General features: G+C 49.3%; 184 protein-coding genes, 3 tRNA genes and 1 pseudogene (2 of these 188 cut by a window edge). 95 read left to right on the top strand and 93 right to left on the bottom strand.

What is annotated here, in order from left to right; translation table 11 throughout:
- From ACR9Y8_RS06310 to pafA, 7 genes are all read left to right on the top strand, one after another.
- On the top strand, positions 1–818 hold the 3' portion of the coding sequence (locus ACR9Y8_RS06310) for a glycerol-3-phosphate dehydrogenase/oxidase (protein ID WP_481212392.1). It extends 787 nt beyond the left edge of the window; only the last 818 of its 1,605 coding nucleotides appear in the window; its start codon lies off the left edge, out of view; its stop codon occupies positions 816–818.
- A gap of 62 nt (positions 819–880) precedes the next feature.
- Positions 881–2,383 (top strand): glycerol kinase GlpK, encoded by a 1,503-nt coding sequence (gene glpK, locus ACR9Y8_RS06315; RefSeq protein ID WP_481212393.1) that lies wholly within the window; start codon positions 881–883, stop codon positions 2,381–2,383.
- A 116-nt stretch (positions 2,384–2,499) separates the two neighbouring features.
- A complete protein-coding gene (locus ACR9Y8_RS06320; RefSeq protein WP_481212394.1) occupies positions 2,500–3,228 on the top strand; it encodes an MIP/aquaporin family protein in 729 nt (242 codons plus the stop codon).
- A gap of 213 nt (positions 3,229–3,441) precedes the next feature.
- A complete protein-coding gene (locus ACR9Y8_RS06325) occupies positions 3,442–4,374 on the top strand; it encodes a glycerophosphodiester phosphodiesterase family protein (protein WP_481212395.1) in 933 nt (310 codons plus the stop codon).
- 172 nt (positions 4,375–4,546) lie between these two features.
- Positions 4,547–7,612 carry a SusC/RagA family TonB-linked outer membrane protein gene (locus ACR9Y8_RS06330; RefSeq protein ID WP_481212396.1) on the top strand — a complete coding sequence of 1,022 codons (3,066 nt, stop codon included), beginning with the start codon at positions 4,547–4,549 and terminating at the stop codon, positions 7,610–7,612.
- 22 nt (positions 7,613–7,634) lie between these two features.
- Positions 7,635–9,212, top strand: coding sequence for a RagB/SusD family nutrient uptake outer membrane protein (locus ACR9Y8_RS06335; protein ID WP_481212397.1), 1,578 nt, complete (start codon positions 7,635–7,637; stop codon positions 9,210–9,212).
- Between the two features lie 56 nt (positions 9,213–9,268).
- Positions 9,269–10,933: an alkaline phosphatase PafA gene (pafA, locus tag ACR9Y8_RS06340; RefSeq protein ID WP_481212398.1), complete on the top strand. Its 1,665-nt coding sequence runs from the start codon at positions 9,269–9,271 to the stop codon at positions 10,931–10,933.
- Positions 10,934–10,994: 61 nt separating this feature from the next.
- Here pafA and ACR9Y8_RS06345 read toward each other — a convergent pair whose 3' ends face one another.
- From ACR9Y8_RS06345 to ACR9Y8_RS06360, 4 genes are all read right to left on the bottom strand, one after another.
- Complete coding sequence (locus ACR9Y8_RS06345) at positions 10,995–11,384, bottom strand: DoxX family protein (RefSeq protein ID WP_481212399.1); 390 nt, start codon at positions 11,382–11,384, stop codon at positions 10,995–10,997.
- 43 nt (positions 11,385–11,427) lie between these two features.
- A complete protein-coding gene (locus tag ACR9Y8_RS06350) occupies positions 11,428–12,852 on the bottom strand; it encodes an MATE family efflux transporter (protein WP_481212400.1) in 1,425 nt (474 codons plus the stop codon).
- Between the two features lie 157 nt (positions 12,853–13,009).
- Entirely contained in the window at positions 13,010–13,438 is a 429-nt protein-coding gene (locus tag ACR9Y8_RS06355) for a VOC family protein (RefSeq protein ID WP_481212401.1), read from the bottom strand.
- A 274-nt stretch (positions 13,439–13,712) separates the two neighbouring features.
- Complete coding sequence (locus ACR9Y8_RS06360; RefSeq protein WP_481212402.1) at positions 13,713–15,317, bottom strand: alpha-amylase family glycosyl hydrolase; 1,605 nt, start codon at positions 15,315–15,317, stop codon at positions 13,713–13,715.
- Positions 15,318–15,456: 139 nt separating this feature from the next.
- Here ACR9Y8_RS06360 and ACR9Y8_RS06365 point away from each other — a divergent pair, with 139 nt between their 5' ends.
- The gene (locus ACR9Y8_RS06365) at positions 15,457–18,144 is read left to right on the top strand and encodes an alpha-L-rhamnosidase (protein WP_481212403.1); all 2,688 of its coding nucleotides are present in this window, start codon (positions 15,457–15,459) and stop codon (positions 18,142–18,144) included.
- A gap of 34 nt (positions 18,145–18,178) precedes the next feature.
- Positions 18,179–18,637, top strand: coding sequence for a YciI family protein (locus ACR9Y8_RS06370; protein WP_481212404.1), 459 nt, complete (start codon positions 18,179–18,181; stop codon positions 18,635–18,637).
- Here the strand turns inward: ACR9Y8_RS06370 and ACR9Y8_RS06375 are convergent.
- Positions 18,634–19,428 carry a hypothetical protein gene (locus tag ACR9Y8_RS06375; protein ID WP_481212405.1) on the bottom strand — a complete coding sequence of 265 codons (795 nt, stop codon included), beginning with the start codon at positions 19,426–19,428 and terminating at the stop codon, positions 18,634–18,636. The two genes, ACR9Y8_RS06370 and ACR9Y8_RS06375, sit on opposite strands and share 4 nt — an antisense overlap.
- A 71-nt stretch (positions 19,429–19,499) precedes the next feature.
- On the opposite strand from ACR9Y8_RS06375, the gene ACR9Y8_RS06380 reads away from it, so the two are divergent.
- Positions 19,500–21,416, top strand: coding sequence for a sialate O-acetylesterase (locus tag ACR9Y8_RS06380; RefSeq protein WP_481212406.1), 1,917 nt, complete (start codon positions 19,500–19,502; stop codon positions 21,414–21,416).
- Between the two features lie 2 nt (positions 21,417–21,418).
- On the opposite strand, the gene yiaA is transcribed toward ACR9Y8_RS06380, so the two are convergent.
- On the bottom strand, positions 21,419–21,820 hold the full coding sequence (gene yiaA / locus ACR9Y8_RS06385) for an inner membrane protein YiaA (RefSeq protein ID WP_481212407.1): 402 nt from the start codon (positions 21,818–21,820) through the stop codon (positions 21,419–21,421).
- A gap of 195 nt (positions 21,821–22,015) precedes the next feature.
- Between yiaA and ACR9Y8_RS06390 the strand changes: the two genes are divergently transcribed.
- Positions 22,016–24,460 (top strand): CBM35 domain-containing protein, encoded by a 2,445-nt coding sequence (locus ACR9Y8_RS06390; RefSeq protein ID WP_481212408.1) that lies wholly within the window; start codon positions 22,016–22,018, stop codon positions 24,458–24,460.
- Positions 24,461–24,560: 100 nt separating this feature from the next.
- Positions 24,561–25,682 (top strand): Gfo/Idh/MocA family protein, encoded by a 1,122-nt coding sequence (locus tag ACR9Y8_RS06395; RefSeq protein ID WP_481212409.1) that lies wholly within the window; start codon positions 24,561–24,563, stop codon positions 25,680–25,682.
- Positions 25,683–25,737: 55 nt separating this feature from the next.
- Here the strand turns inward: ACR9Y8_RS06395 and ACR9Y8_RS06400 are convergent, their stop codons facing one another.
- On the bottom strand, positions 25,738–26,844 hold the full coding sequence (locus ACR9Y8_RS06400) for a glucose 1-dehydrogenase (RefSeq protein ID WP_481212410.1): 1,107 nt from the start codon (positions 26,842–26,844) through the stop codon (positions 25,738–25,740).
- 3 nt (positions 26,845–26,847) lie between these two features.
- Complete coding sequence (locus tag ACR9Y8_RS06405; RefSeq protein ID WP_481212411.1) at positions 26,848–28,674, bottom strand: glycoside hydrolase family 15 protein; 1,827 nt, start codon at positions 28,672–28,674, stop codon at positions 26,848–26,850.
- Positions 28,675–28,791: 117 nt separating this feature from the next.
- Between ACR9Y8_RS06405 and ACR9Y8_RS06410 the strand changes: the two genes are divergently transcribed.
- Both ACR9Y8_RS06410 and ACR9Y8_RS06415 read left to right on the top strand, forming a co-directional pair.
- Entirely contained in the window at positions 28,792–29,799 is a 1,008-nt protein-coding gene (locus tag ACR9Y8_RS06410; protein WP_481212412.1) for a YihY/virulence factor BrkB family protein, read from the top strand.
- 51 nt (positions 29,800–29,850) lie between these two features.
- Positions 29,851–30,003, top strand: a complete 153-nt coding sequence (locus tag ACR9Y8_RS06415) for a hypothetical protein (protein WP_481212413.1) — start codon at positions 29,851–29,853, stop codon at positions 30,001–30,003.
- 64 nt (positions 30,004–30,067) lie between these two features.
- On the opposite strand, the gene ACR9Y8_RS06420 is transcribed toward ACR9Y8_RS06415, so the two are convergent.
- Both ACR9Y8_RS06420 and ACR9Y8_RS06425 read right to left on the bottom strand, forming a co-directional pair.
- Complete coding sequence (locus tag ACR9Y8_RS06420; RefSeq protein ID WP_481212414.1) at positions 30,068–30,211, bottom strand: hypothetical protein; 144 nt, start codon at positions 30,209–30,211, stop codon at positions 30,068–30,070.
- A gap of 80 nt (positions 30,212–30,291) precedes the next feature.
- A complete protein-coding gene (locus tag ACR9Y8_RS06425) occupies positions 30,292–31,446 on the bottom strand; it encodes an aminotransferase class V-fold PLP-dependent enzyme (protein WP_481212415.1) in 1,155 nt (384 codons plus the stop codon).
- 54 nt (positions 31,447–31,500) lie between these two features.
- Here ACR9Y8_RS06425 and ACR9Y8_RS06430 point away from each other — a divergent pair, with 54 nt between their 5' ends.
- Together ACR9Y8_RS06430 and ACR9Y8_RS06435 are read left to right on the top strand one after the other, a co-directional pair.
- Positions 31,501–31,911: a hypothetical protein gene (locus tag ACR9Y8_RS06430; RefSeq protein WP_481212416.1), complete on the top strand. Its 411-nt coding sequence runs from the start codon at positions 31,501–31,503 to the stop codon at positions 31,909–31,911.
- A gap of 37 nt (positions 31,912–31,948) precedes the next feature.
- Entirely contained in the window at positions 31,949–33,052 is a 1,104-nt protein-coding gene (locus ACR9Y8_RS06435; RefSeq protein ID WP_481212417.1) for a YncE family protein, read from the top strand.
- 68 nt (positions 33,053–33,120) lie between these two features.
- On the opposite strand, the gene ACR9Y8_RS06440 is transcribed toward ACR9Y8_RS06435, so the two are convergent.
- The 6 genes from ACR9Y8_RS06440 to ACR9Y8_RS06465 form a co-directional block, all read right to left on the bottom strand.
- Positions 33,121–35,472: a S9 family peptidase gene (locus ACR9Y8_RS06440; protein ID WP_481212418.1), complete on the bottom strand. Its 2,352-nt coding sequence runs from the start codon at positions 35,470–35,472 to the stop codon at positions 33,121–33,123.
- A gap of 94 nt (positions 35,473–35,566) precedes the next feature.
- On the bottom strand, positions 35,567–35,899 hold the full coding sequence (locus tag ACR9Y8_RS06445; protein ID WP_481212419.1) for a tRNA-binding protein: 333 nt from the start codon (positions 35,897–35,899) through the stop codon (positions 35,567–35,569).
- Between the two features lie 39 nt (positions 35,900–35,938).
- Entirely contained in the window at positions 35,939–37,516 is a 1,578-nt protein-coding gene (locus ACR9Y8_RS06450; protein WP_481212420.1) for a carboxylesterase/lipase family protein, read from the bottom strand.
- Positions 37,517–37,721: 205 nt separating this feature from the next.
- Positions 37,722–38,129 carry a GreA/GreB family elongation factor gene (locus tag ACR9Y8_RS06455; protein ID WP_481212421.1) on the bottom strand — a complete coding sequence of 136 codons (408 nt, stop codon included), beginning with the start codon at positions 38,127–38,129 and terminating at the stop codon, positions 37,722–37,724.
- A 24-nt stretch (positions 38,130–38,153) separates the two neighbouring features.
- Complete coding sequence (locus tag ACR9Y8_RS06460; RefSeq protein ID WP_481212422.1) at positions 38,154–38,336, bottom strand: hypothetical protein; 183 nt, start codon at positions 38,334–38,336, stop codon at positions 38,154–38,156.
- Positions 38,337–38,590: 254 nt separating this feature from the next.
- Positions 38,591–39,259 (bottom strand): hypothetical protein, encoded by a 669-nt coding sequence (locus tag ACR9Y8_RS06465; protein WP_481212423.1) that lies wholly within the window; start codon positions 39,257–39,259, stop codon positions 38,591–38,593.
- A gap of 161 nt (positions 39,260–39,420) precedes the next feature.
- Here ACR9Y8_RS06465 and ACR9Y8_RS06470 point away from each other — a divergent pair, with 161 nt between their 5' ends.
- From ACR9Y8_RS06470 to ACR9Y8_RS06510, 9 genes are all read left to right on the top strand, one after another.
- Positions 39,421–39,939 carry a hypothetical protein gene (locus ACR9Y8_RS06470; RefSeq protein ID WP_481212424.1) on the top strand — a complete coding sequence of 173 codons (519 nt, stop codon included), beginning with the start codon at positions 39,421–39,423 and terminating at the stop codon, positions 39,937–39,939.
- A 47-nt stretch (positions 39,940–39,986) separates the two neighbouring features.
- Entirely contained in the window at positions 39,987–41,657 is a 1,671-nt protein-coding gene (locus tag ACR9Y8_RS06475) for a patatin-like phospholipase family protein (RefSeq protein WP_481212425.1), read from the top strand.
- Positions 41,658–41,717: 60 nt separating this feature from the next.
- Positions 41,718–42,308 carry an RNA polymerase sigma factor gene (locus ACR9Y8_RS06480; protein ID WP_481212426.1) on the top strand — a complete coding sequence of 197 codons (591 nt, stop codon included), beginning with the start codon at positions 41,718–41,720 and terminating at the stop codon, positions 42,306–42,308.
- 182 nt (positions 42,309–42,490) lie between these two features.
- A complete protein-coding gene (locus ACR9Y8_RS06485; RefSeq protein WP_481212427.1) occupies positions 42,491–43,657 on the top strand; it encodes a FecR family protein in 1,167 nt (388 codons plus the stop codon).
- A gap of 136 nt (positions 43,658–43,793) precedes the next feature.
- Positions 43,794–47,165 (top strand): TonB-dependent receptor, encoded by a 3,372-nt coding sequence (locus ACR9Y8_RS06490; RefSeq protein ID WP_481212428.1) that lies wholly within the window; start codon positions 43,794–43,796, stop codon positions 47,163–47,165.
- Positions 47,166–47,179: 14 nt separating this feature from the next.
- Positions 47,180–48,694, top strand: a complete 1,515-nt coding sequence (locus ACR9Y8_RS06495; RefSeq protein WP_481212429.1) for a RagB/SusD family nutrient uptake outer membrane protein — start codon at positions 47,180–47,182, stop codon at positions 48,692–48,694.
- An 18-nt stretch (positions 48,695–48,712) separates the two neighbouring features.
- Complete coding sequence (locus ACR9Y8_RS06500; protein ID WP_481212430.1) at positions 48,713–49,567, top strand: PKD domain-containing protein; 855 nt, start codon at positions 48,713–48,715, stop codon at positions 49,565–49,567.
- Between the two features lie 5 nt (positions 49,568–49,572).
- Positions 49,573–50,679 carry an acyltransferase family protein gene (locus tag ACR9Y8_RS06505; protein WP_481212431.1) on the top strand — a complete coding sequence of 369 codons (1,107 nt, stop codon included), beginning with the start codon at positions 49,573–49,575 and terminating at the stop codon, positions 50,677–50,679.
- 4 nt (positions 50,680–50,683) lie between these two features.
- Complete coding sequence (locus ACR9Y8_RS06510; protein ID WP_481212432.1) at positions 50,684–52,060, top strand: Gfo/Idh/MocA family protein; 1,377 nt, start codon at positions 50,684–50,686, stop codon at positions 52,058–52,060.
- A gap of 170 nt (positions 52,061–52,230) precedes the next feature.
- Here the strand turns inward: ACR9Y8_RS06510 and ACR9Y8_RS06515 are convergent, their stop codons facing one another.
- The 4 genes from ACR9Y8_RS06515 to ACR9Y8_RS06530 form a co-directional block, all read right to left on the bottom strand.
- Positions 52,231–52,824 (bottom strand): hypothetical protein, encoded by a 594-nt coding sequence (locus ACR9Y8_RS06515; protein ID WP_481212433.1) that lies wholly within the window; start codon positions 52,822–52,824, stop codon positions 52,231–52,233.
- Between the two features lie 23 nt (positions 52,825–52,847).
- Positions 52,848–53,072: a hypothetical protein gene (locus tag ACR9Y8_RS06520; protein ID WP_481212434.1), complete on the bottom strand. Its 225-nt coding sequence runs from the start codon at positions 53,070–53,072 to the stop codon at positions 52,848–52,850.
- 152 nt (positions 53,073–53,224) lie between these two features.
- Positions 53,225–53,584: a SnoaL-like domain-containing protein gene (locus ACR9Y8_RS06525; RefSeq protein ID WP_481212435.1), complete on the bottom strand. Its 360-nt coding sequence runs from the start codon at positions 53,582–53,584 to the stop codon at positions 53,225–53,227.
- A gap of 105 nt (positions 53,585–53,689) precedes the next feature.
- Positions 53,690–53,851, bottom strand: coding sequence for a phosphatidate cytidylyltransferase (locus ACR9Y8_RS06530; RefSeq protein WP_481212436.1), 162 nt, complete (start codon positions 53,849–53,851; stop codon positions 53,690–53,692).
- A gap of 137 nt (positions 53,852–53,988) precedes the next feature.
- Here ACR9Y8_RS06530 and xth point away from each other — a divergent pair, with 137 nt between their 5' ends.
- On the top strand, positions 53,989–54,765 hold the full coding sequence (gene xth / locus ACR9Y8_RS06535; RefSeq protein ID WP_481212437.1) for an exodeoxyribonuclease III: 777 nt from the start codon (positions 53,989–53,991) through the stop codon (positions 54,763–54,765).
- Here the strand turns inward: xth and ACR9Y8_RS06540 are convergent, their stop codons facing one another.
- From ACR9Y8_RS06540 to ACR9Y8_RS06550, 3 genes are all read right to left on the bottom strand, one after another.
- Positions 54,766–55,143, bottom strand: coding sequence for a hypothetical protein (locus ACR9Y8_RS06540; RefSeq protein ID WP_481212438.1), 378 nt, complete (start codon positions 55,141–55,143; stop codon positions 54,766–54,768).
- 58 nt (positions 55,144–55,201) lie between these two features.
- Positions 55,202–55,498: a hypothetical protein gene (locus ACR9Y8_RS06545; protein WP_481212439.1), complete on the bottom strand. Its 297-nt coding sequence runs from the start codon at positions 55,496–55,498 to the stop codon at positions 55,202–55,204.
- Between the two features lie 107 nt (positions 55,499–55,605).
- Positions 55,606–55,932, bottom strand: a complete 327-nt coding sequence (locus ACR9Y8_RS06550) for a hypothetical protein (protein WP_481212440.1) — start codon at positions 55,930–55,932, stop codon at positions 55,606–55,608.
- A 515-nt stretch (positions 55,933–56,447) separates the two neighbouring features.
- Here ACR9Y8_RS06550 and ACR9Y8_RS06555 point away from each other — a divergent pair.
- From ACR9Y8_RS06555 to ACR9Y8_RS06565, 3 genes are read left to right on the top strand one after another with little or no spacing between them, the layout of a single operon-like run.
- On the top strand, positions 56,448–57,170 hold the full coding sequence (locus tag ACR9Y8_RS06555) for a sensor histidine kinase (RefSeq protein WP_481212441.1): 723 nt from the start codon (positions 56,448–56,450) through the stop codon (positions 57,168–57,170).
- A 4-nt stretch (positions 57,171–57,174) separates the two neighbouring features.
- A complete protein-coding gene (locus ACR9Y8_RS06560) occupies positions 57,175–57,456 on the top strand; it encodes a hypothetical protein (protein ID WP_481212442.1) in 282 nt (93 codons plus the stop codon).
- Positions 57,456–58,169: a LytR/AlgR family response regulator transcription factor gene (locus ACR9Y8_RS06565; protein WP_481212443.1), complete on the top strand. Its 714-nt coding sequence runs from the start codon at positions 57,456–57,458 to the stop codon at positions 58,167–58,169. The genes ACR9Y8_RS06560 and ACR9Y8_RS06565 overlap by 1 nt, the downstream gene beginning before the upstream one ends.
- A gap of 1 nt (position 58,170) precedes the next feature.
- On the opposite strand, the gene ACR9Y8_RS06570 is transcribed toward ACR9Y8_RS06565, so the two are convergent.
- Positions 58,171–58,491, bottom strand: a complete 321-nt coding sequence (locus ACR9Y8_RS06570) for a cupin domain-containing protein (protein WP_481212444.1) — start codon at positions 58,489–58,491, stop codon at positions 58,171–58,173.
- Between the two features lie 140 nt (positions 58,492–58,631).
- On the opposite strand from ACR9Y8_RS06570, the gene ACR9Y8_RS06575 reads away from it, so the two are divergent.
- The 5 genes from ACR9Y8_RS06575 to ACR9Y8_RS06595 all read left to right on the top strand — a co-directional run bounded on the left by ACR9Y8_RS06575 (position 58,632) and on the right by ACR9Y8_RS06595 (position 64,126).
- Positions 58,632–59,420 (top strand): carboxypeptidase-like regulatory domain-containing protein, encoded by a 789-nt coding sequence (locus ACR9Y8_RS06575; RefSeq protein WP_481212445.1) that lies wholly within the window; start codon positions 58,632–58,634, stop codon positions 59,418–59,420.
- Positions 59,421–59,529: 109 nt separating this feature from the next.
- Positions 59,530–61,242, top strand: coding sequence for an outer membrane beta-barrel family protein (locus ACR9Y8_RS06580; protein WP_481212446.1), 1,713 nt, complete (start codon positions 59,530–59,532; stop codon positions 61,240–61,242).
- A gap of 42 nt (positions 61,243–61,284) precedes the next feature.
- Entirely contained in the window at positions 61,285–61,539 is a 255-nt protein-coding gene (locus tag ACR9Y8_RS06585) for a hypothetical protein (protein WP_481212447.1), read from the top strand.
- Between the two features lie 35 nt (positions 61,540–61,574).
- Complete coding sequence (locus ACR9Y8_RS06590) at positions 61,575–62,096, top strand: DinB family protein (RefSeq protein WP_481212448.1); 522 nt, start codon at positions 61,575–61,577, stop codon at positions 62,094–62,096.
- 143 nt (positions 62,097–62,239) lie between these two features.
- A complete protein-coding gene (locus ACR9Y8_RS06595; protein WP_481212449.1) occupies positions 62,240–64,126 on the top strand; it encodes an FG-GAP-like repeat-containing protein in 1,887 nt (628 codons plus the stop codon).
- A 92-nt stretch (positions 64,127–64,218) separates the two neighbouring features.
- On the opposite strand, the gene ACR9Y8_RS06600 is transcribed toward ACR9Y8_RS06595, so the two are convergent.
- The 5 genes from ACR9Y8_RS06600 to ACR9Y8_RS06620 all read right to left on the bottom strand — a co-directional run bounded on the left by ACR9Y8_RS06600 (position 64,219) and on the right by ACR9Y8_RS06620 (position 67,973).
- Positions 64,219–65,403: a hypothetical protein gene (locus ACR9Y8_RS06600; protein ID WP_481212450.1), complete on the bottom strand. Its 1,185-nt coding sequence runs from the start codon at positions 65,401–65,403 to the stop codon at positions 64,219–64,221.
- A 111-nt stretch (positions 65,404–65,514) separates the two neighbouring features.
- The gene (locus ACR9Y8_RS06605) at positions 65,515–66,168 is read right to left on the bottom strand and encodes a response regulator (protein ID WP_481212451.1); all 654 of its coding nucleotides are present in this window, start codon (positions 66,166–66,168) and stop codon (positions 65,515–65,517) included.
- A 19-nt stretch (positions 66,169–66,187) separates the two neighbouring features.
- Complete coding sequence (locus ACR9Y8_RS06610) at positions 66,188–66,940, bottom strand: sensor histidine kinase (RefSeq protein WP_481212452.1); 753 nt, start codon at positions 66,938–66,940, stop codon at positions 66,188–66,190.
- The gene (locus tag ACR9Y8_RS06615) at positions 66,928–67,563 is read right to left on the bottom strand and encodes a hypothetical protein (RefSeq protein ID WP_481212453.1); all 636 of its coding nucleotides are present in this window, start codon (positions 67,561–67,563) and stop codon (positions 66,928–66,930) included. Before ACR9Y8_RS06615 ends, ACR9Y8_RS06610 begins: the two co-directional genes overlap by 13 nt.
- A gap of 2 nt (positions 67,564–67,565) precedes the next feature.
- On the bottom strand, positions 67,566–67,973 hold the full coding sequence (locus tag ACR9Y8_RS06620; protein WP_481212454.1) for a hypothetical protein: 408 nt from the start codon (positions 67,971–67,973) through the stop codon (positions 67,566–67,568).
- An 88-nt stretch (positions 67,974–68,061) separates the two neighbouring features.
- Here ACR9Y8_RS06620 and ACR9Y8_RS06625 point away from each other — a divergent pair, with 88 nt between their 5' ends.
- A complete protein-coding gene (locus tag ACR9Y8_RS06625; RefSeq protein ID WP_481212455.1) occupies positions 68,062–68,820 on the top strand; it encodes a DUF72 domain-containing protein in 759 nt (252 codons plus the stop codon).
- On the opposite strand, the gene ACR9Y8_RS06630 is transcribed toward ACR9Y8_RS06625, so the two are convergent.
- From ACR9Y8_RS06630 to ACR9Y8_RS06665, 8 genes are all read right to left on the bottom strand, one after another.
- The gene (locus ACR9Y8_RS06630) at positions 68,810–70,966 is read right to left on the bottom strand and encodes a GH92 family glycosyl hydrolase (protein ID WP_481212456.1); all 2,157 of its coding nucleotides are present in this window, start codon (positions 70,964–70,966) and stop codon (positions 68,810–68,812) included. The two genes, ACR9Y8_RS06625 and ACR9Y8_RS06630, sit on opposite strands and share 11 nt — an antisense overlap.
- Before the next feature lie 47 nt (positions 70,967–71,013).
- Positions 71,014–71,985 (bottom strand): CDP-alcohol phosphatidyltransferase class-I family protein, encoded by a 972-nt coding sequence (locus tag ACR9Y8_RS06635; RefSeq protein WP_481212457.1) that lies wholly within the window; start codon positions 71,983–71,985, stop codon positions 71,014–71,016.
- A complete protein-coding gene (locus tag ACR9Y8_RS06640; protein ID WP_481212458.1) occupies positions 71,975–72,880 on the bottom strand; it encodes a phosphotransferase in 906 nt (301 codons plus the stop codon). The genes ACR9Y8_RS06635 and ACR9Y8_RS06640 overlap by 11 nt, the downstream gene beginning before the upstream one ends.
- A 1-nt stretch (position 72,881) precedes the next feature.
- On the bottom strand, positions 72,882–73,415 hold the full coding sequence (locus tag ACR9Y8_RS06645; protein WP_481212459.1) for a class I SAM-dependent methyltransferase: 534 nt from the start codon (positions 73,413–73,415) through the stop codon (positions 72,882–72,884).
- 125 nt (positions 73,416–73,540) lie between these two features.
- Positions 73,541–74,122: an LOG family protein gene (locus ACR9Y8_RS06650; RefSeq protein ID WP_481212460.1), complete on the bottom strand. Its 582-nt coding sequence runs from the start codon at positions 74,120–74,122 to the stop codon at positions 73,541–73,543.
- A 68-nt stretch (positions 74,123–74,190) separates the two neighbouring features.
- A complete protein-coding gene (locus tag ACR9Y8_RS06655; protein WP_481212461.1) occupies positions 74,191–75,021 on the bottom strand; it encodes a helix-turn-helix domain-containing protein in 831 nt (276 codons plus the stop codon).
- A gap of 69 nt (positions 75,022–75,090) precedes the next feature.
- Positions 75,091–76,116 (bottom strand): SDR family NAD(P)-dependent oxidoreductase, encoded by a 1,026-nt coding sequence (locus tag ACR9Y8_RS06660; RefSeq protein WP_481212462.1) that lies wholly within the window; start codon positions 76,114–76,116, stop codon positions 75,091–75,093.
- A 338-nt stretch (positions 76,117–76,454) separates the two neighbouring features.
- Positions 76,455–77,438, bottom strand: a complete 984-nt coding sequence (locus tag ACR9Y8_RS06665; protein ID WP_481212463.1) for a virulence RhuM family protein/type II toxin-antitoxin system death-on-curing family toxin — start codon at positions 77,436–77,438, stop codon at positions 76,455–76,457.
- A gap of 860 nt (positions 77,439–78,298) precedes the next feature.
- On the opposite strand from ACR9Y8_RS06665, the gene ACR9Y8_RS06670 reads away from it, so the two are divergent.
- From ACR9Y8_RS06670 to ACR9Y8_RS06685, 4 genes are all read left to right on the top strand, one after another.
- Entirely contained in the window at positions 78,299–79,042 is a 744-nt protein-coding gene (locus ACR9Y8_RS06670) for an SDR family oxidoreductase (protein WP_481212464.1), read from the top strand.
- 25 nt (positions 79,043–79,067) lie between these two features.
- On the top strand, positions 79,068–79,946 hold the full coding sequence (locus tag ACR9Y8_RS06675; RefSeq protein ID WP_481212465.1) for a helix-turn-helix domain-containing protein: 879 nt from the start codon (positions 79,068–79,070) through the stop codon (positions 79,944–79,946).
- An 88-nt stretch (positions 79,947–80,034) separates the two neighbouring features.
- A complete protein-coding gene (locus ACR9Y8_RS06680; RefSeq protein WP_481212466.1) occupies positions 80,035–80,571 on the top strand; it encodes a DapH/DapD/GlmU-related protein in 537 nt (178 codons plus the stop codon).
- A gap of 65 nt (positions 80,572–80,636) precedes the next feature.
- Positions 80,637–81,731, top strand: coding sequence for an NAD(P)-dependent alcohol dehydrogenase (locus ACR9Y8_RS06685; RefSeq protein ID WP_481212467.1), 1,095 nt, complete (start codon positions 80,637–80,639; stop codon positions 81,729–81,731).
- Positions 81,732–82,015: 284 nt separating this feature from the next.
- Here the strand turns inward: ACR9Y8_RS06685 and ACR9Y8_RS06690 are convergent, their stop codons facing one another.
- The 3 genes from ACR9Y8_RS06690 to ACR9Y8_RS06700 all read right to left on the bottom strand — a co-directional run bounded on the left by ACR9Y8_RS06690 (position 82,016) and on the right by ACR9Y8_RS06700 (position 87,390).
- Complete coding sequence (locus tag ACR9Y8_RS06690; protein ID WP_481212468.1) at positions 82,016–83,125, bottom strand: alkaline phosphatase family protein; 1,110 nt, start codon at positions 83,123–83,125, stop codon at positions 82,016–82,018.
- A 126-nt stretch (positions 83,126–83,251) separates the two neighbouring features.
- Complete coding sequence (locus ACR9Y8_RS06695; RefSeq protein ID WP_481212469.1) at positions 83,252–84,307, bottom strand: alpha/beta hydrolase; 1,056 nt, start codon at positions 84,305–84,307, stop codon at positions 83,252–83,254.
- 161 nt (positions 84,308–84,468) lie between these two features.
- Positions 84,469–87,390, bottom strand: coding sequence for a T9SS type A sorting domain-containing protein (locus ACR9Y8_RS06700; RefSeq protein WP_481212470.1), 2,922 nt, complete (start codon positions 87,388–87,390; stop codon positions 84,469–84,471).
- Between the two features lie 195 nt (positions 87,391–87,585).
- On the opposite strand from ACR9Y8_RS06700, the gene ACR9Y8_RS06705 reads away from it, so the two are divergent.
- On the top strand, positions 87,586–87,981 hold the full coding sequence (locus tag ACR9Y8_RS06705; RefSeq protein WP_481212471.1) for a hypothetical protein: 396 nt from the start codon (positions 87,586–87,588) through the stop codon (positions 87,979–87,981).
- Between the two features lie 27 nt (positions 87,982–88,008).
- On the opposite strand, the gene ACR9Y8_RS06710 is transcribed toward ACR9Y8_RS06705, so the two are convergent.
- The 3 genes from ACR9Y8_RS06710 to ACR9Y8_RS06720 form a co-directional block, all read right to left on the bottom strand.
- Positions 88,009–89,430, bottom strand: a complete 1,422-nt coding sequence (locus ACR9Y8_RS06710) for an alpha-L-fucosidase (RefSeq protein WP_481212472.1) — start codon at positions 89,428–89,430, stop codon at positions 88,009–88,011.
- A gap of 92 nt (positions 89,431–89,522) precedes the next feature.
- Positions 89,523–91,229: a M1 family metallopeptidase gene (locus tag ACR9Y8_RS06715; RefSeq protein ID WP_481212473.1), complete on the bottom strand. Its 1,707-nt coding sequence runs from the start codon at positions 91,227–91,229 to the stop codon at positions 89,523–89,525.
- 90 nt (positions 91,230–91,319) lie between these two features.
- A complete protein-coding gene (locus tag ACR9Y8_RS06720; protein ID WP_481212474.1) occupies positions 91,320–93,869 on the bottom strand; it encodes a DUF5686 family protein in 2,550 nt (849 codons plus the stop codon).
- Between the two features lie 163 nt (positions 93,870–94,032).
- Between ACR9Y8_RS06720 and ACR9Y8_RS06725 the strand changes: the two genes are divergently transcribed.
- From ACR9Y8_RS06725 to ACR9Y8_RS06760, 8 genes are all read left to right on the top strand, one after another.
- Positions 94,033–94,581, top strand: a complete 549-nt coding sequence (locus tag ACR9Y8_RS06725; protein ID WP_481212475.1) for an RNA polymerase sigma-70 factor — start codon at positions 94,033–94,035, stop codon at positions 94,579–94,581.
- Positions 94,578–95,561, top strand: coding sequence for a FecR family protein (locus ACR9Y8_RS06730; protein ID WP_481212476.1), 984 nt, complete (start codon positions 94,578–94,580; stop codon positions 95,559–95,561). The genes ACR9Y8_RS06725 and ACR9Y8_RS06730 overlap by 4 nt, the downstream gene beginning before the upstream one ends.
- Before the next feature lie 7 nt (positions 95,562–95,568).
- On the top strand, positions 95,569–97,488 hold the full coding sequence (locus tag ACR9Y8_RS06735; RefSeq protein ID WP_481212477.1) for an LA_2272 family surface repeat-containing protein: 1,920 nt from the start codon (positions 95,569–95,571) through the stop codon (positions 97,486–97,488).
- A 36-nt stretch (positions 97,489–97,524) separates the two neighbouring features.
- The gene (locus tag ACR9Y8_RS06740) at positions 97,525–98,952 is read left to right on the top strand and encodes an alkaline phosphatase family protein (protein WP_481212478.1); all 1,428 of its coding nucleotides are present in this window, start codon (positions 97,525–97,527) and stop codon (positions 98,950–98,952) included.
- A 13-nt stretch (positions 98,953–98,965) separates the two neighbouring features.
- Complete coding sequence (locus tag ACR9Y8_RS06745) at positions 98,966–100,003, top strand: lysylphosphatidylglycerol synthase transmembrane domain-containing protein (protein ID WP_481212479.1); 1,038 nt, start codon at positions 98,966–98,968, stop codon at positions 100,001–100,003.
- A 184-nt stretch (positions 100,004–100,187) separates the two neighbouring features.
- Positions 100,188–101,261 carry a hypothetical protein gene (locus tag ACR9Y8_RS06750; protein WP_481212480.1) on the top strand — a complete coding sequence of 358 codons (1,074 nt, stop codon included), beginning with the start codon at positions 100,188–100,190 and terminating at the stop codon, positions 101,259–101,261.
- A 97-nt stretch (positions 101,262–101,358) separates the two neighbouring features.
- The gene (locus ACR9Y8_RS06755) at positions 101,359–101,991 is read left to right on the top strand and encodes a DUF2306 domain-containing protein (protein ID WP_481212481.1); all 633 of its coding nucleotides are present in this window, start codon (positions 101,359–101,361) and stop codon (positions 101,989–101,991) included.
- Between the two features lie 93 nt (positions 101,992–102,084).
- Entirely contained in the window at positions 102,085–102,669 is a 585-nt protein-coding gene (locus ACR9Y8_RS06760; RefSeq protein WP_481212482.1) for a toxin-antitoxin system YwqK family antitoxin, read from the top strand.
- A 24-nt stretch (positions 102,670–102,693) separates the two neighbouring features.
- Here the strand turns inward: ACR9Y8_RS06760 and ACR9Y8_RS06765 are convergent, their stop codons facing one another.
- Entirely contained in the window at positions 102,694–106,305 is a 3,612-nt protein-coding gene (locus tag ACR9Y8_RS06765) for a TraB/GumN family protein (protein WP_481212483.1), read from the bottom strand.
- 663 nt (positions 106,306–106,968) lie between these two features.
- Between ACR9Y8_RS06765 and ACR9Y8_RS06770 the strand changes: the two genes are divergently transcribed.
- The gene (locus ACR9Y8_RS06770) at positions 106,969–107,706 is read left to right on the top strand and encodes a tetratricopeptide repeat protein (protein ID WP_481212484.1); all 738 of its coding nucleotides are present in this window, start codon (positions 106,969–106,971) and stop codon (positions 107,704–107,706) included.
- Between the two features lie 64 nt (positions 107,707–107,770).
- Here the strand turns inward: ACR9Y8_RS06770 and ACR9Y8_RS06775 are convergent, their stop codons facing one another.
- From ACR9Y8_RS06775 to ACR9Y8_RS06800, 6 genes are all read right to left on the bottom strand, one after another.
- Positions 107,771–108,445, bottom strand: a complete 675-nt coding sequence (locus ACR9Y8_RS06775; RefSeq protein WP_481212485.1) for a DNRLRE domain-containing protein — start codon at positions 108,443–108,445, stop codon at positions 107,771–107,773.
- A gap of 176 nt (positions 108,446–108,621) precedes the next feature.
- The gene (locus tag ACR9Y8_RS06780) at positions 108,622–109,635 is read right to left on the bottom strand and encodes a family 43 glycosylhydrolase (RefSeq protein ID WP_481212486.1); all 1,014 of its coding nucleotides are present in this window, start codon (positions 109,633–109,635) and stop codon (positions 108,622–108,624) included.
- A gap of 25 nt (positions 109,636–109,660) precedes the next feature.
- Positions 109,661–111,637, bottom strand: a complete 1,977-nt coding sequence (locus ACR9Y8_RS06785) for an alpha-L-arabinofuranosidase C-terminal domain-containing protein (RefSeq protein WP_481212487.1) — start codon at positions 111,635–111,637, stop codon at positions 109,661–109,663.
- Positions 111,638–111,666: 29 nt separating this feature from the next.
- The gene (locus ACR9Y8_RS06790) at positions 111,667–113,154 is read right to left on the bottom strand and encodes a family 43 glycosylhydrolase (RefSeq protein ID WP_481212488.1); all 1,488 of its coding nucleotides are present in this window, start codon (positions 113,152–113,154) and stop codon (positions 111,667–111,669) included.
- Between the two features lie 25 nt (positions 113,155–113,179).
- Positions 113,180–114,742 carry a RagB/SusD family nutrient uptake outer membrane protein gene (locus tag ACR9Y8_RS06795; RefSeq protein WP_481212489.1) on the bottom strand — a complete coding sequence of 521 codons (1,563 nt, stop codon included), beginning with the start codon at positions 114,740–114,742 and terminating at the stop codon, positions 113,180–113,182.
- Between the two features lie 18 nt (positions 114,743–114,760).
- Entirely contained in the window at positions 114,761–117,811 is a 3,051-nt protein-coding gene (locus tag ACR9Y8_RS06800; RefSeq protein WP_481212490.1) for a SusC/RagA family TonB-linked outer membrane protein, read from the bottom strand.
- A 231-nt stretch (positions 117,812–118,042) separates the two neighbouring features.
- On the opposite strand from ACR9Y8_RS06800, the gene ACR9Y8_RS06805 reads away from it, so the two are divergent.
- The gene (locus tag ACR9Y8_RS06805) at positions 118,043–121,252 is read left to right on the top strand and encodes a ligand-binding sensor domain-containing protein (protein WP_481212491.1); all 3,210 of its coding nucleotides are present in this window, start codon (positions 118,043–118,045) and stop codon (positions 121,250–121,252) included.
- On the top strand, positions 121,249–122,034 hold the full coding sequence (locus ACR9Y8_RS06810; RefSeq protein WP_481212492.1) for a response regulator transcription factor: 786 nt from the start codon (positions 121,249–121,251) through the stop codon (positions 122,032–122,034). Before ACR9Y8_RS06805 ends, ACR9Y8_RS06810 begins: the two co-directional genes overlap by 4 nt.
- On the opposite strand, the gene ACR9Y8_RS06815 is transcribed toward ACR9Y8_RS06810, so the two are convergent.
- Positions 122,031–122,969: a hypothetical protein gene (locus tag ACR9Y8_RS06815; protein ID WP_481212493.1), complete on the bottom strand. Its 939-nt coding sequence runs from the start codon at positions 122,967–122,969 to the stop codon at positions 122,031–122,033. The two genes, ACR9Y8_RS06810 and ACR9Y8_RS06815, sit on opposite strands and share 4 nt — an antisense overlap.
- A 74-nt stretch (positions 122,970–123,043) precedes the next feature.
- Here ACR9Y8_RS06815 and ACR9Y8_RS06820 point away from each other — a divergent pair, with 74 nt between their 5' ends.
- A complete protein-coding gene (locus ACR9Y8_RS06820; protein WP_481212494.1) occupies positions 123,044–123,907 on the top strand; it encodes an NmrA family NAD(P)-binding protein in 864 nt (287 codons plus the stop codon).
- A gap of 1 nt (position 123,908) precedes the next feature.
- On the opposite strand, the gene ACR9Y8_RS06825 is transcribed toward ACR9Y8_RS06820, so the two are convergent.
- Together ACR9Y8_RS06825 and ACR9Y8_RS06830 are read right to left on the bottom strand one after the other, a co-directional pair.
- Positions 123,909–124,505 (bottom strand): hypothetical protein, encoded by a 597-nt coding sequence (locus ACR9Y8_RS06825; protein WP_481212495.1) that lies wholly within the window; start codon positions 124,503–124,505, stop codon positions 123,909–123,911.
- 61 nt (positions 124,506–124,566) lie between these two features.
- Positions 124,567–126,597, bottom strand: a complete 2,031-nt coding sequence (locus ACR9Y8_RS06830) for a hypothetical protein (RefSeq protein ID WP_481212496.1) — start codon at positions 126,595–126,597, stop codon at positions 124,567–124,569.
- Positions 126,598–126,985: 388 nt separating this feature from the next.
- On the opposite strand from ACR9Y8_RS06830, the gene ACR9Y8_RS06835 reads away from it, so the two are divergent.
- On the top strand, positions 126,986–127,606 hold the full coding sequence (locus tag ACR9Y8_RS06835) for a hypothetical protein (RefSeq protein WP_481212497.1): 621 nt from the start codon (positions 126,986–126,988) through the stop codon (positions 127,604–127,606).
- On the opposite strand, the gene ACR9Y8_RS06840 is transcribed toward ACR9Y8_RS06835, so the two are convergent.
- Positions 127,595–128,863, bottom strand: a complete 1,269-nt coding sequence (locus ACR9Y8_RS06840; RefSeq protein ID WP_481212498.1) for an epoxide hydrolase family protein — start codon at positions 128,861–128,863, stop codon at positions 127,595–127,597. The two genes, ACR9Y8_RS06835 and ACR9Y8_RS06840, sit on opposite strands and share 12 nt — an antisense overlap.
- Before the next feature lie 149 nt (positions 128,864–129,012).
- On the opposite strand from ACR9Y8_RS06840, the gene ACR9Y8_RS06845 reads away from it, so the two are divergent.
- From ACR9Y8_RS06845 to ACR9Y8_RS06855, 3 genes are all read left to right on the top strand, one after another.
- Complete coding sequence (locus ACR9Y8_RS06845; protein WP_481212499.1) at positions 129,013–129,876, top strand: helix-turn-helix domain-containing protein; 864 nt, start codon at positions 129,013–129,015, stop codon at positions 129,874–129,876.
- Between the two features lie 72 nt (positions 129,877–129,948).
- Positions 129,949–130,590, top strand: coding sequence for a class I SAM-dependent methyltransferase (locus tag ACR9Y8_RS06850; protein WP_481212500.1), 642 nt, complete (start codon positions 129,949–129,951; stop codon positions 130,588–130,590).
- 73 nt (positions 130,591–130,663) lie between these two features.
- Complete coding sequence (locus tag ACR9Y8_RS06855; protein WP_481212501.1) at positions 130,664–131,368, top strand: hypothetical protein; 705 nt, start codon at positions 130,664–130,666, stop codon at positions 131,366–131,368.
- Positions 131,369–131,447: 79 nt separating this feature from the next.
- Here ACR9Y8_RS06855 and ACR9Y8_RS06860 read toward each other — a convergent pair whose 3' ends face one another.
- Positions 131,448–132,239 carry a DoxX family protein gene (locus tag ACR9Y8_RS06860; RefSeq protein WP_481212502.1) on the bottom strand — a complete coding sequence of 264 codons (792 nt, stop codon included), beginning with the start codon at positions 132,237–132,239 and terminating at the stop codon, positions 131,448–131,450.
- A 67-nt stretch (positions 132,240–132,306) separates the two neighbouring features.
- Between ACR9Y8_RS06860 and pdxR the strand changes: the two genes are divergently transcribed.
- The 3 genes from pdxR (at position 132,307) to ACR9Y8_RS06875 (ending at position 135,350) form a co-directional block, all read left to right on the top strand.
- On the top strand, positions 132,307–133,788 hold the full coding sequence (gene pdxR, locus ACR9Y8_RS06865; protein ID WP_481212503.1) for a MocR-like pyridoxine biosynthesis transcription factor PdxR: 1,482 nt from the start codon (positions 132,307–132,309) through the stop codon (positions 133,786–133,788).
- 106 nt (positions 133,789–133,894) lie between these two features.
- Entirely contained in the window at positions 133,895–134,740 is an 846-nt protein-coding gene (locus ACR9Y8_RS06870) for a class I SAM-dependent methyltransferase (protein WP_481212504.1), read from the top strand.
- A gap of 118 nt (positions 134,741–134,858) precedes the next feature.
- Complete coding sequence (locus ACR9Y8_RS06875) at positions 134,859–135,350, top strand: hypothetical protein (protein WP_481212505.1); 492 nt, start codon at positions 134,859–134,861, stop codon at positions 135,348–135,350.
- An 88-nt stretch (positions 135,351–135,438) separates the two neighbouring features.
- Here ACR9Y8_RS06875 and ACR9Y8_RS06880 read toward each other — a convergent pair whose 3' ends face one another.
- Positions 135,439–137,817, bottom strand: coding sequence for an ABC transporter permease (locus tag ACR9Y8_RS06880; protein WP_481212506.1), 2,379 nt, complete (start codon positions 137,815–137,817; stop codon positions 135,439–135,441).
- A 204-nt stretch (positions 137,818–138,021) separates the two neighbouring features.
- Here ACR9Y8_RS06880 and ACR9Y8_RS06885 point away from each other — a divergent pair, with 204 nt between their 5' ends.
- From ACR9Y8_RS06885 to ACR9Y8_RS06905, 5 genes are all read left to right on the top strand, one after another.
- Complete coding sequence (locus ACR9Y8_RS06885) at positions 138,022–139,542, top strand: family 43 glycosylhydrolase (RefSeq protein ID WP_481212507.1); 1,521 nt, start codon at positions 138,022–138,024, stop codon at positions 139,540–139,542.
- 99 nt (positions 139,543–139,641) lie between these two features.
- Positions 139,642–140,202 (top strand): RNA polymerase sigma-70 factor, encoded by a 561-nt coding sequence (locus tag ACR9Y8_RS06890; RefSeq protein ID WP_481212508.1) that lies wholly within the window; start codon positions 139,642–139,644, stop codon positions 140,200–140,202.
- A 98-nt stretch (positions 140,203–140,300) separates the two neighbouring features.
- Positions 140,301–141,287 carry a FecR family protein gene (locus ACR9Y8_RS06895; RefSeq protein WP_481212509.1) on the top strand — a complete coding sequence of 329 codons (987 nt, stop codon included), beginning with the start codon at positions 140,301–140,303 and terminating at the stop codon, positions 141,285–141,287.
- A 95-nt stretch (positions 141,288–141,382) separates the two neighbouring features.
- A complete protein-coding gene (locus tag ACR9Y8_RS06900; RefSeq protein ID WP_481212510.1) occupies positions 141,383–144,745 on the top strand; it encodes a SusC/RagA family TonB-linked outer membrane protein in 3,363 nt (1,120 codons plus the stop codon).
- 25 nt (positions 144,746–144,770) lie between these two features.
- Entirely contained in the window at positions 144,771–146,555 is a 1,785-nt protein-coding gene (locus ACR9Y8_RS06905; protein WP_481212511.1) for a RagB/SusD family nutrient uptake outer membrane protein, read from the top strand.
- Positions 146,556–146,624: 69 nt separating this feature from the next.
- Here the strand turns inward: ACR9Y8_RS06905 and ACR9Y8_RS06910 are convergent, their stop codons facing one another.
- Positions 146,625–147,029: a VOC family protein gene (locus ACR9Y8_RS06910; protein ID WP_481212512.1), complete on the bottom strand. Its 405-nt coding sequence runs from the start codon at positions 147,027–147,029 to the stop codon at positions 146,625–146,627.
- Between the two features lie 74 nt (positions 147,030–147,103).
- The gene (locus ACR9Y8_RS06915; RefSeq protein WP_481212513.1) at positions 147,104–147,682 is read right to left on the bottom strand and encodes a Crp/Fnr family transcriptional regulator; all 579 of its coding nucleotides are present in this window, start codon (positions 147,680–147,682) and stop codon (positions 147,104–147,106) included.
- A 149-nt stretch (positions 147,683–147,831) separates the two neighbouring features.
- Here ACR9Y8_RS06915 and ACR9Y8_RS06920 point away from each other — a divergent pair, with 149 nt between their 5' ends.
- Positions 147,832–148,779, top strand: coding sequence for a hypothetical protein (locus ACR9Y8_RS06920; RefSeq protein WP_481212514.1), 948 nt, complete (start codon positions 147,832–147,834; stop codon positions 148,777–148,779).
- A gap of 79 nt (positions 148,780–148,858) precedes the next feature.
- On the opposite strand, the gene ACR9Y8_RS06925 is transcribed toward ACR9Y8_RS06920, so the two are convergent.
- The 5 genes from ACR9Y8_RS06925 to ACR9Y8_RS06945 all read right to left on the bottom strand — a co-directional run bounded on the left by ACR9Y8_RS06925 (position 148,859) and on the right by ACR9Y8_RS06945 (position 152,707).
- Entirely contained in the window at positions 148,859–149,851 is a 993-nt protein-coding gene (locus tag ACR9Y8_RS06925; RefSeq protein ID WP_481212515.1) for a quinone oxidoreductase family protein, read from the bottom strand.
- Positions 149,852–149,899: 48 nt separating this feature from the next.
- Positions 149,900–150,487: a TetR/AcrR family transcriptional regulator gene (locus ACR9Y8_RS06930; protein WP_481212516.1), complete on the bottom strand. Its 588-nt coding sequence runs from the start codon at positions 150,485–150,487 to the stop codon at positions 149,900–149,902.
- A 201-nt stretch (positions 150,488–150,688) separates the two neighbouring features.
- Complete coding sequence (locus tag ACR9Y8_RS06935; RefSeq protein ID WP_481212517.1) at positions 150,689–151,327, bottom strand: type I glyceraldehyde-3-phosphate dehydrogenase; 639 nt, start codon at positions 151,325–151,327, stop codon at positions 150,689–150,691.
- A 23-nt stretch (positions 151,328–151,350) separates the two neighbouring features.
- Entirely contained in the window at positions 151,351–151,698 is a 348-nt protein-coding gene (locus ACR9Y8_RS06940) for a glyceraldehyde 3-phosphate dehydrogenase NAD-binding domain-containing protein (protein ID WP_481212518.1), read from the bottom strand.
- Between the two features lie 16 nt (positions 151,699–151,714).
- A complete protein-coding gene (locus ACR9Y8_RS06945; protein ID WP_481212519.1) occupies positions 151,715–152,707 on the bottom strand; it encodes a GlxA family transcriptional regulator in 993 nt (330 codons plus the stop codon).
- A gap of 198 nt (positions 152,708–152,905) precedes the next feature.
- Between ACR9Y8_RS06945 and ACR9Y8_RS06950 the strand changes: the two genes are divergently transcribed.
- Both ACR9Y8_RS06950 and ACR9Y8_RS06955 read left to right on the top strand, forming a co-directional pair.
- Positions 152,906–153,385, top strand: a complete 480-nt coding sequence (locus ACR9Y8_RS06950) for a DUF2975 domain-containing protein (RefSeq protein WP_481212520.1) — start codon at positions 152,906–152,908, stop codon at positions 153,383–153,385.
- Positions 153,386–153,388: 3 nt separating this feature from the next.
- A complete protein-coding gene (locus tag ACR9Y8_RS06955; RefSeq protein ID WP_481212521.1) occupies positions 153,389–153,646 on the top strand; it encodes a helix-turn-helix domain-containing protein in 258 nt (85 codons plus the stop codon).
- A 124-nt stretch (positions 153,647–153,770) separates the two neighbouring features.
- On the opposite strand, the gene ACR9Y8_RS06960 is transcribed toward ACR9Y8_RS06955, so the two are convergent.
- The 3 genes from ACR9Y8_RS06960 to ACR9Y8_RS06970 all read right to left on the bottom strand — a co-directional run bounded on the left by ACR9Y8_RS06960 (position 153,771) and on the right by ACR9Y8_RS06970 (position 155,915).
- The gene (locus ACR9Y8_RS06960) at positions 153,771–154,661 is read right to left on the bottom strand and encodes a helix-turn-helix domain-containing protein (protein ID WP_481212522.1); all 891 of its coding nucleotides are present in this window, start codon (positions 154,659–154,661) and stop codon (positions 153,771–153,773) included.
- Between the two features lie 287 nt (positions 154,662–154,948).
- Positions 154,949–155,449: an SDR family NAD(P)-dependent oxidoreductase gene (locus tag ACR9Y8_RS06965; RefSeq protein WP_481212523.1), complete on the bottom strand. Its 501-nt coding sequence runs from the start codon at positions 155,447–155,449 to the stop codon at positions 154,949–154,951.
- Positions 155,450–155,841: 392 nt separating this feature from the next.
- Positions 155,842–155,915: transfer RNA gene (locus ACR9Y8_RS06970), tRNA-Pro, on the bottom strand.
- 139 nt (positions 155,916–156,054) lie between these two features.
- On the opposite strand from ACR9Y8_RS06970, the gene ACR9Y8_RS06975 reads away from it, so the two are divergent.
- The 4 genes from ACR9Y8_RS06975 to bioA all read left to right on the top strand — a co-directional run bounded on the left by ACR9Y8_RS06975 (position 156,055) and on the right by bioA (position 161,585).
- Positions 156,055–156,732: a response regulator transcription factor gene (locus ACR9Y8_RS06975; RefSeq protein WP_481212524.1), complete on the top strand. Its 678-nt coding sequence runs from the start codon at positions 156,055–156,057 to the stop codon at positions 156,730–156,732.
- Positions 156,733–156,742: 10 nt separating this feature from the next.
- Positions 156,743–158,026: a sensor histidine kinase gene (locus ACR9Y8_RS06980; protein ID WP_481212525.1), complete on the top strand. Its 1,284-nt coding sequence runs from the start codon at positions 156,743–156,745 to the stop codon at positions 158,024–158,026.
- Positions 158,023–160,185 carry a TonB-dependent receptor gene (locus ACR9Y8_RS06985; RefSeq protein ID WP_481212526.1) on the top strand — a complete coding sequence of 721 codons (2,163 nt, stop codon included), beginning with the start codon at positions 158,023–158,025 and terminating at the stop codon, positions 160,183–160,185. Before ACR9Y8_RS06980 ends, ACR9Y8_RS06985 begins: the two co-directional genes overlap by 4 nt.
- Positions 160,186–160,310: 125 nt before the next feature.
- On the top strand, positions 160,311–161,585 hold the full coding sequence (bioA, locus tag ACR9Y8_RS06990) for an adenosylmethionine--8-amino-7-oxononanoate transaminase (protein WP_481212527.1): 1,275 nt from the start codon (positions 160,311–160,313) through the stop codon (positions 161,583–161,585).
- 114 nt (positions 161,586–161,699) lie between these two features.
- Here the strand turns inward: bioA and ACR9Y8_RS06995 are convergent, their stop codons facing one another.
- The 5 genes from ACR9Y8_RS06995 to sppA form a co-directional block, all read right to left on the bottom strand.
- Positions 161,700–162,194 (bottom strand): DUF2911 domain-containing protein, encoded by a 495-nt coding sequence (locus tag ACR9Y8_RS06995; RefSeq protein WP_481212528.1) that lies wholly within the window; start codon positions 162,192–162,194, stop codon positions 161,700–161,702.
- Positions 162,195–162,395: 201 nt separating this feature from the next.
- The gene (locus ACR9Y8_RS07000; RefSeq protein ID WP_481212529.1) at positions 162,396–162,935 is read right to left on the bottom strand and encodes an SRPBCC family protein; all 540 of its coding nucleotides are present in this window, start codon (positions 162,933–162,935) and stop codon (positions 162,396–162,398) included.
- Positions 162,936–163,004: 69 nt separating this feature from the next.
- Entirely contained in the window at positions 163,005–163,535 is a 531-nt protein-coding gene (locus ACR9Y8_RS07005; RefSeq protein WP_481212530.1) for an SRPBCC family protein, read from the bottom strand.
- Positions 163,536–163,570: 35 nt separating this feature from the next.
- Entirely contained in the window at positions 163,571–164,668 is a 1,098-nt protein-coding gene (locus ACR9Y8_RS07010) for an ABC transporter permease (RefSeq protein ID WP_481212531.1), read from the bottom strand.
- A 199-nt stretch (positions 164,669–164,867) separates the two neighbouring features.
- Positions 164,868–166,631: a signal peptide peptidase SppA gene (gene sppA, locus ACR9Y8_RS07015; RefSeq protein WP_481212532.1), complete on the bottom strand. Its 1,764-nt coding sequence runs from the start codon at positions 166,629–166,631 to the stop codon at positions 164,868–164,870.
- 122 nt (positions 166,632–166,753) lie between these two features.
- On the opposite strand from sppA, the gene folK reads away from it, so the two are divergent.
- A complete protein-coding gene (gene folK, locus ACR9Y8_RS07020; RefSeq protein WP_481212533.1) occupies positions 166,754–167,239 on the top strand; it encodes a 2-amino-4-hydroxy-6-hydroxymethyldihydropteridine diphosphokinase in 486 nt (161 codons plus the stop codon).
- A gap of 41 nt (positions 167,240–167,280) precedes the next feature.
- Positions 167,281–167,904, top strand: a complete 624-nt coding sequence (locus tag ACR9Y8_RS07025; RefSeq protein ID WP_481212534.1) for a deoxynucleoside kinase — start codon at positions 167,281–167,283, stop codon at positions 167,902–167,904.
- Positions 167,905–168,102: 198 nt separating this feature from the next.
- On the opposite strand, the gene ACR9Y8_RS07030 is transcribed toward ACR9Y8_RS07025, so the two are convergent.
- Positions 168,103–169,332 (bottom strand): BaiN/RdsA family NAD(P)/FAD-dependent oxidoreductase, encoded by a 1,230-nt coding sequence (locus ACR9Y8_RS07030; RefSeq protein WP_481212535.1) that lies wholly within the window; start codon positions 169,330–169,332, stop codon positions 168,103–168,105.
- Positions 169,333–169,454: 122 nt separating this feature from the next.
- On the opposite strand from ACR9Y8_RS07030, the gene ACR9Y8_RS07035 reads away from it, so the two are divergent.
- The 3 genes from ACR9Y8_RS07035 (at position 169,455) to ACR9Y8_RS07045 (ending at position 173,718) form a co-directional block, all read left to right on the top strand.
- On the top strand, positions 169,455–171,920 hold the full coding sequence (locus ACR9Y8_RS07035) for a hypothetical protein (RefSeq protein WP_481212536.1): 2,466 nt from the start codon (positions 169,455–169,457) through the stop codon (positions 171,918–171,920).
- Between the two features lie 183 nt (positions 171,921–172,103).
- The gene (locus ACR9Y8_RS07040; RefSeq protein WP_481212537.1) at positions 172,104–172,607 is read left to right on the top strand and encodes a 5' nucleotidase, NT5C type; all 504 of its coding nucleotides are present in this window, start codon (positions 172,104–172,106) and stop codon (positions 172,605–172,607) included.
- Positions 172,608–172,611: 4 nt separating this feature from the next.
- Positions 172,612–173,718 carry a lipase family protein gene (locus ACR9Y8_RS07045; RefSeq protein ID WP_481212538.1) on the top strand — a complete coding sequence of 369 codons (1,107 nt, stop codon included), beginning with the start codon at positions 172,612–172,614 and terminating at the stop codon, positions 173,716–173,718.
- A gap of 66 nt (positions 173,719–173,784) precedes the next feature.
- Here ACR9Y8_RS07045 and ACR9Y8_RS07050 read toward each other — a convergent pair whose 3' ends face one another.
- The 6 genes from ACR9Y8_RS07050 to ACR9Y8_RS07075 all read right to left on the bottom strand — a co-directional run bounded on the left by ACR9Y8_RS07050 (position 173,785) and on the right by ACR9Y8_RS07075 (position 180,525).
- The gene (locus ACR9Y8_RS07050) at positions 173,785–174,180 is read right to left on the bottom strand and encodes a hypothetical protein (protein WP_481212539.1); all 396 of its coding nucleotides are present in this window, start codon (positions 174,178–174,180) and stop codon (positions 173,785–173,787) included.
- Between the two features lie 50 nt (positions 174,181–174,230).
- Entirely contained in the window at positions 174,231–174,734 is a 504-nt protein-coding gene (locus ACR9Y8_RS07055) for a Spy/CpxP family protein refolding chaperone (protein ID WP_481212540.1), read from the bottom strand.
- A complete protein-coding gene (locus ACR9Y8_RS07060) occupies positions 174,734–175,066 on the bottom strand; it encodes a hypothetical protein (RefSeq protein WP_481212541.1) in 333 nt (110 codons plus the stop codon). Before ACR9Y8_RS07060 ends, ACR9Y8_RS07055 begins: the two co-directional genes overlap by 1 nt.
- A 54-nt stretch (positions 175,067–175,120) precedes the next feature.
- Entirely contained in the window at positions 175,121–175,690 is a 570-nt protein-coding gene (locus ACR9Y8_RS07065; protein WP_481212542.1) for an RNA polymerase sigma factor, read from the bottom strand.
- Between the two features lie 159 nt (positions 175,691–175,849).
- Positions 175,850–178,777, bottom strand: a complete 2,928-nt coding sequence (locus ACR9Y8_RS07070) for an outer membrane beta-barrel protein (protein WP_481212543.1) — start codon at positions 178,775–178,777, stop codon at positions 175,850–175,852.
- A 557-nt stretch (positions 178,778–179,334) separates the two neighbouring features.
- A complete protein-coding gene (locus ACR9Y8_RS07075) occupies positions 179,335–180,525 on the bottom strand; it encodes a hypothetical protein (RefSeq protein ID WP_481212544.1) in 1,191 nt (396 codons plus the stop codon).
- A 420-nt stretch (positions 180,526–180,945) separates the two neighbouring features.
- Here ACR9Y8_RS07075 and ACR9Y8_RS07080 point away from each other — a divergent pair, with 420 nt between their 5' ends.
- Together ACR9Y8_RS07080 and ACR9Y8_RS07085 are read left to right on the top strand one after the other, a co-directional pair.
- Positions 180,946–181,419: a hypothetical protein gene (locus ACR9Y8_RS07080; RefSeq protein WP_481212545.1), complete on the top strand. Its 474-nt coding sequence runs from the start codon at positions 180,946–180,948 to the stop codon at positions 181,417–181,419.
- Complete coding sequence (locus ACR9Y8_RS07085) at positions 181,416–181,748, top strand: hypothetical protein (protein ID WP_481212546.1); 333 nt, start codon at positions 181,416–181,418, stop codon at positions 181,746–181,748. The genes ACR9Y8_RS07080 and ACR9Y8_RS07085 overlap by 4 nt, the downstream gene beginning before the upstream one ends.
- 31 nt (positions 181,749–181,779) lie before the next feature.
- On the opposite strand, the gene ACR9Y8_RS07090 is transcribed toward ACR9Y8_RS07085, so the two are convergent.
- The gene (locus tag ACR9Y8_RS07090; RefSeq protein ID WP_481212547.1) at positions 181,780–182,160 is read right to left on the bottom strand and encodes a hypothetical protein; all 381 of its coding nucleotides are present in this window, start codon (positions 182,158–182,160) and stop codon (positions 181,780–181,782) included.
- An 84-nt stretch (positions 182,161–182,244) separates the two neighbouring features.
- Here ACR9Y8_RS07090 and bla point away from each other — a divergent pair, with 84 nt between their 5' ends.
- Positions 182,245–183,132 carry a class A beta-lactamase, subclass A2 gene (bla, locus tag ACR9Y8_RS07095; RefSeq protein WP_481216217.1) on the top strand — a complete coding sequence of 296 codons (888 nt, stop codon included), beginning with the start codon at positions 182,245–182,247 and terminating at the stop codon, positions 183,130–183,132.
- 73 nt (positions 183,133–183,205) lie between these two features.
- Here the strand turns inward: bla and ACR9Y8_RS07100 are convergent, their stop codons facing one another.
- The 4 genes from ACR9Y8_RS07100 to ACR9Y8_RS07115 form a co-directional block, all read right to left on the bottom strand.
- On the bottom strand, positions 183,206–185,539 hold the full coding sequence (locus ACR9Y8_RS07100) for an alpha/beta hydrolase (RefSeq protein WP_481212548.1): 2,334 nt from the start codon (positions 185,537–185,539) through the stop codon (positions 183,206–183,208).
- A 499-nt stretch (positions 185,540–186,038) separates the two neighbouring features.
- Positions 186,039–186,902 (bottom strand): hypothetical protein, encoded by an 864-nt coding sequence (locus ACR9Y8_RS07105; protein WP_481212549.1) that lies wholly within the window; start codon positions 186,900–186,902, stop codon positions 186,039–186,041.
- A gap of 113 nt (positions 186,903–187,015) precedes the next feature.
- On the bottom strand, positions 187,016–188,071 hold the full coding sequence (locus tag ACR9Y8_RS07110; RefSeq protein WP_481212550.1) for a Fic family protein: 1,056 nt from the start codon (positions 188,069–188,071) through the stop codon (positions 187,016–187,018).
- Positions 188,072–188,259: 188 nt separating this feature from the next.
- Positions 188,260–188,333, bottom strand: a tRNA-His gene (locus tag ACR9Y8_RS07115).
- 148 nt (positions 188,334–188,481) lie between these two features.
- On the opposite strand from ACR9Y8_RS07115, the gene ACR9Y8_RS07120 reads away from it, so the two are divergent.
- The 3 genes from ACR9Y8_RS07120 to ACR9Y8_RS07130 all read left to right on the top strand — a co-directional run bounded on the left by ACR9Y8_RS07120 (position 188,482) and on the right by ACR9Y8_RS07130 (position 194,658).
- Positions 188,482–189,072, top strand: a complete 591-nt coding sequence (locus ACR9Y8_RS07120) for a DUF445 domain-containing protein (protein WP_481212551.1) — start codon at positions 188,482–188,484, stop codon at positions 189,070–189,072.
- Positions 189,073–189,296: 224 nt separating this feature from the next.
- Positions 189,297–191,759, top strand: a complete 2,463-nt coding sequence (locus tag ACR9Y8_RS07125; protein ID WP_481212552.1) for a TonB-dependent receptor — start codon at positions 189,297–189,299, stop codon at positions 191,757–191,759.
- Between the two features lie 412 nt (positions 191,760–192,171).
- Positions 192,172–194,658: a TonB-dependent receptor gene (locus tag ACR9Y8_RS07130; RefSeq protein ID WP_481212553.1), complete on the top strand. Its 2,487-nt coding sequence runs from the start codon at positions 192,172–192,174 to the stop codon at positions 194,656–194,658.
- Between the two features lie 73 nt (positions 194,659–194,731).
- Here the strand turns inward: ACR9Y8_RS07130 and ACR9Y8_RS07135 are convergent.
- Positions 194,732–195,387, bottom strand: a pseudogene (locus ACR9Y8_RS07135) (protein-L-isoaspartate(D-aspartate) O-methyltransferase).
- Between the two features lie 132 nt (positions 195,388–195,519).
- Here ACR9Y8_RS07135 and ACR9Y8_RS07140 point away from each other — a divergent pair.
- Positions 195,520–197,244, top strand: a complete 1,725-nt coding sequence (locus ACR9Y8_RS07140) for a phospho-sugar mutase (RefSeq protein WP_481212554.1) — start codon at positions 195,520–195,522, stop codon at positions 197,242–197,244.
- Positions 197,245–197,354: 110 nt separating this feature from the next.
- Here the strand turns inward: ACR9Y8_RS07140 and ACR9Y8_RS07145 are convergent, their stop codons facing one another.
- Positions 197,355–197,852, bottom strand: coding sequence for a phosphoribosyltransferase family protein (locus ACR9Y8_RS07145; RefSeq protein WP_481212555.1), 498 nt, complete (start codon positions 197,850–197,852; stop codon positions 197,355–197,357).
- 79 nt (positions 197,853–197,931) lie between these two features.
- Between ACR9Y8_RS07145 and ACR9Y8_RS07150 the strand changes: the two genes are divergently transcribed.
- The 4 genes from ACR9Y8_RS07150 to ACR9Y8_RS07165 all read left to right on the top strand — a co-directional run bounded on the left by ACR9Y8_RS07150 (position 197,932) and on the right by ACR9Y8_RS07165 (position 200,729).
- On the top strand, positions 197,932–199,248 hold the full coding sequence (locus ACR9Y8_RS07150; protein ID WP_481212556.1) for a 4Fe-4S dicluster domain-containing protein: 1,317 nt from the start codon (positions 197,932–197,934) through the stop codon (positions 199,246–199,248).
- Between the two features lie 27 nt (positions 199,249–199,275).
- Entirely contained in the window at positions 199,276–200,058 is a 783-nt protein-coding gene (locus tag ACR9Y8_RS07155) for a (Fe-S)-binding protein (RefSeq protein WP_481212557.1), read from the top strand.
- A 23-nt stretch (positions 200,059–200,081) separates the two neighbouring features.
- On the top strand, positions 200,082–200,591 hold the full coding sequence (locus tag ACR9Y8_RS07160) for a hypothetical protein (protein WP_481212558.1): 510 nt from the start codon (positions 200,082–200,084) through the stop codon (positions 200,589–200,591).
- 65 nt (positions 200,592–200,656) lie between these two features.
- A tRNA-Gly gene (locus ACR9Y8_RS07165) sits at positions 200,657–200,729 on the top strand.
- A gap of 66 nt (positions 200,730–200,795) precedes the next feature.
- Here the strand turns inward: ACR9Y8_RS07165 and ACR9Y8_RS07170 are convergent.
- The gene (locus ACR9Y8_RS07170; protein WP_481212559.1) at positions 200,796–206,897 is read right to left on the bottom strand and encodes a papain-like cysteine protease family protein; all 6,102 of its coding nucleotides are present in this window, start codon (positions 206,895–206,897) and stop codon (positions 200,796–200,798) included.
- Between the two features lie 288 nt (positions 206,898–207,185).
- Here ACR9Y8_RS07170 and miaB point away from each other — a divergent pair, with 288 nt between their 5' ends.
- The 8 genes from miaB to ACR9Y8_RS07210 all read left to right on the top strand — a co-directional run bounded on the left by miaB (position 207,186) and on the right by ACR9Y8_RS07210 (position 215,158).
- Entirely contained in the window at positions 207,186–208,616 is a 1,431-nt protein-coding gene (miaB, locus tag ACR9Y8_RS07175) for a tRNA (N6-isopentenyl adenosine(37)-C2)-methylthiotransferase MiaB (protein WP_481212560.1), read from the top strand.
- Between the two features lie 15 nt (positions 208,617–208,631).
- Entirely contained in the window at positions 208,632–209,876 is a 1,245-nt protein-coding gene (locus ACR9Y8_RS07180) for a sigma-54 interaction domain-containing protein (protein ID WP_481212561.1), read from the top strand.
- A gap of 50 nt (positions 209,877–209,926) precedes the next feature.
- Positions 209,927–210,442: an LPS assembly lipoprotein LptE gene (gene lptE / locus ACR9Y8_RS07185; RefSeq protein ID WP_481212562.1), complete on the top strand. Its 516-nt coding sequence runs from the start codon at positions 209,927–209,929 to the stop codon at positions 210,440–210,442.
- 36 nt (positions 210,443–210,478) lie between these two features.
- Positions 210,479–211,852 (top strand): hypothetical protein, encoded by a 1,374-nt coding sequence (locus tag ACR9Y8_RS07190; protein ID WP_481212563.1) that lies wholly within the window; start codon positions 210,479–210,481, stop codon positions 211,850–211,852.
- Between the two features lie 20 nt (positions 211,853–211,872).
- A complete protein-coding gene (gene secG / locus ACR9Y8_RS07195; RefSeq protein WP_481212564.1) occupies positions 211,873–212,229 on the top strand; it encodes a preprotein translocase subunit SecG in 357 nt (118 codons plus the stop codon).
- Positions 212,230–212,342: 113 nt separating this feature from the next.
- Complete coding sequence (gene mltG / locus ACR9Y8_RS07200) at positions 212,343–213,404, top strand: endolytic transglycosylase MltG (RefSeq protein ID WP_481212565.1); 1,062 nt, start codon at positions 212,343–212,345, stop codon at positions 213,402–213,404.
- A gap of 55 nt (positions 213,405–213,459) precedes the next feature.
- Entirely contained in the window at positions 213,460–214,422 is a 963-nt protein-coding gene (locus ACR9Y8_RS07205) for a YihY/virulence factor BrkB family protein (RefSeq protein WP_481212566.1), read from the top strand.
- Positions 214,423–214,564: 142 nt separating this feature from the next.
- The gene (locus ACR9Y8_RS07210) at positions 214,565–215,158 is read left to right on the top strand and encodes a redoxin domain-containing protein (RefSeq protein ID WP_481212567.1); all 594 of its coding nucleotides are present in this window, start codon (positions 214,565–214,567) and stop codon (positions 215,156–215,158) included.
- Here ACR9Y8_RS07210 and ACR9Y8_RS07215 read toward each other — a convergent pair.
- The 7 genes from ACR9Y8_RS07215 to ACR9Y8_RS07245 all read right to left on the bottom strand — a co-directional run.
- Positions 215,155–217,698 (bottom strand): M14 family zinc carboxypeptidase, encoded by a 2,544-nt coding sequence (locus ACR9Y8_RS07215; RefSeq protein ID WP_481212568.1) that lies wholly within the window; start codon positions 217,696–217,698, stop codon positions 215,155–215,157. The genes ACR9Y8_RS07210 and ACR9Y8_RS07215 overlap by 4 nt on opposite strands.
- A gap of 70 nt (positions 217,699–217,768) precedes the next feature.
- Positions 217,769–220,828, bottom strand: a complete 3,060-nt coding sequence (locus ACR9Y8_RS07220) for an autotransporter outer membrane beta-barrel domain-containing protein (RefSeq protein WP_481212569.1) — start codon at positions 220,826–220,828, stop codon at positions 217,769–217,771.
- Between the two features lie 26 nt (positions 220,829–220,854).
- Positions 220,855–221,370 carry a hypothetical protein gene (locus ACR9Y8_RS07225; protein ID WP_481212570.1) on the bottom strand — a complete coding sequence of 172 codons (516 nt, stop codon included), beginning with the start codon at positions 221,368–221,370 and terminating at the stop codon, positions 220,855–220,857.
- A 49-nt stretch (positions 221,371–221,419) separates the two neighbouring features.
- Positions 221,420–224,761: a tail fiber domain-containing protein gene (locus ACR9Y8_RS07230; protein ID WP_481212571.1), complete on the bottom strand. Its 3,342-nt coding sequence runs from the start codon at positions 224,759–224,761 to the stop codon at positions 221,420–221,422.
- A 61-nt stretch (positions 224,762–224,822) separates the two neighbouring features.
- Positions 224,823–225,734 (bottom strand): hypothetical protein, encoded by a 912-nt coding sequence (locus ACR9Y8_RS07235; RefSeq protein ID WP_481212572.1) that lies wholly within the window; start codon positions 225,732–225,734, stop codon positions 224,823–224,825.
- 31 nt (positions 225,735–225,765) lie between these two features.
- The gene (locus tag ACR9Y8_RS07240; protein WP_481216246.1) at positions 225,766–226,518 is read right to left on the bottom strand and encodes a hypothetical protein; all 753 of its coding nucleotides are present in this window, start codon (positions 226,516–226,518) and stop codon (positions 225,766–225,768) included.
- Positions 226,463–230,686, bottom strand: partial view of an RHS repeat-associated core domain-containing protein gene (locus tag ACR9Y8_RS07245; RefSeq protein WP_481212573.1) — the 3' end only. 4,362 nt of this gene lie beyond the right edge of the window; 4,224 of the gene's 8,586 nt are visible here — the last part of the coding sequence; its start codon lies off the right edge, out of view; it ends in the stop codon at positions 226,463–226,465. Before ACR9Y8_RS07245 ends, ACR9Y8_RS07240 begins: the two co-directional genes overlap by 56 nt.

Raw genomic sequence — 230,686 nt, forward strand, 5'->3', positions numbered from 1 at the left:
ATACCGCCATTATGATTCCGAAGACTGACGACGGCAGGGTGCTGTTTGCCGTGCCCTGGCATAACAAAGTATTACTGGGCACCACGGATACACCGCTGAACGAACACAGCATGGAACCTGTAGCGCTGGAAGCGGAGATTGAATTCATCCTGAGAACAGCCACCAAATACCTCTCCCGCCCTCCTGGCCGGAGAGATGTGCTGAGCGTATTTGCAGGGCTGCGCCCCTTAGCGGCTCCGCAGAAAGAAACCGGCAGCACAAAAGAAATATCCCGCAGCCATAAGATCCTGGTAGCGCCTTCCCGCCTGATCACCATCACCGGCGGTAAATGGACCACCTTCCGGAAGATGGCAGAAGATACCGTGAATGAAGCGATCAAAACCGGGAGCTTGTCTGCCGCTCCCTGCCGCACCAAAGAACTGCGTATACATGGATACGTTCCTCAGCCAGCCTTCGCAGCACCGCTGAATGTTTACGGCAGCGATGCTTCCATGCTGCAGGCAATGACCGCCCTGCATCCGGAGCTGGGGCAACAGCTTCACCCGCGCCTGCCCTACATTAAAGCACAGGTGATCTGGGCCGTGCAGCACGAAATGGCCCGTACCGTAGAAGATGTGCTGGCAAGAAGGCTCCGCGCCCTTTTCCTCGACGCAAAGGCTGCCATCGATATGGCGCCGCAAGTGGCCGCACTCATGGCCGCAGAGCTGCAGCAGGATGCTGCCTGGCAAAAAGAGCAGGTCAGCGCATTCACCGCCATGGCGCAACATTACCTGTTGCAGCCGGTCAATACAAATGAACAGCAGCGCGCCACCGCCTGAACTGACAACTAATAACTGACAACTAACAACTGATAACTGACAACCAACGACTAATATTCCCGATGAAAGACACGAACAAATACATCATGGCGCTTGACCAGGGCACTACCAGCTCAAGGGCCATCCTGTTTGACAAGGCAGGCGCTATTGTTTCAGTGGCGCAAAAAGAATTCACACAGATCTTTCCGCAGCCGGGATGGGTGGAACATGATCCCGCAGAGATCTGGAGCAGCCAGATAGGCGTAGCTACAGAAGCCATCGCCAAAGCCGGACTGGAAGGCGGGCATATTGCAGCCATCGGCATTACCAACCAGCGCGAGACAACTATTGTATGGGACCGTGAGACCGGTAAACCCGTGTACAATGCCATCGTGTGGCAGGACCGCCGTACCGCAGATTATTGCGATAGTCTGAAAGCCGCCGGCCACGAAAAAATGATCCGTGAGAAAACAGGGCTTGTGATCGATGCTTATTTCTCCGGCACAAAAGTGAAATGGATCCTGGATAATGTACCTGGTGCAAGAGAACGCGCCAGGCAGGGCAAACTCGCCTTTGGCACCGTAGATGCATGGCTGGTATGGAGCTTGACGCATGGCGCCGCACATGTTACCGACATTACCAATGCATCGCGCACGATGCTCTTTAATATCCATACCCAGCAATGGGATTCAGAACTACTGGAGCTGCTCGATATTCCGGCTGCTATACTGCCGGTTGTAAAAGAATCCAGCGAAGTAGTAGGTGAAACTGCCGCCGGCGTCTTTGCTGCACAAATACCTATTTCCGGTATTGCAGGCGATCAGCATGCTGCACTGTTCGGACAAATGTGCACGGCTCCCGGTATGGTAAAGAACACTTATGGCACTGGTTGTTTCATGCTGATGAACATCGGCAGCAAGCCTATCATCAGCCGTAACAACCTGCTGACTACCGTTGCCTGGAAAGTGAATGGCCAGGTACAATACGCATTGGAAGGCAGCATCTTTATTGCCGGCGCTATTGTACAATGGCTGCGCGACGGCTTGGGCATTATCCGCTCTTCTGCAGAAGTGGAGGCGCTGGCCGCCAACACCAACGCTAATGAAGGCGTATACCTGGTACCTGCCTTTGCAGGTCTTGGCGCCCCGCATTGGGAGCAACATGCGCGCGGCACACTGGTAGGCATGACACGTGGCACTACCGCTGCACACATTGCCCGTGCAGCGCTTGAAAGCATTGCTTACCAGACCATGGAAGTATTAAAAGCCATGGAAGCCGATGCCAACATCAGCATAAAAGAACTGCGTGTAGACGGTGGCGCTACCGGCAATAATCTGCTGATGCAATTCCAGGCAGACATACTGCATACCAAAGTAGTAAGGCCCCGTATCACGGAAACCACCGCTATGGGTGCAGCTTACCTTGCCGGCCTGGCCGTTGGCTACTGGAAAGACCTGGAGGAGATCGGCAGCCAATGGCAGATGGATAAATGCTTTACACCCGATGGAGATCAAAATAACCGGGAAGAATGGATCAGCGGCTGGAACAAGGCGGTAAAAGCCGCCAAGAGCTGGGCCGCTAATTAAATAGAGTTGTTAGTTGACAGTTGACAGTGATCGAAGCGAGTATAATAACTGATAACTGATGACTGTCAACTTGCAACTGACAACTACATTCACTAAACCAAAATCAATCCATCATCATGCATCCCTTTTTAGCGGAATTTCTGGGCACTGCACTGCTGCTGTTACTGGGTAACGGCGTTGTGGCAAATGTGGTGCTCCATAAAACAAAAGGTAACAGCAGCGGCTGGATCGTGATCACCACCGGCTGGGCCCTGGCCGTATTTGTAGGCGTTGTGCTGGCAGGCCCTTACAGTGGCGCCCACCTGAACCCGGCGGTCACCATTACCCTTGCACTAGCCGGTAAATTTGAATGGAGCCAGGTGCCGCTGTTCATCACCGCGCAAATGCTGGGCGCTATGGCCGGCGCGCTGGCCGTATGGCTGAACTATAAAGACCACCTGGATGAAACACCTGACACCGGTCTGCAACGCGCTGTGTTCTGTACAGAACCGGCTATACGCAAAGCTGGCAGGAATTTTATCTGCGAGCTCACCGGCACCTTTGTGTTAATGATTACCATTTTCTATTTCACCAATGCAGAATTGGGGCAGGATAAAACACCGATCGGGCTAGGCTCCCTGGGCGCATTGCCCGTAGCCTTGCTGGTATGGTCTATCGGGCTTTCGTTGGGCGGCACTACGGGATACGCCATCAACCCGGCAAGAGATATGGGACCGCGCATTATGCATGCCCTGCTGCCTATCAAAGGAAAACAGGGAAGCGACTGGGCCTATGCCTGGGTGCCTGTTGCAGGGCCGCTGGCAGGCGGCGCACTGGCAGCAGCTTTATACATGCTTCTTAAATAAGTGATCATAACCATTGCCTACTGTAGCTGTATTGTAGTACATGCACCAAACCAACCAGACCCTGACTTTCCAAGGGTTTTGAGCCTTGGAGGGTTAGGGTAGGTTGGCAGCTTAAAAATTTGGGAATTAAAGGGACGAAAACTGTAGCAGTAAACCTGTAGCAAGCAGACTGTAGCACTTGATACGTAGCATTAAACAAACAAACGTTAATAAATGAAAAAGCGAAGCTTTTCCCTGGTGGCATTGGCCATCGGGATAGCAGGCAGCATGTTCATTGCCTGCAGTACAACCCGTCATTCCGCAAGCGACGGTAAGGGCTTACCGGGATTTTACAAAGTAGGGCATCGCGGCACAAGGGGACTGATGCCGGAGAACACCATCCCTGCAATGACCAAGGGTTTAGAAACAGGCGCCAACACCATCGAGTTCGACGTGCACATCACGAAAGACAAACAGGTGGTAGTGTATCACGACGCCCACTTTACGCCTGCCTATACCACTATGCCGGATGGCAGCGATATTCCCGCGGCAGACAAGGACAAGTACACTTTCTACCAGATGGATTATGCCAGGATCCGGCAGTTCATCATCGGCGAAAAGCCTTATCCTGCCTTCCCGGAGCAACAACGCATGCGTTCTTACACGCCTACTTTGTCTGAAATGATCGATTCCGTAGAGGCGTATACGAAAGCTCACCACCTTCCACCGGCATACTACCTGCTGGAGATCAAATCTTCCGAAAAAACAGATGGTACAGAACAACCTGCGCCCGAAGAGTACATGCGCATACTGATGGGGGTAAAAGAACTGCAGCCGCTGGGCAACAGGTTGCTGATACAGTCTTTCGACATGCGGCCTTTACAGGTGCTGCACCGTACACACCCGCACATTAAACTGGGATTTCTCACTAGCGATAAAAAGGCAAGCTTCGAACAACACCTGGAACAATTAGGCTTTACACCATTCTTCTACAACCCGGAATATCACCTGGTAACACCGGAGCTGGTGAACAAATGTCATGGAAAGGACATCAAAATTGTTCCATGGACAGTTCAGGATCCTGCCGAAATGAAAAGGCTTGCTACAAGCGGGGTAGACGGCATTATCACCGATTATCCCAACAGGCTGCAACAGGCAGGACTATAAAAGTTTGACGTTTGAAGTCTGAGGTTTGAGGTTCGTTAAAAGTTAAATGTTGATGACAGGTATCCTGCCTGGATAGTTGTTTTGAACTTTTAACATCCAGCCAACCTCAGACTTCAAACCTCAAACTTCAAAGCATATGATTCAACTTTCAACCTTCAAATCTTAAACGTTTATGAAACTGTACAAAAGATCCCTCACCTCATGCCGAAACGCATTGATGTTAGTGATGGGGATCCTCTGCATCTCCTCCTTATCCCTGCAGGCCCAGGACCTGCCTATTACCGGAAAAGTCAGCGCCGCTAACGGCACACCCCTTCCAGGGGTGACCGTACAAGTGGCCGGCACCGCACATGGCACGGCCACCACTACCGATGGCAGCTTTAAGCTGAACGCTGCCTCCGGGTCTACCTTGAAATTCACGTTTGTAGGCTATCTACCTAAAGAAATTAAAGTATCCAACGCCACACCGCTGACTGTAACGCTGGAAGAAGACGTGCAGAAGCTGAACGATGTAGTGGTAGTAGGTTATGGCACACAGAAGAAAGCAACGTTGACAGGCGCTGTCACTACTGTGAATATGGTGGACAAAGACGGGCAGCCGCTGACCAACGTGAGTAATGCGCTGGCAGGAACGCCTGGTATCTTTGCCAATCTTAGTAACAGCCAGCCGGGTGTGGATAGAAGCACTATCCGCATCAGGGGCATCGGTACCCTCAACAACTCCAATCCGTTGGTGCTGGTAGATGGTATCGAATATTCCATGGATGAACTGAACCCGAACGATATAGAGACGGTAACCGTATTGAAAGATGCAGCTGCCGCCATCTACGGATCAAGGGCAGCTAATGGCGTAATACTGGTGACCACCAAAAAGGGCCGCGGTACCGCCAAAGTAAACTATAGCTACTATTATGGTCAACAAAAGGCAACCTACCTGCCCGACATCATCGACGATCCTATTGCTTATATGAAACTGAAGAATCAGGCCCTTGCCAACGAAGGTAAATCCCCTGATTATTCTGATGCGGAAATAGCAGAATATGAAAAAGGTATGCTGACAGACAGGATCACTTACCCGGCTAATAACTGGTATGATATTGCCCTGAAGAACGGCGTGATCCAAAAGCACGACCTCAGCGTAGCCGCCAGCACTGATAAATATCAATATCGCTTTTCATTAGGTTACCTTGACAGGAACGGTATCCTTTTCGGCCCGGGTAACCACGAGAAGAAATATTCCCTGGGACTTAACGCCAGCGCCAATGTAAATGAAAAGCTGAAAGTAGGAATTACGATGGACGGTTACTACCGCAATTATACCGTGCCTTTCTACGACGCCACATGGCAGTACCTTTCCAGGGCCCTGCCCATCCTCACAGATACCCTGGCAGACGGTCGCTATGGCAATTCCTGGCTGAGAACACCCGGCCGGAACAACTGGGAAAATCCCCGTATGCTGGCTTACAATGGCTTGCAGACAAAAGTGGTACAGCGTTTCCTGGCAACTGTTTTTGCCGAGTATAAACTGCCTTTTGACATTACCTATAATATCAAATTCGGTGTTGACAAATACGATGGTATGTTGAACGGTTTCACACCCCGTATGCAAACCTTCAACCCAAAAACAGGAGCAGCCATTAACTGGAACAGTCCGGCCACCGCGCCCAGGGCTACAAAAGAGGATTACAATAACCTGAACATCCACTTTTACAATACCCTGAACTGGCAACATCAATTCGCAGAAAAGCATAACCTGGCCTTAATGTTCGGTGCTGCCTACGATAATTTCGAGACAGATGAATGGGCCACCAGCATGTACGGCTACCTGGACGGAACCCTCGATGCACTCGATGCAGGTACAACATGGAATGCTACTTCGGGTAACAAGACCCGCGATGTGCTGGAATCTTACTTCGGCCGTGTGAATTATGACTACGATGGCAAATACCTGTTTGAGTTCACATTCCGGTCCGATGGTTCCTCCCGATTTGCCCCCGAGAATCGCTTTGGCTTCTACCCTTCCGTATTTGCAGGTTGGCGTATAGACAAAGAGGGCTTCTTTACGTCTAAACTGATCAACCAGCTGAAGCTGCGCGGATCTGTAGGCACAATGGGCAACCAGGCAGTAGACCTTTACAGCTATGAACCTGCAGTAAGACTGGGTCACGAATATAGCTTTGGCGGCGTGCTTAACTCCGGTGCTGCTGTAACAGACTATTCATACCGCGGTATTCGCTGGGAGAAGACCACCATGTACAATGCTGGTCTCGACATCAATCTGTGGGATAACCGCATAGGCGTTACCCTGGATGCTTACAAACGCCGCACTTCTGATATCCTTCGTCCGGTAAACATTCCGGCCCAGGTAGGTAATCTCGGAGGGCCCAAAAAGAACGTCGGCACCGTAGACAACACCGGTCTTGAGCTCACCCTGCAATACCGTAACAGCATCGGTCAGTTTGACTATGGCTTTAACGGTAACGTATCCTATAACAAAAATAAGGTAGTAGACCTCAACGGCGAGATCATCTACGGTAGCGGCAACCTGGCCGGCACCATCACGAAAGAAGGCCTGACCATGGGCTCTTACTATGTGCTGCAGGCAGATGGTATCTTCCAGACAGAGGACGAAGTGGCCCGCAGCGCCAAACAAAGTGTGAATACAAAACCTGGTTATATCAAGTTCCGTGATGTGAACAACGACGGCATTATTAACGGCGACGACCGCGTGGTAGTAGACGCTTCTCCCCAGATGCCTAAATTCACTTACGGATTCGGACTGAACTTTGGCTACAAAGGCATATCGCTGACAGCTAATTTCCAGGGCATTGCCGGCGTAAAAGTGCTACCCACTGCCAACCTGGCCTTTCCCTTCAACAACGGCGCCAACGCTACCTGGGAATGGGCTACCGATGCATGGACGCCTGAACACCGCGATGCGAAGCTGCCTATCGTAACCACCAGCACCGGCTCAATTGACAACTACCAGCGCTCTACTTTCTGGATCAGGGACAACTCTTACCTGCGTATGAAGAATATTCAGCTGGCTTATTCACTGCCGGACCGCTGGCTGTCAAAAGTAAAGATCAGCAAAGTGTCCCTGTTCGTGAACGGCCAGAACCTCTGGACCATCTCCAAGTACAAAGACTTTGACCCTGAGGCCATCCTGAACCAGACCACATTGTACTTCTATCCCATGCTGAAAACATACAGCGGAGGCCTGAACGTAACTTTCTAAACCAGTAAACAAATTGACGATCATGAAAAAGATATATCTCCTGATCACCTGCGCCGGTCTCCTGGCATCAGGTTGTAACACCAGTCTGCTGGATACCCAGCCGCATGACCGATATACGGAAACCACTTTCTGGACCACTCCGGAAGCCGCCAATGCTGCACTGGTAGGCTGCTACTCTATACTGCGCAACGATGGTATCTTTGGCGGTAAGAACTCCAACGGCGGCTCTGCCACCGCCCTCTGGGATGAAACGCTCTCTCCTAACGCCTATAATTACAGCAATTCATATAGCTTTAACACCGTTGCTTCGGGCCAACACAATTCCAGCACCGGCGGTGTTATCACCGGCCGTTATGGCGACTGCTACAGTGGCATCGGCCGCTGCAATACCTTCCTGGCAAAAGTGGATGAAGTGCCAAACATGGATCCTGAAGTAGTGACCCGCATGAAGGGAGAAGCCATTTTCCTGCGTGCGCTCTATTACTTCATTCTGCAGAACTATTACGGTGGCGTACCGCTGATCCTGGACCCTCCCAACAATGAAACACAAGGAGGCCTGCCTCGTACTCCCCGTGCTGAAGTAGTAGCGCAGATCCTGAGAGACCTGGACGATGCAGCCGGTATGTTACCGCCTTCATTCTCCGGTACCAACAAGGGTAGGGCTACCAAAGGCGCCGCCATGGCCCTGAAGGCGAGAGTATTATTGTATGAGGCCAGCCCTCTGCTGAACACCGCCAATGACCTTAACAAGTGGAAAGCTGCGGCAGATGCTGCCAAAGCAGTAATGGACCTGGGCACCTATTCCCTGTTCAACGATTACCGCGCGTTGTTCCTGCAGGCCAATGAAGGAAGCAAGGAATCCATCTTTGATGTACAATACCTCTTCCCCAACCAGGGCAGCTCTTTTGATCTGATCTGCACACAGTACAATACCAATGCGCCGCTGCTGGAATTTGCACGCTCCTATTATATGAAGAATGGTCTGCCTATCACAGATCCTGCTTCTGGTTATGATCCGGCTAATCCTTATGCTAACCGCGATCCGCGCCTGTATGCCACCTTTACCTATCCCGGTGATGTATACAGGGGCAAAAAGATAGATTCCACCCGCTTTGCGATCACCGGCTACGGCATGAAGAAGTACGGTATCTATGACAGTATCGTTCCGCCTGCTGATAAATCAGATCTGAAAGACGGCCAGTCAGACATCAACTTTATGGTGCTGCGCTATGCCGATATCCTGCTCATGTATGCTGAAGCGCAGAATGAATTCGCAGGCCCCGACGCTACTGTATACGCAGCATTGGATGCTATCCGCGACCGTGTAAAAATGCCGCACATCACACCTGGTCTTACAAAAGATCAGCTGAGAGCAGAGATCCGTCACGAAAGGCGTATAGAACTGGGTGGAGAAGGATTATACTACAACGATGTACGCCGCTGGAAAATAGCTGAAACCGTGTTAAACACTAACATCTACAGCTGGAGCGGTAAATATCTTGAGAAGAGAAGCTTCAACCCGGCAAGGGATTACTGGTGGCCCATTCCATTGGCAGAAAGGGACATGAATCCGGCACTGGAACAGAATCCACAATATTAATTGTAAGTTTGAGGTTTGGACATTGTTTCAAACCTCAAACTTTTTAAATCTAATTTATGTACGGAACCAAAACGCTTTCAACCCTGTTGCTTGCAGGCAGCTTCGCTGTATTGCAGCATGCTCCTGCTAAAGCACAGGCGCCTGTTAAAGCACAGGTAAAAGATGAACCCAAACTGGTAGTAGGCATCGTGGTAGATCAGATGCGCTGGGATTATTTGTACCGTTACTACGACCGCTATGAAGCGGGCGGCTTCAAACGTATGCTGGAAGAAGGATTCTCCTGTGAGAACACTTTCATCAGTCATCTCCCTTCTTTTACCGCAGTAGGCCACAGCACGGTGTACACCGGCTCAGTACCTGCCATTCACGGTATTACGGGTAATGACTGGATCGATCAGCAGAGCGGCCGCTCCTGGTATTGCACGGAAGATACGCTGGCAAAATCTGTAGGCACTAGTTCCAGTGCAGGCCAGATGTCGCCACGTAACCTGCTCGCCTCTACGATCACAGATGAGTTACGCCTGGCCACTAATTTCCGCTCCAAGGTAGTAGGCGTATCGCTGAAAGACCGCGCCTCCATCCTGCCCGCAGGGCATACGCCCAACGGCGCCTTTTGGTTTGATGACGCGAATGCCAGCTTTATTACCAGCACCTATTACATGCAGGAGCTGCCTGATTGGGTAAAGCGTTTCAACGAACGCAAAGAGCCTGCACAATTAATGTCTAAACCATGGGAAACATTATACCCCATCAACACCTATATACAAAGCACTGAAGACCAAACTAAGTGGGAAGGTAATTTTGTCGGGGAAACAGGCACCGTGTTCCCGCACAACATGCCGGCCATCTATCCAAAAGATCCCGGCAGCCTGCGCTCCACTCCTTCCGGCAATACTCTCACACTGGACTTTGCCAAAGCAGCCGTGGAAGGCTATAACCTGGGAACCGGCACTGTTACTGATTTCCTGACCATCAACTGCGCCTCTACAGATTATGTAGGGCACAAATTCGGTCCTAATTCTATAGAAGTGGAAGATACTTACCTGCGCCTGGATAAAGATCTCGCTGCCTTCTTCCGCTTCCTGGACCAGCGTGTAGGCAAAGGTAAATACCTGGTCTTCCTGACAGCAGATCATGGCGCCGCGCATTCCGTAGGCTTCCTCCAGGAACACAACATACCTGCCGGTTTTGTGAGAGACAGGCAGATGCTGGCATCACTGGATAGCCTGCTCAATGTACGCTTCGGGATAAAAGGCCTGGTACGCTCCGGCGCCAACTATCATGTTAATTATAACATCGGTAAGATTGATTCCGCTAAGCTGGACTATGATGCGATCAAGAAAGAAACGGTGAAATTCCTGCAGCGCCAGCCAGGGATACAGTTCGCAGCAGATGTAGATAATATCGGTATCAGCCCATTACCTGAACCCATAAAAAGCATAGTGATCAACGGCTATAACCCGAAACGCACTGGCTCTGTAATGATTATCCCTGAACCGGGCTGGTACCAGGGCTTTGAGAAAGGTACTACACATGGCAACTGGAACGCTTACGATGTACATATCCCACTGGTATTTATGGGCTGGCATGTGAAGCACGGCGCCAGCAATAAAACCGTGCATATGACGGATATCGCGCCTACCATTGCCGCCATGCTGCATATACAAATGCCTGGTGGCTGTGTAGGCAAACCTGTAACAGATCTTACAGAACGGCCCTGACCTATTCCTATGACGCTATACTAAAACAGAAGAGGGCTTCCTGAGAAGCCCTCTTTCTATTTTACAGTGCCGGCGCCGGCATTGGAGACGCCTTGAGTTTTTTGTGATGATAAATATAGGATACTGCCAGTACAGCCAATATCACGGCAAAGAACAGCAATCCTCCCAAAGGACCGCCCACTGCCACGCCGGAATAAGCAGCGCCCAGCAAATCAAAAGTAAGGCCCGCATACGCCCATTCTTTCAGCCTGGGAAAGCCCGGCACCAGTATCGCTATGGCGCCCAGGATCTTAGCAATACCCAGGAAAGGCGATAAATAAGCAGGATATCCCAACATTTTGAAAAGGTCCAGCGCTTCCTTGGTAGACATTGCATTGGTAATACCTGAGAATAGCATGAGCCCCGCTATCAGGATGGTAGAGACCCAGTAAATGATCTTAATCTGTTTCATGTTATAGGTTTTTTAGGTTTAGGTGTGTTTATATAAATGATGTTTATATCATTACTTTCTTCCATTTTCCTTTTCTGAACAACACGAACGCAGTAATACTAATAGCCGTTTCTGCTACCGGCACGGCAATGAACACGCCCAGCGGCCCCATTTGCAGGTACCTGGCCAGCAGGTACGCCAGCGGTATCTGGAACAGCCAGAAGCCGATAAAGTTGATCCAGGTAGGCGTCCACGTATCGCCTGCCCCGTTAAAGGCATTGATCGTTACCATACCAATACCGTAGAATACATAACCGGCGCTCATGATACGCAGTGCTCTTACAGCAATTGCCTTCACGTCGGGGTCCTGTGTAAAGAAGGAAATAAAGAACTCTGCACCGAAGAGAAACAGCATAGTCACAAGCAACATAAAGATCACGTTGTACTTCGCCGTTTTCAGTACTGATTCTTCCGCCCTTTCAGGTTGCTTGGCGCCCAGGTTCTGTCCCACCAGCGTAGCTGCGGCATTGCTCAGGCCCCAGGCCGGCAGGATAAAGAAGATCAGTAAGCGTACCGCGGTCTGATAACCGGCAGACCCATGATCACCGCCGGTTTCTGCTACCAGTTTCGCCAGGAAGATCCAGCTGCAGGAGGCGATGATGAACTGGAAAGTACCCGGAGATGCGATCTTTACTACAGACCTGATGATAGACCAGTCTATCTTCAGATGATGTGCTTTGATCCTTACCTGGCTCTTACCTTTAAACAGGTGATACAGCTGGTACAGCACACCAATTCCGCGGCCGGTAGTAGTGGCCATCGCAGCGCCGGTAAGCCCGAAGGCAGGGATCGGCCCAAGGCCCCTGATAAACAGCGGGCACAAAATGATGTTACAGATATTGGCCAGCCACAGGCTCTTCATCGCCATGGATGCGTTACCCGCACCGCGGAAGATACCGTTGATCATGAACAGCAGCATGATCACGAGGCTGCCTCCCATCATCAAACGGGTGTAACTGGCGCCTCTCTGTACAGTGGTTTCTTCTGCGCCCATCAATCGCAGGATATCAGCGGCAAAGATAAAGCCCAGCAAACTGATAACGACGGTCACAAAAACGGATAACCATATTGCCTGCATACCGGCATAAGCGGCGGCGTCAGGATTTTTTTCACCTACACGGCGGGCTACCAGCGCAGTGGCGGCCATGCTGATACCGATGGCCAGTGAGTATACGATCGTGATAACGGATTCTGTCAGCCCTACGGTTTGTATCGCATGACTGCTGTCCGGCAGATGTCCTACGAAGTAAAGGTCCACTACTGCAAATACTGATTCCATACACATTTCGAGGATCATAGGAATTGCCAGCGTGAATACGGCCCTTCGCAAGCTGCCGGTGGTGTAATCCATATCTTCTCCTTTCAGCGATTGTTTGATCAGCGAAAAGTAATAAGATACCTTGTTGGTAGTCATTGACGGTTGCGGCATAAGAAAAGTGGTCTTTTAAATAATATACAATAGAATGAACGGTGTCGTTTTTGGGTGGCGGGACATACACATGAATATGGTATATACGCCGGCAACAAGGTGTTGCCGAACAGGATGCTACGAGTTTTTCAGTTGACAGAAAGCAGTTTAGACGATCTTATTTCGGTTGCTCGAACTGGTAGTTAACCATCCACTGAATACCGTATCTATCCTTTAACATACCAAAGTATGCGCCCCAGAAGGTCTTTTCCATGGGCATGATCACTTGTCCGCCGCCAGAGAGACCATTGAATATGCTGGTAGCCTGTTCCTCACTATCGGGAGACACGGCGATGTTAAAATTGTTTCCATTATTCAATGGCCCATATCCATCCGGCTGATCGCTTCCCATGAGTATGGAGTCCTTCCCTATCGGCAATGCAACATGCATGATCTTGTTGGCCTCTGCTGCGCTGCAGTTCTGCTCTGAAGGCATTTCGCCGAAACGGGACTTCATCGCAAACTCTCCACCGAAAACAGACTTGTAAAAATCGAATGCTTCTTCGCAATTGCCGTTGAATGTTAAATAAGGATTTACTGAGGCCATGGTGGTAAGGTTTTAGGTGTTTAGTGAAACGATATGATCGGGAGCAGTGTTACATGGAGGATGCAAATATAAGAAAACACAAATATCTGCAACATTTCCTTTTAACATGATAAGCAGAAAATAAGTAAACCAGGTTGCCTGTTTATCCTTTCCTGTTCATCGTTTCGCCCGATTCATTACTACAAATGTAAGCGGAAGCTTTTAGTTCTCCGGGTTGCGAATACGACATTATAAGGGGGCACTTGCGACAAAAATAAATAGACGACCAATCACCTCAGATGAGACGTATCACCATGCCCTCATCGCCGTCAAGACTGATGGTATTTGTTACCACGCTGCCTTCTGTTTCAGGAATGGTGGCTATTTCGATGGTTCCCTTGAAAGGAAAATGTTCAGGCCTGAAATAACAGGGCCGGTGAGTAAGATTGAGTAGTACGAGAAATGCAGGATGTCCTTCCTGTGCCCTGGTATAGGCCATCATCTGCTGGTCTGCATACACCCGGGTATATCGTCCTGTTGCCAGCGATGGCTCCTGCCTGCGCAGCCGGATCAGGCGCCGGTATAAAGAAAGCATGGAGTGATTATCATCCTTTTCCGCGTCCACATTAATACGCTTGAAGATCTTATTCAGTCGCAGCCAGGGCTTTGCCTCTGTAAAGCCTGCATTCGCGCTGTTATCCCATTGCATGGGCGTGCGGGAGGGATCGCGGCTGAGGTTTTTATCCGGCATATTCAATCCCTGCGGGTCCTGCACTTCTTCAAAGGGGATGGCTACGTCCCGCATACCGATCTCGTCGCCGTAATAAATGGTGGGCGTGCCGCGTAACGTTAGCAGCAGCATAGCGGCCACCCTGGCCTGCTGTTCTCCTACCCTGCTGGCAATACGGGGACGGTCATGATTGCTCAGCACCCAGTTAGGCCAGCCCATCTCCGGCAGGGCACCTTCATAGAGGTCAACAGCGGTGGCTATTTGTTGCGCCTCCCAGGGCAGTGAAAGCAGCTGGAAATTAAAGGGAAGATGCGCGCCCCTGTTATCAATACCGTAATAGGTCACCAGCTGCTGCACCGGCAGATAGATCTCCCCGATCAGCAGCCGCTCCTTGTCAATCTCTTCCATCACATCCCGCATTTTGCGGACAATCTCATGCACCTCCGGCTGGTCGGTAGAATATACGTCCAACAGCTGCTCATGCGTAGGCCTATGGGGCTGATAATCCGGGTTGGGCGGATTATCGCGTAGCTGGCTGTCTTTGATCATATACCACATCACATCTACCCGGAAGCCGTCTACTCCCCTTTTTAGCCAGAAACGCATCACATCCAGCATGGCCTGCTGCACCTCTGGATTGCGCCAGTTCAGGTCTGGCTGTTCTTTTAAAAAGGCGTGGTAGTAATACTGGCTGGTCTGTTCATCCCATTCCCAGGCGTCGCCGCCAAACACGCTCAGCCAGTTATTGGGCGGGCCGCCGCCCGGCTTGGGATCCTGCCAGATGTACCAGTCGCGTTTGGGATGATCCCGCGAAGAACGCGACTCCAGGAACCAGGGGTGCAGGTTGGAGGTATGGTTGGGCACAAGGTCCAGCAACAGCTTCATTCCCCTGGCATGCACAGCTGCCAGCAGCTCATCAAAATCTTTCAGGGTGCCGAACAGGGGATGAATATTCGTATAGTCGCTGATGTCATAGCCAAAATCAGCCATCGGGGAAGGAAAGATCGGAGACAACCATAAGGCGTCAATACCCAGCCATTCCAGGTAATCCAGCCGCCGGTGGATGCCTGGCAGATCTCCTACCCCATCGCCGTTACTGTCCTGGAAAGAACGCGGATATACCTGGTAAATAACACCTGCTTCCCACCAGGGTCTTTGAGCTGTAGCCATAGCGTGCCGGTTTTATGCCATTCCCTGCACAACAAAGATGCCAGCAGGACACCATGGGTTGCAGGGTACATACATTTTGGTTATTTTAATGCCCCTTATATTTGAACACATATATTCAACAGATAGTCAATTAATTAGCATGAAAAGGCGCCGTCAACATTTTCTTTACTGCATCTGCTGCATAGTTGGTTTATTTTTTCTGCTTCCTGGTGCTTACGGCCAGGGCAGTTGCACTCCCGGCGGACTGCAATGCGAATACCTGCCTGACCCTATCGGCATTGATGCGGCCCGTCCGCGCCTTAGCTGGCACCTGGAAGATGAGCGGCGGGGTGCAAAACAAACGGCTTACCAGCTCTTTGTATCCACTGATCCGCAAACAGTAGAGCAAGGAAATGTATGGATCTCTCCCCGCATCAGCGGCAATACCACCCTGGCAGTGTATGCAGGTAAAAAGCTGCAGCCCTTTACCCGCTATTACTGGAAAGTGGCCGTATGGGACAAAGACGGGAAAAGAAGCATCAGCACGCAGCCTGCCAGCTTTGAGACAGGCATGATGGAGATGAAGAACTGGAAAGGCGCCTGGATCAGCGATAATAATAATATAGCGTTAAAACCGGCTCCACTCTTCAGGAAAGTATTTGAAACCGGTAAAAAAATACAGTCCGCAAGAGCTTATATCGCCGTTGCGGGATTGTACGAGCTGTACATCAACGGCGAACGCATCGGCACGCATCGCCTTGACCCCATGTATACACGCTTTGACCGCCGCACCCTTTATGTTACCTACGATGTAACTGCACAGCTAAAGACCGGCAAAAATGCCATTGGCGTCATGCTGGGCAACGGCTGGTACAATCACCAATCTACTGCCGTGTGGTATTTTCACCAGGCCCCCTGGCGCGGCAGGCCCACTTTCTGTCTTGATCTGCGCCTCACCTACGAGGATGGGACCGTAGAAACGATCAGCTCCGGTAAAGACTGGAAAACATCCCTCGGCCCGGTAATCTTTAATAGTATCTACACCGCCGAACATTACGATGCCCGTAAAGAACAAGCGGGATGGAACACGCCTGCGTTCAGCGATACCGCCTGGAAAGACGTGATCTATCGTGCCGCGCCTTCCACTAATATTGTAGCGCAGGCCCTGCGCCCGATTGAACAGGTGGAAGAGATCCCTGCAAAAAATCTCAATAAGCTAAATGATACCACCTATGTTTTTGACCTGGGACGGAACATCGCCGGCGTTAGCCGTATCAGTGTCAGCGGGCCTGCAGGCACGGTATTACGCCTGAAACATGCGGAGCAGTTAAAAGCAGACGGTCACGCAGACCAGTCCAATATTGATGTGCACTACCGTCCTACTGACGATAAAGATCCTTTTCAGACAGACATCTTCATCCTCAGTGGCAAAGGCCGTGAATCCTTCATGCCACGCTTTAACTACAAAGGTTTTCAATACGTGGAAGTGAGCAGCAGCCAGCCGGTTGAGCTGACCAAAGAAAGCCTCACCGGGCATTTCATGCACAGCAATGTACCGCCGGTAGGCCGCATCCATACTTCCAATGCCATGATCAACAAGCTGTGGGAAGCAACGAACAATTCCTATCTCTCTAACCTCTTCGGCTATCCCACGGATTGCCCGCAACGGGAAAAGAATGGCTGGACCGGAGATGCGCATATCGCCATCGAAACAGGGCTGTATAATTTTGACGGCATTACGGTATACGAAAAATGGCTGGCCGATCATCGCGATGAACAACAGCCCAACGGTGTATTGCCTGCCATTATTCCCACTTCCGGCTGGGGCTACGAGTGGGCCAACGGTCCGGACTGGACCAGCACTATTGCCATCATTCCCTGGAATATTTATCTTTTTTATGGCGATACCACCCTGCTGGCTAAAAGCTATGACAACATCAAACGATATGTGGATCATATCACGGAGCTGAGCCCTACCGGCCTTACCTCCTGGGGATTGGGCGACTGGGTACCGGTAAAATCTACCACCCCGGTTGAGCTGACCTCTTCCGTCTATTATTTCACAGATACCCGCATCCTCTCCAAAGCAGCCGGTATACTGGGCCACCGCGAGGATCAGCAGAAATATACCGCCCTCGCTGAAAAGATAAGGAACGCTATCAACAACAAATACCTGGATACTGCCACCGGCATTTACGGCAAAGGCGTACAAACAGAATTAAGCGTACCGCTTTACTGGGGCGTAACACCGGATGCATTAAAGGCGAAAGTAGCGGCCAATCTTGCCCGCCGGGTAGAACAGGATAGTTTTCACCTGGATGTTGGATTACTGGGCACTAAAGCCATTCTAAATGCCCTGAGTGAGAACGGCTATGCGGATATTGCCTACAAAATAGCCAGCCAGGAAACCTTTCCTTCCTGGGGATGGTGGATCGTGAACGGCGCTACCACGCTGTACGAGAACTGGCCCATCGATGCAAAGTCAGACATCTCCCGCAATCATATCATGTTCGGCGAAATAGGCGCCTGGCTGTACAAAGGCATTGGCGGCATCAAGCCGGATGAAAAAGCACCGGGCTTCCGTCATATCCTGCTGGAGCCGCATTTCGTAGTAGGACTTGATAGCTATGAGTCCTCACACGAGAGCCCTTATGGCAACATCATTTCTGCATGGGAAAGAACAGGCAGCGCTATTGTGTATACAGTAACTGTGCCCGCCGGCGCTACCGCTTCCATCCGCTTCAGCATACCGGAAGGAAAGCAGGTTTATGGGCAGGGCAATGCGCTGGTGAATAGCAGCAAACCCTATGAAGCCGTAGCCGGTAAATACCGCTTCGAGATTAAATAATACGGTACCTTTGACCGGTACACATTCTTATTGTATGAAAAGAGCACTGATCATTGCACTGCTTGTGCTGCTGCGCGCCACCGGCTATGCGCAGGCAGACAATCCCCAATACAACAAAGTCCTGGCTGATTCCCTGGGCGCCGATGAATATGGCATGAAACCTTATGTGCTGGTGATACTAAAAACCGGCCCTAATAAAGTAGATAAAAAGGAAACGCTGGACAGCCTGTTCAGGGGGCACATGAATAACATTAACCGCCTGGCGGAGAATGGAAAACTGGTAGTGGCCGGTCCTTTAAAGAAGAACGATAAAGCCTATCGCGGCATCTTCATTCTCAATGCCAAAACAATAGAAGAAGCAACGGCGCTGCTGAACACCGATCCCGCTGTGCAATCCAAATTGCTGGATGCAGAACTGTACCAATGGTACGGCTCTGCCGCTTTACCCTTGTACCTGCGATATCATGACAAAATAGAGAAGCAGAAACATTAATCTTTTTTACGCACCAGCTTGTAAAGCATAGCGCCCGCAGCGATAGAATCACAGAAGTTGCCTTCCCCGGCTGTTGCACAGATAGTGCGGAAGATCTGCAAGGTGTCGCCTTTAAAGCGATAGCCATAATCCCTGCCTTTGCCGGTTCCCATGTTGACCAGGTCAAACTCGCTAAGCGAACCGGCGGTGTAGTCTATTACCGGCGAATACCGTGCGAAGCTGTCCAATCCCTGTATACGGCCATCTGCTGTGAATACTACCTCTTTGCCGCGTTCCCGCTCATAGCGGCCGCTAAACAACAGTTCTTCCAATATGCCAAAATCAGTGAGGGTAGTATCATGATGAGCTATGCGGCTGAAGTACTGATCGCCTATTTTAATACGGGTGGGAGAAACCAGTTCCATCTCTTTCTGTACTGTGCGCAGGTCTGCATCATACAGCTTATACCTGTCACGATCCTTTACCACCACCATATCTTCAGCGCCTTCATGGAAACCGGCCACTATGCGGGTCACCTGCAAAGTCCTGGACGGGATCGTGATACAGCTTTCCATTACATCCTGCGACTGGCGGGGAGATCTCGTTTTGCGGATGTTATCTATATACGTTTCATTCACCCAAAGACCTGCAAAGCTCAGCGCCGTATCCAGCGTTTTAAAATCTGCCGGCGCCTCCGGTGAAGGCTCATTCAATACCACGCTGTCCTTGTTTGCAGCTTGCTGTTCTGCGGCAGGATTCACACAGGAAAAAACGCAGGATGCGATCAGTAGCAATAAGAGTATACGGTTCATACGGGCCCGAAGATAAAACAAAACGACCGACATTTTTTTGTACATTGTTTCACCGGTATAAAACATACACGATGAAGAAAATTGCCACGTTAGTTTTTTCATTATACCTGCTATTACCTTTCAGTGATGCCCAGATCAGCCTTCCCAGGTTGATCAGCAATGGCATGATCCTGCAGCGTGACAGCAAAATAAAGATCTGGGGATGGGCCGCTCCCCTTGAAAAAGTAAGCCTGCACTTTTCACAAAAAGATTACAGCACTACTGCCGACAAGAACGGTAACTGGAGTATCCTGCTCCCGCCCCAGCCTGCAGGCGGCCCGCATAACATGATCCTCTCCGGTAGCAACCGCATTGAAATAAGCAACATTCTCTTTGGCGATGTGTGGCTCTGTTCCGGCCAATCCAATATGGAGCTGACCCTGGACAGGCTGAAAGACAAATACCCTGGCGTTATCGCCGGCCCGGGCAACGATCATATACGGCAGTTCCTGGTGCCTGATAAATACGATTTCAACCAGTCCAGGGAAGATGTAGATAAGGGCGCCTGGCTGCCTGCCACGAGACAAAATATACCAGGGTTCTCCGCCGTAGCCTACTTCTTTGCAAACGAGCTTTTTGAAAAATACCATGTGCCCATAGGCCTGGTCAACGCTGCCCTTGGCGGTTCTCCCGTGCAGGCCTGGATCAGTGAAGAAGCCTTGAAGAAATTCCCTGCTTACTACAATGAAGCGCAGCAATTCAAAGACAAGTCATTGATCACACGCATCGAAACTAAAGACAGCACTACCCACGCCAGTTGGTACAGCCTGTTGAACAGGCGTGATGAAGGCTTACAACAGGACTGGAAAAATCCCTCCTTTAACGACGCTGCCTGGCAGTCATTCACTATTCCCGGTTACTGGGCAGATCAGCAGCCTGTTAACGGCGCTGCCTGGTTCAGGAAAGAGATTGACGTTCCGGCTTCCATAGCCGGACAAGCCAGCCGTCTGTGGCTGGGCAGGATAGTAGATGCAGACTCGGTATATGTGAACGGCGTTTTCGTTGGCGCCACGGGCTATCAATACCCTCCCCGGAAATATGAAGTGCCCGCAGGTTTGCTCAAAGAAGGAAAGAACCTGATCGCCATACGTGTGATCAATGTAGCAGGGAAAGGCGGTTTTGTGCCGGATAAACCCTATACACTTTTCACCAGTGATCAGCACATAGATCTTTCTGGTGCCTGGAAATATCACATGGGCGCAGTCATGGATTCCCTTCCGGAACAAACCTTCGTCAGATGGAAAGCAACCGGCTTGTTCAATGCCATGATCGCTCCCCTGCTTAATTACTCCATTAAAGGCGCCATTTGGTACCAGGGTGAGTCTAACGCTGCCAAACCGTATGATTACCAAAGCCTGCTCAGCACCCTGATCAAAGACTGGCGTAGCAGGTGGAAACAGGGCGATTTTCCTTTTCTCTTCGTGCAGCTTGCCAACTTTATGGACCCTGATACCACAGCCACTGAAAGCGATTGGGCAGAGCTAAGACAACAGCAATTCAACACTTTATCTGTACCCCGTACAGCCATGGCCGTTGCCATTGATCTTGGCGAATGGAACGACATACATCCGTTAAATAAAAAGGATGTTGGCATCCGCCTGGCCCTGCAGGCAATGCGCCTGGCTTATAACGATCAGCAGGTAGTAGCTTCCGGCCCATTGTATCAATCCGTGAAGATAAAGGGCGACAGTATTATACTTACATTCACCGACACCGGCAGCGGTCTGGTAACCGCCGGTAATAAGCCATTACATCATTTCTCCATCGCGGGAAAAGACAGGAAATTTATCAGAGCCAATGCGGTGATAAGAGATGATAAGGTGATTGTGTGGAGTAAAGATATCGCGCACCCTGTAGCAGTAAGATACGCATGGGCTAACAATCCTGAAGGAGCTAATTTGTATAACAGGGAAGGCCTGCCGGCCTCCCCTTTTGAAACATCCAAATAATCTCAGGCTTCTTTCTTTACGGCTGCCTGTGTATCCCTCGTATTCTTCTGCACAGCCACCGCTCCGAAAAGCGCCAGCAAAAAGGCAAATGCATAAAAGCCTTTTTCACTGGGCAGCAGGGTAGCATTCCACAACCCTACTGTGAGCAATACAATGCAAAGAATAGTGGAGAACCAGCTCAACCCGTAGTAGATCTCTGTTACAGGCACGCCTTCCAGCTTGTCTCTTACGCTCTTCTGCAGGGATACTACAGAAAACAACCCGTACATTAAAATAGCGAAGTAATAACCTTTTTCGTTCAGCTGCATGTCAGCTCTCCAAAGTCCGATTAAATAGCCTATCATGCCGGCTCCGAGGGCAACCCAGGAAGTGGCGACAAAGGCCGCAGAAGGTTTCTGGTTCATGTGTTTTTGTTTGTTTTAAGGGGGTACATTTACTTTCACAGGTATAATATGTCCCAACTAATAATGGCGTAAATATATTAAAAGTATTAATAGGTTATTTTTTTGAGTATTTTCATTCTTAGTAAAAAGCCGCGACACGCGCTTTTCATTTTATACACGTCATCAAAATTATACACGTCATCAAAAGAACCCTTTATGAAAAACTTGTTCACCACAGTTTTGAGCTGTCTTTTCTATGTCCCAGCCCTTTTTGCACAATCATTTGAAGCAGAGTCGGGCACGTTAAGCAATGGCGCCAGCCTGCAAAGCTGCAGCGGCTGCTCCGGCGGCTCCCAGGTAGGTTTCCTCGGCGGCCCTTCCAACGGCACTATCGTAGTGCCCGTCAACGTTAGCACGGCAGGCCTTTACAACCTCACTATCTGGTATTCTACTGCCGATCCGCGCACCATCTATGTTACGCCCAACAACGGTAACTATGTGGGCATTAGCTGTCCACCTTCCGGCGGATGGTCTACCGTTGCCAGCACCAGCATGAACGTTACCCTGCAGGCCGGCAGTAATACGATCAGGCTGGATAACGGTGCCGGCGACTATGCGCCCAATATAGACCGCATTTCCCTGCAGCCCGCAACGGCCATCAACTTCGGTTCGGGCAACAACATCTATTACAATCTCAGCACCGGCAGGTACAACGTTTATTTTAACAATACCCTGGTGATCAGCGATGCCTACGCCGTCTGCAATTCAGACGCCGTTTACTATAGCCATACCGGTTATACCAGCCGTACTTATTCCTCCTCGCCGGTGAACGATGCTTTTGGCAGCGGCACCAAACACGTGATCACCCTCAGCGGCGGCGGGCTCCTGCAGATGCAGCAGGTATTCTACACCTACAGCGGCAAACCTTACTTCTTTACAGAAGTGCTGCTGAACGGCCCGGGCTCCAATTGCTACCGCATGTCGCCGCTTACTTCCGGCAGTGTACAGCTGCCCAATGGCAGCGATATGCGCGCACTGAAAGTACCTTTCGACAACGATGCCTGGATCAGGTACAATGCACAGCCGATCAACGGCGCCAACTTCACCGCTGCTGAAGTAACCGGTCTTTATGACAACACCAGCCGCAATGGCCTTGTGATCGGCTCCGTAGAGCACAAGACCTGGAAAACAGGCGTCTCCGTTGTAGGCAGTACGAACAATGCCCTCTCCAATCTCAGCGTCTTCGGCGGCTTTACCGATGGAGCCATCACCCGCGACGGCCGCGGCCACGGCTGGGTAAACGTTGGCGGTACCAGCTGCCGTTCTCCCAGGATTTTTGTGAACTATGATGCCGACTGGCGCAATGCGTTTGAGATCTACGGCAAAGCTAACGTACTGGCTGAGCCCCGTTATATTGCCAACTGGACCGGCGCTACTCCCTTTGGCTGGAATAGCTGGGGCGCCATCCAATCAAGCCTTACATTGGCCAAAGCAAAGGCCGTGGTTGACTTCTTCGCCAATAACTGTAAAAGCTTCCGCAACAGCGATAGCACCCTGTATATAGACCTGGATTCTTATTGGGATAACCTGGCCGCCGGCGGATGGACCGGTGACTTCAGTCAGCTGACCGACTTCGCCAACTACTGCAAAAGCAAAGGCTTTAAGCCTGGTATTTACTGGGCGCCTTTTGTAGACTGGGGCAAGAATGCTACCGGCACAGTAGAAGGCACTTCTTACCAATACCAGGCCTGCTGGACAAAAGTGAACGGCCTTCCGGTAGACCTTGACGGCGCCCGCGCCATGGACCCTACCCATCCCGGTACACGCGGCCGTATTGCTTACCTGCTCGGCAAATTCAAAAGCTGCGGCTTCCAGATGATCAAACTGGATTTCTTGGGCCACGCTTCTCTGGAAGCAGACAGCTATTATGATAACACCATCCACACCGGCATGGAAGCTTTCCGCAAAGGCATGGAATACGTAGCAGACCAGCTGGCCGGCACCATGCTCACCTACGCCGCTATCAGCCCTAACCTCGCCACCGGCAGATATGTGCACATGCGCCGCATTGCCTGCGATGCTTACAAGGATATCAGCGAAACAGGCTATACGCTCAACAGTACAACCTACGGATGGTGGCAAAATGAGCTTTACCCTTACATAGATGCAGACCACCTGGTATTCGGTACAGCGCCTGTGGGCGAGAACCGCGCGAGGCTGACTTCCGGCCTGGTTACCGGCACACTCATTACCGGCGATGATTATTCCAGCACCGGTACCTGGACCACCACCGCACAATCGCTGCTGCAAAAGCAGGACCTGCTGAACATCACCCGCAATGGCCAGGGCAAAGCGTTCCGGCCGGTAGAAGGCAATACCGGCGATCAGCCCAATGAGCTGTTCACTACCTGCGTAGGTCGCTACCAATACCTGGCCATCATCAACTACAGCGCTTCGCCTAAAACCTTTACGGTCAACATGGGCAGAATAGGCCTCAACACCAGCGGCACATATTCCGCTGTAAAAGAATTGTTCTCCGGTAATATGAGCGCCATCACCGGCAATCTTACTGTTACCGTGCCTGCAGCGGATGCGGTGATATACCGCATAGACAAGACCATCACCTCGCCGGTACCGCTCCTGTCGTGCGCGAATGATTAAAAGGAATTTGCGTATATTTAGATACTATCTTTTTAGTGAGCGGAAAACTATCGCAACACTTACCGGAAAGTTATTATCTTAAGATCCAGAACCTTTATTTATGAATTCACGTCGTGACTTTCTACAAAAACTGGCTGTCTCAGCAGCGGCAATTCCCTTTATGCCGCTGTTCAGCGCTGCGAGCAAACATAGCATCCTGTCCGGCACCTATGACGGGCCGGTATTGCGTGTAGCGATCATGGGACTGGGCAGCTACGGCACACGGGTGGCCGAAGCCATGCAATCCTGTAAACGCGCTAAACTGGTAGGCGTGATCAGCGGCACACCAGCCAAGATCACCGCCTGGCAAGCCAAGTACAACATCCCGGAAAAGAACTGCTACAATTACGAGAACTTTGACCGCATCAAAGATAATCCCGATATAGACGCCGTATACGTGATCACGCCCAATGCGCTGCATCACGACCAGGTGATCCGCGTGGCGAAGGCCGGTAAGCATGCCATCTGCGAAAAGCCTATGGCTGTGAACGCCAAGGAAGGCCAGGAAATGATAGACGCATGTAAGCACAATAAGGTAAAATTACTGGTGGGCTATCGCATGCACTTCGAACCGAAAACACTGGAAGTGATCCGAATGCGTAAAGACGGCGAGTTTGGAAAAGTACTGTTCTTCCAGGGACAATGCGGTTTCAGGATCGGCGACCCGACCCAATGGCGGTTAAACAGGCAACTGGCCGGTGGCGGCGCTATGATGGATATTGGCATTTACGCCATTAACGGCTCCCGTTACATGATTGGTGAAGAGCCCATCTGGGTAACTGCACAGGAAACGAAAACAGACAAGGTGAAGTTCAGGGAAGGAGTGGATGAGACCATCCAGTTTCAGCTGGGCTTCCCCAGCGGTGCGGTGGCTTCCTGCCTCTCCACTTACAACATGAACAACCTCGACCGTTTCTTCCTGGATGGTGAAAAAGGCTTTGCCGAAATGCAGCCCTCTACCGGTTACGGGCCTATTAAAGGCCGCACGCACAAGGGTGAGTTAACGCAGCCGCACATGACCCATCAAACCGTACAGATGGATGAAATGGCCGGCATCATTCTCGAAGGTAAACAACCCATTGTACCTGTTGACGGGGAAGAAGCGGTAAAAGACCTGAAGATCATCGATGCGATCTATGCAGCTTGCAAAACAGGCAGAAAGCACGAACTGAAATTGGCGTAACAAAACACGATACAAATAAAAGGAGCTTCATCGCTAACGGATGAAGCTCCTTTTTTTATTCGGCCCAATCAATCACCACTTTTATTTCGTTTGTGTCATGCCTGTGCAAGGCCTCCTCCAATCGCGCTACCGGCAGGCGTTCAGTAATGACCTGCTCAATGGCATCCGGCCATTTTTGTTTACTCTCCAAAAGATAATCCACTGCCTGGGCAAAATGTTGCATGCTGGCATTCACGCTGCCAATGACGACCTGGTTGTTCAACACCAGCTGTTGCATCAAAGCACCGCCTTGAATAGTAAGCGGCCGCTCGCCAGACGGGATGCCCGTTGCCACATAAATAGCATTCGGGGCCAGGGTATCTATCAGCTGGAACTGCAATTGTGCTATACCGGCAGCTTCGAAAACAAAATCAACAGCCCCGATCTGCTCGTCAATATCGGTTACCTTCATACTGTTACCGTTCAGATAACGGCCTCCGATATCGCGCAGCAGCTGCGCCCGCAGATTGTCCTCCGGTACAATATCCAGTCCCAGCACTTCAGCACCACGTAGGCGCAAAGCAAATGCGGCTAATAATCCAATGGGCCCGATCCCTGCTACCAGCGCCCGTTTACCTTGCAGCCAGTTGCCCGCGCCGTCAAAATCTTTGAGCCTTGCTGCCTGGATCTGCAGCGCTTCATCGATAGCTTTAGCTGCTACGGACATGGGCTCTGTTAACACACCAATACTCCGGATCTCTTCCGGCACTTTTACCACGTATTGTTCTGCATCTACCACGTACTCTGTTTGATAACCATCCCGGCCTTTGATGCCCCTTTCGGTATACTTACCGGTATAACACATATCGCTCCGGTTGTGCTGGCAGGGAGAGCACTGGCCGCAACCCCTGCGTACGGTAAACACCGCATAATCGCCTGGTTTCACCCTCTTAACAGCACTACCGCATGCTACCACCTGTCCGAACATTTCATGACCTATCACCAGCTCACTGCTACCGGCAGGCGGATCAGCGCGACCTCCGGCTGCTTCTTCCCTATCTGTACCGCAAATGCCTACCTGCAACACTTTTATCTTAATATCGGTTTCCTGTTGAATACCCGGTTCAGCACGTTCTGTAAAACGTACCTGTGGAGTACCGGGTTGAATCGCGATCGCTCTCATGGTTCAGTAGTTTACATTCTTGTTACGGCTGTCGTTCAGTTGCTGATCCAGGTTATATGCTGCGCTGATGAGCCCCATATGTGTAAAGGCCTGGGGGAAATTACCCAGGTGCTCTCCTTCAAATCCCAGCTGTTCTGAATAAAGGCCCAGGTGATTGGCATAGCCCAGCATTTTCTCAAAGTAAAAACGGGCTTTTTCCAGCTGGCCTGCGCGTGAAAGGCATTCCACATACCAGAACGTGCACATGGAAAACGTGCCCTCATGCGTAACAAATCCATCGGGCGCAGCCACCTTGGGCACATAGCGGTACACCAGCGAATCAGACACCAGCTCCTTGTCTATTCTTTCCAGCGTAGACAGCCACCGTGGGTCTTTCGGACTGATGAAGCGTGCAAGCGGCATCAGTAAAGAAGATGCATCCACTGTTGCTGCGCCGGGATATTGCATAAAGGCTTTTTGCTCTTCATTCCAGAAATCAGTATAGATAGAGTTGAAGATCTTATCGCGTTGCTCTTTCCACTTTTGATCGAAGGGAATAGAGCGGCGCTGTGCGATCTTGATCGCCCTGTCGAGGCACACCCAGCTCTGGAGCCGTGAATATAAAAAGTGCTGCTTGCCGCCACGTACCTCCCAGATACCTTCATCAGCCTGCTGCCAGTTCTCAGAGAGCCAATCTACCTGCTTTTCCAGGTCTTTCCAGAAATCGTACGAGATAGGTTCGCCATACTTGTTGTACAGGTACACCGCATCCAGCAGCTCACCATAAATATCGAGCTGCAGCTGGCTGTAAGCATCATTACCTACTCTTACCGGCTTTGATCCTTTGTAGCCTTCAAAATGGTCAAGCGTGAATTCTTTCAGCTGCCTGCTGCCGTCTATCGCATACATAATCCCCAGCCGTGTCTGCCCTTTGATATCGCGGCATTGCTTCTCCATCCAATGCATAAAGGCTCCCGCTTCTTTGGTATAGCCCAGGCGGATCAAAGCATACACGGTAAAAGAAGCATCTCGGATCCAGGTATAACGGTAATCCCAGTTGCGTTTGCCGCCAATGCTTTCAGGAAGACCGAAGGTAGGCGCTGCTATAATGGCCCCATTGCGGTAAGAAGTAAGCAGCTTCAGCACCAGGGCGGAACGGTTCACTACCTCCATCCAACGTCCCCTGTAAGTGGATTGCGCCACCCAGTTCTTCCAGTAGTTGACAGTACGAAAAAGGCTTTCAGTAACGAAGGTCTTGAAATTGCGCACTTCGCTATGCTTTTTGTCTACATGCTCCAGCAGAAAGTCTGCAGTGGCGCCTGCGCACAGCTGGAATCCGGCTGTTACTGTCCCTTCTGCTATTGATAGGGGAACAGTGCTCTGCAGGCGCAGTACGGTTTTATCTTCACCTTCGCTGATAAAGAGGATCTCCTTTTCAGATCGCTGCTCTATGCGATGGCTTGCGCGGCCATAGTTAAACCTGGGTGCACATTTCATGCAGTAGTTCACTTCACCCCTGACAGTGGTCACCCTGCGGATCAGCTCTTTGCCTGCATACAATTCCTCTACCGGCATAAAATCCGTGATCTCGCCCACCCCTTCAGAAGAAAGAAAGCGGGTCAGCAACACATTGGTGTCGGGCAGGTACAGCTGCTTGGTTTTCATTTGCGCAAACTGTGGCCTTATCTCAAAGGAACCGCCTTTTTCACTGTCCAGCAGCGCAGCGAAAATAGAAGGCGAGTCAAAGTTCGGGAAGCACATAAAGTCAATGCTGCCATTGAGGCCCACTAGGGCTACCGTATTCAGATCACCGATAATGCCGTAGTTTTCTATCGGTTGGTATTTATTCATGCAAAAAAGTAAGCTGCCTCATTTGAATCAAATTGTATGCCGCTGGTGAAACCGTTGTATCAGCTGATCTGATTGGCCCGCTTTTGGTATCTCTGCTGTAGACAGTCTCAATAATATATGGAACGATTTACTTTCAAAGCGTTCTGGACAGTGCTGAAGCAAACCTTGAAAGGCTTCGGTAAGGATAATGTGCTCAAGCTGAGCGCTTCCCTGGCTTACTATACGATCTTCTCACTAGGGCCTATGATGATCGTTATTCTTTTCCTTGCAGATCTGTTCTGGGGAAGAGAGGCCATCCAGGGACGGCTTTACACGCAGATCCAGGACCTCGTAGGCAGCAAGGCTGCCATACAGATACAGGAGGTGATCAAAAATGCCTCCATTGACAGCAGCAATACGCTCACCACCGTAGTAGGCTTTGTTACGCTGTTTATCGGCGCCACCACTGTTTTCTCCGAGATACAGGACTCTATCAATATCATCTGGAAGCTGAGGGTGAAGCCTAAGCTAGGCTTCAGTAAGTTTCTCATCAGCCGCTTGCTGTCGTTCTCGCTGGTAGTGGGACTGGCGTTCCTCTTGTTGGTGTCCCTGCTGATCAACGCCCTGATGGAAGGTTTTATGGACCGGCTCAGGCAGCTGTTTCCGGACATCACCGTGACGTTGTTTTATATACTGAACCTGGCGCTTACATTTCTGATCATATGGTTCCTGTTTGCCATTGTCTTCAAAGTATTGCCGGATGCCAGGATCCGCTGGAAAGACGTGATGGCGGGCGCGCTTTTCACTGCGTTGCTCTTTATGGCCGGGAAGTTCCTTATTACCTTTTACATCGGCCGCAGCGATGTGGGCAGTGCCTATGGAACGGCAGGCTCGTTGGTAGTACTGTTGTTATGGATCTATTTCTCGTCCATTGTACTTTATTCAGGGGCGGAGTTCACTAAATGTTATGCAATAAAGTTTGGCTCGGATATAAAACCTAACGACTATGCTGTTGCCATTCAGCCGCTGGAACTGGAAAGCAAAACCAAGACCTTGCAGGAAAGTGAAAAAGATGCGGCACGTACAACTGCTGAACTGCAGCAAGCCAACAAGGATCCGCAACAAAAGCTTAAGCGCCCCTCATAGCCAGGGACATTTTTGCCCTGGTTTATCTCATAAGCTGCTTTTTATGGGTATGTGACGGCTCCCCTGGCTACCTTTTTTATCGGCCGTGATGCAGAAGAAACAACAACACCTATTGCAGGTTCGCAAGACATTCAGCGTTTGAGCAACCATTTAAAAGACCTTACCCGGATGGTGTATGAGATCAGGGAACAAACAAAAACGTGAAAGGGCAAAATACTTTGCCCTTTCACGTTAATAAGCTCTTTGTGTTCTTTAATGACCGGCGCTGTTAGCAAACCCAGTACGTAGGGCCACATGAAATGAACTGTGTGGTAGGCAGCGTACGGTTTCCTACTAAAGGTTGGTTGCTTTTGTTCAGCTTAGAGATCTTGATCTTTGTAAGCTGCAGCTTCTGCGAGGTTTTCTTTTTCATAATAGGATCGGATTTTAAAGATTAACAAAACCCAATTTAAATCAAAAGCCCCGGGAAAGTAATCCTGTAAAAAGGGGGTTTTATGCTGATCGCATCAGATCATCGATCGCCCCCAGTAATCGTGCTATATCATTATCTGTAATGAACAGGTGAGGCGCAAAACGCACGGAGCTGCCGCGCTGACTGATAAAGATCTTTTTATCCCTTAATGCAGCCACCAGGTTTCCTTTGTAATGTGCAGGAATAGCTGCACCAAACATATGCGGGCAACGTTGTGCCGCCGGCGGTAAACGGAATCCCAGCTGTTCAAGATGCGAGGCGATCTGTTCATTCATCACCGCAAGCGATGCGGCAATGTCAGTCACCGTCCAGCTGCGCAGCTGTTCCAGCGCTGCAATAGCGCCAGGCAGAATGGTAGGCCTGCATTTCTCACCTACATCAAAACGGCGTGCGCCAGGCATATAGTGATCAGTATATCTTACCAGCGATGCAAAATCTTCCGCGTTTTCTCTCGCCTGCCAGGACTCTTCCAGCGGGCGTGCATCCCTCCATTGCTTTGCTACATACATCAAGCCGAAGCCGTAAGGACATAACAACCATTTATATCCTGCGGCAATCAGAAAATCAGGCCGGATCTCTTCTATAGAGAACGGCATGGCGCCCAATACCTGTGTGGCGTCTACCACCAGCAGGCTGCCTATAGCATTGCATGCCTGTCTTACAGCGGCTAAGTCCACAAAAGCACCGTTGGTCCAATGGCAGGGTGATAAGGAGGCTACTTTAATACGGCGGTCCATTTTATCCAGTATAGCCCTGGTCCAGTTGCCATCGGCGGGTACTGGCACAGTAACAATATGCACACCCTTTTCCTGTGCTATCCGTCTCCAGGGCAGCACATTACTGGGGAATTCCTCTTCCATCATCAATATGCCATCACCTGCCTCTAACTGCGGCTCTATGGCGCGGGCAGCAGCGCTCAGTCCGTAACTGGCGGCCGGTATAACGGCGTATCCGTCTGCCTCTCCGCCAAACACGGCAGCAGCCAGGCTCCGCACCGTTTCTGCATCGGTAAAATAATCTGCGGGCATGATTTCCCAGGGATGATTCTTTACGTTAATACCCGCGGCCAGGCGGCGGCTCGTCTCGTTTAACTGGGGCGCATTGTAGGCGCAATTAAAGTAAGCTATGTCGGGCGGTATGTCAAACAGGTGCCGCTGCGATGATAGTACAGTCATTTACTAAAATTAGATGATTTTTTAGGTATACTTGCATCATAATTCCTGGTAATTATGATCGAAGAAACTGATGTGAGAATTGGCAATATGGTATGGTACTACGATTATAATATGATCGAGACCGTGTTCAGGGTAGAAGGGATATTGGAAGGGCACGTATATAATTCAGGCTTGCCCAGGAGCAAACTGCCCCTTTCAAAAGTGCACCCGGTTACGCTGGAAGTAGACCATCTGCTGCAATTCGGTTTCCTGGCAGGAGACAAGGAATACGGAGAAGACGTACATACTTACTCCTATAGATACAACCGCAACAGCAGCATTTACATACGCGAAACCGAAGGAGCGTTTCAACCGCTCACTGTTTCTCCCGCCGGACTTGTTCCGTACGGGCGCCCCCTGGTGCATCTGCACCAGCTGCAAAACCTGTTCTACGACCTCACCCGTGAGGATGTTTTTATACAATAACCATCAATGTCATCCACGTATGTACTATCCGTTGCTTATGCTTAAAAGACACAAAGCAGGCAGGCGCATGCTGACTGCCCTCCTCGTCATCTGCTTTGCATTATCTGCCGGCGCGCAGACAAAACACTACCTGTATGTGGCCACACCCGGTATCCGTGACTATCTGGGATTTGGCGGCCATGGCTTGCTTGTCTTTGACATGGACGATCATCACCGCTTCGTAAAAAGGATCAACACACAGGGCTTGCATCCTAACGGCAAACCTTCCAACGTAAAAGGCATTGCCGTGAGCATTCCGCTGAACAGCATCTATATCAGCACCCTCGAATCGCTGCAACGTATTGACCTCAGCACCGAGAAGATCATATGGGAAAAACCTTTCGAAGGCGGCTGCGATCGTATGGCCATTTCACCGGACGGCCTTACCATGTATCTGCCCTCGCTGGAGAAAGGCTTCTGGAACGTGGTAGATTGCAAGACCGGTAACATCATCAAGAAGATAGATGCCTATAAACGTGCGCACAACACCATCTACAGCCATACCGGCAACCTGGTATACCTGGATGATATCGGCAGTCCCTGGCTCTATATCGCTGATGCAAAGACGCATACCATTAGCGGCAAGGTAGGCGCCTTTGCAAACAATGTAAGGCCCTTTACGATCAATGGTAAAGAAACCCTCGTATACGTAACGGTAGATAGTCTTTTAGGCTTCGAAGTAGGCGACCTGAAAAAAGGCAATAAACTCGCCCATGTGGACGTAGAAGGTTGGGAAGCAGGGCCGGTAAGACGGCACGGCAACCCCAGTCACGGCATCGGCCTCACGCCAGATGAGAAAGAGCTCTGGCTCTGCGATGGACATAATATGCGCATGCACGTGTTCAATGCAACGCCTCCTTACCAGCAGCTTACCACTATACCCGTTCAGGATATGCCGGGATGGATCACTTTCAGTCTGGATGGTAAATACGCTTACCCTTCCAGCGGTGAAGTGATTGATGTAAAGAGCCGGAAGATCCTGCTCACCTTAAAAGACGAATTCAATAACAGCGTAGCCAGTGAGAAGATGGTAGAAGTGCAGTTCAATGGGAACAAAGCCACACGCGCGGGCAACCAGTTTGGTATCGGCAGAGTAGAATAAAAACTAAAATTCCCAACGCCGGTTCATTTGCCAGCGTTGGGAATTTACTATAGTTCGGCGAGCGCTTATCAATCTTCAGTAACTTTTTTTGCCTGCAGCTCATACTCCCTCGGCGGCTCCGCATGCAGTAAATTGCGTACAAAATAATCCCAGCGGCGACGCATCATATACGGCCTAAACTTCCCAAAGCTGTGCCTTGCATCAGGGAATATGACCAGGTCATAATCTTTATTCGCTTTTTCCAGCGCTTCCACTACCAGCCAGGTATTATACGGCGGCACGTTATCGTCCATCAGGCCATGCGCCAGCATCAGCTTGCCTTTCAGGTTCTTTGCATACAGCTGGTTTGCCTGTCCGGCATAATCAGCTGCAGTGGCCAGGCCGTTGTAACGCTCTCCCCAATCATCTTCATAATTGCGGTTATCATGGTTGCCTGATTCTGCAATCCCTACTTTGAAAAAATCAGGATAACGGAACATAGCCGCAGCAGTGGCAAAGCCTCCGCCTGAGTGCCCCCAGATACCGATACGGGTAGTATCCATGTAAGTGTATTGCTGCGCCAGCTGACGGATGCCGCCTACCTGGTCGGGCAGCGTGTTCTCTGCCATATTGCCGTAACTCATATCATGGTAGCTTTTGGAACGCAACGGGTTGCTGGTGCCTTCTATCAGTACCACGATAAACCCTAACTCTGCCAGGGCCTGGTGATCCAGCCTGGAAGGAGCAAAAGACCAGGCGCTTGCGCCGCTGCCAATGCTACCGCCCTGCGGACCGGGATAGATGTAATCTATAACAGGATATTTTTTCTGGGGATCGAGATCTTTCGGTGTGAACAGCAGACCGTAAATATCGGTCTGGCCATCATGCGCTTTCACGGAGAATGTTTTAGGCGCCTGCCATCCATTGGCTGTAAGCTTTGAAATGTCTGCCTTTTCCAGGTTCACGGCTATCTTTCCATCCATTTTACGCAGTACAGTAACCGGTGGTACGTCCGGCTGCGAATAAATGTCAATAAAACAGTCGTTGGTAGGCGACAGCATCACCTGGTGGTTACCTGCTTCGGGCGTCAGTGATGTGAGGCCGGTTCCGTCAAACCGGATCCTGTAGAAATGCCGGAAGTAAGGATTGCCCGGCTCACGGCCATTAGCCATGAAGTATAGGGTACGGTTCTTTTCATCAATATGCAGCAGGCTTGTTACTACCCAATCTCCTTTGGTGATCTGGTTCTTCAGCTTCCCGGTGCCGGCGTCATACAGGTAAAGATGCGCCCAGTTATCACGTTCAGAGTACCAGATGATCTCATTGGAATTTTTCAGATAACGCCAGTTGATAGCGCCCTGGCCGGATTCGTATTGTGTAGCCACAGTTTCTTCCAGCACCTCGCGTACCGCACCGGTAGCGGCATCTGCGATGCGCAGCTTTTCCTGCTTATGATCGCGGGACGTAGAAACAAAGGCCAGTTGTGCATTATCATTGCTCCACTCCACATCATCAAAAGCATCAGTGCTGGAGATATCGTCGCTCAGCGTTGCGCGGTGCGGGTCTGGCTGCACCTGGATGTTGATCACCTTGCGTGCCTCCACATCAATGATCACACGGTGGATCATGGCCACTGCAGAATCTCCGGGCAGCGGGTATTTCCAGGCCTGCAGCGTAGGACTGCCCACATTGGTGGTCACCAGGTACATATCTTTCACATGGCGCTGATCCTGTTTGAAAGTAGCGATCTTCTTGGAATCAGGTGACCAGGTAAGTACGGGCTTATTGCCATGGCTCCAACCGGCATTGTCTGTAGCATAGCCAAAATTCTTGATACCGTCAGTGGTCAGCTGGATTTCTTTGCCGGTCTGTATTTCGCGGACCCAAAGGTTATCCGCTTTCAGCAAGGCGGCGTATTTACCATTGGGAGAGATCACTTCCGGGATCTCTGTGGTCCGGTCCCTTCTGGCGTTTAGCTTAATGGTATTGTTCGGAAGCGCAGGCGTGTTGTTGTCAGCGGTGCAGGCGTAGCTATTCAAATCGCATTTCCAGCGTTGACCATTGGTAGTGAAGAGAATGGCCTTCCCGTCGGCAGTATAGTTGAAGGTTGTGAACGGCAGCGCATAAGCGCTGTATGCCTTACCGCTTGCTGCTGAAAGCGAGGCGGCCAGCTTTTGCTGATCAAAGGCGGCGGAACGGCTTCCTTTGGCAGGATCTACCAGGATAAACTCACTTCCTTTGGCGCTCACTACCCGGTACCAGCATCGTTTGTCCGGCAACCAGTTCATCCGGCTCCAGGTATTGTCTACCAGCGGGTCGGTTTTGTAGTCTAACATGCGCTCGGCGCGTTCGTAATCTCTTACAGATAAAGCAGTGTGCTCTTGAGCGGTGGCAATTGTTGTAACAGTCAGCAATGCTGAAGCCAGCAGGTATCTACCCATTATTGTTATAAAAAATTATTATACGTTGTGTATTGGCCGGTGAATATACAGGAAATTATGAGACGTGCTTTGGTTTTTGGACGAATGGCGGCGTCTAATACAATCTTCCGCCCACGGGTACGCCCCTTTCCGGCTTTACCAGCACTACTTTGTCATGCTTATCGGGCACGCCCAGGGTCAGTACTTCAGACACGAAAGGCCCTATTTGCCGGGGAGGGAAATTCACTACGCAGAGTACCAGCACGCCCATGAGGTCTTCCTTTATATAATTTTCCGTTATCTGGGCGGATGATCTTTTGATGCCGATCTCGTCGCCCAGGTCGATGGTGAGCTTATAGGCAGGCTTCTTTGCTTGGGGGAAATCGTCTACGGCCAGTATTTTGCCTACACGGATATCCAATTGGTTAAAGTCATCGATGGTTGCCATTGTGGTAGGTTGATATGTTTCCGGCAAAAATATTAATTATTAATTTCCGGCAAGCCTTTTCGACATAAACTCCAACGCACCCTCATCTTCCAGCATTCCCATTTTCGGTTGCTTTCCCAGCAGCATAGTCCGTTTATCGCCTTTTTTATACACTTCCCATACCGGTAAGCCTTTCCAGTTGGGATTTCCGGTTCTCACAAAATTTGCCCAGTAAGACGACATGATATCTGCCAGTGCATGATCTTCTTCTTTCCACGGCCTGTTTACAAATTGCAGGTTATTGAATGCATATGGAACCTCCGCAGTATGAAATGCGCCGTATTTCGTATAGTCGCCGGTGGCAGGCGGCCGGTGTATAAAACGATAAACGTAGGTCTTCCCTCCAAGCTCGCTTTGTATATTGGCCCATGTATAATTCTGCACACCGAAGATAATATCCCGCGCAAGCTTCAGCTGCGAAACCTCCGCTTGCGTATCATTGCTGGCGGGATAATATTGCAAAAAGGACACTGCACTCTCTCCGTACTTGTCCTTTGCTTCCTGCTGAAAGTCCAGCGCATTTTTGATCGGTCCTAATGTCAGTCCTTCTTCTTCATTCCAGCCGGTAAGCAGGTCTACTTTATTGGCTTTACCTTTTTTGAAAATATTGGGAATAGCATCCGGCAACACATATCCGTCAATAATTGGCCCGGTATAATTCGGTCTTAACTTCATCAGCTCTTCTGCCGGTACGGCGCGCAGATCATTAATGGCGGTAAGATGAAAACTCCGCATCACCTTTATGCCTTCTGTTTCTGCTTTCTGTAGTCCAACGGTACGGTTGATAAACCCGCCGCCACTTTCAGCGATCGCGCGGTGAAACAATCCTTTCGCCTGTGGTGATGCCACCAGGCAATTCACGCTCATAGCACCGGCTGATTGTCCGGCTATGGTTACATTTTTGGGATCACCGCCAAATGCAGCAATGTTATGCTGTACCCATTTCAATGCGGCTATCTGGTCCATCAGGCCGTAGTTACCGGAAGCACGGCGGCCTGATTGAGTAGTTAATTGTGGATGTGCAAAGAAACCGAAGATGCCTACCCGGTAGTTAATGCTCACGAATACGATCCCTTTCTTCGCCATGGCTTCTCCGTCATAGATAGGTACGCCGCTGCCACCGCTTACAAAGCCGCCACCGTATATCCATACCAGTACCGGCCGTTTCTCCTGCGATGTGCGCGCTCCTGTCCATACATTCAGATAAAGACAGTCTTCGCTGATCGGTTCAGCAGGGATCAGGAACTCAGTAGACCACATGCTGAAAGGCGCAGGTTTATTCTGCATGGGACTAGGCCCAAACGTTTCACATTTTTTCACGCCGCTCCATGGTTTTACCGGTCCGGGCGCTCTCCAGCGCAGATCGCCTACGGGTGGCGCTGCAAAGGGAATACCTTTGAAGATATAAACATCATCCGCTGCGTTTAATGTACCCGATATATATCCGCCTTCCACTTTTACCCTGGCCAATGTACCGGCAGCATTGTGGATAGCGCGTAACTGAATTCCAAGTATAGAGATGGCGACTATGAATAATAATGCAAAAAGCCAGCTGAATGGCTTGCTTTGAATGGTCATAACGCGGTTCTTTGCAGGTAATTTAATACTTTTATTTTTTCCATTTCAACGTCATGTTGCAGCCGCCTCTTCCGTACATGCAAACAGCTGTACATCAGGTGCTGGCACCGATTCAGCAATCACCGTGCCGCAATTTATAAAAAGCCATGGGCCGTGCGCGCTGGCAGGCCCATGGTCTTGTTCAACATCCCCTCATGGGTATGGCCTATAAGCTTCCGGATGTAACTTCAGGTCTGTTTACCACGTCCAGTATCCGGAAGCGTTTTAAACCGGCGGGAACCTGCCACAGCACGTCCTCTCCTTTCCGGAAACCTATCAGGGCAGTGCCCATCGGGCTGAGAATAGATACCTTTTTCTGCGCCATATCTGCCTGCTCAGGCATTACGATCATAAACTCCATTACCCTTTCTGTTTCCTGGTTCAATACCGTGACCATTGAGTTGAGTTTCACCGTAAATGGCGGCAATGCCTCTTTATTTACGACGATAGCCCGGCGCAGCTCATGTCCTAAGGACATTTCATCCTGCTCATCCGCCCTTCGCTGGATCAGGGGCTTAAGCATTTCATAGTCTTCCCGGCTGATCACCACCGGGTTCAGTTCATTCGTCTTCATATATCATGATTTTTATGTGACAGTTTAGCTCCGCTTCTTCCAAAGCAGTGCAACAAGTGAGGCCAGCAACAGTGTGGCGGTCACCGGTAAGAACCGGTACCATTGTCCGCCTGTAATCAGCCCTGCCCTCAGCACAATTGCATTGAGCAGTACATTCAGACAGACCATCACACTGCCGGCCGAAACCTTATACGGATTTGGCGACATAGTACGATGCTTGAAAATTGATTATTTGTTTGTAGTGAATAGGGGAACAATACCCCGCCTGTAAATAGCTAGGCGGCGGCTTCAAAAGCCTTAAAAGTGGAGAAATAATAAAGCTTGCGGCAGAAAGGATAAAATTCTGTAAACGAGCAGATATAGCAGTTCCTTACACCGGAAACGAAGTACCGGATCAGGACCGTAAACGGCTTATTATTATGTTGCATAGCTGCCATAGGCCTAAATATACGAAAAAATAATTACATCCAGCTCGCTTCCCGGGTAAGAACGGATGGTTCCAGGCCCAGTTTATCGCTGAAAAGCTGTCTTACCTTCTGCTCAACCTCTGCCCGGTTCACCGTTTCCGGGTTACGCCTCGCCTTCAGGTAATGCTCGCGGGCAAACTTTTCTGCCAGTTGTCCAACCGTCACTTGTTCTATATCCATGGCAAAGAACCTGTTGGCTACTAATGCAGTAGCAATCATGGTGGATAAACCGGATAATGCCAGCTTCCACTGAAAAAAGAAAGCAATTACTGAAAGAGCCATTCCCATCAGGATGGCATAGCCCAGCCATGTGTTCATGTAGAGGTTAATTACTTTAATTCCCAGCCTGTTATTTATCTCCGCCACATTTTGTCGCCGTCGACTGGTGGGTAAAAGCGTGGCAAGGTCTGTACCGGGTGCAATACTGTGCCTGTCAACAGTAAGCGTAATAGCCAGCACTTCACGAAGCTTGTAGAATGCCTGCTGGCTGGTGCAATCGTGTGCATCGCGCACATGCAGTTTAGCTGCTATAATGTCGCAAAGCTCCCCAAAGGTGCTTATATGCTCGAGGGATGTTTCACCAAAATTGAAGCCAAAAGACTTTTCAATATCCAGTAGTAAAAAACTAATATCGTCCGGATCTACATTTCTAAGATCGTACATTGTTAAAGTTTTATTGCCCGGGAATAACCCGTCAAATATAGAAAAATTTATTACCTTAGTTCCATGTCGTGAACGCTCTCAATGCTTTAGTAATTGCCCCATATTCCCGGATTGAAAATTCTTTTTTAACACATTTATTGCTTCACTTAAATCGCTAAAAAATGCCTGTTCAGATTAGCTTCCAGGAGGAGCACCCCCATGTTATTAAAGCGGTGGGCTTTGCGAACCAGCTTTTGAATGATCCCATATTCTACAGTAACATCGCCGCAAAGGACCATTTTGAGCTCAGCACGGCTGCTGCCACGGTGGTTGCAGAGGTGCTGCAAAACAGTAATCTCGTCTTTGCAGTAGAGCTCTTTTACCCCAACCTGCTCACTTTCAAATATAGAAAGACGCTGGCCTATACCGATACCAGATTCCCCAACCGCCTGTTCCTCAATTTCAAGAAACTGAACAGAAGCGCCGAAAGTATAGCAGCTACCATTATTCACGAAAGCGTACACGCCGTAGACAATGCCACGGAAATGTACACCTTCGGCCATGGAAATAACAGCGCCATAGGCAAAGAGAATACTGCCCCTTACTGGATAGGCAACCTGGCTCATTCCATGCTGCTGAATGGCGCCCAGCTCACCGCTTTGGTATTTGACCAGGAAGAAGAAGCGGAACAAATAGCATGAACAGCTATACCCCAATAACATACTACTAACCCCAAAAAAAGCTTTTTATGGAACCGCATTCAAACAATCCGGATAACACCTTCTATTTAGGTCTCTGCATGGCAGGCGCAGTATCTGCGGGAGCTTACACCGCCGGCGTAATCGACTACCTCATCGAAGCCCTGCAGGAATGGCAGGCCAGAAAAAACAGGAATGAGCCGGGCACACCATCTCACAACGTAGTGATTCCTGTTATAGGCGGCGCCTCCGCAGGAGGCATGACAGCCATCATCACCGCAGCGGCACTGGCCAATGGCATCCAACCCGTTTACCCGGGTACCGATATACTGGCGGAACATCCGGAGAACAAACTCTATCACTCCTGGGTAGACCTTACTGACCAGGACATGTTCCCGCACCTGCTGGATACAGGCGATATTCACGGCAACGGCATCGTATCCCTGCTGAACTCCTCGTTTATTGACGACGTGGCCAAATCTGCTTTACAGACAAACCAGCAAGGCCCCGAACGCCCGGCTTTCATTGACCCGGAGATGAAAATATTCACCACCCTTACCAACCTGGAAGGTTTTGGCTATAACATTGGTTTCAATACCAATGCCCCGGCCGACAAATACTACATGTGCATCCATAACGACTATGCATGCTTTAAACTGAATGGAGTGGATAAACCGGAAAACGGATGGATCCACCTGGACTTTAAACAGAACATCAATACAGATATTGCCAGGGATGCCGCTATGGCCACCGGCGCCTTCCCACTAGGGCTGCAGTCGCGAAAAGTAAAACGCGCATGTTTAAATGTCAATAACATTCCCTGGTGCATGAACATCACCCAACCTTTTCCCATCACACAGGAACCCTGGGAAACATTGAATGTGGACGGTGGCATTATCAACAATGAGCCCTTTGAAAAGGTAAGGGACATCCTGAAAGAAAAGACCGGGCAGCCCGAATATGATGATTACCAGGACCCGGACAAAGCCCGCAGCATCGTAGTGATGATCGACCCCTTTCCCAGCAGCAAACCCAAGCCATTCAAGGCAGATACCGGCCTGTTTAAAGTAATGGGCGCTACCTTCAGCGCTATGCTGTCGCAGATGCGCGCCAAACCACAGGTATTACATGAAGCCATGGACCCGAAAAAGTTCGGCCAGCTGCTCATTGCCCCCTCCCGCAGACGAACTGCCGCAGACGGCACTACGGAAGATATAGCCGGTGATATGGCCATTGCCTGCGGCGCCCTGGGCGGCTTCAGTGGCTTCCTCAATAAAGCATTCAGGGTGCATGACTACTTCCTGGGCAGGTTCAATTGCGAGATTTTCCTGCGTAATTATTTTACGATACCGCAAAGCGCCTTGCAAAACAATACCATCTTCAAAAACGGCTATGCCGGTATTGATACCACCCCGTTCAGGGCTAAGGATGGTTCTGTCCAGATCATTCCCGTCTTTGCTCCTCCCACTAGCGGTTTTCCCATCCCAACCTTTTCCAACGGCGACAACTGGCCGGCGTTGCAGGAAAAAGATATCGACCGGTTCAAACCATTGGTAAAACAACGGGTGCAGGCACTGCTGATCAAGGCAGCCAACATGTCGGGGTTTAATAAATTCCTGCTGTGGATCGGTTCTAAGGTGGTCCTGAACAGGACCATTTCAAACTTTGTGCTGAAAACGATCAAAGCGTCATTGGAAGAACATAAACTATTGAACAGGTAACGGGCAAAATTTTAGGATTTCCCTTTTTTTAGCCCCGGAAATTCCCTAAAATTGGGTTAGATGCCTGTAATCATAACAGACCACGATTTACTGAAAAAACTAAGGGAAGGAGACGAACCTGCTTTCCGTGAGCTATACGCCCGGCATAGCAGGCGTGTACTGGCCTTTGCCTATCATATGACACATTCGGCCATCGATGCGGAGGATATCCTACAGGAAACCTTCCTCCGCTTGTGGACCGGCAGGTATGAGCTGCCGGAGATCACCCATGTAGGCAATTACATCTTCATCATTGCCCGTAACAAGACCCTGGACCACCTGCGTAAGGTATCCCTCCAGCAAAAACTGATCGACCAGGTCTGGGCCAATATCTCCGAGATCTCTAACGACCTGGAGCTGCAGCTGGATGCCCGGGAAAGTAAAGCCCTGATCCAGCAGGCGCTCACCCAGCTCTCCCCCCAGAAACAGGCTATCTTTCAGCTAAGTCGTCACCAGGGCCTCAGCCATGAAGAGATCGGCCGGCAGCTAAGGCTCTCTAAAAGCCGGGTAAAGAACCTGCTGGTAGAAACCCTGAAACATATCCGCCACTACCTGTCGCAGCACTCCCTGCTACTGGCAATACTGTTCCAGTTGGCAGTTGTCAGTTGCTAGTTGACAGTTGTCAGTTGTCAGGATTAAAAAGGATATATTCGCTTAAATCCCTAACGACTAATGACTAACGACTAACGACTAACCACTAACCACTGCCAACTGTCAACTGACAACTAAAAAAACTTCCACTTTCCACGGTCCTTTCTTTATTCCCATTCGTCTTTATCTATACAAGCAATGCCATGACGCCACAAGACAGTTCCAGGATAAGATACCTCTTGCAACGCTACACCAGCAGCACCTGCACCCGCGAGGAGCTGGAAGAATTGTTTGCATACATCGCAGCAAGGCCGGATGATACCACCCTCCACGGATTTATGGAAGACATCTACCGGGATCTCCCGCCCGCTGAAGTGCTTCCCGAAGTAGACCTCGATAGTGTATACCGGAACATTATTTCCCCGGCTCCTGCGAAGTACAAACGCATCTTCCCCCTGCGCTATGCAGCTGCAGCAGCGGTATTGGTGGCTATTGCCGCCCTGGCATTCCTGTGGCTGCGCCCCCGCCCTGCCGTTGAAACAGGTGCACCAATGGCCAGCCAAACCAAAGCCCTTATCGCACCTGGTACCAACAAAGCGGTGTTAACGCTGGCAGATGGCACCACCATTCCGCTGGACAGCGCCGGACAGCAGGTGATCAATGCCGGTAATACCAGCATCTCCCGCCAGAACGGGCAGCTGGTGTACAGGGAAGGCGAAACAGACGGTCATGTGCATTATCATACCTTAAGCACGCCCCGCGGCGGACAATTCAGGCTTACCCTGCCCGACGGCACCAAAGTATGGCTGAATTCTGCCTCCTCCCTTCGCTATCCCACTGCCTTCAATGATAAGGACAGAAGCGTGGAGCTGGAGGGCCAGGGCTATTTCGAAGTAGCGCAGAACGCCGCGCAGCCCTTTAAAGTAAAGGTCAATTCCATGGAAGTACAGGTACTGGGCACTGGCTTTGATATTATGGCCTATGGAGATGAAGCCACGGTAAATACCACGCTGGTAGAAGGATCAGTGCAGGTAAAAGAAGGTAACAATGCCCGGTTGCTCAAACCCGGTCAGCAGGCCGTACTGAACCAGGACCAGCACACGCTGACCGTTCAGGAAGCTGATATACAGAAGATCATCGCCTGGAAGAACGGCTTATTCGTGTTCAACAACATGACGCTCACCGCCATCCTCCGGGAAGTGGCCCGCTGGTATGATGTGGAGATCGTTTATACAGTAACGCCCAGCGCTGAACTGTACGGAGGCGGGATCTCCCGCAGCCTGCAGCTCTCCGGTGTGCTGGACCTGCTCGAAGCCAATGGATTCAATCATTTCAGGATAGAAGGCCGTAAAGTAATAGTACTGCCTTAAAAAGGGGACAATAACAACCAAAATAGAACAACCAGGATCAGAAAAAAGAACCGGGCCCGACTGCCATCGGAACCCGGCGAATGTCTGGCAACAGAATAATCGCTGAGATCAATCACTTACCAAACATCACAAAAGTATGCAATTCATTTGTCATGCATTGGCCCGCTATTGGCGCGGGCCCTCAACCAAAATTTACCGCGTCCTTTCAGACCGGGACCTTAAAAGAAAGATCATTATGCAGATCAAAGGAACCGCATTCCTTCTCCTGATCTCCTGCCTGCAGGTAAGCGCAACAGCATACTCGCAGCGGGTAACCTTGTCCGTTAAACAGATGCCCCTGCAGAAAGTATTCGCGGAGATCATCACACAAACCGGCGTCTCTATCGTGTACTCCGAAAAAGTACTGTCCGGCGCCCGCCCTGTTTCCATTAAAGTGAAAGACGCCACCATTCAGGAAGTGCTGGATCAGTGCCTGAAACAGCAGCAGCTTACCTACTCACTGGAAGGCAGCAGCTTTGTGATCAGGCGCATACCCACAGGTAATGCGCCCCCACACTTGCTGGCCGATACCCTTATTACCGTTACCGGTACCGTAACAGGCACAGGTAATATACCGCTGCCCGGCGCTACCGTGATGGTGAAAGGCACTGCCCGCGGCACACAAACCAATGAGCAGGGCCAGTTCCAGCTCAAAGACATCCCTGCCGGCGGTATACTGGTGATCAGCAATATCGGCTATGTAAGCAGTGAAACGCCTGTACCCGCCAGTAAAGTAGCTTTCATCACGCTCACCGAAGACACCAGGAACTTTAACGAAGTAGTGGTAGTAGGCTATAGTGATAAAAAGAAAGCAGAGCTTACCAGCGCCGTCAGCGTTGTCTCCTCCGAAAAGCTGAAAGATGTGACCACCAACGATGTCGGCTCCATGCTCCAGGGCAAGGTGCCCGGCCTCCAGGTGATCAACAGCTCCGGTGTACCAGGTAGCCAGGCCGAGATCCGCCTCAGGGGCGTCTCTTCTGTGAACGCTTCCCAAACGCCTTTATATGTAGTAGACGGCATCATTGGCGGCAACTTCGACCCGAATGATGTAGAGAACATCACCGTACTGAAAGATGCCGGTGCTACCGCCATGTATGGTTCACAGGCCAATGCAGGCGTTATCATCGTCACTACCAAGAAAGGCCGCGGCGGTAAAACCCGCTTTGAAGCCAAGATCACTACCGGCTTCCGCAAACCGGATTTCGGGAAGATGACCATGATGAACGGCAGCGAGCTGTATGAACGTCACAAAGAGTTTTATCGCGATTATATTCCGGGTGGCAATGACAACTCCTACAAGATCGACCTGCTGAAATTCTACGACGAACGTCCCCGCGAACTGCGCAACCAGAATTACAACTGGCTCACCACCATGTTCCGTACCGCACCGATGCAGAACATCTTCCTGTCTGCCAGCGGCGGCAACGAAAAGACTGAGTACTATACCAGCATTTCCTATTACCACGAAAAAGGCACTTTTCTCAATACCAGTTTCCAGCGCGTCAATCTTCGCGCAAATTCCACGCATCACTTTACCAAAAGCGTGAACGTGACGAATAACATCAATCTCAGTGTGGCCACCGGCAAGAGCTTTAACTATGACGACATCTTCTACGCATACCTGAACATGCCCTGGGATAATCCCTACGATGCCAACGGCCAACCGGTATATGTAGACGGGAATACAACTGCCAAATGGTGGTCGAGGGATAAGACCAACCCGATACATACCATTCAAAACTCAAGCCATCCATACAAAAGCTTTAACGCCAATTATGACCTGAACCTCAATGTACAGATCACCGACTGGCTCTCATTTTCCAGCAACAACCGCGGCGCGGTGAATTATAATAAGGCGAAGGATTACTATTCTCCAGTGGTTGCCGGACAATACAACAACACCGGCTTCCTCAACGAGCTGGGTACGCTGAACTACGGCATCATCTCCAACGATCTGCTGAAGTTCAACTTTCGTTTCGGCGACCACTCGCTCAATGGTCTGGCCGGTATCGCCATAGAGAACAGTAAAACAGAAGTAGTGGGCGCCTCCGGTAAAGGATTACCCGAAGGACTGAAAGTGCTGAATGTAGTCTCCAATTCCCAGCTGGTGAACGGTTATGACGACCAGGCGATCCTGCAGTCCCTCATCTCGCAGATAAGCTATGGATACAAGGAAAAGTATTTCCTCACAGGCTCCTACCGCGTAGATGGCTCTACCAACTTTCCCCGGTCTAACCGTTACGGCTCCTTCCCCGCCGTATCTGCGGCCTGGCTGATCAGCAATGAAGCCTTCCTGCAGCAGAGCAAGATCGTGGATAATTTAAAACTGCGTTTAAGCTATGGCGTTACCGGTACACAGGACATCGGCTCTTCCCGTTACCTGGGCTTGTACGCCCTTAACAGCCAGTACAACGGTGGTACGGCGGCCGTGCCCCTGCAGCTGCCTAGTCCGGATCTTACCTGGGAAAGCAAGCACCAGGTGAACCTCGGTGTAGACCTCGGCATCTTCAAATGCATTAACCTAACGGTAGATGCTTATAATAACACCACCAGGAACCTGCTGCTGCAAGTATCCCAGCCGCTCTCTATCGGCTTTGAACAACGCTGGGAGAACGCCGGCGAGATCGTGAACAAAGGCATAGAGATCGCAGTCAGCAGCATAAATATCAAAACAAGGGATTTTGAGTGGAATACCGACATTAACATCAACTTCAATTCCAACAAGCTGCAAAAGCTGCCCAGCGATATTACCCGCACACAGCCTACCTGGAGCATTTCGCAGATCTACCGCAACGGTGGTAATCTCTATGAATTCTATATGCCTAAATGGTTAGGCGTGAACGCGGAAACCGGTGCCCCGCAATGGGAAAAAGTGAACCGCGATGCGGATGGTAAGATCATTTCCCGCGAAGCGACTGCTGATTATTCCAGCGCCACCTACCAGGAAGTAGGTTCTGCCCTGCCTAAATTCCAGGGCGGTATCAACTCGCAATGGAAGTACCGGAATCTGTCGCTTAATGTGAATGCTTATTTCCTTTCAGGCAATAAAGTGTTCAGCAATTCATTGCGCTTTGTGATGAACGACGGTATAGAACCTTACTATAACCAGATCGTGCTGCCGGATGGCTACAGCACCTGGACAAAGCCCGGTGACAACGCCACAGAGCCTAGTCCGCAGAATGCCGCCAACGCCACGGAAACCTCTACCCGTTTCCTGAAAGACGGCAGCTTTTTCGCCATCCGTAATATCACGCTGGGATACTCACTGCCGAAGCTATGGGTGAACCGCTTGCACCTGGATGACGTAACGGTATCGCTTTCTGCCGATAACGTACATACGTTCACGAAGTTCCTGGGACAGGATCCGTCTACCACCATTGCTACGGGCAGTTATATCATGCCGGGCGTATCCGACTTCAAGTATCCCAATAACCGCCAGTACCTGTTAAATGTGAACCTCCGGTTCTGATAAAATTTAAACTCATGCGTACAAGATACCTTCTTATCATACTCTGTTTACCGCTGCTGATGGCCGGCTGCCTGAAAGATGTAAACCCCAGCGATGCGTTGAACACCGGCCAGCTCACCGGCACACAACAGGGCTTACAGCAGGCATTGAATGGCGCCTATGCCCTGTTCAAGGACCACGTGTCCTTTAACGGAACAGTGGATGGCAATAATATGTACCTGCGCCAGTACTTCCAGCTCAGCGATTTCGCTTCGGATGATATTGTCTGCGCACAAACCACCACCGATCCGCTGTATTACAGCTTCTCGCTGGATCATACCGCTACCCAGACCAATAGCCGTTACTTCTGGTATATCTCCTACAAAATCATCAACGATGCCAACACGGTGATCGAATCAGCGGAGAAGATTGCGAATCCAGACGATAATGTGAAGCAGCTGGTGGGCGAATGCTATTTCCTGCGCGCCTTCTGCCATTTCAGCCTGGTGCGCCTCTTTGCAAGGCCATATACCCAGAACGCGGGCGCCGACGGCATCATCCTGCGTACTTCCACCAGCGATGAAGCATTAAAAGGAAGATCCACTGTAGCGGAAGTATATGCCTCCGTGATAGCAGATGCACAGAAAGGCGCTGAGCTGATGAACCGCTCCCGCGGTGTACAATTCGGCTCCAAAGAAGCTGCCTGGGCCCTGTTGTCAAGGGCATACCTCTATAAGGGAGATAATGACAGCACTGCGTTTTATGCGGATAAAGTGATCGGCTCCAACCGTTTCTCCCTGGAAACGGCGCAAACCTTCCCGCAGCTATTTGCCAATGCCATGGCAGGTAAAGAAACGATCTTCTGCATCGCCTTCACTACTGCGGATGATTATGGCAAAGCCGGTTCTATTGCCTCTATGCTGTATTCAGACGGTAACTCAGGCTGGGGAGAAGAATTCGCTTCCCAGTCCCTACGTGATACTATGTCTGCACATCCTGAAGATGTACGCTGGTCCTATATCGAAGCTTTGAAGGATGGCAACGGCGTCATCCAAAAGAAGAACGGTATAGAAACCTACTACATCACCAAATTCTCTTTCCAGGGTGGCAGCCCCACGCTGAGCTCCCCTATCCTCTTCCGCCTGGCAGAGATGTACCTCAATAAAGCGGAAGCTGCTGCGAAGAAAGGGAATACAGCAGATGCGCTGGACAATGTAGATATGATCCGAAAGAACCGCGGTTTGCAGAATGCACTGTACAACCGCGTACTGCCCGCCGGTAAAACTGCGCTGGATATTGTATTGAAAGAAAGGCGCATCGAACTGGCCTTTGAAGGGCACCGCAACTTTGATGTATACCGCAACAAGCGGGATATGAACCGTACCTATTGGGGCTATCACCTACCTGGTCTGAAAGAGTCAGACATTAACCTGTCTGCCACTCCCACGGGTTATGCCAACATGACCATTAAATGGGACGCCAACAGGATCATTTACTTCATACCGATCGATGAAGTACAGACCAACAAACTGTGCAGGCAAAATCCTTAATCACTAATCCGTATTATCATGAAGATCATCAAATATATTTGCTCTGGCCTGCTGCTGGCTGCTGTGGCAGGCGGATGTAAGAAAGACGAAACAACGCCCACAGCAGACATCTTTTATACGGTGACGATAGAAGACAGGACAGTTACCTTTAAGAATGAAACCGCGGGCGCTGTATCTTACAAATGGGATTTCGGGGACGGAGAAACCTCCACGGAGGAAAGCCCGGTGCATACCTATCCCGGTAAAGGTAAATACGTGCCCACGCTTTATGCTACGAATAAAGACGGCGCAGTAGCCGAAGGATCCACCGTGATCTTTATCGCCAAAACATCGCCCGTTAAGCTGGACGACAACTCCTTTGCTGATTGGGATAATGTAACACAATATGTGGTGACGCCACCTGCTACTGAGCCCTACTTCAAAAAGATCAAGGTGGACTATGATGCGCAGTATGTGTACTTCTACATTGAAGGCGCCACCAAAAAGGCGAACGGCGACATCTTCGATTTCTACCTGGATACAGACAATGACGCAGGCACCGGGTATACCACGGACGTTACCGGCGCCGGCTTCGATGTATTACTGGAAGGCACCGTATTCGGCAACTGGCTGGATGCCTTCAACCACAAAGGCGCGCAGAATGCTTTTGACTGGGACCCAAGTGGCGCTACAGAGTTTTATAATATCGGCTACAACGCAGAAAGCGGCGGCACATTTAAATTTGAGATGCGCCTTAACCGGAGCAAGCTGAAGGGACTGGCGGCTGCAACTGCATTTAAATTTGCTATTTTCACTACAAAGAACGACTGGTCTGCCGGTCTTGGCCGCGTACCGTCTCCGGGCGGCGCTGCCATACAGGTTAATTTTGAATAAACCCTATGGATCAATTAAAAGCCAATAACAGGCTCCTCTCGCTCGATGTGATGCGCGGCGTTATCATGCTGCTGCTGGCTGCTGAAAGCTGCCGCGTATATGAATCCTTACACGAGCTGGAATGGGCTGGCCTGTTCAACAGTATCATCACGCAATTCTTTCATCATCCCTGGCATGGCCTGCGCCTGTGGGACCTGGTGCAGCCGGCCTTCATGTTCATGGCCGGAACGGCGATGTACATTTCAGTGGAGCGTAAACGCGCCAAAGGCGTATCTGAAAGGGATAATTTCCGGCATATCGCCATTCGCTGTTTAAAGCTCTTCCTGGCGGGCACCGGTTTACATTGCATCTATGCAGGCCGGATGGTATGGGAGCTCTGGAATGTGCTCACACAACTCTCCTTTACTTCACTGGTAGCCTATTTCCTGATACGACGCTCTTTCGGCGTACAGATCGGCGTAGCATTGGGGATGGTGCTCCTTAGCGAGATCCTATACCACATTGTACAGGTACCGGGCTTTGACCAGCCTTTTACCCAAGGGCATAACTTCGGCGCCTATATGGACACTTTGCTCATGGGCAAAATCAACCCGGATGGCTGGGTAGCCTTCAATTGCGTTCCCACCTCGGCACATACCATCCTGGGGGTAACCGCTGGTAAGCTGCTGATGCGGCCCTGGTCCAATGCCTTCAAGATAAGGGCACTGGCAATAGCGGGCGGTATTGCCCTCTTACTGGGTTATGGCCTGGACATCAGTGGCGTTTCACCGATCATTAAAAGGATCTGCACCGCAGGGTTTATCCTGACCTCCCTCGGCTGGGTTACACTAGTGCTTGCAGCGCTTTACTGGTGGATAGACATCAAAGATCACAAGCGTTTCACCTGGATAGCCGTTGTGGTAGGCATGAACTCCATCTTCATCTACCTCTTCTTTGAAACGGTAGGTGCACAATGGCTGAACAGTGCAGTAGGCGTATTTGTGAAAGGCTTTACGGGATGGCTGCAGGTACCTGCAAGAGGACAGGCGGTATTATCTGCCTTTGCGGTATGGGCCCTGGAATGGTATCTCTGTTATTGGTTGTATCAGAAAAAGATATTCTTCAAATTATAATCGCATGAGAAGAAGAGAATTTTTACGGAACACGGCAGCAGCAGGACTTGGCGTTTCCCTGCTGCACACACCTGCTAAACTGCTGGCAGCCGAAAAGAAAGCCAAAGTAAGATTAGGATTGATAGGTGTAGGCGCCCGCGGGCTCGGCCACCTGGAGCTGTGCCTTCGCCGCAGCGATGTAGAAGTGATCGCCATTGCTGATCCGGATACCGCATATACATTGCCCATCGCCAGGGATCTTATCAGCAAGGCCTATGGCACTAAAAAGGTAACAGAATACAGCAATGGTCCCGAAGACTATCGTAACCTGCTCAAACGCGACGATATCGACGCCGTGATCATCGCGACTCCCTGGGAATGGCATACCATACAGGCAGTAGCTGCCATGAAAGCCGGTAAGACACCCGCTGTAGAAGTATGCGGTGCATCAGACATCCAGGAGTGCTGGGAGCTGGTGAATACCAGCGAAGCCACGGGCGTACCCGTGTTCGGCATGGAGAACGTATGTTACCGCCGTGATGTCATGGCAGTGCTCAACATGGTACGGCAAGGCCTCTTTGGAGAGCTGATCCACCTGCAGGGCGGTTATCAGCACGACCTGCGGGAGGTGAAATTCAATAACGGCAAACAATACTATGGCGGCGGTGTGGAGTTCGGAGAGAAAGCACTGTCAGAAGCCAAATGGCGCACCAACCATTCCGTGCATCGTAACGGTGATCTTTATCCCACGCATGGATTAGGACCGGTAGCCAATATGATCAACATCAACCGTGGTAACCGTTTGCTTACGCTGACCTCTGTGGCGACAAAATCCCGTGGTCTGCATAAATATGTAGTAGACCATGGCGGCGCTGATCATCCCAATGCAAAAGTGGAGTTCAAGCTGGGAGACATCGTCACCTCTCTGATTAAAACCAATAACGGCGAAACGATCATGCTTTCACATGATACCAACGCTCCTCGTCCCTACTCCCTGAACTTCCGGGTACAGGGCACCAATGGTTTATGGATGGATGATGTACAATCTGTGTATGTGGAAGGCAAAAGTAAGCCGCATACCTGGGAAAAGGCCGGCGATCCATCTGATGCAGGCAGCTACATGGGCAGGTATGATCATCCGCTCTGGAAAAGGTATGCCGGCGATGCAGCCGGTGCAGGGCACGGTGGAATGGATTGGTTTGTGCTCAATTCCTTTATTGAAAGCAACAAACGCGGAACACCCTATGCCCTGGATGTGTACGACCTTGCCACCTGGTATGCCATTACGCCGCTGAGTGAACAGTCTGTGGCAGAAGGAGGCGCGGTTCAGTATATACCGGATTTTACAAGAGGAAAGTGGATAGATAGAAAGCCGGTGTTTGGATTGGATGGAGAGTACTAGGAAACGGCTTCAAAACATTTTTGCTCTCCGGTGGTAATCTGCCGGAGAGCAAAATATTTAATAGATTAGAAAGCACATTAAAATCTTATCTTTCAGATAAGCATTATGGCGACGATGTTAAAAAGATCCTCATAGGCATTTGTTGCATGAGCGAGCAGGCACTTAACTATCTATTTCACCAGCTCATTTTTAATGATCCACAATCTGAGTGGTGTTGTATCGTTCAGCTCGCGATATAAAATCAGATCGCCAATCTTACTTTCACTCAGGCTATCGGATGGCTTTATCACTGCAAATTGGTAGAAATTCTTTTCTGTATCAGAAAACGTAATAGTATCGTTCCCGATGGCATATTGCCCTTCCGTCTCCGTGACGCCAAAACAACCATCCCTTTTACGAAATCTTTTATTCTTTTTAAGTTGGACAGTCGTCAGGCAATTGGCAACTCCTTCTCTTTGGGCAACCAACAGGTCTTTACTGTCAAAACGCTCAAAATCGATTATGCCGGTAGGCCTGTATCCTACAAAGAATATCACCACTGCCGCTACGGCAATGGTGACAAATCGTTGTTTGTTCCTAAACTTTTCCTCCGATGCATAAGCTACCTGTAACACAAGCGCCACAATTAACGCCCCATACACGATGACAAGCAATAGCAACACCAGCAAATTCCAAGGGGTCGGTATCGTCCCGAACCAGAAATAACCTGTATTTACTATCAGGAAAAAGATAGTAGCTGAAATGAGCAGTGTCTGACGCTTCAAAGGTATAGTTTGCTCAAATATAACTATTCTTCATGAGCGTCCTGCTCCCTCACCTGCGCCTGCTTATAAAAAAACCCGGCGCCGGCTCCTAAAGCCGTTAACACCAACCCATCATACCATTCCAGGCTACCATGGCCGGTTATTTTAAAGAAGAAGTAAAGTATACCGGCTGTTAAACTAAGTGCGCAGAACATGAGGTTCTTAAAAACCTCTCCCTTCGGTTCGTATTGTGGTATCAGATTGTCCATACTAATTGATTCTTTGTTTAAGCTAATAATTATCTCCGGTTTCAACTCCGCAAGCCTTGTGCCAGGGCACAATAACTGCAATAATTGCAGCAGCCCCTGCCAATTAGTACCTGACAGGGGCTGCAAACTGTAATTTTTTCAGCGGAGATATGTCAATAGAAGTACTCTTCGTAGACAATCTTGCCATCTTTTACCCTGAACATACAGAGTTCATCCAGCTTGAAATAACCAATGTTCTTCAACTCAAACTCCTGGGTGAGCCTGAAGCTGAAATAGTTACCCGCTACGAGCGGCTCAGATACCTTCTTGCTCAACACCTTTTCTATCAACTGGTGGAACTGCTGCGCACGGGCGATAATAGCTGTAAGGCCTTGCGTTTCTCTTTCGCCCAGCTGACTGTCGCGCGGCTCGTAAGCCACTACATCTTCCGCATATAGCTCGTTATAGTTAGCGAAGAAATCACCGCTGAGGCAATTGGCTATGATCTTATCTGCTATTGCTTGCGTTGTCATTTGATTATGATTTACGGTCATTAATTGCCTGCAAGCTAAATCATAATCAAAGCTTCGAAAGGATGGCGGCGCGCCAATTTAAGGGTGTTTTTGTGCCAATGCACTTTACCTGCGTGCTCTTGATATCAGCCAGATGATCAGGCCCACCACGACCACCACCAACAGGATACCCGACCATACCCCGGCCTTAAAGATTCCGCCTATTATTTCACAACCGGCAAGCGCCATGGTAAGAAAAGCCAATATGCCATAAGTAAGCTGCTTCATAAACATTCCTTTTTGTTGATATCAGATCAGTTACATATTCTGTGCCGCTACGCTTCCCCTCGCTAAACCACTACTGTTGAGTAAATTATTCTACATACAAATCCTTATCTTCGGGGGTAAACCTCACCTGATTGCTCATGAGAATAGCTACTTATAACATAAACGGCGTGAACGGGCACCTGCCTGTACTGCTGCGCTGGCTGAACGAAACAACGCCGGATGTTGCTTGTTTGCAGGAACTGAAAGCTCCACAGGAAAAGTTCCCGGAACAGGCCATCAGAGATGCCGGCTATGATGCCATCTGGCACGGACAAAAAAGCTGGAACGGCGTCGCTATCCTGTCGCGTGTAGGCAAGCCGCAGGAGATCTGCCGCGCCCTGCCCGGCGACCCGGAAGACCTGCACAGCCGTTATATAGAAGCATTGGTGAACGGCATCCAGATCGGTTGCCTGTACCTGCCCAACGGCAACCCTGCTCCCGGCCCTAAATTCGATTATAAGCTTGGCTGGTTTGAACGGCTTCAGGCCCATGCCGCACAACTCCTGGCATCCAAACAGCCGGTAGTGCTGACCGGCGATTATAACGTAATGCCTACCGAACTGGATGTATACAAACCGGAAAGCTGGGTAGATGATGCCCTGTTCCGCCCCGAGACACGTGCAGCCTTTAAAAAGCTGGTGGATCAGGGGTGGACAGACGCCATTCGCAAACTCTATCCCGAAGAGAAGATCTACACCTTCTGGGATTACTTCCGCAATGCCTACGGCCGCAATGCAGGCCTGCGCATTGATCACTTCCTGCTCAGCCCCAATGTAAGCAGCAGGCTCAAAGCAGCCGGTGTAGACAAGGACGTACGCGGATGGGAAAAGTCCAGCGACCATGCGCCGGTATGGATCGAGCTTGCAGACAAATAACTACTTCAAGAGGAATACCAGGTGGTGTGTGGAAGTATCATTACCTTTCACACGCCACTCCTGCTGTTGCAGGGGATGATTATCCTTCGCTATCCAGCACAGCTTCCAGCCGGCCGGAATGATTTTAGCAGCGGAGTTAAGAGTAGTGATCAACGAAGGATCAGCAGAAATAAACGGTTTGAGAAACACCTGGTAGCCCGGCTGCTCCATCCCCGCAGCATCCTTCACTTTTACATCTACCGGCACCAGCTCCTTACCCAAACCACAAGCCATATACTGCAGCCGCACATCCTCCCTGATAAAAGCCAGCGTTTTACCAAGCGTGTCTGCTATTTTGCCGAACAGCTGAAGATCATTGGGGGCATTCTTCGCCTGCATAGCGGTATCAAACCATAGCAGGATCTGTTGGTAGTTGTCTAGTGTTTTGCGGTAATCTTCAGAACCATCCGGAGGCGTATGATTGCCAGGCAGCCTGGAAACGGTTCGGCATCAGAGTCAGTATATCATTCACCTGGCTGTTGATAGTATCCAGTTGTTCCCGGGCCGCGGGGCTTAAAGCCTCTTCACGGTCATCACTGAGATGGCGGGCATAGGAAGCAATTTCGCGGAGATGCTTCATCAGGTTTCTTTCTGAGGGCGTCTTTCCCCAAAGCGCCTGTCCTTCGCAGCAGCTGGGAACAGGGAACAACACTACAAACAGGAGTATTACATGCTTCAGGATATGTCCATTCATATAGGAACAATTATACTATTAACAATATCCTTCAAACAAGCGTAGCAACGTGGACTGGGGCTTTATCCTAATATAAAAAATATCCGCCGGAAGTGCAAATAATTAAGCTATAAAATGGGGTACAGCATTCCTGTAAAGGCGATCATAACCAGGAAAGTGATCACCGCGCCGGCAATACATATTCCCATTGTTTCTCTTTTATACTTTTTGCGAAAGACTTCCGGGGCAACGGTAACAGTGTTCAACTGCTCCATTCGCTTTATATAATGCACACAGGCAATATGTGCAAACACGCATACCAGCGACAGTGTATAATAGGGAATAAAGAATAGCTTCTCCGGGTAACGGTTGGCTACGCCCGCGGCAAAATAAAAATCGGTCTGAACTCGCCACTGGTACCGCCCCAGCAGCACTGCCCGTACATGATAGATCATGAAAAAAAGAAAGGTATAATCCACTCAACACCTGTATGATCACATAAAACGGTTGCCGCCGGAAACCCTTGCTAAAAACCAGCCATATGCCGCTCATGACCTGGAACAGCACACATAGCAGCAATAATATTTCAACCGGAAGAAACCGGTAAATATGCCTGAAACACTCCATAACGGCAATATGCAGACCTGGGCCGCCAAGCGCAAACAGGTGATTGGTAATATGCAGCACCAGGAAGCATGCTATCGTGATCCCTGATAAACGATGAAGACTTTTAAAGGAAAAAGGCATAAGGTAAACGTGAAATTTTCGTAAAATTATAATTCTCCCTTTGCCGGAAGGTGGTTCTTTGTTCAAAACTAGTGTACAAAATGTTAACCGGACGCCATTTTTCGACCGGCTTAACAGACGAATTCTTCAATTTCGTCGCAAAATTCCCATTCCATGGGCAATTACTTGATATATTGCGGCCATGAATGGTGAATGGTATACCAGAAAATGGGTTGCATGGAGCTTGCATGTTCTCTTTTGGGCCCTTTTCTTCGTATTTCCTTACTTGCTGCGGCCGGACTTCGGTGATGAAGGCTCTAAACACGTGCCTCCGGATAAAACAGGTTTCTATATCCTGCATTTTCTCGATAACATGCTTCGCGTGCTGCTTTTCTATGCCAACGCACAGCTGCTGATACCGCATCTGGTTTACAAAAAGAAATATGGCCAATATGTGCTGTCGCTGATAGCTGCGCTGGCCGTCATGCTCGTATGCGACCGCTTCTTCTTCCTGCTCCTGGTGCCTGAATACAAAGAGCATTATAAAGTCTGGAACTTCTTCGCGTTCAACCTGCCCGTTTTCTTCTTTATCATTATTGCCTCTGCGGCCTACCGTATGATCCGCGACAGGATGGAGGAAAACCAGCGCGCCCGTGAAAAGGAAACGGAAAACCTGAAAACGGAACTGGCCTTTTTAAGATCGCAGGTCAGCCCGCATTTTATGTTCAATGTACTGAACAATATGGTGGCCCTGGCGCGAAAGAAATCAGATACGCTGGAGCCTTCGCTGATCAAGCTTTCCTCCCTGCTGCGATATATGCTCTATGAAACGCATGCCGACAAAGTGCTGCTGGAAAAAGAGGTGGAATATCTGCAAAGCTATATAGAGCTGCAGCGGCAGCGTTTTGGTAAAAAAGGTACAGGTAAACACCAGTTTCCCGGAGATAGCGCCCGGCTATACCATTGAGCCCATGCTGCTGATACCCTTCGTAGAAAATGCTTTTAAGCACGGCACCGGACTGGTGCCCGATGCACAGATAGACATACAGCTGAATGTGCAGCGGGGAGAGCTGGAATTCTCCGTGAGCAATCGCTACAGTGAAAGAGGAAATGAAGTCAAAGATAAGACAGCCGGTATAGGGCTCAATAATGTAAAAAGACGTTTAAATTTATCCTACGGAGGCAACCACACCCTGGTGATGGATAAAACAAATGGAACCTTCACGGTCTCACTTCAACTGAAACTGCATTAATGTTACGTTGTATCGCTATAGATGATGAAGAGCTGGCGCTCGAACTGCTGGAAGACAATATCCGCAAAGTGCCTTACCTGCAGCTGGTAGCCAGCTGCAGCGACCCGCTGGAGGCTATCCAGGTACTGCAGCAACAACCGGTAGACCTGGTGTTCCTGGATATACAAATGCCTGGCCTGAGCGGCCTCCAACTTATCCAGAGCAGTCCTGTGCCCTGCATGTTCATTCTCATCACTGCTTATGAGAAATACGCACTGGAAGGTTTTAACCTGAATGTAGTGGATTACCTGCTAAAGCCCGTAGAGCTGGACCGCTTCATTAAAGCCTGTAATAAAGCCCTTGAGCTGCATCAGCTGCGCAGCAGAAGTAAAAACGGCGGAGAGACGCCCGCTGCCGGCTACCTCTTTGTGAATGCAGACTATAGCCTGCTGAAGATCCAGAAATCAGATATCCGCTGGATAGAAGGCCTGAAAGATTATATCCGCATCCATCTCGACAGTTCGCCCAAACCGGTGGTGACCCGTATGAGCATGAAAGCCATTGAAGAAGAGCTCTCGCCTGCAGAGTTTATCCGCATCCATAAATCTTATCTGGTTTCCATCCACGCGATCACTTCCGTACGGAAGAACAGCGTCTTCATTGAATCAATGGAGCTGCCCATCAGTGAGAACTACCGGGAAAAGTTCTTCCAGCTGATCGGACGGACGGGATGATTTACAAGGCCTTGTAATCTTCTCTCACCGGACTGAAAACATCAAAGATCTTACAGTCTGTAAGCGCTACTCCGCTGTGCTCTACCCATGAAGGGATCACCGCCACCATGCCTTTAGTGTATACCTTGGTTTCGCCGCCAACAGTGAGCTCAAACTCACCTTCTTCTACCTGCGTTACCTGCTCATGCACGTGTTTGTGATTAGGCAGTACCGCCCCTTTCTCAACATCCCAGTAGCTCAGTGTCATGGAAGCAGTATGAACAAATCTTGCCCGGAAACCCGGTAGTATCTCTCTGGGAACAATCTCGTTTAACTGTATCATAAAAGGTTTTTGTGCCAGGCTAATTTAAGTATTAGACCGGTTTTTCGTCGCAGTATTTTACGCACTCATCTCATTTGTGCAGGCGCACTATATCTTTGCACCTAATTTTGCCACTGATGGTTCAAATCAAAAACGAGTACATGCAAAGAATACTATTCCTCCTGACCACCTTTTTAATAACGCTTTCCGTGGCGGCCCAGCCTCCAGCGGGCGCACCCGGCGGTACAAAAAGGCCGGCACCTCCCAGTGTCGGCCATATTTTTGGTAAAGCAATCGACAGCACCGGTAAAGGCCTCCGCGATGCCACAGTGGTGATATTACAATCCCAGAAAGACAGTGTGAGCGGCAAAATGAAGGACAAGCTGCTTAAAGGCACTACCACGCAGGCCAACGGTGATTTCAGCCTGGAAGACCTGCCGGTGACGGGCTCACTGAAGATCAACATCTCCGCTATCGGGTATGCGCCTTACCAGCAGACGGTATCCTTCTTTTCCAAACCGACTGGCGGTCAGCCATCCGGGCCGCCCAACTTTGACAAAGACCTGGGTAAGATCCAGATGAAGCCGGACGTAAGACAGCTGGCAGGGGTAAAGGTTACCTCCAGCGCCCCTGCCCTGCGCATGGAGATCGACAAGAAGGTCTTTAACGTGACCCAGAACATCGTAAGCGCCGGCGGTACGGCAGTAGATGTAATGAAGAACGTGCCTTCCGTAAACGTGGATATAGACGGCAACGTTACCCTGCGTAACGCCGCCCCGCAGATCTATATCGACGGCCGGCCCACTACCCTTACCCTGGACCAGATCCCTGCCGACGCCATCGAGAGCGTGGAAGTGATCACCAACCCTTCCGCCAAATACGATGCATCCGGCGGGAATGCAGGCATTCTGAACATCGTCCTCAAAAAGAATAAAAAAGAGCGGCTATAACGGCAACATCAACGCGGGGGTAGACAAACGCGGTGGTGTAAACGGAGGCGTCAGCTTTAACGTACGGCAAGATAAGATCAATCTTTCCCTGAGCGGTTTCGGTAACCAGATGAAGAACCGCAATAGCGGCTCCACAGATATCAGGAGCCAGCTTACCGACCCGGCACTGCTGGTTAGCCAGCGAAGCAATACCCGCATGAACGGCGGGTTCCTGTTCGGCCGCGTTGGACTGGACTATTTTGTGACCAACCGCACCACCCTGTCCATTGGGGCCATCAAAGTACATGGCAGCTTTGACCCGAAAGATGTGCTGCGGGCAGACAGCTCTTACGAGAACAGCAACTATATCAGCTACAGCGAAAGGAATACCAGGAACAAACGGGAATTCAATGCCAACGGCCTGCAGGGTGGATTTAAATATCTCTTCCCAAAACAGGGAGAAGAGCTGACCGCTGATTTCAATTACTTCTCCGGCAAGGCCAACAACAGCGCCTACTATAATACGGATGTGTTTACGGCTGCCGAAGGCGCCAAGACCGGCAACATCCAACAACAGATCCTGGGCAGCGGCTCTACCCGCTTCATGACCATACAGACAGATTATGTGAAGCCGCTCAAAGGCTCCTCCAAACTGGAAGCCGGACTGCGGGCACAGCTGCGCAAGATGAGCAATAACCAGGAGAATTATTACTACAACACTGCCAGCGGTGATTATCAGCTGGTGCCTTCTGCTACCAGCAATTATAAGAACAAGGATAATGTGTATGCCGCGTATCTCTCTTTCACCAGCGCCATCAAGGATTTCGGGTATAAAGTAGGACTGCGGGCAGAGCGTTCAGATTATACCGGTGAGCTGGTAGATACCAAACAGCAGTTTGTCAACAATTATCCCATCAGCCTCTTTCCTTCCATATTCTTAAGCCAGAAGCTGAAGAACAAGCAGGAAGTGCAATTGAGCTATACCCGCCGTATTAACCGGCCTTTCTTCCTGCAGTTGATCCCCTTCATTGACAGCACCGATCAGCTGAACTGGACGCGCGGCAATGCGGGCCTTAAACCGGAATTCACTAATTCTGTGGAAGCTTCCTGGTCCAGGACCTTCAGCGGTAACAATACGCTGATGGCGTCCGTGTATTACAAATACGCCACAGATCTCATCACCCGTTACCTGGACACGGTAACTACGGCATCCGGTAGCAGGCATCCGATCAGTACCTATGTGAATGCCAATTCCAGCCGTTCAATAGGCGCAGAGATAACTTCCCAGAACACGCTGACCAAATGGTGGGATATGAACACGAATGTGAACGTGTACAATTCCAGGATCAATACCGATAACATTGCAGGCGCTTCCCAGGATCCCATGTGGAGCTGGTTTGCCAAAATGAACAGCACCTTTAAGCTGCCGGCCAGTTTCAAGGTACAGCTGTCTGGTACCTACCAGTCCAAGACCAACCTGCCGGTGAACCAGGGTAATAACGGTCCGGGAGGCGGCGGTCCTTTCGGCGGCGGCGCCCAAAGCGCTGCGCAGGGTTATATCAAGTCCAATTATGGAATAGATATCGCCCTGCAGAAAAGCTTCCTGAAGAACAATGCGGCTTCCATCACCTTCAGTGTGAATGATATCTTCCGTACCCGCCGCTTTGACCAGTTTTCAGAAAGCAGCTTTTATACCCAGTACAGCCACCGCTTAGGGGATGTACCTATGTTCAGGCTGAACTTTGCTTACCGTTTTGGACAGATGGATATGTCGCTCTTCAAGCGTAAGAACACGAAAGGTGAGGCAGAAGGCGCACAAGGCGCCATGCAGGGTATGCAATAAGCAAAAAGAAAAATTATCTTTAGGGTACTATTTGGTACCATTATGAGCAATCCGGAAAGGCCATACCAGCCCATTGACTGCAATTATTATGACCGCCTGGAAGCCTGGGCCACGATGCACACCATTTGCAAGATCGTCTTCTTTGATGATAACGGTGAGCATGCCGAGGTGTCTGCCAGGATTGAGGATGTGTATACCCTCAACAAGGTAGAATATATGCGACTGGACAATGGGCTGGTATTGCGGCTGGATACGCTGGTGTCAGTGAATAATGTGCCCCTGCCGGATCATTGCTGAAACATGAACATTGGCTAATCAATAAACCCGCCTCAATGGAAACCACCCACACTGTCCTCCGTCAATTCAACGATACCATTAACCAGTGGATCGCCTACCTGGATGATTATACGATAGACATGCTGCAACGTCAGCCTCAACCGGGCTCCTGGTCCTTAGGACAGGTTTACGTACATATCATAGATGATACAAGCTACTTTGTTGAGCAAATCGCCCTTGCCTTGTCTACCCATGACAACAGCGATAAAGAAATGCACAAGCATGCTAAATTCATATTTGCGAACAATGGTTTCCCCGATATAAAGGTAGAAGGCCCCTCCACCAATGTAAGCATCCGCCAACCCGCGGATAAGACAGCGCTGTTACAAGACCTGGCCACCATCAGGGACAAGGTAAATGCACTGTACAACACCCACGATTTCTCTACCGCCACCGGCAAGACCCAACACCCCGGATTTTGGTTCTTTAACGCCGCCGAATGGCTGCAGTTCGCTGAAATGCATATGCGCCATCACTTCAGGCAGAAGAAAAGGATTGATGATCAGCTCTTTCTATAATTCCTATCCCCTTTCAGCCCTTTATAACGATTAAATAATCTTTAATTAAATTAAATCCTTCGCTTAACGAAGGTTAAAAAACCTTATTTTTATATATAACTGTAGCATTTTTTAAATCCCACCCTTAAACCCAATTACTACCAATGAGAAAACCACATGCAAAACTGCATGGCGCACATGCTATGCCATTTACCGCCCTGTGCCTGGCCCTTACCGTCGGCATTACCGCGTGCAGAAAAAATGATCGCCCCAAGCTTCCTGAGCCTGCCGTAGAAGCTTTTACAGCTGGACTGGTTCCTAATGACGCTAACGAGATCAAGGTCATGTCTTTCAACATCCGGAAAACAGACACTGCGGATCCTTTCACCCTGGAGGAAAGAAAAAGCTATATCCTGCAGGTGATCCTCGATAACGATGTGGACGTCCTGGGTGTACAGGAAATGGCAGACAATGACATTGAAGCCTGGTTCAATATGCAACTGGCGGCCGCAGGTTACGGCGTGTATAACACCGGCGCAGCCAACGGTTCCCCCAAGTCCATCTTCTACAAGAACGCCCGCTTTACCCGTACCAATGCCGGTTGGTTCACCATGCATACACCCGACTACCGCAGCGGTAAATGGGTGATCCTGCAGGATAAGCTGACGCCTGCCAACAGCTATTTTATCGTGAACAGCCACTGGACCACGGTCAGTTCCACAGAAAGAAGCATGGACGCCGATACCGTGCTGAATGCGATTTTCACGAACAACACCCAGGACCTGCCGGTGATCTGCTTCGGTGATTTCAACGCCTTACCCGGCACGCCGGAGATCGTCAAAATAAAAGACGCCGGTAACCTCAATATGGTCGATGCGCTTTTTGACAACCAGGGCGATCCTACCTTTCATCGCTGGGAAGCCACCGGCACGAGTAAGATCGACTACATCATGAGCACACGCAACCTGGCCTTCACCAGCTCCAAAGTAGTGACCACCAGCTTTACCGTAAACGGACAAACGCTGTGGCCTTCAGATCACTTCCCGGTAATGGCATCCTATATCCCCTCCGTATTTGGGAGCGCCCACACGGATGCCAATGGTAAAAGCGCCAGCTCGCTGACCAATTTCTATTTTGCTGATGTGAACGGCGACGGCAAAAAAGATAAGATCTACTGGAACCGCACTTATGACGGTGGCCGCCCGCAGGTATTCCTCTCTAACGGCAACGGCACCTTTGCTGCTTCTGCCGTGGTACATGCTGCCGGCGCCTCCGCCCTTGCCACTACCCGCTATCACTATGCGGATGTAAATGGCGACGGCAAAGCAGATGAGATCCTGTGGGACCCTACCACCAATGCAGGGCACACACGCGTGTACCTGGCCACCAGCAATGGTAGTTTCAGCGCTACTGCAACAGATAATCCCGAAGGCACCAGCGCAGGCGCTACCACTGTGTATAATTTCGCAGATGTGAACGGCGATGGCAAAGCAGATAAGATCTACTGGAACGCCACTTTTGACGGAGGGCATACCAGGGTGTACCTCGCCACCTCTGGCGGTAGCTTCAGCGGTTCAGTTGTTTCGGGTACAGAAGGCGCCAGCACCACTGCGGGTACTACTTTTTATTATGCAGATGTGAATGCAGACGGAAAAGCGGATAAGATCCTGTGGCATCCTTCGCTGAACGCTGGTAAAACAATGGTATACCTGTCTGATGGCGATGGCACCTTCACGGCATCTTCCAGCTTCAGCAACTCCGGCGCTACCAGCGGATCCGCCGCTACCAGCTTCTATTTCGCAGATGTGAATGGTGATAACAGGGCGGATAAGATCTACTGGAACCCGGGCAATTACCTGGGAGAACCGAAAGTATATTATGCAGGTACCGACAATACTTTTACCGGGCCCGTATACTCGCTGAGAGGCACCTCGCAGAGTGAGAACACGCTCTTCTACTTTACGGATATCAGTGGTGATGGAAAGGCCGACCAGGTAAGATGGAACTATGGAGAGAACAGCGGAGAGCTGAGAAATTACTTTGCGAGATAAAGTCAGTTGACAGTTGTCAGTTGTCAGGGATTACAGCGGAGGCTATATTCGCTTCAATTACTGACAACTGACAACTGACAACTGTCAACTCATTACACCCACGCCGCCTGTATCTGGTTCACATTACCATTATTGATACCCGGGTTCTCTGTACCATACTGATGCCAGGTACCGTTGGTATCCTGCCAGGAGTAATTGATGGTGGCCAGGCCCTCGGCGAAATTAATCACGTCTGTCCAGGCGTCTACAGCCTGCCCGAAATCTGTTAATGCCTGCAGGTAATCATCGCTTGTCATATCATTTCCTACATCGCCCAGCTCTGTGCTTACGGAGGTGATCAGGTTGTTCATTTCGGTCCACATATTCTCGATAGTGGTAAGGGCATTCTGCGCCTCCACACTGGCTGCAACCAATGCAGCAAACTGTGTGCTTACCGCCTGCAGCTGGATCACATCCTGGTTAAGGCTGGAAATCTGGTCCTTCTCGGCGGTGATGGCGCCTTGCAATGCCTTGATGTTCTTGGAAGCGATCACCGTACCGGCAATAGAAGCGCCTGTGCCAGCCACCCCCGCAATGATAAGGCCCGCACCGATACCCTGCGCACCGGGGATGGCACAAACTACGCCACCGATTAATCCCACAAAAATGGATAAGGGGATCCCGATCTCTGACGCAGTCAATACGGTTTGGTAAGTGGCTATCTGTTGATTCATGCTGACAATATCGGCCTTCAGCTGTTCGATAGCGTCTTTATCACTGCCGGCATCCAGGAGAGCCGCGCCGGCTATATTATTGAGGGTGGCGGCATCCGCCTGTATGTTGCTAAGGAACTGATCCAGCTGTGAGTTGATGGTCGCAACGGTGGTCAGCTGATTTTTGATCAGGGTTTGTGTGGTGGCCAGCGCGTCTTGCACCCCCTGTAGCGCACTGGCATTATTGGGATCAGTGATCAGCTGTTTCAGGTAAGTTGTGATCAGGGTGTCCTCTGTGCCGAAGAGATTAGCCGCCTGGTTCATGATTGTTACCGGCAGCTGGGTCATGGATACAAAAATATCCGTTGACCAGTCCAGTGCATGCTGCTTTGCAGGAGCAAAAGAGCTGGCAAATTCAGCATAATCAGGCGGCGGTGAGTTCAGCACAGGTAATTGCTGGTTGGTAATGGCGTAGGCGTAGCTGTTAACAGCGATCAATGCATTGGCATAATCTGCCAGCTGCTGGCTCGTTGGTTGAGTAGTGGCCAGCAAGGAAGTACTTCTGAGTTTTGCAGGATTTTTCATCTTTCCAGGATTTTAAGTGATGAAATAATGTTGATGCCTGCAAGTTGCTGCATTCTCAGCGCCGCCTTCAGCGCAGAAGTACCCTTTTAAAAACCAGGTATTTCTACCTGCTCAGGCCACAAAAAGGCCGTAACGGATGGCGAACAGTACCAGTCCGGCGGTATTGCGGCAGCCCGTCTTCAGCAAGAGGTTATTGCGGTGCCCTTCTACCGTTCGCACGCTCAGGGAAAGCTTTTCCGCGATCTCGTTGTTATTATACTCCTGGCAGATGAGGCGCAGTATTTCCGTCTCGCGGTTGGTCAGTTCTATGGCGATAGCATTGATATTCTTCAGCTCAGTGGGCGGCTTCTTTACACGCTGCAATGCTTCGAACACCTGTTTGTTTACATAGAAGCCGCTTTTGTAAGTGGCCTCTATTGCCTGGATGAATTCCTCTTTCTCGCAGTTCTTGAAGAGATAGGCGGATGCACCGGCATTGATCATCCGGGAGATGATCCTTTCCTGCGTGTAGATAGACAGCACCACTACCTTGATCTGCGGATAGTTTGCCTGCAGCCGTTCGTTCAGTTCTACGCCGTTCATACCGGGCATGTCTATATCAATAAGGGCGATATCGGGTAGGGCAGTCATCCCCGCCAGGGCATGCAGTAATGCAGGACCATCGGGCGCCTCCGCTACCAGTTCTATTCCTGCATCCTGCTGCAAGAGCAAGGCCAGGCTTTGGCGGAATAAAGTGTGATCATCTGCAATGACAATCCTGATCATGTTGCTTATTTTGTCCCTTTTATAATGCAATACGGATAAAGAAACCAGGCCGTTCTGCCCCTGCGAATTGCCAGCTGGCGCCCGCCACTTCCAGGCGGTTAGTGATACTGGCGAGGCCCATGCCTTGCCGTATGTCAGCAGGTAAGCCCTTACCATTATCAGCGTACGTCATGATGAGCCGATCCTCTTCCTGGAAAAAAGTGATCTGCACGGCGCTGGCATCAGCATGGCGGATGGTATTATTCAGCAGCTCTTCCAGTACCCGGTAGAGCGATAACATGACAGCGTGCGGCAATTGATCCAGTTTACCCGCCACCTGGTTATCTGTATCTACCCTGATCCGGCCTGCCTGGTTGATCCTGTCTGTGAGCTCTTCTACTGCTGCTGAGAGCCCGTAGAGGTTCAGCACGGCGGGAGAGATATTATGTGCGATGTGACGTACATCTTCGATGATCTGGTCGATCATCATCTTACAGCGCTCCGCTTTCTCCGCAGGTATACTGCTGATGCTAAGCCGCAGGGAGGATAAAGCTGCGCCTACGCTGTCATGCAGATCGCTGCCGATCCTTCTCCGCTCCTCCTCCTGCGATGCAAAGATGGCGAGCAGCAGCTTTTTCTGATGCGCGATCTCCGTTTGCTGCAGGAGCTGTTTTTGCTGCAATAAACGGTTACGGTTATACGCATGCAGGTAAAGCATTATGCTGACGATCAGGAAAGTGCCGACCATCGCAAAGATCACTACCACATAGATATTATCCGTCAGCTGCTGCATTTGTGAAAGCTTATGGTGAAGAGGATGTACATGATGAGCACCAGGGTAGCATGCAGCACCAGGATCAGCATAATGACCGAATGAGGTGCAGTAGCTTCCAGTACATTACTGAAAGAGAACTGCGCCAGGGCCCCTGAGAAATACAGCAGGATGCCTGCATTCACCCAGTTATCCGGTACATCCGCCCATGGCTCCTCTCCTGTTGCAGGCGCCGCAAAATACAGCAGGCTGCAAAGCACCAGGAAAATGGCTTCCACCGGTCTTGTATAGGAGTTATAGGTGTAGATGCTCTGGATGAACAGGAAGTTAACCACACAAAAGACGGGAAAGATGATAGCGGCGGCCACCAGGTAAGGCATTATCTTCCTGCCGGAGAACACCAGTACATAATACCTTACCAGGAGGATGAACTCCAGCATGGTATAGATGTGCAGCAGCGGCAGGTTATTATGGTGCGAATAGATCGTAGCGATCGCGTTGATAGTAAAGGCTATGCACAGGTACAACAATAAAGCGCGTTGCCTGCGTGGCAGGCGGCGATATTTAATGATCCCCATAGTGATCGGTATCAGCGTGGAAGCCGGTACGATCACGCCAAGATATAATGATGTAAAAGAAGACATGATCAATAGAGCGGGCTATTCACATCACAAGCGCTGGGACAAGGTTTGGTAAAATCTTCCACGGCAGATACCACCACGCCTTCCTGGGGCAGGTCTATCACCATCATATCATTGCCGTCTTTATCGATGGGGACAAAGATCAACGTGATCTCCGTCACATTGTCCGGCGTGTCGTTTTCCGCACAGGTGAAATACGCACGTACACCGCCGATGTTCTCTCCTGTGAAGCGCGGATCACGGCTGAGCCGGATAATATCGTCCATAGAGATACGGCAACCGCGCGGGATCCTCTCAGGTCCAAGGCCACTATGTTTTGTGATGAATTGACGCCATGTTTTGGTACGGGCGATGGCCGACTCAGGAGAAATAGTGGTGTTATTCGGCAGGTGCGGCTTAGGATTGTTCTTCATTGGATATTGAGGGTTTAAATGTACTTTCAAAAGTACATAATACCGCGACATCTCCAAAAGATGGCTGAATTTTTGCCCTGCAGCTGGTATGAAACGCAAGTATGAAGGCCTCTACAGATCGGGTACCAGCGGACTGGTGCTGCCTGTTCCCAACAAACAAGCATTTCCGCCGGAGTTTAAAGATAAAAGCCGGCTTACTTACTATGGGTCCTTATTTAACAGTCTTGAGATCAACAGCTCCTTTTACAAGGTACCGCAGGCGGCTACTGTAAGGAAGTGGGCGGAGAGTGTACCCGATAACTTTGTTTTTACCTTTAAGCTGTGGCGGGAGATCACCCACGTAAAAGGACTGGCGTATCAACCGGAGGATGTGTTGCGCTTTATGGAGGTGATCAGCCAGGCAGGCACTAAAAAGGGATGCCTGCTGATACAGTTCCCTCCTTCCTTTACTGTTGAATTATTTGCGCAGGTAGAGCAGCTGCTGGACATCCTGCAAAGCATTGATCCGCCCCATGAGTGGAAAGTAGCGCTGGAGTTTCGGCATCCATCCTGGTATATCGGCGAAGTGTATGAGCTGGCCGATGAATATGGGTGCAGCATTGTGCTGCAGGATATTCCCAAATCGAGGAACGAGCGGCTGAATAAGGAGACAGACTTTGTGTATCTCCGCTTTCACGGGCCTACCGGCGATTACAGAGGCGGTTATACCGATGATCATCTCCGCCGGCAGGCCAATGCCATCCGCGAATGGCTGCATGAAGGGAAAGCGGTGTTTGTTTACTTCAATAATACGGCAGGAGATGCGGTCAGCAATCTCCTGACGCTGAACAAGTTTGTTACTTCGTAACGATCTCTATTCGTCCGCCGTTCTTAAACAGCTCATGCGGCACGAAATAACCTTTGATCGCCTGACCATTCACTTTTATGGCAGTCAATGCGCGTCCTTTACCGGTCCTGGTTAATGTTAAAAGCTTACCGGTGCTGGTCTTCCATTTCACTTCATCAAAGAGCGGTACAGTTACCAGGTATTCAGGATCGGTAGCGGAGAAAGTATAAAGCCCTGCTGCACTGAATACATACCAGGCAGACATCTCCCCTGCATCATCCATTCCGCAGAGCGCGATGCCATCATCACCGATGCCGTATAAGGTATTGAGAATGGTATCGATGATGTGCTGGGATTTCTCCGGCTTGCCTATGAAGTAATAAGCAAAGGGCGCCTCATGGTCTGGCTGGTTGCCGTGACAGTACTGTCCTATCATCGTTTCCACGTTACGGGCTTTGTACTCCGGGTTCCAGGGCACGGTGAAGAGAGAATCCAGCTTGGATTCAAAGCCTGCATTTCCGCCGTATAATTCGATCAATCCCTTCATGTCATGCGGGGCAAAGAAGGATACCTGCCAGGCGTTGGCTTCCCGGTACATATACTCATAGTACGGGTACTGCGGATTGAAAGGCGTTATCCAGTCCCCATTTGCCAATCGGCCGCGCATAAAGCGGGTGGAGGGATCGAACATGTTCTTATAGTTACGGGACCTTTCCATCAGGATCCTGTAGTTGGCGGTATCACCGAGCTTTTTAGCGATCTGCGCCACAGAGTAATCATCATAGGAATACTCCAGGGTTTTGGATACGCCTGCATTGGCCTTGGTCTCTACATGCGGATTGGCAACATCCGGATCAGGAGATGAAGCCTTTTCCTTATACTCCGCAATGTGCGGACGGGCGCCGCCAGGCGTATTGGCATTCTTCAATAAGATCTCGTAGGTACCTTTCACATCAAACTGATCGATCCCTCTCAGGTAAGCGCCTGCGATGGAGGAAGCACCATGATCACCATGGAAGAAAGTAGGAATAAAACCTCTCTTATCTCCCACATCCTTCATCGACTTAATAACGTCCAAGGTTACACGGGGTGTGATGAGCCCCAGTAAAACATCTTTGTTGCGGTAAGTATCCCAAAGGGAAGGCTCAGTATAATAGTTAAAATCAGCTTTTACCACATCGCCTTTAGCGTCGGTGTATTCGCCGTTTACATCACTGCGGAGAGCCGGCCAGAGAAAAGACCGGTAGAGGCAGGAGTAGAACATGCGCCGCTGCTTATCAGTACCGCCTTTCACCTGGATGGTGGATAAGAGGTTTTCCCAGGTACGGTTGGCAGCATTGCGGATATCAGAGAAGGATTGATTGCCGATCTCTTTTTCCAGGTTCTGTTTAGCATTCGCTGTGCTGACAAAAGACAGGGCGATCTTCATTTCCACCGGAGCAGATGATCCATCCGCTAAATGGGCGATGGCATAACCGCTGCGCTGGCCTTCTTCTTTGATTTCCAGTTTGTCGATGTTCGTGTTCAGCACCGCGTAGAAATAGATCTTGCCACCGGCCTGCTGGTATCCCTGGAGGACCTTATCACTTACCTTTTCAATATGCCAGTTGGATACGCGGTTATTGGCGCGGGCAAGATCGAATAAGATCTGCCTGGCTTTATTGTCCCTGTATTCGTAACGGTGGTAGCCGCAACGCAGGGTGGATGTAAGGCTGACGTTCACCTTGTAATCGTCCAGGAATACCTGGTAGAAACCGGGGGAAGCGCTTTCCTGCTGATGGGAGAAGCGGGAACCGAATTGCTTGCCCGGGTTAGACATGGGAAGCACGGGAATGTTGCAGAGGTTCCAGTGTCCTTTGTTCGTGTGGGTAAAGCCGTAGATCACGGAATCCTCGTACTCGTAGCCTGCGCCGGAGCCGTATTCAGTCATGGGACTGAGCTGTACCATGGCATTTGGCAATGAGCTGCCGGGGAAGGTCAATCCTGCCCAGGATCTCCATCCTTCGGGAAGCGTGTAGCCTAAGATCTTAGGATCTGTCATCGGGGCAGTGCCGACGAATGTGTTGACATACTGTGTGTAACCGGTTTTAGACTGGCTTTTAGCAACAGCGACAGTTAGGCACGACAGTACAAGAAAAGTTGATAACTTTTTGACCTGACGTCTCATGAATGTGGAATATTTAGCATTAAGCGAAGCCCACAAGTTATAAAAAATCAGGAAGGGATGGAATAAAAATATTTCATATTTAAGACGCGGCACATCTTGTTTGTATAGCCAATAAACAAGCCGGTATATATCAGCCCGTTTAACAGCAATCCCCACACCGGTCCCAGCAAACCGATACCATACACGGCAAGGAGCAATACCAGGTTATACTTAGCTTTTGTGATCTCCACCCAGATCAGCATCAGGATAGCGATCAGCATCGGTAATACCAGGAAAGGGATAGTAAGACGTAACCCATAGACGTTTGCTATCAGTAACTGCAGCCAGGGCAGAAAAAGCGGAACCATTAATCCGTTCCACTTCCCTGCTCTTCTGACGGCAACATCGAAGAAGTTGATCACCGAGGCCACAGTTACCAGGGAAAGGCTGAGCATAGCGATAAAACGATGATGGAATAAGCCAGGATAAAATGCCAGCACAATAAATAGCAGTTTGGTAATGAAAATTGTATCGGTTGGGTTGGAGACTACATTTTTAAACGTCATCACTCCGGTAACGGTATGTTCCCAGGTAGCCAGGTAGAAATTGGAAAAGGCGAGGGCAAACATCAACAGCGATACTTTATAATTGCTTTCCAGCACACCCGCAAGGCTTAACAGGTTATACAAGACCAGCATAGTGGTGATAGCATCAAAGCCGTGGTCAAATAGCTCGGTGGTAGGGTTATGGTACATGCCAACCCGCTTTGCCTGCTGTCCATCCAGTATATCCATCATCTGGTAGAAAAAAAGAAAGAAAAAGCAGATCAGGCACAATACCTGGTGCGGTATAGTATGTTTAAGCAGCAGCACCAATGCGAAGCTGACAGCTATTCCAGATGCGCCTGCAATGGTGACCAGGTTAGGCGAAACTGAATTCCCGAGCAGCATCAAAAGAGCACCGCCCATTTTATTATACATGCTGCTCAGCAGGGAAAGATCTCTGCCAGTATAATGGTAGTTCCTGATATTATTTTCCATACCTTCTTTGTTCTAAATGATCCAGGGCGCGACGATAGCGGTGTTCAGCATAGCTGGAAAGGTCTGCCCCGAAGTGGGCCTTGATCATTGCCCATAGGCACCATAGCACATCCTGGCATATTTTATGGATCAGGATCCTGGTCTTTACCTCCTCGTTATACCTGCCATTAAAATACAGCAGCAGGAACTCCTCCTCTTCATCTGCGGCCATATTGCTTTCCAGGGAATAAGCAGCCAGGTCCCAGGCAGCGTCGTTCCTGCCTGCATATTCCCAATCGATCAGGAAGCTGGCGCCGGATGGATCCAACAATATGTTCTCCGGCACCACATCATTATGACAGGGCACAAGCGGTATTCCCTTCAATAGTGAGCGCAGGTGCGTATCAAGCTGTTCCACCTCATTCCTAGTCTCCCTATACCGGGGCGGGAATGCGATATCGTTAATAGCCATAACGGACTCGAACTGCGCCAGTTTATCCATCATCGCGAAATCGTTACGAAAAACAGCTCCGGAATGATGCAGTTTGTGTAGTAGTGCGGATACATAAGCCGTTCTTTCCTGGAGCGGTATGCTGGCCGAAAAAACATTTTCGACAAACCTGGTGATCTTCTCGCCCGATACTGCATTAAAAAATACCGTCGTCACATCGAGCCCCTTATCGGCAATGGCTTTTATTGCATCTTCTTCGTGCCAGCGGTTTACCAGTAAATGTGAGCCTGGCAGCGGTGTTCTGTATACATAGGATGCCCCTGCGGTATCAATCCTGTAGTTCAGATTGGTCAGGCCGCCCATGATCTGTTCACAGGACAGTACCTGTTGCTGCAGCAGCACGGCCGCTCTTTCCATGATCTGATCGCGGTGCAGCTGTTTCGTATTTGCTGTTAACGCGCACATGTCAGCGTGCTTTTGTACAGTAATACATAAAGGAGGGCGGTAAGGAGAGCATGATGAATTCAGTCCTGATCAAACGGAAAGCTTTACTGAAATACCAGGGGAAATACAGGAAAGATAACTGGTTAAGGGTCCCTCCTTTCTTCAGCGCTGTGTTGAAGCGGTATAGCAGTTCTTCCCGCTCGGCTGCCCTGAAAAAAGACAAAGGCAGGCTGGAGATGATCACATCTGCCGAATCCTGTTTTATATAGGACAGGAGGTCCAGTGCTGAACAGGGAATAATGCGCAGTCTTTTATCATCGATATTTTCCAGCTGCGCTACGAAGTCCTGGTTTATCTCAAAGCAGTATAGTATAGATCCCGGATGCATCCTATCCAATAGCTGCCGGGTGATGGCCCCGGTACCACTGCCCATTTCAACGATTACCTGCGGTTTATCGGGCTTTACATTCCGGACTATCCTGCTGATCGCCTTCGCCGGTGAAGAGGCAATAGTCCCGGAGGTTTTAAAATTCCGGATATAGCTGAGCGTATTCATGATAGCTTGTTTGTTGTGGCTATCAGTAATTTAGCTAAAACCCTATTACATACCTGTAGCAGTACTTTGGGGAAGTTTGTAGTACTTTTACTACGCCCGGGGCGATCAAAGGCGATATTATTAGCTCAGGTTCTATCTTTCTCTATCCATTTACCAACGGCGGGGGCTACATAATCTCTCATCTGTTGGAGGAGCTTTTCTATACTATCGCTTACCAGCAACATCTCGCGGTACGTTACTTTTAAGAAGCCTCTTGCTACCATGGAATCTGCCAGGGTGATGAGCGGATCGTAGAATCCGTCTACGTTAAGTAATCCCATAGGTTTTTTGTGAAGGCCAAGCTGGGACCAGGTGAGCATTTCGAAGAATTCTTCCATGGTGCCAAATCCTCCGGGCAGGGCGATGACGCCGTCGCAGAGATCGTGCATTTTGGTTTTGCGTTCATGCATGCTTTCTACCAGGATGAGCTCTGTGAGGCCTTCGTGGCCGATTTCTTTTGTTCTTAAAAAGTTGGGAAGCACGCCATATACTTTTCCACCGGCTGCCAGTGCGCCATCGGCTACGGCACCCATAAGCCCTACTTTAGCGCCACCGTATACGAGGTTAATGCCTTGTTGGGCGAGGGTTTGTCCGAGTGCTTTTGCCTGTGATTCGAAGATATTATCATTGCCGAAACTGGATCCGCAAAAAACTGTGATGCTTTTCATGATGATTGCCGTAGGGTAGATAGGTTAAAAAAGCTGGTTTGATGCGGTAAAGATAGATCATTTCATTTTTAAATGCTATCAGCATGTTGTTGATTGTGCGTGTTCACTGCTGTTGGCGGATAGCCGAAGTATTTTTTGAAGGCAAAGGAGAAGTGTGAAAGATTTTCAAATCCTGCTTCCAGGTAGATATCGGCCGGTTTGCGGTTCTTCTCGCGGAGCTGGTAGTGCGCCAGTTCCAGCCGCTTTTGTGTAAGCCAGCGTTGCGGGCTGAGGTCAAAGGCCTTTTTAAAATCCGTTTTAAAGGTAGTGAGACTGCGGCCGGTGAAGTACGCAAACTTCTGCAATGGCATGTTGAACATAAAGTTCTTCTCCATAAAATCCGCCAGGTCAATTTTACCGGGCTCGGAGAAGTTTGCGAGGCAGCGGTCTACACTGGGATCGAGTATACGCAGTACCGTGATGGCTTCTTCCATCTTTACAGCCACTATTTCCGATGGAATACCTTCTTCTATTTCAAAGTAAGGGAGCAGGGAGCTGAAAAAACTTTCGAGCAACGGATGGTTGTCATAGTATTTAATACCACAGTGCTGCCGCGGCTTGGGCGACACTTCATGGCGGGTGTAATAATCTTTCAGGCGTTCTGCTCTCAGGCTGATCGATATTGATTTGTAAGGTTGACCGTCCTTCGCATATTTGATGAAGGTAGCTAACTGGTTACGGGGACAGAACCAGGTATCCCCCGGCTTTAATGTATGGGTTTGATCGGCGACAATGACCTTTACTTCACCGGATATAAGACGGCCGAAGGTATGATCGCCGGACAGCAGGTCAAATTTGGTGTATTTATCCTGGATACAGGGCAGCATGATCTCTTGCGGAGCAGTCCAGTATTCTGACATAGCCAATAGCTTTAAGTATTACAAAGGAACGCATTTATTCTAATTGAACAGATGCGTTCCTTTGATGGATTAATTTACGGCAAATGTAATACCGGTTAATTTTTCGCTTAGTGCCCATAGTTGTTGGGCATTTTCGGCGTTGACGGCCTCAGGTGTCACGCCTTTGGTCATCACAAAATTTTCGGGATCGAAGCCTTTCCATTCCATATCGAGCGGGGCAACATCGCTATCTTCACAATACACACCGCCGATATTGGCCAACTGCGGGCTGGTAGCGCACCAAACGCTGGTAGCCGCGCCTTCCTCCAGGGTTTTGTAGCCGTTGTAAGGATCATGGCGGAAGCTGCCGTCCTCGTTATAGATGCCAAAAGCCGCTAATGTTTCGAGGGACAGATCCCGTCCGAGATCGGTACCCGCGATAGCGCCTGGATGCAGGCTGTAAGCCCTTACGCCGTGGGCCTGTGCACGTTTGTCCAGCTCAACGGAAAACAGGATATTAGCTGTTTTTGAGCGGGCATAGCTGGCGGAGAGATCGTAGGGCTGCTGCTCAAAATTAGGATCATGGAGGTCGAGTGAGGCCATGTGATGCCCCCAGGAGGAGACATTTACTACCCGGGCGTTGTTAGCGTTTTTTAAGGCAGGCCAGAGGCGGGCAGTCAGCTGAAAATGTCCCAGGTGATTAGTGGAGAACTGGGATTCATATCCCCGTGCATCACGACGTAGGGGCGTCCACATGATGCCGGCGTTATTGATCAGCAGGTCTAATGGTTTATTGAGCATCAGGAACTGATCGGCAAAGGCATTAATCGAGGCCGGATCCATGAGGTCTAGTTCCCATACGGTTACATTGGGGATGCCGGCGAGGTTCTTTTCGGCCTTTTCTATTGTTCTGGCTGGTACGTATACGGTAGCCCCTGCAGCAGCCAGGGCTTTGACGGTTTCCACGCCGATGCCGGAGTAGCCGCCGGTAACGATGGCGGTTTTGCCGGAGAGGTTGATGCCTTTTATTACATCTGTGGCGGTGGATGCGGCGTCGAAGCCGGAGTTGAGGGGGCGTTGTAAGGCGCCGTTGTAATTATTGGTTTTAGTTTGCATGATTTACATTGTTTTGTCAGGTGCAAAGTTCGGGGGTGGAGGGATGGGGGTGGTTTGTTTAAAAGGCGGAAGATGCTTTGTTGAGAAGGCGGTTATTGCCGGTAAATCGTGCTAATGTTGGGTCCAAACCCCGTAAGAGTCCCCATCGGGTTCCCATATATTTCGTAGATGTCCCATATCTCTCCCGCTGTCGTCCCATTTCTTTTAGAGGAATGGGACAACAATGGGGCAGCATTGTGGCAGTAACAAGAGATATGCTAACACGAGTGCAACATGAGTGCTACCGCCATCACGAATTACCGCATCAATGCTTATAAATGCTGCAGTAAAACCGAGTGTTAATTGTACCCATTGATAAGACTGACAACTACCTGGACGATAATATCTTTTTCGTCCGGCTTACTTTCCGCAATCATCAATGTTAGTGCAACAAGTGCATTATCGGCAATTCGCTTCATGCCGTCTTCCCGGTATAAAATGCCATTCTTTTCAAGGAACCATACAAACAGAAAAGCTGCGATCCGCTTATTTCCATCGGAAAATGAATGATTTTTGACAACGAAATACAAAAGATGGGCAGCTTTTTCTTCGATGCTGGGGTAAAGCTCCTGTCCGGCAAAAGATTGATAAATAGTGGCAATGGAGCTTTGAAAAGACTCATCTTTTTGATTGCCGAATAAGCTGCTTCCGCCGAACTTATCTTTCAGGCCCTGAATAGCTTTTAGCGCAGATTCATATGTTGCGATGAATAGCTGTTTGAGATGAGTAGCTTCTATTGTCAAAGTGCGGTGATCGTACTTATCCAAAACATCCAGCGCGTAGGTGTAATCGGTGATAACCTTTAACAGACCGTTAGATTCATCGGATGTTAATTCCTGTTTATCCAATAAATTGCCCATTAAACGCACCGTTTGTTTAAGTGCCATAAATTGCTGGCTCTGCTCCTGCAAGCGTTTTTCATTCAACACATACCCTTTGGTCAAATATTCTTTCAGTACCCTATTTGCCCATATACGAAATCGGGTGGCATTCTTTGAATTTACGCGATAGCCAACTGACAAAACAACATCAAGATTATAATGCTTTGTCTGATAATTTTTACCGTCATCTGCAGTATGTTCCAAAATGGAACATACTGAATCTTCTTCTAACTCGTTGGTTTTAAATATATTTGATAAATGTTTAGTTATAGCAGGACGTTGAGTGCCAAACAATTCCGCAATCTGTTTTTGCGTAAGCCAGATAGTGTCTTTTTCCAGTTTGACATCTACCGATGTCTGTCCATCCGGTGTTTGATAAATGAATATTTGACTATTTTCCATTCGTACTATATTTACCGCCGCTAAATTAATAGATAGGCAATGGATAAATCGTTAATGACCTGTAAATTGCAAGGCATTTCAACACTATAAAAGTGTTGTCTGTCTTTAAATTTTAGTTTGATATTGCAATACTAACCCGAAGCAGAAAACGAAAAAAATGGAGTGGCAGTTTTGGCGGAAATGGCGGTTTTGGCAAAAGTGAACAGCATTGTCACCCCGTATGCCGGTCTTTAACACTGTTGCTTCGGTAATATTCCCTGAAAAACGCGTTTCTGCCCTATGAAACCCCTATGAAACTCCGGTGAAACTCCGGTGAAACACCACCCCCCTATTCTATTCGTCAAAATACGATTGATGTTTGACATTGAAATTATAAGTAAATTAAAATCAATCCCTTAACCGAAAACATTGTTGAAAATGGTAAAAAATAACAGACTTTTGATAAAGTTCTCCGGCTCCGTGATTCTCCCCGGGAAACCACCTGGTCCTTAGCGAAAAAATGGAATAGATATTCCCTCCTGTGTGCAGGACGATAGCGGGCAGTATTGATCGGGTAAGCCGCGTTATAGTGCCATAAATAGCTGCTACGGCTACATAATGCATTGTCGCATTCGCCCAATGAAGACCCAAAGGCTTTTGGTGCGACCGTGTAGTACCGCCTTCGTCCAACTACAACTATTTTTCAAAATCTTTTCATGATACCAGACAAATTACTTTAAAAGCTTTTCTCGGCAAAGACGGTCAATCAGAATATGACCTAATTTTAAAGTTTCGAAACAAAGCATATACAAAAGAAAAGAATTGAGATACAACTCGACTAACGAATAATACTATCTCCAAAGCTATAAAAAGTACTGAGCATGACAACCTTCTCTCCCACCGCCTTCCAAGGCAAAACCGCCATCGTAGTCGGTGGCTCCAGAGGCATCGGCAAAGCCATTGCAGAACGTTTAGCCGCAGCCGGTGCAGCAGTCGTCATTAATTACGTCAACAGCGCCGCTGCCGCAGAAGAAATCGCCGAAAAGATCCGGCAGCGAGGTGGCCAGGCGGCTGCCATACAAGCAGACATCTCCCAGCTACCCGCCATCAAAAACCTTTTTGATAAAGCAGAAGCATCACTTGGCAAACCCGATATCGTCATTGCCAATGCGGCCAACTATATTCCCGCATTATTATCAGAAGCCACCGAAGAACAATACGACACCGTCTTCAACACCAATACAAAAGGCATCTTCTTCGTACTGCAGGAAGCCGCCAAACGGGTAAAAGACGGTGGCCGTATCATCGTTACCTCCACCGGTGGCACACAAATGTATTTTACCATGAACTCGATTTATCTGGGTAGTAAAGGAGCCGTAGAACAATTTGTTAGAGTGCTCTCCAGGGAATTAGGCGCCCGCAATATTACCGTCAATGCGGTCTCTCCGGGCTTTACAAATACTGACCTGTTACCAGAGCGCGACCGGGCAGTAGCTGCCGACATGTCTCCTTTTAAACGGGTAGGCGAACCCGAAGATGTAGCCGATGTAACTGTTTTCCTGGCCAGCGATGCAGGCAGGTGGATCACCGGGCAGAATATAGGAGCTGGCGGGGGAGTGTTCTAATATTTGATTTCCTTAACTTTGTGTTATGGAAAAGTACAATGTACGTTCTATCTCGCCCTTCAACAGTGAATTGAAGCTAAAAGGGTTTAACGCCTTCCAGATAGATGGCGACAGCAATGCCACACGTATCTATAGCAGAAAGGACTTCTACAAGATCTGCCTTACCACCGGCAAAAGCCTTATCCATTATGCCGACAGAAGCTTTGAAATGGACGGCACTATCTTATTCTTCGGCAACCCGCACATCCCCTACTCCTGGCAGACCATTTCCAGGAGCTATGTGGGCTATACCTGCCTGTTTTCAGAGGACTTCCTGCAGCTGTCCGATCGCTCGGAAAGCCTGCAGCAGTCGCCGTTATTTAAATTAGGCGGCACACCTATTCTGACAATAAACGACACCCAACGTGAGTTCCTGAACACCATCTTCCGGAAAATGATCGATGAGCAAAAGACAGATTATACCTATAAGGACGAGCTGATACGCAACTATATCCACCTTATTATCCATGAAGCCCTGAAGCTGCAGCCTTCCGAAAACTTCCACAAACACAACAATGCCTTTTCGCGTATTACTTCCGTATTCCTGGAACTGCTGGAAAGACAGTTCCCCATTGAAAGTACCGGGCGTCCACTTGCATTAAGGACCGCAGCCGACTATGCCAAAGCCCTCTCCGTGCATGTTAATTACCTGAACCGGGCCGTGAAAGAAGTAACCGGAAAACCAACTACCGCCCATATCAGCGAACGGATCACTACAGAAGCAAGGGCCTTGTTACAACATACGGACTGGAACATAGCAGATGTTGGCTATTCGCTGGGCTTTGAATACCCCTCCTACTTCAATAACTTCTTCAAAAGAATGACCGGCACAAATCCCAAGGCGCTACGAGCCCAGCAGGTTTGAAATTCTTAATGATTGGTTTGATAACTTTAACCTGGACAGCTGGCGCCTGCAATACCTTTGCGGAATGACGCAAGATATTTTCGCAAGAATGAGATCCGGAGCACCCATCCGCTTAGACGACCCTGAATATCCTAAAGTACAGGAAATCGTTTCCCGTACCATCCGGCTATCCGCTGCATTGAACACATCTACCGACACCGGCCAGATCCGGGAAAGGCTAAACGAGATCACCGGTTCGCAGCTGGATGTGAGCACCATTGTATTTCCGCCATTTTATACTAATTTCGGTAGGTTCATCCGGATCGGCAAAAACGTATTTATCAATCATGCCTGCTCGTTCCTCGACATGGGCGGCATTACCATTGAAGATCACGTATTAATCGGACCGAAGGTAAACCTTATAACGGAAAATCATCCTTTAACACCTGCAGATAGGAGAGCGCTTATTACAAAGCCGATCCTGGTAAAACGGAACGCCTGGATCGGTGCGGCAGCAACCATTTTACCCGGCGTAACTATCGGTGAGAATGCAGTCGTGGCAGCCGGTGCAGTAGTCAGCACCGATGTTCCCGCCAATACTATTGTGGCAGGCGTACCTGCCAGGATCATCAAATCTATCGACTAAAGAAAACAGCAAATAAGTCGGAGTAAACGTACCCGCAAATTTTTCACTGCACTAAACCAGAAATTATGGAAGCTATCAAAACATCAGCGGAAGGGGCAACCGCCATGAAAACGAAAAACGTTAAAGCCTTCGGTACAGAAGCCGCAGAAGCTGCCTTACAACAATTAAATATCAGTCGAAGATATCCTACACCACATGACGTGGAAATCGATATCCTGTATTGTGGTGTTTGCCATTCCGACCTGCACACCGCCAGAAACGAGTGGCATGGCACTATCTATCCCTGTGTGCCAGGTCATGAAATAGTAGGCAAGATCGTAAGCGTTGGAGACCATGTTAAAAAATTCAAAGTAGGCGACCTTGCCGCAGTAGGCTGTTTAGTAGATAGCTGCCGTGAATGCCAGTATTGTAAAGACGGACTGGAACAATACTGTGAAGTAGCCAACGTACAAACCTATAATTCGCCGGACAAATACCTTGGATCACAAACCTATGGCGGGTATTCAGAAAGCATCGTGGTGCATGAAGACTTTGTGCTACGCGTTCCTGAAAACCTGGATCTGGCTGCCACCGCACCCTTGTTGTGTGCAGGCATTACTACCTACTCTCCACTGAAGCATTGGAACGTAGGCCCCGGCCATAAAGTAGGGATCGTTGGCCTGGGCGGTCTGGGGCACATGGGAGTTAAGCTGGCAAAAGCAATGGGCGCTGAGGTGATCGTATTTACTACTTCCGCTTCAAAAGTGGAGGACGCCAAACGCCTGGGCGCCGATGAAGTGGTACTGTCCAAAGACCCTGACCAAATGAGCCGATATGCAGGCAAGCTGCATTTTGTGCTCGATGCTGTTTCCGCTCAGCATGACATCAACCTTTATTTAAACCTGCTACGGGTAGACGGCGCACTCGCTTTAGTGGGCGCACCTGAACATCCCCTTCCCGTTGAAGCATTCAGCCTTATTCCTTATCGCAGAACCTTCGCCGGTTCAATGATCGGCGGCCTCCCTGAAACACAGGAAATGCTGGACTTCTGCGGCAAACATAACATCGTGTCAGATATTGAGATGATAGGCATCCAGCAGATCAATGAAGCGTATGAACGTTTGCTGAAAGGCGATGTGAAATACCGCTTTGTGATCGACATGGCCTCTTTAAAGAAATAAGAACAGCCATCCACCAGGTTAAAATAAAAGCCGCTCTGATGAAGATCTGAGCGGCTGTTGTTTTTAAACCTACAACTGTTACACAGTTTATATATGTATTATTATTGACACTCCTGAATTACGGGAGGAGTATATATTTTTTGCTAACTGCTTTTTAATTGTCACTGCTTGATTCATGATACAAAAATACCTCTATGATTAACAGGATGGAACCTACTATACAAAAGGTTAGCGGTTACTTCCAGGTAAGTGGGTACCTGTGATCAGGGAATTAACAACAAATGCTATTGCGCTGAGCCACTCACTGCGGCCTGGAGGATGTCTTTATTGATCAGCTGAATGGGAGGCGCCACGGCATGTTCCGCTTCAAACTCCTTTCCCAGCAACATAGAAATAGTAGAAGCGATTTGCTGTTGCCAGATCTTTTGCTCCTCCCTGATCTCTCCGCCGGGATAAATATCCGGACCTATTACCGCCAGCCATATTTCGCCGGAACCTTTAGCCCAGAAACCGTGGGTTTGCCATGCGGCCGGGTTCTTACCCCTGCCATGGTCTGTAGTGATGATAAAAGTGGTATTGTCTTTATAGAAAGGATCTGTTTGTACATAATACCAGAGCGCAGCGATCATCCGGTCTACATCAGCGGCTTTCTGCAGGTACAGATCATAACGGCCGTGATGCGCGCATTCATCTGTTTCGCCAAAGCCCAGGTACACTACTTTGGGATGGTTTCGCTGGATGTACTCCTGCGCGCTTAGCCAGGTTAACATATCATAACGGGTATTGCCCTTATCAGTGATATAGGTCTGTACACGATTGATCACAGCAGCAGTATCACCGGCGTCTTCAAGTGGTTCATAGCCGGCATTGACGTCAAAGCCGCCAGAGGGCTCATTGAGGATGTAAGGTATGATGTTCCAGGAGCTGAAGGCAACTACCTTACCCTGGTAATCCTTCTGCTGATTAAGAAATTGCAGTACGTTGGTATTTTTGTTCACCACCGGAAGGTTCGCTACAAAGCGGGTACCCGTAAAGCCGGTGAGCATTTCACTGTAGCCGGGGTAGGATATTTTGTAGAAGTTCCGCACATTTACCTTGTTATTCCATTGGCGGTTACCATAGAGGCAGCCCTGTTTAGCGATCACATTCCAGAAAAAAGGCATCAGCTTCTGGCGCCTGATCTCAGCGGAATCGTGCCAGTAAAGCTGGCGTATCATGGCAGTGTCCTTTACGAATTCAGGCCTGAGCAGGGCGGCATCTGCACCGTTGAAAACTTCCTGCCAGCGGAAGCCATCCGTGGTGATAATGAAGATGTTCCGCTTCTTATTAAAGGCTGGCTGAGCAGTAGCAGCCAGGGAGAGGAACAAGGCAATAACCCAGAGCCGGTATCTCATGCGCACATCGTTTTTCAAAACAACACACAAACTATGATCCAGATATTAACAGGCCGTTAAATTATTATAAAGTTAAGGCTAATTATAGCAGCAGAAAACCGGCAATGGATTATTAATTGGTCGGCCCTATTTTCCCGCCTCAAACACCAGGTAACGCGCAAAGAAGGGCAGCACCCGCGTATTGAAACGGCCATGTTCCGCCCAGTTAAGGGACCAGGGATTTCCACGATATTCCTCTGCTTCGTGTTCAATACCGAAATCTTCCAGGGCACGGCTGAAATTTACCGCGCTGTACACGTGATCCTGGTTGCCGTCATAACGGCCCCAGTCAAATGCGAAGCCACGTAGGGTGCGAAGATTGTCTGCATATTTTTCGATCATATGATCCAGCAGGAAAGCAGCCTTCAGCTTTTGGGTATTGGGAACGTTCAATTTAGGCGTCCCATTCTCCAGCTCATAGAAATAGTCGCAGTAAAAGGGCGGGCGATTCGCATTAGGCAAAAAGGCCTGGTTGATGGCCAGGAAGATCGGCGTGAAACCAGTCGACTTGATGTCCGAAAAATGCTTTGCCTGGTAGATCTCCTGCCAGTTGATGGAAAGCGAAGCCCATGGAATGTAGCCCATACCGGTGGCAACGGGGTGCATGGCATACACCACGCTAAAAAGCTCCGCATGCATCAGTGCAAGTGCGATAGCGCCCCTGCCGCCAAAGAAATCGCCGCTAAGGCCGCGGCTGTTGCGATGGGGAATGGTTCGAAATTTATGATCGATAAAAGGCACCAGCTCATTCGCGGTGAAGTCCAGCCAGCGGCCGGTGGTCGGAGAGTTTTCGAAAAGACTGCCGAGGGTGGGCGATGAATAATCTGCCGCTACGAGAATGAATTCCTTCACTATTCCAGTGGCAAAAGCCCGATCCAGCAACGCTGGAAGCTTAGCGTCTTCGAAGAGCTTATCGGGATTTGAAAGAAAACTGTGGAAATAGTAGACCACGGGATAAGACCTACCGGAGCTGGCATACCCGGGCGGCAGATACACCTTGACCTTACGGTTGGGATCCAGACCGGTACGGTTCTCCTTCAATATAAGGGAAGGCAGTGTTTCATTTACGATGGTACCCTCTTGCGCAACTGCAGGAAGTGCATACAGGCAGAAGAACAGCAGGCAAAGCTTTAGTTGTTTCATATCAATGTTGGTTATGAAAGTAAAGCTAGTGATCGCCGGAAGCGAATAAAACGGGATTGATCATGCGCAGTGTTGCAGGTGTGAAACGTTTGTTTTAATTGATAACATGAAAAAGCCACAAGCCTGACAGCTTGTGGCTTTCTTACAGCATGTATATACACTTACATTTTAATGAATCGTTTTGTTATCACTCCCTTCGATGTATTCAGCTGCAGCAGATAGGCGCCGGGACTTAAGGGCTGTACGTTAATCAGGGACGTCCCCGGATCGCTGACATGGAGCCTTTGCATCATCCTGGTATTGCCCGATACATCAAAGATGCTAAGGATGATGGTCTCATTGATGCCTTTCAGGCTGATCCTCAGCACATCGGGCGTTGGATTCGGATAAACGAGAAAGGACGCTTTATCCTGGTCGTTATCCGAAATAGCAGGATGGCTCAAAGCCTGCATGTTGCGTGCAAGAGCTGGAATGAGGATTGCTATTTCATCAGCGCCCATGGCAGGATGATCATGGCGGGCATCGCCGTCGAAATCATCTTTCACATTATCTATCCCAATGCCCGCCAGCTGGCGGTTACTGTCTGTTTCAAGCAGGTGCAGATCACCGGAAAGGCTGTTTGTAAAGTCGACAGGGATAGAGAGGGAGGAAAGATCCTGCCCGCTGCTATCGCGGTATTGAGCCAGGCTCAGGGACACCACCCGCCAGGACACCAGGGCTTTTGGATTGCTGCTGTATAGGTCATTGAAATCCGAGTTGTGCCAGAAAGCAGCCGGATAAGCATGATCGTTCCGCAATGCGTAATGCCTGCCATCGCCTCCCGTGCGGGTATTGTGAAAGATATTGTTCCGCGCAGTGATGTCCGTATTCACACCCCATGTTCTGTAAAAAGCACCGGAGTACTTACTGCCTGCTGCAGTACCGCCTATCGCGATGCTGTTATAATACAATTGCATCTCCGTGGCGGTGGCATTGTGGATGATACCATACACCGTAACACGTTGTGGGTTAAGGCTGATCATGTTATTGGTGATAACAAATTTTCCCGTACCGGAACTACCTCTTAAGGATACGCCCAGCACCGAGCCGCCTTCTGACTGGTCATTCCTCAGGTCATAGATCTGGTTCTTCGACAGCGTATATCCATTTATGTTACTCTTATGTGCGCTGTTGACGCCTATAACGGTGGAGGCTGCGGTAGTAGTGCTCTCCAGGTCGTAGATCCTGTTATGGGTAATGTCAACGGGCGCCGCATAAGGAGGGTTGGTGCTAATGCCCTGCACCGCTGCATTACTTATTGCATTGGTGTTGGCCGCCGCATTGCGCAGCGTGTGAATCGTATTCGAATCGATGTTCAGGTATGAATCGTGCGGGCATTGACTGCCGATACCCATTACAACCGATGCATAACCGCTGCTTTCAGAGGAAAGGGTGTCAATGGTATTACCACTGATGCTGTTGTTGATATAAGCCTTTGTAACGGTATAAGGTGACCTGCTGAAAATGCCCTGAACGGTACCGTTGGAGGCATTAGGAGCCGTAGTGTGCAAATGAGAGATCCGGTTAGCTGTTATATAACAGATGGCGTTCATTCCCTCACCTGGCAACAGGGTGGGAGTAATACCCCTGGTAATGGCATCTGTTATGCCGGAACAGTTATTATACAGGCGCCTGATAATATTCCTGGTACAATTGTACTGGATATCATAACGACCCTGAAAGCTCATCAGGATACCATCAATGGTACCAGAGCCGGCATTCATCTGTATACTGCCCGGAACCGTTCCGCCAATAGTGTTATTTTTAATAGCCGTGTAATTGTCAGTGCTGACATTGATCCCATCCATAGCCGCGTTTTCAGCGCCTGCCCCATTTAAGGTCAGCCCTCCTACCCTGTTGTTCTCTATCACTAAAGTTCCGTAACCCGACGAACCACCGTTCGCTTCAATACCGCCCATCCCTGCGACGTTAGCCGCAGCAGGCCCTGTATAGGTAATGGTAATATCGTCTGTTTTGTCGAGCGAGCCAACGGTGTTTCCGGTTATTTTTCCTATGGGGATACTGGCGATGATTCCACGAAAGAACAATCTTTTATTCTGCACACTGCTGCTGAGCTTAAAATTCTTTATCACGTTACCTTCAATGATGGTGGTTGCATAGAGGCCTGATCGTACAATTATTCCTATTAAACTCGCTCCTTCAGTAAACACGGCCGGGCCTCCGCCTGCATAGGGAGCGCTGCCGCCTATAAAATTGTAGCGGATAGTATCCCCGCCGCCATCGTTAACGGCAATACAGCTCTTCACAGAATTTGACCAACCTGTTACCGGCAGCGCATAATAAATGCTGTTGTCGCTAAGGGTGTTATGGTGCGAATAGGAACCCATTAATATAGCAGCAGAAAGATAACCGGCGCTGAAAAAATCATGTATCAGGTTGTTGGCAATAAGGTTGTAGGAATTAGCCGTGCCGGTAGCAGGGCCGTCAGGCGTAGCATGAATGCCTGCGCAGGGCAGCTTACCGCCGGCCGGACCGATATCGTTGTACTCAATGATGTTGTACTGGTTGGAGCCATAGCCTAGTAACACAGTTCCGGCATTATCGCCCTGGCTCGCTCCTTCTAAATTCAGGTACCTGAGCTTGTTTGCCCTGGCGGCATTAAACAGCCGTATGGTAGAAGCACTATAGCCTGTGTTAAGATTGCGGATAGTGAGGCTTCTTTCTGTGCCCTCTGCCCCGATTCTGCCTTCAAAGGTGATACTATCCGCTCCATTCAGTGCTATCAGGGGGCCGGCAATATCGCCGCTAATGGTGCAGGCAACGGTAGGCCTGATATGGATCCTGCTGTAACGCGCCGTTCCGCCGTTTGCGTTCAGGGTTGCCGTAGCGATCTCTGTAATGGAAGCATTGATACGGATATTGATCGCTCCCTGGTGATCGCCATTATTGATGGCATCAAAAGCAGCTTTTAAAGTGGGGTAAGCGCCGCTGAATGCGCCACCGGTGGCTGTTACCGTCACCTGGCCTTTCAGGGAGGCAGATACGGTCAGTAATGCAATAAAGAACTGGTAAATTTTTTTCATACACGGGTGATTAAACAATTCATAAAAAAAGGGCAACAACACCTGCTACTAGTTTAAGTAATAGTCGGTTACACATGTCCACTAAATCTATATCAAAAAAGTCATTTCTCCGAAAAAGAACTACGAACGGTAGCCTTGTGCTTGGGAACGGCTCATCGCTTTTTTTCGTAACTTTAAACAGAGATATAAGTTGTCATGTCTAAGGAAGCACAAATAAAAGCTGTTCTGGAGGACTATTTAAATCTTGAATCCTCCCTGCAAGGCTGCCTTCGTGCAAGAGAAGAAGCGGAGGCAAAATATCATCGCCTCCTGGAAGAACTTCAGGCTCCTGGTAATAACTACACTACCCACACTGCCGCCCCTGTTTTAAGCGCACATGATGAAATTGAAAAATTAGACAGGGACATTATGGAGACGAGGCACAAACTTAATGAAGCTGCCGGATGCATCAGGCAGTATCTGCTCATATTAAAAGGGCGTTCCCTGGAAGTACATTTCTCCTTTGATTCACTGAATCACCGGGCGGGCACCCATAGCTTTTACCTGGAGGACGGAGAGTTAAAAGTGCAACGTATTCCCGAAAAAGTATAGGCGCCCGTCTGCCGCGGCAATTTCAAATTATATAGCAGTATCTATCTTAAAGCCGGCAATGTATTGCAGGCCGGATTGCTTTTGCAGGTTGGCCGGTACCTTGATGGTCAGCACACCGTTGTCAAAGCTCCACTTCAGTTTTTCCGGTCTGCCCATCAGCGCTACTTTGCTGATCCTCCTGGCTTCTACTACACGAAAAGATATCTCTGAAGGCAGCAGCACTTTATCGTTCTCTGCGATATACCAGGCATAAAGGTGTTGCTGATCTTTAGATTTCGTGAAGTAAATATTGTTCTCTGAATAAGGCGCAACGGGTTGTGAGCCGTGAATGCCTTCGCCATTGATGTTCATCCAGTTGCCGATGTCCTTTAAGCGATCGTAAGCTTCGGGCGACCAATCGCCTTTATCGCTGGGACCAATGTTCAGCAAGAAGTTACCGCCTCTTGAAACGATCTGCACCAGGTTGGACAGCAGCACTTTGGACGGTTTCATTTTATCAGTGGGCGTATAGCTCCAGGAATCTCCCATGCTCATACAGGTTTCCCAGGGATAAGGCAATGGCTTTTCGGGAATAGATTGTTCGGGTGTAGTGTAATTCTCAAATTCACCGGGAACAGTTCTGTCAACGATGATCAGCCCGGGCTGATGGCTGCGCGCCATACTGGCGATGCCAGGCATATCAATGCTTTGCTTGCCACCAGGTCTTACCCAGCCGCCATCCAGCCAGAGAATATCTACTCCGCCGTAGCCGGTCATTAATTCTTCGATCTGGTTGTAGGTGAACTCATTAAATTTCTTCCAGCGCTCAGGGAACTTTTTGATGTCGTAGTTCACATGGCGGTCTTTTGGCGGATAGTAAGACCACCAGAAATACTGGCTATGCCAGTCGGGCTTTGAGAAGTAAGCGCCGATCATGAAGCTGTCTTTGCGGAAAGCATCGAAGATCTCTTTGGTGACATTGGCGCGCGGATTCTTAGAGAATGGTGTGTTAGGACTGGTGATCCGGTAGTCCGTTTGTTTGGTATCGAACATACAGAAACCGTCGTGGTGCTTGGTAGTGAATACCACATAGCGCATCCCTGCAGCCTTGGCAGCTTTCACCCATTTTTCGGGGTTGAAGTCTACCGGGTTGAAAGTGTGCTGCAGGTCTTCATAGGCCTTTTTGTAACCAAAGAAGTCTGCGCTGTAAGGCCCTTTACGCACCACCCAATCGTCCGGGCAGATGCTCCAGCTTTCCACTTCGCCCCACTGTGTGTAGGTGCCCCAGTGCATAAATAAACCAAATTTCTGATCCTGCCACTGTTCCAGCTTCTTAATGACCAGCGGATCTTTAGGCGCCTGGTAATTGGATGACGTTTCGTGTACCCCCTCGTTGGCCTGTGCTGCCACATACTTTTCCGGCAGCACCATAGCCAGTACTATCAGCCCTGCGGCTAAGACATTTTTCATAGATATAGCATGATTGTTTTTACCCCAAAAATTCCCGAAAGATCCCGGAATTATTGCGTAAATGCAAGGTCAATTTTCGCTAATGCTGATGCCTAATTAACAAGGGCGGTACTTACATAATACATTTTAACGATGGCAGCCGTATCAAACAAAGGCGCTTCATTGGCTTTGAGGGCCAGCTGCTGCCATTGTTCCGTGGGAGTGATCTTTACTTTTGCTTTATCATTCTGCAGCACAAGGGGCATGTCAAAGCCGTTCACACAGTTAGCCCAGCGGTAAGACACGCGCGTGTTGTCTTTATCCCAACGCAGCTCCAGCCTGGGTATCTGGGTAGTACGCAGGTATTGATCATATACTTTGCTATAGTCATGCTGCGTCTTCGTGGAAATATAATCTTCTACCTGGCGGCTGGTGACGGTCTGGTGGTAGAAGTCTTTGTTCAGTCCGCGCAGTATCTGGCGGAACAATTCATCATTATCCAGTCCGTGGCGGATAGCATGCAGCATATTCGAAGCTTTTGGATACATATCACCGCTGCCCTGGTCGTTCACGTTGTATTGCGCGATAATAGGGCGATCGTTCCGGATGCCCCTGCGGATGCCTGCATTATAGGCATTGGCGGCATCTTTGCCGAAGATATAGTCGATGAAGAGGGTTTCGCTGTAATTGGTAAATCCTTCGTGCACGTACATGTCTGCCAGGTCTTTGGTGGTGATGTTGTTGCCAAACCATTCGTGGCCGCTTTCATGAATGATGATGAAATCCCATTTCATGCCCCAGCCGGTGCCTGATCCATCGCGGCCGCGATAGCCGTAGGTGTAACCATTGCCATAGCAAACGGCGCTCTGGTGCTCCATACCGGAGTGAGAAGTTTCTACGAGCTTGTAACCATCCTCATAGAAGGGATAAGGACCGAACCAGTGCTCCAGGCTTTTCAGCATGTTGTGCACCTGCGGCGGCATATAGCCTTTGGCGCGGTTGAGGTTATAGTCCAGCACCCAGTAATTGAGATCCAGCGCACCTTTCTCGCCATTATACTTTTCGCTGAAGTTCACGTATTTACCGATGTAAGGAATGATGCAGTAATTGCTGATCGGGTTCACTACGGCCCATTTGTAGGTGGCGCTGCCGTCGCCGTTATCTTTCTTTGATTGCAGGCGGCCGTTGGCAACGGCTACGAGCGTATCAGGAACGGTGATGGTGAGTGAAGCGCCATTATCCGGCTCATCGCTCTGGTGATCTTTACACGGATACCATACGGAAGCGCCGCCGCCCTGGCAGGTAACGGTCATCCAGGGACGTCCCAGGGAATCGCGGGTGAAGGTCCAGCCGGCAGACCAGGGCGGCCGGGTAGATTCTTTTACCTGTCCGTGGTAGAAGACGGTTACTTTCCCTTCGCTGGCCTGTTGCTGATCAGGTACTTTTACATGCCAGGCATTGCCCTCTTTGGTGAAGCTTAGCTTAGCGGTATTGTTGTATAGTACACTATCTATGATGAGTGGCTCCTGCAGGTCGATCTGCATCATTTGCCCTTTGTTATCGCTTACCACTTTATAAGTGATGGTGCTGGAGCCGCTGATGGTTTTGCTGTTATAGTCCGGCTTCACTGCAATATCGTAACGTATAATATCCCACCAGGCACGTTCAGGGGTGATGCTGCCTCTGAGGGTATCTGCATGGGTGAAGGTCTTGTTTAAAGGGGCCTGCGCCTTGCAGTTGCTGCATATGAGCAGGTAAAGTAAAGCGCAGACCAGGTGCTTTAAATGGAGGTTTTCGATGAGTGACGTGAAGTTTTGCATAAGAGCTAACTTAAGTATTAATATTTATCCGTGCTTAGCAGCATTTGTCTGATAATTTACGAAAATTAACCTTCACAAAACGGCGCTTGTTTATAGCTCGAAGCGCAGATCCCAGCGGATGCCCCAGGAGGAGATATCGGGATGATTGAGGTAAGTAAAGCGTTTGATCACATCAATGCGCAGTATTTTAAAGATATTGGAGATACCCGCACCAGCTTCAAAGTAAGGACCATCGTCGAGCGTATAGGTAGCTAAGGTGTTATTGGTAAGCGGGAATTTAAAGACGGTACCGTTGCCGGGCATGTTCTCCTGCCGCAGGCCGCCATAGAGCAATCTGCCGGTGATGACCTCCCGCCACTTCAGTTTCTTTATCAGCGGGATCCTGTCCAGGAAGAGGCCTTTAAAGGAATGTGTGATGCTGATACCCGCGTAATGATCAGACACGAATTCCAGGTAGTTCATCATGTTATAGCCTCTCCTGGAATAGCCCAGGCTCTGGTTGCCCTGGTGGATCACCAGCAGGGGCCAGGGCAACCTGCCTAAGATACCGCCTGCCTCCAGCCGGATGTCGGTATAGCCAAAGGGCGCCCAGTAAGCACGTTTTGAGATCTCCAGGTCCAGCCGGTCGTAGCTGAACTCCGCAGCTCCCCCTTTGAAGCCGTGTGTATAGCTCAGCGTGAATATGGGAAAGCGGTTCCTGATTGGGAAACGGTAGCCGGCGTTCTGGTAGAACTGTTCATGCGGCGCCCAGCGAAACACAGCGAACACCTCGTTGGTAGAGAGCGAGCTCACGGTGTCGTGTTCAGCACCGTTGTTCTTTACAAATGAGAGGGTGCCTGCGGGCTGTTGTTTCCGGTATTTGAAGCCCAGGTTGAGGCCCAGGTGGTTGGCGAATTCATACATGTAATCCACCCGGAAGATGTTGTTGTAGAGATAGCGGGTGGCGGAGCTGGTGCTAAAAGACAATAAAGGATTGTTATCTACATAATCATCACCTGCACCCGGGATATTGGTATCATGCCGGTAGCTGAATTCCAGAAAGTGCATGGGGTATTTATAGATAGAACGGTTGTTCAGGGAATAGGCCACACTGCCATAGTATTTGAATTGCTGATCGCGCAGGCCATAGGCCACATATCCATCCAGGAAATAACGGGTACTGAAATTCGTATTCGTACGCCCACCCAGGCGCGGTTTCCAGCCTTCTATGGGATTATAGGCCAGGAAGGCGTATCCGGGACCGATATCTATCGGCCCTGCCGCTTTATAACCTGTAGCCCAGAACCGGATCAGGTCTGTATACAGGATATAGGATTTCATGTTATGCAGGCTGTCGATGTTCTCATAAGTGCGGGCTTCCGCATCAGACAGGGTATTCATCCGGTAGGTGGTAAAGAAGCTGTCGGGTTTGTTCAGCGGAATGTATTCCCGTGTATAGTCTTTTTTAAACACGCTATCAGGAAACTGCCGGCCGCTGGTAAAATCGCTGAACAGCACTAACCGTTCTCCGTACAGGCCTGCGGTGCCTTTGGTCAGGCCAAAATCAGTGACTACATCTGAATAGCTTAAATGATATTTATGGGTCAGCGTATCTTCTTCAAAATCCTGGATCACGGAGAAATTGCGCACCACGCCGAGGTTCATGTCTTTATTGGTGTGCAGGTCTACCTTGCGTACGGCGTAACGTCCGTCCAGTGTAATGTAGAGCATACCGGTGAACACCAGGGCATTGTCGTTCCGCGGTGTAACGGTGAGCCGGATCAGTTTGGTGCCGTTCTCTACGATAGTATCTTCGATAAAATATTTATAAAAGGTAGGGCCGGCATCTGCAATAGGACTGATGAATTGCCGGGTGAAGGCCACGATGAGATTGTCGTATATATTGATATTCTCGTAGAGGCGGTTCAGTATGGCGCTGACGCCGTGCGTGTCGATGTATTCGCCGTAATCCACTTTCTTTTGTCCTTCAATGACCTGGTTCTTCTTTTCAGGGTTCCGCTGGAAATAATTGTGGCTTACGTTCTCTTCGATATAGACAGGTATCAGCTCCTTCCCTTTTACCTTGAGGGAGTCTTTATTTTTAAAAACGAACTGGTACTGCCGCATGATCCTGTTTTTGGTGGCCCAATCGGGAAAGCCATCCAGGTACATGCAGAGCTTTTCGTATTGCCGGTAGCTGGCGGAGGAATAAGCGCCGATGTCGTTTTCCTTTTTATGGGCGATTACCTGCCTTATCAGTTCTACGGCCGGGTTGTTCTTATTACTGTAGCGCCGGCGCTTACTGTTGACCACGACGGCGGCCAGCTGTCTTTCCCTTCTGGCAAGGGAAATATTGATCTCCTGCAGATAGGATTTCCCGAGGGACCTTTTCTGCGTAAAAAAACCATCGGCAGAAAACTGCAGGATGCTGCCGCCGGTGATGCGGAGGGAATACCTGCCTTCCGGATCGGTACGGGTGGAATACCGGGTATTTTCTGCGATGACATTCACGTTGGGAACCGGCACTTTTGTGGCCGAATCGAGCACTACGCCGTGAACATTTACAGACTGGGCCTTCAAACAAGGGCCCGGTACCGCGGTCAGCAATACCAAAGCACAAATAGCAGGATAGTCGAATATCTTACATAAAATTGTACGCATGCTGCTTAAATAACGGCAATTTAGACTACATATTCGCTGAATGGTTAAGAAGTTTATAAAAAAATAAAGATGCAGGGCTGGGTAGGGTACATGTGATTTCGCCTGTCTTATTAGCAGCTACGGCCCGGAAAAACATTTAAAACTAATTGGAATAATGCTGTAAATGACTGGCAACGAAGCGGAAAATCTGAGGGTCCAGGTGGATGAGCCCATATTTGAACAAGTTTTTAAAGCACAGTTTAAGAACCTGTATGCCTACGCCTTTACGATTGTAAAGGATGAAAGCGTGGCAAAGGAGATTGTTCAGCAGACATTTTTTAAGCTTTGGCAGCAAAAAGACCGGTTCCGGTCGATTGATATGCTGCTACCCTATCTATACAGGTCGGTACACAATGCGGCGCTGAACCACCTGGAGCACCTGAAGGTACGGGCGGCCTACCGGCAACATTACCTGCATGCTTCGGAAAAGGCGGCTACTACGCCAGAGCACCTGCAGGCAAAAGAAATGGAGCTGAAAATAGCGGAAGCCTACAAAGCGCTGCCTGAAAAAAGCCGCCTGATCTTCCACCTGAGCCGGTATGAGGGATTGAAATATGCGGAGATCGCCCGGAAATTGCAGGTTTCCGAAAAGGCCGTAGAAAAACACATGACCAAAGCATTGAAAATATTCAGATCCAGGCTTAGAGAATACCTGTCATGCATTCTTTTATGAAACAACACGCAGACAATATGATAACAGACCAGTTGCTGGTGCGCTTCCTCACAGGCGAGGCAAAAGGTCCGGAGCGCGAAGCGGTAAGCCGGTGGCTGGAGAGCAGCGTGGACAACAGGCAGTACTACGATACTTTTGTATCAGCGCTCAGCATTGCCAGTCCGGAGGTAGATACCAGTGACATAGACGTGGATGCTGAATGGCACACATTCATGAAGGGTGTAGCGGCCGCTCCAAAGGCCAGTGTGCGCGCATTACCTCCTTTACTGTTGCGCGTAGCTGCCCTGGTGCTTTTAGTAGCTGCTGCAGCGCTGGCTTACCTGCTCGCAAGGCCGGGAACGGGCAGGATCATTCAGTTTGCTTCCGGTGAAGCGGTGCGTACCGCTACCCTGCCAGACGGCTCTGCTATTACCTTGAATAAAAGATCCTCCCTTCAATATAACCAGGCGTATAACAGCAACAACCGCGATATACAGCTGAGTGGAGAGGCGTTCTTTGCAGTAGCGGCCAATAAGGAGCTGCCGTTTATTATCCGTACCGGCAATGTACAGGTGGAAGTGTTAGGTACTTCCTTCAATGTGAAAACAGCCCCGGATAAAACGGAGATCATCGTGGAAAGCGGCAAGGTGCGGGTAGAAAAAGCCGATGCGGCGATCTACCTGGGGGCCGGAGAAAAAGCCACCGTGTATACGGGCGAACGCTTACCGGTGAAGCAGTCTAACGAAGATTCGCTGTACAGCTATTACCGTACAAAACGCTTTGTGTGTAACGGCACGCCGCTCAGGGAGCTGGTGGATGCCCTGAATAATGTGTATGCACAGCAGATCGTTTTGAGTGATGATATAAACGGAGCATTGCCTATTACCACCACCTTTACCAATAAACCTATTACTGAGATCGTAGCCGTTATCTGCGCCACCCTTCAGCTCAAGGCGATCACACAAAACGATACGATCATCCTTCAAAAAAGAAACCCCTAAACCTGCGATGACCAGATATTTGTACTGTCACATTATCTTATTCTTATCGTTATTCGTGTTGTTTTCCGAAGTAGCAGCCCAACACCTGCTGGATAAAAAACTGGCTGCTTTCTCCGTTCAAAAAGCCTCCCCGGAAGAGGCGCTTCGCAAGCTGGGCGAACAGGCCAAAATCACCTTCTCTTACCAGACAGATATACTGCAATCCGGCCCGGGCATCAGCCTTTCTGCAGAGAACATTTGCGTTGGCCAGTTGCTGCATCAGCTGTTTGGAGATGATTATGAATATACCGAACAGGAGGATTTTATCATTGTAACCAGGCGCACTTCTTACTTTATTATCACCGGGCTGGTGACAGACAAAACAAGCGGGCTGCCCATGGATAGTGTACAGATCACCAGCTCGTACCGGGCATTTGGAGTGATGACAGATAAAGCAGGCGCCTTCCGACTGAAGGTGCCGGTGAATCATCCCATGGATCATATCAATGCGATCAAAGACCTTTACCGGGATGCTTTTGTGCCGATCAGCACCGCCAAAGATCAGCGGGTGCATATACAGATGCAGTTGTCCGGCATTCGTGAGCTGCCGGAAGTGACCAGGACCGCTGATGCGGAAGAGGGACCGAAAAAAGTACGCGTTCATCCACTATTCAATATACGAAGCGGTTCTACGAGCTTTGAGGCAAGCGGGATCTTTAACATCAATGAGGGGAATGCATACAACTTTCAACTGGCAGGGGCGGTGAATGTGGTAGGTAAGTCTTTAAAAGGCGTACAGCTGGCCGGTATTCACAACCTGGTGAGGGATACAGCCAGCGGTATGCAGCTGGCTGCCATGGTCAATAAAACAGAGGGGCCCGTAAAAGGTGTACAGCTCGCGGTGGTGAACCAGGCGCACAAACTGAAAGGCCTGCAGATCGGCGTGATCAATATTGCAGACAGTTCTGATGGCCTCAGCCTGGGTTTGCTGAACTTTGTGCGCAACAGCAGCGGATATCATTCACTCTCCCTGTTCACAAATGATGTGACCAATACCAACCTGGCGGTAAAACTGGGTAACAGCCAGCTGTATACGGTCTTTATGGGAGGCATGAATATTTCTTCGAACCAAAAGTTATACACCCTGGGTATTGGCCTGGGCCATGATTTACTGATCGGCAAAAGGATGGCCATTTCAGCGGAGGGTAATTACCAGTTCATTAAGATCATCAGCTGGGACAGCCGTTTAATGCAGCTTAAAACTGCTTTGAATGTACGTGTGCTGAAAGGTTTTAACCTGTTTGCCGGGCCCACCTATAACCATTATACGAACAGCGAGGATGAGATCCCGCCAGGATATAAAGACCTGGGCGTAAGCGGGTATAAAGATACCAGGACCTGGATAGGCTGGCAGGCCGGGATCACGGCAACAGACCTGTTATGGCCACAAGGCAAACAATATGTGTACAAGGAGAAAAAATGGTCGGCTCAGGCAGGTATTGCAGGGGGCCTCTCCTATGATCCTAATAACCGTGCAGATTGGGTATCGGGAGATGTTCGCTTACAAAGAGGCATTATTGACAACAGTATTTTAGTGATGCTGACTACAGCGGTCAATCATCGCTACGAACGGGTATTTACCTCTTACAATTTGGATGGAACAAGCAGCAGGTATGTTTCTCCGGGCCTTACAAATTTTGCGCTGAAAGCAGGGATCAGGGTATTTGTGATAAAGAAATTCTATGCCGCTGCTGAAATAGGCCCTGCGTTAACGGAAAGTCCACCTACCATGTTTGCCGAGGAAACAAAAACAAAAATGCGCATGCTGTTGTCTCCTTCCCTGGGCTGGGGCATCGGTCAACGTTTCGATCTCAGCGCCCGTATTGAAAACATCCAGGGAGCGATGTTCCTGCGCCTTGGCTATACCTTCCTGAAAAGCGCCAACTGATGGTAGGGTAAATCCTGCTTGTCCTGTTTTAATAACATGACGGCTAAACGAAGAGTGATCTATTACCTTGCAGACGGCGCACATACAGACGTATTACAGGAACTGCTGCAGCAGGGACATTTACCCAATATCAAAAGAATAACGGAAGAAGGCACTTACAGGATTGCGACCACCTGCTTTCCTTCCACAACAGGACCCGCTTATCTTCCTTTTTTAACAGGCCATTTCCCCGGCAGCATGCACATCACAGGCATCCGCTGGTTTGATAAGGCTGAGTTTAAACGCCGGCGCTGGGGAAACAAGCAGGCCATCCGTTCTTACTGCGGTCCGGAAGCCAGCTTGTTCAACAGCGACATGCCGGTTGACAAGCCCACTCTACTTGAACTGCTTGGGCGCAGCTACAATGTATACAACATGATCACGCGGGGTGTGCCTGACGCCTTTGACCTGGGCAGGAAGGGCAAAAGCCTGGCCTACCTGCGCGCGCACTTCCTGGGTAGGAATCACCCGGTAGACCAGACAGGACATGCCAGGATCATGGATATGCTGCACAAGGGCAATGATCTTGATTTCCTGTTTGCGGTATTTCCCAGTGTGGACTGGGACTCGCACTACTACGACATCCGGGATGAGCGCACCATACAGGCCTACAAGATTGTAGACCAGAGCATCGGTGAACTGCGCGTTTTCCTGGAAAAGAAAGGATGGTGGCAGGATACCTTATTCCTGCTGGGCTCTGACCATGGACTAACACCCACGCATACCCATTTTGATATTGCGGACTGGCTGAGTGAATCAGGTTTGCCTGCACTTAGTCATCCGCTGATCTGGAAGAAAGATCCGGCAGCATCTGTTTCTGTGTCCGGCAATTCATTTGCCAGCATTCATTTGCTGCAGCATGAAGGAACACATGCACTGGGCGGGCCGGAACTGATCGAACGCTTTGGCAGAGAGCGTTTGCAAGCGCTGGTACAACAGGAAGCCATTGACTTTGTGATCTACCGCAGCGCGCAGGCCAATGAGCTGTTTGTGCATAACAGCCGGGGCAGGGCACTGATCAGAAAAGCAGGACAGCAATATAGTTATATTCCTGTGAGCGCAGACCCGCTGCAGATGAACGGACAACTACAGGCGCGCGATCACCGCGAAGCGCTGGAAATGACCTTTGGCAGCATGTATCCTGATAGCCTGGTACAGGCAGAGCAATTGTTCAGAAGTCACCGTGCAGGCGATATCGTAGTATGCGCAAAGAAAGGTTATGACCTGCGTGGTTTCTGGGAGATCCCTGCCCACCGTGGCTCCCATGGATCCTTACACCATGAGCATATGCGCGTGCCATTGATCTACAACCAGCAGGGCTGGGCCAGTCATCCGGCAAGAACGGCGGATCTTTTCAGTACGATCCTGCATTGGATGCGTAAATCGCCACAGCCTTCTGAAGGCAATTCCCTCATCGCTCACTAAAAACATTGTTATTGTGATACAGACAGAAAAACTGCCGGTTTTCCGGAAACAGCTCATTATTAAAGGGGCGCTATGGTTTGCCCTGCTCACGATTGGGGGCATTGCAGCAGTTTTCTTTTACAGTAATACCGGTCAGACAGTAGATGCACTCTCCCATATAAAGCCCGGGTATATTTCGATCTGCCTGTGTATGCTGTTTGTGGACCTCCTGCTGGGAGGCTGGCGGAATCACATCTTCGCCAGGAAAACCAATCCCGGGATTTCGCAATGGGTAAGCTTTAAGGCCAATACGGCAAATATGTTCATGGGCGCTATCACGCCTGCCCATGGCGGCGCAGGGCCTGCGCAGATCTATATCTACATGCGCAACGGGCTTAGTTTCACCAGCGCCTTCGCTATCTCGCTGATCAATATGGCGGCCACGCTGATCTTTATGCCGCTGGCTGCATTAGCGGCTTTACTGCTGGTGAATCACCAGTTTGAAAGCGGGGTGATACCGGCCTTGCTGAAATATGGTTTCATCTTTTTCACACTGTTCCTGTTTGCCTTTCTGCTCGCTTTCAAAAAGCCCCTGCTGGCCGGGAGCGCGGTAAAAGGCATTGCCCGTTTGTTGTCCGGAGTGTTGACCGGGCGCAAACAACGACTGGCTGCATGGGGGCAAAAGGTGTATGATAACATTGCGCAGTATCAGCAAACCTGCAGGATCCTGCTCAGCCAGGATCCCTGGCTATTCCCACTGAGTGTAGCTATTACCATTGTATTATACCTGAACAAGTACTGCATGCAGTGGGTGATCCTGGCGGGGCTTGGGATCCAGGCAGATATTGTGCAGGTAATGGCCGTACAGGTGCTGATCCAGTTCATGATCTACTTTGCACCTAGTCCGGGTGGTAGTGGCTTTGCAGAAGTAGGCATTGCCGTATTGTTCTACCGCATGGTACCGGGGGCGGTCATGCCGGTATTCACCTTATTGCAGCGGACCTTTTTGTTGTTCTTCCCGGCGGTGGTGGGCGCCTTTGTGGTGATCGGCCGCTTAAAAAAGGACGTCTAAGTGAGTAAACCTATGAAAATGAGGGGCATACTACAGGTAAAAGACAGTGGTACGGAAGTTGTATTCTATAGCGCAAACAGTCTGCTGAAAAGGGACAAATCAGCCTAAATTCGGTCTCAAGCCGGCTTTTGAGTTGTATTTTTTCATCTCAACTGATGAAAATATGAAACTATTGTATATATTTATGCGTAAATTTTTTAATACATTGCGCGCCTACTATTCGAATGCACCAAGAGTGTCCCTAGCCTTATCCATATCTTTTGCGTTTTACTTACTGATATCCGGATGCGGAACTACTTTCGGGGATAATAAGAACACTACATCAGCGGCCAAAGTGCCCGCTACAGACAGCACTAAAACAGCACCTTCTGAGCCACCGCTGGATTCTGCCCTTTATAACAGTAAATGGCAGCAGGTTTTGCGGGGCGATTCTCTTTTCAATGCGAAGGTAAAGAACGTGTACCCCTTACCGGGCGCCATTCTGCCTTTCAAACGCATTGTGGCCTACTATGGAAATTTTTACTCAAAACGGATGGGCATACTTGGGGAATTACCCGAAGAAGAGATGCTGGCCAAGCTGAAAGGGGAAGTAGCTGCCTGGGAAAAGGCGGACAGCTCCATGAGCGTTGTTCCTGCTATCCACTACATTGCCGTAACGGCACAGGGAAGCGCCGGTAAGGACGGTAAGTACCGCCTGCGCATGCCTTTTGACCAGATAGACAAGGCACTGGCAACAGCGAAGAAAATAGAAGCGCTGGTATTCATTGACATACAGGTAGGCTTAAGCAACCTGCAGGCCGAGATACCGCTGCTGGAAAAATACCTGCGCATGCCGAATGTGCACCTGGGCATTGACCCGGAATTCTCCATGAAGGATAGCAGCCTGCCGGGCAAGAAGATAGGCACCTTTGATGCGACAGACGTTAACTACACCGCCGAATACCTGGCCAAGCTGGTAAAGGAAAGCCATATTCCTCCCAAGATCCTGATCGTGCACCGCTTTACCCAGGGCATGGTGACCAACTACAGCAAGATAGGCCTGCGCCCGGAAGTACAGATTGTGATGGATATGGACGGATGGGGCGGCGTACCACATAAAGTGACCACTTATCAACTCTTTATAAAAAGAGAACCTGTACAGTTCACCGGGTTTAAGCTGTTCTATAAGAACGACTTCCGTCAGCCGGGCAGCCGCATAATGACACCCGCAGAAGTGCTGGCGCTGAAGCCCCAGCCGGTATATATCCAATACCAGTAGCACTGTATAGGGAACAATTTCTCCCTACTGAATCTTTTCTCCCTTATTGCCGGGGCCTGTTACAGTGATGAATTTTGTGCTGAACAATTCAAAAAGCATGAAGAACATCACTGTAACAAAACCCTTTGGCATCACTGACCTTATTACACTTTTAGCCTGGGCAGGTATCGTATTCCTGACCTGGTCTTTCATGCACGGCGCCGATCATTTTCTGCAACTCACTCCTGAAGCGCTGGGAAAATACTTCCGTGTAAAATGGGCACTGCTCCTGCATATCACTGCGGGCGGCGGGGCGCTGGTACTAGGCCCGATCCAGTTCTGGGAAAGGCTGCGGAACCGCTACCGGCAACTACACCGGGTAATTGGGATCCTATACCTGCTGGCCATCCTGGCCAGTGGTACCAGTGCTGTGATCCTGGCGTCTACCACCGCTTATGCCGTGAACTGGGCCTATGCTTTCTCTTTGCAGGTATGGGTGACTGTGTGGATCACTTCTTCCTTTATTGCCTATTACACTGCGCGTAAAAAGAAATTCAAGCTGCACAAAGAGTGGATGACCCGGAACTATATTGTTACGCTGGCCTTTGTGGTGTCCGGCTCCCTGTTGAAGCTGCCGCTGGTACAACAGATCGGAGATTTTGCGGAGATTTCTCCTTCTTTCTTCTGGTTAGGATGGGCTGTTCCGCTGTATATCTATGAGGTGGTATTGTCATATAAAAGGAAGAGCTGAGACGCGGGAAGGAAGAAGGGATGAGGCTGACAGGGCCTTTGTTAATCCCTCCTAAATCCTTACTTTGTGCATGAACCATAAACCTAAAGACCTGTGAAAAAGATCACTATTCTTATCATTATCAGTTGCTTCACACTACTGGCCCAGGCGCAGACACAAACTGCGGTGAACCAGAAAGATGCCAAGCAACGTAAACAGGGCCCCTGGATAGAACAGGTAGAACCCTTGCGCGGAGAGCCCGGCTACAGCTGGGAAGGCTCCTATAAAAATGACCGTAAAGAAGGCATCTGGAAAAAATACGACGTCAGCGGTGATATGATCGCGGAAGAAACCTATCATAATGGCGTGCTGGATGGACCCTGCAAATATTATTATCCCAACGGCAAGCTTAGCGCAGCCGGCGTAATGCTGGCCATGGAAATTGAAGGCGAGGTAGATACGGTGCTGGTGATAGATCCTGTTACACAGGAGGAATCCCGTGTGGAAGTGGTACGTAAAGGCAATTCTGTACGGAATGGTGAATGGCGCTTGTATGATGAAGACGGGAACATGATAAAAGAAACTTATAGCCGCGGAGAAATAGTTACTGCAGAAAAAGGCGCTCAGCGCAAGGCGAATGTGGCGCCATTACCACATGAGCTGCAGCAGCAGACGGGAAATAAGCGGAAGAAAAACTAGCTTTTCCCGTCTGCCGCAATGCGGCTAATGCTCCTCCTCCTCCCCTTTCTGTTCTTCCAGGTACTGCTTATATGCTTCTTCCGCTATCGCAGTAAGCTGTTGCTTATCTGTCACATCAACCTCTTCACTGAACCAATGTGTGAGATCAGGCTCGAAGTTAAGCTTCTTCTGGTCCAGCGGTTGCGGGCCGTTTAATACGTATTCCCAATTTCCGCTTTCATCTGTTTTGTACCGGTATAAGGTGAGCCATACTGCAGCTTGATCATTCTGCTGCACTTTTATACGGGTGACCTGCTCTAGCGCTGCCAGTTCAGCATCATCGGTTAGTATATTGCCAACGTAGCTGCGTCCCAGCACATCCTGCGTAAGCAGGTGGCGGATATGCTGCAGCCGGTTGTGGCGCTTTACAGATGAAATGAACGGGTAGGCGTTGTAGTTATCAATGAGGATCGACTTCAGTACGATATCGTTCACCTTGATGCCCTGGTTTATTAAGCCGCGGGCGCCAAGGGTGCGGAGCGACATGGTAGTATCTGCCAGCAGCTCGCGAAAGCTGGGCACAGTGGACGCCGGCATGCCAGGCAAGGCAAGTATGTAGCCGATGTTCTGCAGGCTACTCTGCCATTTCCAGTTGCTGTCTGATTCCGGCTGCAGTTTCTTCCATTGCTGTATATCGCGTGCGAACAGTTTTACCAGGCCAGGAACCAGGCGTTCCAATTTGTATTTTTCAAAATAAGGTGAAACCCATATGGAATCATTGGCGGTAAATGCTGCAAAGGCCTGCAGAAAACCCGGGGAATGTTCAGCAGCAGCAACGATCTCTGGCAGGTATTGCTGGTACAAGCTGTCGTTATCTTTGAAGCCGTAATCGAAAACACCCCAGGTAGCAGTGCTTTCCTGCAATTGAGGCCCCAGGCGCAGGAAGGTGTGCATCGCGGTATCTGTCTGAAGCCCGCTCAGGAAACGCATCACACTTTTGCGCCGTTCGTTATCTGGGGTACTTGCAAACAGCGATTCAGCCGCATGTACTATGGAATCATTGGCCAGCTTCGCCAGGGAATGCAGCAGGTCTACTTTTACGTTGTTATCGCCCGTGTCTGCAGGGATAGGTTTGGTCAGGACACTGAGTATGGCGCCTATGTCCGAGCTATCGGGTGTGAGATGGTCTGTGTAGGCAAGGGCGCCATGGAATACAGCTGAATCTGTGCTTTGCAGATCATTCAGCAGCAAACCCAGTTTCTTCTGTGCGAGCTGACGGGTATCTTTCCGTTCTTTACTGCCAGGATGGAAGGAGGCAAAGAACTGTTTGGCATAACCTTTCCCAACCAGTTCTTCCGGCAGGATAGCAGACAAGCGATAAACGGTATGTCCGGCCAGCACTGCTTTGCGATAGAGGCGCAGACCGGTAAGGCGCACTTTCGTTTCTACTTCATAAGCGGGCAGGCCGTCCTGGCTGTACTGCCGGGATGCCGTTATAATGAGATTGCTATCGTTGCGCTGCATGAATGCGTTGATGATACTATCAGGCGACTCATGGTAATAACGGTGATATTTATCTACTCCTACGATGTACATCGCATTAGATAAGGTATCCATTGCCTGGTACTGAAATGTTTCCACCGTTGATGAACCATCGTACTCATTGATCGGGCCACCTTCAAGGGCCAGCGGACCGCTGATAGTAAAGCTGCAGTCTGCAGGTGTAAACGGAACAACCGGGGACTGTGACAGCAAAGGCAATATGCGAAACTCATCGAGGAAGCGGCGCCAGTAGCTGCTGTCTGTATGTGCTTTGTCGTACACACACATCAGGCAGTAGGCCATATTGCCTCTTGGTATAAAGCCGACACGGGTAATGAATCCATTGGCATGCTGCCAGCTAAACTGGTGGCGGGGTAAGCCGCTCTGTTCAGACACGGTGGAATCGATCAGCTGTATGGTGCTATCCTGCCCCACCAGGAAATTCTTCAATTCATCCACCAGTTGCTGATCGTTGAGATTGTAGTAGCCTTTCTGCATCTTGAGGATGCGGACTACATAAGAGACGTTGTTAACGCCATCCAGGGAGGTGTAAACCTCTTCGGGGCGGCCGCCATTTTTGCCGGCTATTTTTGCATGATTAGCATCGATAGGCAATACTGCGGAAAAGCCCAGGTCCGGGCGCTCCAAGGTTTCATATGCCATCACCGGGTGTACAACATCATAAAAGCGCACAGAACTGAAAAAGTCTTTCCTGGCGGTGCTGTCTTTTTGCCGGGAGTTGTACATAAACACAAAGATCCTGTTATTACGGATGAACAATCGCATGTGGAACTGTATGTTCTCCCGCCGCATTACGGCCTCCGTACCGGGTATATCGCGATAGGTAATCGGATAAGATTTTTGCAGTATCGCATTACCCTGGCTGGCCATGTTGGCGACCATATTGTTGATCAGCTCCCGCTTGTCTGATGCCAGCTGAGCGATGTCCATATAGAAGGCGAAGCCGGTTTCATCGTTGTTGGTACCTACGAACATTTTACGGTTCATATTGGGCACCTGGTGAGCAATGGGGATACCGGGGAATACCACGCTATAACCTTCGGCGATCCTGTTCAGGGAATATCCTTTCAGGCTGTCCAACCGCTGGCGTTCACGCTGCGTAACGCCGGTGAAGCTGGCTTTCACCGGGCTAACGGAATATCCTTTCTTACGCAACAATTCAAGCATTCCTTTTTCGCCGGGTAAATGCGCCACGCCAACGGCGGCGAAAACACTGCCTTTAGCAGCCAGTTTGGCCAGATTATCCGCCATTTCAATATTGCGGGGAATCAGTTCGAGATGATCTTCCTCTTCCTGCCAGCTGTCTACCAGCGTCAGGATCTGCTGCAGATCGCCTTCATAGTAATGGTTCACCAGCGCATCCAGGTAAGCGACCCTTGTTTTCAGGCGTTTGGTCCTGTCTTTCGCATTACCGGTACCGCTGCTCTTATATCCCAGGGCCCAGAGGAAGGCTTCTTTCTGAATTGCTGATACGTCAGCGCTCATGATATCCAGCTGATTCTGGATCCTTTCGAGGCTGTGTACGGATTTATTAAGGCCGGTGGCTTTCTGGTACAGCCAGGCATCCAGGAAGATGTTCTCAGGTTTACGGGCAGGGCGGCTTTCGTTCTTGCTTAGTTCTTCCTCTTCCCCGATCAGCAATTTCTCCAGGAACCATAAGCGCTTCAGGCTGAGCTGGTCCAAAGGGGCGCCGGTCTTTTCTTTTACCAGGCTGTCTACATAGTGATATTCTTCTTCGCTCAGCAAACGGCGCATATGGTTGACCGTATCTTTCAAAGGGCCGTTAGGCGCCAGCATATAGGCCAGCATGGAGTCCATATCCACTTCCATGGCGAAGGACGCGGTGCTGCGTAAAGCTGTCAATACGGAATCACTGAATTCAAACACCCGCCTGTCGGTCAGGTGCATGGTGCCAAAGAGGTAAGAAGGCGATGGCATGCCGGGAGCATCAATACGCCAGAGCAGCTGGTAATTAGAGCGGTTATTGTGCTGGGCGCGTAAAAAGGCTGTTTGCATCAGTAAGGCTAACAGCAGGAATATCATGCGGGTATAACGTCCGGTGTCCCAGGGCCGGCAATAAGTATAGGCGAACATCCCATAAAGATAATAAAGCCAGCGGATGTGCGGAATGCGATAAAAGTTGTATTTGGAAAAAACGAAAGTAAGCCCGCCTAGGACGCGAGCTTACACTATTAGCATTCATCAACTAAACGGTCAATTTTCACAATACACGCGGGTAAGAACAGGTATAGGGCTTACCCGTGTAGGTTCAGGTTCGTGGTTAAAATCATTACAAAGACATACCTACTCTTTTCTTTCAGGTTTTCGGTGGCCCCTGCTGTTGCAACAAGAAGTTTATAGTCTGGCTTTTCAAATAAAATTTCTCTGTTGAGCCGGTACCCCGGAAATATCACCGGCCCGATTGCGTTGCACACCCTCTCTTCACATCGCCGGTGATATTTCCGTGATACCTTTTTGTAACCATAGGGATTTAAAGCGTTTGGGCTACGCTGATGGTCTGGCAGGAAGCAAGCGCCCGGTACTTGCGCCGTGCGCTGCGCTGCCATATTTCATGCCCCTTTTTATCACTTGTTTTGTATCCGTTGTTTGATGATGTAAAGGTAGGGTTAGCAGGTACCTCTACCTATGACCGCAATAGGATAAATGGCTGATTGTGATCAGGAAGAAAAATTTAATATATTAATATGTCAAATATGTTTAGTATTGTAAGTATTAAAAATCCCTATATCATCCACTATGAAGCTAACAGCATCCCTTCTGGCCTTACTATTTTCCATGGCATCCTTTGCGCAGACATCCGAAGAACTAAAAGCCGCCGGTCAACAGCGTTACGACCGGAATGATTATGCAGGCGCCAGATCTGCATTTGACAGCGCCATCGCCCTGAAAAAAGATGATGCGGAACTTTATATCCTGCGGGGAAATACCCGCATGCGGCTAAAGGATAGCAAAGGGGCATTGGAAGATTATAACGCTTCCATCGCCATAAAACCTTCTGCCCGTGCGTATGATAACCGTGGCATTATTAAAAAAAATGCGAAAGACTATGACGGGGCCATCGAAGATTGTAACAAGGCCATTGCAATAGATCCTTCTTATAAATATGCTTACACGTCAAGGGCGCTGCTGCTGAGAGTTCATAAAAAAGATCATCAAGCGGCGCTGGCTGATCTGGACAAATATATCCTGCTTGATCCAGCGGATGCAGAGGGATACAGCATCAGGGGCATGGTGAAAGCCGAGATGGGAAACAATAAAGGCGGTATTGCAGATTTTAGCAGATCGCTTGAACTGGATAGTAAGAACGCTGAGCTATACTATTACCGCGGCATGCTGGAAATGGAGGAGCACCAGGAAACTGCTGCCTGTGCAGATTTTGCGCGGGCGATCAAAGCCGGTGTTGAGATCACGGATAAAGCGGTTATAGAATTTATAAAGAAGTGCCCTAAAGGCAGGACGTATATTGTAAACTGATGAAAAATATGTTGTGAAAAGGAAGATGCTGGTATTGGACCAGCATCCTCCTTTTGTTTAGCACCTAGAAACCGTTTATAATCAGGCGGGGTCGCAGATCTGCCCTCTCATGATAACATGAAACAAAGTTCCGCATGTTAAGCGGAGTCTGTGTTACCGGAAACAGCCTGAAGCCAATCATCGTGTGCCCTTCAGCAACGGCAGCTTTCACCATTGCAGTCACGTCTATCGTAAGATCCAGGGAAGATAAATTGGTATGCGGCACCAATACCTGGTCAGCCGTAGTAACGGCCGGTAAATTGCCCCAATTGATGAGATTCATTTGAGTAACATCCCAGGCGCCCGTTACCCGTTGCACGTAAAAGGCATTATTAGTGCCATAATTTGCATGCACACCATCTCCATTTATAGGAGTGGGATTTGAATACAACTTCAGAATGGCAGATTGGATGCCATCCGGAGTTGGAGCCAATGAATGCGTGCTACAGAAGTACCCGTAAAAATAGAAAGGAAGACTGCTTACGGTCCACATGCCTACCATCAATTCTGTGGCTGGATAAAAAGTCCGGTCACTGCGCGGGCCTACGAATCCAATGGGAGATGCGCTTCCGTCAAGGAATCCCAGGATTGAATTCTGCCTCAGTGCATCGCTGTGAGAACCGGCGGTTGACAGCTCCTGGTTTGCCGGCACCGCTTTTTCGTTGTTAAGTTCCTTGGTACAGCTTGAAAGAAGGATCAAAATTGCAAGGATTAACAGAACAGGGTTTGTTGAAAGTTGATGTCTCATTTTGTTTGCAATTTGGTTTTTTGAGAAAATTGAAGAGACACCAAATTAGCGCAATAAAGGAAGGAGGACCAAAGCGGTTTATCAACGGTAGTGAAATGTTTACAAACGGATCATGATAATCACGTTATTCAATTGATCTTTACTGCAGGCCATCCATCGGCGCTCCAATTTATTTCTTCTATGATCAGCTTGGAACGCCCGCGGTCCTTTGCATCGTAACCATGCAATATGATATAGTCTTTGCCGGAGTTACTGAACACCGCATTATGACCGGCGCCGTACCAGTTCACGCCATCGCCCTGGGCTACCAGTGTACCGCCATCCAGCTGTAAGGGTTGTTGCTGTTGATCCAGGTAAGGGCCCTGTACTTTTTCACTTCTTCCCACTACTACCTTGTAGGTGCTTTTCTCTCCCTGGCAGCAATAGTCGCGTGAGACAAAGAGATAATAATATCTTCCTTTCCTGAAAATGAAGGGCGCTTCTATTGCTCCATTACCTGCAGACGTATCCGGCGTGGAAAACTCCCGTGGCCTTCGGGCAATGGTGTACCATTCCTGGGGTTCCGCAACAGCCTGCAGATCTTGCTGCAGTTTTACCAGTTTGATACCATCCCAGAAAGAACCGAATGACAGCCAGGGTGTACCGTTTTCATCAAGAATGAGATTGGGATCAATGGCATTCCACATATCACGGCCAGGTACAGATTGAATGACTTTGCCTTTGTCTTCCCATTTGTAATCAGGCGACTTAGGGTCCAGTGTAGCATTGACAGCGAGCCCTATGCAGGAGGTATTCTTTCCGAAGGCGGAAACGGCGTAATACAAGTAATAACGGCCTTTGTAAAAGCTGATATCGGGCGCCCAGATATGTCCTTTGAAACCGGGAATACCTTGTACTGCCCATTCAGGCGGACGGTTGAATACAGGCGCCTCTTTTCGCCAATGCTGCAGATCAGTGGAAGAAAATACGGAGATGCCGTTGCCCGTGCAGAACAGGTAATATGTATCTTTTTCTTTGATCAGCACGGGATCATGCACCGGCGTGTTGCGGGTGCTGAACTCCGTTCCCTGGGGTACGGGCTGTGCCCGTACGCCGAAGGAAGGAATCAATAGTATAGCAAGGAAGGGTATCAGGCGTTTCACAATGTATCCTTTTTGAATAATGGTTTTACAAGCTTACCCGCAATACATTCAGCGAGTAGGGTGCAAGCTCCACCGGGAACCGTTTGCCCGGTGTTTTGATCTCTTTGCTCCTGGGCGCTACCTGCCTGGGCTGCTCAAAACTATTCATCCCGTTTGGATCACCGCTCTGCAGTACTGTCAGCTTTGCCTGTGCAGCGGGCTTTGTATCCAGCTCCAGGGTACAGGTTTGCGGCATCGTGGATACATTCACCAGTTTGATGATCAGTTCATTGCTTTTCTCATCCAGCGCGGCAGAGGCATAGAGGCTGTCCTGCCCGGCAACAACGTCATTGCCCATCCGTAGCGGGACGATGGCGCTACCTTTGTTCAGGGAGAATAATTGCTGTACATAATAATTGGGCGTACCAAAGGATTGCAGGTTATTTACCCAGATCAGGTCAGGCGTCCATTGCCAGCCGTCTGCATGCGCAAACAAGGGGGCGTAGGATGCCATGCTTACCACGTCTGCATTTCTTTCCAGGCCGGTCATGAAGGCGGCCTCCGAGAGGGCAGTCAGCCAGTTATTCTTGTTATGGATGCTCACTACCTTGTCGCTTTGCGCAGCATATTCACCGGCAAATATCTTTGATCCGTTCCGTGGATAGTTATCATAGCGCCGCGCGTTCTGCATGAACCATTGCGGTGGGCGGTAGTAATGTTCATCGATGATATCCGCATGCATATCGCGGAGTGTTTTGTTCAGGTAGTCGAAACGTTCTCCATTGGGATCGGTGCCTGCGCTATTCACCAGCTTGATATCAGGGTATTTTTCTTTGATGGCTTTGGTGAACAGCTTCAGCCGCTCTATGTATTGAGGGCCCCAGTTTTCGTTGCCTACTCCCAGCAGCTTCAGGTTAAAAGGAGTGGGATGTCCCATATCAGCACGCAGCTTACCCCATTGCGTGTTGACATCACCGTTAGCAAATTCGATAAGGTCAAGCGCGTCCTGGATATAAGGATCCAGCTCATTCAATGGCACCAGCTCTGCAGAATTGAACTGGCAGGCCATACCACAGTTAAGAATAGGCAGCGGCTCTGCTCCCAGATCCTCTGCCAGCTGAAAGTATTCAAAGAAACCGAGCCCGAATGTCTGGAAATAATCCGGTGTGGGACGGTGCGCAAATTCAAAATTCCAGCGGTTGATGATCAGCTGCCGTTCCTCGATGGGGCCGATCGTCTTCTTCCATTGATAGCGCTGCGAGAGGTCAAAACCTTCTACGATACAGCCGCCGGGAAAACGGATAAACCCCGGCTTCATGTCGGCAAGGAGCTGGATCATATCTGCCCGCATTCCACCGGGACGGTTTTTCCAGGTATCTTCAGGAAAGAGCGAGATCATGTCGAGGTCGATTGTTCCATTGCCTTCCAGCCATAGCTGTAAGCTGGCCTTTGGCGCTGTGGCGGTGGCATGAAAGCTGACAGCCTGTTTATGCCATGCCGTGTCTTGCGCGGATGGCGTGAGTATGGTATCGCCGATCACGCGGCTGCTGCTGTCCAATAATTGTATATGTAAACGGACGCCTGGTTCCTGCTGCCTGTAGAGTACAGAAAAATCATAACGCAGCCCTTGTTTAATGCCCATGCCGCGAAAGCCTTCATTTAACAATCCTGCGTCACCTTGTACGGCATTCCTGATGGTGCTGCGCAGGAAACGCGGATTGGCGGTATGGGCAGGCGCCCTGTTGAGGATTAGCAGATCGCCTTCCTTTACTTTTGTACCATTCACCGTCCATCCCATCAGCGGCTTAAAAAATTCAAAGGAACGGTTCTTGACCAGCTCTGCGTAGATGCCGCCATCGGCTCCCATGTTGATGTCTTCAAAAAAGACGCCCCACATCGTAGGTGATATTTTGCCCGTGATGTTCCGGGTGTTTACCGTGAGGACTTTATTATGCTGTGCTTCTGTAACACCTGGCGCTGCCAGCAGGCCAAGCGCCAGTACCTGTAATACCATTTTTTTCATTACATCCAGTTATCGGTTTGCAGAGATCATTATTTGCTTTTCTTGCCCCATATGGCCGTGCCGTCATTATTCAGGCCGGTAAATATAAAGGTGGGGATTTTCTTTTCCCAGTCGCGTCCGCGCTGCACCAGCACTTTATCGGTAAAGCCGTTACTCCAGTGCAGTTCCAGCCAGGGAGCGTTATAGGTCCATTTACTGTTGGCGTCGTTGTTCAGCGTTCCGTTTGCTGAGATAGTAAGCGCTATGGAGACCTGGAAATCCGGTGATACCTGCTCATCCCCATAGCCTGGCACGATGCGGTATCCCAGTATGATCTGTTCCCAGTTACCGGCGATGCTATCCACCGGCACATTGGCATTATCTTCCCAGGCGTAACGCTCAGGCGATACTATGGGCCATCCGTCCTTTGTCCAGAACATCTTGCGAACATGCAGGTCCATGAAGTATTTGTCTACACCCGGGCGGCCCTGGTGTGCAAGGTAGTACTGTCCTCCCCCATCGTCAAACACGGTACAGTGAGAAACGCCCTGCCAGCCGCCATGACCATTGAAGCGGTAAGGCGCGGTGATCATGGGGCCATGATCTACGTTGGTATTGGCGTCTGCTCCTTTGAAATCGTAAAACGGCCCATCGGGCCTGTCGCCACGCATCACGCGTGTGTTATACTTTGTTTCCAGCCAGTCGTATGCAATGAACAGAAAATATTTATTCAGCGACGGGTTATAGATCACTTCGGGCCCTTCTATGTTACCGTTATATTTTCCGTTGGTAAACCCGCGATTGGCAATACGTTTACCTTTATCGCCGGCTGTTTGGGCGAGGCCGGTAGCAGGGTCCAGCTTGAGTACATAGATCCCATCCCAGGCAGAGCCGTAATACATCCAGTGCTCACCGGAGGGAGTAACAATAACGCTCGGATCGATGGCATTGGTCTGGATGCTGTTATCGTTCAGGGAGCTTACTACGATGCCTTTTTCTGTCCAGGGCCCTTCCGGTGATGATGCGGTGGCCAGACCGATCACGCTGAGGCGTCCCAGGTTGGAAGCCAGCGAATAATAAAGACGGTATTCGTTGTTTACTTTCAGTACGCTGGGCGCCCACAGGCTGTTATTGGGTGTACCATTGCGTTGCTGTATGAAGGATGCGCCCATCGGCGGGATTTTGTCAAATACCCATCCTGCATAGGTCCACTCCACCAGGTCTTTTGATTTACGCACCTGGATCCCCGGCCTTACGCTGATGCCATAACCAACGTCTGTGCTGTAGCTGTAATAGTAAGTACCGAACTTCCGGATAACAGGGTCGTGTACGTTATAAGGCCCCCATTTTGGATAATACACAAAGGGCGCAACGTCTGCATAAGTATCATTGATCGTATTGATATCAAAGGCCGCTGCCGGAGCTTTCACGTCAGTGGAATCCGAAGGAGGTGCAGGCGTATCCTTTTTACTGCAGGAGATCATAGCTGCTGCGAGTAAAAACAAGAGGACCCGGTTCCTGTAATGGAGGAAGATCATGCGCGCTGTTTATAGATATGGTAAATCAATAAGAAGGGTTTTGTTTGAAACCGGGATTATTGTCTATCTCTCCCTGCGGAATGGGATAGAGCTCTTTCCCTGGTTTATAGTTGTTGAACTCCGGATCGCGCGACTTCAGCATATCGAGCTTAGTGGCATCCTGCAGCCAACCCCAGCGGCGTATATCATCGAAGCGGTGGCCTTCCAGGCAAAACTCCAGCAGGCGTTCATGCGCGAGGCGGTCACGCATCTGTGCTTTGGTAAGAGCGGCCATTGCAACGGTGATGTCCGGCAGCTTGGCGCGGGTCCTTACCTGTTGGATATAAGCGGCTGCCTGGGCTGTCTGGTCTTGCTCATTCAGGCACTCTGCATACATGAGCAGGATGTCTGCATAGCGCATCAGTCTTTCGTTGATACCTGATTTCCAGTCGTACTCATTTGCCTTGTTCCCATCACCGTTCTCGTACTTCCTGCAAAAGATATCATTGAGATAGGAGCTGTTGGCATATACCTGTGCAAATGGTTGTCCATAGATCATTTCACCGGGCTTGTTGTAGAAGATGGTAGCGTCCAGGCGCGGGTCTGTGGCGCCATCTACTGTCTTTTCCTGCATGAACTCATTGAATACAGACATGGAAGGCTGCACGTCTGTCCACCCAAAATTAGGCGCCCCGAAAGTAATGGCCCTTGCTGATGTTTTTGCCCAGGTGGAGGTAGGAATACCCTGCCATCCCAGGTCTGTGCCGCCTGCGGTGGTAGAGAACTGCACTTCGAAAATGGATTCTGCGTTATTCTCTTTGCTCTCGGTGAAATTGTCTTTATAATCGGGCATCAGCTGGTATACGCCCAGGTCTATCACTTTCTTAAATTGTTCTGCTGCCTGCGGGTACATCTTGTTAAAGAGATAAGCTTTACCGAGATAGCCCATGGCGGCGCCTTTAGTGGCCCTTCCTAACTGATTGGCGTCCGGTCCGTTCACATCTTTATAGGAAACCGGCAGCAGGTCTGCTGCAGATTTGAAGTCGGCGATCACCTGTTGCCAGCCTTCCTCCTGCGTAGTTTGCTTTCCATAGAAATCCGTTTTTGACTGCGGCGTGCTGGTAGGCAGCGCCACATTACCGAAGAGGTTCACGAGGTGGAAAAAGTACAGTCCTCTCAGGAAGTAGGCTTGTCCGAGCACACGGTTCTTCAGATCGTTGTCCATATTGATCGCCGGTACATTATCCAGCACCTGGTTACAGCGGAACACGCCTTCGTAATATTCATCAAAGGCCCATCCGTACCCGTCTGCATTGCCGGTTCCCAGCGCAAATTTACCGATACCGGAAATGGCTGTCCAGGGGCTGTTGCTCCGGATATCGTCGCCCCTTACATCCAGCAGTGCCGGTGTGAAGCGCATGTAAGCGCCGTCCAGCAGCATGGGCGCATAGGCAGCGTTGATGCCTTGTACGGCATCGTTGCTTGTTTCCCAGAAGGTTTGGGAAGTTTGTGCATTCGGGTTTACCTGGTCCAGTTTTTTGCCGCAGCCTGTAGCCAATATGCCCGCTGCCGTCATTGCTATGATATAGTGAGATATAGTGCGTTTCATTATAATGCTGTTTAATGATTAAAGGCCTAACTGCAAACCGAACATAACTGTTCTCGGGTTCGGGAAAGAGCCATAGTCGAAGCCCCGGTTAAACAGGCCGTCGCTGATGAAATCAGGATCGTATCCTTTGTATTTCGAGATGGTGATCAGGTTTAAGCCGGAGAGGTACATGCGCAGGCTGCGGAACACATGTGTTTTGCCGAGTGTTGATTCCGGGATGGTGTAGCCGATCTGCGCATTCTGCAGCTTTACATAGGAGCCGCTTTGCACAAAGCGGTCTGAGAAGCGGCCGTTATTGATATCGTTGATCAGCGGCCGTGGCACATTAGTGTTGGTATTGGAGGGCGTCCAGTAATTCAGTTCATCAATATGGGCATTACCATATTGTCCGGACATCAGGGCGGAATACACGCCGTTATTCACCTTGCTGCCCATGTTCCCCTGCCAGAAGAAGGAGAGATCGAAGTTCTTATAGGATGCGGATACGTTCAGACCGTAATAGAACTTGGGAATAGAGGATCCGAGGTAAGCCCTGTCTGCATCAGTAATAACGCCGTCACCGTTGATATCTTTATACTTGATATCTCCGGGTTTGATACCGCCTGACTGGTCCTGCGTGGCATGTTTTGCGATATCACCCTGGTCCTGGAAGATGCCCTCTGTTACATAACCGAAGAGCTCTCCTACTTCGCGGCCTACTTCCGTTTTACTGCCTGAGCCATATACCGGGTTATTACTACCACCCAGTTTCTCTACTTTGTTCTTCAGCGTATAAGCATTGGCGTTGATTGCATAGTTCAGTGCGCCGATATGATCACGGTAGGTCAGGGTGAACTCCACCCCGCTGTTCTTCAGTGAAGCGGCGTTGGTAGTAAGCGTTTGCGGGTATGAGCCTACGGAATATGGTATAGGGATAGCGGTAATGATGTCTTTTGACAGGCGATTGTAATACTCTACGGTGAACGAAAGCTTTTCATTAAAAAGGCCCATATCCAAGGCAACGTTGGTAGTGGTAGTGGATTCCCATTTCAGGGTGGGATCTGTTACAGATACCGTGGTGGAGCCAACTGCCAGCTGATCTCCGAACACGTAGTTGGTGGTATTGTTGATGTAGGACTGATAATCATACCAGCCCAGGGCGGTCTGGTTACCCAGCACGCCGTATCCGCCCCTCAGTTTAAGGCTGCTGATAAAGGAGGGCAGCTGAAAGAACTTTTCATTGCTGATATTCCAGGCAGCGGCAAAGCCGGCGAAGTTACCATACCTGTTGGCAGGGGCAAACTTAGAGGAGCCGTCGCGCCGGAAGTTAGCGGTCAGCAAATAACGATCATCATAGTTATAGTTGATCCTGCCCAGCATGGAGTACAGGGTGGCCATGCCGTTCCAGCTGGTTACGCCTTTGGCGTTGGCCCTGGCAACGGCGGCAAAGGTCCGGAAGTTCAGGTCTGTTGTATCGGTAGCAGTGGCGGCCATCCACTGGTTCTTATCTTCCTGGTAGGTCATACCGGCCAGGAAATCAATTTTGTGTTTGCCTTTCTGTAGTTGGTAAGTGAGGGTATGTTCCAGCAGACTGGTATTGGAGTGGCCATTCTGCAGGTACATATAGTATTGTGTGTTGAGATAATAATAACCCATATCGAAGCGCGGTTCAAAATGGGAGTTCTCATAGTCGGTACGGTCATAGCTGGCGTTGATCCTGTATTTCAGGTTCTTCACGATTTCCAGTTCTCCCCACGCATTTCCCAGGAAGCGGTTACGGTCGCTGTAATCATTTACCAGGTTATTAATGCCCACTACATTGGCGGAGATGGCCCGGTTCTTCACCTGGTCGCTGCCACCGTATCCGCCGAGGCGGGACGCATCGTACACCGGCATGGTGGGGATGGCTGTCAGCATGCTGGTAACCGTTCCACCGAAAACGGCATGCCCGTTGGTAGCGGCATAATTGCCTTTATGTGATTGTGTATACGCCGCCTTGACGCCATAGCTGAAACGGCCCTTTTTGCCCTGGAGATTTGTGTTCAGGGTATAACGGTCGTACTTCTGCGGGCCTACCTGGGTGCCTGTCTGGTTGAAATAACCCAGTGAAGCATTATAGGAAATATTTTCTGTACCACCGGACAGGCTGACATTGTGATCCTGGATCAATCCCCGTTTCAGGGCTTCTTTCTGCCAGTCGGTATTGATGTCAGACACATAGGAAGGGTTGGCGGGATCATTGGCCGGGGCCAGGCTTAAACCCGCATTGGTCTCTGCTGCAGAGACGATCTGCTGGTACTGCTGGCGGTTGGCGAGCGGGATCTTCTTTGCCACCTCCTGTACGCCTACATAGCTGTTAAAATTCACCCTTACCGGTCCCTGTTTCCCTTTCTTGGTGGTAATGATGATCACGCCCGTGGCGGCCCGTGATCCGTATATGGCGGCTGCAGATGCATCTTTCAATACCTGGATACTTTCGATATCATTGGGTGAAAAATCGTAAGGGGCATCTACCGGTACACCATCTATTACAAACAGCGGGCTGTTAGGGCCGAAGGTGGTGGTACCCCGGATCTTGATCTGCACATAGCCGCCCGGCTCTCCGGAACCGTGCACACTGATACCGGCTGCCTGTCCCTGGAGCATTTTAGCTACATCGTATGATACGTTCTTTTTGGCATCGCTCACATTCACCAGCGCTACGGAGCCGGTGAGGTCTTTTTTCTTTACGGCGCCGTAGCCTACTACCACTACATCGTTCAGGTTGCGGTAGGATTTATCCAGCCTTACGGAAAGCGGGCCGTCTCCTTTCAGTACCAGTTCCCTGGTTTCAAAGCCCATGCTGCTGATGGTAGCCGGGGCGCCGTCTGCGGCCTCAATCGCAAAGTTCCCCGAAGCGTCGGTCATAGCGCCTGCGCCGCCCTTTACGCTGACGGTTGCGCCGATAACCGGCTCATTATCCTGGGTGGTGACCCTTCCCTGGAATTTTTTCCTGGCTTGCTGGGCAGATGCAGGTTGGATGAGGAAAAAAAGCGCACATGCTAGTATAGGGAGCACGCTTCTGCTTAACAAAATGCGGATCAGTTTCATAAACGTGTAATTATGCGATTTGATTTATTTCTCCGGAAAGATGCCGGGAATGCATTTAATAGTTAATTTTATTAGTGTGATAGTAACAATTAAATGTACCGTCGCCTTTATCCGGACTACAATCTGGAAATAATGGTATGAAGTTGCGATTATTCGTTCTTTTGGGCTCGACAAACCGTATCAAAACTTCTTCAAATTATCTCATTTTGGGTTTTTACGTTATGAAAGGGTATGCCAACACCACGTTATAGGATATTCCTGCTGGCCATTTTGCTATTGTGCAGCGCCAGGTTACCTGCGCAGCTGTATTATTTCCGTCACTACCAGGTGGAGAACGGCCTGTCTAACAATGCGGTTATCTGCTCGCTGCAGGACAGGCGAGGCTTTATGTGGTTTGGCACAAAAGATGGCCTGAACCGCTTTGATGGCTATGCTTTTAAGGTATTCCGCCATAACCCGCAGGATACCGGCAGCATAGGCAGTAATTTTATTCACTCCCTGTTTGAAGACCGGGACGGCACCCTCTGGGTAGGTACGGAAAATGGCCTTTACCGCTATGATACCTCCACGGAGCGTTTTCACCTTTTACAGGCAGCGCCCAAAGGGCAGATCAGGGCTATCCAGGGGGACGATAAGGGCAGTATCTGGTTCGTGGCCGGCTTCTCGCTTTTCCGCTTCCAGCCTTCGGGGAATCAGCTGCAGTATTTCAGCACGGCAGACTTTTTTGAGGCTACCTCTCTCTGCCTGTCTGCTGATGGCAATATATGGGTAGCCACTGCAGACGGCCACCTGCAAAAGTATGATACGGCCTCGGGCACTTTTATTCCTTACGAGCTGTATAGTCATTCCAAACGGCCGGTATCCCGCTGGATCGAGAAAATATACAGCACGAAAGATGGTAATATACTGGTAGGTACCTCCAACCAGGGCGCCAAGCTGTTTAATATAGCTTCCGGCTCCTATACCGATATTCTTACCTATAACGATAATCATACCGAGATCTTTGTGCGTAATTTCCTGCAGACGGCCAGCCATGAATACTGGATCGCCACTGAAACAGGCATCTTCATTTACAACGCTGTTACCGGGAAAGCGCAGAACCTGCGCAAGATGTACAATGATCCCTATTCCATTTCTGATAATGCAGTGTATACCTTTTGCCGCGATGGCGAAGGCGGCATCTGGGCAGGTACCTACTTTGGCGGTGTGAATTATTATCCCAGGCAGTACACTCCTTTCAGGAAGTACTTTCCCAAGACAGGAGAAAACTCACTCAGCGGCAATGTGGTCAGAGAGATCCATGCAGACAGGTACGGCAAGCTGTGGATCGGCACAGAAGACGCGGGTTTAAACAGGCTTGATCCTGCTACCTCCGTGTTCACACATTTTCAGCCCGGCGCTGCGGGCAGTATATCCTACACCAATATACACGGCTTATTGCTGGACGGCGACGACCTCTGGATCGGCACCTTTGAGCATGGCCTGGATGTACTGAACATCCGTACGGGAAAAGTGATACGCCGTTTCAACATGCAATCGGGCCTCTCTGCATTGAAAAGCAATTTTATTTATTGCATCTACCGACCCGGATCGGGCCCTATTATGCTGGGTACCACCAGGGGCGCTTATCAATATGATCCGGCACGGAACGATTTCACACCCTTTGAAGGCCTGCCGCTCAACAACTGGTACTCCTGTATGCTGCAGGACCGTTCGGGTGTTTTTTGGGCCGGCACTTATGGAAGCGGCATTCATTTTTACGACCCGGTAAGCGGGAAGAGAGGCAATTTCCGCTACGGGGAAAATGATGTGCACAGCGCCTGCAGCGATCGTGTGAACAGCATTTTTGAAGATTCCCGCGGGCGGCTCTGGTTTGCAACAGAAGGAGGTCTCTGCAGGTATAACCGCGCCGAAAATAATTTTACCAGGTATACCACCCGGAACGGCTTCCCCAGTGATTTCATGCTTAGTATACTGGAAGATAAAGCAGCTAATCTCTGGATCAGCAGCTCGCGCGGACTGAGCTGCTTTAACCCGGAAAGCGGCAGCATTAAAACCTATACCAGGGCCAACGGCCTGCTCAGCGATCAGTTCAACTTTAATTCGGCTTACAAGGATCCTACAGGGCGTATGTATTTCGGAAGCGGGAAAGGCTTCATCAGCTTTAACCCGGATGAATTCATGCAGAACACTTTTGCGGGGCCTGTATATATTACCGGTTTCCAGGTACACAACCGCGAGCTGCCTATTGCAACGAAAGGTTCGCCACTGGAACGGTCTGTTACCTGTACCAATGATATTAACCTGGCTTATCATCAATCCACCTTCAGCATCGATTTCGCTTTGCTTAGTTATACGGCGCCTGAAATAGCCGAATATGCTTACAAGATGGAAGGCCTTGACAAGCACTGGACCTACCTGAAAACAAACCGCAAAGCGTATTTCACAGAACTGGCGCCCGGCACTTATACCTTCAAAGTGAAAGGCTGTAACAGCGGCGGGATCTGGTCTAAGGAAACCTCCCTTCTTATTGAGATCATGCCGCCCTGGTGGCGAAGCTGGTGGGCGATGACATTGTATGCCCTGCTGATAGTAATTGTGATCCTGTATATCATCCGCAGCTATCATACACGAACCGAGCAAAAGAACCGTCGCAGGATCGAGCTGTTCGAAGCCGCCAAAGAGAAAGAAGTATTCAAGGCCAAGATCGAGTTCTTTACCAATGTGGCACATGAGGTAAAGACTCCCCTTACATTGATCAAGGCGCCGCTGGATAAAGTGATCAGGAAGGCAGGTCATCTGCCTGAGATCAAAGATAGTCTCGCTATCATGGAACGCAATACCAGGCGGCTGATCGATCTTACCGGTCAGCTGCTGGATTTCCGGCAAACAGAGCTTCATGGTTATTCTCTCAGCTTCGTTAAGGCCAATATATCAGCGCTCCTGGAAGAGATGCATACCTCCTTCAAAGCCCTGGCAGAACAAAGGGAGCTTGCCTTTCCGCTGGCCTTACCCGCAGAAACATTGTATGCCTATGTAGACATCGAAGCCTTTAATAAAATTCTCAGCAACCTTTTCGGCAATGCTGTCAAATATGCCGACAAACGTGCCAGTGTACAGCTATTGCCATCCACAGAGCAGGATAATTATTTTACGATCATCTTCCGCAACGACGGGCACCTGATACCAGCAGACATGAAAGAAAAGATCTTTGAGCCTTTCTTCCGGCTAAAGGAAACGGAAATGCAAAAAGGCACGGGCATAGGGCTGGCGCTTTCCCGCTCACTGGCTACATTGCATAAAGGCGCCTTAATACCGGAGCCGGGTAAAGATGGGATGAATGTATTTGTGCTGCGCATTCCGGTGCACCAGGAAATAGAATTTAACCTGCAACCAGGCAGGACCACCAAAACGATCACCACAACAAACGAGATCTCATGAAGCCGCTTTTACTACTTGTTGATGATAATGAGGACATCCTCGCTTTCCTTGGTGAGGAACTGGGAGAAAGATATACCATACTGAGCGCCAGCAACGGCAGGGATGCCCTGGCTATACTGGAGAAAGATGCTGTACAGCTGGTGATCAGCGATGTAATGATGCCTGTAATGGACGGTTTTGAGCTGTGCCGCATCATTAAATCCACTTTTGACTACAGTCATATTCCCGTTATCCTGCTCACGGCAAAGAATACGATGCAGGCAAAAATAGCCGGACTGGAACTGGGTGCAGATGCTTATGTAGACAAGCCCTTTTCTACTGAATTCCTGATGGCGCAGATAGCCAACCTGCTGGCCAACCGCTCAAAACTGAAAGATTATTTCGCGCATTCACCCCTTGTACATATTAAAACTATTGCCTACTCCAAGGCAGATGAATTGTTCCTGGATCAATTGACCACCGTTATCCATGAGAACCTGGAAGATCCGGACCTTGATATAGAAAAGCTGGCGAGGCTGATGAACATGAGCAGGCCTACCCTCTACAGGAAGATCAAATCCATCTCAGACCTGACGCCGAATGAACTGGTGAATGTTACCCGCCTTAAAAAAGCAGCAGAGCTGCTGGTAGCCGGCGACCTCAAAATATATGAAGTAGCTGATATGGCTGGTTATCATTCCCAGACCAATTTCGGGCGGAACTTCCTCAAACAGTTCGGTATGACGCCTTCTGAATACCAGGCGATGAAACAGGCGGAAAAAGCGTCTAAGCAAGATTTTTAAAAATTCTGCAATGTACTGTCAGTGGACCATTCCGGGTTGGCAATGATGACATTTACGCCGCTATCGCCGCCGGGCAGATTGTCAAACAGCTTTCCGGACAAGACAGTGCGTTTACCGGGACTTACCCTGATGTTATACAGGAGCTTTGAGGCGATCGGCTGACCCGAAGGGTAGGTGGCACTAAGGTGCACGGTGAAAGTATCGGTCACCGGCATCAGGATATAATCTTCCATTGAAAAATCCAGCATCCCTTTTTCGGCAGGAGTAAATTCATGATACATGCTGTTATATACCAGGATATCGCCGGGGCCTCCGTTACCCAGCATCTGGCCTGACTCAAGGTCAAGGGCACAGGGATATCCACGGTTCTCGTCGTCAGTAGGGGGTGGATTAAGAGGTCCAAGACTAATGGCACGTGCGTCATAAGGGATCCTGTCTTTGATGATCACCTTCAGCTTGCCGACGATGCGATCAAGGCTTACATTCTGGTTCACCGACCCATTGACGCTAATTACGAGCCTTTTGTAAAAAACATCTGTACCCGGGAAACGCATCACAAGAAAGTTAGGCGTAGGCTCGTGATGAAAATCTTCCAGCGTAACCGCATCTTTAGATCCAACAAGGGCAATGACGTACTGGCCGGCAGGCAGTGAATCATAGATAGTACCAAAGCCATCATCAGCTGCTACCTGTTCGATCTTATGAACGTATCCATCGTCCTGGCTGAAAACAACATAGTACAAATAGCCGATGTAATCTGATAAAGTGTCTGTTGTTTTGCCCAATTCTTCCATATGCTGATCAAAACCACTTACGGTAAAATGCACAGGATATCTCTCAGGCTCACCGGGGTTATGAGGATTAGGATCATGGGGTTTCTTACAGCACAAAAAAAGGCACAGGAGTACGAGAAATGAAATACTACAGTGTTTCATGATCGGGGTATTTAAGGGTAAAAGAAGTTGGCATTGTTTTTAAAGAACAATGCATAATGTAAAAATGTTTTGCCATGCATATTATTCTCGGAGCGACCGGGCACATCGGTTCAGTGCTTACCCGATTATTACTGGAGCAAAAAGCGCCGGTGACAGTTGTCGTGCGGCATGCTGAAAAAGCCGTTAAATGGCAACAGCGGGGTGCGCAGGTGGCGATAGCAGACGTACTTGATACGGAGCGGCTACACGAAATCTTTAAGACAGGAGAAAGGCTGTACCTGCTCAACCCTAATGCTTCACCCGACACAGACACTGCCACTGAAGAGCAGCGAAGAGCGACCTCTATACTGCAGGCGCTTCAGGGGTCCGGTATACAGAAGGTGGTAGCGCAGTCTACCTATTGCGCGCAACCTGGTGAAGCGATCGGCGACCTTGGCGTATTGTATGAAATGGAACAGGCGCTGAAAAAAACGGGCATACCGAACAGTATCCTAAGGGCAGCCTATTATATGAGCAATTGGGACCAATCGCTGGGATCAGCACGTGAAAGCGGCGTGGTGTATTCTTTCTATCCTGACGATTTTAAACTGCCAATGGTAGCGCCGGAAGACATTGCAAAGGTAGCTGCCCGTTTAATGCTGGAGCCCATAGACCATACCGGTCTACATAATGTGGAAGGTCCTGACCAGTATTCGCCTGGGGATGTTGCTGCAGCATTTGCCGATGCATTACAGCGGCCGGTGAAGGCAGTGGAGATCCCTCCTGATAAATGGGTGGCAAGCCTGGAAGAGTCCGGGTTCTCTCCTGCTGCTGCTGCGTCTATGGCAGCCATGACAACTATTTCAGCAGCGCGGCGATGCGAAGCGCCGGATGCGCCGGAGCGCGGCACCACAACGCTGAAGGAGTATATACGACGTCTTGTTCAGGGTACTGCGTAGCTTAATCCAGGCGGTAACCAAGGCTGAGGTAAATAGATACCGACCTGGGATCTATGGTTGTATAGGAGCTTTTTGTAACCGCCGAAAAGGGCAAGAGGTAAGCACAATTGAGGCCGACCTTATACCTGTCAATGATCCCATTGATGCCGGCCTCCAATTTGCTTCCCCAGTTGGCACGCTGTGTAGTATAACCGGTGTACAGGTCTTTTTCGAAACCGCCTGCGCCCAGCAGGAGGTTGAGGTAGGGGCCGGCGCCGATATATAGTTCGGATGTCCTGAATCCCATGCGCAGCCGAAAGGAAGTGTTCAGCTGCGCATAGTTCCAGGTTTGTTTATCTCCGCTGGCAGGATCGTCCTCCATCTCCCCTTCCTTTCCTCCTAATTGCAGGTACCCTATCTGGCTGGACAGGTAATACCACTTTCTCTGAAAATATTCTACCCCCAGCATCATGCTGTATGAGGTGATCTTGCGGGGAAATATGTCAAAATCCTCTCCTTTCAGGCTGTTTATTGTAACACCGTTATCAATCTTGAACGTTTGCGCATAACTGCTTATGGCGAGTAGGAGGCATGTAACAATCAGGGGTAGTTTTTTCATGTTATAGGCTTTTCAAAACAGTTGTATTACCCGCAAGATATTACATTCCTCTCATACCCTGCTAATTAATAAGACAGGCAATAGGCGTGCCACCGGGGTCTGTTGACAGCCCATTGGCTTCGCGGATCAGCTGGAAGATATGATCCGGGCGCACCACGATATAGTCGGTGTTCAGCGAATTTGCAACGTTCTTAAAGCTCGTAGGCGTTACATTCTGCCAGGGCTGCGCCTGTATGATAATAAAGCGTGGCGAGGCGCCATTCCATCCTGCAGCAGCGGAGGCAATATGATCTTTCATAGCCTGCTCATTTGTGCAGTAGTTACAGGACAGCGCCATACCGGGCAGGCTATTGTTATAGATCGTGAGCCCACCGCCGGTGTTCTGGGCGGTTAAGCCAAGGGTTTGCGGCGCATAGGTAGCGAATGTTTGTCCTACATTCTGATTAATGCCACCGGTGATCGTATTCCAGATAGTAATCACCCGGAAGCCTGCCCTTTGATTGTAGTCCTGCGTTTTGGCAACGAACTGGTTCAGCAGGTTCTGGTTAGGCCAGCTATTAGGATACGTATAACCGTAACCGGAGGGACCGGAGATCAGGTTATCATTGTTGGTAGCACTCTGGTGATAATAATTCAGTGCGCCTGGCATGGCATCGAGCATGGCGGGCGATAAGGTCCAGCCAATGGGCACGGAGCCACGATCCGGATTGCTCCAGAGCTTGCGCATCAGATGTTCAACATACTGCAGGTTATCTCCATCGCTTAGTATAAAGGCCACATAGATCTTGTTCTGCAGTGCGGGCTTGGGAGGCATGGGTTTAACGTTTACTGTTCTGGGCATACCGCTATGAACGGTTAAGTTGGTTGCCCAGTCGCTTGCAATCGTTGAGATACCGTAAGTAGATGCTCTTTCCACACCAGGCGCTTCCTCCGGCCACCATCCCATATAGTTTGCGCCCGGGGGCATGGAAGATAAAAAGCTGTTCAGCAGCTGGCTTTCAGCGGCAATGTTGGGATCGAGCCAGATCACGGCAGCGCCTAAGGCAGTTGCGTATTCGCGCAGGGCGGCTTTATGTATGTCAGGGTTTAAGCCTATTAAGAGGCGGTGATCAAGGTTGGGCCAGTAAGTGTTATACAAGGTTTGGTATACCTGCAGCTTGCTGGTGAACTGGCCACGCAGATCGAGTAATACAGGAATATTATACGGAGCGGCTGTTAAACGAGACAACAATGCCGGCGAGGCGATAAGGGCCTTCTTGTCTTTCGCCAGTACGGTGGCCAGGTTAACGGTGTGGATCTGTGCAGGATCATAGACGATCAGGCCGGAGATCTCACTGCGGTATTTGGTAATGAGATCCCATTTGTTGGCGTATTCGGTCCAGCTCAGGCCAAGCGATTGCAGCCAGGCATATTGTCCTTCTGCAAATGCGTCGCCTTCATAGGAGAAGATACGCGGCCGTGTTCTGTTAACGATGCCTTTCAGGGAAGCGAAGAGGTACATCTCGGCAGAGGACGTATTCTGCTGCACTGCTACCCAATCTACTTTTGTGTAGGAAGTACCGCGCCAGAATACCCGCAATTCAATAGATTGATTGTCAGCCGGCATCGTAAAGGGCAGCGTGAAATTGGTGTAATCAGAAGCAATCGGGAATTGCTTTCTGGTGATGGTGCGTGCAGCGAGCGTTTGACCGGTAGTAGCATTCCGGACGTCGATATCCACTACGGGATCATCGTTGGCGGTATTGTTGTCGACCTTCATGCGGAATTCGGCTACGTTGGGACCAGCCGGTACGGCGGTACTATATGGCCCGTAGATCATATGATCGTTGGGCGCATCGATACCGGTTTGACAAAGCCAGCCGTCGGTTTCCAGGCGGCCTGTTTTATGGCTGAGGGCCGAGCCTTCCCCTTCCCAAAGCGTGGATGTTTCGCGAAGGATGAAGAGATCCTGCGTTTGCGCCGATGTTGGAAAGCTGGGAAGAAGCTGACCGGATGGCCATGTAATCTGGGCCGTGGACGGCAGGGTGAACAGCAGCAGTAAGGGCAATAGTACAGCTACCGTCTTAATGGACAAGGAGTTGGGTTTCAACATAGGTTAAAACTTATTGAGTGAACAATAACGTGGCTATCAATAACAAAATAAAGAAAAAAATGACAAAAGAGTCATACGCTTTTACTTAAACTTTCATGCGCTTTTACTGCGGGAAACCCCTAAGTGTTGCTAAGCGCTCTCCCGGGGTTTACCCGGGTAATACGAGGAGAAATCCCGGAAAACATACGGAAGAAACCAAGATAAGATACGGGGCGGATGAGGATAACATGTGGCATTGACGGCCAAAACGCGTCATTCGTTCAAAAACGACGAAAAGTGATATAAACGTACTTTATGTGACGTTTCGGGTTGTTACATTTGGATGGTATTCTCTATTGCAGCTACCTTCATCCTGATCATCAATTTTTAACTTTAAAACATACAGTTTATGAGTAAGCAGCGGGGGCCTGTTTATTTCACAGGCACAGTAGATGGCATCTGTTACTACAAGATGAACGGAAAGTATTATGCGAGACGGAAAAGTACCCTGAGCAGGAAACGGGTGAGACGTGACCCGGCATTTGCGCGTACGCGGAGGAATGCGGAATTACTGGGACAGGCGTCGCAGATAGCGGCGGCTGTTTACCGCTTGTTGCCGCGGGCGCAGAAAAAGCTGGATTTGTACAGGGCAATGACCGGGCAGGCGATGGCGATGTTTAAGAAGGGAGCAAAGGAAGCCGAGGTAAAGGAACGGCTGGAGCAGGCCGTGAAACAAAATGTACGTGTAAAGGTGAGTAAAGAGCCGGTGGTACGGCTGCAGGCCAAAACAGGCGGTATGAGTGCGGTGAAGACGGTGTGGCGACGCAGCGGGAAAGGAATGGTGCGCGGCAATGAAATGACAAGGCGGGTGTGGACGGTAATGACAAAGGAGAAAGTGTACCAAATAGATTTGAACGAGGCGAGGTATTTGCCAGGGCAGACTTATAAAATTTACCCGGAAACCTCCTGGCTTCCGGGTAATTGTTCGCTGCTCTCTAATAAAGGCTATTTATCGGAATCAACGGAGTGATTTAAAAGCCGCGCGGATCTCCTGCGTAAAAAGTGCCGGCTGTTCCCATGCGGCAAAGTGACCTCCTTTGTTAAGCTTGTTGAAATAGACCAGCTTGGGGTAAGCCTGCTCTGTCCAGCTTCTGGGTGCAGCATAGATCTCATCCGGGAATACGCTCACTGCCACCGGGATCTGCACGTTCTTGGGAGCGAAAAAGGCCAGTTTGTTTTCCCAATACAGGCGAGCCGAAGAAATGGCGGTGCCTGTCAGCCAATAGAGTGAGATATTATCAAGGATATCATCTTTGGTAAGCCCTTCAGCCTGTCCGGCAAACACACGTGCAATGAGCTCATAGCTGCGGATGTCGTGGTCCAGCATCCAGGCGGCCAGGCCTATGGGAGAATCGGCGATCCCGTATAAAGTTTGCGGGCGGTTGGCCATTTCGATGGCGTAACCCAGGCCGTGTTTGTAGAAATAGTCCAGCTGTTCATAGGCGTGTTTTTCATCGGCAGAAAGGCCGGCAGGTTGCGGTTCACCGTACTTCAGCGATTTTTCAATTTCAGCAGGAACGGTAGCGGGCATGTTAACGTGAATACCCAGCAGTTCCGGAGGCGCCAGTAAAGCCATTTGCTCGGTTACTGCGTCGCCCCAGTCGCCGCCTTGTGCTACAAACTTAGTATAGCCCAGGCGTTTCATCAGCACTACCCATGCACGTGCAATGCGTACGGGGTCCCAGCCCGTTGTGGCAGGCTTGCCGGAAAAGCCATAGCCCGGTATGGAGGGAATGACCACATCAAATGCGTCTTCGGGTTTGCCGCCGTAGGCAGTAGGATTGGTCAGGGGACCGATGATCTTAGTTAACTCTAATATTGAACCCGGCCAGCCATGCGTGAGAATGATGGGCATGGCGTTGGGCTCTTTAGAACGGACGTGAATAAAGTGGATATCTACCCCGTCGATCGTCGTTTTGAATTGCGGTAATGCGTTCAGTTTGGCTTCTGCCTTGCGCCAGTCGTATTGCGTTCCCCAGTAGCGGGCCAGGGCCTGAATGGTAGAAGACTGTACGCCCTGGGAGTGGTCATTAACGACCTCCTTATCCGGGAACTTAGTGGCCAATATGCGGCTGCGTAATTCGTCCAGGTCAGCCTGGGGGATGTGTACCTTGAAAGGGCGGATTTCTTCTCCGGCAGGGGTTCCGGTTTGTGCGCTGGCAACAGGGCTTTGTGTGAAGGCGACTGCTACCAGTGCAGCTGCGAGTATATTCTTAATCTTTTTCATAGTTTTAGATTTTAAGTTTGATTTCGGGAGCAAAATTATCCCCTGGTACAGGCAGTTTTCTAGTGCGAAGCAGGGAAGCGGTCAAAGTAGGGGGTGAAGCAGGCAGATGGAAGGGCGAAATGATATATATTGATAGCGGCAGAAGTACTATGCAAAAAATACCCATCAGAAATATCAGCACGATCCTGAAGGAACTGGGTTCTTCCGGAGATTTCCTTATCAGGGATGCCAGGGACCTGTTATCCGAAGGAGATATGGTCCAGGAGCTTCACCGGCATAACTTCTTTTATATCCTGGCCCTGGAAAAGGGGGCCGGGAAGCACAGTATAGACTTCATATCTTATCCTGTCAACGATCATACCGTCTTCATGATGCGCCCGGGACAGGTGCATCAGATTACGCTGAACAGTAAGAGCAAGGGCTACCTGATGCAGTTTAACAGTGACTTCTACTCCCCTATCGAAAAAACGGCGAACCAGGTCTTCAGAAAGGCCGTTAACAGAAATTTTTACCCGCTTGATCCGGAGGCGTCTAAAAGGGCGTTCTCCATTTTACAGGGTATACTTGGAGAATATGCGGGCAAGCAGGAAAACTATCTGGAAGTAATTAAGTCAAGCCTGAATATCTTCTTTATTGAGCTGTTGCGGCAAAGTCCGCCACCTCAGCATCTTCCACACGCTAATGGTGAATACATGCAGGAACGCCTGACGGCATTCCTGGAACTGATAAGGCTGCATATTACCGCTTACAAGCAAGTGGCATTCTATGTTGAAAAACTGCATCTTACTGCGTACCAGCTGAATGCAATTACCAAGGCCACTTTAGACAAAACATGCTCTGAAGTTATTAATGACTATATCATACTGGAAGCCAAACGGTATTTGCTGGCCACCTCGAACCAGATCAACCAGATAGCGTGGCATTTGGGCTATGAAGATGTATCCTACTTTATCCGGTTCTTTAAGAAGCATACAGGCCAATCGCCTGAAGCCTTCAGGCATAATTTCAGATAAATCCTCTTTAACTGTATTTTTGTCCTACAGGCAGGTGCAGCGCCTGAAATAATTTTGCTTAAAACAAATTTTATGGGCCAGTCATTTGATGAACAATACAAGAATTTTTGGGACAACCGCTATAGCAGTGAAGAATATGTGTATGGAAAGCAACCCAATGAATTTTTTAAGGAACAGCTGCTGAAGCTGACACCCGGATCTATACTGATGCCTGCTGACGGCGAGGCAAGGAATGGTGTCTTTGCTGCAGAGCAAGGGTGGAAGGTCACATCAGTGGACCTGAGTACTGAAGCGAAAAGCAAGGCATTGCAGCTTGCGGCTGAAAGACAGGTATCATTGGATTATATCGTGGGCGACCTGGAGCACCTGGATTTTGATAAGGCCTCTTTTGATGCCATAGGCCTGATCTTTGCCCATTTTCCGGCAGACAAAAAATCAGCCCTGCATAAGCAACTGAGCACCTACCTTAAGCCCGGCGGTATTGTGATCTTTGAGGCATATAGTAAGGGACACTTAAAACAGATCGATAAAAATCCACAGGTGGGAGGTCCACGGGACATTGATATGCTCTTTTCAAAGGAAGAAATATCGGCCGATTTTGAAGGCTATGATGTGCTGATGTTAGCGGAAATGGATGTATGGCTGGATGAGGGAATCCGTCATGTTGGCGAAGGAACGGTGATCAGGTTTATTGGAAGGAAGCCGGGGAAGTGATCTACCATTTCTGCAATATTTTTATCTTTGCACTTCGCTTTAAAAGAATGAGCAATATTTTACGACCCTTACTATGAAAAAATCTGCTTTATACACTTCTATTATTTTAGGATTAATATTTTCATCCTGCGCGAGTATTACTGATAACGAAGACAAGGGGGTTAAGGATATTCTTAACTTCTACGGTGGCTATTGTAAATATTCTATCGGCTTTGTTGCATCTACAAGCGAAGGGAAGCAGAAATATTTCGAACTGGAGATGAGCAAGAGTGAAGTTGTTGAGAAATACAGCAATGTAGTAGAAATGCCTGCCTCTAATATTGCTTACTTATTTTACCACAACCTGGAAAAGGAAAAGAACAACTACAATGAGATCCGGAGTGTGGTTATTCTAAAAGACGGAAACCAATCGACCTTCAAATATGCTACAAAAAAGCTGGCTATTGTTGAGAAAAAAATGAGTGTGGTACAAAAGATTGTTAATGTGCTCAAAAGCCGGCACTACGAAGGCATTAAACCATTCCTTCAACCAGACACGAATTACATCCGCTACGACAAAGAAGAATTGATTGCTAACCTGACCAAATTAGACCCACAGTTTGGAACTATCCAGGAGTTCACGCCCCTGGGCTTCCGTTTTGGTCAAACAGAATATGGTCGGGATTACCTACATATATCCGGCGTTTTAATTCGTGATAAGCAAAACACTGAATTCAGTGTTGATATTGACCTCACATCTGGCGGCGATGACATCCTGCTATTGCAGTATAAATTGTAATAACTGATCATCACAAATGAAAGAAATACCCGGATAACGCTGAAAAGTAAGAGCAAGGGCCATCTGTTCCTCCGAACAGCTATGCTCGTAGCTTAACTGTTTGTGGAACTATCCCCTCCCTCTGCTTTACCAGGCCGGAAATCATTAAGGCTACTCCGCAAGCTGCCAGGCATTGAAGAGAACTGATTACCAGCGCACCGGTGCCAAAGGGATTTTTAAAAACGGAAGGTATATGTAATATGAGTAGCCAGGTAAAGAACATGGCAGCTAATAAAAGCATGATCAGGCGACGCCTGAAATTGATGAATATGGATATACCTGCACTCACCATCGCAATTCCCGTAGCGTATACCCAGAACAGATGCGCCGGTAACCAACCAGGAATAATGTTCTGTAATCCGGCGGCATAGACGAAATGAGCGATTCCGAAATTGATCAGCTGAATGGCAAAAAAGTACTCGCCGTAGTTTGCAACCTTATCAAGGCCCATGAATGCCTCTCCCCTTGAAACCCTGGAGAGCACAAATGCTCCACCGGTAAGAGCAAGGAGCTTTACCGTAGGCGTCCAATACCTGAGCTGTTCCGGATGGGAGGTCAGCTGAATGGGCAGATGTCCGAATAACAGGAAAAGCAGGAACAAAAGACCTAAGGACAGTGAAACGGTTCTTGTCCATTTATCTGCAACAACCAGGATCCCTGACAGGGTTAAGACAGTTCCCATCATAAAAGGAAAGATCGGTAAGGTGGCGGTGGCTGGTACCGGTAAAATATCAGGCGCAAAGCCCGGGATAAAAAAATGACAAAGGCCGATCCCGCAGATGGCGAGGCCGAAGAAGATCCTTCCGATGCTGTTTATTGATAACAAAGTCATTGCTGTGGTTTTAATACGTCGAAACTATCCTATTTTTGGTATACGTTAGTGTACCAAAAATTTAAAAATGAGTGTACCAGGAGAGGATGTAAAAATTTATCTTGATCGTGATTCCGAGCGGCCAATGTACCTGCAGATCGCAGACGGACTGACGAATCATATACGGTCCGGACGCTTCAGGCGCGGCCAGCAATTACCCGCTACCAGGCATTTTGCAGAAGCCCTTGGCGTGCACAGAAGAACCTTGCAGCTGGCGCTTGATGAATTGGCGGCACAAGGGTGGCTGCATATTGTCCCCAAACAAGGTATTTATGTGGCTAAGGATTTTCCTGAGCTGAAGCTCCTGAAGTTCCTGGCACAGCCGCAACAGTTCCCGGATAAAACCAATTTTGCGATCCGTAAAAGCCCGATCGTATTTCCTCAATCCGACTTCCAGGTAAATGATAAGTTGATCCTGGCGGAAGGATATCCTGATATACGGCTTGCTCCTGTTCAGGACCTCTTCAGAGAATTGAGAAGTATTGCCAACAGAACGGTTATGAAAAAGCATTTCCGTTATGGCAATCCGCAGGGAAGCGCTTATTTGCGCGAGACCCTTGCCGCCTTTTTAGGCGAGACGCGCGGCGTGCTGGCACATCCTGATCAGATCATCATTACAAGGGGCGCCCAGATGGCCATCTTCTTAAGCGCGAGAACAATTTTAAGTAAAGGCGACCAGATCATCGTGGGAGATCCGGGCTATGTTACCGCTACGCTTACTTTTCAGCAAACAGGGGCGATCGTGAACAAGGTGCCGGTGGATGAGAATGGCATCGATGTAGACGAGATCGAGATCTTATGCAGGAAGAAAAAGATCAAAATGGTGTATGTGATCTCTCATCACCATCATCCTACAACTGTTTCCCTATCTATCGAGAGAAGGGCCCGGTTACTCAACCTGGCTGCGAGGTACCGCTTTGCTGTAGTAGAAGATGATTATGATTATGATTTCCATTTTAGCGGGAATCCTAAAATGCCTATGGCCAGCTTTGATCAGCTGGGGAATGTGGTTTATATAGGCACGCTTTCCAAAACTTTAGCGTCATCCCTCAGGATAGGATTCTTGGTTGCGCCGAGGAATTTCATTACGGAAGCAGTTAAGATAAGAAGGTTCACGGATTTCCAGGGAGACAGCTTTCTGGAAGTTGCGATCGCTGAACTTTATAAGACAGGGTTGATTGAACGGCATATAAAAAAAGTAACCAGGATCTATAAAGAAAGAAGAGATCATTTGTGTGAGCTGTTAAAAGCGCATTTGAAAGACGATGTATCATTTAACGTTCCGGAAGGTGGGCTTGCTGTGTGGACGAAATTCCTTACGGCAAACCTCAGGGATGTGTGCAGCAAAGCTTCGGAAAAGGGCCTGCTGTTTCACGACGGGACCATTTATAATACCAGGCATAGTACCAATGCAACGAGGCTGGGCTTTTCTTCACTGAATTTCGATGAGCAGGTGAGCGCGGTGGAGATATTGAAGGAAGCCATTATACGCAGCAGGAACCAGGTATGAGCCTGGAAACAGATTTTCTACTTAATTGTAAACGTTGTATCTTCATTCCCCCCTTTGTTGCTACCCCTTGAAAATCTGCACATTTTTAACCTCAAAAACAAAACACATGGACAAATCAAGCGCCACACAAACACCTGCTGCAAACCCTAACAAAGCTTTATGGGAGAAAGGTGATTTTACACGAATTGCTGAAACCATGCGCGAAAGCGGAACAGCGCTGGTGGATAAACTAGGCATCAGTTCCGGGATGGAGGTGCTGGATCTTGGCTGCGGTGATGGCACGACCGCTATTCCTGCAGCACGGCTGGGTGCAAAGGTATCAGGTATAGACATTGCCGGGAACCTCGTGGCTGCGGGAAATAAGCGCGCCCAGGAAGAAGGTCTCTCCAATATTTCCTTCCGGGAAGGCGATGCTACCAACCTGGAAGGAATCAGTGATGCCAGCTTTGACCTGGTGGTAAGCATTTTCGGGGCCATGTTCGCACCAAAGCCCTTTGATGTAGCCAAAGAAATGGTGAGGGTTACACGCCCCGGTGGCCGCATTGTTATGGGCAACTGGATACCCAATGATCCGACACTGGTAGCGCAGATATTAAAGATCAGCTCTGCATATACACCGCCACCGCCGGAAGGATTTGTAAGCCCTATGCTATGGGGTGTGGAGAGTCATGTGACCGAGCGGTTTGGCAAAGCCGGTATTCCTGCAGAAAATATTTCCTTTGAAAGAGATACGTATACTTTCAATGCACCGTATTCGCCTAATGAATTGGTGGAACGATTCAGGAACTACTATGGCCCCACAATGAATGCATTTGACGCAGCTGAAAAAAATGGAAAGGCTGCAGACCTGCAACGGGAACTGGAAGAGCTGTTCAACCAGGAGAATAAGAGTAGTGATCCTGGCAAGACTTCCATCCCGGCTACATTTTTACGGGTGACGGTGAGACGCTGATTTTAAGGTAATGGTGTTTCGGGTACGCATATCCATTGCATACTGCAGGGCTATCTTTGTTTTATCAAGTTGTGCACAACAGATCATGTTTAACCCGAAAAAATCAATGCTCCAATTTATGTTAAAATCAAAAATCTATCAGCAGGTAGACAATACTGCGAACAACGGAACACCAGGACATTTAAGCAGACCAGGGAATATAAGCTCTGTAGCTACTATCGACAACCGGGAACTGGCTAATGCTGACGGTATTGTGCAATTATCCGGCTTCGGTACCGTCTCTAATATTAATCCTGCCGGTGAAGATGCAGATGACCTGGTAATGGTGCTGGGCACAGAAAGAGACCTGCAGCGCGAGGTAGTATTATTCGATAAAGTATTTACCAGCGACACCACTTTCAGGATCGATATCCAGTTCCAACTGCTGGGTCAAGCGTACCAGGGTGTTTCCACTGTAACTTTCTCTACAGGTGAAGTGGTGACCAGGTCCTTCGAGGTGGCTAACTGTGGCGCTAATAACTTTACCACTATACAGTTCAGGAACACCAAGCTGTCTGCCAGCGGCGTAAAAACTGCAATCAGGATGTTCAACGTCTTCCTGTTTAAATAGCAGGATTAAAAGGTGTTTAAGCAGGGAGGGCTGATCAGTTGATCGGCCCTCCCTTTTAGTTAAATTATAAAGCAGTAACTCATCTCTGCTATTCTGTTCTTAAGCCTTTGATCGGGTTTATAGTGGCTGCTTTGATGGCCTGGAAACTGACCGTAAGCAATGTGATCACCAGGGCGGCCAGTCCTGCTGCAGCAAAGACCCACCATGACAATGGCGTACGGTACTGGTAGCTTTGCAACCAGCTATGCATGAAATAGTAGGCGGCCGGCGTGGCGATCAGCAGTGAAATGGCCACCAGCATCACGAAATCTTTTGACAGCAAACGCCAGATACTGAATACGGATGCGCCCATTACTTTTCGTATGCCGATCTCCTTTATACGTTGCCCGGCCATAAAGCTGGCCATACCAAACAAGCCAAGGCAGCTGATGAAGATGGCCAGTATTGTAAAGAACCCGGCCAGCCTGCCAATACGCTCTTCATTCCTGAATTTCTTCTCATATTCATCATCGGCAAATTTGTATGAAAAAGGAACGGCAGGAGCATATGCTTTACAAACTGCTTCAATTTTACGGAGCGCGGTATGAGCGCTCAGGGCGGGGTTGATCTTTATGTTCAGGTAATTGAAACGCCTGTTCCAGATATAGAATACGGTAGGTTTGATGGGATCATATGGGGAGCCCATTACCATATCTTTTACCACACCCACCACCCTGCGGTCTTTATTATGGAAGGTGATTATTTCACCCAGTGGGTCTTTGAGCCCCATATATTTTACCGCCGCCTCGTTCAAAATGGTGGCGGAAGAATCTGTCAGGAACTGGCGCGAGAAATCCCGTCCCTGCGTGAACTGCCAGCCCACAGTTTTACCATAACCGGTGCTTACACGGATCATGGCAAAATCATCATCCATAGCAGGGTCTTTCCCTTTCCAGTAAAAACCGCCGCCGTTATTATTGATCGCGGTGGTAGGGCTGGATGATTCTGCAGCTTCCACAATTGCTCCGGACTGAATGAGGTCGGCCCTTACCGCATCAAAATGATCGTGCAGATCATCTGTTGCCATTTCAATAGCGATCAGTCCATCGCGGCTGTATCCTACCGGACGGTCCTGTGCAAACCGGATCTGTTTGAAAACAATGATCGTACCGATGATCAGTACAACAGAGATGCTAAATTGTGCCACCACCAGCACTTTCCGTGGAATAGCAGCAGCACGCCCTGCCCTGAAAGTACCTTTCAATACTTTCACCGGCCGCAGTGAGGAGAGGTACAAGGCAGGATAGCTGCCTGCAACAAATCCGGTAAGCAAGGTAAAACCTATGCTCATGATCCAGAAGAAGGGATTCGCCCAGAGGACAGACATCCTTTTATTAGCCACTTCATTGAAGAAGGGAAGTATTAACCATACCAGGAGCAGCGACAGCACAAATGCCAGCATGGCAAGAAGAAGTGATTCACAGAAGAACTGGCCGACCAACTGTGCTCTTAAAGAACCAACGGCTTTGCGTATACCCACCTCCTTTGCTCTCTTCTCACTCCGGGCCGTACTAAGGTTCATGAAATTGATACAGGCCAATAACAACACGAAGATGCCGATAATGCTAAAGAGCCAGACATACTGGATAGCGCCGCCGGTGTTAACGCCATTGGTAAACCGGCTATATAGATGCCATTTACTCATGGGCTGCAGAAAGACCAATGGCTTGAGCCGGGCAACCTCCGCCCCTCCCCTGTTTTGTTTTATATGCCTGATCTTTTCTGACACCTTCTCCATATCTGCATGATCAGCGATCTGGACATACAGCAACAGGGAATTATCGCTCCAGTCGGTCAGTGACCTTCCGTCTGCTGAATTCTGGTAGTAATCCCATGGTCCTATAAATGCAACATTATGCAGGGCAGTATTATAGGGAAGATCCTCATAAACGCCGGCAATGTTAAAAGCAGCCTTATTATCCAGCTTTATAACTTTATTTATTGGGTCAGCATCGCCGAACAAGGCAGCGGCAACTGACCGGGAGATCAATATGGAGGAGGGATCGTGCAAGGCGTGCGGGGAGCCCTTCAACATCCTAAGGGTGAACATTTCGGGTGCGTCGGGCCCCATAAAGTTCCCGGGATAGGATACTTTTTTATCGCCTATGCTGAGTGTATGGTTTTCTGTCCACGATGAAATAACAATATGCTTAAAATCACTGCCATAATTATTCCGCAAGGCCGCTTCCAGCGGTAGGGCCACTGCTCCGCCCGTTTTTACGGTTCCGTTATAGGTGGCCTTTTCCATCACCTGGGCTATACGATCATAGTGCTGGTGATATTTGTTGAAGGAGAGCTCATCCCAGATCCACAGCCCGATCAGCATAGCTACGGCCATGCCCGCGGCCAATCCACTGATATTGATAAGGGAGAAGACCTTGTTCTTAAACAGGTTTCGCCAGGCGGCTTTCAGGTAGTTCTTCAGCATAGTGAAATGAGCCGTTCTAAAATGGTGCCCGAATTTAATGGGTTGAAAGTCAGCTGGCAACTATCACCAGATTTCCATGAATTGTCCGATTCCGGACGGCCGATGTCCGTTTATTTATAAAGGTTATCTTGTAAATTATTATCTTAAAGCGATAGTTCACTGTGAGCATGCTATGCTATCAACCTGACCCTCCAAACCCAAATTATGAAAACAGCAAATTTGTTACACCTGTGCGTACTGATGGCCCTTGGATTCTTCCTCGCCTGTAAAGGACAAACACCCGATACTGATACGGTGCTGAAGAAGGCGGGCCGTGTTCCGGCTACAGAAAGCGCCTCTCCCATCTTCAACAACCCGCTCGCCTCTGCTGATAACGGCAGCTACTATGATCCCTGGGTGATCAGGGTAAACGGCTTTTATTACTACTGCGGATCTGACGGCGGACGCCTGTGGATCACCAAATCGGCGACTTTACAGGATCTGCTGCTGCAGGCTAAAACATATATTTTCACACCGCCCGGCGGCACCATGTATTCGTCCAACCTGTGGGCGCCGGAGCTGCACTACCGCAGTGGCAGGTGGTATGTATATTTTGCGGCTGATGACGGCAATAACGCCAATCACCGGATGTTTGTGCTGGAGGGCGGCTCCAATGCCAATGATCCGCTGGCCGGCGCCTATACCTATAAGGCCAGGCTGAGCGCCACTACCGACCGCTGGGCTATCGACGGCTCACCCTTCGACTTCAACGGCCAGCAATATTTTGTATGGTCCGGCTGGGAAGGCACCACTAATGTTTCGCAATACATCTACATCGCGCGCATGAGCAACCCTTATACGCTTTCAGGCGAAAGAGTGGAAATATCCAGGCCCGATTATGCCTGGGAAAAGGTAGGTTCACCCACCGTGAATGAAGGCCCTACCCCACTGATAAGCGGTAATACGGTGAATATTATTTACTCTGCCAGCGGCAGCTGGACCAATGATTACTGCCTGGGGCGCCTTACCTGCACCAATGGCGACCTGATGACGAAAGCGTCCTGGAATAAACCCAATACTGCTGCTTTTTCGAGGTTTGGCAATGTTTATGGCCCGGGGCATGCATCGTTCGTAAAATCACCGGATAATATCCAATGGTGGATCGTATACCACGCTGCCAACAGCGACGGCTCGGGCTGGGACAGACGGGTGATGGCCCAGCAGTTCTCCTGGGATGGGGATATCCCTTATTTCGGGTACCCTATTGAAAAAGGCATCCCTGTTCCGTCTCCTTCCGTAGGCCCCAGCTACGCCATGCCTGTTGCCGACGGTGCTTATAAGATCAAATCGAAGGTTACGTCCCAATGCGTGGATGTTCCCAGCGGTACTACCACCGCCGGTGTACAGATACAGCAGTGGACGGATTACAACAACACTGCCCAGAAGTGGAATTTTATCAGCCTGGGAAATGGCTATTATAAGATAAAGTCTGTTGCTTCCAACTTATGTTTGGATGATGCGGGTGGATCGCTCAACGCGGGAAATATCCTGATCCAATGGACGGATAATAACAATATAGCGCAGCAATGGCGGGTGCAGGATATGGGAAACGGATACTTTAAGCTCATTAACCGCAGAAGCCTGATGGCGCTGAATGTTCCTTACAGCAACCAGACGCCGGGCACCAAACTGGAGCAGTGGTATGAAAATCAATATGACGCGGAATTGTGGCAGATACTTCCTTAAGGTTGTTCAGCCCTAAACCTTTCAGAACCGGCACTTTGTCAATATGACACTTTAATTCATGCATTTGGATTTTTGCATAATTTGGGTATTTTTACTGCTATGCGCGACGATATCCCCGAATTGCAATCCAGAATATACAACGGTGATACACAAGCATTTAAAGAACTATACGATTACTATTGCGCCCCCTTGCTACAGTTAGCCCTGGCCATCGTTCATAACAGGGAAATGGCGGAAGAAATAGTAGCAGATGTGTTTATTGCCGTATGGAGGAAAAGGAAAAGCCTTCACCAGGTAAGTAACCTGAAATGGTATCTCTATGCGGCTACCCGCAATATTGCGCTTAACTACCTCCGTAAATATGCGCATAAGAAAACGCTGCATCTCGAAGAAGCACATTTACCGGAATATGAGATCAGCCCTGAAGCGCAGCTCATCAGCAATGAAATGATGCGGCATATTAATATGGCTATCAGTGAGCTGCCGCCGCAGTGCCGCCTCATTTTTAAGCTGGTGAAAGAAGATGGGCTCAAGTACCGGGAAGTAGCCGTTCTGCTGAATATCTCCCTCAAAACTGTAGAAAACCAGGTAGGCATCGCCCTGAAGAAGCTTACCAAAATCAAATCATTCCTGATCACGCCGCTGCCTGGCGATCAGTAATCCTTTCTCAAAAAAAAGTCTTTCCGCTTTTGGGGGCATTTTCTCCTTAGTGTTGTCTTATACCCTGACGCCCTTATTCAATCATTTTCAATTATACTATGAGCAAGGATCGTATATGGATATTACTCGGGAAACAATTGAGCGGCGATATTTCCTCCGCAGAACTGTCTGAACTGGAAGCATTGCTGAAAGATGATCCGGAGGCGGCTGCTTCCCGGGAACTTGCTGCCAGCATCTGGCAGACGCCCATACAGGAAGCAGGCGACACGCTTAACAGCAAAGAGCGGATATGGGACAGGGTAAGCCCGCAACTCCCGCTGCGCCGCCATCAGCCGGTTATGCGCAGGCTAATGGCAGCTGCTGCGGCGGCGGCTGTACTGGCGGCAGCATGGACGGGGTGGCAATTGATGCGCCCCGCTGCTCCTGTGTTGCAGCAACTTAGCTCCGCCCCGGGAGGAAAGTCCAGGGTGACACTTCCCGATGGCTCTATAGTATGGCTTAACCGCAACACGCAGCTCCATTACGAAAAGAACAGTTTTGGCAAACAGCACCGCGAAATTACGCTGAGCGGGGAAGCCTATTTTGACATTGCAAAAAGTGAGGGTATTCCTTTTATTATCCACGCCGGGAAAGTGAACATCCGCGTACTCGGCACCGCTTTCAATGTGAAAGCCTATGCGGGCGACAGCGCCGTGTTCACCACCCTGGTACGTGGGAAAATTGCCGTATCGTTTGGGAAGAAAACCGTGGTACTACGCCCCGAAGAAGAATTAACGGTAGCAGTAAGCCGCCCGGCGACCGTCTTTCAGCAAAAGCACCTGGAGAAAGACAGCAGCGGACAACTTTCTGAAATATCCTGGCTGAATAACAAGCTGGTGTTTGACAATAATACCTTTGGTGAACTGGCAGATAAAATGAGCGAGTGGTATGGGGTTACCTTTCATTTCGAATCTGCCGGACTGCAACAATTGCGGTTTTCCGGCATCATCGATACAGAATCAATAGAGCAGGCACTGAAAATGCTGCAGCTATCGCGTCCCTTTAATTTCCAGATCGACGGGAAGGAAGTTCGCATCAGCAACTGACAACGCATTCTTCATTTTTAAAAATAAACGCTATGACATAAAAACATTACACCTCCACGTACTTTACTTTCCTTCACCCTTTTATATTCCATGTTATGAAAATAATAATCCTATGGGCGTTACTGTTCACCTGCATTATGCCAGTAAACGCCGCTACTGCCAACCAGGAAAAGATCAGCATCTCCCTGGAGAAAGTCAGCATTAAAACAGTGCTGAAAACCATTCAACAAAAGACACGCTACCGGCTTATCTACAATGACGACATCCTGCCGGAAAAACCGCCAGTGTCCATTCATGCAGAAAATGCCACGGTAGAACAACTGCTTTCCCAAACCTTTGCGGGCACTACACTCCGCTACACGGTAATGGAGAACAACGCTATTGTGATCGCTTCCGGCCAGCTAAGCGCCGCCAGAATAAGCGGCTTTGTAAAAAACGAACACGGCGATCCGCTCATTGGCGTATCCGTAAAAATAAAAGGCACTGCTATCGGCACTATGACCAATGAAAACGGCCATTTTGAGCTGCAGGCTAACACTGGCGTTACGCTGGTATTCAGTTATGTGGGCTACGAACAAACCGAAATAGTAAGCACTGCCGATCCCATTAATATTATCATGAAAGAAAGCGCCAGCGGCTTAAATGAAGTAGTGGTGGTTGGTTACGGCACACAGAAGAAAACTTCCTCTACGGCGTCTGTAGCAGCTGTGCAGGGAAAGGAGCTGGCCAAATCGCCGGTTACCAACATCTCAAATTCACTGGCGGGAAATGTTTCCGGCATCAGTATGCGCCCTAATGGCGGCCAACCCGGCAATGATAATCCCGATATACATATCAGGGGGATTGCCACTACCGGGAACAATGCACCGCTGATAGTAGTGGATGGTATCATCCGTAATAACATCAATGAAATTTCGCCCAGCTCCATTGCCTCCGTTACGGTATTGAAAGATGCCGCTGCAGTGGCGCCTTATGGATTAGGCGGCGCAAACGGCGTACTCCTCATTACCACCAAACGTGGACAAACGGGTAAGCCTTCGCTCTCGCTGAACACCTATTACGGTTTCCAAACGCCTACCTACTATCCTAAAATGCTGAATGCACAGGATTATATGCGCCTGCGTAATGAAGCCTATATGAATGAAAATCCCGGTGGCGCACAACAACCTTTCAGCGATGAGCTCATTAATACATATGCAGATCTCAACGCTAAGGATCCGGATAAATATCCCATCAGCAATACAAAAGACCTGGTACGCATGCATGCGCCCATTCAAAATTACAACCTGCAGCTCAGCGGCGGCACCAGCGTAGTACGGTATTACGCCGGGCTCGGTTATCTTCAGCAGGACGGTATGTTTGACCCGATAAATTATAAGCGTTATGATTATAACGTAAACATGGAAGTAAGCGCTACGCCTACCACTACGGTGTCCTTGTCGCTCATCGGCGCCATTGAAAAGACCAACAGCGTAGACGCTGCCACCACGCCAGGGCAGCTGTTCCGCAGCGCCTATAAACTGATCCCCATCACCAACCTTTATTATAGCAATGGTCTATGGGGCGAGTTTGCAGGCAACACGCCGGTTGGTATCCTGAAAGCAGGCTACTCGCACCGTAATGCCACGTCGCTCCTTACCACCCTTGCTGTAGAACAACAGCTACCTTTCATTAAAGGGCTTAGCATAAAAGGAACTTTCAGCTATGATCCCAACGACTTTACGGTGAAGGGATGGCATACACCGTTTTACTTTTATTCGCAGAATACCGCCACCAACCCTTACACTTATACGAAACAGATATCCACTTCCGAGGGAAGCGCTGCCCCCTACACCTGGCTGAACCAGGAGTATTCAAAAAACCAGTACTATACCTACCAGGGATTCCTGAACTATCATAACACCTTTGGCAAACACGACTTCACAGGCCTGCTGGTAGCGGAGGCACGCAAGAATGACTCTACCGGCTTCTCTGCCCGGCGGAATAATTTTGCGGTAAACATCGACGAGCTGGGCATGGGCAGCTCCAATAAAAACGATTTTGACAACAACGGTTCTACGGTTACCGGCAGCCAGCTTGGATTTGTATACCGCGTAGGCTACGTTTACGATCATAAATATCTTTTTGAAGCGGCCGGGCGATATGACGGTCATTACTACTTCGCCCCGGGCAAACGCTGGGGCTATTTCCCTGCCTTCTCTGCAGGATGGATCATTTCCGAGGAGAACTTTATAGCGGATCACCCTTCGGCGCTGAACTATCTTAAATTAAGGGCCTCCTGGGGAAAATCGGGCAACCTGGCCGGGGCGGCATTCCAGTACCTGAACGGCTATAATTTATACGGTAACGCCTATGCCTTCGGCAACGGCAGTATGGTACAGGGCTCCAATATTACCCGGGAAGCCAACCCCAATATCACCTGGGAAATATCTACCAAAACAGATATAGGGGTAGACGCTACTTTATGGAAAGGCTTGCTCAAACTGGAAGTAGATTATTTTCATGAAAAAAGAACCGGCATGCTGTTGCCTCCGGCAGTAACGGTACCGGTAGAATACGGGCTGAACCTCTCTGATGAAAACCAGGGCATCATGGAAAACCATGGTATCGATATTTCTGCAGGCAGCAGCTACCGTTTCGACAACGGCCTGCAGCTAAACCTGAACGGCAATTTCAGCTATGCAAAAAATAAGATGATCCAGGTGTTTGAAACCGCCGCCACTTATGATAATCCTAATCGGCGGAGAACAAACAGGCCTACCGGCACACAATTCGGCTATCATGCACTTGGATTATTCTCACTTGCAGATGATAAAAACAACGATGGGGTGATTAACGGCCAGGACGGATACAACGTTACCCAGTTTGGCGTGCTTCATCCCGGCGACATCCGCTATGCAGATATCAGCGGCCCCGATGGCAAACCTGATGGAAAAATAGACTCCAATGATGAAACAGTGATCGGTAACCCGGTATATCCTTTCATCACCTATGGCTTCACGCCCAGCGCCTCATGGAAAGGGTTTGACCTCAGCTTATTCTTCCAGGGATCTGCGCTGGCCAGCCTGAATTTCCGCGGCTTTCAAACAGTGCCCTTTAATAACAACAATAGCAATTCTGCCTACGAATACTATAACAACCACTGGACGCCCAACACGCCTGATGGAAAGTATCCACGTGCGAACCAGTCGCCCTATGCCAATAACACGCAGAATTCTGATTTCTGGATGATGAAAACGGGTTATCTCCGTTTAAAGACTGCCGTGCTGGGATACACGCTTCCCGCCCGTATTTCGAGCGCTATGAAGATGCAGAGCGTCCGTTGTTATATCTCCGGGCAAAACCTGCTCACTTTCAGCAAAATGAAATTCATGGACCCGGAAGTAGGCTATACCGACCTGGAAACAGCCTATCCTAACCAGAAGGTGTTCGTGTTTGGACTGAATGTCAATTTTTAGATTCATCCTGTTAAACAAAAAAACTATGACACGATTCATATACCTCTTGTTCACTGCTATACTGATGCTCAGTATCCTTTCGTGCAAAAAGGAATTTTTGGAAAATACCGATAAGACCAAGCTCACTGATGAGATCCAGTGGAGTACAGAAGGAAATGCCGATCTTTTTCTTAACGATATCTACAGCGCATTACCTAATTACTGGAACCAGCCGGAAAACCTGGATAATTTCACGGATGATAATGACGCGGGTTTTTATTATACTTCCTATAACTGGAAGCAGGGTATTGTAGAGCCCTCCTCCAACGACTATACCGTATGGGGAGGCATCACCGGTTCGGGGGATCTTACCAACTGGACCACTACATTCACCAACATCCGCAAATGCAACACCTTTATAACAGCTGTGCGCCAAAACGCTCAAAACTTCTCACCGGAGTGGCTGAACAAACGGCTGGATGAAGCCCGGTTTATCCGCGCTTTTTTCTATAGTGAGCTGTGGATGCATATCGGCGGACTACCCATTATTACCGTTCCGGCAGACAGGCGCACGATGGACAGTGCTGCCCTTTATATTCCCAGGAGTACCTTTGCGGAAACAGTAGATTTTATCACCACACAACTGGACTCCATTGCAAAAGATGGTTACCTGCCACCTAAATATAACAAAGGCGATGCTGATGCGGGCCGGGCTACCCTGGGCGCTGCGCTGGCTCTAAAAGGATGGGTGGAACTATATGCTGCCAGTCCCGCTTTCAACGCTGCCCAACCCGCTGCGGGCAATGACCCCAATAAAGTAGCCGGTTATAATAACTACGATGCTCAACGCTGGGCCAGGGCCGCCGCTACTTTTAAACAGTTTATTGACGGCTATGGCAATGGCAAAGCCTACGAACTGTTTCCTGATCCTTCTGCCATCTGGTACGAAGCCAATGAATATCATTCCGAAGTGGTATGGGACCGCCAGGTGGTAGCCAACACGATGGGCTCGTCATTTGAACAATATGGCGGCCCGGTGTGGATCAACGGCGCTTACTACACCTGGGGCAACTACTGCCCCACCCAGGAACTGGTAGACCAGTTCTATATGGCGAATGGAAAGCCCATCACAGACCCTACGTCTGGCTATGATCCGCAACACCCCTATGTGGGCCGTGAGAAGCGTTTCTACGACTGGATCGTGTATGACGGCGCGCCCTATAAAATGACCTGGATGGACAAATGGGACACCATATACACCCGTATTGATAAAGTACGTCCTTCAAAAAACCAGATCGATTTTGGGACGGATGACGTAGGCAACACCGGCTACTATTTTAAGAAGCGCCTCAACCCGCTGGTACGCCCCGGTGGTGGTGCTGTCAGCGGCGCTAACTTTATTTACTATCGTTATGCGGAAGTATTGCTGGGATACGCAGAAGCACAAAACGAAGCCGTGGGACCTGATGCCAGCGTGTACAGCGCCATTAACCAGATCCGCAAAAGGGCCGGTTTGCCCGACCTTGCGCCCGGACTATCCCAGGCGGAGATGCGCACTGCTATTTACCACGAAAGAAGGGTGGAGCTTTGCTTTGAGAACAAGCGCTTTTATGATATCATCCGCTGGAAGACTGCGAGTACCGTGATGAATGTGGACAAGCATGCAATGAAAATCACGAACACGGTACCCAGCAACAATTCAGGCGTGTGGAAATACGAAATTGTGCCGCTGAACCATCCGCATGTGTTCACCCAGAAAATGTACCTGAACCCGGTACCGCAGGATGTGATAGACCGGAATCCGAAGATTGTGCAGAACCCAGGGTATTGAGTAAAGATGAAACGAAAAAGGTTGCAGAGATACACTGCAACCTTTTTTGTTTTGGTCTAAGCGGGAGGGCTATTCTTTTGGGAGCTTGCTCATATCCATAAAAAATATCTCCCAGGTGTGACCGTCGTAGTCTTCGATTTTCCTTAACTGCATAAAGCCATAGTCGGTCATGGGCATGGGTTCTGTGCCGCCCGCCTTCAAACCGTTTTCAACAATCTGGTTTACCTGTTCCAGGCTGTCAACAGAGAGCGCAAAGAGCGCTGCTATATTGCCTTTGGTATCCGCCACCGGCTTCTTGGTGAAGGTTTTAAACTTTTCGTGTGTCATGATCATCACGAAAATGGATTCGCTCCAAACCATGCACTTCGATTGGTCGTCCGAAAACTGGGGATTGTTAGTGAACCCCAATTGTGTGTAAAACTGCATTGATTTGTCGACGTCTGTTACTGCCAGATTGATAAATACCTGTTTCATTGAATGTTATTTTTATGTTACAAAGATGGCGTGCTGTTTCCTGAAAAACATTTACATATGTTGAGAAAGCAATTTTATTTACTATACCCAAATATGCGGCTTAATTGAGTAGGGGTGATCCCGAGGTAGGAGGCTATATGATGTTTTTTCAAGCGCTTCACTAAATCAGGATATTTTCTGAGAAAGTCACTATACTGTTTTGCAGCGGGGTCATTTTTCATTACGATCTCTAATGGTTCCTTGTCTATTATCCAGTGTTGTTCTATGTATTTGATATAAAAGCCGGCAATATCACGAAAGATGGATGTCAGCTTTTTGAATTCATTGTAGTCATATTCAAGAACGGTTGTGTCTTCCAAAGCCTCAATGGCAAATGCGCTTGTTGTTTTTGTCAGTGTTGCAGGAATGGAACCGGCAATCCTTCCCTCCGGGAAAAAATATTTTATAATTGTTGTACCGTTATCTGCTATGTAGTATTGAGAAAAAAGTCCCTTAACAACAAAAGCTACTTTCTTTGGAATCTGTCCGACGGAGATGAAATGTTCGCCTTTGGGGTACACTTTTTCGGTTAACAATGCCGCCCATGCAAGCTCCGCTTCCTTCGTCAGACGAGTATAAGTATTTATTTTTTGGAAGAAAACATCGGTATCCATGTGCCTTTCCTGATTAGGATTTCGAAATTTACATAAATAATCGCGATATAACACACCACTCCCCTTTTTAAACCTTTTACTGCTTCCAGGTGTTATTAAACTGCAAATTGTCATGTGGACAATTCTATCACTCAAAAAACCATTATTCTATGAAACGCATTGTATTGATCGGAAACAAATCATGGGAAGTTGAGCCCATACTGAATGCCCTGCTGAATAGCACTATCCGCCCGCAGGCCCTGCCTAATCCAAGTCGTTTAAACTATCCCTGGACCTTTCCGCAAGGAACTGCGCAGCCGAGGGCAGTGTGGGATAATTTCTCCCAGGTTACCGTGGAACTATGGTGTATACAGGACATCATGGACCCGCAATGGAACCCCTCCAGCTCACAGGGTAAACATGCCTGCCTTCCGAAGGTGCTGGCCTACCGGTCAGAACAGCCTGACCTGGTGGTGGCGATGGGAACAGCTGCACTGGGATTGAATGACAGCAATAATAACGGCTGCGTCACCGTGGGCAGCAACATCTTTATCCATAATTTTCATCCTAACGGCGAAAACCCGCAAAGTAAATGGGATGATCCTGCCCATTTTGAGAAAGTGCTCCCATCTGCTATTGCTGCTGATTTCTTTACACTACTGGATGCGGCTACCATCAGCGCAATAGAATCGGGATTATTGAAACCCTACCTCCATCCATCCCCCAATATTGAGGTGATGAATGACAAAAACTATATTGGCGTCAGCGTGGTGAATATCACCAACTATGCCGATTATGCCACTTCGGATCAGGCAGGCCTGCAAGCATTGGCTAATACCGGTAACCAGCTGCCCGTAGGCTCTGTAGAGACCACGCATGGGGTTATACGGCTATTATGTGATGCCCCTTTTATTTTCATGTCAGGCATTACGGACAGGGAGGGCCATTTTGCTGATGATGTAGATGGCAAAGACGGAAAGGGCAATGTAAAGACAGCGGCACAAAACTTTACTGCGGCGTTTAATTTAGGGGTATGCTTAAGCCATATGATACCTAAAATGGCTGCTTATGTAGCTGCGGGACAGTTAAAAGCAGAGAAGGTACCTGCGGCGCTTTAGCGTATTCATATTAAGGAACCGGGGATAAGCGTTCCCGGTTCCTGTCTTTATTCTTACTGCATGTTCCCCTGCCGTTTGTTTAAAACTGTAGCAGCACTTTACCAAATGGCCGTTCTTCAATGAGATATTGTTGCGTTGCCGGCGCTTCCGCTATCCCAAAAGATCTGGCTACTATCGGTTTAATACTGCCGTTGCTAAAGAGTGGTAGCAACTGATCCCATACAGCTTGTTGTTCTGCGTTTGTGAACCAGCCTGACAGGCTTTGCCCGCGCATCTGTAACCCCTTCCAGACAAAATCGGTAATATTAGCCGTAAATTGGGTGCCGGCTGAATAACCGATGTTTACGATAATGCCGCTGCGTGCCAATGAATGAATAGCATCGCCGGTAAGATGGCCGCCGATACTGTCAATTACGATGTCGACACCTTTGCCGCCGGTGATCCGCATTACGCCTTCCCAGATGCTTTCTTTTTCGAGGTTGATCACATTTGTATAACCTGCGTCTTCCGCAATTTTAGCTTTTTCGGAGGAGCCTGCTGTAGTGATTACCAGTGAAGCGCCCAGCGCATTTGCCAACTGGACGGCGGCATTACCCACAGATCCGCCCACACCCAGCGACAAAACCGATTTGCCCGCCTTGAATTCTGCCTTGTTCAAACACGCCATGGCAGAAAAAAATCCTCCAAACGCTGACGCAGCTTCTTCATCAGAAAGGACATCCGGGGTCTTCACAAGTTCCGAAGGCAAAACCGCCAGGTATTCCTGCCAGGCGCCATCAGTGGTAATACCCCGCACGGTGCCCTGTGCGGTGAAGCCTGAAATAATCACACGCGTGCCGTCGGGGAATGCTGCATTGCCTCTCACTACAATTCCTGCAGCTTCGTTACCTAATATCATGGGTGGTTTTTTAGCCTGTGGTATCAGGCCCCTGCGTATAGTATTATCCACCGGGTTCACGGCTGCAAATGTAACCCTGACCAGCAACTGACCATCAGTTAAGATGGGTTCAGGCATATCTATAAGTTTCAGTTGCTCATAGGAGCCGTACTCATTGAATTGAATGACTTTCATAATGGTTGTTTATTTGAGACCGAACGGTCCGTTTTTTGGTAAAAAAAATTATCTTTTAAACGAGGCGATTTCTTCTTTAAGCAAACGGGCTATCGTCTTCATTTGCGCTTTGCTTTTCATTACCCTGCAGGCCAGAATAGTTCCTTCAAGCAGGTTGAACATTTTAATACCGAAAAGGTCTGCGTTGACAGACGTTTGGAATTCGCCTGTATTAATGCCTTCCTGGACGATAGCGCTGATCTGTTGCTGTATCGCGCGGATACCTTTGCCCACCTGTTCACTTAAACCGGTGTCAGTATCATCTGCCTCAACGCCAAAATTCATGAGGGGACAACCGCCAGTTTGGGACAAGGCCAGCCGCTCAGTATAAAAGTCCAGCAAGGCGTTCAGCCTGCCGGTGGCAGTACCCTGGGCCTTGATCGCGTTACTGATGGCGCCTGACAGGCGATTTGCCAGGTAGTGGAAAACCGCCAGCGTGAGCTCTTCTTTATTTTCAAAACGTCGGTAGATACCGCCTTTAGCGAGCTGTGTTGCTTCCATTACATCGCTTACCGACGTGCCGGCAATGCCTTTGATGTTATAAAGCGCGGCTGCTTTTTCAATAATACGCTGGCGGGTATCGTCTCCTTTATTCATAGCAACACAAAGATAGGACCGATCGGTCTCATTTCATAATCCAAGAAGAAAATATTTTGTTAAAGGTATTTTAGGACTGCCCCATCAAATCGCAGGTCCATATCGGTACGGGCAGAGGGTGCTGACATTTCGAAGCAAAAAGCCTTCAAATCAAATGACTTGAAGGCTTTAAAACCCGGGTACATGTAGTCATATGAGCAATCAGGCCTCTACCAGGTTGTTCACCTTAGCGGCCAGTTCAACTGTTAATTCAGCGATCCGGTTCGAAATGCCTACTTCATTGTCGTACCAGGATACTATTTTCACCAGTTTGCCGATAGCACGGGTTAAGGTACCATCAACGATTGACGAGTGCGTATTACCTAATATATCAGCGGATACAAACGGCTCTTCCGTATACTCCAGCACACCTTTGAGTGAGGTGGCAGCGTGGTGCTGCAGAAATTCATTGATCTCTTTTGCGGATGCCGGCTTCACCAGGTTCAGCGACATATCAGCTATTGATCCATCGATCACAGGCACACGATAAGAGAAACCATCCATCTTCCCTTTCAGCTCCGGCAATACATCACCAATTGCTTTTGCAGCGCCGGTGGTAGTAGGAATGATAGACTGTGTGGCTGCCCGCGCCCTTCTGAAATCTTTATGTGGTCCGTCCTGCAGCATCTGGTCCATGGTAAATGCATGCACGGTGCTCATGAAACCTGATTCAATGCCATATTCTTTATCAATCAGGTATAATACCGGCGCTATACAGTTGGTAGTGCAGGATGCGGTAGAAAGGATCTCATCCGCTTCTGTGACCTGGTCGTTATTCACGCCCATGACGATCGTTTTCACACCACCGCTAGCAGGTGCAGTGATCAATACTTTTTTGCGCCTGCGGTGATGTGCAATTGCGCCCCTTCCTTCTGTGTAAAACGGCCGGTTGATTCAATCACCACATCTATCTGCAGGTCTTTCCACGGTAATTTTTCCGGGGCCCGCTCACTCAACAATAAGATCTTCTGATCATTCACTACAATATATTGGTCCTGTAATGCTACTGTACCGGCAAACTTTCCGTGCGAGGTATCGTATGTAAAAAGATGCGCTAACAGTTTACTGTCTGTAAGGTCATTGATGGCCACTACTTCTACGCCTTTTTTGTTCAGCAGGGCTCTTAAGGTCATCCTGCCGATGCGTCCAAATCCGTTAATAGCTACTTTCATAATAATATATTTTACGTTAGTCTTCTATTGTCTGCAGCGAGGTCCTGAATGAACGGCGATAATCGCTGGGCGATACATTCATGTGCCGCATGAATGTGCGCCGCATGGAGACCAGTCCACCGAGGCCGCATTTTTCTGCGATCTGGTCTATACTCAGATCGCTGTCTTCCAAATACCGGCGGGCTACTTCCACCCGTACTTTCTCTACAAATTTGGCGGGGGTGACGCCGGTCTCTTTCAGGAACACCCGGGCGAAATTGCGCACGCTCATATTGCTATGGCGGGCCAGGTGTTCTATACTCAGGTCTTCTTCCAGGTGGTGGATCATCCAGGTATATAGCTTTCCGCCAATAGAGTTTTCCAGGCGCTGAATTTCAAGCAGCCTGCTGAACTGCGCCTGGTATCCCGGCCGTTTCAGCTGTAATATCAGCTTGCGTGCAATATGCAGGGCCAGTTCCCGGCCATGATCTTCTTCCACTAAGGCCAGCGCAAGATCGATCCCGGAGGACACGCCCCCTGAAGTATAGATATTGGTGTCGCGGGTAAAGAAAGGGTCGGTATCCACTTTCACATTAGGATAACGCAGCTGAAACTGCTGGCTGTACTCCCAATGTGTGGTAGCTTGCTTTCCATCCAGGATGCCTGCTTCTGCGAGGGCATAGGCGCCTACGCAAACAGAACCGATACGATTGACCTTCGGGTAGATGCCTTTGAGCCATTGAAAAAAACGTTGTCCCTTTTCCAGCAGCGGCATGGAAAAGCCACCTATAATTACTGTATCGATCGGTTGCGTGATTTCTGTTACTGAGACCGGGCAGTGCAGCTCCACACTACTTTTAGTAGGTATTTTCTTTGTATGAAGTGGTGATGCGAGCAGGATTTCATATCCACCCTTTCCATCCAGCAGTTTGTCGGCAGCGGCAAACACATCACAGGGGCCGGCTATATCAAGGAGGTAGATCCCCGGCATGGGTACAATAACGACCAGTTTCTTTTTCGTCCCTTGCATAATGTAAAAATAGGACGAATTAAGGATGGCTCAAATGACATGTTTTATACAATTCCGGCCATCTGCTATAAATATATAATGGTATCTATCTACACGGGTATAGAAAACTTAATATTTCGCAAAAAGCACTAAATATTTATTGTTTATCGATAATTATTTATTATCTTTACGCTATGATCTAACATTCATAGCACCATTATGAAAAGAATTTCAATAATATTCCTTCAGGCAGTCATCGTGCTTATCGGCATGGTGGCACTTGCCATTATGATCCGGCTTCCCTTGACCGAAGGAAGAGCTGCAAACCTGGATTTGTTTAGCATTTACTTTGACCCGTTCATTTTATATGGATACGCAGCATCCATCGCATTTTTTGTGGCGCTATACCAGGCGTTCAAATTACTTGGGTATATCGGACAAAATAAAGTCTTTTCATCAAGCGCTGTAAAAACTTTAAAAAGCATAAAATATTGTGCCATCGTATTAAGTGCTTTCATTGTAATGGCAGGACTGTATATAAGGGTAGCCCACCATAAAGACGACGATCCTGCGGGTTTTCTTGCGGTTTGTATCGTGACTACTTTCGTTTCTGTTGTAGTGGCCACTGCTGCAGCGATATTTGAAAAAATATTGCAAAATGCCATAGATATGAAATCTGAAAATGACTTAACCATTTAAGCTATGCCAATTATTGTAAACTTAGACGTGATGATGGCAAAGCGAAAAATTTCTCTCAATGAACTTTCTGAAAGAGTGGATCTGACATTATCTAACCTTTCTATCTTAAAGACAGGGAAAGCAAAAGCAATTCGTTTTAGCACATTAGACGCAATTTGTAAAGCACTAGGCTGCCAACCCGGTGACATTTTGGAGTATGTCGCTGATGAAAAAGAACAACAAGCGGCTAACAATGGGTTTGGCAGCAGCCGGGGTGAGTGAGAATGCTACAGCCGTTAAATAATCGCAATTTATATGAACGAAAAAGCCTGCTCCAAAAGCGCGCTTTCCTATTAAACTGTAGGTGTTTGGGACGACTGGACGCTTTCTACCCTCAATTATTACTTTATTCAAAAAATAGCTTCTTATAAGATGTCGGGAGCATGCCGGTTTCTTTCTTAAATAGCCTGGAGAAGTAAGACATATTTTCAAAACCCAATTCGTATGCTATTTCAGAAACAGTTTTATCTTTTTTTACCAGCCTGTTTTTAGCTTCACCAATAAGAGCAATATGAATAAGTTCAATAGCAGTTTTGCCGGTTTCTACTTTCAACAGATCTGTGAGATATCTTGAAGAGATGTTTAACCTGCTTGCAAATTCCCCAACAGCGGGCAAACCTTTGCTATCAAGGGAACCATCTTTAATATACTTTTGCAGGATTTTATTAAACTCTGTTACCGTTTTCCCGGAAAGTTGTTTCCGGTTTATAAATTGTCTTTTATAAAAACGTTCAGCATATTTAAGTATGGAATTGACGCCTGCGAGAATAATCTCTTTACTAAACTCGTCTTCACTATTATTATATTCCTGTTCTATCGTATGAAAAATATTCCAAATAATTTTTTCTTCTTTTGGCGCCAGGTGAAGTGCTTCGTTTGTTTCGTAATCAAAAAAAGAATACCGTTGAATGTCTTCATACAATGAATGTCCGGTCAGAAAATCCTCATGAATAACTAAAATGTATCCATCCTCTTCAAACTCCAGGTTCCGCATTTCCACTACCTGTCGTGGCTTTATAAATATCATAGATCCGGTCTCATGATCGAATTTAGTTCTGCCATACAATACGTAGCCAGCTGTTACCTTTTTTAATCCAATCATGTAAAAGTCGCTTGTATATGCCGCATAATTTATCCTGATCTCACGATTAATTCTCAAAAGACCCAACATAGGATGTTCTGGCAATGGCAAATTACTGGCGATTGCCATTTCACTGATTGATTTAAAATGTTTCATCACATTGCCTTAAAGTTACGAATTAACGTACAGCTGCCGCGCATTTTTCGCAGGATTTACTAATCCATATGCCATTTTAGGGAACAGCCGATTGATCATATATACCAACTTGCTGTCACCGACACGTATAGTAAACCGATCCTTTTTGATCCCGGCAATCAATGCGTTTACTAATTTCTCCGGGCTGATCGCTTTTGTCTCAAGACTTTCGGTCATACTTGTTGCTACCACAGGTGGCAATATCTCGAACACTTTCACTTTGCTTTTCAGAATTTTTAAGTGATCTCTTAGCGACACAGTGTAAAGTGTATGGCCGCTTTGCTGGCAGAGTAGGTTGGAGCAAGATTTAAAGGTACATAACTTAAAATGGAAGAAGTATTGATAATAGCGCTCTCTTTCCTTGATTGCAGCAGAGTGATGAACAAATTGTTCAGGCGGATCACACCCAGGTAATTGATATCCATTTCATACTTTGCCAATTCAAAATGTCTGTCACTGGCTATTCCCAAATTAAGGGGCTGACTAAAAACACCGGCATTATTGTATAGAATATCTATTCCTCCAAGTTCCCTGATCTTATTGAAAAGTAACTGAGCATCATCTCCATTTGCTACATCGCTTCTTATAGCGGTCAGTGCAGGTAATAACTTTTGGGCTGCATCCAATTTTTCCTGGTTTCTGCCAGTGATGATCACTTTTGCGCCATTAGCTAAAAATTGCTTTGCGGCTTCCAGGCCGATACCTGCTGTACCGCCTGTAATCAGTATTGTTTTCCCTTTAAGTTCCATTTTGCGTTGTTTGATAACACAAAAGTAGGTTAGCCTTATCCCTGGATGATAACCCAAAAGGAGGAATGTCTAACACAAAATGACGTGGAATATTGCCTGCAATTCCCGGTAGACCTGGGGCGTGTAGCCAGGTTGGCGATCTGATTAAATAGGCATAGTATTAGTATAACATGCGGCTTCACAGGACTTGAACGATACAATCATTGACTGGCAATAGCGCAGCTTAATTATGGTATCTGTCGAAATTATTTCGAACTAAATAAGAGGGTGTCCTAAAAATGAGCGGAGGCGATGAGAATAGCTTAACGACTACCTGTCTCCATCAGGTACCCGAATAAAAAGAGGCTGTATCCTACTTTTGATACAGCCTCTTTAAAAAAGGTAAAAATTAGTCGGGATGACTGGATTCGAACCAGCGGCCTCTTCGTCCCGAACGAAGCGCGCTACCGGGCTGCGCTACATCCCGTACTCCCAAAAAGGGAACGCAAATGTAAAACACTTTTTGCTTTATTACCAATTTTTCCTTTATATTATTTATTTCCTTAACCCGTATTCCCCCTCTCCTGCAATAATGTTTTACTTTTATCCCAGCAACATCATTCGCAATGAAAGTTCTGGTCATAGAAGACGAACCTGCCCTCCAGGCCAATATCAGGGAATACCTGGAGCAGCAGGGTTATATCTGCGAAACCGCCCCTGATTTTCTGCAAGCCCTGGATAAAGTAAATGACTACGATTATGATTGTATCGTGGCGGATATCGGCCTGCCGGGCGGTAGCGGGCTGGAGATCATCAAAGAGCTTAAATCCCTCGAATCCGGGGCGGGGATCATTATCATCTCGGCTAAAGACTCCCTGGAAGATAAGCTCCACGGACTGGACCTGGGGGCAGACGACTACCTGACCAAACCATTTCATCTTTCAGAGCTGAATGCCCGTATTAACGCCATTTTGCGGCGGAAACACTTCGATGGCAATACTACCATCCATTTTAACGAGATAAAGGTATTTCCCGGCTCTAAAAGCGTTTTTGTGGGAAATACCCCCGTAGCGCTCACCGGTAAAGAATACCAGCTGCTGCTGTATTTTATCGCCAACCAGCGCCGGGTGATCACTAAAACGGCTCTCGCCGGGCATTTATGGGGAGATCTTTACGACCAGGCAGGGTCTTATGACTTTATCTACACCCATATCAAGAACCTGCGCAAAAAGCTGCTGGAAGCGGGCAGCGGGGACTATATCAAGACGATCTACGGCACCGGCTATCGCTGGTCTGATCAATAAACCGGATACCATGAAGCTGCTCACCAAAACGACTATCTATTTTCTGCTAATCATGCTACCCCTGCTGGCGGCGAGCGCATTCTACCTGTTCTTCCAGTTCAATAAGGAGATCAGGCACGAAATAGATGAAGAGCTGATGAACGACCGCATCCAGTGGCTGCGCTACCTGGATAGCGCTGGCACCAACAGCAGCATTTTCCCCATCCCGGAGTATAGCCTGCAGCCCAGCCTTCTGCCCCCACAGGAAAAGCCATACCTGGAAAGCATTATGCTGTACCAGGAGGTGGAAGGGAAAAAAGTGCCCTACCGGCAACTGAGCCAGGTGGTCCGCCTGCATGACCGCTCTTACCTGATGATCATCCGCAAATCACTGATAGAACGGGATGACCTGATCAAGAACATTTTCTCTGTCATGCTGATCGTTTTCACCGGCTTGCTGGCCTTTATCATATTGCTGAACTGGATACTCAACAGGCGCCTGTGGAAACCCTTTTATCAGTCGCTTGAAAAGATCCAGGGCGTACAGCTCAAAAAGATAGAAAGCGTTAGCTTCAGCCCGAGCTCAACGCATGAGTTCAACCGCTTAAATGCTTCGCTGAATACGATGATCTCCCGTATACATGCGGACTACCTGAACATAAAAGAACTGACGGAAGACGCTGCGCATGAGATGCAAACTCCGCTGGCCATTGCCCAGAGTAAACTGGAATTGCTGCTACAGGATGAAAGCCTCAACGATGCCCAGCTGCAGGCCATTGCACAAAGCAGCGAAGCCCTGCAAAGGCTCACCCGCCTGAACCACTCCCTCCTGCTCCTGGCCAAGATCGAGAACCACCAGTATGATGTTTCACAGCCCGAAGGGCTGCAACAGGTAACAGAGCGGTACCTGGGCCTGCTGGATGAACTGATCCGGGATAAACGGCTTAGCGTTGAGAAGGAGCTCAATACTTCATGGAGCATGCCATCTGCACTGGCAGAAATGCTGATCAGTAACCTGCTGGGTAACGCCATCCGTTACAATTATCCCGGCGGAAAGATCAGCCTGCACCTGGACGAACAGCAATTATCCATCAGCAATACCAGCGAATGGCCCGCCATACCGGAAAAGCAACTGTTCCAGCGCTTCAAAAAATCAGCGCTGCTGAATGACAGCTCTAACGGCCTGGGCCTCGCCATTGTAAAGCGTATCTGTGATACCTGCCAGCTTCCTATTACTTACCAGTTCGAAAACGGTGTTCATACCTTCACCATCTACAGATTTTCTTCAGTATCGTCTCCTTCTTTTGCAGCATGAAGTATTTGCTGACCACCCTGGCCATATTGAGCATGTTCTTTTCGACCAAGGCGCAACAAATTGTTATCATCGTTAAAGATAGTGTTACGCAACAACCGCTGCCAGGTGTTTCCGTATTGAACAGCAGCACCGGGAAAGGCCATGCCACCGGCAATACCGGTGTTTATCTGCTGAATAATCAAAGCAGCGGCGCCACACAACTGCAGTTTTCCTTTATTGGCTATCAACCTGCTTCCTTATCCATCAGCTTTCCGTGGAAAGGAACAGATACCATTCCCGTATGGATGCAGGCAAAAGGGGAAAATATAGATGAAGTAGTGATCAGCTCCACCCGCACCAATAGCCGTATTGAAGACCTGCCCATGAAAGTGGAAGTACTCGGGCAGGAAGATATGAACGAGGAAAGCGGTATAAAGCCCGGCAATGTGGCCAGTATACTGGGCGATCTGTCTGTGATACATATACAGAACACATCGGCTGTTAATGGCAACAATGCCATCCGCATGCAGGGGCTGGATGGAAAATATACGCAGCTGCTGCGCGATGGTATGCCTGTATACGAAGGCCTTAGCGGCAATTTTGGTGTGCTGGCCATTCCCCCGCTGGATCTGAAGCAGATAGAGATCATCAAAGGATCAGTATCTACCTTGTATGGCGGCGGCGCTATTGCCGGTATGATTAACTTCATTGCCAAAACACCGGGCAGCAAACCGGAGCTAACGGTATTGGTCAACCGCAGCACATTAAAAGAGAACAATGTAAATACCTTCTATTCCCAAAAATGGAAAAAGACCGGGCTTACATTGTTTGCAGGCGCTACAACGCAAAATGCGAGTGATGTAAATAAGGATGGTTTCAGCGATGTGCCCCGCGTACGGCAGTACACTGTGCATCCGCGCTTCTTCTGGTATATGAACCCAAATACTACACTGGTGGCAGGCTATACCGGAACCATGGAAAAGAGGGAAGGCGGCGATATGCAGGTGCTGTCAAATATCAAAGACAGCATCCATCAATATACAGAAAGCAATAACAGCCACCGGCACAGTGTGGACCTTCAATTCAGCCGGAGACAATTGGGTGGAGGCACCTTAACTGTTAAGGGAGTGGGCAGCTTCTATCACCTTGAAAATACGGAAGGCACATTTGCGCTGAACGGCAATCAAAGCAACCTGTATGCGGAAGCATCCTATAACAAAAAGAGCGGACGGAATAACTGGGTAGCGGGCATTAACAATACCGGAGAGCTGTACCGCAGGGCCAGCGGCGACAGCAGCGTGATCGGCAATTATACCTACAATACCGTAGGCTTCTTTGCACAGGATGGTTTTGATATCACTAAAAGGCTGATGGCGGAAGCAGGCATAAGAGCCGACCATCACAATGTTTATGGCTGGTATTTCCTGCCGCGCCTGGCGCTGGTGTACAAACCGGTGGACCAGCTTTCCATCAGGCTTAGCGCAGGCAGCGGTTATAAAACACCGGCTATCTTTACCAGCCAGACACAAAGTATTGCCTATAAAGAGCTGCTGCCACTCGCCAGCGGTATGAAAGCAGAAAGAAGCACAGGCATCAACTTCGATGCAGCGTATCATACCTCATTGGGACCGGTAGATGTTACACTGGACCAGGCCTTTTACTATACACATATAAAGCACCCGATATTGCCGGTGGTGATCGCCGACGGTATGATCTCGCTGGAGAACCAGCCGTACGCAACGAAAAGCCAGGGAACAGACACGTATATACGTTTAAGCTATGAAGAGCTGGAACTCTACCTGGGCTACAATCATACCACTTCCAAATACACAGATGCAGCGGCTACCTTTGTTCCCTTTGCTCCGCGGGATAAGTTTGCCAGCACACTCGCCTATGAAATTCCTGACAAATGGAGGTTCGGTATAGAAAGCGCCTGGGCAGGCAATCAATACCTGTATAACAATGAAAAGGCGCCCAATTACTGGTTCTGGGCTGCTATGGTATCCCGCCAGGTAGGATCACATTTTAATGTAGTGCTAAACTGCGAGAATATATTTGATGCACGACAGGGAAAACATGCACCACTGTACACCGGTAGTATGGCAGCACCACAGTTCCTGCCTTTATGGGGACCGATAGACGGGCGTACGGTGAATCTTTCGCTTAAGTACACGTTGTAAAATTCCAAATCCCAAATTCCAAATGCGGGCGGGGCAAGTTGCCTTCGCTGGAATACTTAATCCCTGCTTTGGAATTTGGATATTGGAATTTGGGATTTGTACTTTTGGGATTTAGCTTTGCACCCATGTCTAAAACATTAAGTGAACGCGATCTGCAGGTGATCTGGCATCCATATACACAGATGCAAACAGCTCCTGCACCAATTGGAATCGTACGCGGGGAAGGCGCACTACTTTTTGATGAAGCGGGCAACAGCTACCTGGACGCTACTTCCAGCTGGTGGGTGAACATTCACGGCCATGCGCATCCCTACATTGCGGGAAAGCTGGCAGCACAGGCCCTGCAGCTGCAACATTGCATATTTGCAGGATACACCCATCCGGCGGCCGTTAATCTGGCAGAAAGACTATTGCCCATATTACCCGGGCAGCAAAGCCGGGTTTTCTACTCTGATAACGGGTCTACCGCCGTGGAAGTGGCCATTAAAATGGCGCTGCAATACTGGCATAACCAGGGTATCCGCCGGCATAAGATCCTGGCCTTTGAGCACTCCTATCATGGGGATACTTTCGGGGCGATGAGCGTCAGCAGCAGAAGTGTATTTACCGCGCCCTTCAATGATCTTTTATTCGAGGTACATTTTATAGACACGCCTTCGGCAGATAATATCGACGAATTGAAGGCAGCCATCCAGGCACTGGAGCCGGATACCATCGCCGCCATCATCTTTGAACCGCTGATCCAGGGAGCGGGCGGCATGCGCATGTATGATGCCGCAGCGCTGGACCAATTGCTGCAGTACTGCCAGCAACAACAGGTACTGCTGATCGCAGATGAGATCATGACAGGTTTTGGGCGTACCGGCAAGAACTTTGCCATGGAAAATGTAAGCACTGCTCCTGATATGGTCTGCCTCTCCAAAGGCCTTACAGGGGGCAGCATGGCCCTGGGCATTACTACCTGCACTGCTGCTATCTACGAAGCTTTCCTGTCAAATGACAAGCTGAAAACACTGTTTCACGGGCATTCCTTTACGGCTAATCCCCTGGCCTGTACCGTAGCGCTGGCCAGTCTTGATCTGTTCCTGGATGCGGCCTGTAAAGAGAACAGGGAACGTATTAACCGCAAGCATCAGCAGTTCTCAGAAAAGCTGTCGGCTTATAAAACCGTTAAGCATATACGTTTAACAGGCACTATCATCGCATTTGAGATTGTAACGGACGGAGAAGACAGCTATATTAACCAGCTGGCGGATCAACTGCACCGCTTTTTCAGGGAGAGAAGGATCATGCTGCGGCCATTGGGGAATACTTTGTATATATTGCCGCCTTATTGCATAACGGATGAGCAGCTGGGAATGGTGTATGAAAGTATAATAGCCTTCCTGGATCAGGTTTAAGGTTTGAAGTTTGAAGTTTGAGGTTCGTTTAAGGCTAGAGGTTCAGAACGAGTTGTCTTAATAAATGCTACTTGCCCTGAACCTCAAACTTCAAACCTCAAACTTCAAACGTTTTTATGCTTTTACAGGCACTTCCACTTTCGTCTTATCCCACTCCAGTACCAGCTTGCCGGCGGGCAGCGTAATGGTCAGCTTTTCTACCGGTGTGCTAATGGTAGAAGCGGGCGCTTTTACTTGCAATACATCCTTCCCTTTGATTTCATTGTACTTGTAAGCACCCCATTGTTTCAACTCGCTGTTCAGGATGAATGTCCATTCCTTTTCGCCGGGGATGGTGAACAGGCTGTAAGTACCGGCTTTAACGGGCTTGCCGCCAAAAGTGCCGTCCTTTGCAAAGGTGATCTCGGTAGCTTCGTTTGCACCGGTACGCCATACTTCGCCGTAGGGCACCAGTTTGCCGAAGATAACACGGTCTCTTTTGGAGGGCTGGCCATAGCTTACTTTTACATTGGCTCCTTCAGCGGTGATCCGGGGGCTTTGAACCGCCTGGGAAAATGCCATGCTGGCGGTGGTAGCCAGGATGGTGAGCATTAAAAGGATCTTTTTCATATAGACTGTATTGATTTAATGGCTAAAACGTGAAGGAAATTACGCCTATTCGGGAGAATCAAGAATACCGTTCATAAAAAATAGCACGTTTGAAGTTTGAGGTTTGAAGTTTGAGGTTCGTTAGATGTTAGAAGTTAAGGACGGGCTGCCTTAGTGACGGTACTTGCCTTGAACCTCAAACTTCAAACCTGAAACCTCAAACTATTTTTTTTCACACAGTGCTTTCAGCTCTGTCAAACCCTGTTCTACCTGGGGGCCCATCAACCTGTCGGCCATAAACCCGCGGAACTTCCACCAGGGCAGCCAGCCGAGCCTGGTTTTCAGATACCAGTGCACGGCAGTGCCTTTTCCATCTTTGGTAGGCTTTATTTCAAGCCCGGAAACTACGGGTTTCAGGCCTTTGAAATGCATGTCATAATATACGCCTTTGGCAGGATCGCTGCGCAGGATGGTCAGCTTACCGGATGCTTCCTGTTGCTGCGGATTTTCCCAGCTATACCAGGCGCCGGCGCCATGGGAAGGTTCTGAGAACTGCAGGGAACCTGCTGCCTGCACTTTCGTCCAGGGGTTCCATGCTGACCAGGTTCTTAATTCGCTGATCTGGCTATATACTGTTTCTACCGGCGCCTCAATAACGCCGGAACGGTCTACTACCGCATCGGGGGGAAATAATAAGGAGATCAGGAAGATCAGTATAGCAAAGAAAAGGATACTGATCACGAATAGTTTGATAAAACGCATTCGCGAAATTAAGGATAAAGGAGAAAGCAGAAAGGAAAAAGCAGCGGGCTGTTAAAAGATAACTGATGGTCAATGGGATGCGGCAACGGCTAATTGTTGTAAACCGCGTTCAAAATCACGGCCTACCCATTTGTCCATCATTAAGCTGATCACCTTGCGGGCAGGGTTTTGTCCGACAGTCATTTCCATCACCCATATCACCCGTGTGTGCTCCCCTACCGGTTCAAAACGGAAATGTCCCTTGCTGGTACCGTGGCCTGTGAAGTTGATGCTGATAGCGATATATTCATATGGGCGTGATTCTGTAATGCTCAGGCTTCCCCGTCCCACATTCCTTTTTTTGCTTTCCCAGCTGTAGCTGGCGCCTGTTGCGCTTTCCTTTTCTCCATAAACGAGCTTCATGGCACGGTCCAGCTGATGCCAGGGCGACCATCTTTCCCAGTTACGAAGGGTATTTACCTCACGGAACACCACTTCCGGCCTTGCTTCAATCAATAATGATCTTTCGATCTTTAAACGGGAAGGCAGGTAAAGGGAGAATACAAAGAGGCCCAGAATCAGGATAGCCAGAGCGCCCAGAATGACATACAGGACTTGCATATAGCCAATTTAAGAAAAAAATACGACATACGGGCTTATTCCCACTTGAAGACTTTAATGGTGACCGCATAGATGATAATGCCCCAAAGGGTTAATACACCCAATTCAAGGCCTACATTCCAGAGGTGCTGGCCCTCGAAGGCCACCTTTCGGAAAGCATCATTCAGGTAGGTCAGCGGCATCATGCGGCATACCGGCTGCAGCCAGTTAGGCAGGGCGTCTATAGAGAAGAAAGTGCCTGCCAGCAGGAACTGCGGCATACTGATCACGTTGGCAATGGGCGGTATGGTGCTTTCATTGCGGGCTACGCTGCTTACCAGGAAGCCGAAGCCCATGAATACTACCAATCCGAACAGGGACAGGATCAGCATTTCCACAAAAGTAGCAAACCCATGCACGAGGGTAAAGCCAAAGGCCAGGTGCCCGAGGCCGATAATCACAATAGCGCCGAACAGCTGGAAGATCAGGCGGGATAAGGTCTCGCCCAGGATGATATAGGTACGTCTGACGGGAGTGGCAAAGAAGCGTTTCAACACCAGTGTCTGACGGAGGCTGAAGAACAGGAAAGCCGTGCCGAATACGGCAGCGCTTAAGAGGGAAAAGCCCAGCATACCGGGCAGAATAAAGTCGATGGTTTTATAAGCCCTGCCAGGCACTACCACTGTATTCAATTGTGCTACAGATGGACGCTGGTAAAAGCGATCGTCGATCCGGTTCAGTGCATCTTTAAGGATGGACTGGAAAACCTGGATCTTGTCTACCCCCGCGGTACTGGAACGCACCGTGATATCATAAGCGGGTACCGGCCCTGTTCCGGGCTTCTGGGTAATCTGCAGGATGGCTGTGATACGGCCCTTGATCATGTCGTCTTCCATTTCGGCAGGCGACTCATCCACCAGCTTCAGGCTTTTAGCCTTTGCCAGTTCCTTATAAAGAAAGCTTGAGGTATCCGTGCCGGGCGCGATACCGGCTTTAACCGTTACCGTGCTTTGACCGATAAATCCGAAAACCAGGATAAATATCAAAGGAAAACCAAGTGTAAACGCCACCGTGGAAGGGCTCCGGAGAATAGCCCGAAGACTGGCCTTTGTGATGGCCAGCATGGCCTTCCACTGACTGTACTGCACCGCCATAAATATGATCTGCTTTAAAAAAAATCGTGTAAAACTAAAAAAACCTGCTGACAGCAGCAGGTTTTTTAATTAATAATTTAGAATTAATAATGAATAATGGGCGGGACGGGTATCTGTTACGGCATTGCCAGCCTGTATCTGCCTTACGGAATACCTGTTATGCATGTATTATTAATTGTTAATTATTCATTTTTAATTTTTAATGGATAATCAGATCGAAGGGCAGGCGGGCCTGTACTTCGCCGCTCATTTCCTTCAGTCTTTTTACCTGCTGGTAGATGGTATAATGCTCTCCCAGTTCTTTCTTCACCATGCTGGCGCCGGTTTTATTGCCAAAGCTGCTCAGCAGCCTTTCCAGTGGTTCTTTTACCTCAGGATACTCCCGCAGGCGGTAGCTGGATACCTTGGCCATTTTGGCTGCCGAAGCGATGGCTTCGTTCAGTCCACCGAGCCTGTCTACCAGGCCTAACTCTTTTGCCTGTACGCCGCTCCATACACGGCCTTGTGCGATGCTGTCCACCACAGCCTGTGACAGTTTACGCCCGGCTACTACCCTGGATTTGAAGGTGCTGTAAATACTGTCTATTGCGTTCTGTACAAACTTCCTTTCTACGTCGCTGAGCGGACGGGTAGCCGTACCAAGGTCTGCATACTGACCGGTCTTCACACCATCGAAAGTAATGCCCAGCTTGTTCTTAAAAAAGCCCTGGAGGTTAGGCAGCACGGCAAATACGCCGATGGAGCCGGTGAGGGTATTAGGCTCTGCGAAGATGGAGTCTGCCATGCAGGAGATATAATATCCGCCGCTGGCTGCATAATCGCCCATGGATACGATCACCGGTTTTACCTTTCTGGTCAGCTCCAGCTCACGCCAGATGGTTTCTGAGGCCAGGGCGCTGCCGCCAGGGGAGTTTACACGGAAAACAAGGGCTTTAATGCTTTTATCTTCGCGCAGCTTGCGGATCTGCGTCAGGTATTCTTCGCTGCTGATCATTACATCGTCGTTATCGCCTTTGCTTACAATGTTGCCCTGGGCGTATAATACCGCTATCTTGTTATCGCCGGAAGAGGATTTATAGTCAGCGGATGCGCTTTCTTCATATTTGGCGAGGGATACAAAGTTCAGCTCTTCATCTTTTTTGATGCCGAGCTTTTTCCTGAACTCGTCCATTACCTGGTCGTCGTATTTGAGGCCGTCTACCATTTTATATTTAAGCGCATCTTCCGGGTGCTGTATCAGGCCTTCATTGGCATAACGGTGCAGGGTAGCGGTATCCAGGCCACGTTCCTTGCTGATGTTGGTGAGGTAATGCCCATACAGCTCGCCAAGGTACGCGCTGGTCTGTATGCGGTTGGCATCCGTCATCTTGGTTTCGCGGAAAGGCTCTGTAGCGCTTTTGAACTTGCCGTCGTAGAAGATCTGTGGCTGGATCTCCAGTTTTTCCAGCGTGCCTTTCAGGTACATGATCTGGGTGGAGAAACCTGCGAAATCAAGGCCGCCCTGCGGATGCAGGAAGATCTTGTTGGCGGTAGAGGCCAGGTAATATGCCTGCTGGCTCATACCTTCCCCATACGCATATACGAATTTTCCGGACTTCCGGAATTGCAGCAATGCTTTACGCAGCTCTTCGCTGGTGGCAAAGCCGTTGGGATTACCGTCTGTTTTCAGGTAGATCCCTTTGATATTGTCATCCTTGGCGGCATAGGCGATCAGGCGCACTACATCATACAAGCCGGGTATATCGCTGGATTTACCTTTCAGGAGGGTATTGAGCGGGTTGGCGATCCGCTGTTCGCCGTAAGGCTGGCTGGTCTCTACCATCAGTATGGCATTGGGATCGATCACGACCTTTTCAGGCGCTAAAGCCCTGCCAATGATGACCAGCAATATGATCAGGCAGATGCCGGAGAATACTATAAAAGCCAGGAACGAAGCCAGAAAGATCTTAAGGAAGCTACGCATAAAAAAAGGAATCTGTTTATGGGTCTGTTAGTCTACCATTATGTGAATTCGTTACAGTAGCCGTAAACCAACTTTTTTTTCAAAAATAAGGAATATGGGTACTTTTGCGCCGGTAAATATACATGAATACAGCAATATTACTTATAGGTGGCAATTTAGGCAAGCGCACAGCTAACCTGCAACTGGCGGTGCAATCCATTCATCAGCAGGCCGGTAAGGTGGTAAAAGCCTCTGCGCTCTATGAGACCGCTCCCTGGGGTAATGTACAACAACCTGATTACCTGAACCAGGCGCTCCAGATCGAGACCGAGCTGGCGCCGCTGGACCTGCTGCATACCCTGATGAACATCGAGCGGAATATCGGGCGTGTACGCCAGGAAAAATGGGGCGCCCGGGTGATAGATATAGACATTATCTTCTATAACAACGAAGTGATCTCGCTGCCCGAGCTCAAAGTACCACACCCCCGTATGCAGAACAGGCGTTTTGTGCTGGCGCCATTGAATGAGATCCTGCCTGACCTGGTACATCCTGTACTGCAACAGGACATCCGCACCTTGCTGGCTGCATGCAAAGATGAGTTACCCGTTAAAAGGGTTAGCAGTTAGCCGTTGGCAATTAGCAGTTAGTTGAAAGTAATCAGTTAGGAATGAATTACCGATTTATCACGATAGAAGGAAATATAGGCGCCGGGAAAACCACGCTGGCCCACATGCTGGCCGAACATTATCATGCGAAGCTGATCCTGGAAGAATTTGCAGACAATCCCTTCCTGCCTAAATTCTATGAAAAGCCGCAGCAATATGCATTTCCGCTGGAGCTGTTCTTTATGGCAGAACGGTATAAACAGCTGAAAGACATGTTGCAAACGCAGGATATGTTCAGTGAAGTAGTGATATCGGATTACCTGTTTGTGAAAAGCCTCTTGTTTGCCAAGATCAACCTGTCGGAAGATGAGTATAACCTGTACCAAAAGCTGTTTGAGATCATCAACCCACAGCTGGTGCAGCCCGACCTGCTGATCTTCCTTAATGCGCCGGTACCGCAGCTGCAGAAAAATATCAGGAAACGCAACCGTTCTTACGAACAACAGATAGAAGACGCCTACCTGCAAAGGGTGCACAATATGTACATCCAATACCTGAAACAGCATTCCGTCCGAACGCTGATGATCGACACCACCAAAATAGACTTCCTGGGAGAGCCGGCTCATTTCCAGCAGATACTGAAAGCCCTGGAAACGGACTATTCGCCTGGTATTCACCGGTTATAAAGTTTATCTATAGCCGTATAAATAATATTGCTTAGGACTATACAAATTCAGCTACTACTTTTGCGCTGCAGTTTCTCAGTTATCAGTCGTCAGTGATTGAACTGAATTGAAATATAAGTTGGGTTGAATAGCTTAAATAAACCGTATGGATCAATGGACAGGCGTTCGCTTCAATCACTGACCGCTGATAGCTGACAGCTAGTGGCTTGCTACTGTCTTTGCCGCTATCCAGCCGCTGGTCCACGCGTGCTGGAAATTAAATCCTCCCGTGATCCCATCCACATCCATCACTTCTCCTGCAAAATAAAGACCTGGCGCTATCCTGCTTTCCATAGTGGCGGGATTGATCTCAGCAAGCTGTATGCCTCCACAGGTCACAAATTCTTCCTTGAAAGTAGTTTTACCCTGTACGGCCAGTTCCATGGCTACCAGCTGTTTTACCAGTAATTGCTGCTCCTTTGCAGGCAAATCGGCCCAGCGTGCTTCTTCGTGTATACCCGCCTGTTGTAAAAGGAATTGCCATAAACGCTGGGGCAGTTCGAATGGATTTTTCTGCCAGATCTTTTGCTTGCCTATTGAAAAGCGTAGCCCTTGCAGCTCTTCCCGCATGGAATGCTCATGAAAAGCAGGTACCCAGTTCACCAGGGCGGTGAACCGGTATTGCAGCTGTTGCAGCTCGCGGGCGCCCCATGCAGAGAGACGTAATACCGCAGGCCCGCTCAGGCCCCAGTGGGTAATGAGCACCGGGCCCTGTTCCTGTAGTTTGGCGCCGGCTATCTTTACCTGTGCGCCGGGCACGCTCACGCCCATCAGGGCAGTGATGGGATGGCCGGGGGTATTAAAGGTGAACAGGGAAGGCGCCGGGGCAGCTACCTGGTGGCCCGTGGCTTTTAACCAGCCGAACTTTTCTGCCTGGGCATAGCCGCCGGCGGCGATACAGAGGTACTCTGCCTCCCGCAGCTGCCCGTTTTGCAGGTGTAGCTGCCAGATGCCGTTACCGTTGCGCTCTATGGCGCTTACCTCCGTTTGTACGGCTATTTTTACATGATATTGGTCTGCTTCGCGCAGCAGGCAGTCGATAATGGTCTGAGAGCTGTCTGTTACCGGGAACATGCGCCCATCCGGCTCTGTTTTCAGTGCTACGCCCCTTTCCCGGAACCAGTCGATAGTATCGGGCACAAAGAAATGGCCGAAGGCTTTCTTCACAAAATGTTGTCCGCGGGGATAATGGCGGGCCATATAAGCAATGTCCGGCGCGGCATGGGTTACATTGCAACGCCCTCCGCCGGATACCTTTACCTTTGACAGCAGCTTGCCCGTTTTCTCCAGCAGGAGTACGTCCAGCTGCGGGTTTAAACGGGCCGCATTCACTGCACAAAAGAAGCCGGCAGCGCCGCCGCCGATCACGATCAATCTCTTTTTCGCCACTATCTTAAAATTATCTTAAAACCTGTTTATGGCCTGCAATAATAAGTAAACCTATTGTATTCTTATATTGTACTAAATTGTGCAGCGTATTTTTTCTATCATCGTGTATTAAATATTTTTTCATGCAACACCTACGCACCGTATTGAAGCAGTTGCGTTTGCAGTGGTGGATCCCTGCCTGTATACTGATACTGACGTTCGTAAGCGCTTTCAAATTCATTCCTCCTGTTGAAGACTGGGACGATAAGATCGTTCAGGCCCTGGAAGAATTTGCAGGCCGTTACCCTCAGCAGAAAGTGTACCTGCACCTGGACAAAGACTATTATGCTTCCGGTGAGACCATCTGGTTCAAGGCTTATATCACCCTGCAGGGCCTGCCTGATACCAGGGCCACTAACCTGTATGTGGAACTGATAGACCGCAGCGGCGCCGTATTACAGAAGAAGCTCTTCGCCGCATCTAATGCCGGCGCACCGGGTAATATCAGCCTGCCGGAGACCATGAAACCTGGTATGTACCAGATACGGGCCTATACTTCCTGGATGCTGAACTTTGATCACAGCTTTCTCTATAACCGTACCATTGAAGTGCTGGACCCCGCTAAGCGTAATAGTCCGCCGCCGCGGGATACCATTACCAGCACCGCCTTTTCCGTGCAGTTCTTCCCTGAAGGCGGCGATATGATCGCCGGGCAGACTAACGTGGTAGCATTCAAAGCCATTGACCAGTCCGGCTTTCCAATAGGCGTTGACGGTAGTGTTAAGAATAGTAAAGGCCAGCAGGTAGCTGTCATCAAAGTAACGCACGACGGGATGGGCTCTTTCGAGCTGAAACCTGCTGCAGGCGAGACCTTTAAAGCCACGGTGAAAGCGGCCAACGGCCAGCAGAAGGAATTCCCCCTGCCGGAAGCCAAAGCCACGGGTGTAGGCCTGAAAGTATACAACCGCGGACTGCGCGTGTTCTACCAGGCCCTGATCGCCAATGCGGACGATACCGCCTATAACGACCTGCTGATCATTGGCCAGATAGGCCAGCAGCTGGTGTACAAGGCGCCCCTGAAGGTGTCTGAAGGCCGTATCAGCGGCTTTGTGCCCACCCAGAATATGCCCAGCAGCATCATGCAGCTCACCCTGTTCAGTAAAGCCGGCGTGCCCCTGGCAGAGAGGCTGGTGTTCCTCCGTAAGAACGACCTGCTGCCCCTGCAGCTGGAAGAGGCCCCCTCCATTAATACAGAAGAGCGTTCCAAAAATACGATCATGCTGAAGGTACCGGATAGTCTCGCCACAATCCTGTCTGTATCTGTAACGGATGCCGACCTGGTGGTGAAGGACCCGGATGAGGACAATATCGTGTCTAACCTGCTGCTGACCTCCGACCTGAAAGGGTATATCCATAACCCGGCCTGGTACCTCCAGGACACTGCAAAAGCCAGGCTCGACGCGCTTGACCTGGTGATGATGACCAATGGCTGGCGCCGTTTCAGCTGGGAAAAGATCCTGAAGAAACAGTACCCCGATACCCGTTTCCCCTACGAACAGGGCATCCAGCTCAAAGGCACTGCCTTTACCAATGGCGGCCGTTTCCAGCTGATGAACGGGAAAGTGGATTTTATTATCAAACAGCCGATAGACAGCTCTACCACCATCCTTTCTGCGCCTACCAATGCCATGGGCGAATTCTCTGTGCCCAACCTGGTGTTGATGGATACGGCGCTGGTATATTACCAAGGCAATGATCAGCAGAAGCGCTGGAAAGACGTGACGGTGAAATTCAATACCCATTTCTTTGAGAATGTGGCGCCCGTGACCATGTCTTATCCTTTCAAGCTGCCGCCGCCTATTGACGCCAATACGCTGAAAAACTATCTCAACACTGCATATGAAGGGAACCGGGTAAGCCGCTCCATCAACAGCCGGATGGTGTTCCTGAAGGAAGTGAACATTACCGAACGCAAGATCGCGAAGGAGGAAACACTGGAGAAACGCTATGCCACCGGCCTGTTTGCAGGAGGCGACGGTTATACCTTCGACCTTACCAAGGAGAACAACAGCTACATGAACATTTTCCAGTACCTGCAATCCAGGGTGGCTGGCCTGCAGATCACGGGCAACCTGAACGATCCTTCCCTGCAATGGCGCGGAGGCCGTCCCTCACTGTACCTGAATGAGATGCCGTCAGACGCCAGTATGCTGAGCAGCGTAGCCGTGTCTGATATTGCGATGGTGAAAGTGTTCCGTCCTCCCTTTATGGGCGGCTTTGGCGGAGGAGCCAACGGCGCCATTGCCGTATATACCAAAAAAGGCAGCGAAGGCGGGGATGACAGCATGAAAGGCTTTGAGCTGTATAAGAAACCCGGGTATACCGTAGTAAAAGAATTCTATTCACCTGACTATAACGTTCATAAAGAAGTGCATTCCCTGCCTGACAAGCGGATGACGCTGTACTGGAACCCGAACCTGATGGTTGATCCGGAAACCCGTACTGCCAAGATCATGTTCTTCAATAATGATTTTACCAGGCATTTCCGGGTGATCGTGGAAGGTATCGGGGATGATGGCACGGTGGGTAGAGCGGAACAGGTGTATTAGTCGTAAGTCATTAGTCGTAAGTCGTTAGTCGTAAGTCGTTAGTCGTAAGTCGTTAGTTGATAGTCATTAGTGGTTAGTAATAGGTGGATAATATAAAATACAATGAATATCTTTATATAGACCATGGAAACTAACAACTGACGACTAATGGCTAACGACTTACGACTTTCTATAGCAATCGACATGGACGAAACGATCGCGGACCCTATCACCAAAGCAAGGGAATGGTATTACCGCGATTATGGCAAGGTATTCTCCGAGGAAGAGCTTTGGGGTAAGACTTTATCCGAAGCATTGCCCATCGATCATAAGGGCAAAGTGCTGGAGTACCTGAACACGCCGGGCTTTTTCCGGGACCTGCCTGTGTTCCCCGATGCACAGCGGGTACTGGAAGAGCTGAACAAGAAATACCGGCTCTATATTGTATCTGCCGCTATGGAATTTCCCAATTCCCTGAAGGATAAGATCGATTGGCTGAACGACCACTTCCCTTTCCTGACATGGCGGCAATTCTGCCTTTGCGGCGACAAGAGCATTGTGCAAACGGATATCATGATAGACGACCTCACACGGAATTTTACCTATTTCAAGGGTAAGCCCTACCTCTTCACAGGTCATCATAATGTACACGTACAGGGTTATGACCGGATACTGAACTGGGAGGATGCCGCTGTGAAATTGTTATAATTGTATGATGGCATGGCGTTATCTAATAGCCGGCATAGCCGGATGCTTCCTTATCTGCCTGCAGGCAGGGGCCCAGGAGCTGCGGCCCGGGTTCAACCCAAATGAATATGAGCAGCTGCTGAGAATTTCTGCTTACCAGGCAGATACGCCCTGGACCAGGGTGATGGTGCCGCGTCCGCAGAATTGTGAGCTGATCTACCGCTCCCCGGTAGTGGGGCTGCGGAACCGTTGGGACCTCTGGCTCTGGGATCAGCAAACGGCGGTGATCAGTATCCGTGGTACGGTGCCCCGGCCGGAATCATGGCTGGAAAACTTCTATGCCGGGATGATCCCTGCCCGTGGCGAGCTACGCCTGGATGACAGTACCGTTTTTCATTATAAGCTGGCCGCCGACAGCCTTGCCTATGTGCACGCCGGCTGGACTTTGGGACTGGCTGCGCTTGCCCCTGATATTGTACCCAGGATCAAGGCGCTCTATCATAAAGGCATCCGTTCCTTTATCATCATGGGACATAGCCAGGGAGGCGCTATTGCTTTCCTGCTCCGCTCCTACCTGCAGTACCTGGATGACCCTGACTTCCCGAAAGATCTCGTTATAAAGACCTATTGCAGTGCAGCGCCCAAGCCGGGTAACCTGAACTATGCCTACGATTTCGATTTTATTACCAGGGACGGATGGGCTTTCCGGGTGGTGAACACCCGCGACTGGGTACCGCAAACGCCCTTTTCCGTGCAAAGCACGGGCGATTTCCCCGAGGTGAACCCTTTCCAGGATGTAAAGAAAAGAACCCGTAAACAGGCCTTATTAGCCCGTTTAGTGATCAATCACCTATATGGACGTTTAGACGGCTCTACCAGGAGGGCCAGCCGCCGTATGCAGCGGGTGTTGGGCAAACTGGCCTATAAGCGGGTACGCAAGGTAATGCCGGGATATGTAATGCCCCCGTTTGTGAACAGCCATAATTATATGCCTGCGGGCACGCCCATTATATTAGCGCCGGCGGCGGGCTATGATGAGCGATTTCCGTTTGACGGGAAGAATATCTTTGTGCACCATTTATTCGGGCCCTATGTGTATTTACTGAAGCAGCATTATAAGCTGGACGAGTAGCGCTAAAAAACGAAATGACCGGCCACCGGAGCAGCCGATCATTCGTCATCGTAAACACTAACTGAACTATCTTCTAAAGCCGCCACCACCACGTTGTCTGCCGGCTGCGCGCTCCTTCTTCATATTCTCCAGCGTTTCCGTGTACTTTTTGTACTGGTCATCACTCAGGAAACCTTTTACCTTGGCGTCGCGCTCATCAGACAACTTCTTGAAAGCGTCCCTGTCAGGGCGGCCGCCACCTGCACGGGCATCTTCCCGTAACTTATCCATTCCTTTGTAAAAGTCCGTATAGGCGTCGCTCAGTTTAGTCTTCTGGTCGTCTTTGAGGGAAAGTTCCGGAGATAACTTATCCATGGTCATCTTCACTCTTTCCTCTACGGTACGGCGTTGAAAGCCTTGTGCATTAATGGTCATGTGGCCTGCGAATAGAAAGGCCAGTACTAACAAAATCCTGTTCTTCATAAATAGTCAACTTTTAGTTTAAAAATGACGCGAAATGTGTAACCTATTCTTTAAGGCCGCTCTTTCCGGTCACGGAGATTATCGCGCCGGAAAGGTGCGCCCGTCTTAGACATGAACTGATGTATCAAAGAATCCAGCTTGGGTCGTTGGGTGTCATCGCAGAGGTTGCGCACCTGCTGAAAATGCCGGAATGTTTGCAGGTCAATAGCCTTTTGCCGTTGGGCTATTCCATCTGCTGCGTGCGACAGCGCCGAATCTGTTGCTTCGGGCACATAGAGCAGCCTGTAAAAGCTGTCTCTTGCATTGCGCATATCTGTGAGCAGGGGCCTCATTTTCTTCCAGTGCTGCTCGCGCAGCTCCTGGTAAGCCTGCAGCTGCTGTTTGCTGAAACCGGCTTTCTTTTCCAATACCTCTGCCATGCCCTGCCTGCCCCAGTTACGGCCTCCCGGGCGCCCTTGCTGCTTCATATTTACGAACAGCAGCAACACGCCGAGGTTCACTACTAACAGCACGCCTACGATGATCAGCAATACTTTGTTCTTAGCTATAGCCATTATAACGCTGTTTTATCGTCAATATCATAAATGGCCGCCGCCTGCAAAGGATACTCTTCTGCAAAGGCCTGTACGGAGGCCGGTTCGGCAACAGCCGTGTCCTGTTTGAGCTGCCGCAATACGATGATACCGTTCACCAGCAGGATCAGTAAAAGCCCGATAATGGCCACTGAAGGGCGTGCGATCCAACCGGTGGCACGCTCCCATGCATTACTGCCTTTCTGTTGCAAGCGGGCCTGCAAACGGGTAAAGAAGAAATCTCCCGCCCCTGCCCTGCCAGCGCCATCCAGGCTGTTCAGCACTTTTTCTATTTCGTGTTCCTTATTCTTCACGGTTTACTGTTTACTTGCTATTTAATTAGACGACCTTTTTTAAAAAAACCTTCGCTATTTATCAGAATAATATTTTTCGAGCAGTGTACGGAGCTTGTTGCGGGCCCGGTACATCAGGCCTTCTATTGTTGCCTCGTTCATGTCCATCACTTCACCGATCTCTTTGGCAGACAGGCCTTCCAGCTTGTGCAGCACGAAGACGGCCTTTTGCCTGTCTGGCAGCTGTTCCAAAGCCTTGAACAATACCGCTGCTCTTTCTTTATTATCCAGCACCACGCCGGGGTGATGAAAATCGGGCGGCGCCAGCTCTTCCTGTTTATCGCCAAAGAGCCCGGAGATCAGGCCCCATCGCTTTTTCCGGCTCTTCTTCTTCACATGGTCCAGCGCTTTGGTCACTGCAATACGGTATAGCCAGGTGGAAAGCTTTGCATCTCCCCTGAAGGTTCCGATGGACTGGTATACCTGTACAAATACTTCCTGCGCTACGTCTTCTGCATCTGCTTCGTGCTGGATGATACCCAGCACGGTATTGTAGACCATGTCTTTCCAGGTTTCCACCAACTCCCGGAAAGCGGCGTCGTCACCTCTTTTCAGCGCTTCCGTTAAATCAGTGAACCTATTCAAATTTTAATATAGTTGTTGTCTGCATAAATGTTATTGGTTTGAGGTTTGAAGTTTGAGGTTTGAGGTTCGTTAAAGGTTAAAAGTTTAGAGCAGGTTTACTTACTTTGAACCTCTAAACTTCTAACGAACTTCAAACCTCAGACTTCAAACCTCAAACTATTATGGCATTGGCGGGCCATCACCACGCTGGCGGAACATACCATCGGGCCTGCGCCTCATCTCAGGATCCGGTTCCGGCTGCGTGGCAGCCTTACTGCTTTTGAAGTTCCTGATCTTATAGGTAAATGTAACCATAAAGTATTGTTTGAGCACCTGTGTCTGCACGTCTTCTACGTAGTTGGCGGCAGTGGTACGGGTGATGCTGCGGTTCTGGTCCAGCAGGTCAAAGATGGTGAGCTTTAGCTCGCCGCGCTGCCCTTTCAGGAACTTCTTGCCAGCGCTTACATTCCAGAGCCAGTATTGCTGGTTGAAACCGTCTGTTAAACCACTGTACATCTGGCTGGTAAGATCATTAGAGAACACCCAGCCGTTCTTTGACAGGAGGTTGAGGCGCAGTCCGGCAGCCTGGGAAACGTACCTGTTATTCAATGTAGGCTGTATGCTGTTCTTCAGATCATTAAAGTTAGCGGAGTAAGAAAGGGTGAAATCCACGTACTCGCTGATATTGCTGGACAGCACGGCGCCCAGGTTATAGTTATAGCTGTTGGCCAGGTTCTCAATATTATTGATGATACCAGGCGTGCGCGACCAGGCGAAGCCTGCATTCAGGTTCAGGTTGGTCTTGATGAAACGCAGCGGCATGCCGAAGGTCATGAACGTACGCGCGCTGTAGTATCCATCGAGGTTCACGGGTTTGGACAGCTGCGATCCTTTATACAGTGTAACCGTAGGCGTTAATACAGAGTCCCTGGAAGCAATGTAGGTAGCATTGCTCACGTAGTCCTGTGTTTTCTGCAGGAAGAGGTTCGCGAAAAAGCTCAGTCCTTTCTGCGGCTGTGTGTAGCTATAGCGGGTGATCAGCTGGTGGGTGTACTGCTGTGCAAGGTCCGGGTTACCGGTAGAGATGAACAGCGGATCACTGTTATTGATCACGTTTTGCAGCTGGCCGATAGAAGGCTGCGTGGTATTAGCCCGGTAGAACACGCGGATGTTGCTGTTCTGCGACAGCTTATAGCGCAGCATGGCATTGGGCAGCAGGTTACTGAAGGTTCTGCGGACTTTGGTTGTCAGCGGGAATACCTGGTCGCTGTTCAGCTCTGAGTACTGGTAGGATACGCCCAGTGACAGCATCTTATCCCGGTTGCCGTAACGATAGGTCAGGCCTGTGTTCTGCGTTTTGTAGGTATTATCAAATACGTTGGACAAGCTGGTATCCGGCAGCACATACTTACCGGTGAACTCGTCGTAATGGAAGGTTTGCTGATCAGCGCTGTTCTTTGACCAGGAGGGGCTGTAGTTCACTTGCAGCTGTCCGCTTTTGCCTACCGGTTCTGTATAGGCGATATTGGCGGAGAGCTGGAACCCGTCGTTCTTCGGATTGGATTGCTGACGGATACTATCGTTCACGCCTGCCTGTCCTTTATAGTAAGTATTGAATGCCTGCTGGTTGCGTTGTCCATCTTTATCGTTGCCGCCGATGTTCAGGCCAATAGAGATCGTCCTTCCTCTCTTGGGGAAAGCGTGGCGGAACAGGATCCCGTTGTTGGTGCTGTAACCGGAGGTCTGGCTGATCTGCTGGTTGTCTGAACGGCTTATCAGGTTGCTGTCTGCATAGGAGTTCAGGCCATTGGTCTGCGAGAAGGCATCGTATTTCTGGAAGCTGATACCGGGTGTAAAGATCAGCATGTTGGACGAGTCCATCTTATACTCGATACGCAGGTTAATACGATGATTATAATTGGTGTTATTGGTTTGCTGGTGCTCGTTGTAGAACTGGCTGGAATCTGCAGTCAGGAAGGTTTCACGGTTAGTGAGCTGGTCGTTGGTGTTGTTGGTACGGTTAAAGAAGTAGCTGCCGTTCACGGTCACTTTCTTGCCCCATACGTCGGAGAAGTTGATGCCGAAGGAAGTAGTTTTGGTGATACCATCCTGCTGGCCTACCAGGAAATTACCAGCGTTGCCACCGCCGCCAAAGCCGCCGGCTCCACCGCCACGGTTACCGCCGCCGCCGCCACGACCGCCTCCACCTCCGCCGCCGCCGCGGTTACCACTGGCGTTGCTTACCACGCCGAGCAGGTCTTGTGTAGCGAAGTTCTGCTGGTTGATGTTATTGGATAGGCCGATGATGGAGATACGGCGGTCGCCATTAAAGAGGCTGACGTTGCCGCCTGCCATGTAGCGATCGTCGGTACCATACCCGGCGAAGATCTTTCCGAACTGTGAGTTTCGTATATTCCCGCGCGTTACGATGTTGATCGTCTTATAAGAATTGCCATCATCAAAACCGGTAAATTGGGCCTGATCGCTCAGGCGGTCAAACACCTCTATTTTATCTATCACTTCGGAGGGCAGGTTGCGGAGGGCCAGGGTGGCATCTTCTCCAAAATATTCCTTACCATCCAGGAGCACTTTCTTGACGTCTTCTCCCTGTGCTTTTACGGTACCGCTTTCTACGGTGATGCCGGGCATTTTCTTTACCAGGTCTTCTGCGGTGGCGTCAGGGTTGGTTTTATAGGAGCTCGCGTTGTAAGCCAGGGTATCGCCCTTTTGCTGTACGGGAGGCACCTGTCCTTCTACCGTTACACCTTTCAGCCGGGTAGCGCCTGTTTCCAGGAAGATGGTACCGGCATCCTGTGAGGATTCGGTTAAACGGATGGTACGGGTCACATCTTTATAGCCCAGGAAGGAGATGGTCATCCGGTAGCTTTGCGGTTGCAGATGCTGGATATTGAAGACGCCGTCTGCGTTGGTAACGCCGCCTGACACTTTGCTGGAATCTGACAGGGGCGAGAGCTTTACCGTAGCGCCAGGCAGCGGGAACTTTTCTTTTTTATCCTGTAAAACGCCTTTCAATGAGAGGTCTTGCGCCCAGAGTGCGGGTGCCACAGCCAGTAACCAGAAGGACAGTAAGATGATGCGTTGTATCATTGGATCATGAATTGAACATTGTTACCTTATTTGACGACGTTTGGGGAAAGAACCTTCGGAGGTTTGGAAAAAAAGTTGTCAGTGGTCAGTCGTAAGTTGTTAGTCGTAAGTTGTCAGTCGTAAGTTGTCAGTCGTAAGTTGTCAGTTGTCAGTGGTAAGTTGTCAGTGGTCAGGATGGTGTGTTGTGTCGACGAAACCTGTTTTCCTGACTGCAAACTGTCAACTGATAACTGTCAACTGACAACTTACGACTGACAACTGTCAACCGACAACTGTCAACTGATAACTGTCAACCGGCCACAATTCACTGCCAGTTTTTTCAATTCGGTTAACGTCAGATTAACCAATGGGGAAATTTTAAATCCTATGTTTGTAAGGTCTGAAGAGGTAAGCAAGTTTAACAAGCCATATTGTCGCTTGAAAAAGCAAGCCATAAGTTTTCGCAGCATAGTTACTCGTCCCGGAAATGGGAGGGGGAGCATTATCAACAATCAGGGCGCAAAAAAGGGGTACCAGCGATGGTACCCCTTATAACATATAAGACCATGAGAGTTGACTTAGTCTTTCAGCTTGTGCAGGTAGGTAGACAGTTTGAACAGCAGTTCATCCTGCAGGCCTGCTCTCAGCTTGGCTTCTTCATCGGTAATGCCTAAACGGCGGAGGCGCTGGTAAGCTACATAAGAGCCGCCGATGATCTCCAGGCACTCCTGGATCTTTTCTTTGGTTTCCACTTCTTTAGAGCGTTTATCGAATTCTTTTTTGGTAAGGATCTTTTCCACGAAATAGAAGTTCTCTTTATCTTCTATCCATTCCTGTCCTTCACGGTGCTGGGGCTTATATACTTCGAGGAAGCAGTTCTCCAGCTTCAGTATTTTACCGAATTCGGTGCGTATATCAATCACGAGTGATTTTTCTGCTCCGGGGGCGTTCAGTTTCTTCTTGATAAAGTTGCTGATCTCTACGCCCATTTCGCCACTGCTCATCAGTACCTGGTTCAGTTCGGAGAACTCCATACCGATGCTCAGCCGGGTATAACGGTTGCCTGTGCGGATCTTGCCATAAAGGCAGGGAACGCCATGCTCATCGAACACGATATCTTCCACCTGCATTTTGCTAATGGTGTTATAGTTGGGCTTGTAGCCTTCTTCTGCGGGAGTGGCCCTTTTAGCCGGGGCTTTAGAAGCATCCTGGCGGTGGCTGAACTGGATGAAATCATCCAGGAAGCGCAGTCCGTACTTTTTCATTTTTATGTACAGTTCGTTTGCGTTATAGTTAGTGATCTTGCTGAGCAGCAACAGTTCGTTCCAGCTGTCATGCTGCTGCACTTTTCTAAGTTCGTCCATTACATCTGTAGCTGCCATATTGCGGCGGTACAGGAGCTCTGCCACCATGAATATGGCGTACTCATGGGTAGGATAGCCCAGTTCCGGCAGCAGGTCGTAGGCACTGCGTTTCTGGTCGCGTGCATGGTTCAGCAGATCTACATCAGACATTACCGGTGACAACAGGTAAGTCCGGGCTGCCGAACGCAGCTTTTTACTTACATACTCCAACAGATGGTCGTTTACCTGCGCATGATTTACAAAATCATGTAATATCTGCACGAAGCGTTTGGAGGCTGGCAACCCAAACTGTGAAAGGATGTCATTCTCCATATCTCCCACCTCTTCCTTTCCGGGTTTAACCCGTTGATCCAATTGCCGGTAACGCTGGTAATATTCCTGCAATTTCAGTTTTAGCTGATCCATATATTAGTTATTAAATTTATTTTATCAGTCAAATAATAAATATTCAAATACTTATGGTATTTGTAATCAAACAATAGATGTCCGTTCAACACGGGTGTATCAAATGATGGGCTAGTAAGTTTAGTATGGTCAGGGAAGCATATAGATACGGTATAGTCTTATCCCCTTGATAATCACTCAATAATAGAAAAGCCCAGCTGATTCGCCGAGCTAGTAAGTAGGTTTTGCGAGTTGCAAATATAGGGATTTCCGGGAGAAATAACAAGCGCTAAAGCCTTATCTATTGCGGAAAAGAGCAGAAATTTTGGCAGTCCGATTTATAAAGAAAAAACGTTACATTTATAATAGTGGAATATTGTCGATCCCAATCCCTGCTCAAAGAAAAATTCAATCTTACATGGCTAGCCCCCTGCCAAAAAAGTGGAAGAAAATGCTGGCAGCATTGCTTGCCAGGGCCAATCCCAAAAGCACTGCACAAATGGAGCAGATGAGGCCTCCTTCTCCCCGCCGGTAAGCGGTGAAAATGCGTTGAAGACGGTGAATGAAGAATCGAACCGGATCACGGGCTGGTCGCTGCTGATTATTGGCGGATCCCTGCTGGCAATCCTCGACAAAGATTACATGAAAGTAGACGGGAATTTCAAATGGATCTACTTTCTCTATATACTGGGCTGGGTGCTGCTTTGCCTGTCTGTTTACTGGGGACAACAGGTAACGCGCAGTTACCTGGCCAGTTTGTTTGTATCCAAAGACTTCATTGACAAAACTGCTGAGCAGGCGAACATCTGTTTCCAGCGCCAGATCAGCTGGTTTGTAGCCGGGGTGATCGTTTTTGCGCTGTGGATGATCTGTTTTCTTTTACTCTGGATCTTTAACGCCAAAACCACCATATGACAAACTGCAATTGCGCGCAATATCCGTTTAGTCCACATGTTCCCTGTTATAAGATCTGCACCGGCAGGATCCTGAATTATGCCAGTGCGGATGAGCTGTTATATATTTTCAACATCCCCGAAGGTATCATCGCAAAGATCTACGACATTAACCTGGAAGGCAAGGCGCAGACGCTGGATGATTACCAGCAATACCTGAGCGCTCCTGAATTTGGAGAGCTGAACCGGATCTGTTCTCAATTAGGCAATAATCCCGCTGCTATGATGTGGATACGCAAGGAAATGGGTAACAGGATGGATATGGACCAAAGAGAGCCGGCTACCGTATAAGCGGGCTCCTTTGCTGCGATCATTAGCCTGATCAGGGCGCTTCCTGTTTCCTGTTATCTTCCCTGCGCAGTAGCGGTTCCGTGAAAAGCCAGAACCAAATATTCTGCAGCTGATGAATGTATTCGATAAAGCGCACTTTATCATAGCCTGAGAACTGTAAGATCCAGCGGTTGGCAGATGCAGCTTTCAGGAACACGGGCATGCCGTTATGGCCCCTTGTCCAGTTGTTAAAATCTCCACCACGCACCAGGTTAAAACCCAGCTTGGTTAAGCGGGTGGATTGGATACGCAGGGGCTGTAACTGTTGGCATAAAGTAGGCAGCACCGGGTAATGCTGCTCCGTGATCTGGATCACCTGCCGTCCCATGGCAAAATAATTGCCCAATCTTACCTCTTCCAGCTCGACTGCCATAGCAATACTAATATTTTTAGCTAATGTACTAAAATAATTAGTTAAAAGAAAAACTTTATTTTCGCTGCAGATCAAAGAAACATGCTGAAGATATTCCATCCTGCAGTATTGCTGCTACTCAGTTTATCCCGGATCACTTATGCCCAGACTGACCCGCTGCAGCAAAAGATTGAACAGTATACGGCCGGTAAAAAAGCTACTATCGGAGTTTCGGTATTGGGTATGGAAGATCATTATTTCATGAGTGTTAAAGGGGATGATCATTTCCCTATGCAAAGTGTTTTCAAGTTTCCTATTGCGATGGCGGTATTGTCGGAGGTAGATAAAGGAAGGCTGCGCTTAGATCAGCGGATCAAGGTTACAAAGGATGAGTTGCCGGGGAATACCTGGAGCCCGATACGTGAAAAATATCCGGCGGGGGCCTCGCTAACATTGAAAGAGATCTTGCGATACACAGTGTCTGAAAGTGATAATATCGGGTGTGATATTTTGCTACGTTTAATGGGCGGGCCCAAAGTGGTGAATGATTATTTTGTAAAGCATGGCCTCAAAGATATTTCCATACAAGCGAATGAAGCGGAGATGCACAGCGCCTGGGATGTTCAGTTCAGGAACTGGATGACACCGAAGGCTGCCACGAAGCTGCTGCAAGTATTTTACAGTAAGCAGTTACTATCTCAACAAAGCACAGCGTTGTTGTGGGGAATGATGGTGGAATCACCGACAGGTAAACAACGGATCAAAGGTCAGCTGCCGGAAGGGACTGTAGTAGCGCATAAAACGGGGACTTCTGATACGAATAAGCAGGGCATCACGGCGGCAGTGAATGATATCGGGATTGTGAGGTTGCCTGACGGGAAGCATTATGCGATCAGTGTGTTTGTGTGCAATTCAAAGGAGAATATGGAGATGAATGAAAAGATCATTTCGGACATCGGGAAGTATGTTTGGGATGATTATACGCGTAGATAAAATAGTTGTCAGTTGTCAGTTGTCAGTTGACAGTTTAAGAGCGACGCTCACTGACAACTGACAACTGACAACTTTATTTCCTTAGATCGGTAACCCCGAGATCATCCAAAATAATCACACCGGATGGCGATTTATCAAATATTAATTGAATACTGTGCAGTTTATTCATCACGAATTCAGGGTGCTGTTGCTGCAGCTTATCCAGGTTAAAATAGAACAGATCGGGGATAGTTTCAGCATCATCATCCCGGCTTAAGAACGCGAACTTCGTCAGCTTTTTCTTTATCTGCGGTTGTAAGGGCGCGCATTCGCTTAAGGGAAAGCGGATGTGGTTGCCTTGTTGATCGCTTAATTCTACCGTAAAATCAATTGCCTGTTTTTTTGTTTGATCCTTTGATTTGTCTTCTTTCTTTGCAGGCTGTTTATCTTTCTTAGCCTTCTCTCCTTTCACAACATGGGCGGCGCTTTCATCGCTTTCGGCCAGGCTGAAGAAAAGCGTTTTACCTTCCAGCTGCAGGCTGCTGCTATCTGGCAAGGTGAAGGTATAATTGGCAGGCACCGTGTCAACGCCTTGCCTGTCCCATCCGATGAAGGCGGATCGCGTAATGTGATCGCCCCACATCAGTTTATGCAGTGCTTCGCGCCAAACGCTCAGGTGAGCGCTGCTGATCCTTACACCAGGCATGGTAGCGGTTTGCAGGTTCAGGTCTTCTTCGTAACGGGCAATGAAGGTGGAGGGACTGTTCTCAAACTGGTTGAAAAAGATCTGTTTGGGCAGCCATTGACGGCCGTAGCGATAGTCCATGAACAGCGGCTGATACGCTTCCACTCCTTTCAGGTGAAGATCCAGGAAAGCGCTGATGTATACCTTTGCAATCTGCTGCTGATCTGCAGCCGGCATCAGGTTGGTGAAGTTGTACAGGTTGGCGTAAGGACTGCTCTGATCGTATTTTCCCCAGGATGTATTGAACTGGCCGTGATTGGCGTGATGTACATACAAGCCGGCTTTACAGCCATTATACGAAGGGGAATACTGAATGCGGTACATCGGGCTTAAGCCGCCGTACGACTGCATATCCATATCATGCGTACCCTGGATGGTAAAGTAGTTGATATCTTTCAGCGGCGCCAGGATACCGGCGGGTTTATATTGGCCGTCTACCGGGGCGATGGCGATGTAGGCCTTGATGTTGAAATTGAAGTGAAAGACTTCATTGGCATCGTCCGGATGGGCGGGTAAAGTATTGAACAATGCTGCGTGAGACATAGCTTCGCCGCCCCGTGAATGGCCCATCAGGGCGATATTATTTGTGTCTATTTTATGATAGAAGGGATTAGCGGGCTCCTGGTTCCACTTTCTCCAAAGCTCCAGGTGCTTGAGCATGAGCCAGCCGCGGACGCCGTTCTCGCTTTTTAGTCCGCCCCAGGGCATGTCTGTAAAGCTGGTATTCAGGAAATTCTCATCTACGGAGGCCACGATGTATCCCCTGCTGGCGAGGAGCTCGGCGAGGTAGTCGTAGCCTTTTTCGGACCAGTCCTGCGCCAGGTGGTTACCATGTACAACCAGCACCAGCGGAGCAGGGCCCTGCAGGTTTTGCGGGTACCATACCATGGCATTCAGGGGAAGCTTATCGGCGCCAAAGCCGAAGTACCAGCTGCGGAGGTTCCCGAAGATACCACTCCAGGATTTCAGCAAAGAAGAAGCGTCTACTGCAGGCGTTTTGATCTTTACAGATTGATTATAGACAGGCCGGCGCTTATCGTTTCCGGATCCATAGCTCAGGAAAGCGACCTTGTAGCTGCCTGGGCGGGAAGGATCGCCGGCTGTGATGGTATCAGGTAAGTGCGCCTGCATCTTATAGTTCGTTATCGGGGGAACCGGGTTACCGGGATATAAGAAGAAATACAATCCGGTAATAGCGCCGCCTAAGCCGATGAGGAACAGGATCAGCGTTGTGATCCGTTTGGGGCGGGTCCATTGCACCTGGTGTCGCCGTTTCCAGTAAGATACTGCTCCGAAGATCAGCGCCGGGAACAGCACCAGGAAACCTGCCAGCCAGTAGCCGAGATCACCCAGGCGGAAGAAATAGAAAACACAGAAGAAAGTGAAGGCGACACCGATCCGGAAATACCGGGGCGTTTTGCCTACCAGCAGGGCTACCCAGGCGATCAGGGCGGCAATCAGCAGGGCGGGGATGCCGCGTACCAGTAAGGTGACCAGGTAGTAACCGAAGCCAATTCCTTTTGAAAGGAAGATGTCTGCCAGTGTGCAGATGAAAAACAAGAGCGTGGCGATCAGTATGCCGATGCCGCTGGCTTTCAGTGTGGCCTGACCGGGTGTGATAAAGGCGATGGCGGCCCGCAACCGGTTCATGATCCGGCGCCAGGCAGACGGTTGATTTCCCATAAGCGTAAGCGTGGTTTAGAATGATGCTTAAGTACGATACAAAATAGGGAATTATGTATTAAGAAAAGAAGGTTTTTGTAGGAGGTGGATGGCGGGGCGAGATGAGGGTTAATAAGGTGGGATAGCAGGCTGACAGGGATAAGACAGCATACTTACTAAGCAGGAACGGCGCTGGAACCCGGAGCATGCGAGGTGTAAGACTTATGCGTAAAGCAAGTGTAACAGAGGGCTTCATGGACGTGAGGTGGACTTGATCAGGAGTTCAGTTGGGGATGAAATGGGGACGTTTGAGGTTTGAGGTTGGAGGTTTGAGGTTCGTTGGAGGTGGAAAGTTGGGGATTAAGCGCCGGGCGAAAGGGCAGGGCGCCGTTTTGGGGTGGAAAATGGTGGAAATGGGCAGTTTTGGATATAAGTTTTCCAGGAGCTGGGGGCTCGGGGCAAAGGAAGGGAGAATTTCTCAGTGCAGTTGGAGACTTGAAAAGATTGCTTCGGGCCGGCTCTACGCAGGGCTGCCAGGCCCTCGCAATGACGGGATAGGAGACCCGGGACTACTCTCCGCGGTTCTTCGCAATGATGGAGGAGGCAGACCCATTTGTTCCTTTCCCGGCAATGAGGAAGACGAAGATACTGGGCCTGCGCTGCGGAAGACAAAACGTTTACGTGTCGCTTTTGTTAAAAACGCTGTTGATGTCAATTCTGCTGCAGGAATAGCGATGCTGATCACATCAGCAGCCATGTAGCGGCGGTCGCCGGAGGGGTAAAGCACGCCGTTACATGCTTTGCAGGCGCGGTATTGGACTATCACCATGAGCGCGCCTTCACCGTCGATAGGCACGTTCATGGCCATGCCCTTGAAGCGCTCGTCTTCATTGAGTTCGATGATGGCGGTGGAGACTTCGGTGCTGATGACGCGGTTCTCAGCGAAGCTGATGCGGGTGGCGACAAGCCGAAGCTCTATATGCGTATTGTTGCCTTGTGGCAGCAGCTCCTGGGCAGGGATGTGCAGGGTACCGTTTACCGTGAATACAGGTTGTTCTACAAAGAGCTTTTCAATGCCCGTATGGCGGTTGAAGTGAAAGCCCTGGAGGTTCGGGAAACTGTCGGGCCCGGCCTGGATAAAGAGCTTATTGAGGCGGTTTACCAGGCTGCCATCGTACCGCATGTCAAGGTGTGGGCGGACGGCTGTACGAATGAGCTTTCCTTTCCGGCTGGCTATGCCGAAGTGACGGGCAGCGCGGCGCGTGGAGGCCGTCTGTCGTACTTTGTCCGGCATGCTACGGAGGAAATATTTACCATTTCTGCGGTAGCCAATGACATTATCCAGTCTGCCGGTGAATTTGAGAACACCCGTTTGGAGTGCCATAACAATACTTTTCAATAAAATTACGGGAAGTCCGGATCAAAATAGTTGATCCAGATCATCAAATTAGGGGTGGTTGGTTAAAGATTAGATCTCTTCTGGCAGTTAACATTGTCCTAAATGGAATACCATGAGCCCCTTCCTGCTCCATGCCTTTGTAAATGCTTCGCATCGACGAGGTTTTCCAGGTGGCGTTTTATCGTATTACGCTTCGCATCCGTCAGGATGACAATTTCGCTGATAGACACCCTTCCGCGTGATTTTGCCAGTTCCAGGATTTTTAATGATAGCTCAGGTAATTGTGCGAGCAATATTTTTTCCCGCTCAATTTTTATCTTCAAACGATTCTTTTGTTGCTGTAAGGCACGCAGGAAAAACAGTAACCATGGCCTCCAGTCCGGCGTGTCTGTTTTTAACGAGCTTTGTGTCTTTCTTAAGGCAAGATAATAGGCATCCTTACTTTGTTCAATTACTGCTTCCAAAGAGCTGTAAGGCACATAGGCATAACCGGCCCTCAGCAGTAAGAGGGTTGTGAGAACGCGGCTCAGGCGGCCATTCCCATCCTGGAACGGATGGATAGCCAAAAATACAAGGGTAAAAATGGAAATGATCAGCAGCGGATGAAGCTCTTTCCTTTCAAATGCCCTGTTCATCCAGCTGATTAATTCTTCCATCTGCAAAGGCGTGTCAAAAGGTGTTGCTGTTTCAAATACAATCCCCAGGCTTTGTCCGTGCTGATCGAAGGCTTCTATATGATTTGCAGACTTCTTATAATTACCGCGATGCCAGTCGTCCTTAAGACTATATTTCAGCAGGTCGCGGTGTAATTGTTTAACGTGGTTTTCCGTTAGGGTAATATCGGGATAGCTTTCAAAGATCATATTCATGACAGCGGCGTAACCTGCTACTTCTTCTTCATCACGGGAGCCTAATTGCTGTACGGCGAGATTGCTCAATAGTATTTCAACTTCCTTGTCTGACAATCTTGCCCCTTCGATACGGGTAGATGATCCAATACTTTCGATTGTTGCTACCCGTTTCAGACTATAGAGACGGTCTGGCGCCAGCTGACCCAGGGCTTGCCAGGCACCTTTGAATTCGTCGATTTCAGCGACGAGGTTAAGGGTCTCAGATGTAATAACAATTTGGGATATATTGAGCATAGCAGCCATAAAGATACCCAATTACACCCAATTTAAGAGAAAAAGGCCCACAAAAATATCCAATTATACCCAAAAGGGAGCTAAATGAAAAAAGGAAGGTAGCCAGGTTTAATGATCTACAAGAAGATGACGGGTAGAAATGCCAATAAAAAAAGGGCCTCTTTTTCAAGAAGCCCTTTCGGAAATTTCATTTGGTGGGTGGCCAATGGGGTTCGAACCCACGACCCCCAGAACCACAATCTGGTGCTCTAACCAACTGAGCTATGGCCACCATTTACAGCACTTTTTTATCAGTACCCCCTTTTTCGGGATTGCAAAGATAAGATAATTCAAATGCAATTTCCAAATGATAACAGAAAAAAAGTTATCCCAGTTTTTTTCGTTTTCTTTGCCCTCGCAAAAAAACAAGCCTGGCAAAGATGTCAATATACCTGATACCCTTTATTTCAGCTTTTATAGGATGGTTTACTAACTGGATTGCCATTAAGATGCTGTTTCACCCGCGGGAACCGAAGAACCTTGGCTTTATGACGCTGCAGGGTATCTTCCCCAAACGGCAACGGCAGTTTGCTGAAAAACTGGGTAAGCTGGTGGCAGATGAACTGCTGTCTTTTGATGATATCCGCCAGAAGCTGACAGACCCGCAAAAGGTGAAAAGCATTATCCCCCTGGTAGAAGATCACCTGGAGCAATTCCTCCGCGTAAAGCTGCCGGATGCCATGCCGGTGTTATCCATGTTCATAGGCGACAGCACCATCAAACAGATCAAGGATGTACTGGTAGTGGAACTGGATAACCTCTTCCCTATCATGATCGATAAATACCTGCAGAACACCAAAGACGACCTGGACCTGGAACGCATTGTCACCGAAAAAGTAAGCGCCTTTTCTTCTGATAAGCTGGAACAGATCCTGAACGGGATCATGTCCAGGGAATTCCGCTTTGTAGAGATCATCGGCGGCGTGCTGGGCTTTGTCATCGGTGTGATCCAGCTGCTGATGACCTTCTAAACGCGCACGATTGTTAATTACTGTTAAGACCTTTTACCGCCTTTTTTTACGACTTCCCCGGGCTAAAAGGCCCATTCGTCATATTACCCTGCCACTCATATAGAATGCCCGTAATTTTGCCTCCGGATTTCGGGTAGGACACCGTGTGCAGTGTAACAAATCCCCTTTTACAAAGACCAACGAATAAAAGCATACGATAGATGATGAAAAAATGGTACTTAACCATGGTCGCTGTTCTCCTTGGAATAGCTTCCCTGCATGCACAGATACCTGCTATTCCTGCCGGCGGCGCCGGCGGACGGGGCGGCGCCCCCAACGGACAACGCCAGAACATGCCGCAGATAGGCCATATCTACGGCAAGCTGGTGGATGCCAACACTAAAAAGCCTGTTCCTTACGCTTCCGTAGCCCTGCTGAAACTGCGCGATTCCAGCGTGGTGAGCGGCATGTTGACGAAAGAGAACGGTGAGTTCAGCCTGGAAAGCCTTCCGCTGGGCACTTTCAATATGCGGATCTCCTTTATGGGATACGAAACCATCTACAGGAAGATCGCTATCAGTCCGCAGACCTTTGACCAGGACCTCGGTAATATCCGCTTTAAACCAGACGCCAAATTACTGGCCACGGTAGAAGTGACCGGCGAAAAAAGCGCCTTCCAAATGGGCATCGATAAAAAGGTGTTCAATGTAGACCGCAATCTCACCAGCGTAGGCGGTACCGCACAGGACGTGCTGAAGAACGTACCGGCTGTGAACGTTGATATCGACGGCAATGTGACGGTTCGTAACGCTTCGCCGAACATCTTTGTAGACGGCAAGCCCTCTACCCTTACCCTCGATCAGATACCCGCAGACGCTATTGAAAGCGTTGAGCTCATCACCAACCCTTCGGCCAAATATGATGCGGAAGGGATGTCGGGCATTATCAACATCGTGCTTAAAAAGAACAAGCGGGCTGGTATTAACGGTATGCTGATGGCGGGGGTTGGAACAGGCGATAAATATAACGGAGGCGGCAATATCAACATCCGCCAGGGGAAAGTGAACTTCTTCGCCAACTACATGATGAACTCCCAGCGCTTCTGGGGCAATGGCACCACCGACCGTACCAATTTCATTAACAACGGCACCAGCAGCCTTCACCAGGAAAGCGACAGCCGTACCTCGCCCCGCTTCCAGTTTGGGCGCATCGGGCTGGATTTCTACCTGGATAACCGTAACACCATTTCTGTTTCGCAGAACATCGTGGACGGTAAGTTCAGGAATTACGAAGACCTGCTCAGCTCCTTCAACAAAGGTGATTCCATGAGCTCGCGTCTTAACAACAACCAGTTCGGTTTCCGCAACTATACTTCCCAGCTGGGCTTCAAGCATACCTTTGCAGAGCCTAACCGGGAATGGACCGCCGACGTTAACTTTAACCGCAGCAATAACGACCGCAACGGCAGCTTCCTTAGCCAGCCGGTGGATATTAATAATACCCCACTGGCGCAGTCCATGTACCAGACCAATAACTCTGACGGCCATACTACCTTCATTACCATCCAGACGGACTACACTGATCCTATCGGTAAGAACGGTAAACTGGAAGCAGGCCTGAAGACCACCCTGCGTAACTATACCAGCGTGTATAACGTGTTTGACCAGGACACCACTACGAAGGATTTTCATTTCAACAACCTGCTCTCCAACGATTATAAATACAAGGAGCAGATCTATGCAGGATATGTGAATTACGCAGGCACCCGTGGTAACTTCGGCTACCAGGCTGGTTTGCGCGTAGAGCAGTATGTATACTCCGGCGAGATCCCCAGCGAAGGCATGAAGTTCAAGCCTACCAAAGCTACGCCGGGTTTCTTCCCCAGCCTGTACCTGTCACAGAAGATGAAGAACGACCAGGAACTGCAGCTGAACTACTCCCGCCGCGTAACCCGGCCTAACTTCTTCCAGCTGATCCCCTACCGCGACTACAGCGATCCGCTGAATCAACGTGAAGGTAACCCGAACCTGCGGCCGGAATACACCAACAGCGTGGAGCTGTCTTATGTAAAGAACTGGAAAACTGCCAACTTCCTGGGAACCGTGTACTATCGCAATACCAATAACCTGATCTCTGCGATCAGCACACCGATAGGTACCGATACCCTGCTTACCAGCTTTACCAACGCCAATAACAACAACAACTATGGCGCTGAGCTCACTTTGAAGAATACCTTCTTCAAGATCTGGGACCTTACCACCAACGTGAACCTGTACCAGACAGAGCTGAGCTATTCGCAGGATAAACGGGATTATAAGAACAGCAATTTCAGCTGGATGGCGAAGATCAATTCAGAGCTGAAACTGCCGGCTAATTTCACTCTGCAGATCAGCGGTAACTACCAGGCGCCTACGATCGCGCTGCCTTCCGGCGGTGGCGGTGGTGGTGGCCGCGGCGGCGGTGGCGGCGGTTTCGGGATGGTGCCCGTTTCTGCACAAGGCACTATCAAAGGCATGAGCAGCGTGGATGCGGGTCTGAAAAAAGATTTCCTGAAGAACAAAACTGCTTCGCTTACACTTGCTGTTTCTGATGTGTTCAATACCCGCCAGTACGAGCTGAACCAGGCAGCGCCTGCTTTTGTACAAGACTACATCCGTAAGCGTGAGTTCGCGCATACTGCGCCTCACCTTCAGTTACCGCTTCGGTAAATTCGATGCGCAGATCTTTAAACGCAAGAATATGAAGTCTGAACGGGAGAATATGCAGAATTTGCAGAGCGACCCGGGTATGAATTAGTTAAGCGTTATCAGTTGACAGTTGTCAGTTGACAGTTGTCAGTCATCGCAGCGATGATTATGTGGTTTGAATAATTATTCTTCTCTCATCAACCAATATATAAGGCCGGCTCCAATGGAGCTGGCTCTTTTTATTAACTTAATAGCTAACGAGCTCGCTACCCACTGTCAACTGACAACTGTCAACTGATAACTGTCAACTGATAACTGTCAACTCTAACTTCCCACTGCCACCTGATTTTGCTACCGTTTATCATAAATCGATTTTGTTTAAGCGCTTGTTGAATAATTTTACGACCAGATCAATGCTATTATTCCACTAACCATGAACAGGCGCTTATTGTTTGTTTGCTCGCTACTATGCTGTAGTTATTACAGTATAGCGCAGAGCGGCAATACCAACTCAACTAAGATTTCCGGCAAGGCAGTAGATGCTGCTACCAATAAGCCGGTAGAATTTGCATCCGTTGTACTGCTTCATAAACCCGATTCCAGCGTAGCATATGGCATGTATACCGCCGCCAACGGCAACTTCAATTTTGATGCGGTGAAGCCCGGCAATTATGTGCTGCGCATTACTTTCATGGGCTATGATAAAATGGAAAAAGACCTGAGTGTAACTGCAGGTAAGCCATCCCTGGCAGTAGGCGCGCTGCGTATGCACGCGGGAGGTAAAGTATTGTCTACCGTTGAGGTAAAAGCAGAGAAACCTTCCTTCTCCATGCAGATAGACCGGCAAGTGTTTGACGCGGGCAGCCTGGTGACAGCAGACGGAGGCACGGGAACGGATATACTGAAAAACATCCCGAGCGTGGAAGTGGATATCGACGATAATATATCACTGCGCGGTAAAAGCGTCACCATTTATGTAGACGGCAAGCCCTCTCCTTTTGGCGATGCTAAAACAGCGTTGCAGATGATCCCCGCAGAAACCATCGACCGCGTGGAAGTGATCAACAATCCTTCCGCCAAGTTTGAAGCACAGGGCGGCGGCGGCATCATCAACATCGTACTGAAAAAAGACAAAGCCATCGGTTATAATGTAATGCTGAACGGCGGCGTAGCTACCCGCGGACAAGTGAACGGCGGCGCCAACGCCAGTCTACGTATGCGCAGGTTCAATTTCTTCGCCAACTACTACGGACGTTATGGCACACAGGCAGGCAGCGGTTTCAGTAACCGCCAGAACCTGGTACCGGATAGTTCTAATACCTCCTACTTCACCCAGGTGAACCAGAGCCACAACAGCGACGGTTCTCATGGCGGAAGACTCGGACTGGATTATTATCTCGATGATCATAATACCATCACCCTCTCCGAAGGCATTAATTTTAACAACGGCAATAATGAGAATCATATCCTGCTGAACTACCTGGATGCGGACAGGCACTCGCTCCGCTCCGGCAATCGTAATAACAGCAGTAATTATTTCAACCCGAATAATAATACCAACCTTAACTTCCGTCACACTACCAATAAACAGAATGAAGAACTGACGGCTTACATCAGCTATAGCAACAACAAGGGCAATAATAACAGCCAGTACTATACGCTGTATGAAAAGCCAGGCAGCAGCGCAGCAAATCCTGACCAGCAGCAGAATACAGGGCGCAGCCAGAACCAATTCTGGAACGTGCAGACAGATTACACCACACCGCTGGGAGAAAAGGGAAAGTTTGAAGCGGGCTTTAAAGGCACCTCGCAAAAGAATGAGAACGATTATATTGCGATGCTCTATAACTGGGACACAAAACAGTATGAGCAAAGCCAGCAGCTTTCCAATACTTACGAGTATAAGCAGGACGTTTACGCGGGTTATGCCAACCTGGCCGGCGCTTTGGGCAACCTGGGCTACCAGGTGGGTGTAAGGGTGGAACAAGCCCGGCTGAAAGGGTATTCTTTCAGCCGCGACACTTCTGTGGACAACAAATTCTTCAATGTTTTCCCCAGCGTGTTCCTGAAGTATAACCTGCCCAATAACCAAAACCAGAGCTTAATATTTAACTATGCCACAAGGGTAGACCGGCCCAATTTTGACGAGCTGCTGCCCTACACCAATAACTCAGACCCGCAGAACCTGCGCATGGGCAACCCGGACCTGCAGCCCTCTATTACCCATAAGTTCGAGATGAACTATTCGCGGTACTTCCCGGATTCCAGGGACTTCCTGAACACGGGCGTGTACTATTCGCAGGCCAACGACGATATAGACCGTATCAGCACCCTGGATACCACTACCGGCGTTACCACTACCAAGCCTATGAACCTGGCTACTGACCAGGATTGGGGCGGTAATTTCACCTACCAGCTGCATATCTTCCGCTGGTGGGATGTGACCAGCAACCTGAACGTGGAATACAGCCGGCTGACCGGTCCGGACAATGTGCCCAGCCTTTCCAATGAGTACCTGACCTATGGACTGAATGTGAACAGCAACCTGCGATTACCAGCCCGGTTCAATGTACAGCTGCAGGGTCATTACCAGTCGCCCAGGGTACTGCCCCAGGGTACTTTCAAAGCCATGAACGGCATGGACCTGGGCATCCGTAAAGAAATGCTGAAGAACAACGCCCTGGCCATCTCCCTGAATATTTCAGATATCCTGAACACACAGCAGTTCAGCCAGCATTACGAAACGGAGGCCTTTATACAGGATTATGACCGGAAACGCACTACGCGGTTCATCCGGCTGAACCTCCGTTACCGCTTTGGCAAAATGGATCCCAATATGTTCAAGAAGAAAAAGCATACGGAACTTCCGGAGGAAGAGGGAGCGCCGATAAGGGAGGGGGATAGGCAGCAGCAGCTGTAGGAGAGCCCTTAGCTATTAGCTGCTGGCAGCTAGCGGCTAGCAGCTAGCGGCTAACAGCTAACAGCTAATAGCTTTATGACCTCTTCCCCGCCAGCATCGGCACAAAGGAGAAGTTATCAAAGGTTTCCTGTTCATACTCATCTTCCCCCTTTTTAGTGATACGCAGCATGCGCTGTACCTCCTGGGCGCCGACGGGGATGACCATCATCCCGCCTATTTTCATTTGTTTTAGCAATTTTTCGGGGATCTGGGGGCGGCCGCCGTTACCAGCACCTTATCGAAGGGGGCAAAGGTGGGCAGGCCCTCGTAACCATCGCCGTAAAAGAAACGGATGGTAGGGTAACGGGATTTAAAAGGGAACTGCTTTACCAGGTCAAACAGCTTTTTCTGCCGTTCTATGGTGAACACATTGGCTTTAAGCTCTCCCAGCACGCAAGCCTGGTAAGCACTGCCGGTGCCTATTTCCAGGATCTTTTCGAAAGGCTTTACCTCGAGCAATTGGGTCTGATAGGCTACCGTATAGGGCTGGGAAATGGTCTGATCCTCCCCTATCGGGAAAGCCCTGTCTTCATAAGCAATGCTCTCAAAAGCTGTATCCAGGAAATAATGCCTGGGAATGTTGTTGATGGCCGCTAATACATTTTCGTCTGTTATACCTTTCTGCCGGATGCTATCTACCAATTGTTTGCGTAATCCTTTTTGCTTATAGGAATCTTCGTACCGCCTCATAGCCGCAAAATTAACCAATACCCCCAATTTTCAATGATATGTGGAATACTTGTTTTTACTAACATTAGGAAGAGGGGACCACAGGAAATACGTTTTTTACTCTTTATATTTGACCACAAATAATTTAGGACCATGGATACTATTATTGAAAACAAAGTAAAGCAGTGGCTGAATGGCGGGTTTGATGCGGAGACAGTGGCAGCCGTAGAGAAACTGAAGCAGGGCAATCCCGATGAGCTGGCCGACGCCTTTTACCGTAACCTGGAATTCGGTACCGGTGGTCTGCGCGGTATTATGGGGGTAGGAACCAACCGTATGAACAAATACACCGTAGGGATGGCCACCCAGGGCTTTGCCAACTACCTGAAACAGGCTTTTTCCGGAGAAATAAAGATCGCCATCGCCCATGACAGCCGTAACAACAGCCGGTTCTTTGCTGAAGTAGCGGCCAATGTAATGGCCGCCAATGGTATTAAAGTGTTCCTTTTTGAGAGCCTCCGCCCCACCCCGGAGCTGTCTTTCACCATCCGCCACCTGAAATGCCAGGGTGGGATCGTACTGACCGCCTCCCACAACCCGAAAGAATACAATGGATATAAGGCTTACTGGGACGACGGCGGACAGCTGGTGCCCCCGCACGATAAAAATGTGATCAGGGAAGTAGAAAAAATTTCTTCTATCGACGACGTGAAATGGAGCGGCGGCGAGGCGAATATCACCCTCATCGGCAAAGAAGTGGACGAAGCCTACCTGCAGGTGCTGAAAGGAATGTCTATCAACCCGGACGTGATCGCGGCCCAGCACGATATGAAGATTGTTTACACCCCCATCCACGGTACCGGCATTACCCTGGTACCCGAGATCTTAAAACGCTTTGGCTTTACCAATGTGCATGTAGTGGAAGAACAGGCTACGCCTGACGGTAACTTCCCTACCGTGGTATATCCCAACCCCGAAGAGTCGGAAGCCATGAGCATTGGCCTTAAAAAGGCTAAAGAGCTGGATGCCGCCCTTCTGCTGGGTACCGATCCTGACGCGGATCGTGTAGGCATTGCGGTGAAAGACATCAAAGGAGAGTGGACCCTGCTGAATGGTAACCAGACCGCTGTGCTGCTGTTCAATTATATTATAGAAGGCCGCAAACAAAAAGGCCTCGCGGGCCCTACGGACTTTGTAGGCAAAACCATCGTCACCTCTGACCTGATCGATGTATTTGCCGCCAGAAACGGGATGAACTGCTATAACGTGCTGACCGGCTTTAAATGGATCGCAGATATGATCCGCCAGAAAGAAGGAAAGGAAAAGTTCATCTGCGGCGGTGAAGAATCTTACGGTTATATGATCGGTGATAATGTGCGCGACAAAGACGCCGTTGCCTCCGTAGCCATGATCTCTGAAATGGCCGCTTATGCCCGTAACGAAGGCCGTTCATTATACGAGCAGCTGATCGATATCTATGTGAAGTACGGTTTCTATAAGGAGCAGCTCATCTCCATCACCAAGAAGGGTATGAAGGGCGCCGAGGAGATCGCAGAGATGATGCGCGGTTACCGCGAAGCACCTCCCACTACTATCAACGGTTCCAAAGTGGTGAAGCTGTATGATTACGAGCTGCAGCAGGCCAAAGACCTGGCTACAGGCAAGATCGACCCGATCGAGCTGCCCCGCTCCAATGTATTGCAGTTTATCCTGGAAGATGGCAGCAAGATCTCTGCCCGTCCATCCGGTACAGAGCCGAAGATCAAATTCTATTTCAGCGTACAGCTACCGCTGGCGGACAAGAAAGATTTTGATAAGGTGAATGGGCAGTTGGATGAGAAGATACAGGGGATTATAAAAGATATGAAATTGAAATAAGTTTGAGGTTTGAGGTTTGAGGTCTGAGGTTCGTTAAAAGTCAGAGGTTCAGGAAAAGTTGCCTTAATGAATGGCACTAGCCCTGAACCTCAAACATCAAACTTCAAACCTCAAACTAAATACGCGGAGCGTATTTCTTCTCCTTCTACATCTACCATCACCATCTCCTGGAGCGTGGTAGCAAGGGAATAGCCAACAAAATCGACTGATAAGGGGAAGGATTTATGTTTGCGGTCTACCAGGACCGCGGTTTGTATCTTTTTAGGAAGGTACTGCAGGAAGGGCTTCAGGGCGTAGAGCATGGTTCTGCCGGAGTTAGCCACATCGTCTATCAATACCACTACTTTACCGGTAATATCAATTGTTTCGGAGAGACTGATCTCCAGGGGATGCTGTTTATCCAGCCGCAGCTCTATAATACGGATCTTAAAGGGCGCGATCTCCTGCAGGATGGCGGCTATTTTGTGGGTGAGGATCAGGCCTCTGTCCCATATGCCTACCAATATCAGCTCTGTTTCTCCGCTGTTATGCTCATAGATCTCATAAGCAATACGCTTCAGCTTCTTTTGTATGATATCTTCTGTGAGGATCACATTCTTGGTACCCATATGATGGCTTTAGAGGCTGTAAAGTAGTAAATTTTGGAGTCCGAAAATTTACTTACATTGCTGGTACCAAATCTGATATATGCATTTTGTACAGCAGCTTTTATTTGTCATTGCATTTGTAGCAGCCGTATACTTATTTGTCCGCAAAGCGAAGGAGATCAGGCGTAATATACTCCTGGGGCGGGATATCAGCCCCTATGGCACGCCAGCCGAACGCTGGCGGAATGTGTTATTGCTTGCTTTCGGTCAACAGAAAATGTTCCGTAAGCCCCTGGTAGCTGTACTGCATTTTTTCGTATATGCGGGCTTCGTAATCATCAACTTAGAGATCCTTGAGATCATCCTCGACGGCGTATTGGGCACACATCGCCTGTTCACTCCTTTCCTGGGCGCTTTGTATCCTGTGCTGATAGGCTGTTTTGAGGTGCTGGCCGTATTGGTGCTGGCCGGCTGCGCTATCTTCCTTATTCGCCGTAATATCCTGAAGCTAAGGCGTTTTATGAGCCATGACCTGGATGGCTGGCCCCGTTCAGACGCCAATTATATACTGATCACGGAGATTGTGCTGATGCTGTTGTTCCTTACCATGAACTCGGCAGACCAGGTATTGCAATCACGGGGAGCCGAGCATTATATTGCTACCGGTCATTTCTGGATCTCCGGTATGCTGGCGCCTATGCTGGACGGGCTTTCCAACAGCCGCCTGGCAGCCCTGGAAAGAACCTGCTGGTGGCTGCATATATTAGGGGTACTGGCTTTCCTGAACTACCTGCCTTATTCCAAGCACCTGCATATTGTACTGGCCTTCCCGAACACTTATTATACAGATGTACGGCCTAAGGGCAAGATGGAGAACATGCCTGCCGTTCAGAAAGAAGTACAGCTGATGCTGCAGCCCGAACTGGCTGCCAGCGAGCCGCCTTCAGATACAGTGCCCAAGTTCGGCGCTAAAGATGTGCCGGACCTTACCTGGAAGAACCTGCTGGATGCTTACAGCTGTACGGAGTGCGGGCGCTGTACAGCTGCCTGCCCGGCGAATATCACCGGTAAAAAACTCTCTCCCCGCAAGATCATGATGGATACCCGCGACCGGGCAGAAGAGATAGGCCGTAACATTAATAAGAATGGTAGTTTCCAGGATGACGGTAAAGCGCTGCTACGCGATTATATCTCTGAAGAAGAGCTGCGGGCCTGCACGTCGTGCAATGCCTGTGTGCAGGAGTGCCCGGTAGGCATCAATCCGCTGCATATCATCCTGCAAATGCGCAGGCAGCTGGTGATGGAAGAATCCAGCGCACCGGCTGAATGGAACATGATGTTCAGCAATATCGAGAATAATATGGCGCCCTGGAAATTCTCTCCTGACGACCGGGATAAATGGGCCTTTGAAAACTGAAACCCGTAATTACTGCAAATAAAGATTATGACTATTAAAACCATGGCAGAATACGCCGCCGGAGGCGAATCACCGGAGGTCCTCTTTTGGGTTGGATGTGCGGGTAGCTTCGATCAGCGGGCACAAAAGATCACTAAAGCATTTGCCACTATACTGGAAAAAGCAGGGATCCGCTTTGCCATACTTGGAAAGGAAGAAAGCTGCACCGGAGATCCTGCGCGCAGGGCCGGTAATGAGTTTATTTTCCAGATGATGGCGCAGAATAATATACAGGTGCTGAACGGCTATGGCGTGAAAAAGATCGTCACTGCATGTCCGCACTGCTTTAATATTATCCGCAACGAATACCCGGAGCTGGGCGGTAATTACGAGGTAATACACCATACCACTTTCCTGCAGCAGCTGATAGATGAAGGGAAGATAAGACTGCTGGAAGGCGGCAGCTTTAAGGGAAAGAAGATCACCTATCATGATTCCTGCTACCTGGGCAGGGCCAATAATATATATGAGGCTCCCCGCAAGGTGCTGGAGGCACTGGACGCCGAACTGGTGGAAATGAAACGCTGCCGTAGCAAAGGATTGTGCTGTGGTGCAGGCGGCGCACAGATGTTCAAGGAAGAGGAAAAGGGCACTACCCGCGTTAACTTTGAACGCGGCCGTGAGGCAGTGGCCACCGGCGCATCGGTGATTGCGGCCAATTGCCCTTTCTGCATGACCATGCTGACAGACGGCGTAAAGGAGCAAGGCAAGGAAGAAAGCGTGCAGGTGCTGGATATTGCGGAGATCATTGCCAGGCAGCTGGGCGATTAATGTGAATGTTGTAATTTTGTGGTATGATGATACAAGAACTAAAACAATTATTACCTGCTGACTTTTCACCTACGTCACGGGTATGGATATACCAGTCTAACCGCCCGTTCAATGAGCGGGAAGCCCTTGAGATCAATGAACAACTGCACCAGTTTGCCAGCCAGTGGCTGTCGCACGGCGACCGTGTACAAGGCTGGGCTAAGCTGCTGTTCAACCAGGTGATTGTTGTGATGGCAGACGAGAGCGCTACCGGCGTAAGCGGTTGCAGCACAGATAGTTCTGTTCGTATTATTAAAAGCCTGGAAAGGCAGTATGAGGTGAATCTTTTTGACCGCCTGCTGCTGGGCTTTATGGTGAACGACAAGATCGAGCTGCTACCCCTGGCCCAGGTAGGGTATGCCTTTGAAAAAGGCTTCATCAATGAAGATACCCTGTACCTGAACAACACCGTGCTTACCAAAGAGGAGATGGAACGGCAGTGGCTGATCCCGGTGAAGGATAGCTGGGTGATGAAGAAGTTGCAGACGGCTTAGTTTGGTTGAATGAAATTATTTATATTGCATTCCGGTTTATTTCCCTGGAAATAAGCCGGTTACAAGCGGAAATAGCTCATTCGGTAGAGCGACGGCTTCCCAAGCCGTAGGTGGCGGGTTCGAGCCCCGTTTTCCGCTCAATAAATGAAAAAGCCGGTTAAAAAGCTTTCGCTTTCTAACCGGCTTAATTTTTAACATCCGCCTTTAGATACCCGTGTCTGCAGGTGTAGCGCCGGGAGCCAGTTTGAATATTTCATTTTCAAACATAGCTTTCGGTCCATTTGCATAAGGTGTTCTGGCTTTCCAGAAATTAAGCAGCCGGATGCAATAGTCAATCGCATTTCTGGCGCCTAACAGGCTGTTGAACGTTTCCAGTTTGCTGGTATTGAAAAGGCTGGCATCATAAATATCATACTTGTCGTGCTCATCATGATCCTGTCCTTTATAAGTATGGAATGTTTCAATGTCGCCGAAGTCGCCGTACTTACCAGGCTGGAATTCATCGGTAGTGCCGGGTTTCAGATCACCAGGGTTCTTCAGCTTGCGTTTAACATGCCCCCTTGCAAATGAATCCTGGATAATGTGCATCACAGAGCCTATCGCCCTCCTGGAGTTATTCAGGAATATGCATTTAGAGCCGCGGTTCAGCAAGGTATTGATGGTGGCAGTATCGTTCGGATCGGTAGCAGCGTTGAAGAAGGTGCTGAAAGAATAGGTAGTGCTGCCGAATTTAGAGGTAACAGGCACAGATTTCAGTGTATCTGTATCCAGGATGCCCTCTCCTATTGACAGCTTGTACATACTTTCTACCCACAGCAGTACCTTGGCCTGTGTATTTTTCGGATCCTCACCTACGGTAGACGCCATTGCATGCAGGAACTGCAGGTCCCAGAAATGCGACCTGCCGATAATGTTCTTCAGGTCATTGGATTTGGCGCTTCCACCAGCGTCAAATTTATTTGCAAAGAGAATGCCGCTGGAAAAGTCCCAGTTATCATACTTGTTATCATCGAACAGCAACAGGGCCGGGTCGTCATTCCATATCACTCCCCGGAGGAATTCATTCACCGCTTTATCGCTACCTACTTTTGTGCCGCCGGGCGTACCAACGGATGAATTGATCAATGCGGCCATTGTAATGTTCTCATGCACCGGGTAGTGTACGTTCCATGAACCCTGGATCTGGTAGCCTTCGCCATCTTCCTCATACTTGTCTTTGAAGTGTACTATCTGCACGAAGAGCTTGTCTGATGTATTATCTGTTACCGCCTGTTCAAATGCTGCAATGAAATTCAGGAACTCTTCTGTCTTCTCTGTTCCTGTTGCAGGATCGATAAAGGTAAAGTAGGTACCGGAGCCATTCGGGTTGCCGGAGCCTTCAATTTTTGTGAGGATACGGGCATGTGCAGAGAATTTTCCTTCTGCCAGGCTGGAGTCGGTAGTGATCCACAGCGGACCATAATCCTTCACCCAGTCGATGTACTGTTGAAGCGGATAGCTTGCGGGTGGCTCACCTATCATCGCCAGTTTGCCAATAAAGGTTTCCTTTTCGCTTGATTTGAGCCCCTGTTTGCTGAGAAACTTCTGCAGGTATTCGTCGCCAGCCATTTCCAGTACGGTGGTTACAGACAGCGTTTGCTTCATCTTCCAGCTCACCATCATGGTAGCGGCGGTAGCCCAGCAGGCAAGATTATTCTCCTGCTTCATCTTAGGTATTGCACCGTGTACTTCAGCCAGCACAGCGCTTTTGCCTCCGCTGCTGATCTCAACGGATTCCACGTTGCCTTCAGCGTCCGTTTTCTGGGCCTTCACATCTTTACCCTGGTCGGCTGCTTTCACAGCGGCATCGGTAAGTGTAGGTTTCTGGGCCGCTTTATCTTTTTCCAGCTCGGCTTTCTTGGTAGCGCCACCATCGATCTGCTGCTGCAGGTGCTCTTTCACCAGCTTACCATATTCCTCATTGCTGATAGCGCCCGAATCTTTTGCGTTCTTGAGCGTATCCATGATCTTGGAGGAGTTGTCGGTATTATGCGACTGCATGGCCATGCTCTTTGCCATTTCGGCAAATGCTTTTGCATTTTCCTGGTTGGAGAGGTAGGTCTTGATGGCATTCTGCTGGTTGGCGTCCAGTCCGGTAATATCCTTGAACACATCACCCTTGCCTAACAGCGCTGACAATCCTGCCAATCCGGCCCCGGGCTCAGGTGTAGCCGGTGCATTCTGGATGTTCACGATCGGGGTAGCGAAGTCTTTGAAAGCAGCTTTCCAGTCGGTTACCGTTGGCGTTGGAGGTGTAATTGCATTGATCGGCGACGGCTCGTCTGTTCCGAACTTGGTCCAGTCCTGTGAAGAGTTCTCTTTTACTTTTTCGCAGGCATCGCAGGCGCCTTGTACGGCTTCCATGAATACGCCGCGGGTAGGCACGCTGATGCGGTAGGGCGGCACTGGCGTGAGAGGCTGGTAATGGTCCAGCAGGGTTACTTCCTGTTCTACCCCTTCACCTGTTTCTTCGGTGATGAAAGACTGGCTCACCTTGTAACCTGGCGCTACGGGCAATACCAGGGAGTTGCCCACAATGCTGATCAGCTGGTTCTTCACTACAGAGGCCAGGCTTCTGAAGCCCACCGGTACGCCAAAACCGTTAAATATCTGGATATTAAAACCATCCAGCAGCATAAAACGGCGGTCTGCATCGAGGTTATACCACAGCGCTTTGTTGTAGTGCTCCAGGTTGCTGTTCAGGTGATCGATCAACTTCTGGGCCAGGTAACGGTCCTCTTTACGCGGGTCTTTTTTCTCGTCGGCGTTCTCAGGTATATACAGGGTAGTATCGTCGAGAATATCGTCGCCGATGTTGCCACTGTAAAGCAGACCGTTATAATGCGGAGTAGAATAAGAAATCCGCACATTCTCCACTGTAAGCGTTACGAGGTTCTTCAGCGATTTTACCACAGGGCTGTTGCAGAACATCAGCAGGGTGTCGTCAAATCCTGCCCTGCTCTTGCTGGTAGTGCCGTTGAAGTTAATGCGCATTACGCGCTCACCGCCCTTGTAACGGGAGGCGCTGGTCATGTCTGTGGCAATGTGCTGCAGTTTGATGGCTTCAACGATACGGTCAAAGACAACGGGAGCAATATCATTATAGTAGATATCATCCCATTCGGAGATGAGGCGCCCTTTAAAATAATAATCCAGCATATCCAATGTGTCGTTATAGCCAAGTATGGATGCATAGGCGTCCCACAGCTTCTTATCGATCACGCTGTTCTGGAAGAATTCGATGGGGGCGATATTAATGTTACCCCAGGGCAGCTTTAAAGTAAAGTTCTCGAAGCTGTTCACCCTTATACAACGGGCAGGCGGCACATATTCATAGTTTGCGTCCAGTTGCATGAAGCCGTCAAATACCTTTTCCCTGGCCATGATCTCCTCTGTTTCGGTACGGGTGCCATCAGAGCCGAGCAGCAGTGATAAACCGCCGGTCACTACCCCGAGCACGGCGCTTTTTGCTACGCTGCGGGCGTCCATTACTTCTTTGGTCACCGTTTTGGTGATAATGGGCAATGACTTGATACGGTCGTATTTGGTTTTGGGCCTTTGGAGGTTGGTGCGGATATTGATCTGCCCTTTTATGTACTGGATCTGTTCCTGGTCGTATGAGCCTGTTGGATAATCCACATTGGCGTAGTTGGTCCTGATCCTTTCGATTGCGTCAAACCCTTTCAGCAGGGGGTGCTGCGGGCGGCCCGTCAGATAGCTGAAGGGTCTCAGGTAAGTGCTGGAAGGCATGGGCAGCAGGTGCTTAGCCAGTACGTCTGACCATTTCTGGATATTCTCCATGGTGAAATTGGTCATCAGCAGGGGCACGAACACGCATTCCTCTACTGCTGTCAGCTCCTGGTAGATGGCGAAGTGGCGCAGCACCTCAAAGTACATCATAGTAAGAGCATGGCAGTGGTTATGGTTGGCCACTACATCTGCTGTAGCCCCGTAGGATTGTCCTTCTGTTACAGACGTTACTACCGAAGCATTGAGCTGGCGATAGCTTTCCGCGTTCTGCATGATGGACTGGCGAAGTCTTTCCCCGAAGAACTGGGAAACGTTACGGGAGCTGTTCTGCGAAGCGGAAGAGTTAGCGTTTGAATAGCCGCCGGCTACGCCCAGGGAAGCGCCTATGCCTCCATAACTTACGCCAACGCCTAAACCTGCGCTTACCCCGCTGGTAGAGGCTGAGCTGCTGCCGCGCAGGGCTTCGCTGATACTGCCTCCCAGCTCGTCGGTGATAGCCCGTTCATTGATCAGGTTAGCGGCCAGGCTTTCTCCCTGTGCGATAGACTGCGTTTCTGCTCCTACCAGTGAATGGTTGGCATCGATCACCACAATCTGCTTTTTTTGTCCGGGCGCCAGGGCGAGTGAATACAGCAGGTCGCCCATAGAATAGCCGTCTGCCTTGAACTCTGATTTATAATGGAGAATATGCCCGGTGCCGACAGTTACAGACTGATAGAATGAAAGGTGCTCGTTTGCATCGGGTGCATCCTGCCAGCGGATGGGATTATCCAGGTCTACGGCCGCACGTTTTATTTTCTTGTTATCTCCTGTCAGCTCATAAGTTCCGTTAGGCAGCTTTTTCAGGGTGTAGTTGGCTACGTCCGGGTCGGAAGTACGTACGATGGCCTGGTAGTTATATTCCCGTAAGGTACGGTTGGGAGTGGAAAGGTTCACACAGGAGCCGCCGATATCCTGCGAATATTGATCGGAGTTGATCAGGTCTTCATGTCCGGGCAGGCGGCCGGACTTTTTTACGGAGTGGCATTCACAATCCTCTTCTTCATGCTCATGCGCTTCACATTCGGGGTCTTTCAGCAACAGGTACAGGAAGTCCGAAGCAATGGATTGGTTATCCTGCGAGTTGGGATCCACGCTGATATCAACCGGGCTGTTTGGCGTCAATGACACTAATGCCTGTGCAGCAACGTACACGCCATAAGGGTATGCCATCGAAAAATTACCTGCGCTGTCTGCATCTGCAGCAGCCACGATCTGCCAGGGCTGGTCTGCCGCTTTTTTAGCCTGTATCAGCACGGTAGCGCCGTTCAGCTTACATTTTTTGGAGAGCTCTACCAGCTGTCCTCTTAAGCGTTTGTTCTCATCTTTTGTGCCGCTCTTGTCTCCTACCGTAATTACGTTGGGACGTTGCAGTGGCAGGGATATTGCGAGCTTTGCCAATGCCGGGTCATCGGGTTGGTACTCCTTTGACCATACCAGGGCTTTGTCAAAGTTCTTCACCTTCACGGAGATCTTGCCGGCTACACTGCTCAGCAGCAGCGGGCTATCCTCATTAAAAGCAAATTTGATCTTGTCGTCCTGGAAATCGCTCTTGTGCGCCATCCAGTCAAAATGCTGTATCTGCATGACAGAAGCGTTATCGCCAATGTAGGTAGCATATTCTGCAGACAGGTCGAACAGCAGCAGGTCTGTAAATCCTATCTCAGTGCCATCTGTGCTTACTACGGTGAACTCACCTGCAATATCTACTGTTTTCAGCTCGGGCATATCCAGCGGGAAATCTATCAGCTGATTGAAATTGCTGATGATATATTCCATCACGTTGCTTACCTCCGCAACGCCGTAGCCCGTCAACAGCTCAGCGATCTTTGCTTTCAGGGCATCGTCGATATCCGTGCGCAGCGCCGGCGATTTTCCGTTCAGATCTACCAGCATATTGATCACATACAACAGGTAGAAACCTTTCGGGTCTTGCGCCACTGCGCCAAACCTGTCCAGGAAAGCCAGGTAGCTTTGCCTGTTGATGAGATAGAGGTTTTTGCTGATATACAGTTCATCGTTCCCATCTGCGGCTCTTGCGTAAGACAAGCGTGCTGCTCTTAAAGGCGGCTGCAGATCTTTCAGGAAATAGATGCCTTCCACGGAAGCTGCGCTGGCAGCGCTACCGGCGCCTTCAAACTGTACCTTCAGGCTTACTGAGAGGTCGCTGAGTGTGACGTTCGTAGCAGCAGATGCATTGAAGTGGAACTGGAAGAACTGGCTTAGCAGTGCATATTGCTGGCTGAAGATGCTTCCCTCAGGCAGTGGGGTAAAATAGTCCTTGCTGCTCATCTGCTGAGAGAAGGTGATGGATCCATTCGCGCCCGTTTCCCGGGTGATATCCTGTATACCGCCGCTGGTAGGCGCTTGTGTGGTCTTAAAGGTAAACACAGGATAGCCGATACGGATAGGGACATTGCTGAATGGTAACTTCGAGGGGTCCGCTCCATAGCGGAAGGTCTTTTGGAGTGTTAACATTGATCGTGTTTTGTTTTTGGTGATTAAGTATGGGGTCTGATCTTTTAGTCAGTATTTTTTTTGGGGTTCAGTTCGCTACAATATTTTTTGTGGAGGCGAAATTAATGCTTGGGAAATACAACGCAAACTTTTACCCTGGCATTTAACAAAATGACGTATAAATACTGAAAAACCCCTTTACGTAAAACTACTGGTCTGAATGGGGTTGTATTTTTACCCGCTTGCTGACATTCTGTCATTTTTCCATTTATTTTCTTACTTTTGCTCTTCTAAATTTTGAGTCAAGGAATGTTGGACCAGGTTACCAAAGTGCATGATGAGCGCCGTCAGGGCGAGGCATTCGCTGCTGAGCAAGGCAATGATCAGGTATACAATAAGAAATTCTATATAGAGAGCTATGGTTGCCAGATGAACTTCAACGATAGTGAGATCGTGGCATCCATACTGAACCAGGAAGGTTTTGGCGCTACCCGTAATTACGAGGAGGCTGACCTGGTATTGCTGAATACCTGCTCCATCCGCGAAAAGGCGGAACAGACCGTACGCAAACGGCTGCAGGAGTTCCGCAAGATCAAGCAGAGCAACCCGGGTATGCTGGTAGGTGTGCTGGGCTGTATGGCCGAACGCCTGAAAGCCAAGCTGCTGGAAGAAGAAAAGCTGGTAGACCTGGTAGTGGGCCCTGACGCCTACCGTACCCTGCCCGCCCTGATAGAAGAGGCCGAAACCGGCCAGAAAGCTGTGAACGTGTTGTTGAGCCGTGAAGAGACCTATGCCGATATTAACCCGGTGAGGCTGGACAGCAACGGGGTGACAGCCTTTGTATCCATCATGCGCGGCTGTAACAATATGTGCACCTTCTGCGTGGTGCCCTTTACCCGCGGCAGGGAGCGCAGCCGTGATCCTTATTCCATTGTACAGGAAGCAGCCGCCCTCTTTAACAACGGCTACCGGGAAGTGACCCTGCTGGGCCAGAATGTGGACTCGTACTACTGGGTAGGCCCCTCTCCCAACGATGGTAAAGACGAGATCATCACCTTTGCCGGGCTGCTGGAAAGGGTGGCGCTCATCGATCCCCTGTTACGCGTACGTTTCAGCACTTCTCATCCAAAGGATATTACCGATGACGTATTGTTCACGATGGCGAAGTATGAGAACATCTGCAATTACATCCACCTGCCTGTACAAAGCGGCAGCACCAGGATATTGCAGCTCATGAACCGTACCTATACACGGGAATGGTATATGAAAAAAGTGGACCGTATACGCGAGATATTACCCGACTGCGGCCTTTCTACTGATATTATTACCGGTTTCTGCACAGAAACGGAAGAGGATCACCAGGACACACTGAGCATCATGGAGTATGCAAAGTACGACCTGGCCTATATGTTCTTTTATTCAGAACGCCCCGGCACGCTGGCAGCCCGCCGCTACCAGGATGATGTACCGGAAGAGGTGAAAAAGAGGAGACTGTCTGAAGTAGTGGAACTGCATCGCCGCCAGGCCCTCGAAAGCATGCAGAAAGACCTTGGCAAAACCTTCAAGGTACTGGTAGAAGGAACATCCAAACGTTCAGAAAATGACCTTTTTGGAAGGAACGATCAGAACAAGGTGATCGTTTTCCCGAAAGAACAATATCAGAAGGGAGAGTACGTCTATGTAAAAGTGGAAGATTGTACGGCCGCTACTTTAATAGGTAAGGCAGTTTTAAACCATTAAGCTGGAGGTTAGGTTATGGAGATACAATCCATTAAGAACAGATTTGGCATTATCGGAAATTCACCTGCATTAAACTATGCCCTGCAGGTAGCCGCTCAGGTGGCAAATACAGACCTGACGGTGATGATCTTCGGAGAAAGTGGTGTTGGTAAGGAGGTATTTTCCACGATCATCCATGCATTAAGCGCGCGTAAACATAATCCGTTCATTGCGGTGAACTGCGGCGCTATCCCCGAAGGAACCATCGATTCAGAGCTGTTCGGACACGAAAAAGGCTCATTTACCGGCGCGGTAGACAGCCGTAAAGGTTATTTTGAGACTGTTAACGGAGGCACCATTTTCCTGGACGAGATCGGGGAAATGCCCATGGGCACACAGGCCCGCCTGTTGCGTGTACTGGAAACCGGCGAATTTATCCGGGTAGGTTCTTCCAAGGTACAGAAAACTGATGTACGAGTTATAGGCGCCACCAACCGCGACCTGCTGGAGCACACCCAGCACGGTAAGTTCCGCGAAGACCTGTACTACCGTCTCAATACGGTGCCCATCCGGGTGCCCGCCCTGCGCGACAGGAAGGAGGACATTCCCCTGCTGTTCCGCAAATTCTGCATAGACTTCTCAGAACGTTATAAAACCCCTTCTATCCAGCTGGATGATGAAGCACGCAACATGCTTGTCAACTATACCTGGCCGGGCAACGTACGTGAGCTGAAGAATATGGCGGAACAGGTATCGGTACTGGCGCAGGACAAGCTGGTATCGGCACAGGAACTGAAACGTTTCCTGCCGGATATTCCGCATGCATCGCGGCTGCCCATGCTGGCGGCGCCGCAGCAGAACACCGGCGATTTCGCCAGTGAAAGGGATATCCTGTATAAGCTCTTCTTCGATATGAAGAAGGATGTAACGGAGCTGAAGAAGATGTTCTTCGACATCCTGCAGAACCCGAACATCGCGCATAACGCACATTTTGAGGAGAATGACCATCATGAGGTGCTGCACGGCTTTACCCATGCGCAAACGGAGCCTGCCATACATGGCAATGTGCTGACATCGCCGCAGCATATCATCCTGCCGGAGCATAATATAGACCATCACGAGGAAGTGGAGGAAACCCTTTCCATTGCCGACAAGGAAAAAGAGCTGATCGTTAAAGCCCTTAAAAAGCACAAAGGAAAAAGAAAGGATGCCGCTTTGGACCTCGGCATTTCAGAAAGGACCCTTTACCGTAAACTGAAGGAATATAACATCGGGGATTGATGTTACATTTGCAGCGGGGGATCCGATTATTCACCATTCACCACATGCCAATGATCAGATTATTGACAGGAACAATCGCCGCAGCAGTGCTTTTTGCATTGGGCGGATGCACTATAAAATACTCCGCTTCCGGGGCCAGTATCGACCAGGGAGCCAAAACCGTGAACATCCGCTTTGTGGAGAACAGGGCGCCCATTGTTAACCCGACCCTGGCACAACGGGTAACAGAAAAGCTGCGCCAGAAAATCCAATCGCAAACCAAGCTGGCCCAGGTGAACGATGAAGGCGCAGATTACGAGTTCAGATCAACCGTTACCGGCTATACCGTTTCCAATGCGGCTGTAACCAATGTGGACCAGGCCGCCACCTCCCGTTTGACAGTTACCATCAACGTGGTATTCGTGAAACGGGTAGGCGACAAAAAAGGCTGGACCCAGCCATTCTCCCAATCTGCTGACTTCCCCGCCAACCAGGTGATCAGCCAGGTGGAGAACCGGCTGCTGGATGAGACCATCCTCCCCCAGCTGACGGACGCTATTTTCAACCGGGCATTTGCAAACTGGTAACAACCACATATATCTTTTTTTCATACTTTAGCAGCTATGACCGCACAGAGGATCATTCAGCAGATTTTTCAGCAACCGGAACTTGACCGGGTGTCTATCGTTACATTGGAGGGCGTGGTGGATGAGTTTCCGTATTTTACGGCGGCGCGCCTGTTGCTGGCACAGAAAAATTATGAACAGTATCCCAACCTGCATTCACCGGCTGTTAAAAAAGCACAGCTATACAGCAATAATCCGCATTACTTCTTCCAGTTTTTAACAGGAGAGCTGGCAAAAAACAGCCCTGCTACTGACACTAATAATTATACACCTTCTCCGGCTTTTACACATTCTCCCCTGGCCGCTGCGCCGGTAATACCGCCCGCCCCGGTTGAAAAACAACCGCTTGCGCCTGACTGGGACACCATCACCCGCAGGGAATCTGAGGGAGAACTGGATTTCATGATCAGGGAACGGGAAGAGATCAGGGCCGCCATCAAACGCATGGAAGCCCGGGAAAAGGAGGAGGAACAGGCACGGCAGGCTGCGCCGGAAGCGGTTCATACTGAGCATATTATTCAGCAGGAGCCGGAGATGCAGCAAGAACCGCAGATCCAGCAGGAACCTGATAATAGTGTGCAATGGACAGTTGAGCCTGAGGAGGCAGAGGAACCTGCTGCGCAGGCAGAGTCTTTCGAGGAGGAAGCCCTGGAGGAGCCTATCACCTATGCCGCTCCTGCTGCAACAGCCACCACGGAGGCGGAAGACAGCTGGGAATCTACAGCGGACCAACAAGAGGATGAGCCTATTGCTCCCAGCGCAGCCATTTCAGCGCCTGAGCAGGTTCATGAGGAGCGGGAGACAGCGCCGGCGGCCCCGGAAGAAGAGCAGGTAAACCATGCGCCAGCCGCAGAACTACCTGTTAATCAACCCGCTGTTACGGCTGCGGAAGAACCGATCAAGATCTATCCCCTGGAAATACCCGAAGAGGAAACCACCCTGAGCTTCCAACCTTTGTATACGGACGATTATTTTGCGTATAAACGGCTGCAGGAGCCTGACAACGCAGAGGAGCTAAATGCGAAAGGTATGGCAGACATGAGAAGTTTTACCGATTGGCTGCGGGAAATGAAGCAGAGCTTTGCGAAGAAGGCCGATAAGGACTGGTATCACCAGCAGCTGCACCGCATCTATGTGGACGATGATCCGGAGGTGTCTGAGGCCGTGGAAAAAATGGCCATGGAATCCATCACCCTGAATGATGATATTGTATCTGAGACCCTGGCCGAGATCTGGGCCCGGCAACGCCAGTACCAGACCGCCATCCAGATATATCAAAAATTAAGTTTGCTTAATCCCAACAAAAGCGCTTATTTTGCGCAAAAGATTCAGGAGCTGCAACTAGCGCAGTCTGAAGCTAATAAAAGTTAACAGGAAATACGATAATATCTATGTTATTAATCTTTGGTATACTGATCATTCTGGCCTGTGTGCTGCTTGGTTTCTTCGTGCTGATCCAGAACCCTAAAGGCGGCGGTTTAAGCGGCTCTTTCGGCGGCTTTGGCAATCAGGTGATAGGCGTTCGCCAAACTACTGATGTACTGGAAAAAGGCACCTGGGTGCTCGCTGCCATCATTGCAGTGCTTTGCCTGACCTCGTCCTTTTTTGTAGATAAGAACAGTGTGGCCCGCCAGGACAGGACCATTATGGAACAGAACGCAGGCAAACCCGTACAGCAGCAGTCTGCACCCGCTACGCTGCCTGCACCTGCACCGCAACCACAACAGCAACCGGCGCCAAATAAATAACGCGCTTCTCAAAATTAATTTAACAGCCTCGCCGTTAAAAGCGAGGTTTTTTTATGTAATTAATTATACCTTATACCTAAAGCACAATTACCCTTTGTGTTGTAACCTGGATTATGGCAAATAAAAAAAACAGCTCTACTAAACGGACGAACAGGGCCACATGGATACGGCGCTCACTCGTGATCCTCTGCGCACTGCTGGCAGGCGTAGCGGTGTATATCGCGTATCGTGTATTTGGCCCTAATACCAAGGCTTTTGGCGACAAGAAATACTTTTATGTGCGCAGCGGCAGCTCCTACAGTGACGTACTGGAGGGACTGGAAACGCAGGAGGTGATACAAAGCCGTAACAGCTTTGATTTTGTGGCCCGTAAACTGGGCTACCCTACCCGGGTGAAACCCGGCCGCTACCAGATCTACCGCGGCATGAGCAATTTTGAGATCGTGAAGCTGCTGCGCTCCGGCAGACAGGCGCCGGTGCAGCTGGTGATCACCAAATTACGCACCAAGGACGATCTTGTGAGAAAGATCTGCAATAACCTGGAGGCTGACTCTACCGCCCTGCGGATACTGATGCAGGACCAGGTATACCTGCGCCAGTTCGGGTTGGATTCCAATACCGTGATGTGCGCCATTATGCCCAACACCTACGAATATTACTGGAACACTTCCGCCGAAACTGCTTTTAAGAAGCTGGAAAAGGCCCGCGAGGAATTCTGGACGGACGAAAGGAAAGCCAAGGCGCACAACCTGGGCCTGAGCATGAACGAGGTAAGCATACTGGCGGCCATTGTAGAGGAAGAGACCAACAAGAACGACGAGAAGCCTTTGGTAGCCAGCGTATACCTGAACCGTTACCGGAAAGGTATGAAACTGCAGGCGGATCCTACCGTGAAGTTTGCCCTGCAGGATTTCGGGCTGAAAAGGATCCGCGAGAACCACACGCTGTTTGATTCACCGTATAATACTTACCGTTATGCCGGTTTACCACCCGGCCCGATCTGCACACCCTCTGTTAAAACCCTGGACGCTGTGCTGAACACCCCGGAAACGGATTATCTGTATTTTTGTGCACGGTCTGATTTTTCGGGTTATCATGCGTTTGCAGCCACTTACAAGGAACACCTGGAGAATGCTCATAAATACCAGGCTGCACTCAACAACATGGGATTATAAAAGTTTGAGGTTTGAGGTTTGGGATAAGCATGCAGCCCAGGCACAAAAAATAATTATGGTCAAAAGAATTATACGTCGTACCACCCTCTATCGTAAGCTGGTAGGCATCAGTAAAGAACTGATACTGCCCGGCTTTGAGGGGCTGCCTTTGTATGACGTACTTAAATTCTTCTTTAAAGAGACCAAAAGCAAAAGCCTGGGTGAGCGGGCAGCAGCGATCTCCTTCAACTTCCTGCTATCCATTCCTCCTTTCTTCATCTTCCTGTTCACCCTTGTGCCTTTCATTCCCGTGAAAAGCATCGAGCCTACGCTTTACCGGCTGGCGGAAGATGTGACGCCTAACTATAACACCTATATGATCGTCAGGAACATGATACACGATTTCCTGTACACCAACCGTACCGGCTTGTTGTCTATCGCGTTCCTGATGGCCTTTTTTTATTCTTCCAACGGTTTGATGGGCATTATGCGCTCATTCAATAAGCTGCAGCCGGGCTTCAGAAGGCGTAAGTGGTGGCAAACCAGGCTGCTGGCCCTGCAGATGACCGCCATACTGGTACTGCTGCTGCTGATCACTGTTGTGCTGATCATTGCCCAGGGCACTATCCTGCGCTATATCTTTGACCTGCTGCATGTGGAGAGCCCTTTTATCAGGAACAGTGTGAATATCGTGCGCTGGCTGCTGATCGCGATGCTGTTCTTTTCCATCCTGGCGGTGATCTATCGCTTTGCGCCGGCTACTACCAAGAGATGGAAGTTCATCACCGCAGGATCTACTTTCGCTACTTTGCTGATGATACTGGTTACCCTGGGCTTCTCCTACTTTGTGAATAATTTTGTGAACTATAACAAGATCTACGGCTCTATCGGTACTATCCTGATTTTGATGCTGTTCATCTATTTTAACTCTTTTATCCTGCTGGTGGGCTTTGAGCTGAATGCGAGCATACGTACGCTGAAGGAGATAGCTGCATCAAGAAAGGAAGATCAACCCATTGAAGTACAGGGGCTGTCGTAAATTTCAAATTCCAAATTGCAGATTCCAAATTCCAAAAAGCAAATGTCTTCTGGAAGATCATTTGGGATTTCCCCGACATTACATTACCTTTATTTTAAATATTTTATCCATATCCAGCATCTGCTCAACCAAACCTATTACTATGAAAAGTACATGCTGTGTACTGATAACCGTCATCCTGTTTACCGCTTTCCGACCAAGTTCCCTGGATATAGGCGCTCCCATTCCTAAACCGGATGTAAAGCTGAATGATATCAGCGGCCGCGAAATATCACTGAATACGGCCAAAGGCGCTAACGGCCTGCTGGTGATGTTCACCGGTAACCGTTGCCCGTATGTATTGCGTAACCAGCGCAGGACCTCGGAAATATGTGCATATGCGCTGCAACACCAGATCGGCGTTGTCCTGGTCAATTCCAATACAACGCTGCATAACGGTGATGAATCACTGGATGCCATGAAAGCTTATGCTGCTGAACAGCAATACCGCTGGTATTATGTGATAGACAGAAAAGCGGAGATCGCAGAAGCTTTTGATGCCAACCATACGCCGGAGTGTTACCTGTTTGACAAGAACGGCCGTCTTTCCTATAAGGGCGCTATCGACGACAACCCCGGGAATGCCGACGCCGTAAAGGCCAGGCACCTGAATACTGCTATTAATGAAATGCTGGCCGGCGGGCCGGTAAAGACCAATAACACCTCGGCCCTGGGCTGTAATATCAAACGGTTCTAAAATACCAGGAACACTGCGTTACTGAACAATAATTTGCCGTTCTCCCAAAAACTGCGGAACAGCGGATCGTCTGCCAGCATCACCAGCTTGCCGTTACCAAGGTCTTTTACGCCGAAGAGCAGACCATCCTTTAGCCGTGCCCGAGTTTCCACGCCTACGAAGCCGCTGAGGTAATTATCTTTTTTGAGGATGCCTACATTCCAGCCCCCATCATCCAGGAAGTCATAGATATTATCGTCCTGTTTAAGGGTGTAGTAGCGGTCTGTATAACCGAAGGCCAGCGGGTGCGTACTATCCAGCTGCACTTTGTAGATAGCGCCGGGGATGAACTGCTTTACGCTTTCCCGTTCGCGGTTGGCATAGGGCTTTACGGCGGCGTAGGGATCTTTATCCGTTTCCTTGTTGTTCTTATTGTTTTCTTCCTTTTCTCTTTCCTTAGCTTTTTTGAGGTGTATGCCCCAGTCCCCTCCTGCCAGCTGCGCCAATGCGCCCTGCATAGCGATCAACCTTCCGCCGCTGCTGACCCAGTCTTTCAGCCGGGTAGCTGCCGCCTTATCATTCAGGAAATCATAATTGCCGTCTGGCAGGATCAGCACGTTGATATCTTTCCAGGATACCTGGCGCAGGTTTTTAACATTGATCAGTGTAAGCGGGTATCCTATCTGCTGTTCGAAGAAATGCCATATTTCCCCTACACTGAGAGATGATACACCTTCTCCTGCCAGTACCGCCACATTCAGCGGCTGGATATAACGCACTTTATCGGAGCCGAAGTCGGTACCCTTTTCCACAAAGCCGGTGGCTACTGCATCCAGGCTGACCTTTGCCGCTGCCGCTGTAGCGCGGATATAGCTATCAAAGCGGTTGCCCATTTGTTCATTACCTGCTCTTGGTATGATGAGCGTACCGGGCAGAAAGCTACGGCCGCTCATGGTGAAAGGCGCTTCTGCATAGCGCACTTTAACGCCCTGTTGCAGCAGGGAAGTAAGGAACCGTACATCTTTGACGCTGTTCCAGGATGCGAGGTAAGCATAGGGTTTCTGCACATCCGCAGCAGCTGTGACAATAGCAGGCGCCGAATCAGCCTGTGGACGAAGATCCTGTTGCAATGCATAAGCCGGAAGGCCATATGCATAAGGAATGGCCCAGGCGGTAATATCGTAGGTAACGGAATCGGTTAAACGGGATTGTGGCTCGAACAGTACCTGCAGCAGGTTAGACCGGGGCTGGAAGGCGCTGATCACCATATCTTCCTTTTCTATCTCAAAGCTTTCGGTTTTATGACTGAAGTAATTCAGTCCGCTGGCCTTGGTGCTCGCGGCGCCATAACCAAAGGCGATGTTATTCCGCTTTAACAGTGTTGCAAGGCCGGCGAGCTTTTCGGCATTGCCTGCGGCTTTTACTACATAGGCTTTATAGGGGCCATCCGGCGCGGTCATTGCATTTTTAAAGTAGTTCGTGTATTCCCCTATGATCTTCCCGGCCTGCCGGGAAGCTATCTCAATGGTAGACAAGCCGGTAGTAACGTGATGGGCTATACGGTCTGTAAGGGTGAGGGTGTCATTATCCTGCTTCAGTACGGCCAGTCCGGCTGCGCCGCTGCCACCCTGCTCGTAGGTCATACCGATGGCGCCGTTATAGGTGGGATAGGTATCTCCGTAGCTGGGATAGAAGAGATCGAAACGTTCTTTGGTAAAGTAGAGCCATCCTTTTTCGTCAAAATATTTTGCGTTGTTTTTGCCGATCAGGATCTGCAGCTCACGTTGCCAGGGCTTGATCACTTCGTGGAAGGGCTCTGCTGCGGGAGCAAAATAATAGGGCTCATCGATACCCTGTTCATGAAAATCCACATGCACCTGGGGCATCCACTGGTTATAGGCACTTAGGCGCTGCTGGGACTCGGTCTGTGTTTGCCAGGCCCAATCGCGGTTCAGATCGAAATAGTAGTGATTAGCGCGCCCGCCCGGCCAGGGCTCATGATGTTCCCAGGCATAACGCAGCGGATTGGGCGGAAAGCTTTGCACCTGGTTATAGAAGCTGACATATCGTTCCCGGCCATCGGGGTTGAGGCAGGGATCTATGATCACGACGGTATTTTTAAGCCATTCCTGTGCCTTGGCGTTGTTCTTATCCGCCAGGAGGTAGAGGGTACGCATGGCAGCTTCGGTGGATACTGCTTCGTTGCCATGGACGTTGTAACTGAGCCATACAATGACAGGCTTGTCCGCATTGCTGTTGCCTTTTCCATTGGCGAGCTGCAGGTTCTGTTCCCGAATGGCCTGCAGCCGGTTAAAGTTTTCCGGCGAGGCGATGATGGCCATGATCAGTGGCCGGCCTTCGTAGGTGGCGCCGTATTGTTCTAGTTTCATGTTGGGCGTTTGGGCAGCCACTGCTTTGAAATATTCCAGCACGCGATAGTGCGGGGTGAAGTGGCTGCCTAAACGGTATCCCAGGAATTGGTCAGGAGTAGGGAGCGATTGTGTAAAGCCGGGCAAATAAACCAGTAGTAGTGCTAATACAGGCAAAAAGCATTTCCGCATACCTTCACTTAGATTTTGTATATCTAAGATAGGGAATTAGGTGGCTAAATAGCACAATTTACTCTTTTGCTTACCAGCCGCCTACCATTATACTGTAGGTATAGGTTGTAGATGCAGCTAACGCAGTTTTGTTAAAAATCGTTACGTTATTAATGCTGCTACTGGTAAAGCCGATTTTGGCATCCATTGCGTTAACATCATTAGCGCTCCAAACCACGGCAGGTACATTCGCAAATGGCGTAGTGAATGCAATTGTACCGATTGTACCGGTGGTTGATATACCGGTACCGGTTCTTATAGTGACTTTCATGAATGCATCGCCGCCAGTTACAGTAACGCTATATCCGGTACCCAGAATAGCAGTTGTACTGGCATTTGACGTAAATGTCAGGGAAGCGGCCTTAGTAAGGTAACGTTTACCAGCTACCTCGCCTCCGGCAGTTACTTTTCCATTAGCAGTAATAGTGTTGGCGTTAGTAAGGTTACCACTCATATTAAGGTCACCATTCATGGTAAGGTTGCCGCCCATCGAAATATTATTAACGCCGTCAAGGTCGCCGTCCATATTCACGTTACCATGCATAAATACCGCTCCTTCAGTCAAAATGGATACATTGCTTCCTTGTAGTTGCAATTCTTTGAGTGTATTGGCTGTTTTATCCTCGGCGACAATATATCCCACACCATTATAAGATACTGTGAGCCCTGCACCTGTAGCAGGAAAATCTGAAGGGCCGCTATTCATACCTACTCTCATTACTCCCGTAACATCTAATTTAGACCCAGGAGCACTATTGTTTATCCCAACTTTCCCATCATTTGTAATGGTCAGCAACGTTCCATTACTGTTTTTGAAATTAAACCCCCTGGTAGCTACATTGTTAGAAAAGTTAAACCCGTCATCATTGGATCCCACTGAGCTGGTATAAGCTGAGGTATTTGTTCCGGTTCCAAACTGCAAGTTCTGTGTACCATTTGTCACCTGCAGCTTTGCACCCGGGTTATTGGTACCGATACCTACCCTCCCTATTGAATCTACCCGTACCCTTTCCGTGCTGTTGGTATATATTGCGAAGGGAGTATTGGTGAAAGTGCCCACCACGCCCAAACGGGTTGAAAATGTTAAGGCGTTCATCACTGATGCATCTGTAGGCCCAACCTGTACGTTGCCACCATGTGCACGTATATTGCCATTGGCGACTTCCAGCTTTTGAGCCGGTGCGGTGTTGTTGATGCCGACGTTACCATTTGTCAGGATACTGATCGCCTCGTTCGAATTATTGATGATACCGGTTCTTCCACCTGTTCTGAAAGTTCTGATGGAGGATGCAGAAATCCCAACTACGTCTGTCGTCAATATAGCATCTCCCGTTGAGGCACTCCTGGAAACGATGGTACTGTTTGCACCGGTAACCTGGGATATAATATTACCATTAACATGCAGCCTTTCTGTTGGGGCAGTAATTCCCAGTCCCAGGTAGCCTGTTGATCTTTTTAGCCAAAACGCGGATTCGATCTGGGTTCCGGCATCATTGTATCTTCCTATACTTAAATCTGATCCCGCGTTCCCTGTGCTTTCAGCACCTTCCATAGAGAAAACCCACCTGTTCAAATTCCCTGTCTGAAGCCGTAAATGGGGAATATTGCTACCGGTACCGTTTGTGGAAGTAAAGTAAGCAGCGGTACCTGTTCCGTTGATGGAGTAGTTGGCGGTTTGAGTACCGGAAGACAGGTTTTGTATGTAGTTACCGGAAGTGCTGGCAGGAGCTGCGCCAATATCGGCCAGCACCTGCGCGGCAGTACGGCTTGATATCACGCCGCCATTGGAGCTAAGGAAATTTGCGCCTGCAGTACCAAGTGCCGGTATGTTAAACATAGTAACAGTACCGTTCGCATTGATACGCATTCTTTCCAAAGGCTGCGTACTATTTGCAGGTGTAGTAAGGAACCGTAAATAAGTTGGATGGGAAACGTTATTGGTCCACGCAGCTTCACTAAAAGCGTCGATCACAACACTAGGGGCTAAACCTAAGCTATCTGGCATAGCGCCCATTGCCATACCGCCAAGCCGTTGGTTAGCTGCGGAAGGCACTCCCCTGTTAAAAGCTTCAAAAAAGCCTCCGCTGCCACCTGAAAACGGGCTCGTGGTCTCAAGTATAATACAAGCAGGTTTGCCTGTTACGTGCATACCGAAAAGCGGGTTGGCTGTACCTAAACCCAGCTTTCCATCCGCTGTTAAAGTCATTGTTCTCTTCCATGTTGTGCCATCCTGGAGCCAGAAGCCCAGGCCGGGATTCGCATTTCCGTCAAGCTGCATGTTAGCGCCTCTGTTAGCCGCGGCGTTAAGCAGCTGAAAAGACGGCGATAGCGATTCACTGCCATTTTTCACAACCTGGAACTGGGAATTGCTTCTTCCTACGCCGCTTATCCTGAAGCCGGCAGAGAGCTGGTCTTCAGTAGTCTGATTCTGTATATAGCTGCCGGAGGCGTTCTTTGGTGCATAAGCAGTGTCTGCATAATCTTTGAACAGCAGCTCACGCCAGCTGGTCCATTGTGGTTGGGTGTCATCTTTGACTCTCAAAAAAGCTCCATTGGGGCCGTTTAATTCTCCGTCCCAGTTTACAGCAAGATCGAACCCCCTGCTTCCCTCGCTTACTACCAGACCGTCATAATACAACCTGGATCCACGGCTTTGAAAAGCCTGGTTGGATAATACCGGCATATCAGGGCTGTTGTAAGCGGCATAACCTATTACCTTCCTGGCAGGCCACTGAAAGAAGGTCATACTGTCGTGTAACGGTATTGTATAAAAGTTGGTAGACAGCAGATCATAACGGGTATCTCCATAGGAAGAGAAGTTGAGATCTACTGTGTCCTGGCCCTTAATGGCGAGCTGGGAATCGCCGATCCGCTGTAGGCCAAGGCGGCGGAATTCAGTGCGGCCATTGCCTTTGTTGAACAGAAAGCCCAGGGTGTCTTTAGTGCGGTTCTCCAGCACAAATTCTGCGGTATCGCAGGTGTTATAGATGCGTACCGTATCCGCACGGATCTGGTAGACATTGGGAACCTTCTGGCCAAAGCAGTAGGTGGCCAGGAAAACAAACGCAACAGCGCACAATAGAACCTTCATGATATAAATGTTTAAATAATCCAATACTATATACACCCGGCCCCGTTAATTACGTAAGCCTCTGCAGTCTGGCTGCCATCTGACCACCTGTACACGTAATAACAGCGGTACCAGTGGTTCGTAGCGTCCCATTCACTCCTCGTCCATACCTGCAGCGCTGTTTCACATACCCCATTGATCACTTTCTTCGTAGTACCTGTACATTGAGCAGTAGGCACCAGCTGCTGCCAGACAGGCATACGCCCATCTGCAGGCAACAGGCTTTCATCCAGCGTCAGCCAGGCTTTGGCTTCCGCCACGGTTAGGCAACGATTATCTGCGGGAACGGTTACTCCTGATTTTTTTATAAAATATCCTTCCTGGATCTTCTGGTTTATCTCATTATGCGTAACCAGGTAATTGGTCCCAGCTGTCAGCAGGTTTACTGCTCTCTTTGCTGGCAATAGTTTTATCTCTTTGCCCAGTGTAAAATAATCAGCCGGGGCCATGCTGGCGGATAAAAGCTTTTGTGCAGCCACCGGCTGAAAATAAAGGGTCATCATAAGTAATGAAAATAAATATCTCATGCCTGTCATCGATCCTTCCTTTTCCTTATTTTTCTTTCATTTTTTCTTCCAGTTTGCTGATCTTCTCCTGCAATACCTTGTTCTGCTCTGTGAGCTCCTGTACTGCTTTCACCAGCAATGCGACGGTACTGGTCTGATCTACGCCGTTACGCCTGGGAGTGGCCATTTCATCAGGCACTTCATCTGCAATGAAACCGATATTGGTTTTGCCGGAAGCGTCGGCTTTGAATTTGAATGTTCTCACCTGGACTTTTTCAAATATTTTGAGAGCGGATGCGGTAAAGGGCTGGATATCTTTCTTAAGACTTCTCAAAGAAGACTGGAAGAAAGAGGTAGCCTGCGCCTGGCCGGACAGTGTCAAATTACCTGTACCATCCAGGCGGGCAATCTGGGTGGTGCCACCATACCATTTAAAGCCTACTGTAGTATTATTGTATGGTACGCTACTCCACATATGAGCGGTGTCGATACCGAAGGCATAATCAACCGAAGAAGCACCAATCCCCGGGTACAGTGTAATCTTGGTACCTTTACTCCTGGCAGAGAACGTAGGTTCGTCTGCTCCGGGAGTACTGAAGAGCAGCAGGTTAGTTGCACTATTGTTGAGGTATAGCTGACCGCCATTATAGTCCATAGAAGTAGCCTGTACATTCAGGTTGCCACTTGCACCCGCCATAGGCACGAGCCTTACGCCTCCGGAATCCGAGGTCAGGTACATATCGTTGTTCCCGTTGCTGGCGTCGCCTACATAGCCTTTTCTGAGAGTGGCGGAGCTATCCATAAATCTTATGTAGGAAATATTGGCGACATTCTGAGCTCCTATTCCTCTTATATAAGAAGTGCTTAACAGGTCAGCAACATTGTTTGCCCTGAATGATCCGTTTACGTGCAGGGTGTTAGCCGGCGACGTAGTACCTATCCCTACGTTACCGGTGGACAGCACCGTGATGTGTTGTGATCCGCTATTGTTGGCGCCCAGGTAGATAGGTCCTGTGGTTGAATTTATGTATAGAGGTTGTGCAGATGTTGCCTGCAATATATTAGCGGCATTCGCACCGGAGAATTGAATCTCTGCTCCGCTTACGCTTGCAAACTCAAGTTTTGCCGTCGGATTGTTTGTTCCAATACCAACGTTTCCATCCGGGTCAATTCTCATCCTTTCAGTAACAACCGTACTTCCGCTTGGTACAGTATAGAATACCAGGTTGCTGGGATGGGAACTGCCATCGGTCCATGCAGCATCACTTCTCGCTTCTATTTGTGCGGCTGTTCTATAAACGCCGGAAGATGGGTTTGTGCCCATCAAGATGCCACCAGTTACCTGGTTTGCAGCGGTGGGGGTGCCTGTATTGTAAAACCGGGCAAACGCGCCGGTAGTGCCACCGAAAGCGGTAGTATTCATTACAAACATTTCGCTGGTGGACGTACCGGAAACGGTGAATTTAGCGAGAGGGGTAGCAGTTCCAATGCCTACATTTCCAGCGCCGTCTATCCTCATCCTTTCTGTTCCATCATTTGTGCTGAACGATAAGAAGCCGCCGGTGCTACCAGCTCCGCGATGGAAGTTGATCATTGCGTTCTCAGTACCATTGTAGGTCATACCGAACTTTCCGGTTACCAGTCCGGTACCATTAGTAGCGACGCCTTTTCTTGCTTCAAGGCGGAAATTGAGATCGCCTATATGGCGGGATAATATGGATTCGGTAGTGTTTGCTACAGTGGAAGTATCTCTAACCTCCAGTCGTGCTGCAGGAGCCGTGGTGCCGATACCTACATCGCCTGCATAATTGATCCTTAATCTTTCGGCGCCCATCGTACCCATTGATATATCTGTAAGCTGGCCTGTGGCAGTGTGCCGGTTTGCAGCGATGTATGCCCTTTGTGCCTCGGCTACATCAAACCCGATACGGCCTATCTCGCCAATTACATCTGATATTCCGAATGCCAATTTCGCTGACGGGTTCACAGTACCGATGCCCACATTACCGGCTGCATCTATCCTCATCCTTTCGGGCTGCTGCACGCCGGAGCCGCCCGTACCTGTTCTGAATAAGATCTCACCAGGTGTGGTGCCCCAGCTGCCTCCCAGTAACACAATTTCGGCACCGCGAAGGCTGCTGGCCCCTGTAGCGCCACCTACCAGGTTTAATTGTCCGGCTGAATTATTACTGTATAGCAAGGGAGTTCCTAAACCCGTAGCGGCATAACCGGTTCCATTGATGGAAAAGTTTGCAGTTTGTGTACCGGATGCGACTGCCAGATTCTGTACATAGTTAGCGGACGTACTCGCGGGGGCCGCGCCAATATCAGCAGCGGTCAATGCTCTTGTTGTCAGGGCTGTAACGTGGCCGGATGCATTGGTGGTAATGCTGGAAAGCACGTTTGCGCCTGTTAGTGTTGGGGTAAAAGCGGATCCTGCAACATGATTACCTGCGTGGAGAATGTTATTACCCAGGAAAGTAAAGGTGCCTTCCGGCTGAATATTCAACACTTGTTTCGGTGTTGTTCCGTTCTTAGACCTGAATATCCATCCTTCCTGGTCGTTATCTGCTGATTCAAATATCATATCGCCGGCAGGAGTATCCTGTGGGGATTCAACAAATATTCTCCACACATCGGTATTGAAATTCCAGGATAAACCGGCGGAAGAGGCCGCGGTTCCCCCGAAAAGGATGTTCTGGTTGGTGGAGTTGCCACGGCTGGTAACGCTTTGCAGTGTTTCGGTGTTCTTTGGTGCATAAGCCGTATCTGCATAGTCTTTGAACAGCAGTTCACGCCATTTGCTCCAGCCGCTTCCGTTATCGTCCTTTGTTCTTAAGAAGGCTCCGTTAGGGCCATTCAATTGTCCGTCCCAGTTTACGGCGAGGTCGAAACCGCTGTTACCATCCTTTACAACGAGGCCATTGTAATACATCCTCGAGCCGCGGCTTTGTATAGCCTGATTGGATAACACCGGCATATCAGGGCTATCGTAGGCGTCATAGCCTACTACCTTTCCTGTAGGCCATTGAAAGAACGTCATACTGTCGTCTGGCGCTATCGTATAAAAATTGGTAGACAACAGATCGTAACGGGTATCTCCGTAAGAGGAGAAATTCAGGTCGATGGTGTCCTGTCCCTGAATAGCGAGCTGAGAGGCGCCGATCCTTTGCAGGCCGAGGCGGCGGAATTCAGTGCGGCCTTTGCCTTTGTTGTATAGGAAACCAAGGGTGTCTTTGGTGCGATTTTCAAGGACAAGTTCTGCGGTGTCGCAGGTGTTGTAGATGCGTACCGTGTCTGCACGGATCTGGTAGACATGGGGGATCTTTTGGCCGAAGGAATAGCCGGCGAGTAATAGTAATGTAATTGCGCACAATAGTGCTTTCATGGTGTGGTGTATTTTAAATTGTCTCTTGTGCATATGTAAATAATATACCGGCTGATAAGCTTTATCCTGGCTCAACGATCATCCAGGCAACTTTTGCCGAGGTTGCGGCATCCTTCGGGCATCTAACGGTGAAGGATGTACCGACGCTGCGGGTAATTACCATAGGCGTAGTACTGCAATCGCTGCAGCTGATCTCCTGCACCGTTAAAAATATTCTGCTATTGGCGGTAACGGCAGTGGTATTGACAACGACGGAAGTAGTACCGGCAGGAAAGTCAAGGATGCCCGTGTTTAAAGCAGCGGCTATCATTTTCTTTGGAGCGGCATATTTTATAAGATTGCTGCCCGGATTAACAACCAACAGGGAATCGGTTGTTTCTCCCCGAAAGAAGTTATTAGCTGTCATACCCGATAATTGCAAGCCCTGCGCTGTACCAACGTCTGAGCAGTTTATACTTACAGCATAAATGAAGGCGGGTGTTCCGAAACCGCTGGCGCCGTTCGATGCAAATTGCAGCAAGGTTCTGCTGCCAGGTCCATAATAAAACTGCACTCTATCACCTGCCACCGACTGAAAAGCATAGTTGCCCAAACCATATCCATAGGTTGCGTTATAGCTGGCAGCCCTGCCCTGGCCACTAATGTTAAAATCAGCAGTTTGGCTGGTGGTGATTTGGTTCCGGATATAATTGTTCCCAAGGTCAAGTTCAACGGTGTCCTGGCCAAGAATCGCAAGTTTGCCGGCGCCTAGGGACGCCAGTTGTAAGCGCCGGAATTCGGTGCGTCCTTTACCTTTGTTGTATAGGAAGCCCAGGGTATCCCGGGTATGGTTTTCCAGGACCAGTTCCGCGGTATCGCAGGAGTTGTAAATGCGGACGGTGTCTGCATTGATCTGGTAGACGTGGGGAGCTTGTTGGCCAAATGAGTGGCTGGCCAGTAGTAATAATGTAATTGCGCACAGTAGAGCTTTCATGGTATAGAAGATTATCTCAAATATCAATTATCTACTTATAAGTATTACGGGACTTAACCTCAAAAGCCACGACATCAATTCTATCATATTTATATTTACTCAGCGGGACCCTTCTTCCTGAGACAGACGGCTTAATATAAATTTTACCACTTCTAAATTCTATGGAGGCCCATGTTTTGAAAATCTGACTATACACCCATATGCCTTCTTTACCTGTTGCACACGTAGACCGATTTGAATCTCCCAATTCTCCGGGACAGGAATCTAAGCCTAACTTCCGCTGGTAACTTTGAGCCTTCCCCGCCTCTGCGAACCAAACGCAATAATCACCTGGCAAAAGGGCATCCAACAAAGTCAGATTGAGATCCTTTTCCTTATCACCTGAAAAATTTGACAAATATTCATATGCATTCTTAAAGTATACAACATAGTCAGACCTTCCAAAGAGCAGTAAACTATAATTCTCGTTTACTTTGTTATAAAGCATTCTGAATACATAATCCGTGTACAAAAGTTCAAATTCAACTACCATAATTGAGTCATTCAAAGCTAGTATACGGCTCAAATGATATGAATGCCACTGTATTCCACGAGCCTTAAACTCTGAATAGTTTTCAATTTCTCTACTCAGAATACTGTCCATCTTCATTTTAGTACGGTAATCAGCCGTCTGCCCGTAAGCTGCAGAGCCGATCGCACATATAACGACGAACAAAAACATTGGAACACTAATGCTCCGGAGGACCACCTTTGTTGTCCAGCGTTGAAATTTTTGTACTACCATCTGCACGGTCAATTATTAAGGTTTGTTTAGGTACGTTTCCAAAGTAAAATCTTGACAAATTCGTAGTCGTTTCACTTTTCTTGTCAAATGTTCCATCAAGGTCATCGGCGAATTGCTCGTTAGCTGCTTTTTCTGCTTTATTGTCGGGCATAGGCTCCCTGAATACCTGTTTGAATAATTGATAAATGAAATGGCCAATCTCATGTTTCAAAGTTTCTCCGTAATCGCCTTTAACAGCCTCTCCGGAGGAGGCATCAACGTAGTTTGCGGTTCCGTTCTGCATGGCATCCATTTTAGTAAAATCGAGGAAGATCAACTGCTGATTGACATTCGTTGCTCTACATGAGTAGACAGTTATCGTCCCTGACTCATAGTCTGTTTTCCACTTTGCAGCTTCTGCAGGAGCTGTATTGAACAAATTTTGCCATGCGCCTTCTCCGTATTGACTATTATACGCTTTATATACTGAAGTCTGCGGATCCCATGTCTCTTCATTAACTGCGATATCTGTTCTTATAAATCCCGCTTCGTTTCCACTTAACTTATACTTTTTTATATCTTCTTTTGTAGCACCTTGAATGCTAATATTAAACTGATCTGCAAATTCAAAGAGCGCCGGGTCATCCTGTCTCAACTCAGCAATTGCCTTATCTACCTTTTCTGCAAATTGCTTGATTTTCTTATCATCCGGCACTTTAAGCTCTGTCTTGGTACCATCCTCAGCATAGTTAAAATAGGCGTTCCTGATTTCCAGACCATCAAGATCCACGGCAAAAACAGGGGTATTACCGGCAAATTGGAAAGGTGTAAGCCAAGGATAATCCTTCATTAAAGGATCAAGACTTAAGAACTTGCCAATTCTGGAGTCGTAGACCCGATTTCCGTAATCCATCTGATTCCCCTCTCCCTTAACCTCATTATCATTCTCCTTACCATTAAACCCATACCGGTAACTAGCCACACTCACATTCCTACCCGGCTGCATCATCCCAAACGGATAATAATCCTGCGCCGAAGCCACATCCGCTTCATAGTGCTCTACCACATCTCCATCCACAGATACCCCCTTCTTCCTATCCGTCACGGTCGCCAGCACATTCCCCAAATGATTCCCCAGCTCAAAAAACTTATTATCCCTTATAAAATTAATATTTACACCCGTGCCCAACCCCTCTATATTCACCGGCTCCTGCTCCGTACTGTCCTGCATATTGGTCACCCGCGTGGTCATACCCAGGCGGCTACTACCGTAAATATGCACTTCTGTCTGGCTCAGCGCCCCGTTATTTATAGAATCATTTCCCTTCACATACACACTCATCACATTACCAGAAGCATCTCTCACATACCAGGTTTCTACCCCTTTCACTTTCTTGCTGATGCGGTTGCCGGAAGGGTCATAAGTGTAGCTGATCGTATCCCCGTTCTCCTTAATGATCCTCCTGATCTTACCATATACTGTCCATTCAATGCTCCTGATGTTGCTGGCAACATCTTTCACCATATTACCAATAGCGTCGTACTGGTAGTTATTCACCGACTGGCCGTCAATGTCTACATCATAATTGTCTACACCTACGCTGTCGCTGATAAAGTTCAGGCGGTTCCTACCAGGCTCATAATGATAGGTCAGGCTGTCCATCTGGAGTGGCTTAGCTGCCCAGGTTTCATTACCGTTCCGTTTATATTGCAGGATGTTACCGTTCGGATCGTAAGTAACGCGCTCTCCAAAGTCGGGCACTGTTACCGGCGTCCAGGTATTGGTAGCGGCATCCAGGCCATGCTGGGCATCCATACCAATGATCCTGTTCAGGGCGTCATAGCGATATTGGTAAAGCAGCGGTACCCCTACCTTGGGCACATTTACGCTCATGGCGGCAATGTTGCCGTTGTACAGCGGTCTGAAGCTGCTGCCGGAAGGCGTTACGCTTGCAAAAGGTTTAACGATACTATTTATCGGTTTATAATCATTATCACCAAAGTAGTTCAGTGAGAAGCCAAAGGCATCACGTGCGGTGATACCACCGTTGGCGCCGTCTCCACCAATTTCAGATGCGGGAGTGAGACTGGTGCCGTTCACACCTTTGAGCCATCCCTGGAGGGTGTAAGCATAATCAAGGCCCTGTACCTGCTGCTGACCTATCACGGCTCTAGCCAGCGGACCATGTTTGTAGTATTGATAGAATGCATCATTCTCCCAGTATACACTGTCGTGGCTGGTCTCCACGTTGGTGATCCTGTTCTCCGCATCATAGGTATAACGATGGTAGAAGGCGTCTTTCTGGCCGGGCTGATAGGCCACCATATTCACTTTACCGCTTACCAGGTCATAGTTGTATACTATTTTCTTCCAGCGGTTGCCGTTCACATTCATGCCACCCAGCTTAAAGTCCTGTACGAGGGTATCTACATTGCCGTGAATGTCATAGCTGTAGAAAGTACCAGCTGAATATCCGTTCGTATCCAGGGCGGCGGCATCATTGTAGATGGCTGTCCATGACACCCTGTTGCGCAGGTTAGACGCTTTCAGCATGCCCAACGTGAGCGGATCATAGGCAATGTCATACACTGTGCGGGTAATCTCTTTTTTGGACGAAGCAGCAGTATTGATCCAGTTTGCGAGACTAGTAGTATCCCGGCTGATGGCGTCTGTCATTGCGGTACTGCTGCTGATCTCCCCTACTTCTGTAATGCGGGCCAGCGCATCATATAAGGTGTAGCTGTAAGCATTCGTTCCTATTTGTTTAGCGTTCTGCGATATTACCAGGCGGCCCAGGCGATCGTACCAGAAGCGGCTCTTACCAGCATCCGGTGTTTTCTGTGCTACTACCTGGTTCAGCGTATTGTAGCGGTACTCTGTCGCCATTTTATGTGCCGGCACCAGTTGGTTACCGGCTGCCTTCGCAGCTTTGACATCATTGATCCATCCGTCAGAGCGGTCTTTCACAACACCGGCGGGCGGTACTGTTTTCACCAGGTTACCTGCCTGGTCATAATAATACAAGGTATAATGGTATTCGCTGCTGCTATAGGTAACGGCAAATTTCTCCATATTCTGCGCCTTCAGCACTTCTGCCTTATAGCTTTCTTCGAAATCGTTCTTCACAGAATCGATATATGCGTTGTATTTCACAGTACCTGCGCTGGTAGCAAAGTAGGTGCTGTCAGAACAGTTGCTGGACTGATCAGGCTCGATTGGAGAGAACACTGCTTCAGCGTTGCCGCAAAGCCGCGGTCCATCTTTTACAATAAAGCAACTATCCAGTCCGGGACAGCTCACAATTGTGCGTACCGGATTACATACTGTTTCGCCGATCACTACGGTGCTAATGCAATTGGTGCCTAGCGCGCTGTCTGTTTGCGGCATCAATGCCACCGGTTCCAGTGTATAGGGCGGCAGCTCAACAATGTTAACGGCTGTATCCCTGCAGCCGGTTTTACCGGATGTATTTGCGAGCATCAACATGGCCGAAACATCATTGTAGACACCTGCGCCAGCCAGTGTTCCGTTGGGATTCGCCAGCATTTTATAGACGGCCTCGTTTTCATTCAGCCTTACATGTGTGCTCCACTGCAAGGAATTCTGCTCTGTGAGCTTATGCCAGTAAACATCCTGGCCTCCTTCGGGAGCGTAAATGGTTTGTCCGGCAAATGATCCCTGGTCGGAAGCCGGGAATATGGAAAATGAACCGGTTCCTGTTCCACCAGCCCTACCGTCACCGAGAGGGCGGAGCGGTGAAGGATTATAGTTAAAATCAAAATCAAAGAGGTAAGCAGTCGGCCGGTCAAGCCAGGAGATGGTTGCTTCTATCGCCAGCCTGTATGAAGTGCCGGTACCCGGGTTTATAATGTCTCTCACCATCTCGCCATCCTGGTCATATTTAAATAGTTTACTACCTACCTGTTCGCCATTTGCAATATTGAAAGCTAATACTGCCGCGTCGAAGCTGTATATGCCAGCCCTCTGAATAGAAGCTGCAGCAAACAGGCGGGGCTCAGGATAGCGTCCAGGGGTTGCATCTTCCATCAAACTGGCCGCATACCTGTACTCGGTTCCGCCAATCCGCTTCATCCAGTTCAGTTCTCCATCTGCAGAAAAGCTACCGATCACCCAGTCCGTATTTTTTGATCCGGTGGTGCGTAGGCCGGAAAATGCATATCCGTTGTT

The sequence above is a fragment of the Chitinophaga sp. SVR4-12A genome, from assembly GCF_056754765.1.

Coding starts and splice junctions, on each gene's coding strand:
- glpK (WP_481212393.1), top strand. CDS start 881: ATGAAAGACACGAACAAATACATCATGGCGCTTGACCAGGGCACTACC.
- ACR9Y8_RS06320 (WP_481212394.1), top strand. CDS start 2,500: ATGCATCCCTTTTTAGCGGAATTTCTGGGCACTGCACTGCTGCTGTTA.
- ACR9Y8_RS06325 (WP_481212395.1), top strand. CDS start 3,442: ATGAAAAAGCGAAGCTTTTCCCTGGTGGCATTGGCCATCGGGATAGCA.
- ACR9Y8_RS06330 (WP_481212396.1), top strand. CDS start 4,547: ATGAAACTGTACAAAAGATCCCTCACCTCATGCCGAAACGCATTGATG.
- ACR9Y8_RS06335 (WP_481212397.1), top strand. CDS start 7,635: ATGAAAAAGATATATCTCCTGATCACCTGCGCCGGTCTCCTGGCATCA.
- pafA (WP_481212398.1), top strand. CDS start 9,269: ATGTACGGAACCAAAACGCTTTCAACCCTGTTGCTTGCAGGCAGCTTC.
- ACR9Y8_RS06345 (WP_481212399.1), bottom strand. CDS start 11,384: ATGAAACAGATTAAGATCATTTACTGGGTCTCTACCATCCTGATAGCG.
- ACR9Y8_RS06350 (WP_481212400.1), bottom strand. CDS start 12,852: ATGCCGCAACCGTCAATGACTACCAACAAGGTATCTTATTACTTTTCG.
- ACR9Y8_RS06355 (WP_481212401.1), bottom strand. CDS start 13,438: ATGGCCTCAGTAAATCCTTATTTAACATTCAACGGCAATTGCGAAGAA.
- ACR9Y8_RS06360 (WP_481212402.1), bottom strand. CDS start 15,317: ATGGCTACAGCTCAAAGACCCTGGTGGGAAGCAGGTGTTATTTACCAG.
- ACR9Y8_RS06365 (WP_481212403.1), top strand. CDS start 15,457: ATGAAAAGGCGCCGTCAACATTTTCTTTACTGCATCTGCTGCATAGTT.
- ACR9Y8_RS06370 (WP_481212404.1), top strand. CDS start 18,179: ATGAAAAGAGCACTGATCATTGCACTGCTTGTGCTGCTGCGCGCCACC.
- ACR9Y8_RS06375 (WP_481212405.1), bottom strand. CDS start 19,428: ATGAACCGTATACTCTTATTGCTACTGATCGCATCCTGCGTTTTTTCC.
- ACR9Y8_RS06380 (WP_481212406.1), top strand. CDS start 19,500: ATGAAGAAAATTGCCACGTTAGTTTTTTCATTATACCTGCTATTACCT.
- yiaA (WP_481212407.1), bottom strand. CDS start 21,820: ATGAACCAGAAACCTTCTGCGGCCTTTGTCGCCACTTCCTGGGTTGCC.
- ACR9Y8_RS06390 (WP_481212408.1), top strand. CDS start 22,016: ATGAAAAACTTGTTCACCACAGTTTTGAGCTGTCTTTTCTATGTCCCA.
- ACR9Y8_RS06395 (WP_481212409.1), top strand. CDS start 24,561: ATGAATTCACGTCGTGACTTTCTACAAAAACTGGCTGTCTCAGCAGCG.
- ACR9Y8_RS06400 (WP_481212410.1), bottom strand. CDS start 26,844: ATGAGAGCGATCGCGATTCAACCCGGTACTCCACAGGTACGTTTTACA.
- ACR9Y8_RS06405 (WP_481212411.1), bottom strand. CDS start 28,674: ATGAATAAATACCAACCGATAGAAAACTACGGCATTATCGGTGATCTG.
- ACR9Y8_RS06410 (WP_481212412.1), top strand. CDS start 28,792: ATGGAACGATTTACTTTCAAAGCGTTCTGGACAGTGCTGAAGCAAACC.
- ACR9Y8_RS06420 (WP_481212414.1), bottom strand. CDS start 30,211: ATGAAAAAGAAAACCTCGCAGAAGCTGCAGCTTACAAAGATCAAGATC.
- ACR9Y8_RS06425 (WP_481212415.1), bottom strand. CDS start 31,446: ATGACTGTACTATCATCGCAGCGGCACCTGTTTGACATACCGCCCGAC.
- ACR9Y8_RS06430 (WP_481212416.1), top strand. CDS start 31,501: ATGATCGAAGAAACTGATGTGAGAATTGGCAATATGGTATGGTACTAC.
- ACR9Y8_RS06435 (WP_481212417.1), top strand. CDS start 31,949: ATGCTTAAAAGACACAAAGCAGGCAGGCGCATGCTGACTGCCCTCCTC.
- ACR9Y8_RS06440 (WP_481212418.1), bottom strand. CDS start 35,472: ATGGGTAGATACCTGCTGGCTTCAGCATTGCTGACTGTTACAACAATT.
- ACR9Y8_RS06445 (WP_481212419.1), bottom strand. CDS start 35,899: ATGGCAACCATCGATGACTTTAACCAATTGGATATCCGTGTAGGCAAA.
- ACR9Y8_RS06450 (WP_481212420.1), bottom strand. CDS start 37,516: ATGACCATTCAAAGCAAGCCATTCAGCTGGCTTTTTGCATTATTATTC.
- ACR9Y8_RS06455 (WP_481212421.1), bottom strand. CDS start 38,129: ATGAAGACGAATGAACTGAACCCGGTGGTGATCAGCCGGGAAGACTAT.
- ACR9Y8_RS06460 (WP_481212422.1), bottom strand. CDS start 38,336: ATGTCGCCAAATCCGTATAAGGTTTCGGCCGGCAGTGTGATGGTCTGT.
- ACR9Y8_RS06465 (WP_481212423.1), bottom strand. CDS start 39,259: ATGTACGATCTTAGAAATGTAGATCCGGACGATATTAGTTTTTTACTA.
- ACR9Y8_RS06470 (WP_481212424.1), top strand. CDS start 39,421: ATGCCTGTTCAGATTAGCTTCCAGGAGGAGCACCCCCATGTTATTAAA.
- ACR9Y8_RS06475 (WP_481212425.1), top strand. CDS start 39,987: ATGGAACCGCATTCAAACAATCCGGATAACACCTTCTATTTAGGTCTC.
- ACR9Y8_RS06480 (WP_481212426.1), top strand. CDS start 41,718: ATGCCTGTAATCATAACAGACCACGATTTACTGAAAAAACTAAGGGAA.
- ACR9Y8_RS06485 (WP_481212427.1), top strand. CDS start 42,491: ATGACGCCACAAGACAGTTCCAGGATAAGATACCTCTTGCAACGCTAC.
- ACR9Y8_RS06490 (WP_481212428.1), top strand. CDS start 43,794: ATGCAATTCATTTGTCATGCATTGGCCCGCTATTGGCGCGGGCCCTCA.
- ACR9Y8_RS06495 (WP_481212429.1), top strand. CDS start 47,180: ATGCGTACAAGATACCTTCTTATCATACTCTGTTTACCGCTGCTGATG.
- ACR9Y8_RS06500 (WP_481212430.1), top strand. CDS start 48,713: ATGAAGATCATCAAATATATTTGCTCTGGCCTGCTGCTGGCTGCTGTG.
- ACR9Y8_RS06505 (WP_481212431.1), top strand. CDS start 49,573: ATGGATCAATTAAAAGCCAATAACAGGCTCCTCTCGCTCGATGTGATG.
- ACR9Y8_RS06510 (WP_481212432.1), top strand. CDS start 50,684: ATGAGAAGAAGAGAATTTTTACGGAACACGGCAGCAGCAGGACTTGGC.
- ACR9Y8_RS06520 (WP_481212434.1), bottom strand. CDS start 53,072: ATGGACAATCTGATACCACAATACGAACCGAAGGGAGAGGTTTTTAAG.
- ACR9Y8_RS06525 (WP_481212435.1), bottom strand. CDS start 53,584: ATGACAACGCAAGCAATAGCAGATAAGATCATAGCCAATTGCCTCAGC.
- ACR9Y8_RS06530 (WP_481212436.1), bottom strand. CDS start 53,851: ATGAAGCAGCTTACTTATGGCATATTGGCTTTTCTTACCATGGCGCTT.
- xth (WP_481212437.1), top strand. CDS start 53,989: ATGAGAATAGCTACTTATAACATAAACGGCGTGAACGGGCACCTGCCT.
- ACR9Y8_RS06540 (WP_481212438.1), bottom strand. CDS start 55,143: ATGCAGGCGAAGAATGCCCCCAATGATCTTCAGCTGTTCGGCAAAATA.
- ACR9Y8_RS06545 (WP_481212439.1), bottom strand. CDS start 55,498: ATGAATGGACATATCCTGAAGCATGTAATACTCCTGTTTGTAGTGTTG.
- ACR9Y8_RS06550 (WP_481212440.1), bottom strand. CDS start 55,932: ATGATCTATCATGTACGGGCAGTGCTGCTGGGGCGGTACCAGTGGCGA.
- ACR9Y8_RS06560 (WP_481212442.1), top strand. CDS start 57,175: ATGCTGCTGATACCCTTCGTAGAAAATGCTTTTAAGCACGGCACCGGA.
- ACR9Y8_RS06565 (WP_481212443.1), top strand. CDS start 57,456: ATGTTACGTTGTATCGCTATAGATGATGAAGAGCTGGCGCTCGAACTG.
- ACR9Y8_RS06570 (WP_481212444.1), bottom strand. CDS start 58,491: ATGATACAGTTAAACGAGATTGTTCCCAGAGAGATACTACCGGGTTTC.
- ACR9Y8_RS06575 (WP_481212445.1), top strand. CDS start 58,632: ATGCAAAGAATACTATTCCTCCTGACCACCTTTTTAATAACGCTTTCC.
- ACR9Y8_RS06580 (WP_481212446.1), top strand. CDS start 59,530: ATGAAGAACCGCAATAGCGGCTCCACAGATATCAGGAGCCAGCTTACC.
- ACR9Y8_RS06585 (WP_481212447.1), top strand. CDS start 61,285: ATGAGCAATCCGGAAAGGCCATACCAGCCCATTGACTGCAATTATTAT.
- ACR9Y8_RS06590 (WP_481212448.1), top strand. CDS start 61,575: ATGGAAACCACCCACACTGTCCTCCGTCAATTCAACGATACCATTAAC.
- ACR9Y8_RS06595 (WP_481212449.1), top strand. CDS start 62,240: ATGAGAAAACCACATGCAAAACTGCATGGCGCACATGCTATGCCATTT.
- ACR9Y8_RS06600 (WP_481212450.1), bottom strand. CDS start 65,403: ATGAAAAATCCTGCAAAACTCAGAAGTACTTCCTTGCTGGCCACTACT.
- ACR9Y8_RS06605 (WP_481212451.1), bottom strand. CDS start 66,168: ATGATCAGGATTGTCATTGCAGATGATCACACTTTATTCCGCCAAAGC.
- ACR9Y8_RS06610 (WP_481212452.1), bottom strand. CDS start 66,940: ATGCAGCAGCTGACGGATAATATCTATGTGGTAGTGATCTTTGCGATG.
- ACR9Y8_RS06615 (WP_481212453.1), bottom strand. CDS start 67,563: ATGTCTTCTTTTACATCATTATATCTTGGCGTGATCGTACCGGCTTCC.
- ACR9Y8_RS06620 (WP_481212454.1), bottom strand. CDS start 67,973: ATGAAGAACAATCCTAAGCCGCACCTGCCGAATAACACCACTATTTCT.
- ACR9Y8_RS06625 (WP_481212455.1), top strand. CDS start 68,062: ATGAAACGCAAGTATGAAGGCCTCTACAGATCGGGTACCAGCGGACTG.
- ACR9Y8_RS06630 (WP_481212456.1), bottom strand. CDS start 70,966: ATGAGACGTCAGGTCAAAAAGTTATCAACTTTTCTTGTACTGTCGTGC.
- ACR9Y8_RS06635 (WP_481212457.1), bottom strand. CDS start 71,985: ATGGAAAATAATATCAGGAACTACCATTATACTGGCAGAGATCTTTCC.
- ACR9Y8_RS06640 (WP_481212458.1), bottom strand. CDS start 72,880: ATGTGCGCGTTAACAGCAAATACGAAACAGCTGCACCGCGATCAGATC.
- ACR9Y8_RS06645 (WP_481212459.1), bottom strand. CDS start 73,415: ATGAATACGCTCAGCTATATCCGGAATTTTAAAACCTCCGGGACTATT.
- ACR9Y8_RS06650 (WP_481212460.1), bottom strand. CDS start 74,122: ATGAAAAGCATCACAGTTTTTTGCGGATCCAGTTTCGGCAATGATAAT.
- ACR9Y8_RS06655 (WP_481212461.1), bottom strand. CDS start 75,021: ATGTCAGAATACTGGACTGCTCCGCAAGAGATCATGCTGCCCTGTATC.
- ACR9Y8_RS06660 (WP_481212462.1), bottom strand. CDS start 76,116: ATGCAAACTAAAACCAATAATTACAACGGCGCCTTACAACGCCCCCTC.
- ACR9Y8_RS06665 (WP_481212463.1), bottom strand. CDS start 77,438: ATGGAAAATAGTCAAATATTCATTTATCAAACACCGGATGGACAGACA.
- ACR9Y8_RS06670 (WP_481212464.1), top strand. CDS start 78,299: ATGACAACCTTCTCTCCCACCGCCTTCCAAGGCAAAACCGCCATCGTA.
- ACR9Y8_RS06675 (WP_481212465.1), top strand. CDS start 79,068: ATGGAAAAGTACAATGTACGTTCTATCTCGCCCTTCAACAGTGAATTG.
- ACR9Y8_RS06680 (WP_481212466.1), top strand. CDS start 80,035: ATGAGATCCGGAGCACCCATCCGCTTAGACGACCCTGAATATCCTAAA.
- ACR9Y8_RS06685 (WP_481212467.1), top strand. CDS start 80,637: ATGGAAGCTATCAAAACATCAGCGGAAGGGGCAACCGCCATGAAAACG.
- ACR9Y8_RS06690 (WP_481212468.1), bottom strand. CDS start 83,125: ATGAGATACCGGCTCTGGGTTATTGCCTTGTTCCTCTCCCTGGCTGCT.
- ACR9Y8_RS06695 (WP_481212469.1), bottom strand. CDS start 84,307: ATGAAACAACTAAAGCTTTGCCTGCTGTTCTTCTGCCTGTATGCACTT.
- ACR9Y8_RS06700 (WP_481212470.1), bottom strand. CDS start 87,390: ATGAAAAAAATTTACCAGTTCTTTATTGCATTACTGACCGTATCTGCC.
- ACR9Y8_RS06705 (WP_481212471.1), top strand. CDS start 87,586: ATGTCTAAGGAAGCACAAATAAAAGCTGTTCTGGAGGACTATTTAAAT.
- ACR9Y8_RS06710 (WP_481212472.1), bottom strand. CDS start 89,430: ATGAAAAATGTCTTAGCCGCAGGGCTGATAGTACTGGCTATGGTGCTG.
- ACR9Y8_RS06715 (WP_481212473.1), bottom strand. CDS start 91,229: ATGCAAAACTTCACGTCACTCATCGAAAACCTCCATTTAAAGCACCTG.
- ACR9Y8_RS06720 (WP_481212474.1), bottom strand. CDS start 93,869: ATGCGTACAATTTTATGTAAGATATTCGACTATCCTGCTATTTGTGCT.
- ACR9Y8_RS06725 (WP_481212475.1), top strand. CDS start 94,033: ATGACTGGCAACGAAGCGGAAAATCTGAGGGTCCAGGTGGATGAGCCC.
- ACR9Y8_RS06730 (WP_481212476.1), top strand. CDS start 94,578: ATGAAACAACACGCAGACAATATGATAACAGACCAGTTGCTGGTGCGC.
- ACR9Y8_RS06735 (WP_481212477.1), top strand. CDS start 95,569: ATGACCAGATATTTGTACTGTCACATTATCTTATTCTTATCGTTATTC.
- ACR9Y8_RS06740 (WP_481212478.1), top strand. CDS start 97,525: ATGACGGCTAAACGAAGAGTGATCTATTACCTTGCAGACGGCGCACAT.
- ACR9Y8_RS06750 (WP_481212480.1), top strand. CDS start 100,188: ATGCGTAAATTTTTTAATACATTGCGCGCCTACTATTCGAATGCACCA.
- ACR9Y8_RS06755 (WP_481212481.1), top strand. CDS start 101,359: ATGAAGAACATCACTGTAACAAAACCCTTTGGCATCACTGACCTTATT.
- ACR9Y8_RS06765 (WP_481212483.1), bottom strand. CDS start 106,305: ATGTTCGCCTATACTTATTGCCGGCCCTGGGACACCGGACGTTATACC.
- ACR9Y8_RS06770 (WP_481212484.1), top strand. CDS start 106,969: ATGAAGCTAACAGCATCCCTTCTGGCCTTACTATTTTCCATGGCATCC.
- ACR9Y8_RS06785 (WP_481212487.1), bottom strand. CDS start 111,637: ATGAAAAAAATGGTATTACAGGTACTGGCGCTTGGCCTGCTGGCAGCG.
- ACR9Y8_RS06790 (WP_481212488.1), bottom strand. CDS start 113,154: ATGATCTTCCTCCATTACAGGAACCGGGTCCTCTTGTTTTTACTCGCA.
- ACR9Y8_RS06795 (WP_481212489.1), bottom strand. CDS start 114,742: ATGAAACGCACTATATCTCACTATATCATAGCAATGACGGCAGCGGGC.
- ACR9Y8_RS06800 (WP_481212490.1), bottom strand. CDS start 117,811: ATGAAACTGATCCGCATTTTGTTAAGCAGAAGCGTGCTCCCTATACTA.
- ACR9Y8_RS06805 (WP_481212491.1), top strand. CDS start 118,043: ATGCCAACACCACGTTATAGGATATTCCTGCTGGCCATTTTGCTATTG.
- ACR9Y8_RS06810 (WP_481212492.1), top strand. CDS start 121,249: ATGAAGCCGCTTTTACTACTTGTTGATGATAATGAGGACATCCTCGCT.
- ACR9Y8_RS06815 (WP_481212493.1), bottom strand. CDS start 122,969: ATGAAACACTGTAGTATTTCATTTCTCGTACTCCTGTGCCTTTTTTTG.
- ACR9Y8_RS06820 (WP_481212494.1), top strand. CDS start 123,044: ATGCATATTATTCTCGGAGCGACCGGGCACATCGGTTCAGTGCTTACC.
- ACR9Y8_RS06825 (WP_481212495.1), bottom strand. CDS start 124,505: ATGAAAAAACTACCCCTGATTGTTACATGCCTCCTACTCGCCATAAGC.
- ACR9Y8_RS06830 (WP_481212496.1), bottom strand. CDS start 126,597: ATGTTGAAACCCAACTCCTTGTCCATTAAGACGGTAGCTGTACTATTG.
- ACR9Y8_RS06835 (WP_481212497.1), top strand. CDS start 126,986: ATGAGTAAGCAGCGGGGGCCTGTTTATTTCACAGGCACAGTAGATGGC.
- ACR9Y8_RS06840 (WP_481212498.1), bottom strand. CDS start 128,863: ATGAAAAAGATTAAGAATATACTCGCAGCTGCACTGGTAGCAGTCGCC.
- ACR9Y8_RS06845 (WP_481212499.1), top strand. CDS start 129,013: ATGCAAAAAATACCCATCAGAAATATCAGCACGATCCTGAAGGAACTG.
- ACR9Y8_RS06850 (WP_481212500.1), top strand. CDS start 129,949: ATGGGCCAGTCATTTGATGAACAATACAAGAATTTTTGGGACAACCGC.
- ACR9Y8_RS06855 (WP_481212501.1), top strand. CDS start 130,664: ATGAAAAAATCTGCTTTATACACTTCTATTATTTTAGGATTAATATTT.
- ACR9Y8_RS06860 (WP_481212502.1), bottom strand. CDS start 132,239: ATGACTTTGTTATCAATAAACAGCATCGGAAGGATCTTCTTCGGCCTC.
- pdxR (WP_481212503.1), top strand. CDS start 132,307: ATGAGTGTACCAGGAGAGGATGTAAAAATTTATCTTGATCGTGATTCC.
- ACR9Y8_RS06870 (WP_481212504.1), top strand. CDS start 133,895: ATGGACAAATCAAGCGCCACACAAACACCTGCTGCAAACCCTAACAAA.
- ACR9Y8_RS06875 (WP_481212505.1), top strand. CDS start 134,859: ATGTTAAAATCAAAAATCTATCAGCAGGTAGACAATACTGCGAACAAC.
- ACR9Y8_RS06880 (WP_481212506.1), bottom strand. CDS start 137,817: ATGCTGAAGAACTACCTGAAAGCCGCCTGGCGAAACCTGTTTAAGAAC.
- ACR9Y8_RS06885 (WP_481212507.1), top strand. CDS start 138,022: ATGAAAACAGCAAATTTGTTACACCTGTGCGTACTGATGGCCCTTGGA.
- ACR9Y8_RS06890 (WP_481212508.1), top strand. CDS start 139,642: ATGCGCGACGATATCCCCGAATTGCAATCCAGAATATACAACGGTGAT.
- ACR9Y8_RS06895 (WP_481212509.1), top strand. CDS start 140,301: ATGAGCAAGGATCGTATATGGATATTACTCGGGAAACAATTGAGCGGC.
- ACR9Y8_RS06900 (WP_481212510.1), top strand. CDS start 141,383: ATGAAAATAATAATCCTATGGGCGTTACTGTTCACCTGCATTATGCCA.
- ACR9Y8_RS06905 (WP_481212511.1), top strand. CDS start 144,771: ATGACACGATTCATATACCTCTTGTTCACTGCTATACTGATGCTCAGT.
- ACR9Y8_RS06910 (WP_481212512.1), bottom strand. CDS start 147,029: ATGAAACAGGTATTTATCAATCTGGCAGTAACAGACGTCGACAAATCA.
- ACR9Y8_RS06915 (WP_481212513.1), bottom strand. CDS start 147,682: ATGGATACCGATGTTTTCTTCCAAAAAATAAATACTTATACTCGTCTG.
- ACR9Y8_RS06920 (WP_481212514.1), top strand. CDS start 147,832: ATGAAACGCATTGTATTGATCGGAAACAAATCATGGGAAGTTGAGCCC.
- ACR9Y8_RS06925 (WP_481212515.1), bottom strand. CDS start 149,851: ATGAAAGTCATTCAATTCAATGAGTACGGCTCCTATGAGCAACTGAAA.
- ACR9Y8_RS06930 (WP_481212516.1), bottom strand. CDS start 150,487: ATGAATAAAGGAGACGATACCCGCCAGCGTATTATTGAAAAAGCAGCC.
- ACR9Y8_RS06940 (WP_481212518.1), bottom strand. CDS start 151,698: ATGAAAGTAGCTATTAACGGATTTGGACGCATCGGCAGGATGACCTTA.
- ACR9Y8_RS06945 (WP_481212519.1), bottom strand. CDS start 152,707: ATGCAAGGGACGAAAAAGAAACTGGTCGTTATTGTACCCATGCCGGGG.
- ACR9Y8_RS06950 (WP_481212520.1), top strand. CDS start 152,906: ATGAAAAGAATTTCAATAATATTCCTTCAGGCAGTCATCGTGCTTATC.
- ACR9Y8_RS06955 (WP_481212521.1), top strand. CDS start 153,389: ATGCCAATTATTGTAAACTTAGACGTGATGATGGCAAAGCGAAAAATT.
- ACR9Y8_RS06960 (WP_481212522.1), bottom strand. CDS start 154,661: ATGAAACATTTTAAATCAATCAGTGAAATGGCAATCGCCAGTAATTTG.
- ACR9Y8_RS06965 (WP_481212523.1), bottom strand. CDS start 155,449: ATGGAACTTAAAGGGAAAACAATACTGATTACAGGCGGTACAGCAGGT.
- ACR9Y8_RS06975 (WP_481212524.1), top strand. CDS start 156,055: ATGAAAGTTCTGGTCATAGAAGACGAACCTGCCCTCCAGGCCAATATC.
- ACR9Y8_RS06980 (WP_481212525.1), top strand. CDS start 156,743: ATGAAGCTGCTCACCAAAACGACTATCTATTTTCTGCTAATCATGCTA.
- ACR9Y8_RS06985 (WP_481212526.1), top strand. CDS start 158,023: ATGAAGTATTTGCTGACCACCCTGGCCATATTGAGCATGTTCTTTTCG.
- bioA (WP_481212527.1), top strand. CDS start 160,311: ATGTCTAAAACATTAAGTGAACGCGATCTGCAGGTGATCTGGCATCCA.
- ACR9Y8_RS06995 (WP_481212528.1), bottom strand. CDS start 162,194: ATGAAAAAGATCCTTTTAATGCTCACCATCCTGGCTACCACCGCCAGC.
- ACR9Y8_RS07000 (WP_481212529.1), bottom strand. CDS start 162,935: ATGCGTTTTATCAAACTATTCGTGATCAGTATCCTTTTCTTTGCTATA.
- ACR9Y8_RS07005 (WP_481212530.1), bottom strand. CDS start 163,535: ATGCAAGTCCTGTATGTCATTCTGGGCGCTCTGGCTATCCTGATTCTG.
- ACR9Y8_RS07010 (WP_481212531.1), bottom strand. CDS start 164,668: ATGGCGGTGCAGTACAGTCAGTGGAAGGCCATGCTGGCCATCACAAAG.
- sppA (WP_481212532.1), bottom strand. CDS start 166,631: ATGCGTAGCTTCCTTAAGATCTTTCTGGCTTCGTTCCTGGCTTTTATA.
- folK (WP_481212533.1), top strand. CDS start 166,754: ATGAATACAGCAATATTACTTATAGGTGGCAATTTAGGCAAGCGCACA.
- ACR9Y8_RS07025 (WP_481212534.1), top strand. CDS start 167,281: ATGAATTACCGATTTATCACGATAGAAGGAAATATAGGCGCCGGGAAA.
- ACR9Y8_RS07035 (WP_481212536.1), top strand. CDS start 169,455: ATGCAACACCTACGCACCGTATTGAAGCAGTTGCGTTTGCAGTGGTGG.
- ACR9Y8_RS07040 (WP_481212537.1), top strand. CDS start 172,104: ATGGACGAAACGATCGCGGACCCTATCACCAAAGCAAGGGAATGGTAT.
- ACR9Y8_RS07045 (WP_481212538.1), top strand. CDS start 172,612: ATGATGGCATGGCGTTATCTAATAGCCGGCATAGCCGGATGCTTCCTT.
- ACR9Y8_RS07050 (WP_481212539.1), bottom strand. CDS start 174,180: ATGAAGAACAGGATTTTGTTAGTACTGGCCTTTCTATTCGCAGGCCAC.
- ACR9Y8_RS07055 (WP_481212540.1), bottom strand. CDS start 174,734: ATGGCTATAGCTAAGAACAAAGTATTGCTGATCATCGTAGGCGTGCTG.
- ACR9Y8_RS07070 (WP_481212543.1), bottom strand. CDS start 178,777: ATGATACAACGCATCATCTTACTGTCCTTCTGGTTACTGGCTGTGGCA.
- ACR9Y8_RS07075 (WP_481212544.1), bottom strand. CDS start 180,525: ATGGATCAGCTAAAACTGAAATTGCAGGAATATTACCAGCGTTACCGG.
- ACR9Y8_RS07085 (WP_481212546.1), top strand. CDS start 181,416: ATGACAAACTGCAATTGCGCGCAATATCCGTTTAGTCCACATGTTCCC.
- ACR9Y8_RS07090 (WP_481212547.1), bottom strand. CDS start 182,160: ATGGCAGTCGAGCTGGAAGAGGTAAGATTGGGCAATTATTTTGCCATG.
- ACR9Y8_RS07100 (WP_481212548.1), bottom strand. CDS start 185,539: ATGGGAAATCAACCGTCTGCCTGGCGCCGGATCATGAACCGGTTGCGG.
- ACR9Y8_RS07105 (WP_481212549.1), bottom strand. CDS start 186,902: ATGGCACTCCAAACGGGTGTTCTCAAATTCACCGGCAGACTGGATAAT.
- ACR9Y8_RS07110 (WP_481212550.1), bottom strand. CDS start 188,071: ATGGCTGCTATGCTCAATATATCCCAAATTGTTATTACATCTGAGACC.
- ACR9Y8_RS07120 (WP_481212551.1), top strand. CDS start 188,482: ATGTCAATATACCTGATACCCTTTATTTCAGCTTTTATAGGATGGTTT.
- ACR9Y8_RS07125 (WP_481212552.1), top strand. CDS start 189,297: ATGGTCGCTGTTCTCCTTGGAATAGCTTCCCTGCATGCACAGATACCT.
- ACR9Y8_RS07130 (WP_481212553.1), top strand. CDS start 192,172: ATGAACAGGCGCTTATTGTTTGTTTGCTCGCTACTATGCTGTAGTTAT.
- ACR9Y8_RS07140 (WP_481212554.1), top strand. CDS start 195,520: ATGGATACTATTATTGAAAACAAAGTAAAGCAGTGGCTGAATGGCGGG.
- ACR9Y8_RS07145 (WP_481212555.1), bottom strand. CDS start 197,852: ATGGGTACCAAGAATGTGATCCTCACAGAAGATATCATACAAAAGAAG.
- ACR9Y8_RS07150 (WP_481212556.1), top strand. CDS start 197,932: ATGCATTTTGTACAGCAGCTTTTATTTGTCATTGCATTTGTAGCAGCC.
- ACR9Y8_RS07155 (WP_481212557.1), top strand. CDS start 199,276: ATGACTATTAAAACCATGGCAGAATACGCCGCCGGAGGCGAATCACCG.
- ACR9Y8_RS07160 (WP_481212558.1), top strand. CDS start 200,082: ATGATGATACAAGAACTAAAACAATTATTACCTGCTGACTTTTCACCT.
- ACR9Y8_RS07170 (WP_481212559.1), bottom strand. CDS start 206,897: ATGTTAACACTCCAAAAGACCTTCCGCTATGGAGCGGACCCCTCGAAG.
- miaB (WP_481212560.1), top strand. CDS start 207,186: ATGTTGGACCAGGTTACCAAAGTGCATGATGAGCGCCGTCAGGGCGAG.
- ACR9Y8_RS07180 (WP_481212561.1), top strand. CDS start 208,632: ATGGAGATACAATCCATTAAGAACAGATTTGGCATTATCGGAAATTCA.
- lptE (WP_481212562.1), top strand. CDS start 209,927: ATGATCAGATTATTGACAGGAACAATCGCCGCAGCAGTGCTTTTTGCA.
- ACR9Y8_RS07190 (WP_481212563.1), top strand. CDS start 210,479: ATGACCGCACAGAGGATCATTCAGCAGATTTTTCAGCAACCGGAACTT.
- secG (WP_481212564.1), top strand. CDS start 211,873: ATGTTATTAATCTTTGGTATACTGATCATTCTGGCCTGTGTGCTGCTT.
- mltG (WP_481212565.1), top strand. CDS start 212,343: ATGGCAAATAAAAAAAACAGCTCTACTAAACGGACGAACAGGGCCACA.
- ACR9Y8_RS07205 (WP_481212566.1), top strand. CDS start 213,460: ATGGTCAAAAGAATTATACGTCGTACCACCCTCTATCGTAAGCTGGTA.
- ACR9Y8_RS07210 (WP_481212567.1), top strand. CDS start 214,565: ATGAAAAGTACATGCTGTGTACTGATAACCGTCATCCTGTTTACCGCT.
- ACR9Y8_RS07215 (WP_481212568.1), bottom strand. CDS start 217,698: ATGCGGAAATGCTTTTTGCCTGTATTAGCACTACTACTGGTTTATTTG.
- ACR9Y8_RS07220 (WP_481212569.1), bottom strand. CDS start 220,828: ATGAAGGTTCTATTGTGCGCTGTTGCGTTTGTTTTCCTGGCCACCTAC.
- ACR9Y8_RS07225 (WP_481212570.1), bottom strand. CDS start 221,370: ATGATGACCCTTTATTTTCAGCCGGTGGCTGCACAAAAGCTTTTATCC.
- ACR9Y8_RS07230 (WP_481212571.1), bottom strand. CDS start 224,761: ATGAAAGCACTATTGTGCGCAATTACATTACTATTACTCGCCGGCTAT.
- ACR9Y8_RS07235 (WP_481212572.1), bottom strand. CDS start 225,734: ATGAAAGCTCTACTGTGCGCAATTACATTATTACTACTGGCCAGCCAC.
- ACR9Y8_RS07240 (WP_481216246.1), bottom strand. CDS start 226,518: ATGGTAGTACAAAAATTTCAACGCTGGACAACAAAGGTGGTCCTCCGG.